General features: G+C 68.9%; 218 protein-coding genes, 3 tRNA genes and 5 pseudogenes (1 of these 226 only partly in view). 87 read left to right on the top strand and 139 right to left on the bottom strand.

Translation table 11 applies throughout. The features are described 5' to 3' along the window. Positions 1–147 carry the start of a class I SAM-dependent methyltransferase gene (locus EAS64_RS21045; protein ID WP_187366075.1) on the bottom strand. It extends 681 nt beyond the left edge of the window, so only the first 147 of its 828 coding nucleotides appear in the window; it begins with the start codon at positions 145–147; its stop codon lies off the left edge, out of view. Positions 148–240: 93 nt separating this feature from the next. Continuing rightward, positions 241–1,860, bottom strand: coding sequence for an AMP-binding protein (locus EAS64_RS21040; RefSeq protein ID WP_145855263.1), 1,620 nt, complete (start codon positions 1,858–1,860; stop codon positions 241–243). Between the two features lie 208 nt (positions 1,861–2,068). Here EAS64_RS21040 and EAS64_RS21035 point away from each other — a divergent pair, with 208 nt between their 5' ends. The 3 genes from EAS64_RS21035 (at position 2,069) to EAS64_RS46800 (ending at position 7,835) form a co-directional block, all read left to right on the top strand. Continuing rightward, entirely contained in the window at positions 2,069–5,959 is a 3,891-nt protein-coding gene (locus tag EAS64_RS21035) for an nSTAND1 domain-containing NTPase (RefSeq protein ID WP_145855261.1), read from the top strand. Positions 5,960–6,386: 427 nt separating this feature from the next. Beyond that, positions 6,387–7,421: a DNA glycosylase AlkZ-like family protein gene (locus EAS64_RS21030; protein WP_145855259.1), complete on the top strand. Its 1,035-nt coding sequence runs from the start codon at positions 6,387–6,389 to the stop codon at positions 7,419–7,421. 288 nt (positions 7,422–7,709) lie between these two features. Beyond that, on the top strand, positions 7,710–7,835 hold the full coding sequence (locus EAS64_RS46800) for a hypothetical protein (protein WP_281283295.1): 126 nt from the start codon (positions 7,710–7,712) through the stop codon (positions 7,833–7,835). Between the two features lie 80 nt (positions 7,836–7,915). On the opposite strand, the gene EAS64_RS21025 is transcribed toward EAS64_RS46800, so the two are convergent. Then, positions 7,916–8,584 carry a response regulator transcription factor gene (locus EAS64_RS21025; RefSeq protein ID WP_145855257.1) on the bottom strand — a complete coding sequence of 223 codons (669 nt, stop codon included), beginning with the start codon at positions 8,582–8,584 and terminating at the stop codon, positions 7,916–7,918. Beyond that, positions 8,581–10,242, bottom strand: a complete 1,662-nt coding sequence (locus EAS64_RS21020; RefSeq protein ID WP_187366074.1) for a sensor histidine kinase — start codon at positions 10,240–10,242, stop codon at positions 8,581–8,583. Before EAS64_RS21020 ends, EAS64_RS21025 begins: the two co-directional genes overlap by 4 nt. A 262-nt stretch (positions 10,243–10,504) precedes the next feature. On the opposite strand from EAS64_RS21020, the gene EAS64_RS21015 reads away from it, so the two are divergent. After that, entirely contained in the window at positions 10,505–12,430 is a 1,926-nt protein-coding gene (locus EAS64_RS21015) for an ABC transporter ATP-binding protein (RefSeq protein WP_145855253.1), read from the top strand. 48 nt (positions 12,431–12,478) lie between these two features. Here EAS64_RS21015 and EAS64_RS21010 read toward each other — a convergent pair whose 3' ends face one another. The 6 genes from EAS64_RS21010 to EAS64_RS20985 all read right to left on the bottom strand — a co-directional run bounded on the left by EAS64_RS21010 (position 12,479) and on the right by EAS64_RS20985 (position 18,162). Then, positions 12,479–13,513, bottom strand: a complete 1,035-nt coding sequence (locus EAS64_RS21010) for a hypothetical protein (protein ID WP_187366073.1) — start codon at positions 13,511–13,513, stop codon at positions 12,479–12,481. Between the two features lie 149 nt (positions 13,514–13,662). Beyond that, positions 13,663–14,925 (bottom strand): hypothetical protein, encoded by a 1,263-nt coding sequence (locus tag EAS64_RS21005; RefSeq protein ID WP_145855250.1) that lies wholly within the window; start codon positions 14,923–14,925, stop codon positions 13,663–13,665. A 285-nt stretch (positions 14,926–15,210) separates the two neighbouring features. Next, positions 15,211–16,440: a hypothetical protein gene (locus tag EAS64_RS21000; RefSeq protein WP_145855248.1), complete on the bottom strand. Its 1,230-nt coding sequence runs from the start codon at positions 16,438–16,440 to the stop codon at positions 15,211–15,213. A gap of 144 nt (positions 16,441–16,584) precedes the next feature. Then, positions 16,585–16,953, bottom strand: a complete 369-nt coding sequence (locus EAS64_RS20995) for a hypothetical protein (protein WP_145855246.1) — start codon at positions 16,951–16,953, stop codon at positions 16,585–16,587. 101 nt (positions 16,954–17,054) lie between these two features. Beyond that, positions 17,055–17,426, bottom strand: coding sequence for a DUF3037 domain-containing protein (locus EAS64_RS20990; protein ID WP_145855244.1), 372 nt, complete (start codon positions 17,424–17,426; stop codon positions 17,055–17,057). 16 nt (positions 17,427–17,442) lie between these two features. Further along, positions 17,443–18,162, bottom strand: a complete 720-nt coding sequence (locus EAS64_RS20985) for a HipA family kinase (RefSeq protein ID WP_145855242.1) — start codon at positions 18,160–18,162, stop codon at positions 17,443–17,445. A 53-nt stretch (positions 18,163–18,215) separates the two neighbouring features. Between EAS64_RS20985 and EAS64_RS20980 the strand changes: the two genes are divergently transcribed. Then, complete coding sequence (locus tag EAS64_RS20980; RefSeq protein ID WP_145855241.1) at positions 18,216–18,677, top strand: NUDIX hydrolase; 462 nt, start codon at positions 18,216–18,218, stop codon at positions 18,675–18,677. Between the two features lie 4 nt (positions 18,678–18,681). Here EAS64_RS20980 and EAS64_RS20975 read toward each other — a convergent pair whose 3' ends face one another. Continuing rightward, positions 18,682–20,091 carry a S53 family peptidase gene (locus EAS64_RS20975; protein ID WP_145855239.1) on the bottom strand — a complete coding sequence of 470 codons (1,410 nt, stop codon included), beginning with the start codon at positions 20,089–20,091 and terminating at the stop codon, positions 18,682–18,684. Between the two features lie 30 nt (positions 20,092–20,121). Further along, a complete protein-coding gene (locus tag EAS64_RS20970) occupies positions 20,122–20,943 on the bottom strand; it encodes an NRDE family protein (RefSeq protein WP_145855237.1) in 822 nt (273 codons plus the stop codon). 112 nt (positions 20,944–21,055) lie between these two features. On the opposite strand from EAS64_RS20970, the gene EAS64_RS20965 reads away from it, so the two are divergent. After that, positions 21,056–21,958 (top strand): NAD-dependent protein deacetylase, encoded by a 903-nt coding sequence (locus EAS64_RS20965; RefSeq protein WP_246115795.1) that lies wholly within the window; start codon positions 21,056–21,058, stop codon positions 21,956–21,958. Here EAS64_RS20965 and EAS64_RS44895 read toward each other — a convergent pair. Both EAS64_RS44895 and EAS64_RS47545 read right to left on the bottom strand, forming a co-directional pair. Further along, complete coding sequence (locus tag EAS64_RS44895; RefSeq protein ID WP_246115794.1) at positions 21,929–22,372, bottom strand: IclR family transcriptional regulator domain-containing protein; 444 nt, start codon at positions 22,370–22,372, stop codon at positions 21,929–21,931. The two genes, EAS64_RS20965 and EAS64_RS44895, sit on opposite strands and share 30 nt — an antisense overlap. Before the next feature lie 47 nt (positions 22,373–22,419). Continuing rightward, positions 22,420–22,578, bottom strand: a pseudogene (locus tag EAS64_RS47545) (helix-turn-helix domain-containing protein); the annotation flags it as partial. A 78-nt stretch (positions 22,579–22,656) separates the two neighbouring features. Here EAS64_RS47545 and EAS64_RS20955 point away from each other — a divergent pair. Next, entirely contained in the window at positions 22,657–24,006 is a 1,350-nt protein-coding gene (locus EAS64_RS20955) for an FAD-dependent oxidoreductase (RefSeq protein WP_145855235.1), read from the top strand. On the opposite strand, the gene EAS64_RS20950 is transcribed toward EAS64_RS20955, so the two are convergent. Together EAS64_RS20950 and EAS64_RS20945 are read right to left on the bottom strand one after the other, a co-directional pair. After that, positions 23,990–24,538 (bottom strand): GNAT family N-acetyltransferase, encoded by a 549-nt coding sequence (locus EAS64_RS20950; RefSeq protein ID WP_145855233.1) that lies wholly within the window; start codon positions 24,536–24,538, stop codon positions 23,990–23,992. The two genes, EAS64_RS20955 and EAS64_RS20950, sit on opposite strands and share 17 nt — an antisense overlap. Before the next feature lie 20 nt (positions 24,539–24,558). Further along, a complete protein-coding gene (locus EAS64_RS20945; protein ID WP_145855231.1) occupies positions 24,559–25,458 on the bottom strand; it encodes an alpha/beta fold hydrolase in 900 nt (299 codons plus the stop codon). A gap of 147 nt (positions 25,459–25,605) precedes the next feature. Here EAS64_RS20945 and EAS64_RS20940 point away from each other — a divergent pair, with 147 nt between their 5' ends. Continuing rightward, positions 25,606–26,286, top strand: a complete 681-nt coding sequence (locus EAS64_RS20940; RefSeq protein ID WP_222849483.1) for a DUF4232 domain-containing protein — start codon at positions 25,606–25,608, stop codon at positions 26,284–26,286. 29 nt (positions 26,287–26,315) lie between these two features. On the opposite strand, the gene EAS64_RS20935 is transcribed toward EAS64_RS20940, so the two are convergent. Next, positions 26,316–27,173, bottom strand: a complete 858-nt coding sequence (locus EAS64_RS20935; RefSeq protein ID WP_187366072.1) for an SGNH/GDSL hydrolase family protein — start codon at positions 27,171–27,173, stop codon at positions 26,316–26,318. Positions 27,174–27,304: 131 nt separating this feature from the next. Next, complete coding sequence (locus tag EAS64_RS20930; RefSeq protein ID WP_222849482.1) at positions 27,305–28,456, bottom strand: DmpA family aminopeptidase; 1,152 nt, start codon at positions 28,454–28,456, stop codon at positions 27,305–27,307. Positions 28,457–28,577: 121 nt separating this feature from the next. On the opposite strand from EAS64_RS20930, the gene EAS64_RS20925 reads away from it, so the two are divergent. The 3 genes from EAS64_RS20925 (at position 28,578) to EAS64_RS20915 (ending at position 31,528) form a co-directional block, all read left to right on the top strand. Then, positions 28,578–28,653 (top strand) — tRNA-Ala (locus EAS64_RS20925). Between the two features lie 272 nt (positions 28,654–28,925). Continuing rightward, on the top strand, positions 28,926–29,852 hold the full coding sequence (locus EAS64_RS20920; RefSeq protein WP_222849481.1) for a site-specific integrase: 927 nt from the start codon (positions 28,926–28,928) through the stop codon (positions 29,850–29,852). 677 nt (positions 29,853–30,529) lie between these two features. Then, positions 30,530–31,528: a phosphotransferase gene (locus EAS64_RS20915; RefSeq protein WP_145855224.1), complete on the top strand. Its 999-nt coding sequence runs from the start codon at positions 30,530–30,532 to the stop codon at positions 31,526–31,528. A 90-nt stretch (positions 31,529–31,618) separates the two neighbouring features. Here the strand turns inward: EAS64_RS20915 and EAS64_RS47540 are convergent, their stop codons facing one another. From EAS64_RS47540 to EAS64_RS20880, 7 genes are all read right to left on the bottom strand, one after another. After that, the gene (locus EAS64_RS47540) at positions 31,619–32,065 is read right to left on the bottom strand and encodes a DUF2637 domain-containing protein (RefSeq protein ID WP_145855222.1); all 447 of its coding nucleotides are present in this window, start codon (positions 32,063–32,065) and stop codon (positions 31,619–31,621) included. Between the two features lie 174 nt (positions 32,066–32,239). Then, positions 32,240–33,052, bottom strand: coding sequence for an N-acyl homoserine lactonase family protein (locus EAS64_RS20905; RefSeq protein ID WP_222849480.1), 813 nt, complete (start codon positions 33,050–33,052; stop codon positions 32,240–32,242). Between the two features lie 52 nt (positions 33,053–33,104). Next, complete coding sequence (locus EAS64_RS20900; protein ID WP_145855220.1) at positions 33,105–34,679, bottom strand: ABC transporter substrate-binding protein; 1,575 nt, start codon at positions 34,677–34,679, stop codon at positions 33,105–33,107. Next, positions 34,679–35,344, bottom strand: a complete 666-nt coding sequence (locus EAS64_RS20895; protein WP_145855218.1) for a cysteine hydrolase family protein — start codon at positions 35,342–35,344, stop codon at positions 34,679–34,681. The genes EAS64_RS20900 and EAS64_RS20895 overlap by 1 nt, the downstream gene beginning before the upstream one ends. A gap of 26 nt (positions 35,345–35,370) precedes the next feature. Further along, positions 35,371–36,369, bottom strand: coding sequence for an ABC transporter permease (locus EAS64_RS20890; RefSeq protein WP_145855216.1), 999 nt, complete (start codon positions 36,367–36,369; stop codon positions 35,371–35,373). Positions 36,370–36,374: 5 nt separating this feature from the next. Then, entirely contained in the window at positions 36,375–37,256 is an 882-nt protein-coding gene (locus tag EAS64_RS20885) for an ABC transporter permease (protein ID WP_145855214.1), read from the bottom strand. Position 37,257: 1 nt separating this feature from the next. Then, the gene (locus EAS64_RS20880) at positions 37,258–39,204 is read right to left on the bottom strand and encodes a dipeptide ABC transporter ATP-binding protein (protein ID WP_145855212.1); all 1,947 of its coding nucleotides are present in this window, start codon (positions 39,202–39,204) and stop codon (positions 37,258–37,260) included. 139 nt (positions 39,205–39,343) lie between these two features. Between EAS64_RS20880 and EAS64_RS20875 the strand changes: the two genes are divergently transcribed. From EAS64_RS20875 to alc, 5 genes are read left to right on the top strand one after another with little or no spacing between them, the layout of a single operon-like run. Continuing rightward, the gene (locus EAS64_RS20875; protein ID WP_187366071.1) at positions 39,344–40,033 is read left to right on the top strand and encodes a TetR/AcrR family transcriptional regulator; all 690 of its coding nucleotides are present in this window, start codon (positions 39,344–39,346) and stop codon (positions 40,031–40,033) included. 15 nt (positions 40,034–40,048) lie between these two features. Beyond that, positions 40,049–40,729, top strand: coding sequence for a cyclase family protein (locus EAS64_RS20870; RefSeq protein WP_145855209.1), 681 nt, complete (start codon positions 40,049–40,051; stop codon positions 40,727–40,729). Continuing rightward, the gene (gene allB / locus EAS64_RS20865; protein ID WP_145855207.1) at positions 40,729–42,102 is read left to right on the top strand and encodes an allantoinase AllB; all 1,374 of its coding nucleotides are present in this window, start codon (positions 40,729–40,731) and stop codon (positions 42,100–42,102) included. The genes EAS64_RS20870 and allB overlap by 1 nt, the downstream gene beginning before the upstream one ends. 3 nt (positions 42,103–42,105) lie before the next feature. Then, complete coding sequence (locus EAS64_RS20860; protein WP_145855205.1) at positions 42,106–42,858, top strand: aspartate/glutamate racemase family protein; 753 nt, start codon at positions 42,106–42,108, stop codon at positions 42,856–42,858. Beyond that, positions 42,855–44,033, top strand: a complete 1,179-nt coding sequence (alc, locus tag EAS64_RS20855; protein ID WP_145855203.1) for an allantoicase — start codon at positions 42,855–42,857, stop codon at positions 44,031–44,033. The genes EAS64_RS20860 and alc overlap by 4 nt, the downstream gene beginning before the upstream one ends. Here alc and EAS64_RS20850 read toward each other — a convergent pair. Continuing rightward, positions 44,017–44,295 (bottom strand): hypothetical protein, encoded by a 279-nt coding sequence (locus EAS64_RS20850; protein WP_145855201.1) that lies wholly within the window; start codon positions 44,293–44,295, stop codon positions 44,017–44,019. The two genes, alc and EAS64_RS20850, sit on opposite strands and share 17 nt — an antisense overlap. Before the next feature lie 98 nt (positions 44,296–44,393). Here EAS64_RS20850 and EAS64_RS20845 point away from each other — a divergent pair, with 98 nt between their 5' ends. Further along, positions 44,394–44,594 carry a hypothetical protein gene (locus tag EAS64_RS20845; protein WP_145855199.1) on the top strand — a complete coding sequence of 67 codons (201 nt, stop codon included), beginning with the start codon at positions 44,394–44,396 and terminating at the stop codon, positions 44,592–44,594. Here the strand turns inward: EAS64_RS20845 and EAS64_RS43705 are convergent. After that, complete coding sequence (locus EAS64_RS43705) at positions 44,591–44,737, bottom strand: hypothetical protein (protein WP_187366070.1); 147 nt, start codon at positions 44,735–44,737, stop codon at positions 44,591–44,593. The two genes, EAS64_RS20845 and EAS64_RS43705, sit on opposite strands and share 4 nt — an antisense overlap. A gap of 167 nt (positions 44,738–44,904) precedes the next feature. Here EAS64_RS43705 and EAS64_RS20840 point away from each other — a divergent pair, with 167 nt between their 5' ends. Continuing rightward, positions 44,905–45,294, top strand: coding sequence for a VOC family protein (locus EAS64_RS20840; protein WP_145855197.1), 390 nt, complete (start codon positions 44,905–44,907; stop codon positions 45,292–45,294). Between the two features lie 466 nt (positions 45,295–45,760). On the opposite strand, the gene EAS64_RS20835 is transcribed toward EAS64_RS20840, so the two are convergent. From EAS64_RS20835 to EAS64_RS20825, 3 genes are all read right to left on the bottom strand, one after another. Further along, positions 45,761–46,453: an RraA family protein gene (locus EAS64_RS20835; RefSeq protein ID WP_145856592.1), complete on the bottom strand. Its 693-nt coding sequence runs from the start codon at positions 46,451–46,453 to the stop codon at positions 45,761–45,763. Between the two features lie 186 nt (positions 46,454–46,639). Then, on the bottom strand, positions 46,640–47,926 hold the full coding sequence (locus EAS64_RS20830) for an MFS transporter (RefSeq protein ID WP_145855195.1): 1,287 nt from the start codon (positions 47,924–47,926) through the stop codon (positions 46,640–46,642). Positions 47,927–47,933: 7 nt separating this feature from the next. Next, positions 47,934–48,350, bottom strand: coding sequence for a RidA family protein (locus tag EAS64_RS20825; protein ID WP_145855193.1), 417 nt, complete (start codon positions 48,348–48,350; stop codon positions 47,934–47,936). A 177-nt stretch (positions 48,351–48,527) separates the two neighbouring features. Here EAS64_RS20825 and EAS64_RS20820 point away from each other — a divergent pair, with 177 nt between their 5' ends. The 3 genes from EAS64_RS20820 (at position 48,528) to EAS64_RS20815 (ending at position 50,601) form a co-directional block, all read left to right on the top strand. After that, positions 48,528–49,541: an RNA polymerase subunit sigma-70 gene (locus tag EAS64_RS20820; RefSeq protein ID WP_145855191.1), complete on the top strand. Its 1,014-nt coding sequence runs from the start codon at positions 48,528–48,530 to the stop codon at positions 49,539–49,541. Between the two features lie 192 nt (positions 49,542–49,733). Then, positions 49,734–50,204, top strand: coding sequence for a glutamate-cysteine ligase family protein (locus EAS64_RS48070; protein WP_500691520.1), 471 nt, complete (start codon positions 49,734–49,736; stop codon positions 50,202–50,204). A 154-nt stretch (positions 50,205–50,358) separates the two neighbouring features. After that, positions 50,359–50,601 carry an integrase core domain-containing protein gene (locus EAS64_RS20815; RefSeq protein ID WP_281283311.1) on the top strand — a complete coding sequence of 81 codons (243 nt, stop codon included), beginning with the start codon at positions 50,359–50,361 and terminating at the stop codon, positions 50,599–50,601. Positions 50,602–50,765: 164 nt separating this feature from the next. Here the strand turns inward: EAS64_RS20815 and EAS64_RS20810 are convergent, their stop codons facing one another. Continuing rightward, positions 50,766–52,079 (bottom strand): MFS transporter, encoded by a 1,314-nt coding sequence (locus EAS64_RS20810; protein WP_187366069.1) that lies wholly within the window; start codon positions 52,077–52,079, stop codon positions 50,766–50,768. 453 nt (positions 52,080–52,532) lie between these two features. Between EAS64_RS20810 and EAS64_RS46795 the strand changes: the two genes are divergently transcribed. Beyond that, complete coding sequence (locus tag EAS64_RS46795) at positions 52,533–52,655, top strand: hypothetical protein (RefSeq protein ID WP_281283293.1); 123 nt, start codon at positions 52,533–52,535, stop codon at positions 52,653–52,655. A gap of 675 nt (positions 52,656–53,330) precedes the next feature. On the opposite strand, the gene EAS64_RS20800 is transcribed toward EAS64_RS46795, so the two are convergent. Beyond that, positions 53,331–54,098 carry a helix-turn-helix domain-containing protein gene (locus EAS64_RS20800; RefSeq protein ID WP_246115793.1) on the bottom strand — a complete coding sequence of 256 codons (768 nt, stop codon included), beginning with the start codon at positions 54,096–54,098 and terminating at the stop codon, positions 53,331–53,333. Between the two features lie 109 nt (positions 54,099–54,207). Between EAS64_RS20800 and EAS64_RS20795 the strand changes: the two genes are divergently transcribed. Beyond that, the gene (locus tag EAS64_RS20795) at positions 54,208–55,107 is read left to right on the top strand and encodes an alpha/beta fold hydrolase (protein ID WP_222849479.1); all 900 of its coding nucleotides are present in this window, start codon (positions 54,208–54,210) and stop codon (positions 55,105–55,107) included. 153 nt (positions 55,108–55,260) lie between these two features. On the opposite strand, the gene EAS64_RS20790 is transcribed toward EAS64_RS20795, so the two are convergent. Both EAS64_RS20790 and EAS64_RS20785 read right to left on the bottom strand, forming a co-directional pair. Continuing rightward, the gene (locus EAS64_RS20790) at positions 55,261–55,608 is read right to left on the bottom strand and encodes an MTH938/NDUFAF3 family protein (RefSeq protein WP_145855184.1); all 348 of its coding nucleotides are present in this window, start codon (positions 55,606–55,608) and stop codon (positions 55,261–55,263) included. 375 nt (positions 55,609–55,983) lie between these two features. Next, positions 55,984–56,556: a DUF1801 domain-containing protein gene (locus EAS64_RS20785; protein ID WP_222849478.1), complete on the bottom strand. Its 573-nt coding sequence runs from the start codon at positions 56,554–56,556 to the stop codon at positions 55,984–55,986. 230 nt (positions 56,557–56,786) lie between these two features. Between EAS64_RS20785 and EAS64_RS20780 the strand changes: the two genes are divergently transcribed. The 3 genes from EAS64_RS20780 (at position 56,787) to EAS64_RS20770 (ending at position 59,323) form a co-directional block, all read left to right on the top strand. After that, positions 56,787–57,629, top strand: coding sequence for a DUF4386 domain-containing protein (locus EAS64_RS20780; protein ID WP_145855182.1), 843 nt, complete (start codon positions 56,787–56,789; stop codon positions 57,627–57,629). Between the two features lie 106 nt (positions 57,630–57,735). After that, positions 57,736–58,203 (top strand): hypothetical protein, encoded by a 468-nt coding sequence (locus EAS64_RS20775; protein ID WP_145855180.1) that lies wholly within the window; start codon positions 57,736–57,738, stop codon positions 58,201–58,203. Between the two features lie 154 nt (positions 58,204–58,357). Beyond that, complete coding sequence (locus EAS64_RS20770) at positions 58,358–59,323, top strand: NAD(P)-dependent alcohol dehydrogenase (protein ID WP_145855178.1); 966 nt, start codon at positions 58,358–58,360, stop codon at positions 59,321–59,323. A gap of 247 nt (positions 59,324–59,570) precedes the next feature. Here EAS64_RS20770 and EAS64_RS20765 read toward each other — a convergent pair whose 3' ends face one another. From EAS64_RS20765 to EAS64_RS20705, 16 genes and pseudogenes are all read right to left on the bottom strand, one after another. Continuing rightward, positions 59,571–60,290, bottom strand: coding sequence for a hypothetical protein (locus EAS64_RS20765; protein WP_145855176.1), 720 nt, complete (start codon positions 60,288–60,290; stop codon positions 59,571–59,573). A 2-nt stretch (positions 60,291–60,292) separates the two neighbouring features. Then, on the bottom strand, positions 60,293–60,985 hold the full coding sequence (locus EAS64_RS20760; protein ID WP_222849477.1) for a hypothetical protein: 693 nt from the start codon (positions 60,983–60,985) through the stop codon (positions 60,293–60,295). Between the two features lie 338 nt (positions 60,986–61,323). Next, a complete protein-coding gene (locus EAS64_RS46790; protein WP_281283292.1) occupies positions 61,324–61,545 on the bottom strand; it encodes a CoA-binding protein in 222 nt (73 codons plus the stop codon). Positions 61,546–61,565: 20 nt separating this feature from the next. Continuing rightward, positions 61,566–61,769: pseudogene (locus EAS64_RS47535) on the bottom strand (CoA-binding protein); the annotation flags it as partial. Between the two features lie 46 nt (positions 61,770–61,815). After that, complete coding sequence (locus EAS64_RS20750) at positions 61,816–62,274, bottom strand: SRPBCC family protein (RefSeq protein WP_145855174.1); 459 nt, start codon at positions 62,272–62,274, stop codon at positions 61,816–61,818. Continuing rightward, positions 62,271–62,924 carry a hypothetical protein gene (locus EAS64_RS20745; RefSeq protein WP_145855173.1) on the bottom strand — a complete coding sequence of 218 codons (654 nt, stop codon included), beginning with the start codon at positions 62,922–62,924 and terminating at the stop codon, positions 62,271–62,273. The genes EAS64_RS20750 and EAS64_RS20745 overlap by 4 nt, the downstream gene beginning before the upstream one ends. A 617-nt stretch (positions 62,925–63,541) precedes the next feature. Continuing rightward, on the bottom strand, positions 63,542–64,294 hold the full coding sequence (locus EAS64_RS20740; RefSeq protein ID WP_145855171.1) for a hypothetical protein: 753 nt from the start codon (positions 64,292–64,294) through the stop codon (positions 63,542–63,544). Between the two features lie 150 nt (positions 64,295–64,444). Then, positions 64,445–64,777 (bottom strand): phospholipase, encoded by a 333-nt coding sequence (locus EAS64_RS20735; protein WP_145855169.1) that lies wholly within the window; start codon positions 64,775–64,777, stop codon positions 64,445–64,447. Between the two features lie 8 nt (positions 64,778–64,785). After that, complete coding sequence (locus EAS64_RS20730) at positions 64,786–66,150, bottom strand: DUF4331 domain-containing protein (protein ID WP_145855167.1); 1,365 nt, start codon at positions 66,148–66,150, stop codon at positions 64,786–64,788. Between the two features lie 45 nt (positions 66,151–66,195). After that, entirely contained in the window at positions 66,196–66,531 is a 336-nt protein-coding gene (locus EAS64_RS20725; protein WP_222849475.1) for a hypothetical protein, read from the bottom strand. A 382-nt stretch (positions 66,532–66,913) separates the two neighbouring features. Beyond that, positions 66,914–67,087, bottom strand: a complete 174-nt coding sequence (locus tag EAS64_RS43700) for a hypothetical protein (RefSeq protein WP_187366068.1) — start codon at positions 67,085–67,087, stop codon at positions 66,914–66,916. A 773-nt stretch (positions 67,088–67,860) separates the two neighbouring features. Further along, positions 67,861–68,553, bottom strand: coding sequence for an ATP-binding cassette domain-containing protein (locus EAS64_RS47530; protein ID WP_145855165.1), 693 nt, complete (start codon positions 68,551–68,553; stop codon positions 67,861–67,863). After that, positions 68,550–69,248 (bottom strand): ABC transporter ATP-binding protein, encoded by a 699-nt coding sequence (locus tag EAS64_RS20715; RefSeq protein WP_145855163.1) that lies wholly within the window; start codon positions 69,246–69,248, stop codon positions 68,550–68,552. The genes EAS64_RS47530 and EAS64_RS20715 overlap by 4 nt, the downstream gene beginning before the upstream one ends. After that, entirely contained in the window at positions 69,245–72,427 is a 3,183-nt protein-coding gene (locus EAS64_RS20710; RefSeq protein WP_145855161.1) for an ABC transporter permease, read from the bottom strand. The genes EAS64_RS20715 and EAS64_RS20710 overlap by 4 nt, the downstream gene beginning before the upstream one ends. Before the next feature lie 336 nt (positions 72,428–72,763). Beyond that, positions 72,764–73,024, bottom strand: coding sequence for a DUF5615 family PIN-like protein (locus EAS64_RS47525; RefSeq protein ID WP_187366153.1), 261 nt, complete (start codon positions 73,022–73,024; stop codon positions 72,764–72,766). A gap of 485 nt (positions 73,025–73,509) precedes the next feature. Further along, the gene (locus EAS64_RS20705) at positions 73,510–74,184 is read right to left on the bottom strand and encodes a TetR/AcrR family transcriptional regulator (RefSeq protein WP_187366067.1); all 675 of its coding nucleotides are present in this window, start codon (positions 74,182–74,184) and stop codon (positions 73,510–73,512) included. A 112-nt stretch (positions 74,185–74,296) separates the two neighbouring features. On the opposite strand from EAS64_RS20705, the gene EAS64_RS20700 reads away from it, so the two are divergent. Genes EAS64_RS20700 through EAS64_RS20685 form a run of 4 tightly spaced genes read left to right on the top strand, consistent with a single transcriptional unit; the run spans position 74,297 to position 77,344 of the window. Next, complete coding sequence (locus EAS64_RS20700; RefSeq protein ID WP_145855158.1) at positions 74,297–74,734, top strand: nuclear transport factor 2 family protein; 438 nt, start codon at positions 74,297–74,299, stop codon at positions 74,732–74,734. Beyond that, positions 74,731–75,648, top strand: a complete 918-nt coding sequence (locus tag EAS64_RS20695; protein WP_145855155.1) for an SDR family oxidoreductase — start codon at positions 74,731–74,733, stop codon at positions 75,646–75,648. The genes EAS64_RS20700 and EAS64_RS20695 overlap by 4 nt, the downstream gene beginning before the upstream one ends. Then, on the top strand, positions 75,645–76,172 hold the full coding sequence (locus EAS64_RS20690) for a hypothetical protein (RefSeq protein WP_145855153.1): 528 nt from the start codon (positions 75,645–75,647) through the stop codon (positions 76,170–76,172). The genes EAS64_RS20695 and EAS64_RS20690 overlap by 4 nt, the downstream gene beginning before the upstream one ends. 5 nt (positions 76,173–76,177) lie before the next feature. Then, positions 76,178–77,344, top strand: coding sequence for a helix-turn-helix transcriptional regulator (locus EAS64_RS20685; RefSeq protein ID WP_145855152.1), 1,167 nt, complete (start codon positions 76,178–76,180; stop codon positions 77,342–77,344). Here EAS64_RS20685 and EAS64_RS44885 read toward each other — a convergent pair. The 3 genes from EAS64_RS44885 to EAS64_RS20675 all read right to left on the bottom strand — a co-directional run bounded on the left by EAS64_RS44885 (position 77,304) and on the right by EAS64_RS20675 (position 78,740). Next, the gene (locus EAS64_RS44885; protein WP_222849474.1) at positions 77,304–77,513 is read right to left on the bottom strand and encodes a P-type ATPase actuator domain-containing protein; all 210 of its coding nucleotides are present in this window, start codon (positions 77,511–77,513) and stop codon (positions 77,304–77,306) included. The genes EAS64_RS20685 and EAS64_RS44885 overlap by 41 nt on opposite strands. 176 nt (positions 77,514–77,689) lie before the next feature. Beyond that, positions 77,690–77,926 (bottom strand): cation-transporting P-type ATPase, encoded by a 237-nt coding sequence (locus tag EAS64_RS44880; RefSeq protein WP_222849473.1) that lies wholly within the window; start codon positions 77,924–77,926, stop codon positions 77,690–77,692. Between the two features lie 37 nt (positions 77,927–77,963). After that, entirely contained in the window at positions 77,964–78,740 is a 777-nt protein-coding gene (locus EAS64_RS20675; RefSeq protein WP_145855150.1) for an AMIN-like domain-containing (lipo)protein, read from the bottom strand. A 336-nt stretch (positions 78,741–79,076) separates the two neighbouring features. Here EAS64_RS20675 and EAS64_RS20670 point away from each other — a divergent pair, with 336 nt between their 5' ends. Then, positions 79,077–79,679, top strand: a complete 603-nt coding sequence (locus EAS64_RS20670) for a YdhR family protein (protein ID WP_222849472.1) — start codon at positions 79,077–79,079, stop codon at positions 79,677–79,679. Then, positions 79,655–81,238, top strand: coding sequence for an FAD-dependent monooxygenase (locus EAS64_RS20665; protein ID WP_145855149.1), 1,584 nt, complete (start codon positions 79,655–79,657; stop codon positions 81,236–81,238). The genes EAS64_RS20670 and EAS64_RS20665 overlap by 25 nt, the downstream gene beginning before the upstream one ends. A gap of 126 nt (positions 81,239–81,364) precedes the next feature. On the opposite strand, the gene EAS64_RS20660 is transcribed toward EAS64_RS20665, so the two are convergent. After that, positions 81,365–82,345: an alpha/beta hydrolase gene (locus EAS64_RS20660; protein WP_145855147.1), complete on the bottom strand. Its 981-nt coding sequence runs from the start codon at positions 82,343–82,345 to the stop codon at positions 81,365–81,367. A gap of 300 nt (positions 82,346–82,645) precedes the next feature. Here EAS64_RS20660 and EAS64_RS20655 point away from each other — a divergent pair, with 300 nt between their 5' ends. The 4 genes from EAS64_RS20655 to EAS64_RS20640 all read left to right on the top strand — a co-directional run bounded on the left by EAS64_RS20655 (position 82,646) and on the right by EAS64_RS20640 (position 85,701). Next, on the top strand, positions 82,646–83,077 hold the full coding sequence (locus EAS64_RS20655; RefSeq protein ID WP_145855145.1) for a hypothetical protein: 432 nt from the start codon (positions 82,646–82,648) through the stop codon (positions 83,075–83,077). Between the two features lie 244 nt (positions 83,078–83,321). Next, on the top strand, positions 83,322–83,663 hold the full coding sequence (locus tag EAS64_RS20650; RefSeq protein WP_145855143.1) for a hypothetical protein: 342 nt from the start codon (positions 83,322–83,324) through the stop codon (positions 83,661–83,663). Positions 83,664–83,666: 3 nt separating this feature from the next. Further along, on the top strand, positions 83,667–84,479 hold the full coding sequence (locus EAS64_RS20645; RefSeq protein WP_145855141.1) for a beta propeller repeat protein: 813 nt from the start codon (positions 83,667–83,669) through the stop codon (positions 84,477–84,479). 31 nt (positions 84,480–84,510) lie between these two features. After that, complete coding sequence (locus EAS64_RS20640) at positions 84,511–85,701, top strand: hypothetical protein (RefSeq protein ID WP_145855139.1); 1,191 nt, start codon at positions 84,511–84,513, stop codon at positions 85,699–85,701. 142 nt (positions 85,702–85,843) lie between these two features. Here EAS64_RS20640 and EAS64_RS20635 read toward each other — a convergent pair whose 3' ends face one another. The 3 genes from EAS64_RS20635 to EAS64_RS20625 all read right to left on the bottom strand — a co-directional run bounded on the left by EAS64_RS20635 (position 85,844) and on the right by EAS64_RS20625 (position 89,679). Then, complete coding sequence (locus EAS64_RS20635; protein WP_145855137.1) at positions 85,844–88,096, bottom strand: DEAD/DEAH box helicase; 2,253 nt, start codon at positions 88,094–88,096, stop codon at positions 85,844–85,846. 212 nt (positions 88,097–88,308) lie between these two features. Then, positions 88,309–88,632, bottom strand: a complete 324-nt coding sequence (locus tag EAS64_RS20630) for a hypothetical protein (protein ID WP_145855135.1) — start codon at positions 88,630–88,632, stop codon at positions 88,309–88,311. Positions 88,633–88,872: 240 nt separating this feature from the next. Then, positions 88,873–89,679 carry a DUF998 domain-containing protein gene (locus EAS64_RS20625; protein WP_187366066.1) on the bottom strand — a complete coding sequence of 269 codons (807 nt, stop codon included), beginning with the start codon at positions 89,677–89,679 and terminating at the stop codon, positions 88,873–88,875. Positions 89,680–90,419: 740 nt separating this feature from the next. Between EAS64_RS20625 and EAS64_RS47520 the strand changes: the two are divergent. Continuing rightward, positions 90,420–91,286 (top strand): annotated as a pseudogene (locus tag EAS64_RS47520) (glycosyl hydrolase family 28 protein); the annotation flags it as partial. On the opposite strand, the gene EAS64_RS20615 reads toward EAS64_RS47520, so the two are convergent. The 7 genes from EAS64_RS20615 to EAS64_RS20585 all read right to left on the bottom strand — a co-directional run bounded on the left by EAS64_RS20615 (position 91,203) and on the right by EAS64_RS20585 (position 100,272). Beyond that, on the bottom strand, positions 91,203–92,762 hold the full coding sequence (locus tag EAS64_RS20615) for a phospholipid carrier-dependent glycosyltransferase (protein WP_369333564.1): 1,560 nt from the start codon (positions 92,760–92,762) through the stop codon (positions 91,203–91,205). The pseudogene EAS64_RS47520 and the gene EAS64_RS20615 overlap by 84 nt on opposite strands. 298 nt (positions 92,763–93,060) lie before the next feature. After that, positions 93,061–93,876, bottom strand: a complete 816-nt coding sequence (locus EAS64_RS20610; protein ID WP_187366065.1) for a PIG-L deacetylase family protein — start codon at positions 93,874–93,876, stop codon at positions 93,061–93,063. Beyond that, positions 93,860–96,373, bottom strand: a complete 2,514-nt coding sequence (locus tag EAS64_RS20605) for a glycosyltransferase (RefSeq protein ID WP_145855125.1) — start codon at positions 96,371–96,373, stop codon at positions 93,860–93,862. The genes EAS64_RS20610 and EAS64_RS20605 overlap by 17 nt, the downstream gene beginning before the upstream one ends. Next, positions 96,373–97,785 carry a glycosyltransferase family 4 protein gene (locus EAS64_RS20600; RefSeq protein WP_145855123.1) on the bottom strand — a complete coding sequence of 471 codons (1,413 nt, stop codon included), beginning with the start codon at positions 97,783–97,785 and terminating at the stop codon, positions 96,373–96,375. Before EAS64_RS20600 ends, EAS64_RS20605 begins: the two co-directional genes overlap by 1 nt. After that, positions 97,785–98,540: a glycosyltransferase gene (locus EAS64_RS20595; RefSeq protein ID WP_187366064.1), complete on the bottom strand. Its 756-nt coding sequence runs from the start codon at positions 98,538–98,540 to the stop codon at positions 97,785–97,787. Before EAS64_RS20595 ends, EAS64_RS20600 begins: the two co-directional genes overlap by 1 nt. Positions 98,541–98,912: 372 nt before the next feature. Then, entirely contained in the window at positions 98,913–99,590 is a 678-nt protein-coding gene (locus EAS64_RS20590) for a response regulator transcription factor (RefSeq protein ID WP_187366063.1), read from the bottom strand. A 7-nt stretch (positions 99,591–99,597) separates the two neighbouring features. Continuing rightward, positions 99,598–100,272, bottom strand: coding sequence for a LuxR C-terminal-related transcriptional regulator (locus EAS64_RS20585; RefSeq protein ID WP_145855117.1), 675 nt, complete (start codon positions 100,270–100,272; stop codon positions 99,598–99,600). A 678-nt stretch (positions 100,273–100,950) separates the two neighbouring features. Here EAS64_RS20585 and EAS64_RS20580 point away from each other — a divergent pair. The 10 genes from EAS64_RS20580 to EAS64_RS20530 all read left to right on the top strand — a co-directional run bounded on the left by EAS64_RS20580 (position 100,951) and on the right by EAS64_RS20530 (position 112,696). Beyond that, positions 100,951–102,513, top strand: coding sequence for an acyl-CoA ligase (AMP-forming), exosortase A system-associated (locus EAS64_RS20580; protein WP_145855115.1), 1,563 nt, complete (start codon positions 100,951–100,953; stop codon positions 102,511–102,513). A 49-nt stretch (positions 102,514–102,562) separates the two neighbouring features. After that, positions 102,563–102,847, top strand: coding sequence for an acyl carrier protein (locus EAS64_RS20575; protein WP_145855114.1), 285 nt, complete (start codon positions 102,563–102,565; stop codon positions 102,845–102,847). Position 102,848: 1 nt separating this feature from the next. Then, entirely contained in the window at positions 102,849–103,697 is an 849-nt protein-coding gene (locus EAS64_RS20570) for a hypothetical protein (RefSeq protein ID WP_222849470.1), read from the top strand. 384 nt (positions 103,698–104,081) lie between these two features. Further along, complete coding sequence (locus EAS64_RS20565) at positions 104,082–105,110, top strand: alpha/beta hydrolase (RefSeq protein WP_145855111.1); 1,029 nt, start codon at positions 104,082–104,084, stop codon at positions 105,108–105,110. Between the two features lie 73 nt (positions 105,111–105,183). Continuing rightward, positions 105,184–105,927 carry an esterase family protein gene (locus EAS64_RS20560; RefSeq protein WP_145855109.1) on the top strand — a complete coding sequence of 248 codons (744 nt, stop codon included), beginning with the start codon at positions 105,184–105,186 and terminating at the stop codon, positions 105,925–105,927. A 28-nt stretch (positions 105,928–105,955) separates the two neighbouring features. Beyond that, on the top strand, positions 105,956–107,206 hold the full coding sequence (locus EAS64_RS20555) for an ATP-grasp domain-containing protein (protein WP_145855107.1): 1,251 nt from the start codon (positions 105,956–105,958) through the stop codon (positions 107,204–107,206). A gap of 92 nt (positions 107,207–107,298) precedes the next feature. Next, positions 107,299–108,780, top strand: a complete 1,482-nt coding sequence (locus EAS64_RS20550) for a glutamate-cysteine ligase family protein (RefSeq protein ID WP_145855105.1) — start codon at positions 107,299–107,301, stop codon at positions 108,778–108,780. 106 nt (positions 108,781–108,886) lie between these two features. Then, a complete protein-coding gene (locus EAS64_RS44875; RefSeq protein WP_222849469.1) occupies positions 108,887–109,387 on the top strand; it encodes a DUF1905 domain-containing protein in 501 nt (166 codons plus the stop codon). A gap of 126 nt (positions 109,388–109,513) precedes the next feature. Further along, positions 109,514–112,009, top strand: a complete 2,496-nt coding sequence (locus tag EAS64_RS43690; RefSeq protein ID WP_187366062.1) for a serine/threonine protein kinase — start codon at positions 109,514–109,516, stop codon at positions 112,007–112,009. Positions 112,010–112,249: 240 nt separating this feature from the next. Beyond that, the gene (locus EAS64_RS20530; protein WP_246115791.1) at positions 112,250–112,696 is read left to right on the top strand and encodes an FHA domain-containing protein; all 447 of its coding nucleotides are present in this window, start codon (positions 112,250–112,252) and stop codon (positions 112,694–112,696) included. A gap of 3 nt (positions 112,697–112,699) precedes the next feature. On the opposite strand, the gene EAS64_RS20525 is transcribed toward EAS64_RS20530, so the two are convergent. The 3 genes from EAS64_RS20525 to trpB all read right to left on the bottom strand — a co-directional run bounded on the left by EAS64_RS20525 (position 112,700) and on the right by trpB (position 115,479). Beyond that, the gene (locus EAS64_RS20525) at positions 112,700–113,452 is read right to left on the bottom strand and encodes a GntR family transcriptional regulator (RefSeq protein ID WP_145855101.1); all 753 of its coding nucleotides are present in this window, start codon (positions 113,450–113,452) and stop codon (positions 112,700–112,702) included. A gap of 120 nt (positions 113,453–113,572) precedes the next feature. Next, positions 113,573–114,298, bottom strand: coding sequence for a tryptophan synthase subunit alpha (gene trpA / locus EAS64_RS20520; RefSeq protein WP_246115790.1), 726 nt, complete (start codon positions 114,296–114,298; stop codon positions 113,573–113,575). Beyond that, complete coding sequence (gene trpB / locus EAS64_RS20515; protein WP_145855099.1) at positions 114,295–115,479, bottom strand: tryptophan synthase subunit beta; 1,185 nt, start codon at positions 115,477–115,479, stop codon at positions 114,295–114,297. The genes trpA and trpB overlap by 4 nt, the downstream gene beginning before the upstream one ends. A gap of 115 nt (positions 115,480–115,594) precedes the next feature. Here trpB and EAS64_RS20510 point away from each other — a divergent pair, with 115 nt between their 5' ends. Beyond that, entirely contained in the window at positions 115,595–116,278 is a 684-nt protein-coding gene (locus EAS64_RS20510; protein ID WP_145855097.1) for a PRC-barrel domain-containing protein, read from the top strand. A gap of 12 nt (positions 116,279–116,290) precedes the next feature. Here the strand turns inward: EAS64_RS20510 and EAS64_RS20505 are convergent, their stop codons facing one another. The 9 genes from EAS64_RS20505 to EAS64_RS20470 form a co-directional block, all read right to left on the bottom strand. Next, positions 116,291–117,670, bottom strand: a complete 1,380-nt coding sequence (locus tag EAS64_RS20505) for a hypothetical protein (protein WP_145855095.1) — start codon at positions 117,668–117,670, stop codon at positions 116,291–116,293. After that, positions 117,667–118,155, bottom strand: coding sequence for an RNA polymerase sigma factor (locus EAS64_RS20500; RefSeq protein WP_246115789.1), 489 nt, complete (start codon positions 118,153–118,155; stop codon positions 117,667–117,669). The genes EAS64_RS20505 and EAS64_RS20500 overlap by 4 nt, the downstream gene beginning before the upstream one ends. A 167-nt stretch (positions 118,156–118,322) precedes the next feature. Further along, positions 118,323–119,789, bottom strand: a complete 1,467-nt coding sequence (locus EAS64_RS20495; protein WP_145855093.1) for a metallophosphoesterase family protein — start codon at positions 119,787–119,789, stop codon at positions 118,323–118,325. Continuing rightward, positions 119,786–120,442: a hypothetical protein gene (locus EAS64_RS45965; protein WP_145855091.1), complete on the bottom strand. Its 657-nt coding sequence runs from the start codon at positions 120,440–120,442 to the stop codon at positions 119,786–119,788. Before EAS64_RS45965 ends, EAS64_RS20495 begins: the two co-directional genes overlap by 4 nt. A 6-nt stretch (positions 120,443–120,448) precedes the next feature. Further along, positions 120,449–122,116, bottom strand: coding sequence for a GMC oxidoreductase (locus EAS64_RS20485; protein WP_246115788.1), 1,668 nt, complete (start codon positions 122,114–122,116; stop codon positions 120,449–120,451). Positions 122,117–122,124: 8 nt separating this feature from the next. Further along, positions 122,125–123,624, bottom strand: coding sequence for a patatin-like phospholipase family protein (locus tag EAS64_RS20480; protein ID WP_145855087.1), 1,500 nt, complete (start codon positions 123,622–123,624; stop codon positions 122,125–122,127). Then, positions 123,621–123,794, bottom strand: a complete 174-nt coding sequence (locus EAS64_RS43685) for a hypothetical protein (RefSeq protein WP_187366061.1) — start codon at positions 123,792–123,794, stop codon at positions 123,621–123,623. Before EAS64_RS43685 ends, EAS64_RS20480 begins: the two co-directional genes overlap by 4 nt. Next, positions 123,791–124,729 (bottom strand): acetoacetate decarboxylase family protein, encoded by a 939-nt coding sequence (locus EAS64_RS20475; RefSeq protein ID WP_222849468.1) that lies wholly within the window; start codon positions 124,727–124,729, stop codon positions 123,791–123,793. The genes EAS64_RS43685 and EAS64_RS20475 overlap by 4 nt, the downstream gene beginning before the upstream one ends. A gap of 16 nt (positions 124,730–124,745) precedes the next feature. Continuing rightward, entirely contained in the window at positions 124,746–125,786 is a 1,041-nt protein-coding gene (locus EAS64_RS20470; RefSeq protein WP_145855083.1) for an alpha/beta fold hydrolase, read from the bottom strand. A 319-nt stretch (positions 125,787–126,105) separates the two neighbouring features. Between EAS64_RS20470 and EAS64_RS20465 the strand changes: the two genes are divergently transcribed. The 5 genes from EAS64_RS20465 to EAS64_RS20445 all read left to right on the top strand — a co-directional run bounded on the left by EAS64_RS20465 (position 126,106) and on the right by EAS64_RS20445 (position 130,616). Further along, the gene (locus EAS64_RS20465; protein ID WP_145855081.1) at positions 126,106–126,906 is read left to right on the top strand and encodes an SIMPL domain-containing protein; all 801 of its coding nucleotides are present in this window, start codon (positions 126,106–126,108) and stop codon (positions 126,904–126,906) included. 58 nt (positions 126,907–126,964) lie between these two features. Continuing rightward, positions 126,965–127,330, top strand: a complete 366-nt coding sequence (locus EAS64_RS20460) for a winged helix-turn-helix transcriptional regulator (RefSeq protein ID WP_145855079.1) — start codon at positions 126,965–126,967, stop codon at positions 127,328–127,330. Between the two features lie 74 nt (positions 127,331–127,404). After that, positions 127,405–128,259, top strand: a complete 855-nt coding sequence (locus tag EAS64_RS20455) for an SDR family NAD(P)-dependent oxidoreductase (protein ID WP_222849467.1) — start codon at positions 127,405–127,407, stop codon at positions 128,257–128,259. Positions 128,260–128,360: 101 nt separating this feature from the next. Further along, the gene (locus EAS64_RS20450; protein ID WP_145855077.1) at positions 128,361–129,782 is read left to right on the top strand and encodes an NAD(P)/FAD-dependent oxidoreductase; all 1,422 of its coding nucleotides are present in this window, start codon (positions 128,361–128,363) and stop codon (positions 129,780–129,782) included. Positions 129,783–129,803: 21 nt separating this feature from the next. Further along, positions 129,804–130,616, top strand: a complete 813-nt coding sequence (locus EAS64_RS20445; protein WP_145855075.1) for an alpha/beta fold hydrolase — start codon at positions 129,804–129,806, stop codon at positions 130,614–130,616. Positions 130,617–130,725: 109 nt separating this feature from the next. On the opposite strand, the gene EAS64_RS20440 is transcribed toward EAS64_RS20445, so the two are convergent. Further along, the gene (locus EAS64_RS20440) at positions 130,726–132,276 is read right to left on the bottom strand and encodes a class I adenylate-forming enzyme family protein (RefSeq protein ID WP_145855073.1); all 1,551 of its coding nucleotides are present in this window, start codon (positions 132,274–132,276) and stop codon (positions 130,726–130,728) included. Positions 132,277–132,446: 170 nt separating this feature from the next. Between EAS64_RS20440 and EAS64_RS20435 the strand changes: the two genes are divergently transcribed. The 4 genes from EAS64_RS20435 (at position 132,447) to EAS64_RS43680 (ending at position 136,445) form a co-directional block, all read left to right on the top strand. After that, entirely contained in the window at positions 132,447–134,972 is a 2,526-nt protein-coding gene (locus EAS64_RS20435; protein ID WP_145855071.1) for a tetratricopeptide repeat protein, read from the top strand. Positions 134,973–135,007: 35 nt separating this feature from the next. Next, a complete protein-coding gene (locus tag EAS64_RS20430; protein ID WP_145855069.1) occupies positions 135,008–135,442 on the top strand; it encodes a hypothetical protein in 435 nt (144 codons plus the stop codon). Continuing rightward, positions 135,442–136,128: a hypothetical protein gene (locus tag EAS64_RS20425; protein WP_145855067.1), complete on the top strand. Its 687-nt coding sequence runs from the start codon at positions 135,442–135,444 to the stop codon at positions 136,126–136,128. Before EAS64_RS20430 ends, EAS64_RS20425 begins: the two co-directional genes overlap by 1 nt. A gap of 158 nt (positions 136,129–136,286) precedes the next feature. Continuing rightward, on the top strand, positions 136,287–136,445 hold the full coding sequence (locus EAS64_RS43680; RefSeq protein ID WP_187366060.1) for a hypothetical protein: 159 nt from the start codon (positions 136,287–136,289) through the stop codon (positions 136,443–136,445). A 34-nt stretch (positions 136,446–136,479) separates the two neighbouring features. Here EAS64_RS43680 and EAS64_RS20420 read toward each other — a convergent pair whose 3' ends face one another. Both EAS64_RS20420 and EAS64_RS20415 read right to left on the bottom strand, forming a co-directional pair. Beyond that, positions 136,480–137,391 (bottom strand): NAD(P)-dependent oxidoreductase, encoded by a 912-nt coding sequence (locus tag EAS64_RS20420; protein WP_145855065.1) that lies wholly within the window; start codon positions 137,389–137,391, stop codon positions 136,480–136,482. A 98-nt stretch (positions 137,392–137,489) separates the two neighbouring features. Continuing rightward, positions 137,490–140,156: a winged helix-turn-helix domain-containing protein gene (locus tag EAS64_RS20415; protein WP_187366059.1), complete on the bottom strand. Its 2,667-nt coding sequence runs from the start codon at positions 140,154–140,156 to the stop codon at positions 137,490–137,492. 155 nt (positions 140,157–140,311) lie between these two features. Here EAS64_RS20415 and EAS64_RS20410 point away from each other — a divergent pair, with 155 nt between their 5' ends. From EAS64_RS20410 to EAS64_RS20390, 5 genes are all read left to right on the top strand, one after another. Next, entirely contained in the window at positions 140,312–141,556 is a 1,245-nt protein-coding gene (locus EAS64_RS20410; protein WP_187366058.1) for an MFS transporter, read from the top strand. A 45-nt stretch (positions 141,557–141,601) separates the two neighbouring features. Beyond that, entirely contained in the window at positions 141,602–142,126 is a 525-nt protein-coding gene (locus EAS64_RS20405) for a VIT1/CCC1 transporter family protein (RefSeq protein WP_145855059.1), read from the top strand. A 70-nt stretch (positions 142,127–142,196) separates the two neighbouring features. Continuing rightward, positions 142,197–143,222, top strand: coding sequence for an aldo/keto reductase (locus tag EAS64_RS20400; protein WP_145855057.1), 1,026 nt, complete (start codon positions 142,197–142,199; stop codon positions 143,220–143,222). Between the two features lie 159 nt (positions 143,223–143,381). Beyond that, positions 143,382–144,146 (top strand): crotonase/enoyl-CoA hydratase family protein, encoded by a 765-nt coding sequence (locus EAS64_RS20395; RefSeq protein WP_246115787.1) that lies wholly within the window; start codon positions 143,382–143,384, stop codon positions 144,144–144,146. 108 nt (positions 144,147–144,254) lie between these two features. Next, entirely contained in the window at positions 144,255–145,847 is a 1,593-nt protein-coding gene (locus tag EAS64_RS20390; RefSeq protein WP_246115786.1) for an acyl-CoA synthetase, read from the top strand. A 69-nt stretch (positions 145,848–145,916) separates the two neighbouring features. Here EAS64_RS20390 and EAS64_RS20385 read toward each other — a convergent pair whose 3' ends face one another. After that, entirely contained in the window at positions 145,917–147,128 is a 1,212-nt protein-coding gene (locus EAS64_RS20385) for an ROK family transcriptional regulator (RefSeq protein WP_145855053.1), read from the bottom strand. A gap of 213 nt (positions 147,129–147,341) precedes the next feature. Here EAS64_RS20385 and EAS64_RS20380 point away from each other — a divergent pair, with 213 nt between their 5' ends. Next, positions 147,342–148,976 carry a carboxylesterase/lipase family protein gene (locus tag EAS64_RS20380; protein ID WP_222849466.1) on the top strand — a complete coding sequence of 545 codons (1,635 nt, stop codon included), beginning with the start codon at positions 147,342–147,344 and terminating at the stop codon, positions 148,974–148,976. Between the two features lie 52 nt (positions 148,977–149,028). Here EAS64_RS20380 and EAS64_RS20375 read toward each other — a convergent pair whose 3' ends face one another. The 4 genes from EAS64_RS20375 to EAS64_RS20360 all read right to left on the bottom strand — a co-directional run bounded on the left by EAS64_RS20375 (position 149,029) and on the right by EAS64_RS20360 (position 152,910). Beyond that, positions 149,029–150,288, bottom strand: a complete 1,260-nt coding sequence (locus EAS64_RS20375) for an alanine racemase (protein WP_145855049.1) — start codon at positions 150,286–150,288, stop codon at positions 149,029–149,031. Positions 150,289–150,402: 114 nt separating this feature from the next. Then, positions 150,403–151,770, bottom strand: coding sequence for a pyridoxal phosphate-dependent decarboxylase family protein (locus EAS64_RS20370; RefSeq protein ID WP_145855047.1), 1,368 nt, complete (start codon positions 151,768–151,770; stop codon positions 150,403–150,405). A gap of 81 nt (positions 151,771–151,851) precedes the next feature. Further along, positions 151,852–152,286: an MmcQ/YjbR family DNA-binding protein gene (locus EAS64_RS20365; protein ID WP_145855045.1), complete on the bottom strand. Its 435-nt coding sequence runs from the start codon at positions 152,284–152,286 to the stop codon at positions 151,852–151,854. 27 nt (positions 152,287–152,313) lie between these two features. Continuing rightward, complete coding sequence (locus EAS64_RS20360) at positions 152,314–152,910, bottom strand: helix-turn-helix domain-containing protein (RefSeq protein WP_145855043.1); 597 nt, start codon at positions 152,908–152,910, stop codon at positions 152,314–152,316. 52 nt (positions 152,911–152,962) lie between these two features. On the opposite strand from EAS64_RS20360, the gene EAS64_RS44870 reads away from it, so the two are divergent. The 3 genes from EAS64_RS44870 to EAS64_RS20350 all read left to right on the top strand — a co-directional run bounded on the left by EAS64_RS44870 (position 152,963) and on the right by EAS64_RS20350 (position 155,267). Then, the gene (locus EAS64_RS44870) at positions 152,963–153,106 is read left to right on the top strand and encodes a hypothetical protein (protein WP_222849465.1); all 144 of its coding nucleotides are present in this window, start codon (positions 152,963–152,965) and stop codon (positions 153,104–153,106) included. Further along, positions 153,107–153,586, top strand: a complete 480-nt coding sequence (locus tag EAS64_RS20355) for an FAD-dependent oxidoreductase (RefSeq protein WP_222849464.1) — start codon at positions 153,107–153,109, stop codon at positions 153,584–153,586. Between the two features lie 157 nt (positions 153,587–153,743). Next, the gene (locus EAS64_RS20350) at positions 153,744–155,267 is read left to right on the top strand and encodes a hypothetical protein (RefSeq protein WP_145855041.1); all 1,524 of its coding nucleotides are present in this window, start codon (positions 153,744–153,746) and stop codon (positions 155,265–155,267) included. A 108-nt stretch (positions 155,268–155,375) separates the two neighbouring features. Here the strand turns inward: EAS64_RS20350 and EAS64_RS20345 are convergent, their stop codons facing one another. Continuing rightward, the gene (locus EAS64_RS20345) at positions 155,376–155,975 is read right to left on the bottom strand and encodes a helix-turn-helix domain-containing protein (RefSeq protein ID WP_246115785.1); all 600 of its coding nucleotides are present in this window, start codon (positions 155,973–155,975) and stop codon (positions 155,376–155,378) included. Between the two features lie 67 nt (positions 155,976–156,042). Here EAS64_RS20345 and EAS64_RS20340 point away from each other — a divergent pair, with 67 nt between their 5' ends. After that, positions 156,043–156,906, top strand: coding sequence for an AzlC family ABC transporter permease (locus EAS64_RS20340; protein ID WP_145855038.1), 864 nt, complete (start codon positions 156,043–156,045; stop codon positions 156,904–156,906). 8 nt (positions 156,907–156,914) lie between these two features. Then, on the top strand, positions 156,915–157,217 hold the full coding sequence (locus EAS64_RS20335; RefSeq protein WP_246115784.1) for an AzlD domain-containing protein: 303 nt from the start codon (positions 156,915–156,917) through the stop codon (positions 157,215–157,217). A 219-nt stretch (positions 157,218–157,436) separates the two neighbouring features. Here EAS64_RS20335 and EAS64_RS20330 read toward each other — a convergent pair whose 3' ends face one another. The 3 genes from EAS64_RS20330 to nadD form a co-directional block, all read right to left on the bottom strand. Next, the gene (locus EAS64_RS20330; protein ID WP_145855034.1) at positions 157,437–158,057 is read right to left on the bottom strand and encodes a histidine phosphatase family protein; all 621 of its coding nucleotides are present in this window, start codon (positions 158,055–158,057) and stop codon (positions 157,437–157,439) included. Positions 158,058–158,059: 2 nt separating this feature from the next. Continuing rightward, on the bottom strand, positions 158,060–158,449 hold the full coding sequence (gene rsfS, locus EAS64_RS20325) for a ribosome silencing factor (protein WP_145855032.1): 390 nt from the start codon (positions 158,447–158,449) through the stop codon (positions 158,060–158,062). 126 nt (positions 158,450–158,575) lie between these two features. Continuing rightward, positions 158,576–159,199 carry a nicotinate-nucleotide adenylyltransferase gene (nadD, locus tag EAS64_RS20320; protein WP_439333612.1) on the bottom strand — a complete coding sequence of 208 codons (624 nt, stop codon included), beginning with the start codon at positions 159,197–159,199 and terminating at the stop codon, positions 158,576–158,578. 131 nt (positions 159,200–159,330) lie between these two features. On the opposite strand from nadD, the gene EAS64_RS20315 reads away from it, so the two are divergent. Beyond that, positions 159,331–160,392 carry a M48 family metallopeptidase gene (locus EAS64_RS20315; RefSeq protein WP_145855030.1) on the top strand — a complete coding sequence of 354 codons (1,062 nt, stop codon included), beginning with the start codon at positions 159,331–159,333 and terminating at the stop codon, positions 160,390–160,392. A gap of 103 nt (positions 160,393–160,495) precedes the next feature. Here the strand turns inward: EAS64_RS20315 and proB are convergent, their stop codons facing one another. The 7 genes from proB to EAS64_RS20280 all read right to left on the bottom strand — a co-directional run bounded on the left by proB (position 160,496) and on the right by EAS64_RS20280 (position 170,423). Further along, entirely contained in the window at positions 160,496–161,647 is a 1,152-nt protein-coding gene (gene proB / locus EAS64_RS20310) for a glutamate 5-kinase (RefSeq protein ID WP_246115783.1), read from the bottom strand. A gap of 4 nt (positions 161,648–161,651) precedes the next feature. Continuing rightward, positions 161,652–163,037, bottom strand: a complete 1,386-nt coding sequence (gene obgE / locus EAS64_RS20305; protein WP_145855028.1) for a GTPase ObgE — start codon at positions 163,035–163,037, stop codon at positions 161,652–161,654. 80 nt (positions 163,038–163,117) lie between these two features. Beyond that, complete coding sequence (gene rpmA / locus EAS64_RS20300) at positions 163,118–163,387, bottom strand: 50S ribosomal protein L27 (RefSeq protein WP_145855026.1); 270 nt, start codon at positions 163,385–163,387, stop codon at positions 163,118–163,120. 34 nt (positions 163,388–163,421) lie between these two features. Continuing rightward, positions 163,422–163,736: a 50S ribosomal protein L21 gene (rplU, locus tag EAS64_RS20295; protein WP_145855024.1), complete on the bottom strand. Its 315-nt coding sequence runs from the start codon at positions 163,734–163,736 to the stop codon at positions 163,422–163,424. 349 nt (positions 163,737–164,085) lie between these two features. Next, entirely contained in the window at positions 164,086–167,583 is a 3,498-nt protein-coding gene (locus EAS64_RS20290; RefSeq protein WP_145855022.1) for a ribonuclease E/G, read from the bottom strand. A 180-nt stretch (positions 167,584–167,763) separates the two neighbouring features. Then, positions 167,764–168,465: a TIGR03936 family radical SAM-associated protein gene (locus EAS64_RS20285; RefSeq protein WP_145855020.1), complete on the bottom strand. Its 702-nt coding sequence runs from the start codon at positions 168,463–168,465 to the stop codon at positions 167,764–167,766. Between the two features lie 2 nt (positions 168,466–168,467). Further along, positions 168,468–170,423, bottom strand: a complete 1,956-nt coding sequence (locus EAS64_RS20280) for a TIGR03960 family B12-binding radical SAM protein (protein WP_145855018.1) — start codon at positions 170,421–170,423, stop codon at positions 168,468–168,470. Between the two features lie 124 nt (positions 170,424–170,547). Here EAS64_RS20280 and EAS64_RS20275 point away from each other — a divergent pair, with 124 nt between their 5' ends. After that, positions 170,548–171,009: an HIT family protein gene (locus EAS64_RS20275; RefSeq protein ID WP_145855017.1), complete on the top strand. Its 462-nt coding sequence runs from the start codon at positions 170,548–170,550 to the stop codon at positions 171,007–171,009. On the opposite strand, the gene EAS64_RS20270 is transcribed toward EAS64_RS20275, so the two are convergent. From EAS64_RS20270 to thyA, 3 genes are read right to left on the bottom strand one after another with little or no spacing between them, the layout of a single operon-like run. Further along, positions 171,006–171,869 carry a deoxycytidylate deaminase gene (locus tag EAS64_RS20270; RefSeq protein WP_145855015.1) on the bottom strand — a complete coding sequence of 288 codons (864 nt, stop codon included), beginning with the start codon at positions 171,867–171,869 and terminating at the stop codon, positions 171,006–171,008. The genes EAS64_RS20275 and EAS64_RS20270 overlap by 4 nt on opposite strands. Beyond that, positions 171,866–172,576: an adenylyltransferase/cytidyltransferase family protein gene (locus EAS64_RS20265; RefSeq protein ID WP_187366056.1), complete on the bottom strand. Its 711-nt coding sequence runs from the start codon at positions 172,574–172,576 to the stop codon at positions 171,866–171,868. The genes EAS64_RS20270 and EAS64_RS20265 overlap by 4 nt, the downstream gene beginning before the upstream one ends. 41 nt (positions 172,577–172,617) lie before the next feature. Next, on the bottom strand, positions 172,618–173,514 hold the full coding sequence (thyA, locus tag EAS64_RS20260) for a thymidylate synthase (RefSeq protein ID WP_145855011.1): 897 nt from the start codon (positions 173,512–173,514) through the stop codon (positions 172,618–172,620). Positions 173,515–173,555: 41 nt separating this feature from the next. Here thyA and EAS64_RS20255 point away from each other — a divergent pair, with 41 nt between their 5' ends. Beyond that, a complete protein-coding gene (locus EAS64_RS20255) occupies positions 173,556–173,999 on the top strand; it encodes a pyrophosphohydrolase domain-containing protein (protein ID WP_145855009.1) in 444 nt (147 codons plus the stop codon). Here the strand turns inward: EAS64_RS20255 and rodA are convergent. The 16 genes from rodA to EAS64_RS43675 all read right to left on the bottom strand — a co-directional run bounded on the left by rodA (position 173,996) and on the right by EAS64_RS43675 (position 193,414). After that, positions 173,996–175,240 carry a rod shape-determining protein RodA gene (gene rodA / locus EAS64_RS20250; RefSeq protein ID WP_145855007.1) on the bottom strand — a complete coding sequence of 415 codons (1,245 nt, stop codon included), beginning with the start codon at positions 175,238–175,240 and terminating at the stop codon, positions 173,996–173,998. The two genes, EAS64_RS20255 and rodA, sit on opposite strands and share 4 nt — an antisense overlap. After that, positions 175,237–177,288 carry a penicillin-binding protein 2 gene (mrdA, locus tag EAS64_RS20245; protein WP_145855005.1) on the bottom strand — a complete coding sequence of 684 codons (2,052 nt, stop codon included), beginning with the start codon at positions 177,286–177,288 and terminating at the stop codon, positions 175,237–175,239. The genes rodA and mrdA overlap by 4 nt, the downstream gene beginning before the upstream one ends. Continuing rightward, positions 177,285–178,826 carry a rod shape-determining protein MreD gene (mreD, locus tag EAS64_RS20240; RefSeq protein ID WP_145855003.1) on the bottom strand — a complete coding sequence of 514 codons (1,542 nt, stop codon included), beginning with the start codon at positions 178,824–178,826 and terminating at the stop codon, positions 177,285–177,287. The genes mrdA and mreD overlap by 4 nt, the downstream gene beginning before the upstream one ends. Then, on the bottom strand, positions 178,826–179,620 hold the full coding sequence (gene mreC / locus EAS64_RS20235) for a rod shape-determining protein MreC (protein WP_187366055.1): 795 nt from the start codon (positions 179,618–179,620) through the stop codon (positions 178,826–178,828). The genes mreD and mreC overlap by 1 nt, the downstream gene beginning before the upstream one ends. 89 nt (positions 179,621–179,709) lie before the next feature. Next, positions 179,710–180,738: a rod shape-determining protein gene (locus EAS64_RS20230; protein WP_145854999.1), complete on the bottom strand. Its 1,029-nt coding sequence runs from the start codon at positions 180,736–180,738 to the stop codon at positions 179,710–179,712. A 371-nt stretch (positions 180,739–181,109) separates the two neighbouring features. Further along, positions 181,110–181,520 (bottom strand): nucleoside-diphosphate kinase, encoded by a 411-nt coding sequence (ndk, locus tag EAS64_RS20225; protein ID WP_145854997.1) that lies wholly within the window; start codon positions 181,518–181,520, stop codon positions 181,110–181,112. Positions 181,521–181,574: 54 nt separating this feature from the next. Beyond that, a complete protein-coding gene (locus tag EAS64_RS20220) occupies positions 181,575–181,898 on the bottom strand; it encodes a DUF4233 domain-containing protein (protein ID WP_246115782.1) in 324 nt (107 codons plus the stop codon). After that, a complete protein-coding gene (locus EAS64_RS20215; protein ID WP_145854995.1) occupies positions 181,895–183,391 on the bottom strand; it encodes a bifunctional folylpolyglutamate synthase/dihydrofolate synthase in 1,497 nt (498 codons plus the stop codon). Before EAS64_RS20215 ends, EAS64_RS20220 begins: the two co-directional genes overlap by 4 nt. A 21-nt stretch (positions 183,392–183,412) precedes the next feature. Continuing rightward, positions 183,413–186,085, bottom strand: coding sequence for a valine--tRNA ligase (locus tag EAS64_RS20210; RefSeq protein ID WP_145856565.1), 2,673 nt, complete (start codon positions 186,083–186,085; stop codon positions 183,413–183,415). 84 nt (positions 186,086–186,169) lie between these two features. Next, entirely contained in the window at positions 186,170–188,050 is a 1,881-nt protein-coding gene (locus tag EAS64_RS20205; RefSeq protein WP_145854993.1) for a hypothetical protein, read from the bottom strand. A 110-nt stretch (positions 188,051–188,160) separates the two neighbouring features. After that, positions 188,161–189,432, bottom strand: coding sequence for an ATP-dependent Clp protease ATP-binding subunit ClpX (gene clpX / locus EAS64_RS20200; protein ID WP_145854991.1), 1,272 nt, complete (start codon positions 189,430–189,432; stop codon positions 188,161–188,163). A gap of 177 nt (positions 189,433–189,609) precedes the next feature. Beyond that, on the bottom strand, positions 189,610–190,251 hold the full coding sequence (locus EAS64_RS20195) for an ATP-dependent Clp protease proteolytic subunit (RefSeq protein WP_145854989.1): 642 nt from the start codon (positions 190,249–190,251) through the stop codon (positions 189,610–189,612). A gap of 59 nt (positions 190,252–190,310) precedes the next feature. Further along, a complete protein-coding gene (locus EAS64_RS20190; protein WP_439333611.1) occupies positions 190,311–190,925 on the bottom strand; it encodes a ClpP family protease in 615 nt (204 codons plus the stop codon). Positions 190,926–191,144: 219 nt separating this feature from the next. Then, positions 191,145–192,608, bottom strand: a complete 1,464-nt coding sequence (gene tig / locus EAS64_RS20185) for a trigger factor (protein WP_145854985.1) — start codon at positions 192,606–192,608, stop codon at positions 191,145–191,147. A 184-nt stretch (positions 192,609–192,792) separates the two neighbouring features. Next, positions 192,793–193,176: a phage holin family protein gene (locus EAS64_RS20180; protein WP_342782059.1), complete on the bottom strand. Its 384-nt coding sequence runs from the start codon at positions 193,174–193,176 to the stop codon at positions 192,793–192,795. A 76-nt stretch (positions 193,177–193,252) separates the two neighbouring features. Continuing rightward, positions 193,253–193,414 (bottom strand): hypothetical protein, encoded by a 162-nt coding sequence (locus tag EAS64_RS43675; protein ID WP_187366054.1) that lies wholly within the window; start codon positions 193,412–193,414, stop codon positions 193,253–193,255. A gap of 47 nt (positions 193,415–193,461) precedes the next feature. Here EAS64_RS43675 and EAS64_RS20175 point away from each other — a divergent pair, with 47 nt between their 5' ends. Further along, a complete protein-coding gene (locus tag EAS64_RS20175; RefSeq protein WP_145854983.1) occupies positions 193,462–195,636 on the top strand; it encodes an FUSC family protein in 2,175 nt (724 codons plus the stop codon). Positions 195,637–196,596: 960 nt separating this feature from the next. Further along, on the top strand, positions 196,597–197,214 hold the full coding sequence (locus EAS64_RS20170) for an HdeD family acid-resistance protein (RefSeq protein WP_145854981.1): 618 nt from the start codon (positions 196,597–196,599) through the stop codon (positions 197,212–197,214). A 252-nt stretch (positions 197,215–197,466) separates the two neighbouring features. On the opposite strand, the gene EAS64_RS20165 is transcribed toward EAS64_RS20170, so the two are convergent. The 5 genes from EAS64_RS20165 to EAS64_RS20150 all read right to left on the bottom strand — a co-directional run bounded on the left by EAS64_RS20165 (position 197,467) and on the right by EAS64_RS20150 (position 201,449). Then, positions 197,467–197,541: transfer RNA gene (locus tag EAS64_RS20165), tRNA-Pro, on the bottom strand. Then, positions 197,532–197,993 carry a tyrosine-type recombinase/integrase gene (locus EAS64_RS47515; RefSeq protein WP_145854979.1) on the bottom strand — a complete coding sequence of 154 codons (462 nt, stop codon included), beginning with the start codon at positions 197,991–197,993 and terminating at the stop codon, positions 197,532–197,534. Before EAS64_RS47515 ends, EAS64_RS20165 begins: the two co-directional genes overlap by 10 nt. Continuing rightward, a complete protein-coding gene (locus tag EAS64_RS46785; RefSeq protein ID WP_281283290.1) occupies positions 197,994–198,122 on the bottom strand; it encodes a hypothetical protein in 129 nt (42 codons plus the stop codon). It abuts the gene before it with no gap. 929 nt (positions 198,123–199,051) lie between these two features. Next, entirely contained in the window at positions 199,052–199,852 is an 801-nt protein-coding gene (locus EAS64_RS20155) for a hypothetical protein (protein ID WP_145854977.1), read from the bottom strand. Between the two features lie 184 nt (positions 199,853–200,036). Beyond that, positions 200,037–201,449: an ABC transporter substrate-binding protein gene (locus EAS64_RS20150; RefSeq protein ID WP_187366051.1), complete on the bottom strand. Its 1,413-nt coding sequence runs from the start codon at positions 201,447–201,449 to the stop codon at positions 200,037–200,039. A gap of 41 nt (positions 201,450–201,490) precedes the next feature. Here EAS64_RS20150 and EAS64_RS20145 point away from each other — a divergent pair, with 41 nt between their 5' ends. Continuing rightward, on the top strand, positions 201,491–202,450 hold the full coding sequence (locus EAS64_RS20145) for an IclR family transcriptional regulator (RefSeq protein ID WP_145854973.1): 960 nt from the start codon (positions 201,491–201,493) through the stop codon (positions 202,448–202,450). Here the strand turns inward: EAS64_RS20145 and EAS64_RS20140 are convergent. The 3 genes from EAS64_RS20140 to EAS64_RS20130 all read right to left on the bottom strand — a co-directional run bounded on the left by EAS64_RS20140 (position 202,436) and on the right by EAS64_RS20130 (position 206,686). Then, positions 202,436–202,939, bottom strand: coding sequence for a phosphate-starvation-inducible PsiE family protein (locus EAS64_RS20140; RefSeq protein ID WP_187366049.1), 504 nt, complete (start codon positions 202,937–202,939; stop codon positions 202,436–202,438). The two genes, EAS64_RS20145 and EAS64_RS20140, sit on opposite strands and share 15 nt — an antisense overlap. A gap of 226 nt (positions 202,940–203,165) precedes the next feature. Then, positions 203,166–204,650 carry an APC family permease gene (locus EAS64_RS20135; protein ID WP_145854970.1) on the bottom strand — a complete coding sequence of 495 codons (1,485 nt, stop codon included), beginning with the start codon at positions 204,648–204,650 and terminating at the stop codon, positions 203,166–203,168. Between the two features lie 68 nt (positions 204,651–204,718). Then, entirely contained in the window at positions 204,719–206,686 is a 1,968-nt protein-coding gene (locus EAS64_RS20130; RefSeq protein ID WP_145854968.1) for a primary-amine oxidase, read from the bottom strand. A gap of 260 nt (positions 206,687–206,946) precedes the next feature. Here EAS64_RS20130 and EAS64_RS20125 point away from each other — a divergent pair. After that, a tRNA-Gly gene (locus tag EAS64_RS20125) sits at positions 206,947–207,020 on the top strand. 217 nt (positions 207,021–207,237) lie between these two features. Here the strand turns inward: EAS64_RS20125 and EAS64_RS20120 are convergent. From EAS64_RS20120 to EAS64_RS20095, 8 genes are all read right to left on the bottom strand, one after another. Continuing rightward, entirely contained in the window at positions 207,238–207,558 is a 321-nt protein-coding gene (locus EAS64_RS20120) for a helix-turn-helix domain-containing protein (RefSeq protein WP_246115781.1), read from the bottom strand. Beyond that, the gene (locus EAS64_RS47180; protein WP_342782071.1) at positions 207,551–207,751 is read right to left on the bottom strand and encodes a type II toxin-antitoxin system RelE/ParE family toxin; all 201 of its coding nucleotides are present in this window, start codon (positions 207,749–207,751) and stop codon (positions 207,551–207,553) included. The genes EAS64_RS20120 and EAS64_RS47180 overlap by 8 nt, the downstream gene beginning before the upstream one ends. Positions 207,752–207,772: 21 nt before the next feature. Next, positions 207,773–207,934: a hypothetical protein gene (locus EAS64_RS47175; RefSeq protein WP_342782058.1), complete on the bottom strand. Its 162-nt coding sequence runs from the start codon at positions 207,932–207,934 to the stop codon at positions 207,773–207,775. Positions 207,935–208,193: 259 nt separating this feature from the next. Next, positions 208,194–208,325 (bottom strand): hypothetical protein, encoded by a 132-nt coding sequence (locus EAS64_RS46780; RefSeq protein WP_281283288.1) that lies wholly within the window; start codon positions 208,323–208,325, stop codon positions 208,194–208,196. Positions 208,326–208,592: 267 nt separating this feature from the next. Next, the gene (locus EAS64_RS20110) at positions 208,593–209,495 is read right to left on the bottom strand and encodes an LLM class F420-dependent oxidoreductase (protein WP_222849463.1); all 903 of its coding nucleotides are present in this window, start codon (positions 209,493–209,495) and stop codon (positions 208,593–208,595) included. A gap of 852 nt (positions 209,496–210,347) precedes the next feature. Beyond that, positions 210,348–210,545 (bottom strand): hypothetical protein, encoded by a 198-nt coding sequence (locus tag EAS64_RS20105; protein WP_145854964.1) that lies wholly within the window; start codon positions 210,543–210,545, stop codon positions 210,348–210,350. Positions 210,546–210,591: 46 nt separating this feature from the next. Further along, positions 210,592–211,002 carry a PIN domain-containing protein gene (locus tag EAS64_RS20100; protein ID WP_145854963.1) on the bottom strand — a complete coding sequence of 137 codons (411 nt, stop codon included), beginning with the start codon at positions 211,000–211,002 and terminating at the stop codon, positions 210,592–210,594. After that, positions 210,999–211,220, bottom strand: coding sequence for a type II toxin-antitoxin system VapB family antitoxin (locus EAS64_RS20095; protein WP_187366048.1), 222 nt, complete (start codon positions 211,218–211,220; stop codon positions 210,999–211,001). The genes EAS64_RS20100 and EAS64_RS20095 overlap by 4 nt, the downstream gene beginning before the upstream one ends. Before the next feature lie 447 nt (positions 211,221–211,667). Here EAS64_RS20095 and EAS64_RS20090 point away from each other — a divergent pair, with 447 nt between their 5' ends. From EAS64_RS20090 to EAS64_RS20080, 3 genes are all read left to right on the top strand, one after another. After that, a complete protein-coding gene (locus EAS64_RS20090) occupies positions 211,668–211,946 on the top strand; it encodes a type II toxin-antitoxin system Phd/YefM family antitoxin (RefSeq protein ID WP_187366047.1) in 279 nt (92 codons plus the stop codon). Beyond that, positions 211,943–212,230 carry a type II toxin-antitoxin system RelE family toxin gene (locus EAS64_RS20085; protein ID WP_145854959.1) on the top strand — a complete coding sequence of 96 codons (288 nt, stop codon included), beginning with the start codon at positions 211,943–211,945 and terminating at the stop codon, positions 212,228–212,230. The genes EAS64_RS20090 and EAS64_RS20085 overlap by 4 nt, the downstream gene beginning before the upstream one ends. Positions 212,231–212,339: 109 nt before the next feature. Further along, a complete protein-coding gene (locus tag EAS64_RS20080; RefSeq protein ID WP_145854957.1) occupies positions 212,340–212,588 on the top strand; it encodes a hypothetical protein in 249 nt (82 codons plus the stop codon). Here the strand turns inward: EAS64_RS20080 and EAS64_RS20075 are convergent. Then, entirely contained in the window at positions 212,542–213,147 is a 606-nt protein-coding gene (locus EAS64_RS20075; RefSeq protein ID WP_145854955.1) for a dihydrofolate reductase family protein, read from the bottom strand. The genes EAS64_RS20080 and EAS64_RS20075 overlap by 47 nt on opposite strands. Positions 213,148–213,427: 280 nt before the next feature. Further along, on the bottom strand, positions 213,428–213,808 hold the full coding sequence (locus EAS64_RS20070) for a hypothetical protein (RefSeq protein ID WP_145854953.1): 381 nt from the start codon (positions 213,806–213,808) through the stop codon (positions 213,428–213,430). 82 nt (positions 213,809–213,890) lie between these two features. Between EAS64_RS20070 and EAS64_RS20065 the strand changes: the two genes are divergently transcribed. Further along, positions 213,891–214,715 carry a TetR/AcrR family transcriptional regulator gene (locus tag EAS64_RS20065; protein ID WP_246115780.1) on the top strand — a complete coding sequence of 275 codons (825 nt, stop codon included), beginning with the start codon at positions 213,891–213,893 and terminating at the stop codon, positions 214,713–214,715. On the opposite strand, the gene EAS64_RS20060 is transcribed toward EAS64_RS20065, so the two are convergent. Then, a complete protein-coding gene (locus EAS64_RS20060; RefSeq protein ID WP_145854949.1) occupies positions 214,708–215,589 on the bottom strand; it encodes an SDR family oxidoreductase in 882 nt (293 codons plus the stop codon). The two genes, EAS64_RS20065 and EAS64_RS20060, sit on opposite strands and share 8 nt — an antisense overlap. A gap of 164 nt (positions 215,590–215,753) precedes the next feature. Here EAS64_RS20060 and EAS64_RS20055 point away from each other — a divergent pair, with 164 nt between their 5' ends. The 3 genes and pseudogenes from EAS64_RS20055 (at position 215,754) to EAS64_RS20045 (ending at position 218,944) form a co-directional block, all read left to right on the top strand. Continuing rightward, positions 215,754–216,347 (top strand): TetR/AcrR family transcriptional regulator, encoded by a 594-nt coding sequence (locus EAS64_RS20055; protein ID WP_145854947.1) that lies wholly within the window; start codon positions 215,754–215,756, stop codon positions 216,345–216,347. Positions 216,348–216,586: 239 nt separating this feature from the next. Then, positions 216,587–217,956 (top strand): annotated as a pseudogene (locus tag EAS64_RS20050) (IS1380 family transposase). A gap of 784 nt (positions 217,957–218,740) precedes the next feature. Further along, the gene (locus EAS64_RS20045) at positions 218,741–218,944 is read left to right on the top strand and encodes a cold-shock protein (RefSeq protein WP_145853631.1); all 204 of its coding nucleotides are present in this window, start codon (positions 218,741–218,743) and stop codon (positions 218,942–218,944) included. Positions 218,945–219,333: 389 nt separating this feature from the next. Here EAS64_RS20045 and EAS64_RS20040 read toward each other — a convergent pair whose 3' ends face one another. Next, positions 219,334–219,513, bottom strand: coding sequence for a hypothetical protein (locus EAS64_RS20040; protein ID WP_145854945.1), 180 nt, complete (start codon positions 219,511–219,513; stop codon positions 219,334–219,336). Between the two features lie 549 nt (positions 219,514–220,062). Here EAS64_RS20040 and EAS64_RS43665 point away from each other — a divergent pair. Then, the gene (locus EAS64_RS43665) at positions 220,063–220,218 is read left to right on the top strand and encodes a hypothetical protein (protein ID WP_187366046.1); all 156 of its coding nucleotides are present in this window, start codon (positions 220,063–220,065) and stop codon (positions 220,216–220,218) included. A gap of 537 nt (positions 220,219–220,755) precedes the next feature. Here EAS64_RS43665 and EAS64_RS20035 read toward each other — a convergent pair. Next, complete coding sequence (locus EAS64_RS20035) at positions 220,756–221,796, bottom strand: IS110 family RNA-guided transposase (protein ID WP_145854943.1); 1,041 nt, start codon at positions 221,794–221,796, stop codon at positions 220,756–220,758. 961 nt (positions 221,797–222,757) lie between these two features. On the opposite strand from EAS64_RS20035, the gene EAS64_RS20030 reads away from it, so the two are divergent. The 3 genes from EAS64_RS20030 to EAS64_RS20020 are packed head-to-tail and all read left to right on the top strand — an operon-like array spanning position 222,758 to position 225,191. Continuing rightward, positions 222,758–223,150, top strand: a complete 393-nt coding sequence (locus tag EAS64_RS20030; RefSeq protein WP_145854941.1) for a GntR family transcriptional regulator — start codon at positions 222,758–222,760, stop codon at positions 223,148–223,150. Then, positions 223,147–224,043, top strand: coding sequence for an ABC transporter ATP-binding protein (locus EAS64_RS20025; RefSeq protein WP_145854939.1), 897 nt, complete (start codon positions 223,147–223,149; stop codon positions 224,041–224,043). The genes EAS64_RS20030 and EAS64_RS20025 overlap by 4 nt, the downstream gene beginning before the upstream one ends. After that, a complete protein-coding gene (locus tag EAS64_RS20020; protein ID WP_145854937.1) occupies positions 224,040–225,191 on the top strand; it encodes an ABC-2 membrane transporter-related protein in 1,152 nt (383 codons plus the stop codon). Before EAS64_RS20025 ends, EAS64_RS20020 begins: the two co-directional genes overlap by 4 nt. A gap of 20 nt (positions 225,192–225,211) precedes the next feature. Here EAS64_RS20020 and EAS64_RS46775 read toward each other — a convergent pair whose 3' ends face one another. Together EAS64_RS46775 and EAS64_RS46770 are read right to left on the bottom strand one after the other, a co-directional pair. Continuing rightward, positions 225,212–225,538, bottom strand: a complete 327-nt coding sequence (locus tag EAS64_RS46775) for an ISAs1 family transposase (protein ID WP_281283310.1) — start codon at positions 225,536–225,538, stop codon at positions 225,212–225,214. A gap of 50 nt (positions 225,539–225,588) precedes the next feature. Then, positions 225,589–226,242: pseudogene (locus EAS64_RS46770) on the bottom strand (ISAs1 family transposase); the annotation flags it as partial. A 403-nt stretch (positions 226,243–226,645) separates the two neighbouring features. On the opposite strand from EAS64_RS46770, the gene EAS64_RS20010 reads away from it, so the two are divergent. Continuing rightward, on the top strand, positions 226,646–226,945 hold the full coding sequence (locus EAS64_RS20010; RefSeq protein ID WP_145854935.1) for an NIPSNAP family protein: 300 nt from the start codon (positions 226,646–226,648) through the stop codon (positions 226,943–226,945). A 378-nt stretch (positions 226,946–227,323) separates the two neighbouring features. Here the strand turns inward: EAS64_RS20010 and EAS64_RS20005 are convergent, their stop codons facing one another. After that, positions 227,324–228,049, bottom strand: coding sequence for a PKD domain-containing protein (locus tag EAS64_RS20005; protein WP_187366162.1), 726 nt, complete (start codon positions 228,047–228,049; stop codon positions 227,324–227,326). 456 nt (positions 228,050–228,505) lie between these two features. After that, positions 228,506–229,398, bottom strand: an 893-nt coding sequence (locus EAS64_RS19995; protein ID WP_246115779.1) for a reverse transcriptase domain-containing protein, incomplete at its 5' end; no start/stop codon positions are given.

The raw sequence follows: 229,398 nt of genomic DNA, 5'->3' as shown, positions 1-229,398 counted from the left end.
CGGCGAGGCGCCGTAACCTAGGTCGACGACCAGCGGGCGGGCGGCGGCGCCGAGCACGTCGGCGAGGGCCTCGGTGATCCAGCGGTCCACCCGGCGCAGCCTGCTCGGATTGGTGGTCCCCCTGGTGATCTCCCCCTCCGGCCGCACGGCGCAACCCTATCCGCGTCTGGACGGCGGGCAGGCCTTGGCGGGCGCCGCGGGAGGCAGCCGAACCCGTTATGGATGATCGGTGAGTGATGCCTACTGGGTAAGGCCCAGGATTTCCGCCGACTTCTCGCGCATTTCCACCTTCCGCACCTTGCCGGTGACGGTCATCGGGAATTCCTCGGTGATGTGCACGTAGCGGGGAATCTTGTAATGAGCGAGTTTGCCGGCACAGAATTCGCGCAGTGCGTCCGCAGTGATTTCGGTGGCGCCGGGGCGGAGCCGGATCCAGGCCATCAGCTCCTCGCCGTACTTGGCGTCCGGCACGCCGATCACCTGGGCGTCCATGATGTCGGGATGGGTGTAGAGGAACTCCTCGACCTCGCGCGGGTAGATGTTCTCGCCGCCGCGGATCACCATGTCCTTGATGCGTCCGGTGATGGACAGGTAGCCGTCGTCGTCCATCACCGCGAGATCGCCCGTGTGCATCCAGCGGGCCGCGTCGATGACCTCGTTTGTCTTGTCCGGCTGACGCCAGTAGCCGAGCATCACCGAGTAGCCCCTGGTGCACAGCTCGCCCGGTTCGTTGCGCGGCACGGTGAGGCCGGTCACCGGGTCGACGACCTTGACCTCGATGTGCGGGCCGACCCTGCCCACGGTGGCGACGCGGCGCTGGATCGAGTCGTCGACGCGGGTCTGGGTGGACACCGGCGACGTCTCCGTCATGCCGTAGCAGATGCTCACCTCGGCCATCCCCATCCGGTCGATGACCTGCTTCATCACCTCGACCGGGCACGGTGAGCCGGCCATGATGCCGGTCCGCAGGCTGGACAGGTCGTAGCGGTCGATGTCCGGGACGGCGAGTTCGGCGATGAACATCGTGGGCACGCCGTACAGGCTCGTGCACCGCTCGTTCTGCACGGCTTCCAGGGTCTTGACCGGGTCGAAGACCGGAGCGGGGATGATCATCGCGGCGCCGTGGCTGGTGGCCGCCAGGTTGCCCATCACCATGCCGAAGCAGTGGTAGAAGGGCACCGGGATGCACACCCTGTCCTGCTCCGTATAGTGGCACAGCTCGCCGACGAAGAAGCCGTTGTTGAGTATGTTGTGGTGGCTGAGCGTCGCGCCCTTGGGGAAGCCGGTCGTGCCCGAGGTGTACTGGATGTTGATCGGGTCGTCGGTGCTCAGCGCGATCGCGTCGAGCGTTGTGGGGTCGCCCTGGCGGCCGGCGTCGAGCAGGGCTTGCCATTCCGGGGTCTCGAGCAGGACCACCTGCTCCAGGTCCGCGCAGCGCGGCCGCACCTCGGCGATCATCGCGGCGTAGTCAGAGGTCTTCAGCCGCTGGGCGGCGACGAGCAGCTTGCAGCCCGACTGGTTGAGCACGTACTCCAGCTCGCTGGTCCGGTACGCCGGGTTGATGTTGACCAGGATCGCGCCGATCTTGGCGGTGGCGTACTGGGTAACGGTCCACTCGGCGCGGTTGGGCGACCAGATGCCGACCCGGTCCCCCTTGCCGATGCCCGCCGCGAGCAGGCCGAGGGCGAGGGCGTCGACCTCCCGCTTCAACTCCGCGTAGCTGTAGCGCAGGCCGGCCGGGATGTCGACGAGGGCAAGCCGGTCGGGGAAGGCGGCCGCCGTGCGGTCGAAGTTCGCGCCGATCGTGTCACCGAGCAGCGGCGTGTCGCTCGCCGTCGACGTGTAGCTGAGCTCACTCATGACGTGTCTCGTTCCTCCCCGTTGAGGCTGATCGTCACCCAGCATTGCCGGCGCCAGCCGGCTTGAACAAGGCCGCCCCCGGGCCTCTCGGCGGCGCAGCGTACGCACCGTCGACATTGCCCTTCCGGCGAGTCATCGATTGGTAGCGAATTCGCATCGTTTGCCGTAAATACGTGAACCCCGTCGATGAACTGAGTGTCCTTTGAGTATGCCGTCAGAGCAGATGTCACAGGACCTGGGAGAGGTCGCGACCGGAACGGACTTCGTCCGTGAACTCCAGTCGCTGCGGGAGCGGTCCGGACTGACGATCCGCGAGGTCGCGAGGGCCGCTGGCACCTCGGTGTCGACCACGGGCGACTGTTTCTCCGGGCGGCACCTGCCGCTCGACAGGGAGCAGTTCGCGCGCATCCTCGCCGCCTGCGGGGAGACGAGCGCCGAACGGGTCGAGGCGTGGCAGGCGGCGCTCGCCCGGGTGCGCAGGTCGCCGGGGCGGCGCGGCGAACCGCCGTACCGCGGGCTCGCCAGGTTCGAGGCGGACGACGAACGCTGGTTCTTCGGCCGCGAGGACTTCACCGAGCTGATCGCGTTCCTCGCCGAGCAGCGTTCCGACATGCCGCTGGTGCTGGTCGGTCCGTCGGGGGCCGGGAAGTCGTCGCTGCTGCGAGCCGGGCTGCTGCCGCGGCTGCGCGCGGCGGCCGAGGAGGCGGCGCCGGGCAGCGGCGCGCTCATCGAGATCTACGACCTCACGGTCACCGGGACGGCCGGGCTCGCTCAGCGGGTCATCGAGGCGGTCTCCGGGTCCTCCGGGCTTTCCGGGTCGTGGGGCAGGTCCGCCGCGTGGGATGCCGACGGCGCGCCTGGCGGTCCCGCGCTGATCGTCGACCAGTTCGAGGCCCTGTTCACGCTGTGCCCGGACGAGGGCGAGCGGAGCGCGCTGATCTCCGCGCTGTGCGATCTCGCGAAGACCAGGCTCGTGGTGCTCGCGCTGCGCGCCGACTTCTACGGACAGGCGATCGGCCATCCCGGGCTGCTGCGCGCGCTCCAGGAGCGGCAGGTGCTGCTCGCGCCGATGAGCGCGGAGCAACTGCGCCGCGCCGTCGTGGAACCCGCCAGGCTGGCACGGACGGACGTGGAAGACGGCCTTGTCGAGGTGGTGCTCGCCGACCTCGCCCCGCCGGCCGCGGGCCGCGGCGCCGACGACCACGCGCACGAGCCGGGGACGCTGCCGCTGCTGTCGCACGCCATGCGGTGCGCGTGGGAGCACAGCCGCGGCGGCACCATGACCGTGGCCGACTACCTGGCGAGCGGCGGGATCAAGGACGCGGTCAGGCAGTCCGCCGAGCGGGCATACGACAGCCTGACGCCCGAGCAGCAGCGCCTCGCCAGGCGGCTGCTGCTCCGCCTCGTGCACGTGGCCGACGACCTGCCGCCGAGCCGGGCGTCGGTGCCGCTGAGCGAGCTGCGCGGTACCGGGGGAAGAGGCAAGGAAGACGGTGACGCGGACGCGGTGCTCGACGTGTTCGTCCGCGAGCGGATGATCACCGTGGGCGCGGACTCGGCTCAGTTCACCCACGACGCCCTGCTGACCGCCTGGCCACGGCTGCGTGCCTGGATCGAGGATAACGCCGAGGCGCTGCGGGCCAGGCGGCGGATCGCCGAGGGTGCGCGGGCCTGGGCGGAGGCCGACAGGGAGGAGGCCGCGCTATGGCGCGGCAGCCAGCTCGCGATCGCGCGGGACTGGGCGCGCGACGGGGACCGCCGCGCGACGCTGTCGCCCGCGGCGCTGGCCTTCGTCGACGCGTCGGTCGCCTCGGGCACTACGCGCGAGCGCCGTGAGCGGCGGCGGTTGCGGCGGCTGCGGGCCATCGTGGCGATGCTCGCCGCGCTCGTGCTCGCCGTCGCCGGGCTGACCGCCTACACCGCGCGGCTGCGCCAGCAGGCCGTCACCGCCGAGCACGCGGCGATCGTCGACGGCCAGGCGGCGAACTCGCGCGCGGTCGCCTTCGTCGCCGACGAGAAGCGCGGCGAAGACCCGGCGGTCTCCGCCCAGCTCGCCGCCAGCGCCTATTCGATCTCCCAGACGCCGCAGGCGACGGCGAGCCTGCTCGAGGCCAGCGGTACGCCCCAGGTGACCAGGGCCGAGGACTCGGCAGGCCCCGTGCAGTGGGTCAGCCTCAGCCCGGACCGCCGCCTACTGCTCGCGGCGGGCGCCGACGGGACGCTGCGGCTGTGGAACATCACCAACAGCGAACACCCCGTCCCCATCGCAACCCTGGCGCAGGTTAATTCCGACCATCCGCTATATACGGCGGCGTTCAGCCCGGACGGTACGCTCATCGCCGCGGCCGGCGCGGAGCAGGTCGTGCGGCTGTGGAGGGTCATTGGGACCTCCGATGCGCCGCGGCTCGCGGTCATCAAGCAGCCGATGACCGGCCCGGGCGGCACGATCTACTCGGTCGCGTTCAGCCCGGACGGCAAGACGCTCGCCGCGGGCAGCGCCGACGGGAGCGTGTGGCTGTGGAACGTCGGCAAGCCTGGTCACGCCGGTTCGGCGCTCACCGTGCCCGGCTCCCACCTGGCCGTCAACTCGGTGACGTTCGGCGCGGGCGGTCAGGTGCTCGCCGCCGGGACTGCGGCGGGCATGGTGATGCTGTGGCGGGTACGGGGTTCCGGCGAACCCGTTCGGTATCCGCATATGCCGTTGACTGGGCCGGGCGGTCCCGTGTCCGGAGTCACCTTCAGCCCGGACGGGCGGGCGCTCGCCGCGTCGAGCCAGGACGACAAGGTCTGGCTGTGGACGGTGAGCACGTCGAAGAAGTCGGGTTCCGCCACGCCGGAAGGGACGTTGACCGGGGCGACCAACTGGGCGAACACCGTCGCGTTCAGCCCGGACGGCACGTCGATCGCGGCGGGCACCTCGGCGGCGAGCGTGCTGGTGTGGAACCTCGCCACGCGGGCGCTGACGGCGACGGTGCCGCAGCCGCAGCCGGTCACGTCGGTCACCTGGGACGGACCGCACCTGATCGCCGCCTCCAACGCGGACGGGACGATCACGCTTGTCAGGCTGCCGTCGCCGGTCCTCGCCACCGGCAACTCACCGGCGAGCGTCACCTACAGCCCGGACGGCAAGACGCTCGCCGTCGGCGGCACAAGCGTGCAGTTGTGGGACGCCACCAAGCGCACGCTGCTCGCGGCCAGCCCGCTGCCGCCGAAGGTGTACGTGAACGCGACGGCCTTCGGGCACGGGGTGATCGCGGTGGCACTGGCGAACGGCAAGGTCTCGTTGCTGTCCGCGGACACGCTCGCGCCACTCTCCGCGCCGTTCGCTGTTACTACCGGAACCGGAAACGCCGCCGAGTCGGTCGCGTTCAGCCCGGACGGCACGCTGCTCGCCACCGGGGCGGACGACGGTTCTGTGCGGCTGTATGACGTCGCCGACCCGGCCAATCCCCGGCGGCTTGTCACAGAACAAGCATCAGGGGAATCGGTCTACACGGTGGCGTTCGCGCCTGACGGCAAGACGGTCGCGGAGGCGGGTCTGGATCGCGCGGTGCGGCTGTGGCAGGTGACAGGGTCGGGCTCCGCTGCCGGGCTTTCGCCTGTCGGCTCGCCCCTGCGCGACATGGCCAGCTACGCCATCGGGCTCGCGTTCTCCCCCGACAGCAAGACCCTTGCGGTCGGCAGCGCGGACAAGACGGTGCACCTGTGGAACGTGGCGGACCCCGCGCACCCGGTGCTGCTAGGCCCGGCGCTGACCGGGCCGTCCGGGTACGTGTGGGCGGCGGCGTTCAGCCCGTCGGGTCAGACGCTCGCGGTGGGCGTGACTGACGGGAGCGTGTGGCTGTGGAACGTGGCCTCGCCGGCGCACCCGGTGCTGATCGCCACCCTGACAGGGCCTGCCGACCACGTGTACGGGCTGGCGTTCTCGCCGTCGGGTGCTCAACTGGCCGCGACTAGCTTTGAGGGCACCGTCCACCTGTGGGACACCAGGCCTGCCGACGCGCGGGCGACCATCTGCGCCGATTCCGGGCAGCAGCTCAGCGAGGCGGAGTGGGCCAGCTACGTGCCGGGAGTGCCGTACCGGGCGGCATGCCCCTGACGGTTTCGTTGCGGTCCTGCGGCTGGGTCAAGATCGTTTAGCGAATGCCCGTGTCGTTGCCGGGGTGATAGCCCCGGCAACGACACGGGCATTTCAAGGGGCCAGCTCGCGTTAACGCGTGTCAGGTCGCTTGAGGGGCGCAACCGCGGCGGCGGTGACGAAATCGTGGTGGATGGGCTTAACACCTCGCCAAACGCGAGACCGACGAGGAAATGCAGGTATTCAAGTCCCAACTCCGCCAGGCGCTGCGGGATCCCGGCCAACTGCCTGCTGACGAACTGTCGGAAGCCGTCGAGTACGACGACGGGAGTGACGAAGCATTCCTGCGTCGCCTGTGGCATGAACTCTACGGAGACGAGCCGGTCGACGCGTTACGCAACCGCGGCCGGTGCCCTGCCGTCGGTCCCGGGGATTAGCCTGTTGACACATGACGGTGCGGAGCACGCTAGAGCTGACGCGGGAGCAGATTCTTTCGTTCAGGCAGCGGGCGGGGGCGCTGACGGAGCGGCTGCCGCCCGGTGCGGAGTCGCTGCGGCGGGCTGCCTGGGCGGGGTTGCAGGACAGCATGCCGCGGGCCGCGCAGCTGTCGATTCACGCGCGGGTCGCGCAGACGTCGCCGTCGGCGTGGGAGGACCCTTCGCTGGTGCAGTTGTGGGGGCCGCGGTTCACCGTCTTCGTCGTCGCCGCTCGCGACCTCGCGGTCTTCTCGCTCGGCACGCTCCCCCACGATGCCAGGGGGCGGCTGCGCGCGCAGACCACCGCTGCCCAGTTGCACGCGTTCCTCGACGGCGCGCGGATGAGCTATGAGGAGGCGGGGCGCGGGCTTGGCATGGCCAACGCGAACATGCTCAGGTACGCCGCGGCGACGGGCACCGTCCTGATCCGCTGGGAGGGGGCGCGGCGGCCGGTGATCTGGACCGTTCCGCCACCCGACGTGGATCCGGTCGAGGCGCGCCTGGAACTGGCCCGCCGCTACCTGCACGTGTACGGCCCGGCCACGCAGGCGTCCTTCGCCCAGTGGTCGGGGACTGGACCGCGGGCCGCCTTGGCGGCGTTCGAGATGCTCGGGCCGTCACTGACGCGGGTGGGCACGCCGATCGGTGAGGCGTGGATTCTCGCCGAGGACGAGGACGCCTTCCGTGCCGACGCGGATGGCCTCTCGGGACCGGTGCGACTGCTGCCGAGCGGGGACCCTTACCTGGTGCTTCAGGGGGCCGACAGAGAACTTGTCGTCCCCGACGACGGCCGGCGCGGGGAGCTATGGACGCCGCGCGTCTGGCCAGGCGGGCTGCTCATCGGCGGAGAGATCGCCGTAACCTGGCGGCGGGCAGACACGGTGCTGACCGTGCAGACCTGGCGGCGGCTATCGGCCGCGGAACGTGACGCGGTGATGGCCGAGGCAGAATCGCTGCCGCTGCCTGGCATCACGCAGCGCATCGCCGTGCGCTGGACCGAGGCGTAATACGCCGCCCAGGTCGCGGCGGCATCGGCGGGAGACGCGCGAACAGTCCGTTTGCCGAGCAGATCAGCGCAGGCGATACCCGGACCAGGACGGCGGTGCGGAGGCGAGGCGCCACGGGCCGGCGACGGCGGGCAGGGCGTCGTCGGGCCGAACGCGGCGACGGCGTGCGGGTGGGTTAGAGCCCTCTCACTTGGAGCTCATGGGGGATTCATGACGGGTGGCGAGAATAAAGGCATGCGGCAAGGGGCCGCCGCCGCCGGAAGGCGGGCGATGAGGAGATGACAGATCATGGCGCGAGTGGAGACCGTACACAAGGGGTTCGAGCGGGAGCGCGAGGACCGGGAGTCCAAGAAGCACGAGCACAGCAGCCGGGACCGGCACGAGGACCGCGGCGAGGACAAGGGCGACAACTAGCACCCGACAGCAGGCCCCGGGTACGGCCAGGCCCCGAACCCGGGGCCTGGCCGCTACCCGGCCGGATGCGAGATTCCGGCTTAGGCTGTCGCCTGCACCAAGCGGTAGCCGGCACCTCGGATGGTCGCGATGCGGTCCTGGCCGAGTTTGTTGCGCAGGTACCGGACGTAGACGTCGACGACGTTGGAGCCGGGGTCATAGTCGTAGCCCCAGACCCGGCTCAGCAACTGCTCACGGCTGAGCACCTGACCTGGGTGGCGCAAGAATGTCTCGGCCAGCGCGAACTCGCGGGCCGACAGGTCGATGACCCGGTCGCCGACGTGTGCTTGCCTGGTGTGCAGGTCCAGGACCAGGTCACCGTTGACGAGCCTGGCCGCCTCCGGGACGGACACGGGCCGGAGCCTGGCACGGACTCGGGCGAGCAGCTCGGCGATGCGGAACGGCTTGGCTAGGTAGTCGTCCGCGCCGCTGTCCAGACCGACGACGATGTCGTCGGCGGCGCCGCGGGCGGTCACCACGATCACCGGCAGCCGGAGCTTCGCGCGGCGGATCTCCCCGAGCACGCGCAGCCCGTCCTGCCTTGGCAGGCCGAGGTCGAGCAGCATCAGGTCGAACGCACCGCTGCGGGCCAGGTAGAGGGCCTCGTCGCCGTCGGCGGCGGAGGTGGTCGCGTAGCCCTCCGCCTTCAGGCCCTTGACCAGGAAGCGGGTGATGTGCGGCTCGTCTTCGGCGATGAGAATCCGGGTCATCGTGCTGCTCCTGCGCTGATGGTTGCTGCTGGTGCCGCGGCACGCACGCCGCGGGGCGGGGCGAGAGGAGGATCGGGGTAGGGTCCGGACGCGGCAGGATGGCGAAGCGGAATCGACAGAACGAACGCCGCTCCCCCGCCCCATGGTTGTGCCGACGGTGACGGGGCGGACGCCGGCGTGGCCGCCGACGTCTCTGCCAGCCGCACACTACCGCCGTGGGCGGCGGCGATCGCGGCGACGATGGACAGGCCAAGGCCGGTCCCGTCGGTGCGGCGTGAATCCAGCCGGGCGAACCGCTGGAATACCAGGTCCCGCTGCTCCGGTGGGATGCCGATGCCGTGGTCGGCGACCCGGAACTCGACCCTACCGCCCGCGATGGCCGAGCCGATCTCGATGCGCGTGCCAGGCGGGGTGTGCGCGACGGCGTTCGCGGCCAGCTGCATGACGGCTTGGGTGATCCGCTGCGGGTCGAGGACGGCGACGCCCGCCGCGGTGCCGGTCAGCGTTATCCGAGTATCGTCCGCCGGGTCGAGGACGCGGGCCTTGGCCGCGAGCGCCACGGTCAGCGCGGTGATGTCGGTGGGCTCGGGACGCAGGAAGTCGGGCCACTCGCTCCTGGCGAGCAGGGCGAGCTCGTCGACAAGCCGGGCCATCCGGGTCAGCTCGTCGGAGACGATCGTGAGCGTTTGCGCGTCCTCAGCCGTGACCGCGGTGAGCGTGTCGAGGTTGCCCTGGATGATGGTGATCGGTGTGCGCAGTTCGTGCCCGGCGTCGGCGAGGAACCTGCGCTGCGTCGTGAGCGCCGACTCCAGGCGGTCGAGCATCCGGTTGAGCGTGTGCGCCAGCTCGCCGATCTCGCCGCGGCCGCGGTGGCCGCCGCTGCCGCCGTAACGCACGCGGCGCCCGGCGCGACGGCTCCTGGCCGGGCCGCGGATGGGGATCCGGCCGGAGATGTCCGTGTCGGTGATGCGCCTGGCCAGCTCGGTGGTATCGCGCAGCGGGCGGAGCAGCCGGCCCGCGATGACCCAGGCGAGCGCCGCGCCAAGCAGCAGGGCGACGGCACCCACCTCGGCCTGCAGCTGGGTGATCCTGGCGATCCCGGCCCGTCTGCCGCCGGTCAGCACGATGGCGACGAACACACCAGTGACCGGGGTTCCTGGAACGCTGGCCGAAACCGCCTGGTACTGCGCTGGACCCGCGGCAAGCAGCATATTGCCCGCGTGGGGAGCTGTGGGGGTCGGGGGCGCGGGCTGCACGGCGGCAAGCGCTGACCAGCTCGCCAGCTGAGCGGGGCTGACGCCGAGCGCGGCGGTCGAGGAGTTGCCGCTGATCGCGACGATCCGTCCGCCCATGAGTCCGACCAGGACCGTGTCCGGTTCCAGGACCGCCTGGCTGGTCTTCGCCCTGAGCAGCGCGAGCATCGAGGTGGCGGCGCCGTCCGTGCCGCCGGTGTCCTTGCCCGCGGCCCGCTGGGCCTCGAGCGCGCGGAACTCGGCGATCTCGTGCGTCAGCTCAGCGCTCACCCGCCCGTCGAGCTGCCGAACCAGCAAGACGTGCATCGCCACGGTGGATGCGGCGAACGCGGCGGCGAGCAGCAGCACCGACCAGCCGAGGATGCGGCTGCGTACGGACGCGAATGGCCGCCAGCGGAGTGTCACGGCTCCTAGACTGCGCGGCCGACCTCTGCCACCCATTCGCGGGCACTCTGCCGAGGCTCTGAGCCGCGCGCCCGCAGGTGCCAGCGTTCCGCGACACTGGAGCGGACTTGAGCGCTTCTTGCTGTTGCCCGAACGCGGACGGATGAGAGACGTCTCATCCGTCGCTCATCCTGGACCCATGGGGCAGCCCGAGGCTGGAGCCTGAGGCCCGGTGGCTGGCTGCTGCGGTGCCGGTTGGCCGCCAGAACTGACGGAGGAAGCGATGGTATTCGCGCTCGCAGGCGGGGCGGTGATGGGCGCGCTTTCGTTGCTGCTCGGCTTCGCCGCGCGCCGGACGGTCACCCGCCCGGCGCGGCAGAACCCGGCGACCGGAAACCGGCCTGCGGGAAACCAGCTGGCAGAAATGCCTGCCACTGGGAACGCCGAGACGAGACTGTCCCTGAGGTGGCCCGCACTCGCCCGCACCCTGCTGCGGCCGGACCGCTTCGCCGTCGCCGTCGCGATCTGGCTGGCCCTGCTGGACGTGGTCCTCTCGCTCGCCGCGCCGTGGCCGCTCAAGGTGGTAATCGACTACGCGCTCGGGCATCAGCCCTTCCCGACCTGGCTGGCTCCGCTCGCCGGGCTGCACCCGGTGTCCGTCGCGGTGATCGCAGCGGTCGCCGGCCTGCTGCTGCTCGCCGCGAGCGCGGTAGCCGGCTACCTGGTCACCGTGCTGACCGCCGCGGCCGGCGAGCAGATGACCGTGCGGCTGCGCGCCGTCGTCACCGGCCGGCTACTGCGCGCCGAACCGAAGGCAGCGGCGGCCTTCCCCCTCGGCGAGCTGACGAACCGGCTTGGCGGGGACACCATGCGGGTGTCGGACACCGTGACCGCGACGCTGGACACGCTGCTGCCCGACACGGTGCTGCTGGCCGGGATGACCGTCATCACCGCCGCGCTTGACTGGCGGCTCACCGTGGTCAGCGTCGCGGTCATCCCGCTGTACGCGCTTACCGCGCGGGTCCGTAACCACGGCCTTCGCGTCGCGCAGCGGCAGGCGCGCGACCGGGCTGGCGAGCTCGCGACATTCGCGACGGGACTGCTGGCACGCCTACCCGCGGTGCACGTCTTCGACCGGGCGGCCGCCGAAGCGGACAGGTACCACGCGGCGAGCGCCGCGTCAGCCGAGGCTGAGGTGGCGGCCGTGAATGCCAGCGCGCGGTTCGGCCCGGTCACCGACACGTTGCCCGGCCTCGCGCTGGCGGCGGCGCTGATCACCGGTACCGTCGAAGTGACCTCGGGTCGGTTGACCCTGGGCGGACTGCTGGTCTTCCTCGCCTACTTGTCCTCGCTGACGAGCCCGGTCCGGTCGCTGACCAGGCTGAGCGCGACGATCGCCCGCGGCACCGCGAGCCGCGACCGGCTCGCCGAACTGCTGTCGCTCCCGCTGCTCGGCCCGGCGGCCGCCAGCGCCGGCGACACCGTGCCCGGTGCACCGCTCCGCACCGGGCATCGCGGTCCTGAGGTCACCCTGGACCGGGTGAGCTATGCGCACCGCGCTGGCGAGCCGGTGCTCGACATGGCGACCATGGGCTTTCCCGCCGGGACGCTGACGGCGCTCACTGGCCGGTCTGGTACCGGGAAGTCGACCCTGCTGTCGTTGCTCATCCGGCTGGCCGACCCGCAGTCCGGCCTGATCGCCATCGACGGCCAGGACATCACCCGCCTTCCGCTGCCCCGGCTCCGCGACCTGGTCACGCTGGTCCCGCAGGAGCCGTGGCTTCACGACGGCACGATCGCGGAGAACATCGGCTACGGCCGTCACGACGCGACCGCACGGCAGGTCAGGGACGCCGCAGAGCGGGCGGGGGTCGCGGCGTTCGCCGACACCCTCCCGGACGGCTTCGACACCCCGGTCGGCGAGCACGGGCATCAGCTGTCCGGTGGACAGCAGCGCCGGGTCGCGATCGCCCGCGCGCTGTTGCGCGACACCCCGGTACTGCTGCTCGACGAACCGACGACCGGGCTCGACCCGGAGACGGAGTCGCTGCTCGTCACGCAGTTGCTTGCCGCCACGGCTGGCAAGACGGTCATCCTGGTCACCCACCAGCCGGCTCTTGTGGGGCACGCAGCCCACGTTGTTCAGCTAGCATCCGGCCGAATGTCGAAGGCCGGGTCTTACGGCAAACCCGTCGCCGCAGGAGGATGAATCGATGCAGCTCAATGGAGAGCTGGCATTCCGCAAAATAGCTGCCAATCAGCCGGGAGGATCGCGCTTGGCTTGGTTGCGGAGGAGACCCGCGCAGGCGGTGCCCCAGACGAGGACGGCGACGCCGTAGAGCCCGAGGGGGGCGGCCGCCTGCGGGCCGAACGCGGCGGCGGCCAGGGCGGCGGCGATCGCGAAGTCGCGCATCGAGGTGGTGAGCAGCAGGGCCGCGGCGACCGGGCGAGGCGATCGCGCGGCCAGGAGACCGCCGAGCAGCGCGGAGGCGGCGAGGAACAGCAGGAGGGCCGCGGCGACCGCGGCGTAGCCCCCGGAGAACCGGACCTCGGACGCCACCAGGGCCACCAGGGCGGCGACGGCGGCCAGCGCGACCCGGGTCGCGACGCGCTCGGCGCGCGGCGTCGCGAGAAGAGCCACGGCGCGCGGAGCGCCACCCGACCCGGCACGCGGAGCGCCACCCGACCCGGCACGCGGAGCGCGACCCGATTGCGGGCGCGAGGTAGTGACGCCGGCCCAGGCGCGCAGGGCCATGCCCGCGGCGAGCGGGAGGGCGACGACTAGGGCGAGGTTCTTGATGACACCAGCCGGGGAGAAGGCCGCGCTTTCCACGAAAAGGGTCAGGATCGGGGCGGCGAGCAGCACCGTTGCCAGGGTGGAGCCGATGAGCACGCCGGCCGCGACGGCGGCCTCGCCCCCGGCCAGGGCCGTGGTGGCGACCGAGGCGATCTCAGCCGGGGCAAGTCCTGTCACCAGCACGCCATCGCGGAGCGGGCCGGCCGGGACGAGCCAGGACACCGCCCAGGACAGGGCTGGAAGGACGGTCACGCCGAGGGCGACGGCGAGGGCCACGCGCCGCCAGGCCGCGGCGACGCGACGCGGGGCGGCCGGGTCGATCGTCAGCGCGGTGGCGAAGACGAGCAGGGCGAGCAGCGCGTCGATGCCGTGGTGCGCGGCGAGCCAGGCCAGTGGGCGCTGCACGGACAGGCCGACGATCGCCGCGGCGAGGACGGCGGCGAGTTCGGGATAGGCGGCCAGGGCCTTGCGGGCCCGGGACGGCAACGACGACACGCACGCGATCATGCCATGTCAGCTACCGCCCGAGGTCATGCTGCCTGCCACTGCCGGTTGATCGGTGGCTGAACGGGTCTTAGCTCCCGAACGGGTGCGTGGTTCCCGTGACACGCGAAGCCACGCACCCGTTCGGGATGATGGGCCTTTTACTTGGCCGCGACTAGCTTCCAGCTCCCGCCGGTGGTGAATCCGGCGAGGCCGATGCCGTTGGTGGTGCCTCGCGGGCCGGTCTGGCCGGCCGCGGCGCAGAACGCCTTGTGGCAGTCCACGCCGTTGAACAGGCTGAACCTTCCCTTGGCGGGCGCGGGGACGGACATCGCCGACCAGGCCTTGCCGTTCCATAGGGTGGCCGCGGTGCGGCCGCTCAGGCCTTCGGCGTTCGGGTTGTTGCCGGTCGAACCGACCGCGATGCAATGGCTCGCCGACAGGCAGGCGACGTCGAGGAGCAGGGTGTTCTTGACGCCCTTCGGCCAGCTCACCTTCGCGTAGCTCCAGGTTTTGCCGTTCCACACCTCGCTGATCGCGCTCAGGCCGCCGCCGCCGGCGAAGCCGACCGCGACGCAGTGCGTTGCCGACGCGCAGGACACCGCGTTCAGCGACGCGTCGGTGACCCCGGCGGGAAGCTTGGCGGGCTTAAGCAGCGACCAGGCCTTGCCGTTCCACACGTCGACGAGCGCAGTGCCCGCCCCGGAGACCGCCTCGATCCCGCCGACCGCCATGCAGAATCCCGCGGCCGGGCAAGACACCTTGTTGAGTTGGCTGATCAGTGTCCCCTTGGGCACCGGTACCGGCTTGCGGACCCAGGTGGTGCCGACCAGCAAATCGGAAAGCGCCGCCGCTCCCGGGCTGCCGGCACCCGGGCCGCTGAGGGGCAGTTTCACCGTGTCGCTGCCGACCGCGACGCAGCTCCTCGCTGACCTGCAGGAGATCCCGGTCAGCACGGTGGCCTGGCCGGCCGGCGCGGGCGGCAAGGCAGGCTTCCAGCCGGAGCCGGTCCAGGTCTCGGCGAGCGCATGCGCGGAAACCGGGCTGGCGAACGCCATGCCGACCGCGACGCAGTCCCTGCCGGACAGGCAGCTCAGGTCGAAGAGCCGCCCATGGGAGAGCTTGGCCGGTAGCTTCACGCCCACCTTCTTCCACGCCGACCCGTTCCAGGTCTCCGACAGCGGCGACGGGCCGTTGCGGTCAGATCCCACCGCGATGCACCCCTTGATCGAGGCGCACCAGATCCCTTCGAGCTCGTTGGCAGTCGGCTGCGCCGCAATGTGCGCCGGCACTGTGTGCGCAGGCGCTGTGTGCGCAGACCCCGCGGGAGCCGCCGATGCCGCCCCCGATGCCGCGACGCTAGCCGTCAGGCCGGCCACCGCCACGGCGAGCGCGGCCAGCGTCCTTGCGATTGTGCGACCCATTTTCGTCCTCCCCGAAGACGCTCGACGGCGCCACAGAAACGGCGGCACCGTCCCGCCGCGCGCCGGCGGCGGCGTTCTCATGGTGACACGCGCCGTGTGTGGCGAGGAAGGGAACATCCGGCCAACCGGAGTGGAACGTCGGGGCAGCTCACAGGCCGGAGAGACAGCCAAGGTGAACGCGTTCACGTCGCGCCGCTGGCCGGCCGCTGGAACGGCCATGTCTGGAACGGGTGCGTGGTTCCCGCGATACGCGAAGCCACGCACCCGTTCGGGATGACTGGCCTTTTACTTGGCCGCGACGAGCCGCCAGGTCTTGCCGTTCCAGAAACCGGACAGGCCGGTGCCCGCCGACTGCCCGTACGGACCCGCGAGTCCGACCGCCACGCAGAACGAGGCGGACCGGCAGGTCACCGCGTCGAACAGGGTCGCCTTGCCGGCGCCAGGCGGGGTGACTGGGGTGGACGTCCAGGCCTTGCCGTTCCACTGCGCGGCGGCGGCGCGGCCGGTGTTGCCGCCGTTGGCGTCCGGGTTCCAGTCGATGTAGCCGTTGGTGAAGCAGTGCCCCGCCGCATAGCAGGTCATGCCCACGAGCCACGGGTTCTTGGTGCCCTTCGGCCAGCTGATCGGCGCGGAGCGCACCCATGTCTTGCCGTTCCACGCCTCGATGAAGGAGCCGGTGCCGCCCTTGGCCAGCGAGCCGTTGCCCGCCGTGACGCAGTTCTTCGCCGTCGGGCAGGACACGCCGGCCAGGGATACGTCGAAGACGCCCTTCGGCGCGGCGGCCGGCTTGAGGTAGGACCAGGTCTTGCCGTTCCACCGGCCGATGAGCGCCGCCATGGAACCTGACGAGTTAGCGGTGTTGCCCGTCGCGGCGCAGAACGTCGCGGTCGCGCAGGACACGCCGGTGAACTCGCTGAGCATGGCGTGCGCCGGGGCCGTCACCTGCACCGGCTTCCACGACTTGCCGTTCCAGGCGTTGGCGATCGGCGCGCCGGTTCCCGAGATCGTCTCGTGGCCGCCCACGGCCAGGCAGTTCGTCGCGGACAGGCAGGAGACGGAGTTAAGGAAGGTGCCCGAGGTGCCCGACGCCTTGGCCGGGGTCCACGTGGAGCCGTTCCAGGTCTCGGCGAGCGCGAGGGGGGCGCCTGCCGTGGTGAAGTAGTCGCCGACCGCGACGCAGAACACGCCGGACTTGACGGCCGGGCAGGTCACGGCGTTGAGCTCGGCATGCGCCACCCCGGTGGGCAGCTTGACGGGGATCTTCCGCCAGCCGAGCGTCGTCCAGGTCTCGGCGAGCGGTGTCTCCGTCGCGAAGTTGGCACCGACAGAGATGCACTCGCTCGTCGACGGGCAGGCGACTCCCCCGAGCTGGTCGTCAGCCGGCGGCAGCAGCGCTCTGGCCGGCTCCGCACTGACCGACTCAGCACTCGCCGCCCCCGATGCCGCGACGCTCGCGCTCAGCGCGGCCAGCGCCACCCCGAACGCGGCCAGCGTCCTGACGAATCCACGACCCATTTCGTCCTCCCCGGAAGACGGTTCAGCGGTGCCGCCAGGCCGCGGCACCGCCCGCCATGCGACGACGGCGGCGCCACCAATGGTGACACCGCCGTCGGCTGCTGCGGAAGGGACCCGTTGTGCGTGTGGCCCTGAGTTGTCTAGCTATGCGGCCTTGAGCTTCCAGGCCTTGCCGTTCCAGTAGCCGGCCAGCGGCTTGCCGTTGGCCGTGAGCGGGGCGGTCACCTTGCCGTTCCATGACGCGAATAGCAGGCTCTCGGTGTTCCCGGTGGCGGGGGCGGTGATGCCGGCCATGACGCAGGAGGTGAGCGAGAAGCAGTGCGCGGCGGTCAGCTGCTCATCCGACGTGCCTGGCAGTTTCACCGCCTTCCGCGTCCAGCTCTTCCCGTTCCAGGTCCAGACGAGTTGGAGGGGGTCGCCAGTTGGGCTGGCCGCGGATCCGATCACGACGCAGCGCTTGACCGCGGCGCAGGGGACCGCGGACAGGAACTGCGCTTCGGAGCCTGACGGCATGGACGGCGCGGCCGCCGGTGTCAGCGCGCTGCCGTTCCACGTCCAGGCGGCTCAACGGGACATTCTTAGCCCGAGCCGGCGGCTGGGCGCGGGAAAGGGGGTCAGCGGGTTTTTACCAGGGTGTCGAAGAGGCGGTTGAGGTCGGCGGCCGGGTCGCTTGTCACGCCGGCGTGCACCGGGCCGGGCTGGACGATCGCGGAACGCGGTGCGGTGAGCCAGCGGAAGCGCTCGCCCAGGGTCTGCTCAGCGAGCGGCCCCTCGGAGCAGGCGCGCTCGAAGGCGCGCAGCGCCGCCGCGATCGCCGTGAGGTCGGCGCCTGGGTCGAGCGCCCGCAGCCGGGCCTCGTTCAGCTCGATCCTGGTCTTGAGGAACTTGAACGTCTTGGAGTAGACGATCACGCCCGCGTTGACCGACTCGCCGCGCTCGATCCTGGGCACGACGCGGATCAGCGCGTACTCGAAGACCTCGCTCATGAGGACACCTCGGGGCTCATAGCCTGATCACCTCGGGGACGAGCGGTGCGCGGTTGAGCAGCTGTGCGGCGTAGGCGTCCGCGCCGCGCTCGCCGAACCAGTCGGGCGGCACGTCGCCGGTGACCTCCGCGAGCAGTTCCGCGGTGATTTTCGGCGCGAGCCTCTCGTGCGCCTCGGCGAGCCGCTTGGCGCGGTCCTTCACTACGTGCTGGCGCGCGTCGAACGGCTTGTCAGGCGCGGCGCGGGACCAGTCATGGTGAAAGTACAGCGCGGCGCCGTGGTCGATCAGCCAGATGTTCTTGTGCCAGACAAGCAGGTTGGGGTTGCGCCAGGTGCGGTCGACGTTCTGGATCAGCGCGTCGAACCAGAGCAGCTCGCTGGCGAAGTCTTCGTCGGCGGTCCAGCCGAGCGGGTCGAACCCGGCGCTGCCCGGCAGGTAGTCGACGGCCAGGTTGATTCCGGCGCTCGCCTTGAGCAGGTCCTGGATCTCCTCGTCCGGCTCGCTCCTGGCGATACGCGGGTCGAGGTCCGCGAGGGCGAGCTCCGGAGTGCGGAAGCCGAGCCGCCTGGCAAGCTCGCCGCCGATGATCTCCGCGACCAGGGCGAGTGGCCCCTGGCCCGCGCCGCGGAACTTGAGCACGTAGGTGCCGAGGTTGTCCGCCTCCACGAGACCGGGCAGGCTGCCGCCCTCCCGCAGCGGGGCCAGGTAGCTGGTGACCGTGACACGTTCAAGCACCGCGCCAGGCTACCGGGCCGCGGCCGGGTACCGCCCTAAGGTTCAATGGTCGGGTGGCCGAACCCGAGTATCCCGAGCGCCTGGCGGGGCGCGTGATCGCGATCGACCCGGCTGGCCGGGTGCTGCTGTTCTTCTACGACGACATGCCGCCCAAGGGACGGCACTGGTCCACGCCGGGCGGGGGCGCCGAGGACGGCGAGGACTCGCACACCGCGGCGCGCCGCGAACTGCTCGAGGAGACCGGCTGGGCGGACGTGCCCGTACCGCCGCGGGAGGTGCACGCCGAGTCCAACGTGCAATGGGCCAACCTGCGCGGCACCCCGACGCTGTGCCTGCAGCACGACCACTACTTCGTCGGCCGGGTGCCCGAGGAGGAACGGCCGCTCGGCGCGGTCGCCGCGATGCACGTCAGCGACGGGATCGCCGACCACCGCTGGTGGACCCTCGAAGAACTCGACGCCACCACGGAGGACGTCTACCCGCGCGGCCTGCCGGACCTGCTGCGCCGGCTATAGCCGGTTACTTGCCGGCTAGTTCGTGGACGAAGGCGGGGGCGCTGACCGTGCCGACGCCGGTCACCAGGTCGTAGCCCTTCGTCGCCGCGTAGCCCTTGACCTTGACCGGGTTGACGCTTGTGCCCTGAAAGAAGGACACGGTGTTGTTGCCGGAGGTCACGTCCACGATGCCGGGGACGTGCCGCGCGGAGAGCTTGTACAGGGCCGCGTTGATGTTGCCGAGCCGGTGCCCGGCGACCTGGTCCGCGAGTGCCACGATCGCGGCGAACTCGGGAGTCGCCTCGCTCGTGCCGCAGGTAAGCGTCCAGCCGGCCGCGCCGCCATAGCTGCTGTAGGTGTCGACCGCGCCGTCACAGGCGGCGCTCATCGAGATGTCGGGCACGCCGCGGCGAGTGCCGGCGACGGCCTTCACGCTGTTCTGGAACGCCGGGCGGGCGAAGAAGGCGGACTTGCCGCCGCCGCTCGCCACCGGGTTCGGGTCGACCGAGCCGCTCGCGTACAGCTGCCAGGCCTGGTCATAGGTGTCGTTCCAGGCCACCGACTTGTAGCCGGCGGCTGTCTGCTTGAGCTGCGTGCCGCCGATCGCGGTCACCAGCGGGTCGCTGTCCGGCCATGAGGTGACCCGGCTGGTGTAGTAGCTCACCTGGTCGGACTTGTAGTCGGTGGCGCCGCCGTCGCCGGATGCGGCGAGCACGGTGACCTTGCGGCTTGCCGCGTCGGTGTAGGCGGCGCGCAGCGCGGCAGGAAGCTTGGTATTCGGGAAGGTCTGCTCGGTGGCGCCGAACGACTGGCTGATCACGCTGACCTTGTAGTGCGCCATCGCGTACTTCTCGGCGGCGACGATCTGCGGGAAGCCGGTGACGCCCTCGGTCTCGGAGACCGGGGTCTCGACGAGCAGGATGTTCGCGCCAGGGGCGAGCGCGTGCGCGTACTCCACGTCGAGCGTGGTCTCCCCGGCCCACGAGGGGTCGAACTTGGTGATCTTGCCGACCGGGGCGATGACCGTGAAGTTCGGCGGGGCCGGGTAGCCGAACTGCTTGTCGAACGCGGCCAGGTCCGCCTTGATCGTCGGCGAGCCGAAGGAGTCGACGATCATGATCGTCTGGCCTTTGCCCGTCACGCCCTGCGCGTACAGCGCGGGCAGGTGATACGCGGCACGGAGCTGGTTCGGGTTGAAGCAGGCGATGCCGTCGAGCTTCTTGCACTGGGCCGTGGTGGGCGGCGCCTGCCGCGGCGCGCCTGGAAGCCTGATCGCGGCGGGGCGCACAGTCACGTTGACGGCGGCGGACGCGGCGCTGCCGGCGGCCGAGGCGGACGCCGCGGCGCTGGTCAGCGTGGCGGGGACCGCCATCGTGGCTGCTGCGGCGGCTGCGGCGATCACGGCGGTGAGGGCTGCGGTCCTGGCCTTGTGCATGGAAGCACCATAGCCGTACACACCGGGACGCTATGCCATAGCCACCGAATACCAACCATCCGCGACCGAATCCCCACCGCCCGGGCGGGGCTGGAAGTCGTAGCGGACGGCGCCGTCGCCGAGGCCGATCAGGGTCATCGAGGTGCTGCCGTAGACCCGGCCGTCGGGCAGGTTCTTGCCGACGACGATGGCGGCGGGGTCGGCGGGATCGAGGCCGTCGCCCGCCGCCAGGGTGAGCCAGTCGCCCCAGGCAGCCGCCACAGGGAGCGCCGGGTCGGCGGAGGGACGGGCGGCGGCGAACTTCTCGGCGAAGTGGACGGCCTTCGGCTCGGCCGCGGGGTCGCCTGGGCCGGCCGGGTAAGCATGGCCTGCGTTGGTGAACAGGTGCGTGCCCGGAGCGAGTTCCCTGACGGCGCGCGGTGCGGCTGCCGCGGCGCGGCCGGCCGCCGCGTGCTCCGCGCCCGGCCAGGTCAGCACGGTCACCGCGTCCGTCGTGGCGCAGATCAGGATGAACGGGTCATAGGCGGCGAGTGCGGCCGGATCGCCCGCGAGGTCGCGGAGGACGCCTGGCCCGTCGGTCGCCGCGCGCAGCGGCAGCTCTCCCCTGCTGCGCCTTCCTGCCGGGTCGGCGAACTGGCCGCGGGCGTTGAGCAGGCAGGCCACTCGCGGTATGCCGGGGTGGACGGCGAGCCAGGTGCCGCCCGCCTGGTCGTCGATCCCGCCGATCAGCGGCAAGCCGGGCCAGTGCCTGGCCGGCGGGCGCCACGGGCGGTCGGTCAGTTCGTCACGGACGCCGAGCAGGCGAAGCGGCATCCGCTCCCCCGGCTCAAGGCTGACGACAACGGTGCACACCCGTCCATCATGAACCCTGCCTGGCGGCGACGGCGCGGGCCGGTGCGGCTTTACCCGCCAGGCGGTGCGGCGGCGGGATTCAACAGCGCGTCTCCCATGGCAGCATGGAGGGGTGACGCAAGCTGAACTGGTGGCGGAGGCGGGGGGCCTGGGGAGTAAGGCGCAACCGTTCGGTGTGCTCGCCCGGCTGCTTCGCGAGGGCAACGTCGCCGTGATGAGCGGCGCGGGACTGTCGACGGAGTCCGGGATTCCCGACTACCGGGGGCCGAGCGGCCAGGCGCGGCGGACAGGGCAGCCGATGACCTATCAGGAGTTCACCGGCTCCGCTTCGGCGCGGCAGCGGTACTGGGCGCGCTCGCACCTGGGCTGGCGGCACGTGACGGGCGCGGCGCCGAACGCCGGGCACCGCGCGGTGGCGGCGCTCGAGCGCGCGGGCCTCGTCGCCGGGATCATCACGCAGAACGTGGACGGGTTGCACCAGGCGGCAGGTGCTGAGACCGTCACGGAGCTGCACGGCTCGCTGCACCGCGTGGTGTGCCTGTCGTGCTGGGAGCGGACGTCGCGCGAAGCGCTTGACGACCGGCTGCGGGCGGCCAACCCGGCATGGACGGCGGCCGAGATGCGCGCCGAGCCCGCTGTCAATCCCGATGGCGATGTCGCGTTCGAGGAAACCGCCGGGTTCACCGTGGCTGACTGCCAGTCCTGCGGCGGGGTGCTCAAGCCCGACGTGGTCTTCTTCGGTGAGAACGTGCCGCGGGCGCGGGTCGACGCGTGCTTCTCGCTGGTGTCGGCGTCATCGGCGCTCGTCGTGCTCGGCTCGTCATTGACGGTCATGTCGGGGTTCCGGTACGTGCGCCACGCCGCTGCGCTCGCGATCCCGGTGGTAATCGTGAACCAGGGCGCGACCCGCGGGGACGCGCTGGCGACCGCGACCATTGACGCGCCGCTCGGCGCCGCGCTGACGGAGCTGGCGCGAGAGCTGGCGTTAGCGGGCGGAGCCGATGCCAGCGTTTGAGGCGGCGTCGGCGGCGATGTCGGCCTGGGCGCGGACGATGGTGGTGAGCAGTTCGCGGACGAACAGGCGAGCGCGATCCTGCGTGTAGCGGACGGACGGGGCGGAGACTGACAGGGCTGCCACCGGCTCGCCCGCCTGGTCCCTGACGCACACGCCGACGGCGCAGACGCCGGACTCCGACTCTTCGATGTTCTCCGCGTAGCCGCGGTCGCGGACCAGGCGGAGCTCGCCGACGAGGGCGCGGCGCTCGGCGGCGGTCATCCCCTCGGGCGGCCGGCCTCCTCCGCCGCCGAGCAGTGCGGTGAGCTGGGCGGCTGGCAACTCGGCGAGCAGCGCCTTGCCGCCGGAGGTCTTCCACGCGGGCAGCACCGTGCCCTGACGGTCGCCGACCCGCAGGATCTGGGCGGACTCCACGGTGTGCAGTGGTAGGAGCGGTCCTCCGCCTGGATGGCGAAGTCGCGGTAGACGAGCATGGCGAGCAGCCGGTGCGCCGTCGACCGTGCGATGCCGAGCTCTCCCGCCACATCCGAGACACGCGCCCGGCCGGAATCGCGCAGCAGTTGCAGAATGCGCAACGCATTGTCAACCGACTCGATCGCGTATGGCGGCTTGTTCTTCACAACAGAATTTTAGGCGAATACACTGTGAATTCATCCGACACATTGCTGTGACCGGCGGAGCCGTTCCCAGTTGCGACGATGGGGGTGAACGCGGTGGAGATCATCGTCATCGGAGGCGGAATCGGCGGGCTCACCGCCGCGCTCGCGCTCGCTCAGGGCGGCCACCGGGTTCAGGTGCTCGAGCGTGCCGCCCGGTTCGCACAGCCGGGTCCCGCGCTGCGCCTCGCACCGAACGCGACCGCCGTGCTGTCCCTGCTCGGGCTCCTCGATCACGTGCTCGACCTCGGCTCGCGGCCCCGCCGCGCACTCCTGCGCGAGCTGGGCAGCGGCGCCGAACTCGCCGAGCTTGACCTGGGCGCCCCATTAACTGCTCGCTACGGGACGCCGTACGTGGTGATCGGCCGCGCCGACCTGCTGTCGGTGCTCGCGGACGGCTGCACCGACGCGGACGTCGAACTGCGGCCGGGGCGTGCGGCCATCGCGGTGGACCAGTCCCGCCAGGCCTCGTCCGTGATGGGCGGCGCGGTCGTCTCCTGCGCCGGCGGGCGGGTTTACGCGGGCGATGTGGTCCTCGCGGCGGACGGCGCGCGCTCGGTGGCGCGCGGTCTTGTCGGCCGCGGCGCGCCGTCCGGCGAGGGCTGGGCCGCTTACCGGGGCGCGGTGTCCGCTGACGCGCTCGCCCCGGATGAGGCGCGCGACGAGGTCGTCGCCTGGATGGGGCCAGACGCGCACTTCACCAGGTACCCAATCCGGATCGGCGAGGCTTACGAGCAGGTCGCCGTCTTTCGCAGCCATCAGTATCCCCTGGTCCAACCCTCCCCCCTCGGTCCCCTGGCCGGCGCCGCTTCCCCGGGCGGCACCGGCCAGGGGCGGGCGGACACCGGGAGCGGTCAGGAGTGGGGCGGGCCTGACGAACTCGCGGAGGCGTTCTCCTTGGCCGCGGCGCCGGTGCGCGCCGCGGTGCGCTCGCTGCGCCGCAAGCGCTGCCTGCGGATGATCGACAGGGCGCCGCTCGCTTCGTGGACGAACGGGCGGATCGCGCTGCTCGGTGACGCGGTGCACCCCATGCCCGGCTACCTCGCCCAGGGTGCCTGCCAGGCGATCGAGGACGCCGCCGCGCTCGCCGACGTGCTGCGCGACTGCCCTGGACCGCGCGGGGTGCAGGACGCGCTCGCCGGGTACCAGGCGCGGCGGGCCGCGCGGGCGATCAGGGTAGCGCGGGCGCGGCAGGTCTGGGAGTCCGCACCGCAGGCGAGGCGGGCGCCCGACGACTACGCGGCCAGCGACTGGCTGTACGCGCCGCAGCAGGGGCGATTAGCTAGCGGCTTCGGCGTGCGAAGCGCGGCTTTTGGTTGCCATGCCCGGAGGGTCATAGTTGGGAGGGGGCGAGGCACGCAACCGTTCGGGATGATCATTCTTTTGACATGAGTGCCTGCGGGCGGATCCGGTACAGCACGTTCCTGCGTAGCAGGCCGTCCGGCTCGGTGGGGTCGTCGAAGTCATCGGCGGGGTCGCGGGTCATGCCGATGCGGCGCATGACCGCCTGGGAGCGAAGGTTGCCGACGGTCGTCACCGCCAGGATTTCGGGTAGCGCGAGGGCCTGGAAACCGAAGGCGAGGCCGGCCAGGGCGGCCTCCGTGGCGTAACCGTTTCCCCACGCCGAGCGGGCCAGCCGCCAGCCGATCTCAATCCCGGTAAAAGGCAGGCCCTCGTCCACCTGGTCCAGGCCGGTGAAGCCGATGAACTCGCCGGTGCCGCGCACTTCGACGGCCCAGAACCCAAAGCCCCGTTCGTCGAGCTGGGCCTGGAAATGTGCTGCCGAGGCCGCGCTCTGCTCACGAGTCAGCACGTCCCCCAGGTATTGCCTGACCTCGGGATCGGCGTTCATCTCCGCCCACGGCTTGATGTCGGATTCACGCCACGAGCGGAGGGTGAGGCGGTCCGTGCGCAGGTCGGGCATCACGGCAGGCTAACGCGAATTCATCCCTTGAGGAAATCGCGGAGGGCCGCGGTGGTTTCAAGCGGGGCTTCTTCCGCGAGGTAGTGGCCGCAGGGCAGGGAATGGCCGCGCACGTCGTTGGCGTATTCGCGCCAGATTTCCGTGACGTCGCCGTAGTGGCGGCCGACGAAGCCGTGCTCGCCCCACAGGGCGAGCAGTGGTGCGGTGACCCGCTGGCCGCGGGCGGCGGCCGCGTCGTCGTCGTCGAGGTCGGCGCCGACGGCGGCGCGGTAGTCCTCGCACGAGGCGTGGATGGCAGCCGGCTCCCTGAAGCAGCGCACGTACTCGCTGACCGCCTGGGCGTCGAAGGGTAGGCCGCCGCGGCGCAGCGAGCTCATCCGGCCGCGCACCCAGCCGACCGGGTCGGCACCGATCAGGTGCTCGGGGAGCGGTTCGGGCTGGGCGAGGAAGAACCAGTGCCAGTACGCCTGGCCGAAGTCTTTGTCGGCGGTGCGCAGCGCGTGCCTGGTGGGGACGATGTCGAGGACCGCGATCCTGGTCACGCACTGCGGGTAGTCCAGGGCCATCCGGTGCGCGACGCGCGCGCCCCTGTCGTGCCCGGCCACGGCGAACCGCTCAAAGCCGAGCGCGCGCATCGCCAGGACCTGGTCATACGCCATGGTGCGCTTGGCGTAACCGTCGTGAGTCGGGCCGCCGGACGGCTTGCCGCTGTCGCCGTAGCCGCGCAGGTCGGTGAGCACGACCATGTGGTCCCTGGCCAGGTCGGGGGCCACGTGATGCCACATGACGTGGGTCTGCGGGTAGCCGTGCAGCAGGAGGACCGGTGTGCCCCGTTCGTTGCCGCCCGCCAGGGCGTTAATCCTGACTCCGCCTGGGGTCAGAGTTACTCTCTTGAACAGGTCAGGCAGGGGGACCGTCATGGGAAGCTACATCCCCCCTTACAGACTGGGATAATCGTGTCCCAACCCCTGCCAACCGGACAGCGTCGTCATAGTGTGTGGCGGAGCACCGATGAGGGGTGGTTGGCGATGACGGGTTCCGGTTCACTGCTGCTTCGGGGGGCAGGCATGGTGACCGCTGTTGCCGCAGTGGCGGCCGCCGTGGGCTGCACGGCGTCAACGGGATCGTCTCCGACTCCCGCGACGACCGCCGGGTCCACGGCGTCGTCCGCCGCGCCTTCTTCGCCGGCGACGGCTGCGGCGTCGCAGACGCCGCACGCGGTCGCGTCGCCGTCGGCGCCTTCGTCGGCGACGTCGCCGGGCGGCGCGTCGGCTAGCGATACTGGCGGTGGTGGTGGGGCAGGCACCGGCTCTGGCACTCCTGGCTGCGCTACGCGAGACCTGTCGATCAAGGCCGGGGCCTCCCAGGGCGCCGCAGGGTCGCTGTATCAGGTCCTCGAGTTCACGAACATCTCCAACGCGGAGTGCACGCTGTTCGGCTACCCGGGGGTCGCGCTCGCCGGGGGGACGCCGGTGACGCAGGTGGGCGCGGCGGCGACGCGCTCGACCGCGGCCGCGGCCACCCTGGTGACGCTGCAACCGGGGCAGACGGCTAGCACGCTGCTTCGGATCACCCAGGCGTTGAACTACCCGAAGTCAAAGTGCTCGCCCACGCCGACGACCTACCTGCAGATCTATCCGCCGAACCAGACGACGCCGGTGTACGTGGCGTACTCCTCGACCGGGTGCAAGTCGACATCGGTGAACCTGCTGTCGATCGGCGTGATGAAGTCGGGCACTTCCGGCTGACCTGGCACTGGCGCTGGCCTTCTGGCTGGTTACGTCGCAGGGAGGGCGGCGGTGAGGGCGCGGGCCCAGTCGCGGTAGCCGTCCTGGCTGGGGTGGAAGTTGTCGACGGAGAACTTGCCGACCCACGGGGCGGTGAAGTGCTTGCTGACCTCGGCGACGCGGAGGCTGCGCTCGGTCGCGACCTCGCGGATGACACGGTTGACGCGGCTGATGTACGGCACGCTCATGTGACCGACGATCCACCAGAAGCCGGACAGCAGTGGCAGGTCGAGCATGACGGTGTTGTCCGGGACCTCCGCGAGCAGCGTGCGCAGGTCGCCGAACAGCTTGCCCGGGCTGAAGAGGATGTCGTTCACACCCGCACCGCAGGTGACGAGGTCCGGCTTGAAGTCATAGGCCTGGAGTTGCGGCAGCTGGTCGGCGAGCACGTCGCGGATAAGCGCACCGGAGACGGACAGGTTCAGCACCCGCCAGTGCTGGCCGGTGGTGTGGCGCAGTTGGCGGAGCGTCTGGCCGACGTAGCCGGCGTTCGGGTCCGGCGCGCCGAGACCCTGCGCGGTGGAGTCGCCGAGGGCGACCCACAGCGGCTCGGGCTGGTCACCCCTGCTGAGCGCGCGTTCGCGATCGCGGAGCACGCGATCGTTGTGCGCCGCCCAGGAGGCGGCGAACTCGACGCGCTGCACGCGCAGCGCCTCCACGCCATCGGTCCAGCGGCCGAGCTTGCCGTGCTTGATGCCTGTCGCGTGCCCGTAGGGGCTGTGGGTGACGACCGACGCCGCGGTCGCGAAGATCTCGACAGGCGACTTCCGCGTCGCACCGCCCGATCCGGTCAGGGCGTTCATCGCGTTGACCCAGCCGGGACGAGACACCGGAGATGAAGGTGCCATCGAACTCGCTCCCCCTGCGCCCGCGTGCGACATGGACGCACGGTTAACGGTAACGAACGAGTATATCGACACATAGCGAACAACGGGTGTCCCTGGGTGGCTGAACGTTGACCGTCAGCTCCTTCAATTTCTCAGCGCCTGGCCGCGGCCAAGATCTCGGCGAGCCGGCGCCGCGGCAGGGCGGGCGTGCGATGGCCGTCGCGGCCGGTCATGTCCTCGTTGGCGATGAGCGCGTTGGCCACGGCCTCTTCCGTGGCCTGAACGACGGCCTCGTAGAACGGGTCGAGGTTGCCCCACGGAATGAAGGTGAGCTGGTTATACCCGCCCGGCCGCAGTCGAGCAAGGTCGCTGTCGGTAAACGCGCCCGGATTGGCGGTGGATATCGCGAGGAAGATGTCGCCGGAAAAGTGCGAACTGCTAGTCCCGGTCCTGGCCAGGCCGAGGGAAACCCGGCGGGCGAGAGCCTTGCACTGGTGCGGAAACAGCGGCGCGTCCGTGGCGACGACCGCGATCACCGAGCCGCCCCCCGGCGGCGGGCTCGCTCTTGTTTCGCTCATCGGATTGTCACCCTTGAGCTCTTCGCCGAGGTAAACGCCGGTGAGCGTGAGCTCGTCGCGGCGGCCGAAGTTGGCCTGCAGGAAGACGCCCACGGTATAGATGGTGTCCGCGTAGCCGACCCGGCGGGACGCGGTGCCGTTGCCTCCCTTGAACTGGTAGCAGTTCATGCCGGTGCCGCCGCCGACGCTGCCCTCGTCGGGCTGATCGCTGGTCGCGCCTCGCAAGGCCTGGATGACGTGTTCCTCGTTGACATGATGGCCGTTGATGTCGTTGAGGTAGCCGTCCCACGTCTCTCCCGCCATCGGGAGCAGCCAGACGTCGGTAAGTTCCGGATGGTCCTGATTCATCCAGGCGACGACGCCGGCGTGCGCGATGCCGACCGCGTGCGTATTCGTTATCGTTACCGGCCCCTGGCAGGTGCCCGACTCTTCGATCCAGGAGACGCCGGTGAGCTCGCCGTTGCCGTTCAGGCTGAAGTAGCCGGCCGCCACCGGGTCGCCCGGGTTGGCCTTGCCGCGCGGGTGGATGGCGGTGACCCCGGTCCTGACGTTCTCGCCCTCGATGAGGGTCTGGTAGCCGACCTCGACGCCAGGCACGTCGGTGATCGCGTTGTGCGGTCCGGGGATGCCACGGTGCTTCAGGCCGACGGAACGGGCGCGCGGCTTGCCCGTCGGAGTGTTCAGGTGCGGGTCGCGGCCGGCTGCTTCGGGTCCCTGGTTGCTCACTCGTCTCAGGGTAGGCCCCTTGCTTGGTGACGATCGAGTACGACACATGCCCAGGGACCCTGTATGCTAACGACGTTCCACCTCGCGGGGCGGTCCTCAACGGGACGTCTTGTGAGCGTGCGGGGCTATGGCGCAGCTGGTAGCGCGTCTGCATGGCATGCAGAAGGTCAGGGGTTCGAATCCCCTTAGCTCCACCAGGTCAGAGGCCTGCTGGTACCCGATCATGACCATCCGGGAGCAAGCGACTGTTTACCCTTGATGCATGGGTGGTCACGGCTCCGGTGCCCGGCGTCGCGGGCGCAACGAAGGATCCATTTACAAGGACGAGGCCTAGGGCCGCTGGTACGGCGCGGTTTCCCTCGGATACGGCCCCGATGGGAAGACGTGGCGGCGGCACAAGGTCTCCGGCCGCACGCGGGCCGAGGTCGTCGAGAAGCTCAAGCAACTCCAGGCCGAACGGGACTCCGGCGTGCAACCCGAGCGCGCCTACACGGTCCGGCGGGCCGCGGACGACTGGCTTACCGAGGGCCTTGACGGCCGATCAGCGAAGACCGTCGGGCTCAACCGTGGCGTCCTGAAGCTGGTCACTGCCATCATCGGGGACGTCGAACTGCGGAAGCTGACAGCGCACGACGTACGCCGCGCCCTGGCGTATCTCGGGCAGGATTATTCCAGCCGCACAGTGACGCTCGCACACAATGCATTGACCCGGGCCATCCGCCATGCCGAGGCTAACCGTCACGTTATGCATAACGCCGCGGCTTTGGTGGACACCCCGAAAGGTCAGTCGGGAAGGCCGAGCAAGGCCCTGACTGCGGACCAGGCAGCCGCCGTCCTGCGGGCAGCCCGGACATCCAGACTGGGCGCCTATGTCGTCCTGTGCTTGCTGACCGGCGTCCGGACTGAGGAGGCCAGAGCGCTTCGCTGGGATCACGTCGACCTGGACGCGGGAAGCATCGCGGTGTGGCGGTCGGTGCGCCTCGGCGGCGACACGAAGACTGCCAAGTCTCGCCGGACGCTTGGACTGCCTCAGGCGGTCGTCGAGGCACTGCGCGAGCACCGCATTCGGCAAGACGAGGACAGGCTGGCCGCCGGTGAACTCTGGAGGGAGGAAGGTCTTGTCTTCGCCACCGCGCTCGGCACGCCTTTGGACGCGGCGAATGTCAGGCGGTCCTTCAAGTCCATCTGCGCGGCTGCAGGCCTTGAAGATGGCTGGGCGCCCCGCGAGCTGCGCACAAGCTTCGTCAGCCTCCTGTCGGCCTCGGGCGTGCCGGTGGAGGAGATCGCACGACTGGTTGGTCACTCGAGTTCACGGACAACAGAAGTCGTATACCGGAGGGAGCTCCGGCCGGTGCTGGTCAAGGGCGCCGAGGTAATGGATCAACTATTTGGCTAGTCCTCAAACTTTTCGGTCGGGACTGCGTCTGATCATAAGGTTGTGAGCGCCGACCTTCCGCTTTTCAGTGAACAAAACAACCGTGTGCTGACCAGGCAGGATGCTCAACGACTGGCTGACTTGGGCGCCTATCGGGCGCCATCGAGGTTGCCGTCATGAGACCAGATGGCGTGCCGCTCCGCGGTCAAACCACGCATGGGCGTTGCTGGGAGTGTTCCTTCGCGGACTGCGCACCAGCCTGAGCGATCAGAATGAGCCACGCCGGGCAGACTGAGTTATGCACTTGTAGCGTCCGGGAGCTTCACTCCCGAGCGCGCCTCCTGCGAAGTGGGAGAGGGGAGTTCAAGTCCCCCCTCGGACACAAATCCATGGCTCTGACCTGCGATTATCCATCTCCATGGTCAGATGGTCACGCATATGTGCAGGTCACAGGCGCGCGAGTTCGTGTTCCTCTCGGACACGAACCATTCGGGCATGATGCGATACCGCAAGCTTTGTCACTGATCGGCCCAGGCGCGCCGATCGCCGAATCGAAGCAAGCTGATGTGAAGCGCCAACGACCTCAGGACGGCCCGGGCTAGTGCGCTTTCGGTCGGGGTGCGTCAGACACAGCCGTGGCAAGATTGCGCCATGCTCGCCGGCCGGCCCTTCCCCGTGTGCGCTGGTGGGCCATTGCCATGACCGGAATCGAAGCTTCGACCTCTCCCCCTCCCTTGCCGCGCTGGTTCGGACCCAGAGCCAGCCCAGATGACCCGGCCATCTCGGCCTTGATCGCCCGCGTCGCGCGAGGGGCCGGATGGGCAGACATCGGCGGTGAGTTCAACCTCAACGTGCGGATAGACGCTGAGCCGCCGCTTGTCCTCCGGGTTCACAGGCCCTGGGTCCGCCGCGGACGGGTAGCGGGACTGCGGCGCCTGCGGGAGCGGCTCGGGCGGACGCAAGTCCGCGTCGCCCGGCCGATTCGGATTTCCGGCGGCGACCTGCTGAGGGTCGCTGATCGTTGGGCTGAGCTTGAGGAGTTCATCGATCACGTCCAGCCACCGGCCGGCAAGGACTCCTCCCTCCGCCTGTTCGAGGAGCTCGGACGTGTTCACACTGCGCTCAAAGCAGTCTGGGAGCCCAGTCCGCCCGAACCCCTCGACGACCACAGAACACTCGGGCAACTGCGTTACTCGGTCGGCTTCACACGCCGCAGGCTCGGACCCGGCAGCGAGCCGGTCGTGCGTCGGATGCGCCAGCTGACTGGCGAGCTCTCCAAGCTCGGGAAGGAGGTCGAACTGCCATGCGTTCCGATTCACGGGGACTACAAACTGGGCAACGCGGGAGAACTGCCAGACGGCTCATGGGCCACCTTCGACCTGGATTTCGCGAGGGTCAGGGAGCGGCTGTACGACATCGCGGGCAGCCTGAACCACGTCGCGCAGAGCGGCGGACTGCTCGAGCCGCGACGACTGCTCGACGCCTACGAAGGCACGGCTCCGGAACCGCTGACTCGCGACGAGCACCGTTGGCTCCCCGGGGCTCTGGCCCTTATCCCCTTGCACTGGGCTGCCACCGCAGGACTCGTGGGGGACGGCATCCGCGAGGCCGAGAGCGCAATGACCGCTGCTGAGGCCTGGTGGTCGCGCCGGGGCGAACTGTCGTCGTATTCAGGCGGCCGCGCTCGGACGGACTGATCGATAATTGCTGGTCGACAGCGCCATAGGCCCGTTGTTCGGGGCTGCCACCTGGTCTGGACGGCCGGCCGGAATGATCGCGATCGGCGGCTACGTGCGCGCTGCAGTCGTCGCTGGATTGATCCTGAGCTGGCCTTTCCTACGCGTTGGCAAGCGCTGCCAGGTATTCGCGGACCCGCTGCGCACGTGCCTGCCCGACGTGCAACCGGGCGCGGATCGCCCGCACCGAGGGCACTCACCCGGCCGCCACCTCACCCGCGAACTCCTCAGCAGCCTGCGCGCGATACCCAGGCCCAGCAGGCACCGTGCCAGTGGCGGAACCGGGACCTTGCGCCGCGCCGAGTCGAGCATCACCATCGAGCTCGCGCTGATCAGCCCGTCCACCGTCAGCGGAAGCAGCCGACCTGTCAACCCCGCCTCGCCATGGGCCCGGACTAGGGCATAAGCGTGCTCGTAGGATGCCACCGCAGCGACCGCCGCGACTCCGACCACCGCCCCCGCGGTCGTCCACCGAATGACCCGATCAGCAGTTGTCACCGGACACCACCGACCGCAAAAGTCCTGGTCAGCGCGATATCGCTAGCATGCCCGATTGGTAGGCCTTGGGCCTCGGACACATCGCTAAATTCGCCTGAACTGCAAATATGTCTATGGGCTTGGCTGCGGGCAGCGCTCAGGCGGTACATCTCCGCGGCGGCGTCGATACGGAGGTCAAGCACCGAACTTGTCGGCGAAGGCCTCCGTCATCGCCGGCCAGACGTGCGGGTCATGGCCGGGGATGAGCGGATACCCCTTGTCGCGCGCCAGCTTCTTCAACCGCCGGATCGGCTCCACGGTCTCCCGCGGGTCGATGCCGACGACACCACCGATCGGAAGCTCCTGTTCGATGTTCTCGGTGAGGTCGGCCGCGTCGAAGGCGAAGACGAATCCCCCGCCGCCGACGGAGGAGTCAAGCTCAACCAGGAACGACTGGTGCCCAGGCGTGTGCCCGTAGGTCGGGATCACCGTGACGCCCGGCGCGATTTGGCCCTCACCGTCAGTGAGCTGCCACTCGATGCGCGGGTCGTCGTAGTCGACCTTGTTCAGCGCGTACCTCTCCATGTCGTACCCCGGCGCCATGCCGAAGTCGAACTCGCGCTGCTGCATGTGCACCGGCACCCGCCCGGCGAACAGCTTCAGGCCGCCGGCGTGGTCGTGGTGCAGGTGCGACAGTGCGACGCCGTGGATGTCGTCGATGTCGACGCCAACCGCGGCCAGCCCTTCCTCGATCGGCTCACCCGGTCCGGGCAGGACGGGCCGGTAGTCGACCGCCGGGAAGTACCGCTTGTACAGCCAGGGGTCCCGGACGAGCGCCGTGTTGAAGCCGGTGTCCAGCAGCAGCCAGCCGCCGTCGGTCTCCAGCAGCACGCCGGGGACGGGCTCGCGCATCCGCTGCTCGGGAGGAGCGCCGAAGACCGAGATCGACTTCGGCAGCTCCTCCCAGCCGAGCGTCAGCAGGATGATCTTCTTGACGCCCCCGCTCACTGCTCACTCCGGCTCACTGCTCACTCCACGGGTTTCGCTCGGTGCACATCGGCTAGGCCGACAGGTAGTTGATCAGTAGGTCGTTCGGGTCCGAGACGACGTGCGCCTGTGCGACCCCCTTGAGCCAGGGCTGGGCGACCATGAAGTCCTTGATGAACACGCCGTTGAGCCAGCAGCCCGTCTTCAGCGCGTCCTCGGCGGCCGCGGAGAATTCGGCGTCCGAACCCGTCGTTTTGGCCTCGGCGATGGCGGCGCTGGTGGCCGGGTCGGAGCAGTCGAAGTAGTTCAGGCCGGCGCCCTTGTCGAAGCTGATGTGCGCCCAGGTGTACGGCGACGGCGCGTCCGGCCAGCCCGGCGTGGCCAGGATGTCCGGTGCCCCCTTCGGGTTGCCGACCCAGCCGAAGATCTCCGACGTCGGGTAGGACTGCACCTTGGCATCCAGGCCGTCCGCGGCCAGTTCGGTCTGCATCAGGCTCGCGACGATCTGGCTGTCGGGCTGGCTCGAGTCGTAGCCGATCGTGATTGACTTCGTCGGCAGGCTGCCGACCATGCCCTTCAGGACGGACGGGTCGTAGTTGATGTCCTGCTTGGCGTCGTTGACCGACATCATGTTGGCCGGGTAGACCTGCGTGGCGACCGTGCCCCGGCCGTAGTAGGCCTCCTCGACGATCGACTTCAGGTCGATCGCCTGCTGCACCGCCAACCGCGTCGCCCGGTCCTTGAGGATCTCGTTGTTCGGGTTCAGGTAAATGTACTCGGACATCATCGTCGGCAGCGTGAAGCTCTGGATCTTATCGTTGGCCAGGTACGTCTTCACCGCCGAGGACGGGATGTCGTGCAGGATGGCGGCGAGGTCGCCGTTGTTGAACTGCAGCTGCTGGGCGGACGAGTCGGTGATCACCGGGATGTCGACGTTCGTGAAGTACGGCTTCTGGCCCCAGTAGTCGGGGTTGGCCTTCAGCGCGTAGTGCGACCCGACCTTGGCGTCGGTGAGCTCATACGGACCGGTGCCCAGGTCGTGCCCGGTGAGGTACTTCTGGTCGTGATCGGTGCCCGCGTACTTGGCCAGGCCCGTCGGGCTCTCCATCTTGGGGCCGTACGCGCACGCCAGGTACGCGAGGAACGCGGCGTCCGGGTGGTTGAGGGTGATGGTGACGTTGTAGGCGCCCTGGGTGGTGACGGACTTGACGTCCGCGACCATGTAGGCCGGGCCCTGGTTGACCGCCAGGCGCCGGTCGAAGGACGGCTTGACCGCAGCGGAGGTGAACGGCGTCCCGTCGTGGAATTTCACCCCCCGCCGCAGGGTGAAGGTGAACACCGTGTGGTTGGCGTTCTCGCTCCACTTGGTCGCCAGGGCCGGCTCGAGCGTCGGCGTGGCCGTGCCCGGCTTGTACATGAGCAGGCCGTCGTAGAGGTTGGTGGTGAGCAGCAGGCCCTGCCCGGCGTAGAAGATGTCCGGGTCCGGCGGCTGGCCCGGGTCCTGTAGGAACGACAAGTGCAACGTCTTCTCCGCAGGGGCCGGGGCACTGCCGCCGCCTCCGCCGCCGGACGAGCCGCCGCAGGCGCTCAGCACGAGCGCCGCGGCGCCTGCCGCGGCGAGCGCAACGAGCTTGGACCTTCGGGACATCAGACCTCCGCCAGGTTGTAGTCGATTCGGGTGTCAGTGCTAGGGGTGGCGGCGAGCTCCGCGAAGGCGGCCAGGATGTCGTTGGTGCTGCGGACTGCGCCAGCCTGCAGGTACTCCATGGCATCGAGGGACGCGGCGTGGCGCGCGATGGTAGATCCGCCGACGCAGTCGCCGACGACCCGGACGTAGAAGTCGCGCTGGTGTGCGTCGGCGAATGTGTAGTGGACGCAGACGTCCGTGAGGCCGCCGATGAGGATCAGGGTGTCCGCCTTCAGCGCGCGCAGGACGATCTCGAACTCGGTGCCAATAAAGCCTGAGTAGCGGCGCTTGACCATGTGGAACTCGATGTCGCTTGCCGGGTCTGGGCGCAGCGAGTCGACCAGTTCGGTCGCCCGCTGCCCGTCGACGCAGTGGACGCCCTCATTGCCGTCCAGTTCGCGGCCGAAGTCGATGCCGCTCGGGCGGTGCACCTCCTGGAAGAACACGACCGGCATCGCCGCCGCCCGGGCGGCAGCCAGGATCTGCTCGGCACGGGCGATGCGCTCGCGTCCGCCGGGCATGATGTCGATGCCGACCTCGTCGCGGGACAGTTCCTCGCCGTCGCCCTTCTGGTAGTCGACCAGGACCAGCACGGCGTTACCGACGATTATCGGTTGCTCGGGCACGATCTTCCCCTTTCCGATACGGGACGTCAGAGCTTGATACGGGGGTCGGCCACGGCCTGCAGGATGTCGACGACCGTGTTGATCACGACGTAGGCGACGCCAAGGACGAGGGTGACGCCGCCAATGGCCGGGAAGTCACCGACCGGGACGGACTGGGCCACGTACTGCCCGATCCCCGGCCAGCTGAACACCAGTTCAACAAGGAGGACTCCCGCGAACATCAGGCCGACCTGCAGACCGGTCATGGACAGCGCCGCACCGACCGCGTTGCGGGCGATGTGCTTGCGCAGGATCTTCGGCTCCGTCAGGCCTTTCGCGCGGGCCGTCCGGGCGTAGTCGCTGTTGAGTTCCCCCTCCAGCGACGAGCGCAGCACGCGGCCGATCGACACCGCCGGGCCGAGCGCGATGCAGGTGGCCGGCATCAGCAGGTGCAGGACCGCGTTCCACCACACCCCGAACTGACCCTGCAGCAGCGCGTCCAGTGTGTATAGGTGGGTGGGGCCGCTCGGCGGCGTGTAGCTCGAGTCGAGGCGCCCGGACGCGGGCAGCCAGTGCAGGTCCTTGTAGAAGACCAGGATGCCGGCGATGCCGAGCAGGAAAACCGGGGCGGACGAGCCGACCATGAGCACCAGCCGGTACAGGCCCGCGCCCGGCCAGCGCAGCACCGAGCCGACGGCGAACAGGAGCGCGAGCACGAGCGCGATCACGAGGCCGGTAATGGCCAGTTCCAGGGTGGCCGGCAGGTACTGGCCCAGGTCGCTGGCGACGGTATGCCGGGTGCGGTATGACGTCCCGAGGTTGCCCTGGACGAGGTGGCCGAGGTACGTACCCAGCTGGGAGAAGACCGGCTTGTCAAGGCCGAGGGTGTGCCGCATCGCGCCGACCTGCGAGTCGCTCGCCTGGCCGCCCAGCATCGCGTGCACGGGGTCTACCGGGCTGATGTGCTGCAAGTAGAAAATGACGGCCGCGAGCATGACGACGATCACGACCATCGCGCCGACGCGCTTGGCAAGGAGAGTTGCCATGGGCATTAATCCCGGTCCAGCAGGTGACGGACGCCGTCGCCCGCGGTGTTGGCGATGAGGGCTAGCACGACGACGGCGATGCCCGGCATGACCGGCACCCACCACTGCTGCAGCAGGTACTGCAGGCCGTTCGCGCTGTCTGCGCCGAGCTCGGGCGCCGGCTGGGTCTGGCCCAGGCCGAGGAACGAGAGCCCGGCCAGGGTGAGGATGAGGTTCCCGACGTCCAGGCTGGCAGTGACGATGATGGCCGGGATCGCGCCGGGCAGCAGGTGCCTGAGGGCGACGCGAACCCGTCCGGCGCCGGCCAGACGGGCGGCCTCGACGTGGTGCCGGGCGGCGAGCTTGGTGATCTCACCGCGGACGATGCGGGCGTAGAACGGCCACCAGACGATCGAGACGGCGATCAGGGTATGCACGAACCCGTGCCCTACCGCGGCGACGACGGCGATCGCGAGCACCGGTGCGGGCAGGGCGAGGAAGAAGTCGGTGATGCGCATCAGCAGGTTGTCCACCCAGCCGCTGGTGGCGCCGGCGACCAGGCCGATCACGCCACCGACGGCCACGCCGATGGCGATGACGACCAGGGCGGCGAACCAACTGGCCTGGATGCCGAAGAGCAGCCTGCTGAAGATGTCGCGCCCGATCGCGTCCGAGCCGAGCAGGTACCCGTTCGCGCCCGGCTCGGACAGCGGGATCCCGACCGGCATCGTCGGGTCGTGCGGGGCGATGATATGCCCAAGCGCCGCCACGATCGTGACGACCCCGAATAGGCTAGCCGCGCCGACCGACAGGGCACGGGTGCGTATGCGGCTTGGGGCCAGCACCCCGCGTCCGCGGGCGACGAAGCCGCGGCCCTGCGCCACCGCGACGGGTTCGGCCACTGCCATCTCAGGCCACCTCCGAGGTCTGCGCGCCGATGGGGTTCATGCAGGCGATCCAGTGCAGCGCGTCGCGGGTGCTGCCGACGAGCTTGACGTCAAGGTCCGTGTCCGAGCAGACCTCCTTGGCCTGCGGGCAGCGCGGGTGAAAGGCGCATCCGGCAGGCGGGCGCAGCGGGCTGGCCGGCTCTCCGGCGAGGATGACCGGCTCGCGCCCCACGTCCGGTACCGCCGAGATCAGCGCTTTCGTGTACGGGTGGGCCGGGGCTGCGGCCATCTGCTCCGACGCGCCGACCTCGACGATCCGGCCGAGATACATGACAGCGATGCGGTCGGCGACGATGCGGGCGACCGACAGGTCGTGGGTAACGAACAGCACCGACATGTCCAGTTCGCGGCGCAGCCGTCCGATGAGGTTGATGACGGACGCGGCCAGCGAGACGTCCAAGGCCGAAGTGGGTTCGTCGCACAGCAGCAGCTTCGACGGGACGATCGTGGCGCGGGCGAGGGCGACGCGCTGCCGCTGCCCGCCGGAGAGCTGGTGCGGCTTGGCCTTCGCGGTCTCGGGCGGCAGGCCGACCAGGGCGAGCGCGTCGGCAACCTTTCCCGCCCGCTGCCTGCGCCCAAGGCTGCGCACCCGCTCGCCGAGGATCTGCTCGACGGTCAGCCACGGGGTCAGCGAGGCGCCGGCGTCCTGGAAGATCATCTGCGGGCGGATCTCGCTGTGCAGTTCGAGCTTCCCGCTGTCCGGGGTCTCCAGGCCGGCGGCGACGCGGAGCAGGGTCGTCTTGCCGGAGCCCGATTCCCCCACCAGCGCGACGGATTCGCCCGGTGCGATCGTGAGGTCGACCCCGCGCAATGCCTGCAGCCGATTGCCGTTGCCGTTCTTGAAGGACTTGTCGAGATGCTCGATGCGCAGCACTGGTGGCGCGTCCCTGCGCACGTGCTGCGGCTGGCCGACCGGCTCGGGCGCGATCGTGCGGTTCGTCGTGCCGCCTGCCGGGCCGAGCAGGCACGCGGACAGGTGCCCCGCGCCGACGGCCGCCGGCTCGGGCCGCGTGCTCGCGCACGCGTCGGTGGCGACGTCGCAGCGCGAGTAGAACGCGCAGCCGGCCGGCCGGGCGGACGGGCTGGGCAGGTCGCCGAGCATCGCGACGAGCTGGCGGGTGCGGTCGGACTCCAGCGAGAGCCGGGAGCGCAGCAGGCCGCGGGTGTACGGGTGGGCGGGCGACTGCAGGACCTCGGCGGTCGTCCCGATCTCGGCGAGGCGCCCGGCGTACACGACGGCGACGCGGTCGGCGACCTGGGCGGCGACGCCGAGGTCGTGGGTGATCATCAGGACGCTGCAGCCGACCTCTTCGCGCAGGCTGCGGAGCAGCTTGAGCACCTGCGCCTGCACGGTCACGTCCAGTGCCGTGGTCGGCTCGTCGGCGACGATCAGCTTGGGCCCGCCGGCGACCGCCATCGCGATCATGACGCGCTGCCGCAGCCCGCCCGAGAGCTGGTGCGGGAAGACACCCATGCGGGACTTCGGGTCCGGGATGCCGACGAGGCTGAGCAAGCGCTCGGCCTCCTGTTCGCTCCCCGCCGCCTCGGCGACCTGGCGCCCGATCTTCATGGTGGGGTTCAGCGATGTCATCGGGTCCTGGAACACGGCGCCCAGGTGCTCTCGGCGGACCCCACGGCGGACGGCGTCGGGGCTGTGCGCCATGTCCGCGCCCGCAACCGTTACCGTGCCGCTGATCGTGGTCCGGGTGCCGTGCAGGCCGAGCAGGGTCAGGCCAAGGACGCTCTTGCCCGACCCCGACTCGCCGACCAGGCCGAGGATCTCCCCTGGCCGGATGCTCAGGCTCACGTCCTGCAACGCGTAGACGTCGCGGCCACCGCGGGTGAAGGTCACCGCGAGGTTCCGGACGTCGGCGATCGCAGGCTCTGCCTCGACGATCGTCTGCTCCACGTAGTGCGTCCTTACTCCGTCAGGGAATACCTATCGACTGACAAAGCGTAGGGAGTCGGGCATGTCGCACAGGTTCCGCGCCGTTAAAGTTGTGTTTCCGGCCGTGACAGTGGCTGAGGTTCGTGTCAACGTCCATCGTGTGACAGGTATTCGGCAGGGCGCGGGCCGGCCGAGGCTCTCCTCCGTGGTGCGCCAGGCGGGCTCGGCGCGGGACCAGATCCTCGACGCCGCCGCAGAGATGTTCGTGACGCAGGGCTACCATGCGGCGTCCACCCGGCGCATCGCCGAGGTGGTGGGGGTCAAACAGGCATCGCTGTACTACCACTTCAGCAGCAAGCAGGACATCCTGGCGGCGCTGCTGGCCGGCACCGTCAAGCCATCGCTGAGCTTCGCGACCAGACTCGCCCGCAGCGGCGAGCCGCCGAACGTGCAGCTCTACGCCCTGACGTACTTTGACGTCAGCCTGCTCTGCACGGGCAAGTGGAACATCGGCGCGCTGTACTCGCTGCCGGAGCTTCGCGCGCCCGAGTTCGAGGAGTTCGCCCGCGACCGCCGGGCGCTGCAGCGGGCGTTCGCCAGGCGGGTCGCCGCCGGCGTCAAGGCGGGCATCTTCCGGGTGGGCTCGCTGGAGACCACCTCCGCCCTGCTGTTCGCGCTGGACGAGTCGGTGATCACCTTGCGCGCCAACGGGGTCCGCATCGACAACACCCTGCCGGCGACCGTGGCGGCCGGCGCCTTGCGCCTGCTCGAGTGCCGGGACCAGGACGTCGCCACCGCCGAGGTCGAGGCCAAGCGCCTGCTGGCGCTCGCCCCCGAGATCCGGGCGTAGGGCCGGTTGGCGCCCATGCGCGTCCGCCGCGCGGTGGACCTGTCGCTCGCCGTCCACCCGGACACGCAGGTCTACCCAGGCGATCCGGTCGTACGGTTCGAGACCGCCGCGACGATCGGGGCGGACGGGTTCAACCTGCTGCGGTTGCACATCGGGTCGCGGAGCGGGACGAACTGCGACGCTACCTACCACTTCGACCCGGCCGGGGCCCGCATCGACGAGGTGGACCCGGCGCCGTTCGCCGGGCCGACCGTCCTGATCGACGTGCGGGGCCTGCCGAGCCTGACCAAGACCTTTAACATCGTCACCGGCATCGGCACAGTCACCGTGCCGGTCGCGAGCACGATCATGGTGATGGACGTCTTCGTCCTTCCGCGGCTGCTCGGGCTGCGCCGGCCGCTGCACCGGGTCGCGACCTTGCAGGAGCTCGCGTTCGCGAACTGGCCTGCCGTCGTGGCGCTGCTCGCAGGCACTGCCGTCGGCGCGTTCACCGGCGGGCTCGTGCCCGGCACGTCGGGCTTCGGCAAGACCTACATTGGGTTCCCGCCGCTCCAGGCATGGGTAACGGGCGCGGTTGTTTACCTGGTCCTCGTCCGGATCGTCTCGCTGGCCACCCAGAAGTCGCAGGCGACGAAGCTGCTTGGCTACTCGAGGATCGAGGACGAGCCGGCCCCGAGTCTCTCGGCCGCGAACTGATGACAGCGGATCTTGTTATCAGGGCCGCCCGCGTCGTGACCGGCGAAGCGGGCGCACGTCCGCGACCGCTGGCCATCGCGGTCGCGGGCGGCCGGATCACGCGGGTTGAGCCACTCGACGGCTTGACCCTGGCCGGCCGCGAGTTCCTGGACCTCGGCGCCGACGTCGTGCTCATGCCGGGACTCGTCGATTCGCACGTGCACGTGTGCGAGCCTGGCAACACCGAGTGGGAGGGCTTCGCAAGCGCGACGAAGGCAGCGGCCGCTGGCGGCATCACCACCCTGGTCGACATGCCGCTCGACAGCGTACCGACCACGGTCAGCACGCAGGCGCTGGCGGTCAAGCGGGCGGCCGCGTCGGGTCAGTGCCTGGTTGACGTCGGCTTCTGGGGCGGCGTCATACCAGGCAATGCCGCCGAACTCGCACCGATGGCCGAGGCGGGCGTTACCGGGTTCAAGTGCTTCCTCTCCGAATCCGGCTCGGATGACTTCCCGCCGGTGACGCCGGCGCAACTGACCGAGGCACTCACCATCCTCGCCGCGCTCGACCGCCCGCTGCTTGTGCACGCGGAAAGCGCAGCAGCCGCGGCGGCGCTGCCGCAGGTGGCAACCGAGGGTAGCCGCAGCTACGCCGGCCATCTCGCGGCGAATCCGCGCCACGTGGAGAACGTGGCAGTCGCACAGGTCATCGAGGCGGCGCGGGTGACAGGCGGGCACGCCCACGTGGTGCACCTGTCCAGTTCTGATGCAATCGAGATGATCGCGTCCGCGCAGCGCGAGGGCGTGCGCGTTACCGCAGAGACCTGCCCGCACTACCTGACGCTTGCGGCCGAGGAGATCCACGACGGCCACACCGCGGCCAAGTGCTGCCCGCCGATACGCGAGGCTGCGAACCAGGAGCGGCTGTGGGCCGGCCTCGCGGCAGGGACGCTCGGCTACATCGTTTCCGACCACTCCCCCTGCACCGCCGAGATGAAGGCGCTTGATACCGGTTACTTCGGCCCGGCCTGGGGCGGTATCTCCTCACTGCAGCTCGGCCTGCCGCTGATCTGGACCCAGGCGCGTGCCCGCGGCATCGGCCTTGAGCAGGTCGCAGTATGGATGTCGGCGGGTCCCGCACGGCTCGCGGGGCTGACCGGCAAGGGCCAGATCGCCGCCGGATACGACGCTGACTTCTGCGTGGTTGCACCCGAGGAATCGTTTGTCGTCCACCCGGACCAACTGCACCACAAGCATCCGGGTACAACCCCGTATGCAGGGCGGGAACTTTACGGCGTGGTCGGCACGACGATTCTGCGCGGCAAGCGGGTTGACGCGAAGCGGCCGGCGGGACGGCTGCTGAGCAGGTCGCCTGAGCATCAAGGACAGGAGTAGTTCGTGAAGATCATCCTGGTGAACGTCAACACCAGTGAGTCGATGACTGAGGTGATCGCAGCGGGCGCGAGGAAGTACGCCTCTCCTGGCACGGAGACGGTCGCGCTTCGCCCGTTCTTCGGCCCGGAGGCGGTCGACTGCAACTTCGAGAGCTACCTTTCTGCGGTTGGCGTGATGGACCGGGTTCTTGCCTACGACGAGCCGTACGACGCCGTCGTGCTGGCCGGCTTCGGCGAGCACGGGCGCGACGGCCTGCAGGAGCTGATCGAGCAGCCGGTCATCGAGATCTGCGAGGCCTCGGCGTACGCAGCGATGCTCGTCGCGCGCAGCTACTCCGTGGTCACGACGCTGCAGCGATCCGTCCCCGCGATTGAGGACCGGCTGAAGCTGGCCGGCGTGTCCGACCGTTGCGCGTCGGTCCGCGCCAGCGGGATGAGCACGCTTGAGCTCGACGCCGATCCGCGGGGCGCGATCCGTGGCATCGTCGAAGAGGCGAGAATCGCGGTGACCCAAGATCACGCCGAGGCGATCTGCCTTGGCTGCGCGGGAATGGCCGGGCTTGAGGAGGCGATCACGTCCGAGCTTGGCGTGCCGGTGATCGACGGGATCGGCGCGGCAGTCCGCCTCGCCGAGGCCGTTGTCGGCCTTGGACTGAAGACCAGCAAGGTTTCCACGTACGCCGCCCCAGATCCAAAGGTCATCACCGGCTGGCCGCTCACACCCAAGAACACGCGGCTGAGGAACGGTGCGGGATGACCGCTGAAGGCGATCTGGCTTCGCGCTGGCTCGGTGCCAGCGTCCTCGCCGCGAGCGACGAGTCGTTCGGCGAGAAGGAGAACCTGCTGACGCCGACCCCGGCCGCATTTGAGCCCGGTCACTACGGCAACCGGGGTGAGATCGTGGACGGCTGGGAAACCAGGCGTCGCCGTGAGCCTGGCCACGACTGGGCCATCGTCCGACTCGGCGCGGCCGGCATCGTCACCTCGGTGGACGTCGACACCAGCTTCTTTACCGGTAATTACCCGCAGTCGGTGAGCGTCGAGGCGTGCGGCTGCGAGGGCTACCCGAGCCCGGCCGAGCTCGCGGGCATGCCATGGGAGACGATCGTGCCGCGATCGCCGCTGGCCGGCGACAGCCACAACGTGTTCACGGTGTCCGACCAGCGGCGGTTCACGCACGTCCGGCTGTCCGCGTACCCCGACGGCGGGATCGCCAGGTTCCGGGTACACGGACAGGTCGTGCCCGACCCGCGTGGCCTCGAGCACCTGACCATCGACCTCGCCGGCCAGGAGTACGGCGGGCTCGTCATCGCCAGCAGCGACGACTTTTATACCGCCGCGAGCACACTGAACCGGCCCGGCCGCGCGCGCACCATGGGCGAGGGATGGGAGACGCAGCGCCGCAGGGACGACGGGAACGACTACGCCGTGTTCCGCCTGGCCTTCCCCGGGCGCATCCGCCGAGCGATCATCGACACGGCCCATTTCAAGTACAACGCCTCGGCCGCCGTCGCGCTCTCAGGCTGCGCTAAGGATGCCCTCCCAGCGGATGACTCACGTGACTGGCTGCCGCTGCTTGACCGGGTGCGGCTGCAGCCCGATACCCGGCACGTCTTCGGCCTGGACGGTGCCGTTCCCGTGACGTTCGCACGTCTTGACGCCTTCCCCGACGGAGGGATATCGCGAATCCGGCTCATCGGCGTCGTCGACGAGGCGGCGCGCCGGGCCGCCGGCTACCTGTGGTTCAACGCGCTGCCGGAAGGCCAGGCAGCGCACTGCCTCAGCCAAGCCGGGCTTGGCGCCGAGCTGGCTGCCGAGATAGTCAGCCAGCGGCCGGTCTCTGAGCACTGGCTCGCCACTCAGCAGACGGGGCCGCGGCTGGCCATCCTGGCCGGGATGCTCGAAGGCCGTGCTACTACGCCTCCGGGTTGAAGTCCCGCGACAGCTCGACAGCCACCCGCTGCAGCCCGGCGACGATCGTCTCGATCGCGGTCTCGGTCGTCCTAGCCTGGGGGCCGAACACCGAGATCGCGCCCATCGCGGGTGCGTCGGGGAGCGCGGCAGCGCGCCTGCCGCACCAGACACCCTTGGCCAAGAACCCCATGAGCATCCCGGTGCCAGAAGGCCGTTCACCGCCGACCCGGCCGGCACCCGCCGCAGGTCCCGCGTCGGCCGCGGTGTCCGCCGTCAGCATGCTGCGAGCCCGGCGGGCGGCGACCTTGAGCGGCGTGAGCGGCAGCCTGGCGGCCCATCGATGCGCTCCTGGCGTCGTGGCATGCCTCCAACCTGACCGTGCTCCTTCCGGTCACCATCGCCGTGGGACTCATCCTGCCGCGCGAGGGCTTCTACGGGCTGATCGACAACGCGGAGAACCTTGCCGTGATCACCGCCGCTCCCTACGTCACGATCAAGGGACTTCGCAAGTACAGGCAGATCGACACGCCCAAGCGCAGCGAGAAGAAGCCCGAGTCGGCCGGCGATCCCGAGCGCTAGCTCTTGACGGCTAGGACGATGGTCAGCGCCATGAGCACAAGCGTCAGCGCGACGACGATGACGCCAATCCAGAAGGCCGACCGGCGCGCCCGCACCGACTCTGCAGTCAGGTCCTCAACCGCAGACTTCAGTCGACGCTGCATCTCCATCTCGTGCCATGGGAATGAAACGAGCGTCCGGGCGGGCGCCTCGACAATGCGCCGCCGCGGTTGCACTCTGCCTCACGCGCGGAATCGGCGATCAGCACATGCAGTCCCCGCCAAGGGCGCCGGCTGAGGAATTCTGCGGGCAGGTGGTTAAGCTGGCCGCCATGACGGGCATCCAGCCGGAGCTGTGGGTTGGCCGGGCCGCTGAGGCTATCGCGTTCTACGAGGCGGCGTTCGGCGCGAGAGTCCTTCATCAGGTGGGCGAGGGCGATGACATCGTCGCGCAGCTGGCGGTCGGAGACGCGGCTTTCTGGGTTTCGCCGGGCGGCGCCTGCGGGCCGCGGTTCAGCCCGCAGGCGATCGGGGGCACGACCGGCCGGACCTTGCTCGTGGCGGACGAGCCGGATGCGATGTTCGCGCAGGCGGTCGCGGCTGGGGCGACCGCGGCATCCGAGATGGCCAACGAGCACGGGTGGCGCCTGGGCCGGATCTTCGACCCGTTCGGTCACGAGTGGGAAATCGGCAGGCCGCTGGGCCCTTGGCCGCCGGCATGACGGCCAGGTCGCTGGGGGCGACGGCCGGGGCATGGCGCAGTAGCGCAGCCGGGACCACCCGCAAGCGGACCTGATGCCAACCGGAGCGCGTAGCCGCCGATCTTCACGGCGACAGGTGCATGACGGCACCTTAGGCCGGGTGCGCAGATTAGGATGATCGGCGCTGGGTTGCGAACGCGCGGTCATGCCGAATAGCGCGTGTTGACCACACACATATTCATCCATTGTGTGGCATATTCCATCGAGACTTGGTTGCCGCAGTGATCGGCCGCGTCATTTGGTTATTACGCGCGTTTGGGCCGATAGTGTTTGGACTCGCAGAACATCCAGTTCGGCGCTCGGTGTGAGTCTCACTGCGGCAGAAGCGCGCGTTCACGCGCGGCGCGCATTTGCTGACCGGCGCGCGACGTGGTGGGTGACCACCAGTCCGGGCGAGTCGCCGGTGGCGGCTGGCCGTCATGGCCGCCTACTCCTCGATGACACCGCCGATCCGCCGCAGGTGCCGCCGGAAGGTGTAGGACGGTTCGGCTGCCCGCCGCGCCAGGTATTCACTGAAGGCTGTCTGCTGGCGCAGGGGCTGACCCGCCTGGATCTTACGGGCCTGATCACGCTCGACCTCGCCGATATGCCGGGCTGCGGCCAGGACCTTCCCAGCCTGGCTGGCCGCGACGAACACCACGCCGTCGTCGTCGCCGAATACGATGTCGTCGCGGGTGACCAGGCATGCCCCGAACCGTGCGCTGGCCAGCGCGGATGGTTCCTGCTCATCGAGGCGAACAGGGCCGGCCGGGCAGCGGCCGTAGCTGAATACCGGCAGGGCGATCTGGGTCAGTTCCGCCGTATCGCGGTGCAGTCCCCACACCACCACCGCGCCGACCCCTGCCGCTTGTGCCTCCAGCACGACCAGATCGCCGATGCACGCCTCATCTTCCCGCCCGCCGTTGTCGATGACCAGGACGTCGCCATGGGCGGCGCCGCTGAACGCTTCAAGGAACACGTCAACGCTCCCGTAGTGGCGGGCCGGCAGTGCCCGTCCGGCGATCCGCTGTCCAGGGATGACCGCGCCGATCCCCGGCGGCGCGACCCGCAGCGGCACTCCCGCGCGGACGCAGGCATCGGCCACCAGTGGCGTGGAAAGGCCGTCGAACTCCATCAGCATCCCTGCCCCTCCTAGCTCGCTTCCGGTCACACTCCCAGACGCTACCCGCAGACGCAGGAACCGCCTTGAACGATGGAGCGCCCCCCGCGATCTGCGGCCACCCCCAGATCTTCGCGGTCCCCTACAGCGACTCCGGCAGGAGCCTGCCATCCGATCTGGGCTCGAACACCGGGGCCAGCAGCCCGGTCAGCCACGCGTCCCGGACCGCGCTGCGCGACGGCGGCCTGCCACCGGCTCAGGCCGGGTCGCGGGCGCTTCGGTCACATGGTCCTGGTCTGAGGTCAGCGCGCGGCGAGGCCGGGCTCCGACGGCGACGGTGGCGAGGCAGCCGACACACAGCAGGCCAATCCAGACTGCCCCTGCACCGACAGCGATAAGGCCCGTCGCAAGTGCCGGGCAGATCATGAACGCCAGGGACTGGGAGAGGGCGGCGAGTGAGTTGGCCCGCCCGCGGAGCCTGTCGTCGGTCAGGCGATTGACAAGCGGGCTCACAGTGGGTGCCAGCACGGTCTCGCCGAGCCCGAACAGCGCAGTGAAGCCGAACACGAAAGCAATTCGCCCGGTGGCCGCGACCGGCAGCGCGGCGAGGCCGAACATCGCCCAGGACGTGGCGAGGATCAGCCCGCTGATGGCAAGCGCGCTGCTTCGCCGGGCGCGGCGGACGCGGCGCAGCACGAACAGCTGGGCGAGCACGATGAGGGCGGTGTTGACGGTGAGCGACAAGGCTACGACACGCGCCGACACGTGCGCTTCGACTGACGCGTAGGCCGGAAGGCCAGAGTCAAACGCCGGGTACGCGGTGAAGGCAACGATGAGCGATGCCACCAGGACCAGCCGCAGGCCAGGGCGGGCAAGCACGTCCCGGTAGCCGGCTCGCGGCTCTTTCCTTGCGGGCGCGGTGCGCAGAGCGGGCAGGAAGGTCAGCACCACGGCGAAGATCAGGCACGATACGGCGTTGGCCAGGAACAGGGCCTGGAAAGACCCGGGATGATGCACGTTCGCGACGGTGGCTCCGAGTACCGTGCCGATCCCGATCGCGGCGTTCTGCGCGGTGAAGTTGATGGCGAACACGCGCTGCTGGGCGGCCGGATCCGGGGTCAGCCCGGCGATCGCGGTTGCGATGGCTGGGAACATCGGTGCCCAGGTCGCGCCGTAGAGGAGCAGGGCGGGGAGCGCGGTTGCGGCATTGTGGGCCCAGGCGAGCAGTACCTGGGCGGTCGCCTGGCCCAGGAAGATGCCGGTGAGCACCCGGCGCGCGCCGAGCCGGTCGAGCAGGACACCGGAGACGGTCACGGCCAGGAGGCCGGCGGCCGCCCCTGCCGCCAGGAGCAGGCCCACAACGGGGAGCGCGATGCCGCGGGCCTGGTGCAGGTAGATGAGGGTGAACGCGATGACCAGTCCGTTGCCGGTCATCGCCACCGCGTTGCCGGCCAGGAACAGGCGGGTCACGCGCGGCAGGGCGGAACCGGGCACGCTTCCCTCACCTGCCCGCCGGGGCGCCAGCGCTGGGCGTGCCGCCTGGCCTGCGGGCGACTACTGTCACTTCCACCCGCATTCCGGCCACCAGGCTGCTGCCCACCGTAGTGCGAGCCGGCTTTACCGGGCCTGGGAACTGCTTTGCGTAGCTGGCGTTGAATTCGGCGAACTGCCCGAGATCGCTCAGGTGCACGAGGCAGGAGACGACGTCGTCGAGCGACGCGCCGGCCGCGCGCAGCAGAACCCCGATGTTGCGGAACACTTGTGCGGTCTGGTCGGCGATGTTGTCGCTGACCAGCTCGCCAGTCCCCGGGTCGAAGCCGCCCTGACCGGACAGGAAGATCCAGTCGCCGGTCAGCAGTCCGGGAGAGTACGGGCCGGCCGCCACAGGGGCGCCGGGCCGGGTGATGAGCTCGGTCATGACGGCGGTTCCTCCTGTTGCGCCAAGCACGATCCGGCGCTCGGATCGTTCGGGCAGTCGGTAGTGCATACACCGCGGCACCGGGAAACTGGCCGTCCGCGAGCCGCCCAGTTCGCCCCCCGGGCGGTGTATATACCGGGTGGAAGTGCCAGGTGACGCGGGAGGAAGGTGCGCACGATGGTGACAGCCGAGCTGCTCTCACGGGCGCGGGCCGGGGATGGCGAGGCGTTCCGGGAGCTGACCGGGCCGCACCGGCGGGAGCTGCAGGTGCACTGCTACCGGATGCTCGGCTCCTTCGCCGACGCCGAGGACGCCGTCCAGGAGACGATGCTGGCCGCCTGGCAAGGCATCGGCGGGTTCGCTGAGGAACGCGCCTCGCTGCGCACCTGGCTGTACAAGATCGCCACCAGCCGGTGCCTCAACGCGCGCCGCGCGGCGCGCCGGCGCCCGGCCAGGCAGTGGGATATGTCGCAGTTCGAACCGCCCGTGCCGACCCCGCGCGACGAGCCCGTCTGGCTGCAGCCGTTCCCTGACGCCCTCCTCGAGGGTGCCGCCGGCGTGCCGCCCGGGCCGGAGGCCCGCTACGAGCAGGCCGAGGCCATCTCGCTGGCCTTCGTGACCGCCCTGCAGCTGCTGCCGCCACGCCAGGTCGCCGTCCTCATCTTGCGCGACGTCCTCGGATTTCACGCCAGCGAGGTGGCCGGCATGCTGGAGGTGACCCTCGAGTCGGCCAACAGCGCCCTCAAGCGAGCCCGCGCCAGCCTCCAGCGCCGGCAGCAGACGGCCGCCGGCCGCCAGCCGCCGCCCGCCGCAGGCTCACCCGCCGAAGACGCGATCGTGGCCAGGTTCGCCCGCGCGTGGGAGTCCGCCGATCTGGACGCGCTGGTGGCCCTGCTGACCGACGACGTCTTCATCGCGATGCCGCCGGAGCCCTTCGGATACGAGGGCCGAGACCTCGTGACCCGCTACTGCACCCGCCAGTTCGCCGCCGGCCGCAGGTACGGCCTCGTCCCGGTCCGAGCCAACGGCCAGCCCGCGTTCGGAGCCTACCAGCGCGGCCCGGACGGCAGCCGCCACGCGACCGCCTTCTACGTGCTCACCCTGGCCGGCGACCAGATCTGCGCCCTGACCCGCTTCGAGGCCAGCGTGCTGCCGTGGTTCGGGCTACCGCGCTCACTCCCGGGGCGGTAGCCAGCACCGGGCCATAGGGAGGCTGCACGCGCCGAGCGAGTTCTTCCGCATCCGCAGGCTGCGCGAGGGGATGCGGGCCTGGAAGGAGCTGTGACGGCTGCTGGCCGACGGCCCGCACCGGCTCGCGAGCCGGGAGGGCGACGACGGCCGAGACCCCGTATACCGCCTACTCCTACCTGGAGGGGGGGCCTTATGGCCGTTATCAATGCTTTCGCGCAGGATGCCGTTGATCGGGCCGAACCTCTTACCGTCGCTGCCGCCCATGCGCAGTGTCGCGACGCGGCGCTGGCCGAGTCTGCGATCGGCGCGATCGGCCTGGAGATCGAGTCACATCTGGTCGACCTCGCCCACGTCGCTGACCCCGTTCCCTGGGAACGCGTCGAAGCGATCGCGTTCGCGGTCGGTAGGGTCGCGCCGAGCACTGCGGTGACCGTCGAGTCCGGCGGGCAGATCGAGCTATCCGGGCCGCCGGACGCCGGAGTCGGCCAATTCTGCGCACCCCTGCGGCCACGCGCCGGCTCAGGCTGGCATCACGGGCACGTCCGCAGCCCAGGCGGTGGGTCTGCTTACCGGCATGCCGCCATGGGCGTGGCGCCACACCGCACCAGATCGGCTCCCGGCCCACAGCGACCCTGCTCCCGATCGTGGACGTCCGCACGTTAAAAACGGATAATTGCGACAATTCAGATTCCACAGAATCGCCTCGGCGATGGCCGTGGCAGCGCGCGACGGCGCCGTGCCCGGCGTCGTCCTGCACACCGATCGGGGCAGCCGAGTACACCGCCGGGGCCTCCGGCAGGCCTGCTAGCGGCTTTCCATCGCCCAGTCCATGGGCCGTCCCGAGTCCGCTCTCGATAACGCGGTCATCGAATCGTGGCACTCCACCATGGAGTTCGAGCTGCGGTCGCCGCAGCACTTCGCCACCAGGGCGCAGGCCCGGGCTGCGGTCGCGGCCTGGATCGAGGACTACAACACCCGTCGGCGGCACTCGGCCTGCCAGAAACTCCCGCCGGCGGCCTACGAGCAGCTGCTCGCCGAACGCGGGAAGGAGGCAGCCTGACCATGACGAGTCTGCTTCTCCGTCGCCCAGCATCGGCCGGAGCTTGCCGCGGTCAAGGTCGTAGGTCCTCGCTTTGCTGCGGGCGTCTCCACCTTGACCGCGCCAGCCCTCCGGCGGTGCCATGGCAGCTACGGAGAACCAGGCACAACCAAGATCAGCCTTATTCAGGTCTCCACGCTTTCAGGGGAATCCCGCATCGCATCCGGTGCCGCTTGCGGCGGAGGGCATTGCGTCTGCAAGAGCGGGTCGGGTATCCGGTCGCCGAGTCGCAGCAAGCCGGCCCCGGTCAGTGCTGCCGTCAAGGCGCCGCCCCACCAGACGGCGTCGGGTGACGTTGCGAGCAGCGCGCCGCCGGCCGCGGGGCCGAGGGCCACGCCTGCCGTGAAGGTGAGGCCGTAGAGCGACATGTAGCGGCCGAGCAGGTGCGGCGGTGCGAGGTCGGCGACGATTGGGCCGAGCACGATGAACTGCGCGCACTCACCGATCGCGATCACGATCGCGACCCCGGCCAGGACGGCGGTAGCGGTGAGCGCCGAGCTCGTTAGCGTTGCGAGCAGGACCGCGAGCAGGCCGAATGCGAATAGCGCGCTGGTCGCGGCAAGAGCGTGTGTGCGACGCATCCGCTTGACGACCCGTGTGGCTGGAATCTGCGCGACGACGATGAAGAAGGTGTTGATGAAGAAGACGATGCCGATCTCGCCCGGCCCGACTGGCGTGTGCGCCTTCGCAAACGGCGCGAGGATGTTGGAAAACAGCGCGCCGCCGGTCATCACGAGCACGATGTTGGCGGCGATCAGGATGAGGAAGAGCCGATCGTGAGCAACTGCCCGGAAGCCTATTCCCCTGTCGCTCGCCGGCGCAGCATTCGCAAGGCGAGGATTCGGGATCCCCACGAGCACAACCAGCGCGAAGACAGCGAAGGTGAGGCCGTCGAAGAGGTAGAGCGCCTGGAACGCGCGCAGGTGATTGGCGGAAGCGACGATGAAGCCCGCAACCGTCGCGCCGCTGCCGAGACCGAAGTTGCCTGCGACCCGGCGGAGCGCGATCGAGGAGGCGCGCTGCTCCGCTGAGACCAGGGTCAGGCTCAGAACCTGGTTCGCGGTGTTCGCGACTCCGAACCCGGCGCCGCCGACGGCCGAGCAGACGAAGGCTTGCCAGGGACGGCCGGCGAATGCGAAGCCCGCGTAGCCCAGTGCGCTCGCGAGATTGCCGGTGATCAGGACCGGCTTCGCACGGAAACGATCGAGCAGCGCACCCGAAAGGGGCGTTACGACCGCCGCCGTGCCCATGACCGCCGCCAGCACCAGCCCCGCAGTCGCCGTCGGGAAGCCGCGGGCCTGGTGCAGGTAGATGATCTCGAAGGGAAGCACCAGTCCGGTGCCGAAGTAGTTGACCGCGGTTCCAGCCTGAAGAACGATGACAGGCCCCGACAGGCCCGTCCGCCAGCCGGCGAACACACGAGCGAGCGTCCTGCTCACTTGCTTCCTGCGGTTGGCTGCTTTCCTGTGCATGCCTGAGACGCGCACGTTCATCAGCGCCCGCGGCGGCGGCGATCGAGAACAGCGGACGCCACGCACCCAGCCGATGCGGACGATTCCATCGTCAACCTCCAGGGTCGTTTTCCGGCTGCCGCGGCACGATCCGGCGCTCGGATCGTTCGGGCAGTCGGTAGTGCATACACCGCGGCGCCGGGAAACTGGGCGCCCGCGAGCCGCCCAGTTCGCCCCCCGGGCGGTGTATATACCGGTGGAAGCGTCACGTGATGGGGAAGGAAGGCGCGCAGGATGGTGACAGCCGATCTGCTCTCACGGGCGCGGGCGGGCGATGGCGAGGCGTTCCGGGAGCTGACCGGGCCGCACCGGTGCGTTTGACCTCATCGCGGGTCTGGGCGGCGGGACCGTCAAGGGATACCCCCGGAGGGCGCCGGCTCGGTGCCCTCCGGATTCCTGTTCAACGGTGCCTTGTCGACCTACGAGAAGCTCGGGTTCACCCGTGACCGCAAGATCGGCAAGCACCGCTGGGTCGTGACCGGGGTCGTCGAGCCAAGGGCGTAGGAGACGCGGGTCACATGCTGACTCCGGTCGCAGCCAGAGCAGGCGCAGACTTCCCGAACTGGTTATGCGCCGCGGCCGGAGCCAAATAGGAGAACCACCCAACACCAAGACGCCTGGGGCGGCGGCGGCGCCGGCTCCACGCCCGCGATTCGCCACTGGACATGAGATAGGCAGTGCCGTACGTACTGACCCGATGCGGGCCGACGCTGCCTCCGGCAACGTCCCGTTTAGGACGCCAAGCCAATGACCCGGGCAGAAGATTAGACAGCCTTCCATAGCGGCGGTTACTCGCGCTTGACACAGCGGTTCCACGGCTACGCGCTGAGTCAGGTTCGGCCATCCTCCTGGGTCGGACGACCGCATAAGTATTTGTGTCGGCGCGGCCAGCGGATGCGCGGATCTGCCGCATTGAGGTGCGTCGCGCCTTGGCGCTCTGGAGCGCCTACCGGAAGTTCTGGTATCCGTCTTGCGGTCCATTTGTTGCGGTTTGATGAGTCTGCGCCCCGCCCCAGCCGATCGCGGAGCGTGATCGACAGTCGGATAGCAGGCGCGCGCCGTCCCGCCGTTCGGCGCGGTTGTTGAAACCACGATGCTGTCCTGTGGATAGGCGCAGAACAGGTTGATATGGTTTGATCCGGCCGCTTCGTGCGCGATCGCGGCCGGTGTTCTCGCATATCATTTGCAGGGTTTTTCGAGCGCCTGGGACGTAGCCGGGTCGGCCGGGTAGAAAGCCTCGATTACGAGTTCCGCTGCGGTGACGTCGAGAGCTGTGCCGAACGTGGCGACCATGTTCAAGAACCGGAGTTCGCGGCAGCCGCTCATGATGCGCAAGGGGGCAAATACCTGGCCGGTTAGATTGGCTGTTTCCTGGTCCGGTTCGACTACTCCAGGGTAGCTGCGCGCTTCATCGGCGAGTTTCGTCAGTCCGGCGTCTGCATTGGCCAGGATCTGATGATCGAGGCGCCGTAGAAGGTAGGCACTCCACTCCGCGAGATTTACGATCCGCGGCGCCAGCCCGGATGGGTGGAGGGCCAGGCGCAGGGCATTAACAGGCGGGATGAGCAGTTCTGGGGCAACATCTTCTACTAGCAGGGCAGTGCTCTCATTTCGCGCGACGACATCCCACTGGCGGTCGATGACAAAGGCCGGATAGGGACCGTGGCTAGCGAGCAGCCGCTCGACAGCCTCCCGGACGTATCGCATGTCTGAGGCGTTGTCATCGAGCGCCCGATGAGAATAGGCCGGCGCGTACTGCGCCGCGAGCAGGAGCGCATTGCGCTCGCGAAGCGGAACGCCGAGGTATTCCGTCAGGTAAAGGATCATCTGCCGGCTCGGTCTTGACCGGCCCGTCTCGATATAGCTCAGGTGCCGGCTGGAGACGCCCGTCCGGGCGGACAGCTCCAGCTGCGAGAGATGCCGCCGCTTGCGCCACTCGCGCAGCATGTCCCCGACGGCAGGTTGCATACCAGGCGACACTACCGAAGGCGAGGACCGCGGTCCATGACGTCACAGGTTATGGACTTGCGGCTCACGGGAACGCAGGCTCGGCCCTATGACCAAGTCAACGCGCATGGCACCTGGCACCCTCGGCGCGCACCGCGATGCCGGCGAGGCCTTCACCGCCGGCGGTGTAGGCAGCTTCCTGCGTGCCGAAGGCGACGGCGAGCCCGTCGTGTGCATTCACGGAATGCTGGGCTCGTCGTTCGGCTACAGGAAAGTCCTCCGGGAACTCGCCTCCCGGGGCCTCCGGGGAATCGCCTGGGATCTTCCTGGCTTCGGGCTGGCGGAACGTCCCCGGAAATACGATTACAGCTGGACGGGCCTCGGGCGTTTCTGCACGGCCGCCGTCAATACGCTGAACATTGACCGGTTCCACCTCGTCGTTCACGATATCGGCGGCCCGGTGGGATTCGAGCTCGCCGCCGCCTGCCCCGAACGAGTACTGTCGCTGACGATCCTCAACACCGTCGTCGACGTGACCGGGTGGACCCCGCCCTGGACGATGAGGCCGTTCCGCTGGCCCGTCATCGGCGAGCTCTGGTCGGCAGGCATGGTGCCGCCGGCCTTCCGGTTCCTTATGAAGCTGCAAGGGATTGGCGACTACAGCCAGGTCAGCAAGGCCGAGATCAACACCTACCTCACGCTTATGAAGGGCGATGACCGGGGACGCGCCTTCCTGAAGGTCTCGCGCAGCGCCCAGGCAACCGCGGAGAAACAAGAGCTGTATCGCCAGGTTGTGGGAAGCCGGTCCTACCCGGTGCAGGTTGTCTGGGCCGCTCAAGATCCGGCGATGCCAGCCGGCACATACGGGGAGAAGGCACGAGCTGCCGCCGGGCTGGCCGCCATTGACCGCATACCAGGCAAGCATTTTCCGCAAGAGGACCAGGCGGCAGCCATCGCCACTCGCGTTGCATCCATCGCACTGGCGAGAAAAAAGAGCGCCCAGAATTAACAAGCGCATAACCGTGGCATCTGCGTGCTGGTGCCATGCAGCGGCAGCCCAGGAATCGACCGCGAATATTCGGCGATCCGGCGCGGAGGTGGATATCTGCTCCGTTACCTTGTGTAGTCAAGGAGTGGGCTGCGGGGTGTACTGCCGACCGGTTCAGCAGGTCAGGTGCAAGATGGCGTTGGTGTCGGCTGACCTGGCCAGTTCGCCGATCGCCTCGGCCGTGGGCAAGACGACAAGGTCGATCTCGCGGCGGCGGGCCTCGTCGCGGACGTCCTGCATCACGGGCAGCGCGCCGTCCGCGCCGGTGCCGACGACCAGCCGACGGCATCGCCACGGGATGTCCTCCGCAACCGAGAGCGGGGTGTGCCCGTACGCGTCCCGGAATTTCCGCGACCCTGCCTTCTTGCGCTTGCGGATCTTGCCGCGGTCGATGATGAGGTCGTGGTCGTAGGTGACGCCGTCGACCTGGATCGAACCGAAGGAGTAGCCGGTGAACCGCATGATGACGCTCCTTCCCCGCCCCGGGATCGCATGGCAGGCGCCGGCGACCGTCCGGGGTCCATTCCCGGCAAGGACGTCGGCACCGGCACCGTAGTCGCCTGCTTCAGTCACGGTGAGCCGCTTCCCCAACGGTGCCGTGGCCGCACTGGGCGCCGCCGCCCAGAGCCTGCCATGCCCGCTGACACCGGCCACCATGCCCCTGACACGCCCCCTGTCAGCCTCGTTGCGACGACGCGGTATCCGCCGTTCTGCACGGCGGTGAGGCTTGCGTGACCATCTCAATGAGCCGAGCAGAACGGGTCGATCTGCGACAGCGCGGAGCGCAACCCGGAGCGGCGAGGAGGCGCACTCACGCCGATGAGCGGACGACCGTTCCTATGGAGAGGGCAGAAGGCGGGCAGGTTGTCCGGCTGGCGCATCTGCTCCGGCCCAACCCACCTGATGGACGCTCATCCCATATTGAATGGCAGCCTGAAGGACATCAACGTTTATTACTGCGAGATGCCTGAACTTGATGCAATAGCCCGTAACGCTGGCCTTGCCGATCGAGCCGCCATAGGTGCGCGCCAGGTAGGTCTTGTCGTCGAGGCCAAGCACATAGACCGAAATGCCAGTCGTGTTGGCGCTCAGGCCAATACGGTAAAACTCTCGCGACGACCCATCGGCGTAGGTGATGGTGTACGCGCCGTAGCCAATGTTCGGGTTGGCCACAACCTTGCCGTCCGCGTCCTTGCCATCGGTGAACCACAGCCTGCATCCGGGAAATTCCGCAAGGATGTGTGCGTGCAGCCGTCGGAGGTCGGCCTGCTTGGGCTCGGGTTGACGGGCGAGGTACGCCTCGACTTGCTCAGTTACATCCATCTCACGCCGCATGCTAGCAACGAACTGTCCCATGCCGGGTCGGATGGACACCGCCCCAGCATCGCCGGTGTCCGCGTGGATGGCCATCAGCCGCGAACAGAACGACCATCCGCTCGCGCCGCAAAGGGCGCGCCCTGGTCGGCGTGCGCCGTCGCTGGCATCGTCGCGATCACCCGCCGCCGTGAGCGCTCCTGGGTGGTCCTGGCGGCCACCCTTGTCGGGCTTCTTCCCGTTGCCCTGCTGCTGTTGGAGGCCGCGCTGGGAAAGGCCTGACCTGCTAAGTGAGCCCGCACTCGATGAAGGGAACTCTCGATGGCATGGCTATCGCCGGGACCGGCTCAGCCCGTGACGTAACCGGAACCGGCCTCAAGCGAACGGCGCGTACGACCGGATTGCTGTACCCGGGCTTGTTCATCACTGGGATCTCGGGCTTCCTGGTGGTCCGCTCCCAGATCTTCATCGCCGGCGACCCCCATGGCACGTGGTCCAATTTGACGGGGAACGAGTCGCTGGCGCGCGCTGGCATCGCGCTAGAGCTGAGAACCGTATTGACCCAGGCCTTGACGGCGGTATGGTTCTACCGCTTGTTCCGCAGCGTCGACACACTTGCTGCCGGCTCCCTGGCAGCGTTCGGGATGGCCAGCGCGGTCGCGATCATGGGCAGTGCGGCGCTGCTCGCAACGGCACTCGACGTGGCCGGCGACGGATCGCTGGCCACGACAGGCGGGGCAGCCGCCACCGTCCAGCTCCTCTACGTCGCCAGCGGTCATCTCTGGGGAGTTGCGGCAATGTTCTTCGGCCTGTGGCTAATCCCGATGGGCCGCCTCGTGGTCCGCTCGCGATGGCTGCCGCAACCGCTGGGCTGGACCCTGGTCGCGGGCGGCGTGGCCTACCTGGCCAGCGCCTTCGCCAGGTACCTGTTCCCCGGTGCTAGCCTCGTCACCCAGCTGCTGACCATCCCCGCGACCGTCGGCGAGGCCTGGATCATGGGATACCTGATCATCGTCGGCGTCCGCGAACACGCCCCCTCACGCGAGGCGGCGCAGGGGGCTTGCCTGCGCTGGACGGCTGAGGGGAGGCGCTACCGGCCATGGAACGGGGATCGCAGCCACCCCGGGGATGTTCTTCTTCTGCGCTCGGCGAAGTCCTTCATGTCCTGAGCCGCCGGGTCCTTGGGCGTCGGCCTCGGTGACTTTTGCCCCTGCCCCGCGCGCTCGTGTCATCCGTACGCTTGCAGCACCATCACAGATCCGGCCGGAGGCGACGATGCCGCTCACCACCACTGAATCCCGGCCGCGCCCGGCCAGCCGGCGGGTCGGCTACCTTGTCGCCATCGCCGTGAACGCGGCGTTGCTGATCGTGCTCAACGCCCAGCCGGGATGGCAGGGCCTTTCGTTCCTCACCAGCGCGACCCCGCAGGTCCTGGGACTGGTCAACGCGTCGATGGCCGTGGCCCTGGCGGTCAACCTAGTGTACTGGGCCCGCGACCCGCGGTGGCTGAAGTCGCTCGGTGACCTGGTGACCGCGGGTTTCACCCTGGCCGTGGCCATCCGCTTGTGGCAGGTCTTCCCGTTCGCCTTCCACGGCTCCGCGGCCTGGCTGGCCACGGCGGTGCGCGTGCTGCTCATCGCCGGCATCACCGGCGCGGGCATCGCCATCGTGGCCCAGGCCGTGACTCTCGCGCTGCTCGCCAGTCGCTACCCGCTGCATCACCGCCCCCGCACCGGCCACTGAAGGCGGGCGGGGAGGTACCTGTCCCCGGGCGTCCCGAGGAGGAACACATGGCGCAGGTGACCATCCATGGCCAGTCTGGTGACGTGCCGGCGTATGTCCTGTGCCCAGGTCTGCGGGCCGCCAGGCGTGATCAGGTGATCAGGGGAGAGAAGCCATGAAGGCCGTCGTCTACACACGATACGGGCCGCCCGGCGTGCTGCGGCTGATGGATGTGGAGACGCCCGCGCCCGGGGACGGCGAGGTGCTGGTCAAGGTACATGCGGTATCCCTGAACGCATCGGACTGGGAGACGCTGCGGGGGAAACCGCTGTATTCCCGCATCATGGGCCCGTTCAGGCCGCGGCATCACATACTCGGGTCCGACATTGCCGGGCAGGTTGCGGCGGCGGGTGCGAACGCGACGCTCTTCCAGCCGGGCGAGCAGGTGTTCGCGGACATCCTCGGCCATATGGGCGGGTTCGCGGAGTACGCGCGCGTGCCGCAGAGCGCCCTGGCGCGCATGCCGGCCGGCATGACCTACGAGGAAGCTGCCTGCCTGCCCCAGGCGGGAGCCATCGCGCTGCAGGGCCTTGCGGGCAAGGGACAGGTCCGGCCCGGGCAGAAAGTGCTGATCAACGGGGCCGGCGGCGGTTCGGGCATGTACGCCGTTCAACTCGCCAAGCTGCACGGAGCCGAGGTCACCGGGGTGGACAGCACCGAGAAGCTGGAGTTCATGCGCTCAGTCGGCGCTAACCACGTCATTGACTACACGCGGGAAGACTTCACCAGGAACGGGCGCGCCTACGACCTGATCCTCGATCTGGCCGCGCATCGTTCGGCATTCGCCTGCAAGCGCTCGCTGGCACCCGCAGGACGCTACCTGTACGTGGGCGGATCGATGGCCGCCCTCTTCCAGGTCCTGCTGATCGGGCCGCTGGCCGGACTAAGCGAAGGCAAGAAGATACGCGTCCTAGCCGTCCGGCTAGGCGTCCAGCACGTGGGGCCGATCGTTGAGCTCTGCCAGGCGGCAAAGATCGCCACGGTCATCGACCGCCGGTACCGGCTGAGCGAGGTGCCCGAGGCGCTGCGGTACCTCGGCGAAGGGCACGCCAAAGGCAAGGTCGTCGTCATCGTCGAGTAGCTTGCGGTTGGCGCGTCCGGACGCATGGCGCCGTCACGACGGCCCGGCGGCAACTGGGCCGCCGATGTCAGGCACCAGCAATGCGCCCGCTTGAGCGCTCGGCGCAGCGCCGTTACTTAGCTGCCGCATGGGTGTGGCGTAATCGTACGTGCGGACCGGCGGCCGGGCGTCGGGGTGATCGCCGCGCATACCGGAGTGACGGCCGCGGGCAGTTGCGCGCCGGGTAGCTGGCCCCGGTTCCCGGCTGTTACCGGGCGTGGTGCGGATGCGCCACGGTGGCGTGTCCCTGCTGGCCAGATGGCTTCAGGCGGCCGCGGAGCAGGGCAAGTCCCATGCCGATGAACGCGGCATCCGGGACCGCGGCCGCCACGGTCCGCGCGAGGTTGGGAAGGCCCGCGGCTGCTGCGACCAGGATGACTCCGGCCATCAGGACGATGCCGGTCCAGCACGGCAGCACCCCGGCCCGGGCGACGGCCAGGCCGAAGGCGAGGCCGCCGGCCAGCATGATCAGTCCGTGCACGGTCAGCCAGGCGCCGAAGACCGTGGTCATGGCCTTGTAGTTCGGGGTTCTGGCGATCAGCGCGTAGACCACGGTGCTGGTGAAGAACACGTAGGAGTAGGCGTAGGCCACCGCGCCGGCGAGCCCGAGGCGGCCGATCCGGGGACGCTGCACCGCGTACAGGCCGAGGACGAACAGCGGAATCGCCGCTTCCCCGGCGTAGGTCAGCGAGAGCCGGAACGTGGAGAATCCGCCCTGGGCCACCTCGACCAGATCGGAGATCAGGTACAGGGCCGTGAAGGCTATCGCGGCCAGCCCGACGACAAGCGGCAGGTCGATCCGCGTGTCTGGTCGCCGGGAGGTCCGCGGGGTGTCGTCGATCTCCCGGTCGCCGGCGGTCGGGGACGGGCGAGGCTCGGCGGTGCGCAGTGCGGAGGCCCGGCGGCCTCCTGGCCGTGTGGCGGTCATGGTTACCTCCCGATTCGGCCGGCCGGCCGGGCAGCCGGGCCGGCTTCCCCGGCGAGCGACTCGGCCCGTGTCTTGATTCCCCGGAGCATCCGGCGGAGCATGGCGAAGTCGCCGAATTCCAGCAGGACGACGCCGAGCAGAGCGGTCAGCGGGTGGTGCTGCCAGTCGTAGACGGCGCGGATGCGGGTGATCAGCCGGGTCCCGCTGGCGCCGGCGGGCGAGAGTCGCCACGCCCAGGTGCTGTCCGGCTTCGTCCAGAGCAGCCACGCGTTTTCCTCGAACGAGTGCACCTTGAACGCGGTGCGGTCGGTCGGCGTGGCGGCCGGGGACATCGGCACCCAGTTTCCGACCTGCAGGTCGTGCAGTTCGGGCAGGATCGTCGTGGCGCTGGGGTGGCCCAGGTTGTCGAGCAGGTCGTTGCTGTAGAACCCGGCGCGCAGGCAGCCGACCTGCACCAGCCACGGCCAGACCGCGTGCGGCGTGGCGTCGATGGTGATCGCGCGGGTGGACCGGTACTGGGCGCGGGGAAGGAGCGCGTCCCCGGGCAGAGCCGCGGCGATCTCGGCCGGCGTGGCGCCCCAGCGCAGGTGCCAGCGGCGGTACAGCGGCGCGGTCATGAAGGCCGGGACATCGTGGGCGACATTGCCAAGTTCAGCGGCGATTTGCCGCCAGGTCGGCCTGGCAGCTGCAGTCATGACAGCCACCTCCCCGAGTCTCGGGCCGTTCTGGGTGCGGTTCCAGCGTGATCACGGCCAGTGCCCTCGGCTAGTGCCAAACGTCCCGTTCGCGCAGGGCCGATCGGCGAGTTCGACTGTGCTGGGTATCCGCAGCGGGATGCGATTACCTGCGGCTCTGAGTCTCGGCCCGGCTTTCACCGCCGGATCGGTTTGTGGTGTCGAACGGCCCGATATTCCGCTGTTCCACCACCTGGCGCCGCCCGCGCAGTCGGCCTGGAACGGGCCAGCGCCGGCGCCCTCACCGCCACCGGCGCCCTAGCCGCCGCGCGCCCGGCACGCCTTCGCGCCGGGACCTGTCATTTCACGCGCCGTGGCACGTTGCCGGTCAGGGTGAACATGAACCGCATCGCCTTGTGGCCGGGGTCGGCGGTGGGGCCGAACATGCACGGGCACCCGTCCTCGATCACGGTGATGCCGTGCTGGCGGCCGTACTCGGCGGCCGGCTGCGACACGCTTCCCGCGCCGGGCCCCCGGTGCATCCAGACACGCCTGATGCCCAGGTCGGCGCACTCGCGCATGGTCGCCCGGCCGCCTGCGGCCTGGTTCCGATCACCACCCAGTCGACGCCGGCGGGCACGGACGTCAGGTCGTGATAGCAGGGGTCGCCCTCGACCTGGTCGGCGCTGGGGTTCACCGCGAAAACCTCATAGCTGCGCTGCCGCAGCCGCTGGTACACCACATTGCTGCCGTGCCCCTGCGGGTTGCGCGACACTCCGGTGACGGCGACCCGCTTGCCCGCCAGAAACTCGGCCGTCGCCTGCTAAATCGGCTGCATCTCACTCCTCCTGCTACTCGGGTACGGTTCCCGGCACCGCGTGGGCTTCTTCCAGCCGGGCCTTGATGTTGTCCAGGTCGCGCTGGAACATCGGCTGCTCGCGGCGGCGCACCAGCGGCGCCGCCAGCTTCAGCAGGCCATGCAGTTCCATCTCCACCCGCATGACCAGGCGGGAGCCGTCCGCGGTGGGCAGCACCCGCCAGCCGCCGCTTGCGGTCAGGGCACGTGACTTGCCGGTCAAGGACCATGTACTGGGGCGCTCATACCGAGTGCACTCCATGACCATGGGCGGGCCCTTGACAAACTCGGCCGCATACCGGGTTCCGGCACCGATCGGCCCTTCGGTGAGCTTCTCGATGCGGGTCATCATCGGGTTCCACTGCGGCTCGTGCATGTGGTCGCTGCAGTAGTCGAAGACCTCCTCCGGCGGCCGGTTGATGTCCACCTCCGCCTCGACGACAACTGGGCTCATCGTGCTATGCCCCCCGTCTTCGTCTTATGCGCCTCGGCTGCGAAGGCACTGGCGTAATGCGTCTCGGCGCGGCGCTTGATCCCGGTCAGCATCTTGCGGCTCTGGATAAAGTCAGCCGGCTCGAAAAAGGCGCCCATGACGGCGCGGCCCAGCGGAGGCGCGGAGAGGCGAACCCGATACAGCAGCCGGGTGCGCTCGCCGTCCTGCACCGGCCTGAGTTGCAGGCACATCGAGCAGTGGCCGAACTTCGGCCAGACGCCCTGCTTGACCACCCACTGCGTCTTCGGGTACTGGAACGCCAGGACCAGGTGCCGGCCGGGTCCGAGCTCCCGGACCGCGAAACCCTCCTCGCCGATCACCTGCCCGATCTCCAGGTGCTGGAACTCGGGCAAGATCGCCTCCGCGCTCGGGATGTCATCGTTGTCGAACAGGTCATATGCGTACCACCCGGCCCGGTGGTAGCCGATCTGCACGATCCACGGCCAGACGGCTTCAGCAGGCGCGGCGATGGTCACCGCGCGGGTGACCGCGAACTGCGGCCCGGGAACCTCCTCGTCTCCGGGCATCGCACCCGCGACCTCGCCGTCAGTCGCGCCCCACCTCGCCATCCGCGGCCGGGCCAGCCGCACATACCCGCAGGCCACAAGCATGAGACCAGCACTTCGCAGAACTCGCTTCCGCGCGATCCGGTCGTACCCCATGGCGCTCGCCTCTCATCTCGCAGATGGAATTCGCCACGCTGACGTCACCGTTGACCAGTAGCGCGGCAGCATCGGAAGCGAGAGCGCCTGCGCAGCCGCCTCAGCGCATTCACCTCGCTAGCAGCCGCTTTATACTGCTGGCCCCGAGCCTGAACTGCTCCGCGGAGTGTGACAAGAGCCGAAGGTCCCAACCTGCCATCTGTGTCACCAAGATCGATGCCGAGCTGAACCTTGCCGACCATGCGATCCCCCGCCGCCGGCGTGCTCGCTCAGCCGGCGCGACCGGTACGCCATAACGGGGTGATCCGCGCCGCCTGAGCCCTCTGCTGGGTTACTACCACAGAGCCCGGAATCGGCGGTATGGAGCGCGCCATGCTCGTGGTCGAGGTTGTCAGACCTGAGTTGGCTCACGATCCGGGGTTCGCGACTGGCTCATCGTGCTGACCTGCGGGCTTGCGGTGCTATGAAGGCAGACTCGCACTAGCGAAGTGGCGCGGCCTGGCCGGATGTCCCGGCGAGTGCGCGGTGAAGGCTAGGTCCTGCGTGCCGGGCGTCCTCGGGCCTGGCTATCCTCCCTGGTTGGCGAGCTTGAAGTAGGTCCCAAGCCAGGGCACCCGCGGCCGGGAAAGCGACCCCGAAGGTCGCGGCAGTTCCGGGCCACGCTGACTGGCTGACCCGCTGTGAGGTGAAGCCCGCCCGCCAACCCGGACGACCCCGGCCTGCCCCCATGAGGTCCACGGCGCGCGGCCGCGAACCGAAGCCGACACGTACCGTCCCTCAGCCCGCAGTTCGCTTTGCAAGATTCCCGTCCGCACCCATCGCAGGCGGGTGCCCGGCAGCCCGCCGCAGGCCAGCCAGGCGTCCGCGTTCCCGTGGGCCGGGCCGGTGACGGCGGGCGCGTCGCGGTCTCCCTGGGCCAGCTGCGCAGGGCGCGCCTGGGCAGCGGAGTACACGGCGGCCGGCCCGGCGTCCGCAGGGCGCTCGGAAAAGTCCCAGGCGTGCAGTTCGCGCCACGGGTCGTTCTCCAGCCGGGCCCGGTCCCGGTCGTCGTCGCAGCGGCGCAGCTGCCCCAGCAGCCATTGCACGGGCCTCACTTCATAGGTGAGCGGCCGCTGTTGCCGGCGGCGCAGTTGCGGGAGGAGGATGACCGGCACCTGTTCCGGAAGCCGCAGGGTGGCGTTCGCGACCAGGCCTCCCACAGGCCGGCCGGCGTCCATCGCATCGGCAACGCGAAGGAGCAGCTCATCCACGTCAGAGGCGAGATAACCAGGGCCCATGGGCAGGGCCAGCCTGCGCAGCCCGTCCCCATTCACCCGCATCCGCCCGCAATCATCTGCACAGCCGCATTCTGCCGCCTCCACCAAGCCATCAACCACATCCACATACCTGCAGGTGCGCACTAATTTGAGTCAGGTCGTTAGGTACAGAGTCAGCTGCTGGTGGCGGCCTGATGGCTGGGGAGGTCGGGATCAGGGTGGCGGGGAATAGCCGGGCCACCGGGCCGTGGTTACCTGGCCGCCTTGGATGGTGATGGTCGCGACGGGGGTAGTCGCGTCATCCCATACCGTGTAGGTTCCGGCCGCGAGCTGTGGGTACACGGCCGCGTACTGCGTGCCTCTGCCTGTCGTCCGGGGACGGACCAGGGAATGGGTCCGCCCCACGGCTGGGCCGCCGAGGGGGCTGACCTCGATTTCCCGGCCGTCCAGCTGCGGCGGCGTGTGCAGGACCAGGGCGCCCACGCCAGGCCCCAGTTCCAGTACGACGGTGCCGGGGCGGGACGGGGCGGGAAGATGCTCGTGCACGATAGCCGTCAGGCCGCGGGATGGTCGTAGCCGTCGTAGGGGACGCCGAGATAGGGGAACACGTCCAGGTAGGGCGTTCCCAGGTCGGCGGGCGTCAGCCCGTCGGTCAGCAGCCCGGCCGCCGCGTCGGGAGTGAAGGACTTGTCGACTAGCGGCACGGTGACGCCGGCCAGCGCCCTCAACTCGATCGACACGACGTCGTCGAAGACCCGCCGCCCGTTCGGGAACCCGGCCGCGTCCCCGCCGAGCAGGCCGAAGATGCTTGGCTTGACGGCGGGCTGGATGGAAGTGTTCAGCCGCAGCAAGTCGGCCTGGACCGGGCCGGTGAAGTTGGTGAACCCGGCGATGATCCCTTGCGGGATGCCGGTCAGCAAGATGGCCTCAATGTCGGCGCGCGGCGTGTTGGCCGCGTCCAGCGCGGCCAGGTGCGGGAAGACCCCCGGGTACAGCGCGGGTAGCAGCGCGGCGACTTCGGGGTGCGCGAAGTAGGCCGCGAATTGCTTGTCATGCGATGGGTGGCGGGTGTTCCAGAAGTCCTTCTTGCCGAGTGGGATGATCACCTCGTTGACCAGCGGGTTGCCCAGCCGTGAGACCTGGGTGAAGGGTCCGCTGCGGAAATGGCAGCCGCTGTCGTCGTCCACGCGAACCCGCTGCCGGCTGGCGGTGGTCCACACGCCGATGACCGGCCGGCCCTTGGCCGTGACCCGCGAGATGGGAACCTGCAGGGCGATCGAGTGCACGTTCAGGAACTTGGGCGTGTTGACGCCGGGTGCCGCCTTGAATCCGAGTGCCTTGGCGTAGACCTGCAGGTTCTGGAAGGGCCGGAGGTCCAGAAGATCGAAGATCGACCCCAGGTCGACGTAGAACCCCTCGGCTCGCTGGCCAGCGAACACGGTGCTGCCGTCTGACAGCCGGTGTACCGCAGGCTCGGCCAGCGCCGCGGCGTACTGAGGAGTGGACAGCGGGCCGATGTTGCACGGCGGGCAGATCAGCCCGTTGCCTAGCTCATGGCAGCCGCTGCTGTCGATTCGGGTGACCGAATAAGTCTGCCGGCGGTTCCACGCCGGGCTGGTGAGCGACGTGATGGGCGCGGTGTTGTACAAGAAGGTGTCGGGGTCCGGCAGCTGAGTCTGGAACCGGAACTGGTAGCTGATATCGGGCTCGGCATGGCCCTGGGTGTCGATGTGGATTTCATACAGCACGTCGTCGCCGAACTCGAAGAAGTTCGGACCGCCCGCCGGACCCTGCAGCGGGACGTAATTGGCGATCAGCGTTACGGTGTCCGGCTTGTCCGGGCTCACGAATGCGTATACGTCGGTACTGTCGGCCACCGGATCCTTGGATATCTCCGGCGCCTCGCGATGCGATGACATGAATGCCTCTCAAAAATCTCAAACGACGAAGGACGGCGGGATGGCTCAGCGGGCGGCCTGGAGCAGGCGCGCCGCCAGTTGCGTGTCACGCACGCGCGTGCAGGTGGTGCCGGCGAACACATCCATTTCGCCGGTGGCGGCGTCCCGGACATGCACCACGACCTGCTCGGATCCTTCCGCGGGGGCCGCTCCCGCTATGCGGGCAGGCGCGGCTGAGCGGCGGCCGGCGGCAGTCGGCAGCGCCGCGCCGGACAGTGCAGCCATGGCGATGCCCGCTGCACCGGCCGTGGCGGCACCCTTCAGCAGCGAGCGCCGCGAATGTCCTGGCGGCTCCAACTCGAGGTCGCTTGACGACGATCCTGCACCATTCGAACCTGTCATGGTAATCCCTTCTGGAGGCGGCCACTCCCCTAACCCCTCAGGACCAGCCGATCCCGGCTTTTGGCGTAAATCGCTGATCTCCCACAGCGCGATGAAGACCGCAGCACTTACCCTGGCAGCTCCTTAACCGCTCCCGCAAGCCCTCTCCTCTTGAATTTCTAAATTCACTCGTGCCATTATGCGGAAATTGGCTCTAGGGGATTATGTCAGCTTATATGCGCAACCCTGCTCTTTGGTTTACGTACGCAGGAACTGCCAAGTTTCGGTGTAACTTCTCAGTTATTACCCCTGATTAGGTGAGCCGGACGAAACAAAAGGGTCCTCCAGCTCATAAGCGAACCAATCTGCTCGGGACGGGTAATAAACCGGCTTGCCGTTCGGTTCACCGAGCTTTCAGCTCGGGGGCCGGTGGCTCAGCTCGGTTGCCGAACCAGCGAAGGAGGCGAAAAGCGCGTTCGCTCAGAATCTTGCTGCCGAACAGTGCGACTGCGATCACCGTGATCGCCATCAGGACTTCGGCGATGGCGATGATCTCACCGAGCAGAGAATCGAGCATGCCGATCCCCAAGGGAGTGCCCAACGAGGCGGCCCCGGTGACGGCGGACCGCCAAGGCCCGCGTTCGCGCTCAGGTGCTGATGCACTGGCATGTGAACTGACGAGGCCGGCGCTGTCGCCACGGCCAGCCTGTCCTCTGGCATACAGGACAGAAGCGTGAAGGACGCCCACCCAACCGTCGTCCGCCACATAGGCCGCAGTCAGGCTAGGAACGCAACGACTCCGAGCTTTCGCTCGGCTGAACGGTCAAAAGCAACAGCGACACTCCCGGCCCCGCGAGCCCCAGTAACTAGTGACCGACGGTGATTCCGCTCACTCGGACGCAGACAAGAACAGACAGAGTTTGATCTTCCTGGTCATCTTGCTGAAGCGCCAGTTGAGGGCACGGGACGTTTACATGGAGCCGTCCTCGTGGCAGAAGATCAGGTTGGTTCTTGCCAGCTCTTGCCTTCCGCCGAGCGCTCGCGATCCTGGATAGCCTTGTGCGTCTCTAGGGCGGAGATGGCGCGCTTCGGCAGGACCAGGGAGCGCTTCGATCTCGGAGTCTTGGTATCGCCGGACCTGCTGGCACTTCGCCAGACATCAACCACTCCCCTGTCGAGCTTGATCTGGCCCCACCCCGCGGCAGTGAAGCTGATGGTCGTGGAGTTTCGGTTTCCTCGACTAGCGATGGTCTTGCTGGCGACGAGCCGCAGGTCAGGGTGGAGCGCCCGCAGCGAAGTGAGGGCGCGCCCGGGAGACAGGACCCCGATGACGGCTTGTCACGGCTCGTCCTAGGGGTGGAGGTGGCCGTCGGTGAGGTGGAGGACCTGGTGGCAGCGTTCAGCGATGTCGGGGTCGTGGGTGGCGATGACGACGATGCCTCCGCGGCGTGCGACGGCGAGGATGAGCTCGAGCGCTTGCTGTTTGGCCGTGTGGTCGAGTTCGGCTGCGAATTCGTCGGCGAGCAGGATGTCGGGTTCGGCGATGAGGGCGCGCGCGATGGCGACGCGTTGCTGTTGGCCTCCGGACAGTTCCTCGACGAGGTGGTCGGCGTTGCGGCTGAGTCCGACGCGCCCGAGCATGTCTCCCGTGTTGCGACGTATGTCGGCTCGGGTGAGCCTGCCGACGGCGAGGTGCGGTTGGAGCGCGATTTCGATGTTTTCCGCGGCGGTGAGCAGGTTGGCCAGACCGTAGGCCTGCAGGACGAACCCGAGTCGGGCGGTGGGTGGGTGGCGGCGGACGGTGCCCGCGTCGGGGCGCTCGAGCCCGCCGAGGAGCGCGAGGAGGCTGGATTTGCCGCTGCCGGACGGGCCGGTGACGGCGGTGACCTGGCCGGGAGACGCCAGGAACGAGACGTGATCGAGCAGGGTGCGCCCGGCGCGGTGGTAGCAGACGTCGGTGGCGACCAGGGGGCCTAGTGGTGGCTCCCGGGAGCCCAGCGCCGGGGCTGTGCCCTCCGGGGGTCGGGCGTGGGGTCCGGTCATGCTGCGGTGTCTTCGGTGATACGGCCCTCGTGCAGCTGGATGGTGCGGTCGAGGCCGACGGCGACTAGTGGGTCGTGGGTGACGGCGATGACCGTGGCTGCGAGGTGTGTGCTGATGTGGCGGAGGAGTTCGACGACACGGTCGCGGTTGGCGGCGTCGAGCTGGCTTGTGGGTTCGTCGGCGATCAACACGCCGGGACGGTTGGCCGCGGCGACGGCGAGGGCGATGCGTTGCCGCTCGCCGCCACTGAGACGATCGACGGGAATGCCGGCCAGCGGGGCCAGCCCAAGTTCGTCGAGGAGCTGTTCGGGGTTGGGAAGCTGGGTTTGGCGGCGGTAGCTGCGCGGACCACGCTGGGCGAAGCGGATGTTGTCGACTGCGTCGGCGTATGGGAGCAGGTTGCGACTCGGGTTCTGCATTGCGACGCCGACCTGCTCGGCGCGGATCCGCAGTAGCGCGGTCTCGGGCAGCCGGCTGATCTCCTCCTCGCCGAGGTAGACGCGGCCGGAGGTGGGCCGCTGCAGCCCGGCAAGGAGGGCGACCAGGGTGGATTTGCCGGACCCGGACGGTCCGATGATTGCGTTGCTGCTGCCAGGGGTGAGGGTCAGGTCGATGGTGTCTAGCGCGATCAGCTGCCCGCCGTCCATCTGGTAGACGTGCCGGAGCTGCTGGCAGCGCACCGGCTGTGCGTTCATTCCTCCGCCTCGCGAAGTCGGGTGGGGACGGCCGCGTGCAGCACGGCCGCGGCGGCGATCAGGCCGGTGAGAACTACCAGGACGACGAACGCAGCGGCGAACGTGATCAGCGGGACAGTGGGGAGCTGGTAATGCAGGACGATTGGGGTGGTGTCGGCGAACTGGGGGATGACCGGCAGTGCGAGGCGAGCGGCGAGGGCTCCGGCCGGCAGCCCCAGGATGACGGCGGCGCCGAGAAGCATCACCTGCTCGATCATCGCGCCGCCATACAACGCGCCGCGGGGTACCCCGACCACCCGCAGGGCGGCGGTCTCGTGGGAGCGTCGCCGGGCGCTGGCGGTGATTGCGATGGCGGTGCCGCCGACTGCGACTACCGAGCCGATGATCGCGCACGCCAGCAGCAGGAACAGCGACAGCGCGGGCGCCTGTCGGCCCAGCTGGATGATGCGTGATTGGGTGGTGTTCTCGTGTTGCAGGGTGAGCCCGGCCGCACGGAGCCGGGCGATCGCGTCCGGTGGCGCGTGGGGTCCGAGCCAGATCATCCAGTTGGCCTCGGCGTCGAAGCCGGGCAGCACGGCGCGCACGAAGGGCAGGTTGGCGATCAGCCCGCTGTCGAGCACGACGGGCAGCACCCGGGCCCACTGCCTGACGGTGAACGTCGCGACCGTGCTGAATCCGTCAACCATCTCTGGTGGGTCTGGTGTCAGGGCGCCGCTGGTGACGCCTGCGCTCGTGGCCACCACCGGCAACGGCTGGGGGGCGAACGCGTAACTGATGCCGCCATACCCGCTGCTGCTCTGGTAGTCGTCACGCAACCCGTGAGGCGTGGCCCGCAGCGTATCCGTGCTGTCACTGAACTCGGGTCCAGCGCGCCACGCCCCAGGCTGGGTCAGCGACGCGTTGACCGGAACCCAGCGCGCATGCTGGTACCACCCGACGCTCTGCACGGTCAGCGTGCCGGTCATCGCGCCGAACGAGTTCGGCCGGTTCCAGGCCAGCCCGAGCAGCGTGCAGCCGCCCGCACAGTCCAGCTTCGCGGTGTAGGTGTGGGTTCCGGGCCGCAGCGTGCCCGCGGCCACCGTCAGGAACGGGTCGGCTGGGCTGCGGAGGACGAACTGGACGAACGGCGGGACGCCGCGCATCCCCGACGCGCTGATCACCACCCGCATCATCGTTGCGGTGGTGATCAGTGGCGCGACCGTGGACGCACCGATCATGTCCGCGATCCGCTGTGAACTCGGTCCGCCGCTCGCCGGGTAGCCCAGCCGGGCCATCCGGCTGGCATCGACGGCGAGCACTGTGCCAACGACTGACTCGCCGCCGTCGGGCAGCCAGGTCGCGGCCGCCATCGCCCACCGACCGTCGGGGTCGGCCCGCGCGATCGCGGCCACGGGGTCCACCCCGCGCTCAAACTGCACCGCGACCACCCGCTGCGCACCCAGCTCGGCCTGGGCTCGCGCGTCCCGGTTCCCCGCCGCGACCGCCTCACCGTTCACCCCGAAGCTCGCCAACCCGACTGCCACCGCCAGCATCGCCGCCAGCCGCAGCCCCGCCGGGCGTCGCGCCACCTGCCGGGCCGCGAGGAACAACCCGATCCGGCCCGACGCCCGCGTGGGACGCAGCAGCGTCCGAGCCAGCAGCGGCAGCAGCCGGGTGCCCAACAGCGCCACCGCCATTACCAGCAGCCCGGGTACCAGCAGTGCCGCGACAGCGGTCCTGTGGGCGGAGCCGGTGAGCAGCACCACGAGCCCCGCGACCGCGGCCGCCGACACCGCCACGTCGATCACCAGTCCGACCCGTGACGCGCGCGGCGACCGTGTCGTGCGGCGCCACTGTGCCAGAACGCTGCGGGTCAGGGTCCGATAGCAGGCGGCGATCAAGGCCAGAACGCCGCCGGCGAATCCGCCGGCCAACGCCGCCGCCGCCGGCCAGGTCAGGACAACCGGGGTGTGCGGAGCGAGTACGGCGCTCGAGAACAGCCGGGCCGCCAGCCAGCCAAGCCCCAACCCGATCGGGGCCGCGACCACGAGCAGGACCAACGGCTCACCGACAGCGAACCACGCCGTCCGCCACGGCCGCAGACCGCGCAGCTTCGCCAGCGCGATCTCGCTGCCGCGCGACTCGACCGCGTCGCTCACCACCTCAAACAGCACCAACCACGCCAACAGCGCCAGCTGCACAGTCACCAGCAGCGTGCCGCGATCGACCAGGTCGCGTTGATGAGCGGCCGCGTCGAGCACCTTCCCCAGATCAGTCGACATCAGCACATTGACAGGCTCACCCGGGCAGCTGGTCGTGCACGACCTCGCCTCGCTGTTGTACTGCCGCAACCCGGCCACGTCACGGCGCAGCCCAGGCACGTCGTCCAGACGGATCGCAGCAGGATCCAGCGGGTAATCCCACAGCAGCTTGGCCTGCGCCCCCGCCGGCAGCGCGCCCGACTCCGCCTGGTCGACGAACACCGCATCGACCGTGTCCGGGCCGTCAACAGCGATGGATGCCCTGAAATAGTTGTGCCCGAACCAGAAAACCTCCTGCGGGTCGCGCGGCACGTACGTCCCCACGATCCGCGCCGTCACGCCGGCCGCGAACGAGACCCGGCCACCCAACCGCCACCCATAGTAACCATTGACCGTGCGCTGACTGACCAGCACCTGCCCAGCCCCGCCCGGGCAATGCCCGGACACGATGATCAAATGGGCACACGCGCCGGCGCGCCACACCATGCCCACCCGCACAGAATGTCCGGCTGCCGCGTGCGCCGAGGTCTCGACATAGATCGACCCGATCCGCGTGGGATAACCCCGCACCGCCCCCGGTGCCAAAGTCATCGACTCGGCCCGCGCGAAATGGGACACCGGCGAGGCCAACTCGAAACCGTACGGGATGTCCTGAAACTCCAGGCCCGTCGCCGGACCCGCCTGGGTCAACTCGTCCCGCAGCGTCGACTCACCCGCCGCCCGCGCATACAACGGTCCCAACACCGCGGCGCCCATCACCACCGCGCCAACTGCCAGCACCGCGCCCGACAAACCCCGGCGCCACCACAACCCCCGAACCAGCAGCCGACTACGTCGACGCGAGCGACCCATCCCCATCGATCTAGCGGTGAGGGGCCAGCGCGGTGAGGAACGGCCCTCCATGCCCGACGAGCGGCGCATCCCCGCCGCGCCCAGCAAGCTCGTGGATCTGAATGTGGGCTGACGCAGCACCCCAGCGCCGCCGAGCGGTGCGCGACGGCGATCGAGGGCGGGGGTCCATGGGCAGCTAGGCTAGCTTGGGCGGCCTGGGGATTGTCAAGACCGGCAGTGACCGCACCAAGAGCGAGGCCAAGGCCAAGCTCAGAGGGGCTGCGTGACTACGAGGACGGCCTGGCGATCGCGCCGTCCGGCCACAGAGTGAAAGACGCCATCGGGGAGTGGTCGGCTCCTGCTCGCTGAAGCGGCGTTCGCGAACAGGTCAGTCAGCGGGGACAATCGGCAGCGACCGGATCCTCATTCGGCCTCGCGCTATGGTTACGACCGCACCCGCTTCCAGGTCCTCTGCCACCGCCGGCAGGTTCGCCGCCAGCAGAGCTGCCCGCTCGTCTGGCTTAAGCCGGTCCGCGGACCGGAAAGGACGACCGAAGGCCGCGTTGACCCGCGGCTGGCTGCCATCAGTTCACCGAAATCGCTGTCAGCGGAGACGATCACCAGGGCGCTGGCAGCCGCGTACTCGAGGATGCGCCTGTCGGCTGCGGTCAGCAGGCCTACATCGCAGACGTGAACCGACTCCAGCCCGGCCTAGCTCAGAGCGGCGGCAACGCTCGGCGACAGGTTGGCGTCGATGAGGAGACGCGCGACGCTATGCCGGCTGGGCTAGCGGCAACTCACGTTCCTGCAGGACGGCCTCAGATTCCGGCGGACCGAGTGCGACGACGTCAGACTGACGTAACGCTCTGACCTGCAGGAACCAGGCCTCCTCGGACTCCATCAGACGAAATTGCGGTGCATGGCATGCAGAAGGTCAGGGGTTCGAATCCCCTTAGCTCCACGTAGTTCTAGAGTCCGGGACGGTCCTCGGGAGCCGAAACGGGAGTGAACCGCTTGGCTATCGGCTAGGCGGTTTTCTTGTTTCCGAAGGTGGTGTTCATGCCGGTCGCGCCCATCGAGATCACGGGCTTGAGCTAATGCCGGTAGAGGACTTGTGGCCCACGGTTTCGCTGATCCCTTGGATCGGTACGCCGAATCCGCATTCGGCTAGGACGGCTCGCCTAGTCCGGCTAGATCCTGTCATCATGCGCGGTGCCGTCGCCGCTGTCGTGCCCCAGCAGGGCGTCGACGAGGGACTCACCGACAAACTCGCCGTAGCGATCGGGTGACCAGCCCCGGCTGACGACAAGCAGGCCGTAGAGCTCGGGCGAGCTGTAAGTCCACATGATCTCGGCGGCCTCCTGGACCGACAGGCCGGGGCGCAACCGGGTCTTGCCGGCCAGGATTTCGGCGACCTGGGTCATCCGAGCCAGGCGGGCGGCGTCGAGACCGGCACGCAACTGGGCTACCTCGCTGTCGGTCTCGGCTGCCCTGGCGAGCAGAAGGAGCAGCGGAGCGATGCGCGGCGCCACCTCGGCGGTGAGCGTGCCGAGCCGGCGCAGCATCCGGCTCGGGTCGGACTGGCTGGCCTGCATGGCGTCTGAGCGCTGTTCAGCGGGCACCGGTCCGGCGCCGACAAGGGCGTTCTGGCACATTGCCTTAAGGAGTCCGGCCTTGCCGCCGAAGGACTTGTAGATGGTGTCCGCCGACGCGCCGGCGTCGGCGGCGATCGACGCGATTGTCGTCGTCGCGTATCCGTCGTGCAGGAAACGGCGACGGGCGGCGGCGATGATCGCCTCCCGGGTCAGCCGCGCCTGTTCCCGCCGTCGGCTCGCGTCGTAGCGGCGGCGGTTGACAGGCTCCACATTTGACTCCATAGTGATAGAACGAATCCAGTTTACTGGATCAGATTAGACGATCAGCTTGCTGACGGCAACGCCGTCAGCGCCACAGCTGCCGTCTCAGCTCGGAGGCGTCATGCCGGAGCCCGGCAGTAGGACAGAACCAGACGCGGTGCTGCGGAGGTTGCAGGACGCGACGAACGCACACGACATCGAAGCGATCTGCGCGTGCTTTGCACCCGACTACCGCAACGAGACACCAGTGCACCCGGCACGCGGCTTCACCGGCAGCGAGCAGGTACGCCGAAACTGGGCGCAGATCCTCACCTCGATCCCCGACCTCACCGCCGAAGTCGTCGAGTGTGCGGTGTCCGGCGAAACGGTGTGGAGCGAGTGGGAGCACCGCGGGACCCGTCCGGACGGCACCCCGCACCTGATGCGCGGCGTGATCGTTTTTACCGTCAAGGAGGGACTGATCGCCTCGGCGCGGTTCTACCTGGAACCAGTCGATGAGGGCGATACGGATGTCGACGCCGCGGTCCAGGGTCAGGTCCGACCCGGGACAACGTCATGACCGGACGGGTGGTCGTGGCCGGGGGTACGGGCCGGCTTGGCACGCTCGTCGTCCTCGGACTGGCTGCGCGCGGAACGGAGGTATGCGTGCTGACGCGCGACCCGCATCGCGCAGTCCACCTGGCCGCCGACCACGTCGAGGTGGTCACCTGTGATGTGCGTGACCGGACCAGCACGACAGCGGCAGTCGCAGGAGCCGGGGTCGTGGTCTCAGCGGTCCAGGGCCTTGCTGGACCGGGAGACGGCTCACCCTCGACGGTCGACAGGGACGGCAATATGCACCTGATCCAGGCCGCTCGCGCTGCTGGGGCCCGGGTAGTGCTGATGTCGGTCGCAGGTGCCGCACCCGACAGCCCGTTCGAGTTGTTCCGGATGAAATACGCCGCAGAAACCTACCTGGCCGCCAGCGGCGTGCCCGCCACCATCGTGCGGGCAACCGCCTTTCTCGAGTTGTGGATCGACCTGCTCGCCGGCACCGCTGGACGATCCAGCCGCCCGTTGGTCTTCGGTCGCGGACGAAACCCCATCAACTTCCTCTCGGTGCGCGATGTCGCCGCACTCGTCGAACGCGTCGTCACTGAACAAGAGCCCCACGGCGGCACGCTCGAGATCGGCGGACCTGACACCCTCACATTGACCGACCTGGCCCGGATGGTCGCCGCGAGCCGCGGCGGGTCAAGGGAGCCCCGGCATGTGCCGCGGCCCGCGCTGCACGTCATGGCCGCCACCGTCGGGCAGCTCCGACCCGGCTTGGGCAGACAGACACGAGCCGCACTCGCGATGGACCGCTACGACCTGACATTCCGCGACAGGCCCAACGCGCGGGACACGTTCACCAGCCTGCCCTGCACCTCGGTCACCGAACTCCTGCACGCGGCCGGGCCAGCCGGTGAACAAATTTCTGTAGCTGGTTGACGGACTGGGCCACGGCCTGGCAGCGCCTGCGTCCGCTATTGGCCATCTCCTTTTTGGAATCTCGAGGCCAACGCATTTCCCGGTACATCGCGGTTGCCCTCGACGACCTTCGTCCGGAACCTCCCAGGATTCTGGGAGGGTTTTCCGGCACGACCCCTGTGATGCTTGCGGTGAAGGACGAAGAAGGCAAAGAAAGAAGGAGAACCAGCATGTTTGCACGAACGTCAACATGGTCCGGGTCACCGGAGGCATTGCAGAAGTGGGCCGACAACTCTGTCAGCACGGTCAAAGGCTTCGTCGAGGGCTTGCCAGGGAACGCCGGCGTGGTGTTTCTGGTCGACCGCGACGGCGGCACCGCGCTGACGATGACGCTGTGGGACAGCGACGATGCAGCGAAGGCGACCGATCGGTTCGCCGAGCAGAGCCGCGCGGCGACGGTCGCGGCGACCGGCACAGAGCTGATCGCCAGGGGCAGCTACGAAGTTGTGGCCCGCAGCGAGACTCAGGGCAACGGCAGGAGATGAGAAGCATGCTCACCGGTCCGGTCGCCGATAACCTCGTCGAGTCGGTGGCGTCGGCCTGCAGATCCGGGCTGGACGCCGAAGAGCTGCGGGCCGCGATCCTGCCGCGGCTGCGGAAGGCCGTGCCGATCGACGCGCTGTGGTGGGCATCCGCGGACCCGGCCACGCTGCTTTTCACCCGGTCCTACCGCGAGGAACTGCCTGAGGACTCGGGCCCCTACTTTGTCGAGAACGAGTTCCTGGTCCAGGACGTCAACAAATGGACTGACCTGGCCGGAGATCCGGCAGGCGTTCGCACATTAATGCAGGCCACCGACGGCCAGCCGACTAGGAGCGACCGTTACCGTGACATCTTCGCGCCGCTCGGACTGCACGACGAACTCCGCGCGGTGCTGCGGGTCCGTGACTCCTGCTGGGGCTACATCTGCCTGCATCGCGAGGGGCCACAGGTGTTCTCGCCGGGCGAGGCGCGGATTGTGCAGCGCCTCGCCCCGCACCTGGCCGAGGGCCTGCGGCTGGGCCTGCTACGCCAGGCCTGCGACCTGGAAGACGCGACGGACGGCCCTGGCCTGGTCATCCTCGCAGCAGACGGCGCAGTAGCCGGGATGAACGATGCCGCCAGCCAGTGGCTGGAGGAGCTAGGCGGCCACGCAGACGGTTCGGATCTTCCGATCGAGATCAAGGCGCTGGCCGTCAGGCTCCGTCACCTGCCCGCCGCCGAGCCGGTCATGCCGCGCCTGCGGGTGCACACCAGAAGCGGCCGCTGGGCCGTCCTGCACGCCTTCTGGGTGACCTCCCAGGCCGAGAAGACGATCACAGTGATCATTCAGGAAGCCGCCCCGGCCGAGATCGCACCGCTCATCATGGCTGCTTACGGCCTGACCGATCGCGAGCGGACCATATCCGCCCTCGTCTGCCAGGGCATGTCGACCCGCCAGATCGCAGGCCGGCTGCACCTGACCGCAGACACCGTGCAGGATCATCTGAAATCGGTGTTCGACCGGACGGGCGTGCACAGCCGAGGCCAACTGGTCGCCGCGATCCTCCAGCGCGACTATCTGCCGCATCTCATCGCAGGCGACCCACTCAGCCCATCCGGCGCCTTCGATTCGCCAGGCCGCCTGGCCGGTGCAGCTAGCGGACGATCAGGACGGGTCGGTCGGCCAGGTGGATGACCTTATGCGCGGTGCTGCCGACGACCAGTATCGCCGTGCCCCCAGCTGCCGCCGCCTTCTCCACCGGCACGGACTCGCCCGTCAGGGCAGACTCGTCCACCAGCAACGCCGCCGCCTCCACCACGGCGGCATCGGCGGACACGATATCGCCCTCGGCAAGCACCAGCACGTCCCCGGCCACCACCCAGCGGCGGAAATCACCACCTGCTCGCCGTCACGCAGCACGCGCGCCTCCGGCGCGGTCATCTCCGACAGCGCGGCTATGGCCTGGCCGGCCTTCACCTCCTGAATGACACCCGCCGCCGTGTTCACCACTATCACTAGCAGGATGACCCCCGCGTCCGTCTAGTCTCCGGTCGCGATCGTCAGCGCCGCTGCGACAATCAGCACAACCACCAGCGGGTCGCGCACCTCGCCCGCGACCAGTTGCCAGACGGATGCCCGGCGAGCAGGAGGCAGCTCATTCGGCCCGTCGCGGGTCAGCCGCTCCGCGGCCTCCGCAGCGGAGAGCCCCCCGTCAGGCAACGCAGCGAGAGGACTGCCGCCGCGGCCCCCGGCCAGCGGACCGGGACGCTCGTTCATGGCCGGATAATGCCGCGGCGTGGTGCAGAGTCAGAGGCTAACGTCCCGGGTTACCTGCGTCGATGTCAATCGCCACGGTGTGGCGGTGCTGGCCGCTGGCGGTGACCGTCTCCACCTCGTAGGCGCGGACCGCGAACTGCGGGTTGGATTGCAGGACCGGCCTGATGATGCCGATGCCATAGGTGAGTACACCCTCGAAGTCGCCGGCCTGGGCGTAATCGGCCATCCGCTGATAGCCGATGCGCGGAGCAGGCTGGGAGATGATCGACGAGTGCGTTCCGTCGGCGGTGTGCGCCTGGGCCTGGGTGAATACGATCTCCAGCACGTCCTGGCCGTCGAGTCGGATGACCTTACCGCCGGGGTCGCTGACCAGCTTGCCGGCGAACTCGAACCGATAGCTGGGGAAGGCGGTCGTGAAGGTGAACGAAATCCGTTCGAACGGCCGCTCGCCGGACTCGGCCGGGTGACTGCCCACGCTGATCTGGACTAGCTCCGGAACCGGCGGCACCGCGGGGCTGTGGGTGACGCGCCCGGGCGCCGCGACGTCGTTCGGCCAGTGCCACGGGTACGCAAGCCAGGATGACAGAACCTGGGCGGACGAACCCGCCGAGGGAGCGCCCGAACTCGGCTGGCCGGGCGTCGCGGCTTGGCTAGGCACCGCAGCACGGCTGGGTGCGGCCGGAGAGGTGCTGGCGGACGGCGCGGGCGGCGCGGGCCGGCCTGGCTGACCGCCGCAGGCGGCGAGCATCGCCAGCAGGACAGCGGCGAATGTGGTGCTCACCGCGGCGGCAACGGTAGTGAGCGGGGGTTTCATGGCAGCCTCCGGGGCCGAGGAATGGCTCGAATGGCCACTCCTCCCCACTCCAGCTTCACGTGGGCCGACGTGGAGCGGTAGGTAAGAACGACGGGAACAACCAGGGGCGATCGTCCCGCAAGGCCTGGCTGATGGGAAGGAGATGACCAAGGTCGGGTCGGCTCCGGGCCATACGCCCCTCGTCCGCGGGCAGCCGGGCGCTGATTCTCGATATAGGGGCGCACGGTGCCACCGGGTCCGTTCTTGCCGCGGCAACCGCTGACATGCGGCTCCGCGTGGAGTCGTTCCGAGGGCGCCCGGTTCGAATCGCGGATATCAGCTCGTGAGGTGAGGCAAATGGACGGCTCGACCCGGTCGCCCGGCTGCGGGACTGTGGTGGCTGAGCGGCCGCCGCTTGCCTATCCGGCAGCACTGCAGGCGCTGGCTGGCTGTTTCGCGAACGTTGTGCGCCTGCTAGGACAGCGCCGGCTTCACCTGCCCAGGGGCCGGGTGGGGATGCGGCTGCGCTTTACGGACGGCACCTCCGCGCGGGTGTACCGGGAGACCGTCGTGGACCGGGGCCCGACACTTGACCCGTGCGTGCTCATCGTGGAGTTCCGCCTGCGGGCGGTGCGCGGCCGCGGGCACGCGGCCTTCCGCGTGGAAAGCATGCTCAATACCCCGCTGTTCGCCGGCTTTCCCGGCTTCGTTTCGAAGCTGTGGCTGGCCCACGACGAGCGCGGCCGGTATCGGGGCGTGTATGAGTGGGACGGGCCGCGCCGCGCTGAGAACTACGCCAGGGCGCTGTGGCGGGTACTCGCGCTGGTGTCGGTGCGAGGATCGATCCACTACGTGGTCCTGCCCGGGCTTGACCGCGACATGCTGCTTGTCAGGCCGGGCACGCTGGCCGGCAAGGCCGAGGATGAGGCAGCCTGGTGGCGCCTGGCCCAAGCCGCGTAAAAGAGCGGGCGGACATCCTGGTAACCGGCGCTGGCCCGGCCGGGCTGGCTCTGGCCTTGCAGGCCCATGACCACGGTGCCGTCGTCCGGGTCATCGACCGGAGACCGGAGGCCGTCCGGCCCTCACGCGCGCTGATCCTGCATCCCCGCACCCTTGAGGTGCTGCGCCCGCTCGGGGTAACGCAAGCGCTGCTTGCCCGGGCGGACATCGCGCCCAGGGCGGATCTGCAACTTGGCTCACGTGTCGTCCGGGTCACGCTGGCTGACCTCGCCCTGCCAGACACCGCATTCCCCCACCTGTCGCTGATCCGGCAGATGGACGTTGAGCAGGTGCTTGCCGAGGCCCTGGCCGACCGCGGGATCCAGGTAGAGCGCGGCACGGAGCTAGCCGAGGTTCGCGACGGGCCCCAGTGGGTGCGGACCATCCTGGGTTCGCCGGCCGGCAGCGAGCAGGCCCTGTTCAGCTTCGTGGCCGGCTGCGATGGGCCGGCCAGTACGGTGCGAGCCCAGGCGGGCATCGGCTGGCCCGGGCGGCAGTACCCCGTTGAGATCATCCTGGCCGACGCCGAGCTGGACGGTGATCTTGCCGAAGGCGCCGTCCGGGTCGTGGCCGGGCACCGGGGGTTGCTGTTCGCGTTCCGCCTCGGCGAGCAGGCACCCTGGCGGCTGCTCGCTACCCGGCCCGCCGCCGGGGACCCGCTGCCGCCCGGGCAGCTTGGCCCCCCGGTTCCCGCCGCTGAGCTCCAGGCACTGATGGACGAGGCGAATTTCGGCGCGCAGATCACCGGCCTCGCCTGGTCCTCGCGCATCGGGGTGCAGCTCCGCGTGGCCAGCAGATTCCGCCAGGGCCGACTCTTCCTGGCCGGGGATGCCGCCCATGCCTACTCCCCGGCGACCGGTCAGGGAATGAACGCCGCCATCCAGGACGCGGCCAACCTCGGCTGGAAGCTCGCGTTCGCAGTAGCCCGGCCGCCCGGCGGGCCGCTGCTTGACTCCTACGAGCTGGAACGCCGGCCGGTGGCGCGCCAGGTCGCGGCCATGACGAACCTGGCCTTCTGGGCCGAAGCCGGCACCGGGCCCGTCGCGTCCGCGATCCGCGAGCGCCTCGCGCCGCTCGCCGCCCCCGTCGTGCCTGCGCTGACCGGACGACGCCGCCTGGTCGCCCAGGGGATCCGGCTGATTTCACAGCTGCGGGTAAGCCACCGCGACAGTCCCTTGTCCGTGGAGGGAACCCCGCGCCGTCATGGCGGGCCACGCGCCGGGGATCGGCTGCCCGACCAGCTGGTGAATTCAGCCGGGCGCAGCATCCGGCTGCACGAACTGCTCGCCAGGCCCGGTGTGCACATCCTCCTTGACCGCGACGCGGACCGGCCCGGCACGCTGCCACCGGGTCGGCTCATCGATGTTCACCGCCTCGCTAGCGTGCCCGGCCGCGGCCTGATCGCTGTGCGCCCCGACGGTTACATCGGCTTCCGCTGCCAGGCCACCGAGATCCGCCAGCTCACCGCCTGGCTCACCCGCCTCAGAACGTGTCAACCGGACGCCGAGGCAACCACCTGACGCACACTTCCCGGCCTGTTCCAGGCTCAGCCATCGGCAATTCGCCGGTAATGCACCGCCGCAGGTCAGGCCTACCTGCGGCGAGCTGTCGGTGACACGTGATGGTCGGCGTCTACGGTGGCCCGCTCATCGGTGATGGGGTTCGGGCAGGGCTGATGCCCAGTCAGTGACGGTGCGCGCGTACAGTCCGGGGTCCGAGCCGTGCATCGAGTGTGGCATCTGGGGAAACGAGCGGTACGTGAACGGCTGCCCGGCTGCTTCGACGAGTTGCCGCACGTACTGCGCCTGGTGGTCGGCGATAGCGCCGAGCAGGTGGCCGGTGGCGGGGTCGATGCGCCGGTAGTGATGGGTGAACAGGACCGGTACCCGGACGTTGGCCAGCATGGCCGCGTGATCGCATCCGGCGCTCACGCTGCCGGTGACGAAGGCCCGGGCCCATTCGGGGTCGTACTCCTTGAGGTTCTGCGGCGGCTCCGCGCCTGATGGCGGCGGCTGGGCGCCTGCCATCGCGGCGAGCCCGTCCAGCAGGACGGGCGGTACCTCGCGGAGCATCGCCCCCAGTGCGCCCGCCCAGTCGCCGACCGACCACTGGTCGCCGAGCCACTTGCTCCAGAGGGCGAACACCGGGCCCATGCCCTGGCGGATGGACGGGCCGCAAGCGGGCCTGGTCTCCGAGGCGAACAGCGGCGGGTCTTCGTATACCGCGCCATGGACCTGCCCGGGCTTGGCGTACGCCGACAGCCACGCAGCGAGCACGCCGCCCGAGGACAGGCCGCTGACCAATGCGGGGCGCCCGATGACAAGGTCGATGAACCGGACCAGGTCGCTGCCCATGTTGTCGAGCGTGTAGCGGCCCGGCGTCCACGAGGAGCGACCCTGGCCGCGCAGGTCGACCGCGTAGGCCTGGAAGTGCTCGGCCAGCAGCGGCAGTGCCTGCTCATACCCCCACCACGATTCCGTCTGCCCGGGCACCAGCAGGAGCGCCGGCCGGCCGGCGTCACCGGCCACCACATAGTTCATGCGGATCTCACCGAGGTCGGCGGTGTGCTCCTCGAAGCCGTGCGGCACGAAGGTGCCTGCCCGGTGCTCCGCGTCGATGCTGGTCATGGCTGCCGGCTCCTGTCAGGTGTCGTGGACGCGGGTCAATTCTCCCCCGACTGGCGCCTGACGACCTCCTTTGCCCTGGTGCCGTTCTCCGCAAACCGAGCATGCGCCAGCGAGCACGTGGAGCATCGACTACTGCGACGATCCCGGGGCTGGACGACGTTCGCGGAGACGCTGCCGGAACTGGCTTCTGAGGCTCGACGCGTCTAGGGCGTGCGCCTGATCGGTGAGAAAATGTCCGAGGTGATTATTGCGGGCATGCGGGAGCCGGGGGACCGTGCTGCGGGTGGAAAGGGTGCCGACATGCGCCGCAATTTGTCTTTCCTGCGGGTCACTTCGCTGGCCATCGCGCCTATGCTGCTCGGGGCGACCGCGTGGGCGGTCGGCTCCGTTCAGGTCGGCAGCACTCTGCGGACGCTTATCGCGCACTGGAACGGCCGGGTCTGGCGGCGGGTCCCGGCACCCGACCCGAAATACGGCGCGATCAACGCGGTAACCGCGACCTCGGCGAACAACGCCTGGGCGGTCGGACTGGACCAGGACCACATCGGCTTTACCGACATCGTGATCGAGCACTGGGCCGGGCAACGCTGGCGGCCAGTGAACAGCCCGCTTCAAGAGGGCCTGCTCGACGCGGTGGCGGCCACTTCCGCCGGGCACGCCTTGGCGGTCGGAACGCCGCAGCAGCTCGGTACCTCGCTGATCATTACCTGGAACGGGAAAGCCTGGCATTGACTTCTGATCGAAGAGGTCGGAATGCCGAACGAACCCACTATGACACTCAACGTCGCCTGAGCTCGAGCAGCGTCCCGGCTTGTGCCAAATAGCAAGCATCCGCGAGCACGCTTCTTGTCACCGCTCGAAATGCCGGGCCGTGCGAATAATCGGGCACTATACCCGCACTCTTTTATGGTCTATCTTCTGAATTGTCCTGGGGAGGGCTAGGCGATCACGGTCGCCTTGATGGGAGGACAGTCTGTTGCGCGTTTCTCGGCGTGCCCTTATCGCGGTCGCGGCGGCGGCCATCTCAATCGGCGTATCCAGTGTCCTCGCCACGCCGGCCTATCCGGCGGCGGGCGTTCCGCGGGTGGCGGTCCCGCCCGCCGCGACTGGTTATAGCACTGCCGGAGGCCTCACCGGGGCGGCTGCGGTCTCGAACAGCAACGCCTGGGCCGTCGGTTACGCGGGCAAGAGCTCCGCCCCGAAGATCCTCATGCTGCACTGGAACGGGAAGACGTGGTCGCGCGTCACCGGGCCGCGCGTGCTGACCGCGGCCGGACAGCTCAACGCCATCACGGTCGTTTCCGCGAAGAGCGCATGAGCCGTGGGCTCCACCGGGCTGATCGGGACGGGGAAGAACCACTCGCTGCTCCTGCACTGGAACGGCACGGCGTGGAGCCAGGTGACCAGCCCCGCCCCCGTGACGGGGGGAAGCCTCGCAGCCGTGACGGCGACGGCGAAGCGCGGCTGGGCGGTCGGCTACGTCAACACCGACCCCAACGCCCCGTTGTGCTGCGCGGGCACACCGCTGGTCTTCCGCTGGAACGGCACGAAATGGTCGCGGCTCGCCACCAAGCTAGGAAAGGGCGCCTACCTGAACGGAGTGGCCAGCACCGGGACTAACAGCGCATGGGCGATCGGCGGCCCGCTCGCGATGATCACCGGTGCCCTGGCGAAATGGAACGGCAGCGCATGGTCGTGGGCCAAGGACCCGGTGCAGGGGGCCTATCGCCCGTTCTACGCCATCGCTGCGGGGCCCGGCGGGACCGCGTTCGTTGTCGGTACCGACAACGACTTTCCCCTCGGGCCAGCGATCAGCGCGAGGTGGAACGGGAAGGCCTGGCGGCAGGTGAGCGTCAGCGCGCCGACCTCTTCCGGCCTCAACGGTGTCGCGTTCGCACCGGGCGGCACCGCGTGGGCGGCGGGAAGCTATCCCTCGGGCAGCCGCCTGCACACGCTGATCATGCGCTGGAATGGCAAGGCCTGGACGCGCGTCACCAGCCCTGGAGCTAGTGAACAACTCAACGGGCTGGCGTTCTCCGCTTCGAATTACGGATGGGCGGCCGGCAGCACCGCCTCGACCTCAGGATCGACCAAGAGCGTGATCCTGCACTGGAACGGCAAGGCCTGGGCCTGAGTCCGGCCGCGCCACAGGGAAGGGGAGCACAGTGCGCGCTTTTTCACTTGCCCGGATTGCGGTCGCGACATCCGGCATTTGCCTCACGCTGGCCGGGCTGGCGGCCGGCCCCGCGCGGGCGGGAGTAGCAGGCCCCGCCGCGACGACAGTGTCGCTGACGACCGCAGTCCCGCCGACGAAGGCAGTCCCGCCGACGAAGACCGCCTCGGTCGTGCGCCCGGCCGCCGCCTATTACAGCGTTCCCGGACGGCTAACAGGCGTCGCGGCTGCCTCGGCAAGCAACGCCTGGGCAGTGGGCCACACGGGATCGACCGGGTCGCCGAAGGTGCTCATGCTGCACTGGAACGGGAAGAAGTGGTCGCGTGTCACCAGCCCGGGGGTTCTCACCGGTGCTGGCGAACTCAACGCCGTCACGGTCGTCAATGCCAAGGACGCGTGGGCCGCGGGGTACACGGGCAGCCCGATTCTGGCAACCGAGCACACGCTGCTCCTGCACTGGAACGGCAGCGCATGGAAAGCGGTGACGCGTCCGGCACTCATCCCCGGCTTCCTCGACGCGGTGACGACCACGGCGACCGGCGGCTGGGCGGTGGGCGGCATCCCGAACGGCCATAACTGGCCGCACCCGCTGGCCCTGCGCCTGTCTGGCACGTCGTGGTCGCGGGTCCCCGTGCCGCTCGTCCTTGAAGTCACCGGCGTCGCGATCACCGGGACGCACTCTGCCTGGGCGATCGGCGCCACCGAGCAGCAATTCAAGTTCGCTCACTGGAACGGCCGCACCTGGACATGGGAGTTCTCGATCACGCCGGTCCAGGACACCTACATCCTCGGCGGCATCGCGGCCGGCCCGCGCGGGGCGGCGTTCACGGTCGGCTACGAGTTCCCCAATGGCGGACCCCAGGTACCGGTCAGCCTGAAGCTAGCCGGGTCGACCTGGAAGAAGGTACCGGTCAAGGCCCCGTCCAACGCGTTGCTCAACGCCATCTCCTTCGCACCGGGCGGCACCGCCTGGGCAGCCGGGTCAACCGGCCTGTCCACGCTGATCCTGCGATGGAACGGCAGCGCGTGGGTTCGCGTCGCCAGCCCGAGCCCCGGGTCGAACGACATGCTTGACGGCCTCGGCTTCTCGTCTGCGCGAGACGGCTGGGCTGTCGGGTCGTCGGGAGCAGACACCCTGATCCTGCACTGGAACGGCACCAGATTGGGTACCCCTCCCCGCTGATCCTTCGACTGGCGGCAGTGCGTGGTCGCGGCCCGGCACCACGTACGGCACCCATACGAACGGCAGCGCCTGGAAATAAGAGCTTTATCATCCCGAACGGGTTGGGGTGCCTGTCCCGGCCACAGCAGCTGCCAGTGGCGGGTCACGCTGCCTTGAAGCGCTTGCGCTCCGCCGCCACGATCGCCTGCCGCAGTTCGGCCTCCGAGCGGGTGTCTACCGCGTCCGGCGCCGCGTTCGCCATGTCGCTCCGGCGCGCGTACTCGTCGAACGCTTCGCGCTTATCCGCGAGCAGTTCGAGTACCCGCTGGTCGACGCTGTCCTCGCACAGCAGCCGGTGCACGTCCACCGGGCGCACCTGGCCCATCCGGTGCGCCCGGGCGATCGCCTGCTCCTCGCTCGACGGGGTCAGTTGCGGCTCGGCGATGACGATCACCGACGCTGCCTGGATGTTCAGGCCCACGCCGCCCGCCTGGATCTGGGAGACCAGCACCGCTGGCCCCTTGGCACTGGTGAGCTCGTCCACCATCGCCTGGCGGTCGGCCGGCGAGATGCCCCCGGTCAGCGGGCCGATGACGCGGATGTCCTGGACGCCGTCCCGCCCTTTCAGCACCTCCATCACCGTCTCGAGCACGTCGCGGAAATACGAGAACACGATGACCTTGCGCCCGCCGTCGGCTGCCTCGCCGACGATCTCCACCAGCCGCCGGAGCTTCTGCGATCCCTTGGCCGTCCCCGGGTCGAACGCGGCCCGGCGCATGCCCATGAAGTTGCCGTCGAGTACCGCCTTCCGGTACGCGCGCAGCGCCGCTCCGTCGAGCGCCACCCATTCCTGCGTCTCCAGCCGGGCCGGCAGCTCGCTGAGCACGTCTTCCTGATTACGCCGCAAGTAGACCGGTGCCACCTTCTCCCGGAACTTGGTGCCGTCAAGCGACTCATCGCCGAGGTCGAGATTCTCGGCGACCTCCGGGCGAAGGTGCCCGACGAGCACCCGGAACTCCGCCACCTTGTTCTCCATCGGCGTGCCGGTCAGGAACAGCACCCGCCTGCTGCGCGCCGCCCACTCGCTGACCGCCTGGGTGCGCAGCGCGTTCGGGTTCTTGGCGTAGTGCGCCTCGTCGACGACGAGCATCGCCACCGACACGTCAATGTCCTGCGGCATCGCGCGCAGCGCCTCGAACGTCGTGACCGCTATTCCGCCCTTGGCCAGCCATTCATGCGTAGCCACAACCCGTTTAGTACCTGGAAGATGGAGCCTGCGGACGTCAAGCAGCGTGTGTCGCTCCACCTCGCGCGTCCAGTTGATCACCACGCTCGCCGGGCAGACGACAAGGAAATGCGTCGCGCCCTTGGCGGCCAGGTGGCACATCGCGGCGAGCGACTGCATCGTCTTGCCGAGGCCCATCTCGTCGCCGAGGATCACCCGCTCCTGGACCAGGGCGAACTTCGCGCCGAAGGCCTGGTAGCCGCGCAGCGATGTCTTGAGCAGTGACTGGTCGAGCGGCAGCACGCGGACCTGCTCGGCGATGTCGGCGGGGAGGAAACCCTGGCTGGCTTCCCTGGCCGGGTCGAGTTCCGCGACCTCGATCAGCAGGCCGTTGTAGGTGACGGGGCGGGCGAGGTAGTCGTTCCACAGCCGGGTGGCCCGCTGTTCCTTGTCGGCCTTCTCCAGCTCGGCTTCTGCCCTCGACAGCCGCTTGCGTGCGGTGGTGACCGGCTTGGAGTTGAGGATCTCGTCGAGCCCGGTGAGGGCATCGCGAGCTTCGGCCTTCTTCCGCCCTGAGAAGGTGAAGAGCATTCTCGCCCGGCTGGCGGCGCGGGCCGCCGGGTCGAGGCGGCTGCCAATCTCGCTCGCCAGCGGACTCAGGTCCGGGCCCTTCAGCGCGGATCTGGCTCGCTCATACCGGCGCAGCGCCGCGACGAGCGCGGTCTGCTCGGGGGTTCGGGCATCCGGGTCGATGCGAACGCGGATGGCTTCCTTGACCGACTCTCGTTGCTGGATGGCGGCGGACACGATCCGTTTGGCGGACCGGCGGCGAACACCGGGGATTCGCGCGATCTGTCCCGCTCCGGCTGCGAGGACCTGGCCGACCGTTTCCATGCCCGCGTCTATCAGCGGTGCGAACGTGACCCTTTTCTGAATGAGGTCGCGCAGGCTGTCCACCGGCATCGCATCAAGCGCCTCAGCGAGAAGCCGGCCGCGAACCGCCTCATACGCTTGCCGCGCGACGTCGCGGGCCTCCCCCGGCGCGGCCAGGACCGCGTCAATCGCGTCGCGGACCGCGCGGCCGTCGGAGACGACGGCGCGGGCTGCCTTCCCGGGGCGGAGCGGACTTGCCTCCGCGGGATTGTCCCCTGCTGACTGCGGGTCCGTCGTCAGTTCTGCCGCGCGCGCCACCGTGGTGAGAACCTCCGTATTAGAACTGGCGATCGGACCAATTGTGACATAGAGGATATCGGTCGATACGCCGGACGTCTCACTAAATCTCTCGTAGAGAGGCTAGACAGGACCGAGGCCGGAACATGACAGCGCCCCGTCAGTGTCCGCACTGACGGAGCGCTCTAGCGGTGTACTGCCTCCTGTCCTCGGGCAGTGCGTCTAGGTCGTAATCAGGCACCCCATCCATAGGCGTCTTGTGTCGCAAGCTCGCCCCAGAACTTCGGTTCGACTTGCGCTGTTACCTGAGCGGCTTCGAACATCGGCCCGAGCTCGGACTCCTGCTCTTTGAAGAAGGACTCAAAGCTCTTCCGGTCCGGCCACTCGTCCAGCACCATCAGGCTGCCGCCGTCGTCGGAGCCGTAGAAGCGGTGCGCGATGAGTCCATGACGCTTAGCCGCTTCCAGGATGCTCCCCATCTTCTGCGTGTTGTCCGAGACGAACTGCTCCAGCGCCTTCGGATCCCCCTCGACCTGCATCGTCATGATCACTGACATGACTCCCCCTCATCGGTGCAAACCCCGGTAGCTTTCGGCCTCCCCGGTTACCTGCCAGCGATCCTTCCCGCAGGCCAGACACGGTAACGCGTCAGATGGAACAGACTTCAAGCGGACGCTCAGGTCCGTCAAGGGCTACCGGCTCGAAGTGACCCGGCGGCCTGTCGTCCCCGACCTCACCCGCTCCGAGCATGCCCGCCGAAACCGGTCGTCTGGTCGACTGCCCAGCACGCAGCCGGATTAAGCCGCAAGCTTCCGCTGCGGCGGTTGCGTTGTCCGCCGCCGTACGGACCTGGCTGATGCTCCCAGGGCCCACCCGAACGTGGCGTCCGGCGCTGGACGCCCCTCAGCGGAGAGCGTGAAGTGCGGTCCGATCAGCCTGTTGTGAGAGTGGTTTCTGCTGATGTAGAACCCGAACAGGATCAGCCACACGCTCTCCGGGTACTGGGCCAGCCGTTCCAGCGCTCCCCCGCCGAAGCCGAACTGATGCTTGCCCGCGATGGAGACGCCGGCCAGCAGCACGAAGAGGCTGGTGACGATCATGAACTCACGGAGCCAGTTGTCGATCTCGATCAGGACCAGGCCGAGGATCAAAATGGCCAGCTGGCCGAAGCCGATTGCCATGATGGTTCCCACCGTGTGGAGGTGAGCGGTATTGACATTCTCGGGAACCGCTCCGACAAGGATGGCGCCGACGCCGCCCAGTGCCATGCACACGAATCCGGCAAGCGCGGCAGCACGTTCGCGCTGGTGCTCCGAGAAGCTGAACTCGCTGAAGATCAGAAACGCCCCCACGATCATGGCGAGGCCGAGGATGCCAATCGAGGCATCCATCACGACATACAGCGGCGAGCAGATATTGGAATTCGGCAGGCAAGCCGTATTGCCGAGGTCGCTGATCGCGTTGGAGGTGAAGCTGTACTCCGGCCGGAAGACCCAAGCGGTGAGCACCTGAGCTGCGAAGTACCAGCAACTCAGTAGAACGATGACCGGACCCATCCAGTCATGGCGATTGGTGAAAACCCGGATCCGTACCGGCTGGGTCACCGGCCGGGCTTGTTCGACAGGTCGGTTGATTTGATCCGTAGATCTCTCAGATGAATCAGTAGATCCCATCTTTCACGCTCGCTTCTCCAGCCACCCCCAGGCGGCGCGCTCTAAGTGCAGGATAGCGCTTAATAGTCGTTAACCGCAGCATCGTATTGCGCCTTTTTCACAAGGCCTACCTGAGCGACGACCAGCTCAACCGCCACCGCCCCGGCCCAATATGAGTAGCGCACGGGCCCAATACGAGTAGCGTCCCCCCTGATGCGTGCGTTCGCGCAGTTAGCCGAGGGGCAAATCAGCATAAAACGCGACAGTCCGGGCGGCGTCCGGGGCCATTTCCCGTGGATGGCCCACAATCACCGCGCCGGCCGGGCACGCTCGGGTCTCCCGCCTGCCCTTAAGTTCCCGGTATTGGGTTATAGGTGTATGGCTGAAGCCGCAACCATACGCCCGGGCGTCACTCCTTCGGCCCGGTGGCGTGAGGCTGCGCTGGCGTGCGGTACCCCTGGGCGGGATGCTGCAGCGGAACCGGCCTGCGGGCCTGGGCGCTTGACCTTTCCATGACCGCAGCTCTGGCTTTGCGGCCTTGCATCTCAGCGTAAGGGAGGCGAGTAAGCGTGAGTCGCCATGCGAGGGGTAGGGGTCGGGTGATCATTTCATCCGCTCAAAGGCGCAAGACCTAAGGGGAAGATTTGCGGAGAAACCGTTCCCTGATATTCTCACAACCCTCTGTAATCGGCATGATAGTGCTCACGTGCGCAGCAGCTGTCGCAGGGATAGGCTTTGGAGTGGCGTCTACGACGGCACCAGGTAACAGTGACAATTTTGCATGTTCCGCAAACGGCGCAAACGCTTCCCGTCACGTAACAGTCACCGATGTCAGCTCGAACGGTTCCGGAGACGATTATTCTGCGATCCAGAACGCAATTAATACGGCTGGCAGGCTAGGCGGCGGGATTGTCACATTGCGCGCTGGCACTTTTATGGTCAACGGCCACCTTACTCTGAGAAACAACGTGGAGCTTACCGGCATGGGTCCAGCTACCGTCATCAAGGCGGGACCGCGGTTCCTGGCCACCGAGTCACCCACAGGAGGATATCCCCTAGTCACCACAGGCGGGGCGACAAATACGACAATAGCGGACCTTACCGCCGACCAGAGCGGCGATACCTTGAACGGCAATACACCTGCGCGACTAGCCGGTTATGTCATCGAAGGCCGCAACTCAAACAACGTCGTCGTCAACCATGTCTATGTTCGCAACCCTTTTACGTACTCAATCACTATGGTGGGCACCAAGAACTTCTGCATAGAAAATAGTAGCGTTCGAGTTACCGATAGCAATCGATACAACCAGCTGGACGGCATCCATATCCTCGATTCCAGCCACGGCGAGGTCATCAATAATGTCATACAGTCCGGCGACGACGGCCTAGTGGCGCACACAATAAAAAGCTCCGTACACGACATTCTATACGCTCTCAACAATGTCCACGGAGGAGCTGCTGCGGATGGAATGCAGCTAGCATTGGGAGACTTCCCAATCTATGACATAAAAATTGAGAATAACAACTTTTACGGCTCGCGCTTCGGGATCCGCACCGGCTACTACGATCACCGCAATGGAGCCGTGAGCAACATCTTGATCAGCGGCAACAACATCCACAGCCTCGCCCAGGGTGGCCAGCACGCTGCCATCGCTATCGGTGGGTTCGGGGGCATCGGGCCGATTGCCCACGTCATCCTGAAAGACAATCAGGCGTGCGACGCCGGCACCGTCAGTGTTCAGCCAGGTCCCGGCAATGCTGTCAGCGGGACGGCCAGGTGCCAGGGCACGGAGCGGTAAGCGTGCCGGTAGCGCGTACAGGGCAAGGTCACCGTAGGTACGGCCACGGAACGAGAACAACAGACTGCCTGGGCGGATAAGTCGGCGAACCTGTGACGGGGACAGGTACGAATAGCCCTGGCTGACCTCTGCCCACGGCACCAGGACGTAACGGACGTGATACCGCGAGCGGGCCGCGGGCGTCACCCAGAACCCCACGTGATACCCGTAGTCGGCCAGCGCGTTCGCGCCCACGTCCCCGCTCAAGCCCATCGCCGCATCGGTGATGGGCGCACTAGGCGGTACATGGGCCGTCATATAGGAGAGCAGCCGCGTGAAACCGTCGTCGGGCTGAAAGAGCCACTGCGTGCAGGTCGCGAGATTAACGCTGAGACCGAGCCCCAGCACCACCGCGGCGGTGACTGCCTCCCATCGTCGGCGCGTCGTCCCGCGGTGTCTCCGGGACGCCGATGTACAGAGCAGTCGCCGTGCGGCCACCGGGATGATCAGCACGCTCGGCACCAGCAACAGATATAGCTCCTGTTCCTCGAGGGTCCCGAGAACGACGGCGTAGCCGAGCGCCAGCGCAGCGGCGCAGTACATGAGCCCCAGGAGCCGGAGCGCCGCGCCACCGCTACGGATCATGATCACCGTTGCCGGCACGGCCAAGATCAGGATCAGATATGTCGTCGAGAAGTAGCTCCCCTCCGCGAGAAGGCGAGCCGGGAGGGAGATCCCGTTGGAACTGTGGAAGCCAGTGACCTGGATCAGTCCAAGTAGCCGCCGGACGCCTGTTGTCTTGTCCAGCCAGAATGCGCTGGCGTATCCGTTCGCGGCGATCAGGGCCACATACATGGCGTAGGTGGCGACCGTGGTCCCGATGGTGAGAAGAGTCAGGGTGCGGCGAGGGCCCCAGCGAAGCGCGGCGGCGGCGGCCAGCGGAATCACTGTGAGCAGAGCACCCTCGTCTTTAGTGAGAGCGGCCAAGCCGAACAGCAAGCCGGCGGCTACCGCGCGGAGTCGGCCGCGAGGTGATGACGGATTCTCGATGAGCGGGATGAACACCAGGTAACCCAGTAGCACCCACATCATCATTGAGGTCTCCAGCATGACCCGGCCATTTTGCCGGATGCAGAATGGCTCAAAGGCGAAGAGCAGGCCGGCAACAACAGCTGGGCGCAAGGAATCAGCCCGGGCTGCCAGCAGGACGATGACCATCGCCGTTACCGCGGCCAGCAGTGCGTTGAGCACGCGCATCTGGTAGATCCAGCTCATCAGGGCGTGCTGGGTGCCCAGGATGTGTGCCCAGCCGGTCTCGAGGTAGAAGAAGGCCGGCCCGTGCAGGAAGAATTTGAACCCGCGGTACTGGGGGAACCCTCCGGAGAAGACGCTGCGGCCCAAGTCGACGTAGATGACCTCATCGCCGAACAGATCGAACGAGCGGCGCATGGCCAGCCTTATCAGGACGGTAAGGACGCCGATGGCCGCCGCTGAGACCCCGGTAGCTCGGGCTGGAACGCCCTTCAGATAGATCCGCGCCGTAACGTCTCTGACGTTAGTCGCTGTCACCTGTTCCTCCGCTCGGGGTAGCCATGCTTGCCGGACAGAAGAAGACCTCGGGAGCGAGCGGGATGCGATCGCCGGGGAACAGCGCGCGTGCCTGTGTCCGGTAGGCACGAATCAGCGCGGCCTTCGCCTCCGTGGGCTGCGTAGCCCCGGCCTCGATGAGCCCGCTGCGGGCGATGAAGCTCCTATCGGCTTGCTGACGCAGGTTGTAGGGGAAATCGCTGTAGTAGACGATGGGCGCCCCGCTGTGCTCCGCCGCGGTGCGGGCCAGCACGTGATCAACATGACCGCCGACACCGAGCGGTGCCAGCACCAGCGCCGATCGGTGGTCCGCCAGTCCCTGTACAAACCGGCACGCGTCCCGCAGCGTCCGGCTGTCGGACGGCGCGAGGTGCCCGGACTCCACCTGCAGCCGGTACACCGGGTATACGTGGTCCAATTCGGGCAGCAGGCGAGCCCATCGCCGACGAACGCCCGTAACCGCCCGTCGGCGATACAGCGCCTCGACCAGTCCGGCGTGCAGCACCGAGGCGACCCCGACCGATTCCAGCGCGGCCCCGTCCTCCGAACGGCGCTGCCTGTAGAGCGTCTCGGCATCCGGTGCCCCAACCTGGCGCAGGTAACTCCGCGCCGAGAGCGTGTACGGCGGCGGCCCGGCCTCCGTGAACAGCGTTGCGACGGTCACTTCGGTGCGTTCAGCGGCACGGATGATCAACTCACCGCACGAGAGCACCGCGTCGTCCAGATGCGGGGATAGCACGATGAGCGGTGAGCCTTGCCGGGCTCGCTCAGTCAGCAAGTTCACTGGCATACCAACCTCCACCACCAGGGTCAAGCAGTTGTCGCACAAGCGTCCGGTAGCGAGCCGCCGTCTCCGCCTGCCCATGGTCGCGTGCGGCCGCGCGGGCCGCCTGGCCCAAGCGGCGCCGTATGTCCTCGTCCCGCGCCAGAGTGCGCATCCCGGCGGCGAGGGCGTCGGCATCGAAGGACGGGACGCACACGTCGCCGTCTATCCAGCGCAAAGTAGGCAGGTCGAAATGCAGAACCGGCTTCCCCCAGGCCATGCCTTCCAGCGCCGCCAGGCCGAATGCCTCGTGCCGCGACGGCAGCACCACGAAAGCGCTGTCCTCCAGCAGTCGCTGCTTGCGCCGGCCGGTGACATGGCCGACCCAGTGGACATCACCGGGTGCGGCCTGCAGAAGAGCAGCCAGCCTGGACTCCTCGTGCCGGGTGCCGGCGCCCGCGATGATGAGCGGCATGGCCAGCCCGCTCCGCTCGTACGCTGCCAGCAGCAGGTCCAGCCCCTTCTGCCTGACTTCGATCCGGCCGAGAAACAGGATGTGCTCCCCCTGGCCTAGCCGCTCCTCCGGCAGGTGCGGAACTTCGATGCAGTTCGGTATGGTCTGGACCGTTGCCTCCGGGTTGCAGCGGAGTACCAGCGCATGATCGGCCGGGTTAAGCACTACAACGTCGCGGTAGAACCGGAGGCCAAACCGCTCGATGAGGAAGAATGGCAGCCGGTATCGCTGCCACATCTGCTTGCCCGACAGGCTCTGGGCGAATCCCACGATCGGCGATCCGGAAAAGAACGGCAGGAAGCTGGTCGAGAAGGGTGGTGTGAAACTCTCGATCCACACGTCATGTGGTGTCCGCCGGGCCAGGACGGGAAGCGATGCATGGAACAGCAGTTGACCGCCACGCGGCCCCGCCCAGCCGAAAGGCAATTGCCGGTAGCGTATTCCGTCCCGCACTACCACCCCGCCACGGTTAGCAACGGTCACGACCGTGACCTCATAGTCCGCGGCCAGCCAACGGGCGATCGTCTCGACAACCGCAGCGCCTCCGCCTCCGTAGTGCGGATTACCAGGGCTGTCGAAGCTCGAGATGACGATGCGCCCGACGCCCGGCGGACGCGCCCTTGTCGTGGAGATCTGCGGGCGAAGCCCGGCGGGGCGCAGGAACCGCATGCACGCGCGTAGTCCCGTGAGCGTCGCCACCACAATCCACGGGACCGGATGCGGCCGGAGCAGGATCAGCGCTCCGGCCGTCGCGATGGGTTCGGTCACGGAAATCCGCGCGAAGATCCCGCGGCCCTCGCGGCGCACGAGGCGATAACCAAGGAGGGCGACGGTAGCAACAGCGCCGAGCGCCATACCGATGGCCAAACCCATGATGCCGCCGATCCGCCATCCGGCCAGCAGTACCGCCACGTAGCCTGCCAGGCCTGCGCCGAGCCACGGGATGCACGAATAATCGTCCTTGGCTTGGAAGAAAGCCGTCACAAGCGCCACGCCGCCAATGGCCAGCCCGCCCATGGCGGTGAATCTCAGGAAACTCGCCATCGCGCCGTACTGGGGCGGGAACACGGCCCCAACAACGGCGACAGGCATAGTGGCCACGACAACGGTGACTGGCACCGCCACCGTCATATACATCTGTAGCGCCCGGGCGGCGATTGCGCCTCTGGCTGCCGGGTGCGACAGCGACGGGAAGAACGCCGTCACCACCCCCCCGGCTATAAACAGCGGCACCCGGGACAGCGTGGCGCTGACCTGGTAACTCGCCGCCGACGCATGACTGACGGGCAGCAAGGCAACCAAAACCACGTCGACGACGGTGAGCAGGGAAACCATCCCCTGCACCGCCGCGATGCGGAGTGCGCGATGCCACAGTCCGCGGTTCGCCGCAGCGGCCAGCCACAGCCGCCCCGCAGCACGGGGCAGGGTTGGCCACCGCACCAGCATGACGATGCCGCCGATCCCGAACGCGGCAAGCGCGCCGACCTCCCGCAGGCCGACGATCACCAGGAAGAGCCCGGCAAGGTTCTTCAGGACGTTTTCCCCGATGTAGAGGAGGGACAAAGAACGCATGCTCTGCCGGCTCTGCAGCCAGCCGGTGGTGACAGTGCCCAGGAAGATGATGAGGGTGCTCAGGGCAACGACGAGTGCCATCAGTGAGCCTCCGAACTGGGAGGCGACAATGCCTACCACACAGGCCGCCACGGCCCCGCTCGCAGCGCTTGCGAGCATCCCGAACCGGACCGCGGTCTCCTGCTCAGCATCGGAGCGGGCACGGACCATGCCCTGGACAAGCAGCCATGGGACGGTTACGTTCGAAATCGCCGTCGCCCATATGATCAGGGCCTGGCCAGCAGCGAAGATAGAATAAGTGGTCACATTCAGCAGCCGCGTTTGCATCAGTGCGTACCCGTAGTTCAGCAGCCCCACGATTGCCGTCGCGATGGTGGTCCACCGTGCGCCATGGGCAGCAGCCAATTCCTCATCGGGAACGTCACCAGTCATCAGTGATCGACCCAATCACTACCGCAGAGAACGACGGGACTGGTGGCCAGGTGCAGCCGGCCCGGCGATACGCCCGCCCGGCGCAACGTCGTGACCGCGTCGACCTCATCGCATCCGACTAGCAGCACGCTTAGCCCGCCGTCCGGCCGCCTAGTTATCGTGTCGGTAACCCGAAGGCCCTTCCGCAGACGCCGCTCCAGGTCGTCGTCCACTTGGTCGGGCGGCCAAGAGGCCACCGTGGTCAGGTCCACGGCACGCTGCATCGGCCATCTCAGCTCCCGATGCATAATCTCCGACAGCAGGACGCTGGCGAGCCTTTCCGCGCTAGAGTCCCAGGAGAACATGCCCGCCCACCGGCGGCACTCCTCCGCAAGGCACGAACGCCGGGTCGGGTCGGCGAGTTCAGCAAGCGCGCTCGCCAGCACGCTGGCCAGGTCCGCGCTAGGCGGTACTAGCCACCCAGTCTGGCGGTCGCGGATCGAATCCCGCAGCCCAGGAACGTCGTAAGCCACCGCTGGGGTGCCGAACATGTTTGCTTCCAGGACGGTGAGTCCCCAGCCCTCAGCGACCGATGGGACGGCGGTCAGCCACGCGCTGGCAAGCAGATCGCTCTTGGCTTGATCGGACACGCGTCCGGGCAGGGTGATGACCGTCTCTAGGCCGAGTTCGCGTACCTGCGCCAGCAGGGCATCGCGCATCGGCCCAGTGCCGCCGATAGTCACGCGGAGGTCTGGCATGCGGCGCAGAAGAGACGGCACCGCCCCCACCAGCAGGTCCAGGCGCTTATGGGGGACCAGCCTAGTCACGACCGCGATGGAGGGGGCCGGTGACCTCGGTACGCGACTCGGCGGCAACGGCTCAAGGCCGTTGGGAACGACATAGATCGGCCCTCTAAGACGAAGCTGGCGGCGGATCGCGATACGGGTCGAGGGAGAGACCGCGACGACCGGGCGTTCGCCGTACACGCGGCGCGTGGCCGGGCCTTCCAGGAAACGCCCGAGACGGTTGAGCGGCCACCTGAAGTACATATCGAACTGTTCCTGATGCACGTGGTGGACCACGCAGACGATGGCGGTGCCGCCAGGAGCCCAGAATGGGGCGAAGAACGGGATGCCGTTCTGAAAGTCGACGACCGCGTCGTACCTGCCGCCATACCGCCGCAAGTGGCGCGCTGCCTTCAGGTACACCCCGAAACGGCCTCCATCGCGCACGACGAGGTAATGGTTCGCCCAGTCATGTGACGGCGCGTCCTCGAACTCGGATGTGAACATGGTTACTTTCGCGCCGACAGCTGCGAACCGGCGGGCGATCTGCTCGGCATATGTCTCCGCTCCGCCCGCCGCGGGATTGGCTAGGTCCCGCCAGTTCAGAAACAGAATCCGGCGGCCTGCGAACTGCTGAAGCGCTGACATTAGGAAAACGTGGGACGCGCTAGGCGAAATAGGTCCACTACAGCGCGCCAGCCGTCGCTTCTCATACGCAATGTTGAGCCTTCCCTGTCTGACCACTTCACTGGTACCTCGATGATGCGGACGCCGCGCTGGGCGACCGCCCAGAGCAGTTCGATGTCGAACGCGAAACCGTCGATGCTGAGCTGAGGTGCGACGGTACGAACGAGATCTCCGGCAAAGAACTTGAACCCGCACTGGGTGTCTGCGATCTCCCGCAATATCAGGTTCGCCAGCATCCGGAATGCCGCCCCGCTGGCGGCCCGGAGGAAGGGCTGCCGCTCAGCAAGGATCGCGCCGTCGACCCTGCGGGAGCCCACTACAGCTTGGGAACCGGTTTCGAGCAGAGGCACGACGATGTCGAGCGTCTCGATGGGCGTCGCCAGATCGGCGTCCATGTAGCCGACGAATCGTGCGCGTGAGGTGTGAATACCGCGTCGCACCGCGGCGCCTTTCCCCCGCTGGGTGCAGCCGATGACGCTGACCGGCACGTGGTGGGATCGCGCCTTGCTAACGAGATCAACGGTCTGGTCAATGCTGCCGTTATCGACCACCACAAGGGATGATGAATACGTTTGCGCTTCAAGGTATTCGATCGCGCGAGTCAGCGTCTGCGGCAGCCGTCCGGCTTCATTGAGGCTCGGTATCAGGACCTCAAGGTGACATGAAGGACGTCGCAGCGCCTCAGGGATCTCTGGCTGCGATCCAGAGGTGGTCACAGCTAGCACACGCGATTGGCGCGCTCTCTTCGCGACAGCATGGCCCTGGCCGGCTGGCCGCGCCCTTGCGAAGCCCGTTTCCTGCCGCGGTCGTATTCGATATGCATTCACAGACGGTCCCCGCTGTTCTCTCGGCACAGTGAACAAGCCGCGCCGAATACAGAAAACTTGCGATCCTCGCCTAGAAGCGCTTCAGCCAGCCTCTCCATGTGGAGAAGCGCGGTTTAGTCGTTGGCCGGTGACTGGATATTACGAGTTTAAGGTCATGGAAATTGGGATGGCTTCCATCAGTTGGCGTCTTTGTCCTACGTCGTCTGGTGGAAGTTGCGCACGCCTGGCGCCTGGACGCGCGGCAGGATGACCGGCCGCTGGTCAGAACGATGCGTGGCCGTCTTCGTCGAGCCAGGCTGGGTCTTCCCTGGTGAGGGCGACTGCTTCCAGCATCGAATGGACGCCAAGCTTGCCCATCAGATTGCACATGTGGGTGCGGACGGTATGCACCGAGAGATGGAGCTGCTTCGCCACAGCGTCACGATGCGCAGCACCCTGGGCTAGGCAAGCCAGCACCGCACGTTCGCGTTCCGTGAGCTTGTTGAGCAGGAGTTTGTTCTTGTTATTCCGGTCTTGGCCCCATATGAGCAGTTGCAGAACATTGGCCATTTCGCCCAGGGGCAGCCAGCACTCACCCCGGGCAACGCCGCGGATCACATGCAGGAGGTGTTCCAGTGATTCATCCTTGCGCACCCAGGCGATTGCTCTGGCTCGCAATGCCTTAACGATCCGCTCAGGTTCTGAGGAAAAGCTGAGCATGATCACCCGGATGGGCTTATCGCCGCTGGAGACTTCCTCGCACAGGCGGGTCGCGACGTCGTCCGGCAGATCGCCGTCAAGCAGCATGACGTCGGCGCATTCTCCGGTCAGCAGCGATGGGCCTGGTGCTGGTACCCGTACGGCACCAGTTACGTCTATGTCATCTTCCTCGTCGATCCGCGCCGCCAACACGTCTGCGAAAGCGCGTTCCTGGTCCGCGACGAGGACATGGGTCGCCATCGTTCTTTTACCTTCCTGCAGTGACACGGCTGAGTGGCCCTGAACCATGTCTGAAACCATTGCTGCCCGATCCACGGCTGGCGATAGCAGCGGCCTGAACCTGGCTCTGGGCGCCAAGTTTGTTCAGAACGCGCCCTATGTGGCTGCGCAGAGTACTCATCGCGACGTTCATTTCACGAGCCATTTGCCCGGTACTCTGACCCGCCACGATCCGTTGCAGCACCTGCCTTTCACGTGGCGTGAGATTCCGCATTATCTCGTCCGTCGGCGACGGCATAGTTCGCCGACTTGGCCGACTCGATGAGCCCAGGTCGAAGGCCATCCTTCCGACGCTGATCACCTCAAGGGCGCCCGTGATCGCTTCTGGCTTCTGATCCTTGCGGAGGAATCCCGCCACGCCGATCTCTTTAGCTTCCGACATCACCGAGGGTTCAGACATGCAGGAAAAGACCACGATCTTCGTCTCCGGAAAAGAGCGTCGCATCGCCCGGGCAACATCAAGACCGTTGCCGTCCGAGAAACGCAGGTCGAGCAGGCATGCGTCCGGCCGGTTCGCAACTACCGCTGCGATACCCTCCCTCGCGCTCGTGGTGATAGCCAGTACCTGATGGCCGCGTGCGTGCAGCATCGATGCGAGAGCCTCGGAAAAAATGCGGTTGCTATCACAAAGGACAAGTCGCACCTGCGGTTCCCTCCCGTCCGGGATTCCTTTGATTTATCCAGCTAAGGATGCTATATGGCCCGCAAACATGATCTCCCGTACCATGCTGGCTTCAGGCCGCGCTTTCCTTGCTCTCGCGCGAAAGCTGCCGTCGAGGCGCCCTCCCGGTGTCTCCAGAGGAGAGCCGACCAGATATCTGCAGACGCGGGCCGACCAGACTCCGCCTTGACATGCACTTGTCCATACGCCACCACTCCTCAGCGGACAAGTGCTTGAGAGGCTAGCAATCGTTGGCAGTCCACGCTAGTAGTCCACACGAATTTCGCGAATTAGGACATACAGTGCTTTGCGGACATTACTTTGACCATATTTAACCAAATACGTGCGACATGACCTGGGCCAGGTGAGCGAGTGTGACGTGAGTCATATCACTTGAAACCTTCCGGCAATTCCTTACTCTCCGTGCGTAATTCGCTTTGCCGGTAAAATTCCCGTAGCGATCCTGACCACCAGAAATCGGACAGCCGGACCTCGCCGGACCCTGAGCGCAGGCGTCGGGGCGTGGGCTACCAGTCACCCGAACCACAGGCCTCAAACGGCGTGGGACATATACGCCAGTTTGCTGAGGCAGGTTCCCCAACGCCCGCCTAGGCTCGCCATACGTACGGTCGGCTACCGATGTGAGGCTGTCTGACTGCCATGCGTACCCAGATACACAACCTCGTGGAGGAAGCGGCCGGGAGACATGGGCACGCTCCCGCGCTCACCCACCAGAACGTCGCAGTGACCTATGCAGAACTCTGGCGTGACGTGGCTTTCTTCGGCACTGCGCTAAACCGCCTGGGAGTCCGCCGCAGCGATCGGGTTGCTGTTTATCTCGACAAGCGTATAGAGACGGTGACCGCGCTATTCGGAATCTCTGCCGCAGATAGCGTCTTTGTGCCTGTCAACCCGGTGCTCCGCCCAAAGCAGGTTGGTTACATCTTGCGAGACTGCAGTGCACGGGTTCTGGTGACATCTGCAGAGCGGCTTGCTCTGCTTCGCGAGGAACTACAAGAGTGCAAGTCTGTCGAAAATGTCGTGCTGGCGAGCCCGGCTTCTTCCCCCGAGCCGGGCGAGCGATACACGGTAAACCCTTGGCCGATTCCTGCAGAGGGTGACGTATACACTCCGCATGCCATCGATGTCGACATGGCCGCCATCCTGTACACCTCTGGCAGCACTGGACAACCTAAGGGAGTCGTGCTCAGTCATCGAAACCTGATCGCCGGTGCCGAGAGTGTCAGCCACTACCTTGGCAACACACCTCAGGACGTGATCCTGGCGGGGCTGCCGTTCAGCTTCGACGCCGGGCTCAGCCAGCTCACCACCGCGTTCAGCGTCGGAGCCCACGTCGTGCTCCTGAACTATGTGCTGCCCGCGGACGTCGTAAGGCTGTGCGCCCGGCATCGCGTAACCGGAATAACGGGTGTGCCGCCGCTATGGATCCAGATCGCCGACGAAGACTGGCCCCGTGAGGCCACCCGGCATCTACGGTATTTCGCCAACACCGGGGGCAGGATGCCGAAAGCGACCCTGGACAAGCTGCGTTCGTTGTTCCCCGCGGCAACCCCGTTCCTGATGTACGGGCTGACCGAAGCGTTCCGCTCTACCTATCTCGACCCAGCAGAGGTAGGCAGGCGTCCCGGCTCCATAGGCAAGGCGATCCCTAACGCCGAAATCCTCGCCGTTCGCGCGGACGGTTCAGTCTGCGACCCCGGCGAAGAAGGTGAGCTGGTCCACCGTGGAGCGCTCGTGGCCTTGGGGTACTGGAACGACCCAGAACGTACCGCCCAGCGGTTCCGTCCCCTTCCGGCGCGCGCATCTGGTCTGTGCACCGGCGAGATGGCAGTTTGGTCAGGCGACACCGTAGTGCGGGATGAGTACGGATTCTTCTACTTCGTCGGCCGTAACGACGAAATGATCAAGACGTCCGGGTATCGGGTGAGCCCGACCGAGGTCGAGGAGGCGGCGTACGACACCCGGCTAGTACGTGATGCCGTCGCTCTCGGTGTAGCGGACCCGAAACTCGGCCAGCATGTCGTGCTGGTCGTTAGCCCGGCCATCGGCACTCGGATAGATGTTGATTGCCTGCTGGCACGAATGAGACAGGCACTTCCGCGCTACATGCTGCCACAGCACGTTGAGGTCAGGCTGGAGATCCCCCGTTCACCGAACGGCAAATTCGACCGTAAATTGCTGCGCAAGGAACTGGCAGAGTGACGGTTCATCACCACTGCTAACCCTCGTTTCGCAAGGAGGAGCTATCCGCATGGAGACAACCGCATCAGCAGTTAACCAGGTCAAGGCACTGATTGGCGAGGTACTTGGCATCGCGGACCGCGTTGACTCGATGAATGATTCAACCAGGCTGCTAGGCAGCCTCCCAGAACTGGACTCCATGGCGGCTGTGGAACTGCTTGCCGCGACCGAGGAGACGTTCGGATTCAAAGTGGAAAGTGACGATATCGCGACTGACGCGTTCGAGACAATCGGCACGTTCGCAGCGTACGTTGAGAAATCGACCCTGAAAGCTCACGCGCTAAGGGATGGTTGAAATGACCGTTGAACTCCTGCCGATCACGGATACCGATGTCCCCGCGGCAACAGACTTCCTGCACGCCAACTTCGATGACCGGGTGCCTTGGGCCCGAGTGTGCTCGGCGCGCCCATGGGAGGTGGACGCACCCAACCACGGATTCATGCTCAGGGACGGCCAGCGCGTCGTCGGTGTCCATCTGGCCTTCTACTCGGAGCGCCTGATCGCCGGTAAAACCGAACGGTTCTGTAACCTGGGTGCCTGGTGCGTGCTGCCTGAATTCCGGTTTCACAGTATGCGTCTCTACCGGGAACTGCTGATGCAGGACGGTTATCACTTCACCGGCCTCTCACCGGGCGAGAAGGTGTTGTCGATTCATTCCCGGTTCAAATTCCGTTTCCTTGACACGTCCGCGACACTGATTCCCAACCTGCCATGGCCCGGCGTCCCCGGCCTGACGAGGATCAGCGCCGACCCGGAAGTGATCGGACGCAGACTGTCCGGGCCTGAGCTTGAGCTCTACCGGGACCACGCACAAGCACTCGCAGCGCGCCATCTCGTGCTAATCCGAGGCGAGAACTGCTGCTATGTGATCTACCGGGAGATGCGGTTCAAGAATATCCCGATAGTCGCGGTAATTCTTCATGTCAGCAATCCCGGCTTGTTCCGCCGGTCAATAGTTCCGCTTACGCGCTACCTGCTAGTCCGTCACGGGTTGGTGGGAACCCTAGCCGAGCTGCGGATCATTGGACGCCGGCCGCGTTTGGCATTCAGGCTGCATTCGTGGCCCAAGATGTACTACAGCACGAGCTTGGAAGCCAGGCAGATAGACGATCTATACAGCGAGCTCGTGTGCGTGCCCTGGTAGCAGCACCTCACTAGCTTATGCGGAAGCTTCACGACCATGCGGATCAGAAGGACCGAGTCACGATGCCGAAAATACTAATCCGAGTAGGTACAGCACTCACTGTCGCGATTGTTGGTTCATTCACCATTCTCCTGGTTATCAATAGTGTGCTCTTTGTCAAGCTAAAGCGGATGTTCCGCTACGGGATACCGCCTGCTGAAAAGTGACGCCATGAGGCGGCGACCCGTGCGGTTCCGTAGCCGAGAGCGCCGAACCGCCAGCACGGGCGGCGTAGATCGGCTGCGCAGCCGACCGGAGACGGTGCACGCGACTTGACCGCGACGGATTCAAGTGAGTCCGGGAATCGGCGGTGGCGGCAGGGGGAACCAACGACATGTGAGCCGGATGAGCGGGCAAACGGTGACCTTCCGGCTGGCGGATCCGGAGCACCGGCTAACGGGCGTGCGCCTCGTGCAGGACGTGCGCATCCCCGGCGACCTGCTCGGCTTCCACCGCGGCGGCGATGGATGGCTCTTGGTCATCGACCGGCCGCCGGTGAACCGGATGGAGTACCTGTTTGAACTGCGGCATCCGAACGGTGGAGTGGAAACCGTGCTCGATCCGGGGAACCCGCGGCAGGTGGCGGGCGCGTTCGGGCCGAAGAGCGTCCTTGAGTTCCCCGGTTACACGCCGCCGGGCTGGCTGAGCGTCGAGGCCGGGCCGGGAACCGTGACCGACTTCGACGTGCCGGTCGCGGCGCTCGACGCGGCGGTCGCCGTCCGGCTCTGGTCTCCCGACGGGGCGCGGCACGACGAGCTGCTGCCGCTGCTCGTGGCGCACGACGGGCCGGAGTACGACAGGCTCGCGAGCCTTACCCGCTACCTGTCCGCGGGAGTCGCCGGGCACTGGCTGCCCCGGCTGCGGGCCGCGCTGCTCAGCCCGGGGCCGAGGGACCGCTGGTATTCCGCCAACATGCGCTACACCGGGGCGCTGTGCACGACCGTGCTGCCCGCGATCACCGGCCAGGTGGCGACGAGCGTGCGGATGGGGATGGGCGCCAGCCTCGGCGCGCTGTCGCTGCTGCACGCGCACTGCCGCTACCCGGACGCGTTCGACGCGCTGTTCCTGCAGTCGGGCAGCTTCTTCCTGCCGCGCTTCGACTCGCAGGAGCAGCGGTTCCACTACTACCGCCGGATCGTCAGGTTCGTCACCGGCGTGCACGAACGCGGGCTGCCGTCCCGGACTGTGCCCGCGGTCTTTACCTGCGGCGCGATCGAGGAGAACATCGAGAACAACCGGCTGATGACCAAGACCCTGACCGCCAGGGGTTACCCGGCGACCCTGCACGAGGTGCCCGACATGCACAACTACACCGCCTGGCGTGACGCGTTCGACCCCTGGCTCACCGAACTGCTCGGCCGGGTGAGCAAATGAGCGAGCTTGCGAGCGAATCCGTAAGTACAGCGCGTCCGCGAATGCGGACTCCGGGCGCCTGCGAGGTGTCCTCATGAGCCGGGAGGTGACCGAGCTGTGGTCGAACGACCTCGGCGCCGCGGGCACCGTCATCCGGTACGGCCACTGGGGGCGCGCGGTGCTTGTGTTCCCCGCCGAGCGCGGCAGAGCCTGGGACTTCGAGAACAACGGCATGGTCGGGGCCGTGTCGACCCTGATCGATGAGGGCCGGGTGAAGCTTTACTGCGTCGACAGTTACGACGCCGCCTCCTGGTCTAACCAGAACATCCCGCTGGAAGAACGCGCGCGTCAGCACGGCCGCTACGAGTCATGGATACTCAACGAGGTCGTGCCGTGGATACACCGGGACTGCGGCGGCGCGGTCGAGGTGGCAACCCTGGGCTGCAGCATTGGCGCCTTCCACGCCGCCAACTTCGCGCTCAAGCGGGCCGACCTCTTCCCGCTTGCGATGTGCTTCTCCGGCAACTACGACCCCGCGTCCTGGAACGGCTGGGGCGAGCGCGGCAGCGAGGCGTACTTCAACAGCCCACTTGACTACGTCGCCAACCTGCACGGCGACCACCTCGACTGGCTGCGCGGCCGGGTCAGCCTGCTGCTGGTGTGCGGCCAGGGCCAGTGGGAAGACACCACGAGATCGCTGCCAAGCACCAAGCAGTTCGCCGGGCTGCTCGCCGGCAAGGGCATCAGGCACGAGCTCGACCTGTGGGGCTTCGACGTGCCGCACGACTGGCCGTCCTGGCGCGCACAGCTCGCCCACCACCTGCCACGATTCTGCTGAACCGTGCTCTGCTGAACGGAGGCCAACGTTGACCGCTTCCAGGCACCTGGTCGGGTTGCTGCTCGGCACCGAGGAGGACTGGCCCAGGGCATTCGAGGAGATCCTGCGCCGGATAGGCCCGGTCGAAGGCGCCGACGGCGCCCGGCACGCCTTCGACTGCGAGCGGATCACCATCGAGCCGTTCAGCCTGCGCGACCGCCCCCGCTACGACCTGGTCATCGACCGGCTCGCGTACTGGTACTACCACCCGAGGGAGTGGCTGAAGAAGATCTCACTGATGGACGGTGTGTACGTGCTGAACAGCCCGTTCACGTTCCAGTCGATGGAGAAGCACGCGGCCTACTGCGCGATGATGCGGCTGGGCCTCAAGGTGCCGGAAACTGTGCTGGTCCCGTACAAGAACCCGGTGGACAACTCGCGCTACGCCTACACCGCCGCCCGGTACAACCAGCCCTTCGACCTCGACGCCATCGCGGAGCGGATCGGCTATCCGCTGTTCATGAAGCCGTATGACGGCGGCGCCTGGCGCGGTGTCTCCCGGATCGCCAACCCGGCCGAACTGCACGCCGCCTACGACCAGAGCGGCGAGATGCTCATGCACCTGCAGAAGGCCATCGACTACGACGTCTTCGCCCGCTCGCTGTCGATCGGCGCCGAGACGATGGTGACGCGCTTCCAGCCGGACCAGCCGATGCACCTTCGCTACGCGGTCGACCACGATTTCCTCGCGCCGCAGGCCGGGTCAGAGGTGGTGACGATCGGGCGGCTGGTCAACAGCTTCTTCCGGTGGGAGTTCAACTCGTGCGAGACGCTGGTCAAGGGCGATGAGGTCTATCCCATCGACTATGCCAACGCCTGCCCGGACGTGGCACTGACCAGCCTGCACTACTACTTCCCCTGGGCGATCAGGGCACTGGTCAAGTGGTGTGTCTTCGCGCTGGTAACCGGGCGGCGAGCCAAGCTCGACCTGGATAGCGACCGGTTCTTCGAGGCGGGCGACGACCCGGACATGACATACCAGGAAAAGCTGGACACCTACCGGAAGCTAGCCGACAGCTATTTCGAGGCAGACCGCTACCAGGACTTCTGCGCGACCAGCCTGCCGCACGTCGACGAGATCGTGCTCGAGTGGGTCGCGGGACCGGACTTCGACCGGCTGCTGATCGACACCGTCCGCTCCACCTACCCGGCATACGAGCACGACATGTTCATCGCGCACCTGCGCGGCCTGCTCGGCCTGTGGGTCCGCGACGAGACCGCCCGCCTGGGGGCCACCTGACCTTGGCTGGGGCTACTGGGCGTGCGAATGTATAGAGAAGAGGGGTGCTGTTCAGGCACACGGTCCCGCCAGCAGCGTTGAGCGGAGGCCTCATGGGCCGTGAGATTCAGGCGATCAAGTTCACCGGTGAGGATCGGCGACTGTACCGGGAGAAGGTGCGGCGCTCACTTGACGCGCTCGCCCGGATGCTGCGGGACAATGCGTTCGAGGACAAGCCCGCGCATGTGGGCCAGGAGATCGAACTGAACCTCGTCGACTCCGAGGCACAGCCGTCCATGCGCAACGCCGAAGTGCTTGACGCCATCGCGAACCCGGCCTGGGGCGTCGAGGTCGGGCAGTTCAACCTGGAGATCAACGTGCCGCCCCGGCGGCTGGCCGGAGGCGCGCTTGCCGATCTTGAGCAGGTGGTCAGGGACGATCTCAACGCCGGGGACGAGAAGGCCCGCGGCACCGGGACCCGGGTGGTGATGATCGGCATCCTGCCCACGCTGCGGAAAGAGGACGTGCACCTGGGCAATCTCTCCGCCAGCGACCGCTTCCGCGTGCTCAACGAGCAGATCTTCGCCACGCGCGGCGAGGACATGCGGATCGCCATCGACGGCGCGGAGAGACTGCTCACCCACACCGACAGCATCACTCCCGAGGCCGCCTGCACGAGCCTTCAGCTTCACCTGCAGGTCAACCCGGAGAGCTTCGCGAGCTACTGGAACGCCGCTCAGGCAGCCGCCGCGGTCCAGGTGGCGCTCGGCGCGAACTCACCGTTCCTGTTCGGCAAGCAACTCTGGCACGAGACCAGGATCACGCTGTTCGAGCAGGCCACCGACACCCGGCCGGACGAGCTTAAGGAACAGGGCGTGCGGCCACGCGTGTGGTTCGGCGAGCACTGGATCACGTCGGTGTTCGACCTATTCGAGGAGAACCTGCGGTACTTCCCCGCACTGCTGCCGATCTGTGAGGACGAGGATCCGGTGGCGGTGCTCGACGGGGGCGCCTACCCCAATCTCGCCGAGATGAGCCTGCACAACGGGACGGTCTACCGGTGGAACCGGCCGATCTACGCGCTCGTTGACGGCACGCCACACCTGCGGGTGGAGAACCGGGTGCTGCCAGCCGGCCCGTCGGTCGCCGACGTGCTGGCGAACGCGGCCTTCTACTACGGTCTTGTGCGCACGCTCGCCGAGGCGCAGCGGCCGATCTGGACCCAGATGTCGTTCGCCGCCGCCGGCGAGAACCTGCATGAGGCGGCCCGCCGCGGCCTGGACGCGAACCTGTACTGGCCCGGGCTCGGCGAGGTGCCGGCCGCCGAGCTCGTGCTGCGCCGCCTGCTGCCGATGGCCCGCGAGGGCCTCAGCCACTGGGGCGTCGACTCGGCCGATGCGGACCGCCTGCTCGGCATCATCGAGCAGCGCTGCATCACCGGCCAGACCGGCGCCGCCTGGCAGATCGCAACGGTCGCGGAGATCTCCGCACACGGCGGATCCGACCGGCCCGAGGCACTGCGCCAGATGACCCAGCGCTACATCGAGCACATGCACACCAACGAGCCTGTCCACACCTGGCCAGTGACCGGCTAACCGCCCATTCCTCTCCGGCAAAGTTTCTTATCTATGCGCGAAGTGTCCCCCATGGGAGGGCTGCTTCCCCAAGAAGAGCGGCAGGCCGTACTCCAGGGGATGACCAATGCGCCGCGACCAGCTTGAGCACGCGATCCGCACCGCCTGCCAGATCATCGGCAGGCCTGAGGTGATCATCGTCGGCTCCCAGGTAATTGACGCGGGCACCGATGTTGCCGTCCTGCAACATTTACAGTTCAGCTGTGAATGTTGGCGCTTGGCAACATGCACGGCTGCTACGAGGGTGGCGTGGGAAGCTGAGCCGGTGCAGATCATCTTCGATGGCGAGTTGTGGCTCTGGGATGCGCGGCGTGCCGATACCTGGGTCTTCGTCAGCCTGCCGGCCGACGAGTCCGAGGAGATCCGGGATCTGGCCGGCGGGTTGCGTCGCGGCTTCGGGTCGCTGCGGGTCCGGGTGACCATCGGGAGCAGCACGTGGACCACGTCGATCTTCCCTGACAGCGGGGGTAGCTACGTGCTTCCGGTCAAGAGGCCGGTTCGCCAGGCCCAGGGGCTCGACGTGGGGGACGTGACGAGTGTGACCGTGGAGCTTATCGATATTGCCTAGCGGGCACCGGTAACCGGGAATTAAAACCACCAACCGTTCGGGATGGACATCTTCGCCTATTGTGCTCTGGAGACTTCATCGTGGCCCTTTCTCTTACAGAGCGCTACGATTCGGGCGAGGAGGGGGATGAGTACCAGACGACGTCGGCTTGACCCCGTGGGCCCCTTTGGCAACCCGGACGGGTCGCGGGCCGACATCGAGGACTTGATCAGTGAGTTCGTCGATTTCGGCGGCAATCCTGCGTACGGCCATCTCGCCACTCGCGCGAACGACTCCAAAGTGCGCGTGATCGTGGGAAAACTCGGCGCCGGCAAGACGGTCTACCTGCGACGCCTCCAGGATTTCCAGGCACATCAGGATTCCGTCTACGCCAGTCCGCCGCAGCAGAGCCTGCCGAAGACGGAAGTCATCGTGAAGGCGTGCCAGTGGTTCTCCGATCGCGTCCTTGTCGAGAAGTGGATGCAGATCTGGGAGCGCGCGATCATGCGGTCGCTGGTCTCGCATTTGCTCCGTCATCCCGAGTTGCGGCCGCAGGTGCGCGACGAGCAGGCCGCCGAGATCGAGCAGTCATACGGGCGGCTGCTCGGTGATTTCCGCCGGCCGCGGTCGATCTACAGCGAAGTCCGCGACATCATCAATCAGCAGCACAACGCCCATCAGCTGTCCACGTACCTCGATAATCCGCTGTGGGACGACCTTGAGGACCTGCTCGGCGAGATACTCAGCCAGTGCAAGCCGATTTACTTCTACCTCGACGCGATAGACGAGGAATTCAGCCACGCGCCGATGTACTGGCTGAAGTGCCAGGAGGGGCTGTTCTACCAGGTGATGCGGCTGCTCCGCGATCACAAGCTGGGCGGCCGGCTGCATGTTGTCGTCTGCATCCGCGACATCGTGATGTCGTCGGTGTACCGCTCTGAGCACGCGCCGCGGTATTACAACGAGCCGCACATCCGCGTCTTGACCTGGGACCGCAGTTCGCTGCTCTACCTGCTCGAGCAGAAGCTGCGGCGGCTGCCGGTGTCGCTGCTGATGCGGCGCTCCACCACCGGTCATCCGACGATCCACGACTGGCTCGGGGTCAACGGCAGCTGGCCGGGGCCCAACGGGGACGCGTCGATCGAGGACTACCTGCTCAGCCATACGAGGCTGATACCGCGCGACATCATCTCGCTTGGCAATGAGCTGAGCGAGGAGGTGTTGCGCCAGAAGCAGGCTGGCCGCGAGGGCATCCCCACGGACGCCCTGGAGGGGGTGGTGCAACGCAGCGCCAAGCGGTTCGGGGATTCCCAGCTCGCGCAGTGCGCCAACCAGATCTCCTCGGACCTGATGCCGGAGAACGCCGCGCTGCAGGACTACTCCGAGTTGTTCACCAGCACCCAGGCCTATATCAGCGGGGTGCAGGAGGACGTGCGCTCGTTCGTCCGGATGATGGGCGTCGACCGGTTCTCCCGCGGTGACCTCGCCGCACTGCAGGATGTGGCGGATCTGCACTTCGAGAAGACGACGCACCTCGCCTCCGTCCTGTGGCAGAACGGGCTGCTCGGCTACGTCGACGAGTCAGGGCAGCGCCGCTTCTACTCCATGGGCGACGTCGAGCAGTTTCACTTCCCGCCGGACGTGGACACCTACGTGCTGCACCCGTGCCTCATGTACGCGGTCGGCGGCATCGCGCACGTGCGCGGGAATTCCGCCGGCGCGGGAACCGCGCGCGCCACCCGCCCGTTCCGCCCTCCCGGGCGCACTGCGGTACTGGCCGCCACCACGCAGCTCGCCAGCGGCCAGGTGCTCTCCAAGCCGGACACGGCGGGGATGCGATCCACGGCAGGGACCGGGGCCGCCGAGTACGCCGCGGGTGACGTCATCGACGACCGGTTCGAGATCCTCCGAGTGCTCGGGCAGGGCGGGTTCTCGAAGGTCTACCGGGTTCGCGATGAGGTCGAGGGCAAGGAGCGAGCGCTCAAGCTCTTCAACACCGCCGCCGGGCACGAGGCGGTGCGCCGCGAGATCGGCGCGCTGCGGGAAATCCATCACCGCAACGTGGTGGAGGTCTTCTGGGCCGGCCAGACGGGCTCGGGCGAGTGGTATCTCATCACCGAGTTCATTGACGGGGAGTCCCTGGAGGAGTTCGTCACGGGCAAGCGGAATCTCCGCGACCGGGAGGCCCTGGACGTCGCACTCGACCTGCTCGAGGCGCTCGTCGCCTTCCACCCCGGACTGATCCACCGCGACATCAAACCGCGCAACGTCATGCTGTCGCGAGCGGGAGCGAAGCTCCTTGACTTCAACATCGCTTCCCGATTCGGCGACCCGGTGCACACGCAGTCGGGCACGCCGCCCTATCAGCCGCCGGACGCCGACCTCACGCACTGGGACGTTTCCACCGACCTGTTCGCGGTCGGCGTGCTGCTGTACCAACTGCTCTGCAACGGCAGTCACCCGTATCCGAATGCGATGCCGGTGCTCGACGGAGTGGTGATCGATCCGCGAACCTCCCGCTCCGATCTCGGCGCCGATCTCGCGGAATTCCTCGTCAAGGCATGCGCTCCGGCCAGCCGTGACCGCTTCGCCACGGCCGGGGAAATGCGGCTTGCCTTGCGCGATATCCGCGCTCAGCTGTGAACGGCGCCGCAGGCGGGTGCCGCATCAGCGGGTGAGGCCGGCCTGGTAGGCGAAGACCACGAGCTGGGCGCGGTCCCTGGCGCCCAGCTTGGCCATCGCGTGGTTGGCGTGCGCACAACGGGTGCGTTGTGAACTGTCAGCCAAAGGAACCTGCCGGAAGTGCCAGTCGCCCGAGCGGTAATGGATTTCTCATTCGCGCGCGCCTTTAAACAGCGCCGGAAATGCTGGCATTATCAATGGGTGGCCACCCTCATTGAGCGCCTCGCGCAAGTTGCCTACGAAGCCTACCGGGCCGCCCTTCCCACCCCTGCCCTCCTGTGGGAGGACCTCACCAAACAGGAACGGCAAGCGTGGAAGGCCGCGGTGACCGCCGTGGCGGGGCAAACTGGCGGCACGCTCACTGACGCGCCTTCCGGCAGGTCCCTGGTCATCCAGCTCGGAGAACAGCGGCACACCTTCCGTGCGGACTTCACCGTCGGCCGTGAAGGCAGGCTCACGATCGACGACGACTTCGCCTCTGGCCAGCACGCCCGCTTCCTGACCGTTCGCGGCCTGTGGTACGTCGAGGACCTCGACTCCACCAACGGCACCACGCTCAACGGGCGTCCGATCCTTTCCGTCCAGCTGCTGAAGAAACGAGACAAGATCAGGATCGGCCAGACGGTCATGACCGTGGTGTCGGTATAAGGCTCAAGGCGGCGGCGTCGCTCCCCAGTGCAGGGATAGTTCGGTGGCGGCGCGTTCCGCGGTGATCTGCATCATGCTGCCCAGGATGGTCGCCCGGTCCGTCACCAGGGCCGTCCCGTCCGGCCCGTACGTGACGCGGTCGCTGACAAGCACCGGCGCGCCCTCGTCCTCGTCCAGGTGCCTGGCCACGTCCGCCCCGAGCACCTCCGGCCGGATCGTCTCCGACGCCCGGGCCACCACGGCCCCCGCCTCGGTCAGGGCCGCGTACAGCGACGTGGCGGTGAAATCGACGTCATGCAACCGTTCCGCATGCGGCTCGCGAACCCAGGAGACCTGATGGATCGCGCGGCGGCCGGCGAACGCGCGGACCCGCTCCAGCCGCAGCCCCGTCTCGGTCTCGCGGACCCGCAGCCGCGCCGCGATGCGCGCGGGCAGGCGGCGCTGCGCGCGGGCGATCACGGTCGTACGGACCTCGTGGCCCTGCTCGCGCAGGTCGTCGGCAAAGCTGCGCAACGAGCCGAGCTGGTACGCCAGCTGCGGCGACGCGTCTAGTGGGGCGACGAAGGTGCCCTTGCCCGGCCGCTGGACGATCAGCCCCTCGTCGCTCAGCTCCCGCAGCGCCTGGCGCAGCGTCATCAGCGTGACCCCGTACGCCGTGCTCAGCTCGCGCTGCCCAGGCAGTGCCTCGCCTGGCGCGTAGTGACCGTCGCGGATCTTCGCGGCAAGGTCGGCGGCAATGGCTCGGTAGCGTGCCATGCCGCTCCCCTCGTCGTGACCCGGTTGGCCTTGTTGACCCGGGCTGACCTGGTTGACCCGGATGCCCTGGCGGGCCTTTTGGCCCGGCGGGCCGCGTCCCTCGGTCGTCGCCAACGACGATCATCCCACGCCGGCCGGGCGGGAAAGCGCGGCCCGCAGTGACGCCACGAAGGCGCCCGCCTCGGCCGGGCCCGCGCCGTCCAGGACGCGACGCATGACGGCCGCGCCGACGATGACCCCGTCGGCGACCGCCGCCGCCTCGGCCGCCTGCTCGGGGGTGGATATCCCGAAGCCGAGCAGGACAGGCAGTTCTGTGGCCTGCCTGACCCGGGCGGCGAGCGCCGCGGCGGACGGGGCCAGCCGGTCGCGCTCGCCAGTGGTGCCCATGACCGAGATGACGTAGACGAAGCCCTGGCTGCGCCGCCCGATCTCGGCGAGCCGGTCATCCGGCGTCGCGGGCGACGCGAGCAGGCTGACCTCGATGCCCGGCACGCTCAGCCCGGCCAGTTCGTCGACCGGGAGATCGGGCACGATCAGCCCGCTGATCCGCGCGGCCCGCAGCGCCGCGGCGAAGCCCGGCCGCAGCGCGATGTTGGCGTAGGTGCTCGCGATGAGCGGGATGCCGACGCGGATCGCGGCGAGGTCCGCCAGGACAGCGGCGGGGGTGGCGCCGCGGGCGAGCGCGGTGTCTGACGCCTCCTGGATGGTCGGGCCGTCCACGGTCGGGTCGGAGAACGGCAGCCCGACCTCAATCATGTCCGCGCCCGCGTCCTCGAACGCGGTCAGGTAGGCGGTCCAGTCCGGCCGCACGCCGCCGGTGATGTAGGGCATCAGCAGCTTGGTCACAGCTCCGTCTCCGCCATGAGGGTGGCGACGTCCTTGTCGCCGCGCCCGGAGAGCGTGACGAGGACGGTCGAGCCGGCTGGCAGGTCTGAGGTCCCGGCCGCGCGGATCACCCAGGCCAGGGCGTGCGCCGACTCGATCGCGGGCAGGATGCCCTCCGTCCGTGCCAGGCGCACGGCTGCCGCGATCGCCTCGGCGTCGGACACCGTGACATAGCGGGCGCGCCCCAGGTCCCGCAGGTGCGCGTGCTCGGGGCCGACGCCCGGGTAATCCAGCCCGGCTGCCATCGAGTGCGCCTCCTCGATATGCCCGTCTTCGTCCTGCAGGAACAGCGACTGGAAGCCGTGCAGCACGCCGATCTCGCCGTTCGATGCGCCCGCGCCGCCCTCGGCCTCGACGCCCACGAGCTTCGCCGCCGTGCCGACGAAGCCCGCGAAGGTGCCCGCCGCATTGCTGCCGCCGCCGACGCAGGCGACGACGTAGTCGGGCACCGCCGCGGGCAGTTCGGCCGCGCACTGCCGCCTGGCCTCGTCGCCGATGACGCGCTGGAACTCGCGCACCATCATCGGGTAGGGGTGCGGGCCGATGACGGAACCCACGCAGTAGTACGCCTCGTCGGCGTCGGCGACCCAGTGACGCATCGCCTCGCTTGTCGCGTCCTTGAGCGTGCGGCTGCCGGTGCTCACCGGGACGACCTCGGCGCCGAGCAGCCGCATGCGGAACACGTTATGCGCCTGGCGTTCCACGTCACGCTCCCCCATGAAGACCTTCACCGGCAGGCCGAGCAGGGCGCCCGCCGTCGCGGTCGCGACCCCGTGCATGCCGGCGCCGGTCTCCGCGATCAGCCGCGCGCGCCCCATGCGGCGGGCAAGCAGCGCCTGCCCCATCACGTTGTTGATCTTGTGGGAGCCGGTGTGGGTCAGGTCTTCCCGCTTGAGCAGGACGGTCACGTCGAGTTCGGCAGACAGCCGCAGGGCCGGGGTCAGCGGCGTCGGGCGGCCCGCGTAGACCGAGAGCAGCCCGGCGAGGCTGCCGCGGAACCCGGGATCTGACCATGCCCTGGCGAACTCATCCGCGACTGCCTGGCAGGCGGGCACCAGCGACTCCGGCACGTAGCGCCCGCCGTAGCGGCCGAACCGGCCTGGGGTCTGCTGGGCGCGTCCGTCAACTGTTATAGAACTCATGAGAGAGTTATAGAACGGATGAGGGTGGCCGCGCAAGCCGCCGGTCTCGGCGGCACGTTCTGTCACGGCTCACGTACGCTTAGCTCAGCTAGGGCAATGCCGAAGGGGGAAGGCAATGTCTAAGACGCGGTTGTTCCTGCTGGGGGCGGATGTGCGCTGCGCCGACAAGGAGTCGGGCAAGCTCACCAGCCTCGTCGTCAGTCCCGGCGATGATGTCGTCACTCACCTCGTCGTCGAGGCGGCACGCAAGGAGATACCGGCCAGGCTCGTCCCGTTCGATCTGGTGGACAGCGAGCGGTCCGGGCGCGCCGGGAGCCAGATTCAGCTCCGCTGCTCGGTGGCGGAGTTCGAATGGCTCGATCCCGCGGAGGCGACCTACTCCTACCCCGAAGACCAGGGCAACCAGGTCCGTCCCGGGACTTCGGAGGCCTCGTGGCCCGAGTATGCTCCACCAGGACTGTTGGGCGGACCCGGCTTGCCTCCCGATCGCGGTGAAGGGCAGGAGTCAACCGTCGACATCGTCCCGGATCGGCTGCCCGGCGAGGATGAGGTGGCCCGCGGTCAGCACGCGCATGCGAAGGACGGCGACATCGGGCACGTGGAGGGAATCGTCGTTGACTCCGCCACGGGGCGCGTGGCCTTCGTGCTCGTCCGGGCCGGGCACCTGTGGAACCGCAAGGCAGTGCTCGTCCCGCGGTCCGCCGTGACCGCGGTGGGCGCGGACGGATTCCACCTGGACATCACGACCCAGCAGGTGCACGACCTGCCGGACGCGGACCTCGATCACCTGGACGCCTAGGCCGGCGCGGCACTACCAGGCGATGCTGTTGGTGTCGGCACTGAGATTCAGGCCCGGCGGAAAGCGCAGCGGCGTGAACGTCCCGTGGCTGATCACGCCGATGCGCGGGCCGCTGGCAGTGGCCGCGGGACTGAGGGCGTAGGGGATCACTCCGCCGATCAGCGGGCCGCTGGAAGCGCCCTGCCACAGCACCTCGGGAATGTAGATGCCCTGTGCTTTGGGGAGCGTCGCCTGATAGCCGGGCCCGCTCTTCGTGGTTGCCGTGGTGCTTGCCGCGAGCCGGTAGGTGAAGAACTTGACGGTGTCGCCGGTCGGCCCGACGGTGCCGGTCGCGCAGCTGAACGTCTTGGCGTCGGCGCTGAGCCGAACGGGACCGCCCATCACCGGCCGGACGCATGACTCAAGCAGGGTCAGCCGGGTCTGCGTTTGCGCGATCGGCAGGTCCCAGACGACCTTGCTGACGGCCACCAGGTCGCCGCTGGCCGGTCCGGCGACGGGCCACTCGCGCACGGTGACGCCCGTGGACGAGGAGGTCGAATTCCGCTGCGCGTCGATACCGAGGCTCAGCAGGGCCAGCTTCTCGTCTCCGTCGATCCACGCCAAGGACGGCAACCTGGCGACCGCCTGGTCGTGCGTCGTCCAGTCGTGCAGCAGCCGGCCGGTGGAGGTAGAGAAGACCTTCACCGCCAGCCCGTGCGGAGCGACTGATACGGCTGCGGCGAATTCCCGGCCGGACCCGGACAACGCGATGGCGAAGGCGTCGTCCGGCTCGACCAAGGCATCGCTCGCGTGGAAGTAGGGCCCCGTGAACGGCTTGAGCGGAAGAGGGGTCAGGCGAGCCGGGTGGGCGGTGCCCGGAGCGATAAGCACCTTGTACCACCGGCCGGTCATCGCTGCCTTGGACGACGGGGCGAACGAGCCGGTTGAGGACGTCACGCCAAACACGGCGAAGGTACGGTCGTCGGCGGCCCCTGTCACGCTTTCGAAGGTCGTGCGGGCGGGTGGCGCGATCGTCGTCAGCGCCTTGCCGGTCAGCGAGTCCCCCACCACGATGCCGTTCCGAGTGTTGTCACCGTGCCCGGCGAAATGGCTGAGTGCCACGTAGTAGCGGGGTATGCCACCCGGGCCCGTCGAAGTGGTCGGGTTCGGTGGAACCATGCTGCCGTTCTGGATGTCCTTGATGAGTGCCAGGGATACGGCGAGCGCGATGACTGCCGCGGCGGCGGTGAGCGGCACCGTCCAGCGGATCCAGCGGCGTGGCGGGCGAGCGCGGCGGGCGCCTCGCGCCGGCTCGGGCGGCAGGCGCAGCGGCGGCGCGGCGGGGATTTCCCTGGCGGCCAGGTCCGCGGCCGCCGACATGGCCGCGTGGACGCGATCCTCGACTGAGCTCACGATTCCTCCTTGAGGGCGCGGCCGAGCGCGGCGACGGCGCGGGAGACGGAGGACTTCACGGTGCCGGTGCTGATTCCCATGACACGGGCAGTCTCGTCCGGGCTAAGGCCGAGGTAGTACCGCAGCATCACCGCTTCGCGCTGCCGGGATGCGAGCTTGCGCACGGCGGCGAGGACCTCGCGGTGCTCCTCGGACAGCAGGACGGCGGCCTCGGCGGAGTCGAACGGCAGCCAGTCGTCGCCGGTCGCCGCCGAGCGGTGCCTGCGGTCCCTGCGTGCCTGGGTGCGCAGCGCTGCGCGGCAGCCATTGAGCACGCTGGACCTGACGTAGTTCAGCGCGTTGGCCGGGTCGTTGAGCCGGTCCCAGTTTCTGTACAGGCCGAAGAACGCGTCCTGGACGACGTCCTCGGCCGCGCCGCGGTCGCCGAGCATGACGAAACCCAGCCTGATCAGGCCGACGGCGTGCTCCGCGTACAGTGCGGTCACGCCTGTGTCGGCCCGCGGCCGCAGATCGGCCGGGGGCCGCGGGCCGGGCCGCGGCGACGCGTCTGGGTCCAAGTGGTCCACGAGTCAGAGATGCCGCCAAACGCTCCCGGTTGTTTCCATCAGGAGAAATGTTTCCACGATCGTGGCCCGGCCGGCGTCCTGCGAAGTCAGCGGGAGGACCGCATGGCGGCGCGGAGCGCTACGGTGGCCGCCTGGAGGCGGTGGCGCTGGGCGACTAGGTCCGCCGCGGACTCCGCCACTGCCGTCCACGGCGGTGCCGCCGGGTCGATGCGGGCCGCCAGCTCGGCGTGCCAGGCGGACGGCTGCGCGCCGGCCGACGGCGGCAGCAGCTGGACGGGGACTGGGTTCGATCCGGCGTCTTGCCGGTAGAACTGCAGCGACGCGGTGTCCAGGTTCTCGCTGACCAGCACCGCCACGCCCGCCTGGATCGGTGCGGGAACAGCCGTGTCCACCACCCAGCCCCCGGTGTTGGCGACGCTGACCGGGCCGGGGAAGCCGGGCACGGACCGTCGGTCGACGAACGGCTTGTGGGTGTGCCCGTACACGAACGTGACCTCTTCCGGTACGTATCCCCACTCCTGCCGCAGCTGCCCGCGGACCGGTCCTTCCAGGTAGTTCATGAGCCCCGTCTGGCCCGCGGCGCTGAGAGCGACCGAGGGCGTGCCGCGTTCGGTCGTGGCCACCCGGGTCACGACGTGCCCGATGATCGCGTTCAGCGCCCACTGCTCCGGCCGGCGCCGCCAGCGCGGGCCCTTGCCCCTGGCGACTAGCGCGCCGGTCAGGTTGCCGACCAGATCGGCGAGGTCACCCGGACTTGTCAGGTCCGCGTAGATCAGCCCCATGTCCGTGCCCACCTGACCGGAGCGGCCGAGGGTGGACCACAGGAAGTCGATCCAGGCGAAGTTCTCCTCCTCGAGGCGGTCGATGTCGCCGGGGAGCGTCTGCCGCTGCCCCGGATAGAGGATGTCGCGCAGCCCGGACATCATCGAGTAGATGGACTCGGTGAAATGCCCGTGGCTGACGATGAGGCAGCGGCGCCCGTCCGGGGTCCGCAGCGCGAGGTTCGGGTACGACACCTCGACCTCGGCCCCGCTGCCGCCCGCCTGGCTTCTGGCGAGCCCAGTGAGCAGGGCAGAGCTGGCGGCGGGCCGTTCCTCGACGTACTCCAGCTTTGTGGTGTGCCAGGGGGCGACCAGCTGGGCGTCGGCGGGCTGGCCGCAGACGTAGGTCACGTACTGAGCCTCCCTGGTGATCTCCCACTCGTGATGGTCGTGGTTGCCCGGGATGTAGTGCACGTGCGGATCGAACGCGGGCTGGCCGCCGCCGAACGACAGGTGCGCGAAGAGACGGAAAACCATGGCGCACACTTCGTCGCGCGACAGGGCAAGGTCGAGGATGTCGCCGGCCAGGATGAGCGTCGGCGGCCTGTCCTGGCCGCGGGTGAGCGCGCGCAGCCCGTCGATCAGCCCGGTGAGCAGCGGGCTCGGCCGCTGCGGGTCGGCCGAGAAGCCGGTGACGCCGGGTGTCGACGGCCGTTCGCTGAGCGCGGTGAGCACGCTGTTCTCCGCGCCGAAATGCAGGTCAGACAGGACCACGTAGCGGATGTCTGTCATGCGGGCGCGCCGTTCCCGATGGCCTTGCGCGCCAGCCGCCGCACCGGGCCGAAGACCTGCCACAGCTCGCTCAGGAACAGCTGGCCGAACGAGTCGAGCGCCGCGATCTTGCCCGCCAGGGTCGGCCCGTGCACCCGAAAGGTCGTCAGCTGCCAGGCGAAGTCGGGCGGGGGGATGCGCAAGATCCCCGAGCCCACCAGGCCCTCGGTCGGGTTCTCCCCGCCGTCTTCGACCGGGACGTGCCCGTTCAGTATCCGGACGTAGAGGGTGGACGTCTCCGACCAGACCGCGGTCAGCGGTCCCGGCTTGACGTCCTTGTACCCGGCCAGGGTGAGCGGCCTGCCGGTGGCGTCGGCGAAGTACAGCCGGTAGAGCATGTGCCTGGTCGCCGGGCCCGCGTCGGTGAACAGGTCGAACGCGCCCCGCTCGACGGGGAAACGGCCGCCAAGCGGGTCGCAGTCCACGTAGCCGCTGGCGGTGGCCGGGTGCCGCGGGTCGGCGAGGAAGGAGTCCACGTCGTCGGCGGCGATCGTGAGCCGGAAGAGCAGGCGGTTGCCGGCGCGCCTGCCTGCCCGGTAGCCGGCCTGGTAATCCGCCTCACCGAAGGAGAAGGCGCCGGTCATCCGTTCGGTGAACTGAAGCGAGTAGGTCATGGGCGGTCATTCCCCGATGATGTGCGCGGCCGCCCGCTCGGCGAACGCGGCGATGGTGAGGGACGGGTTAGCGCCCACTGGACCCGGCATAACCGATCCGTCCACGACGTGCAATCCCGGGTAGGCGAACGACTCGCCCCACCCGTCGACCACGCCCGTGCCTGGATCGGCGCCCATGGGCACACCGCCAAGCGGGTGCACGGTGATGACGCGCTTGAACAGCCACAGCGGCGTGTTGGCCAGGCCGGCCTCAAGCGCCTCGGCCAGCTGCCGCAGCGTCGCCTCGACCCGGTCGAAGTAGGCGGACGAGGCACTGGTGGACCAGTCAAGTTCGAGACTTCCGTTCCGCAGGCTGAATGTCCCGTTGGGGATGTCACGGCCCATGGCGAGGACCGGCATCGTGGCCGCCGATGCCGCACCGCCGCCGAACAGCCCGGAGACGTCGTCGCCGATGCTGGACCTGGGATTGCCTTTCAGGTGAGACCAGACGCGCCGGACAGCGAACCGGCCAAGGCGGGCGGCCATGCTCGGCGCGTCCGCCGTCTGCAGAATCCAGTCGAGGAAGGACGGGTTGCCGCCGTCCTCGATGTAGAAGCCGCGCCCGGCGGGACCGTCGCCGTCGAGGGTGTCCGGCATGCGGATGGCGCTGGTGATGACGGGACCGAACTCCGGGTCCAGGTCGCGCGCCACCAACTCGTGCCGCGCCATGCGCCGGCTGTGCCGCAGGAACGTCAGCAGGTCGCCATTGCCGGAGAACCGCGTGCCGAGTGCGGGGCCGAGGCCGGGGAAGGCCGCCCGGTTGCGCAGCAGCAGGAACGTGGAACCGTACGTGCCCGCGCCGATGACCAGCCGGTCGCCGGTGACCGTGACAGCGCGTGCCATGTCGGGGTGTTCCGCGTCCCGCTGCGTGTAGCCGACCCGGTAGCCGCCCGCGGCGTCTCGCCTGTCGATCCGCCGCACCTCGCACAGTGGCCTGATCATCGCCCCGGCATCGGCTGCCCGGGACAGGTAGGTGTAGTCGAGGGTGTTCTTCGCGCCGTCGTTGCAGCCGATGTCGCACTCCCCGCACAGCCGGCAGGTGACGCGCGGCTTGCCGTGGAGGTTCTGGTGCTCCTCGGTGAGCGGCTGCCCGGGGACCGGGGGCTGGCCGGGACTCGCGAAACTGACCGCGAGCGGCGGCAGCCGCCAGTCCAGGCCGAGCGTTTGCGCTGCCTGGTGCATCGCCCGGGTCTTGGGCGTGGCCGAATAGGGTGCCGCGTCGAAGGGGTAGCGCTGCACGCCCATCATGGCCTCGGCGGCCTCGTAGTACGGCTCGAGGTCGGCGTAGCTGACCGGCCACGGCCGGGGCGGCTGGTCGGGCGCGTCCTCGACGAACCAGGCCGGGTCCTTGCGGAGCATGACGTTGGCGTAGATCAGCGAGCCGCCGCCAAGTCCGCTGCTCACCACGGACTCGATCCCGCGGAATGCCCAGATGTCGAACATCCCGTACAGGCCGGACGATGGCGCCCATAGGTTCGCGGCCACCCCGCGCGGGCTGCGCGGGAACGAGCCCGGCGGGTAACTCCTGCCGCGCTCGAGTATCAGCACGGACCGGCCGGCCTGGGCGAGCCGGCAGGCCGCCGCCGACGCGCCGAAGCCCGAGCCGACCACCACCACGTCAAAGTGCTCTTCCACCAGTTCCCCTACCGCCCGGCTGCCCGCAGCAGCGCCATGGCCAGGTCCGCCGTGTGCCGCACGGCCTGCGCGGCCGAGCCGGCGTCGGTGGCGTGCACGCTGGCGAGCGTCCTGGCCAGCTGCCGCCAGGTGACGGGGATGGTGCCCGTGCCGAGCACCGCCCCGCCGAAGTCAGCATCGTCGTCGTCAGCACCGTCGTCGTCAGCACCGTCGTCATCCGCGCTGGCGCGATCCGCGCGCAGGGTCACCGCCAGGCCACCGATCGCGGGGACCGCGACCAGCGTCCGCGGTCCTGCCTCGTCACGCCAGCTAAGCCGGAGCGTGAGGCCCGCTCCGGGGTCAATGACCGCGGTGCCGGACTCGATCAGCGTGTGCGGCCGCCCGCCGGGGACAGTGACATCCCCGGCCACGGCCAGCTCGCGCGGCCCGCCGTCGCCGTCAGCGGCGCGCGCCTGCAGCTGCCCGCGCGCCTGAAGCTGCAGGTGCAGCTCCATTCCGCCGCCGTCGCGCCCGGCGGGCGCCGGACTGCCGGCGGGCGCGGGACTTGTGCGGGTGAACGAGCCGGCCAGGACCAGCCGCGCCGCCGCGCCCGGCGGCGCCTCCCGCATCTGGGTGATGCCCGGCTGCCAGGGGGCCGTCAGCGGCGCCGGGTTGTCCAGGTAGCGGCGGGCGTCGGCGTATCCGAGCGCGATGAGGGTGGCCGCGTCGATCTGGCCGGTGAAGTAGGCGGGGTCGAGCGGCAGCGGGTACTCGGGCTTGATCACGTGCAGCCGTACCGGCCGCTTCGGCCAGTGCTCGGCGACGTGGCCAAGGTCGCGCAGCAGCGAACCGTTCGCGGCCATCTCGATCATGTGGACGTACTGACGGAACAGCCCGTTGTGGTAGGTGGCGGTGTTGCCGATGCACCAGACCAGCCAGATGTCATCGCTTCCCCTGGCCACCGCCTCAGGTACGTTGCTGTCGCGGATCCAGACGGCGTCGGTGTAGGGCGTGCCGTAGCGTTCCACGGCCGGCATCAGGACCGGCAGGGACACCGCGGCGACCAGCAGGTCCATGTCGACGTCCGGGTGCTCCACCACCTCCGCGGTCTTGGTCGCGAAGTTGCACACGTTGTAGGTCCCGATGACCCCGGCCGCACGGCGGATCAGCGCGGGGTCGATCCCGAGGTGCGGAAAGACCTGCTCGCGCAGCCCGTCCGCGCTGCCGAGCGCCGGCCAGCGCAGCGAGCCGTAGGCGCGCCAGGGCAGCGCGGCTCCGAACTGACGCTGCCGCAGCGTGCGCCAGCGCTGGCAGATCTCCTCGGCGTCAAGCCCGGACAGCAGCATGGACAGGTTCATCGTGCCGCCCGAGGACCCGTCGACGTGCTGGAACCGCAGTCCCGCCTGCTCCAGCGCCGCGATCACGCCCGCCTGGTAGGCGACGCGCATCCCGCCTCCGGCCAGGACGAGGGACCGCCGCTCCCCCGCCGGGTCGTCCGTGTCGCCGTCAGCGAGCAGCGAGGACGTCACTCCGGCCGCTTACCGCGAGCGCTGAGCTGACGGGCGTAGGCGAGACAGCCGAGGCCGGACAGGAAGTCGAACCCGGCCACGGCGAGCGCGCGCCGCGCGTACAGGCCGCGCCCCACGCCGATGCTCATGGCGGCCGACGCGCCGTGCTCGGAAACCGCCGCGGCGCTCACCGGGCGGCGTCCTCTTGGTCGGCGGCGCCGGCCGCGTCACCCGGCGCCTCAGTCTGGCCCGGCTGGCGGCCGTCGCAGGACGGCGGTGGCGGCCACGCCTGGGACAGCCCGAGGCCAACCACGCTCGCCAGGCCCTGGGGCTCGGTCTGCGGCGGATCGCCGTAGCCGAGGAACCAGCCTTCGACGTGGTCGTCGAGCACGCCCGCCGATGACGGGAAGAACGCGGTGAACAGCGATTGCCTGGCGATGGCGAGCTCCTTCAGCGGCCTGGTGCGGGGGCTGTCGCCGATCAGCAGCTTGGCGGCACCGGGGAGCAGCACGCTCGCGCCGATGTTGCCGTGGAAATAGATCACGGACTTCCACAGCATGCCGCGGAACTGGCAGAAGTTCGCCGCCGACAGGCGCAGCGGCAGTCCGGTCCAGCGCGGACGGCGGATCGTGATCCGCATCGCGAGCTGGCCGTCGAGGTCGTACTGGCTGGAGACCGTGCGGGAGTCGATGCGGAAGTCCAGGTTCGCCTGGTGCTTCGGCATCCCCCAGATGCCCTTGCCGCCCTTGACGGATATCTCGGTGCTGACCGGCAGGTCATACACGTACTGGCCCACGTCATGGTGCTTGCGCAGGAGCACCGGAACGAGGGCGGGCGCGGGCCGCGAGCCGTGGGTGACGGCGATGGCGATGCTGAACTCGATGTACTTGCCGATGTTGGTCGACGTGTAGTCCACGACGGTGATCAGCAGCAGTCCCCTCCCCCGCCATAGCGTCAGCGGGTGGACCTCGCGGCCGGGAAGCAGCGCGGCCGCCTTGGCGGCGTCGATGGTGAAGGCCGCCATCAGCGCGGGCGAATGGTGCGATTCGACGGGCAGCCGGAAAGGGATTCCGTCGACCAGCGAGTAACGCCCGGACTCGGCGGCGATCCTCTTCGGTATCTTCACCCTCAGGCACCGCCTCTCAATTGGTCCGCAATGCGTCCAGGATCAACGGGAATACGTCGCGCGATGCGTCTTTCCCCATGAACATGTCCAGATGCCCGTATCGCGGCACGACATGCAGGGCATACTGGCCTCGGCCATTAGCGGTGAGATAGTCGAATGTGCGCTGCTGGCTTTCCGGAAGGTAACAGCGGTTCTCTTCCCCGGCAAGCAGCGTGATCGCCGCGTCGGTGCGCGGCGCGCCGGTGCCGAAGCGATCGGGGAACTGCGGGAAGCGCTGGGCGGGAACGAGGTACCCGGCGTCGACGCACCGCGACATCTGGAAGAAGAAGCTGAGCGGCACCGGACCGAACTCGTTCTTCAGCCATTCGTGCGTGGCGTCATTGAGCAGGGAATGCGACCAGAGCGTGGGATGCCCGACCCCGTAGGTGAAGCTGGACAGGCGGCACACGGTGTTCGCGCATTCCCGGTGCGTCAGGCGCACCCAGCCGGTGATCGCCGCCGCGATGGCGTCGGGCGCCTCGACACCCCAGTGCGGGTCGAGGTAGCGGGTCAGCGCGCGGACGGGCCGATGGAACCAGTCGATCTTCAGCTTGGCGAGCGGCGGGATCACCGGGTGCAGCGAGACCGCGTTCGAGACGATGGTGGTGACCTCGGGGAGCAGGCCCGAGGCGGCCGCCATCATGAAGCTGGTCGAGCCCTGACAGTGCACGACCGCCTTGAGGCTGTCGCGCCCCGTGTGCTCGAGGACCTTCGCGACGGCAGCCGGGTGGTCGAAGACGGCCGCCTGGTCGAGCGTCCACTGCGAGGGCGGCAAATCGATGCTGGCGCGCCAGTTCTCCAGCCAGACATCGAATCCGTCATCAAGAAGCGCGTCCACCACGGTGATCGGCACGGCGGCGCGGAAGATGTTGGCCCGCACTCCGGCTCCGTGCACGAGAAGCACCGCCGCCTTGGCCGGGACGCTCTCTGCGCCGGTGCGGACCACGTGCAGCAGGTTTGCCGTCCTGCCGTCGGCGGCCTCAAACGGCACGACCTCGTCGTGCGTGTCCGCTGTCATTTGCGGAAAAGGAAAATGTTAGCGGTTGTTATGCACGAACTAACCATGCGCCCCCCACGCGACGATGCGAAGCTCTAGCGTACCGCGCGATCATTCACAAAAAAGAGTGCCGCTAATCATTTCGGACCCCTGGCGCCGCAGGTGCTCCGCCCCCCGCCCCCTGCAGTGACATATATCGATTTCCGCAGGGACGAACCCGGCTATAAAGGGCGCCGTTGAGGATGCGGACGCGGTGCGGGTTTCTGGTGAGTTGACGAGGAACCGCGTGCCGTGCCGCCGCGTCCAAGTGGCAGGAACCTCACAGAACCGGAGTCCGGCCATGGCCATTACCTTCACCCCTGCTCATCGTGCGCTTGCCATCGGCGGAATTGCCGCGGCCGCGCTGATCGGAGCGTTCGCGCTCGGCAACAGCCAGAGCGGCGCCGCGCCGTCGCCGACGGCATCGCCATCGGGCGGAGGGACAACCGCGGGCACGCGGACGGCGGTGCTGACCTCGACGAACGGGGCCGCGCGGATCACCGTCACCGGCACTGGCAACGTAACGGGCACCCCGAATCAGCTTGTGCTTTCCATGGGCGTCCAGGTGAACGGGTCGTCGGTCGGATCGGCGCTTGGCAACGCCAACAACGCGGTCACCCGGGTGACCGCGGCACTGCGAGCCGACGGCGTCGCCGCTAAGGACATCCAGACCTCGGGCCTTTCGATCTGGCCGAACTACCCGAACAACTCGCAGACGCCCAACGGCTACAGCGTCAGCGAGTCGATCACCGCCACGCTCAACAGCCTCGCCGCCGCGGGCAGGCAGATTGACGCGGCCGTGCACGCCGGCGGCAACGCCACGACCGTCAGCGGCATCTCGCTCAACCTCACCGACACCAGCGCACTGCTGGCCCAGGCCAGGGCCAGGGCCGTGGCCGACGCGACGGCGAAGGCGGGACAGTACGCCAAGGCGCTCGGCCAGCCGCTCGGACCGGTGCTCAGCATCACCGACCAGGTCTCCACCCAGCCCTACCCGGTGTTCAACGGCGCGGAGAGTGCCGCCGCGGCGAAGGGGTCGGTGCCGATCTCACCGGGCAGCCAGCAGCTCAGCGTCTCCATCACCGTGGTATTCGCGGCCTGACCGAGCGGGCGCGGCCGGTCTTCGCGGCAGGCCGGCCGGTAGCCGTAGCATCGGGGGCGTGGTCGCTTATGACGTGTTCGTCGCCGACTGCCCGGCGCGCACGACGCTGGATCTGGTCGCAGATACCTGGTCGATGGTCGCCGTGGTCGCGCTGGCCGCAGGGCCCGCCAGGTACAGCCAGCTGCACGAGCGAATCGGGGGGATCAGCAAGAAGATGCTGACCCAGACCCTGCGCAAGCTGGAGGCCAACGGGCTGGTGGAGCGGCGGGCGCTGCGCGCCGCTCCACCCGGGTCTGAGTACCGGCTCACCCCGCTTGGCCGGACATTGCTTGAGCCGGTGCGGACCTTGTCGCGGTGGGCGGAGGAGCATACCGACGAGTTGCTCGCCGCCAGGGACCGCAGTGCCGCGGCCGCGGACGGGTGACCGCAGGGCACCAGCTGGTTCCCCACGCGCTCGTACCGTTCCTGGCATCGGATCGCGATGACAGGAGGTAACTGGTGAGCGACGTCAGGATCGGCCTGGTCACCGGGGCCAACCAGGGCCTCGGCCGGGCAGTGGTCGCCGGGCTCGCGCGTGCGTGGGGCACGCGGGACATCGTCTACCTGACCGGGCGGAACCGGCAGCGAGTGGAAGCAGCCGCAGCCGCACTGGCTGGTGACGGGCTGCCCGTGATGCCCGAGGTGTGCGACGTGCGAAACGACGGCGAGGTACGCGCGCTTGCCCGGCGCATTGCCGACAGGCACGGCGGGGTGGACTTCGTGGATTCCAACGCCGCCGCCGGGATCAGCCCAGGGGTCGCTTACGCCACGCAGGTCGGCGACCTGATCGACACCAACAATCTCGGTACCACCGCGATGATCCGCTCCTTCGGCCCGCTGCTGCGCCCCGGCGGCCGGTTCGTGGTCACCGCCAGCGACTTCGGCACGCTCGCCGGGCTGCCGGCTCACCTGCACGCCCGTTTCGACACCGAGACCATGAGCATTGACGACCTTGACAAGACGATGCTCGAGTACGCCGCTGCCGTGTGCTCCGGCGCCGCCGCCGCGCAGGGCTGGCCCGACTGGATCAACATCGCGTCCAAGATCGGCCAGGTCGCCGCCGTCCGGATCTACGCACGCGACCGGCGCGAGCAGGCCAGGCAAGCCGGGCAGCTGATCGTGGCGGTCTGCCCTGGCCTGGTGGACACCCGGGCGTCGCGGCCGTGGTTCACCGACATGTCCAAGGCGCAGTCACCCGACGCGGCGGCGATCGACATCGTGCGGCTCGCCACCAGCCCGGTCGAGCCGCGGATGTACGGCGAACTGGTACAGCACGGGCGAATACGTCCCTGGACAGGCACCGCGTTACGGTGAACGCATGAGCGCGCCGCGCGGATCCGCGCAAGGCCTGTCGCCTCGGCGGGTGCGAGGCTAACCTCAGACTGTGGCGCTGGTTCGGGCGACGGGGGCGGATCATGGCGCGGATCGTGGTGGTGGGGGCAGGCGTCGTAGCCCTCGGGGCCGCGATGCTCCTGGCCGGTGACGGTCACCGGGTCATCGTGCTCGAGCGGGACGCCGACGGCCCGCCGGCCGACCCGGTTGACGCGTGGGAGCAATGGCAGCGTCCCGGGCTGAACCAGTTCCGGATGGCGCATACGTTCCTGCCGCGATTCCGCGCCATTCTCGACGCCGAGTTGCCCGCTGCCGCCAGCACGCTGAAGGACGCCGGCGCATTGCGGATGAACTACGTCCGCGACGTGCTGCCCGCGAAGATGAGCGGCGGCTGGCTCGACGGCGACGAACGCTACGCGTTGCTGACCGGCCGGCGCGTCCTCGTCGAAGCGGTGCTCGCCGCCGCGGCCGAGTCGGCTCCAGGCGTGCAGATCCGCCGCGGCACGGCGGTCGCGGGCCTGGTAGGCGGCACGCCGGCGCTGGCGGGGGTCCCGCACGTGACCGGAGTCATGACCAAGGCCGGCGAGGTCATCACCGCGGACCTGGTGGTGGACATGAGCGGACGGCGGTCCGCCCTGCCGCACTGGCTGGAGGACATCGGCGCCCGGCGCCCTGACGAGGAACTGGAAGACGTCGGTTTCGTGTACTACGGCCGGCATTTCCGGTCGGCGGACGGGTCGCTGCCGCCCATGATCGGGCCAGCCCAGATTCACTGGGGCACCATCTCGTCGATCACCCTGCCCGCGGACAACGGGACCTGGGGCGTCGTCCTGGTAACCGCGTCGACCGACACGGCGCTGCGGCCGCTGCGCGAGGCAGGCCGCTGGGAAGCGGTGATGCGCGGCCTTCCGCTCGTCGCGCACTGGGTGGACGGTACCCCGATCGACGACGGCGTCGCGGTGATGGCCCGGCTCGAGGACCGGTACCGAGGCTTCGTGCTTGACGGCAAGCCGGTCGCCACTGGCGTGGTCGCGGTGGCCGACTCCTGGGCGTGCTCCAATCCCGCCAACGGCCGTGGCGCGTCGATCGGCCTGCTGCACGCCCTGACGCTGCGGGATCAGCTGCGGGCGGTGGACGCGGCCGATCCGGCGGCTTTCGCGGCGGCATTCCACGCCGCTACCGCGGAAACAGTCGAACCGTGGTACCGCGCCACCCTCGCCAGTGACCGGCACCGGGTCGGCGAGATCGAGGCCGGCATCCGCGGCGGCCGCTACGACTCGCGCGACCCCGGCTATCAGCTGGAGAAGGCGCTCGACGCCGCCTTCGGACGGGACCCGGAATGCACGCGGGCGAACTTTGACATCAGGTTCGTGCTCGATACGCCCGCGAAGGTCTTCGCCCGGCCGGGACTGCGGGACAAGACCCTGCGGCTGGGGGGCGGCTGGCGCGACGCGCCGCCGTTCGGGCCCACCCGGGAGCAGCTTCTCGCACTGGTTTCCCCATGAAGGCCGGATGAAAGGACACAGATGGCACGGGTAGAGGTCAACGGGGTCGGGATCGAGTACGAGGTCACCGGGCAGGGGCGGCCGGTCGTGCTGCTGCACGGCTTTCCCGACTCCGGCCGGCTCTGGCGGAATCAGGTACCGGCTCTCGCCGGCGCCGGGTTCCAGGTCATCGTCCCCGACCTGCGCGGCTACGGCCGCTCGGGCAAGCCCGAGGCCGTCGAGGCCTACTCCCTGATGACGCTGGCCGGGGACGTCCTGGCGGTCCTCGGCGACGTTGGCGTCGCCAAGGCCCACGTGGTGGGGCACGACTGGGGCGCCGCCCTGGCCTGGGGCCTGGCATCGCTGGCGCCCGCCGCCGTCGACCACCTGGTCGTGCTGTCGGTCGGCCACCCCACCACCTTCCGCCGCACGCCGCGGCAGCGCGAGAAGTCGTGGTACATGCTGCTGTTCCAGTTCCCCGGCATCGCCGAGCGCTGGCTGAGCGGGGACGACTGGGCCAACTTCCGCAACTGGGCCGGGCATCCCGACACCGACCAGGTGATCGCCGACCTGGAGACGAACGGATCGCTTACGCCCGGCCTGAACTGGTACCGGGCCAACGTCTCACCGGAGACCTGGGTGCAGCCGCCGCCGTCGCTGCCGCCGGTGCAGGCGCCCACCATGGGCATCTGGAGCAGCAAAGACATGGCCCTGACCGAGACGCAGATGACGGAATCGGCCGCGAACGTGGCCGGCCCGTGGCGGTACGAGCGCCTGGACGGCCCCGGTCACTGGATGCAGCTCGAAGCACCCGATCAGGTCAATGCCCTGCTGCTGGATTTCCTGCCGCGATAGCAGCAAGCTCAACCCGTTCGGGATATCGATCTTGAATCTCCCGAACGGGTTGGGCTAACTCTGGCCCGCCCGCCGCGGCGCGCGAGCCTGGAGAGCGGCTGGCCGGGATTCAGCTGCCTTGCTTGGCGGCCCAGTAGGGGGCGCGGAGCTGGCGCTTGAGCAGCTTGCCCGAGCCGGTGCGCGGCAGTTCGTCGGTGAACGCCACCGAGCGCGGCACCTTGTAACTGGCCAGGTGCTCGCGGGCGAACGCGGTGACCTGCTCGCCGGTCAGCGACGACCCCGGCGCCCTGACGATGGTGGCGTGCACCGCCTCGCCCCATTCCTCGGACGGGATGCCGAACACCGCGACGTCGAAGATTTCCGGGTGCTGCTCGAGCACCGCCTCGATCTCGGCCGGGTATACATTCATGCCGCCGGGGATGATCATGTCGGTCTTGCGGTCGCAAATGTACAGGTAGCCCTCGTCGTCCCAGTAGGCGACGTCGCCCACGGTGTGGTAGTCGCCGCGGCTGTTCGCCTCGTAAGAGGCGTCGTTCTTGTAATAGGTGTCGAACACGCCCTTCGACCTGATGAAGACCTCGCCGGGATGATCGGGTCCTGTCCCGGTGACCTCAGCGCCGTCGTCGTCGAGCAGCAGGATCTCGATGCCGGGCGCCGGCTGGCCGCACGATCCCGGCTTGCGCAGCTGGTCCTTCGGCAGCAGCACGGTGTCCACGCCGAGCTCGGTGGACCCGTAGACCTCGAACAGCGACTCGGGCGGGAAGTCCGCCAGGTACTGCTGCTTGAGCGCGAAGCTCCACGGCGCCGCGTTGGCGATCATGACGTGCATAGAGGAGCGGTCGTAGCGGGCCTTGACCTCGGCGGGCAGCGCGCAGATCATCCTGACCAGCGCGGGCGCGGAGAAGGTCGAGCTGACCTTGTACTTGTCGACGAGCCGCAGCCAGTCCTCGGCGTCGAACTTGCGCTGCACGACGACCGTCTGGCCGTAGAGCAGGGCGGCGCCCGCGAACGCGCCGGGCCCGCTGTGATACAGCGGGCCCGAGGTGATGTAGACGTCGTCGGGCCGGTAGCCGAACAGGCCAAGCAGGGCGGCCAGGGCCTCCGGGTCCGCGCCGCCGGACCGGACCGCGCCCTTGGGCTTGCCCGTCGTGCCCGAGGTGTAGATCATCGTGCCGCCGGTGCCGGTGCCGTCGCTCTCCGCTGGCGGGTCCGACGGCGCGGCCGCGATGTCGGCGTCGGTCAGCATTCCGTCCGGTGCCGCCCCGCCGACCGCGATCACGTGCTGAAGCTTCGGCAGCTTGCCGCGCAGCGACGCGAACATCGGCGCGTGCTCGTAATCGACATAGGCGATCGGCGCGTCGCTGTTGTCGATGACGTAACACGCCTCCTCCGCCGTCAGCCGGTAGTTGAGCGGGACCGCGATCGCGCCGATCTTGCGAGCCGCGTTGATCACCGCCCAAACCTCGGGCGAGTTCGGCCCGCACCACAGGACCTTCGTGCCCTGCCCGGCGCCCAGCGAAAGCAGCAGGTTCGCCACCCGGTTGGCCTGCGCCTCGAGCTCCGCGTACGTCCACGCCACGACGATTCCGTCGGGTTTGTCGTCGACGACCGCCAGCTTGCCCGGCTGACTCTGGGCATAGACGGAAAGAATGTCCGGCATCGCACCTGCCCCTCATTGGACGTGGTCAGGGCGCGGCTGGTCGCCGCGCCCGGCGCTAGGGCCACCCTACGGAACCGGGGCCGGTCGGTAAATATACGATCTTTGATCGGCGCGACCGGCGTCTGCCGTTCTGGCGCCTGATGGACGGCATGCTTCGGCATACTGACTGCGTGGGGGGACAGAACCGCAGCGCGGCCGACGTGTCTCGGCTGCTGCACGCGTCCTGGACTGGCGGCCCCGCGGGCGAGCTCGCGAAATCGCTCGCCGACCGGATCCCGGTGCCCGGCGCGCTTGGGCTGCGGGGACGGTTCCATTTCCTGACGGACCCGGCGGTGCCCGCGATGCCCGGCGACCAGTTCCTGGTTTCCTGGGACACCTGGCAGCGTCAGGTGGAGCTGACTAATGCGGCCGACGCCGCGCTGATCGCCAACGACACCGCGGCGGCAGGGAGCGCGCTCACCGCGCTCCGCGCGACCCAGGAGGACGGGCTGCACCCGCTGCCGGTGGTCGACGCCCTCGTCGGGCTGGGTGACGCGGCACGGCAGGCCGACCGGTTCGAGGAGGCGGCCGCACACTACGAGGGCGCCATGGAGCTGGCGCAGGCGGCGAGCTACCGGTTCGGCCTGGTCCGCGCGCTGGTGCCGGTGGGCTACCTGACGCTGCTGTCCGGGTCGGCGGGGCAGGCCGCCGATACGTTCGGCCGGGCGGCAGACCTGGCCAGGGACCTGGACGAGCGCGTCTACCTTGCCGCGGCGCTGACCGGGCGCGGTGAGGCACTGGTCCGGCTGCGCGAAGACGATGCGGCCGAACGTGCGCTTGCCGAGGCGCTGCGGCTGAGTGAGTCACTCGGGGCGGACGTCGGCATCGTGAACGCGGCACAGCAGCTTGGCGACCTGTACCGGAGCCGCGGCCGGCTGGACGAGGCGAAGGCCGCCCTGACCCGCGCGCTTGACGCCGCCGGCCGGTCGGGAACGCTGATCGGAACGGTCAACGCGTGCGACGCCCTCGGCGAGGTATGTCTGCGGCTCGCTGACCTCGACGGCGCAAGGAGCTACTACCTGCGGGCTTATGAAATGTCCGCCGAAGGCGGCTACCGCCGCGGCGAGGCGTGGGCCCTGTACGGTCTTGGCCGCTGCGCCTACGCGCTTGACCTGCCGCAGGAGGCGTACCAGCTGTTCGAGGGCGCACTGGAGGCCAACAGGGAGCTCGGGGACCTGCCAAGTTCCGCGACGGCGCTCGACGGGATGGCGCGGGCGGCGGGCGCGATGGCGGACACCGCGGCGGAGACGCGGGCGCGCGTCGACGCCGTGCTGGCGATCGAGGCGATGCGGTCATCCCAGGACCTGCATCAGTACCAGCAGGAATACCTCCGCCGGTTCGCCATGGTCTACTCGGCCGCCATCCGGGCCGCGGTACGGAACGCCGATCCCGGCGCGTTCATCACCGTGTTCGAGAACCTCGCGGGCCGCCGTCTGGCCGGCCTCCTCGAGAAGATCCCTCCGGCGGCAGCGGCCGCCGACGCGCAGCTCGCGTCGCAGGTGCTGGCGACGGCGAGCAGCCTGCCGGCCGACGGCGCCGATCTCGCGGCGAACATGGCAAGCGCGCAGTGGCGGGCCAGGCTCGTCGGGCGGCTCGCGCTGCGCGGCGGGATGCCGGAAAGAGCCGAGCGGGCGATCGCCGACATCGCCGCCGCCCTGTACCGGTCGTTTTCGCCTGATGACGCAGTGCCGCTGCTCGACCGGGCCGCCGCGAACGCGGACGTGCTGCTGGTGACGCTGGTCCCCGGTGCGGGGGATCAGCTGGCCTGGCTGAGCGCCGGGCCCGGCCGCCCGGCCCGGAGCGGCCTGCGGGAGATCTCCGCGGCCGTTCAGCGGCTGGTTTCCTCGCTGGCACGCGATGGCCTGCATCCGCTGGCCCGGCCCGGCGAGGTGAGCGCGCTCGCGGACCTGCTGCCCGCCCAGGCATTCGAGGGACTGGCGGACGACGCGCGGCTGCTCATCGTGCCGCTCGGCGACCTGTGGGCGCTGCCGTGGCCCGCGGTTCCCGTCGGCGAGGCGTTCCTCGGCGAGCGCTTCACGCTCGCCGTCGCGCCGTCACTCACGCTGGCGGACCATGTGCGCGGGTCACGGGAAATGTCCAGGCCGCGCACGGTCGGCCAGTGGCGCAGCACGCAGATCAAGCACCACGACCTCGTCGCGTTCGCCGACGACAAGCGGGTGGCGCTTGACGCGTTCTCCTCCGCCGATGTGGCGCTGACGGCCGTCACGTCGGGGCGGCGGCATGACCTGATCGTCATCGCCGGACACGGCCGGCCAGTGCCGGGAATGGTGCACTACCTCGAGCTCGCGCCGCGCGTGCTGCTCACCCCGGCCGCACTCCTTGACGCGCGGACCCCGGACCAGCTCGTGCTCGCCGCCTGCTGGGGAGCCAACGCACCCGGATCGGCGGACAGCGACCCGCTGACCCTGGCCACGATCGCGCTTACCCGCGGGAGCCTGGCAGTGCTCGCCACGACCAGCGAACTGGCCGACGACCCGATCGCGAGCCGGTTCCTCAACGGAGTCCTGCACCGGCTGCCCGCGTCCACGATGCCGGAGGCGCTGCGCGCGATGACCCGCCGCTTCCTTGCCGACCCGCGGCACAGGAACGGCTACCTGTCCCGCTGGGCACCGCTCATCACCGTCGGAGCTGTCTGAGCGCCGTCACGGCGCGAGAAAAGAGGGAGACAATCATGGTGTCCGCAGATCCCGGTTCCGGCGGTCAGGCGAATCCCGCCGGTTCCGCCGGTTCCGCCAGTCCGCCGCCCGTCGCCTATCAGACGGACGCGCCGAACGCGTACCGCTGGACCGAAGTCGCCTACGACTACCTGCTCAACGGCAAGCTCACGGCCAGCATCCGCAGCGCGAGCGGCATCAGCACCGCGACGGTGACGGGAACGTGTCCGTATTGCACGGACGACGTGAAGTTCAGCCAGGTGCTCGACGTCGTCACCGGCGAGGCGATGACGACGCTCGGCTGGCGCCGGACGGAGTCTGTCCAGGCCGACGACGACTACGTGCCGCTGACGGTTTCCTGCGCCTGCACCGAAGCGCATGCCGGACGCCCGGATGGCGTCAAGTACGGATGCGGCATCAACTTCCGCGTCGAAGTCCAGCCGGAAGCCTGATGGGGACGCCCGTGGTGCCATCGGGACCGGTCGCGCCGACGGCCGGCCAGCGGCCGCCCAAGTATCGCAAGCCTGCGGCCGGCCCCACGGTGGCCAGCCTGCAGGACCAGGCCCGCTGGCAGCAGCTAAGCGACCAGAGCCTGCCGTCGGCTCAGGCGGCGGCCGAGAAATGGCGCACCGGGCTCGCCGCGTTCGTGACCCTGGCCACGGGCGGACTGCTACTGAAGGGGCCGGCCGCGGCCAGCGACGTCACCACCGGCTGGCTGATCGCGCTGACCATCCTGGCACTTGGCGGACTGCTCGCGGCCATCGCCGGGCTGTGGCTCGCGCTGCAGGCGGCCGCGGGCACGCCGGCGAAACTCAACCTGACCGAGGTCGTCGCCACCTATGGCGGGGTCCGCCAGTTTGAAATCGCCTGCGCGCTCACGGCGTCTGGTCAGCTCCGCAGGGCCAAGCTACTGATCGGCGCATCGCTACTGCTCTTCGTGGCCGCGATCGGAACCTGGTGGTGGGCACCGTCGCAGCCGCCGGCGCTGATAAGCGTCGACACACCGCAGGGAACTGTCTGCGGCACCCTGATCAGCGGCAGCGGCGGCGCGTACACGGTGCAGCAGCCCAACGCCTCAAGTCAGGTCCGGATCCCGGTCAGCACCGCCACGGACGTGCGGATCGTCGCCTCGTGCTGAGCACCGGCCCACTAGCCCCCGGCCACGCGGCCCGCTGCCCCCGCGGAAGCCGGTGCTACGGTAGCCACTGTGGCCGGGGCGCGCAGCCGTTACCGTGCGGCGGGCGTGCTTGCCTGACGAGAGCCTTGGCGGTGCTTATGGCGTACAGCAGGCAATGGGTGGTCGACCTCCTACGCAAGAACGGCTATGAGAAAGAAGCCGACGACGCGCTGCGGACGCTGCCGGACGAGATCGACCGTGCGCAGCTGGTGGAATTCGGCAACAGTCACAACATCTTCGTCGACGAGATCATCAGCCGGATGGGCGGCAGCCCGTAACCGGTGGTTACCTGGTGCCGCGCGGCCGGCCTGGTCAGGCCGTGAGGTAGACGGCGGAAAGGTCGTCGTCGGCGTGGCCGCTCGCCGCCGTGTCGCGCCAGCGCGGAAGCAGGGCGCTGGTGAGGGCGAGGTTGGCTCCCGCGTCGCGGGCGGCGCCGACGGCAAGTTCCGCGTCCTTGAGCGCGTGCTTGAGCGCGAACGCCGGGCTGAAGTCCCCGGACAGCATGACACGGGCCTTTTGCACCGCATACGGCGCGCCGAGCGGGTTGTCGGCGAGCAGGTCCACGATCCCGGCCGGGTCGAGGCCGAGCCGCCTTGCGAAGGACAGGGTCTCCGCGGTGGTCTCGGTGAGGTCGGCGAGCCAGGTGTTGACCACTAGCTTGGCGCGGGTGCCGTTACCCGCCTCGCCGAGCCAGGCGGTGGCCCGGCCGAGCACCTGGAACACCGGGGCGAGTACGTCCCTCGCCTCGTCGGGACCGCTGGCCAGGATGGTGAGCTGGCCGGCCCTGGCAGGCCCCTCGCTGCCGGAGACCGGGGCATCGACGAAGGTGACGCCGTGGGCGGCGGCGACGCCGGCCAGCCGGTCCGTCCACTCGATGCCGATGGTGCCCATCTGCACCCAGATCGCTCCCTTCGCCGCGGCGAGGAAGCCATCGGGACCGGTGGCGGCCTGTTCGGTGGCGGGCCCGTCGGCGAGCATCGTGATGACGACCCTGGCGCCGCTGACGGCCTCGCTCGGGCTCGCCGCCACGGCCGCGCCGTCGGCCGCGATGGCCGCGGCGCGGGCGGCGGTGCGGTTCCACACGCGCACGTCCAGGCCGCCGCGGGCCAGGTTGGCGGCCATCGGGCCGCCCATCCGGCCGGTGCCGAGGAACGCGACGGCCGGTGCCGCCGCCGGGCCATTGGCAGCGGTGACGTGCTGCTCTGCAGGCTGAATGGTGGTCATGTCCTGCCTCCCGTGATTGGAGCGCTAATCCGACAAGCCCCAGCGTCCGACGTGACAGGGTGAGCCCGCGTCACACCGGCGGGTGATCGCGGCCCGGATCAGGGCCGTCGCGGTGACGGCGCTAGCAGCCCGAGTGCGCGGGCCTGCTCCACCGCCTCGTGGCGGCGGTGCGTGCCGAGCTTGTCGTACAGGTGGCGCATGTGGGTCTTGACCGTGTTGACCGACAGGTACATCTCGTCGGCGATCTCCGGTGCCGACAGCTTCGTGGGCAGGTAGCGCAGCACGCGGGCCTCGGCGTGGCTGAGGGGCTCGCGCAGCCGCCGCGGTCCGTCCGACGCGGCGCCCGGTTCCCGGCCGGCCAGCAGGCCGAGGATCTCGGCGATCAGCGCGGCGTGGGCGGTGCCGAGCCGGCGATGGCGGTCGAGCAGGTCGGGCGCCGGGTCGTAAAGGAACGGGAAGAGCAGGCGCTCCGGCTCGGCGCGGTCGAGGGCCCCTTCGAGCGCCCGCCTGGCGGCGGCCGCGTCGCCGAGCGTGTCGCAGGCGATCGCCTGGAGCAGCAGCGCCTGGACATCCCAGAGATGGGCGTTCTGCAGCGGAGCCGATCCGTCGATAACGGGCCCGAGCACGGCGACCGCCGCCTGCGGGTCGTGCTGGGCGAGGCGCAGCGATGCCTCGGCGATGCGGGTCTCGCCCCGCTTACGTTCCGCCGTGTCCATGCTGGCAAGGGCCTGTTCGACGCGGTCCGTCCGGCCGCCGCGGGCGAGGGTCTGCAACAGGTGGGAACGGAGCCGCGGCGCGAGCGTGTGCGGCGTGATGAGCGAGTCTGACAGCCGCTGCGCGTCCTGGAACGCGCGCAGCGCGGCGTCGGGACGGCCGCTCACGTACTCCAGCATGCCGCGGCCGTACCGCAGCCGCATCCCCGCGGCCGGGTCCGCCTCGGTACGGACGATGCGTTCTGCCTGGCCGAGGGCGTGCTCCGCGTCCTCGATCCGTCCCTGGACGATCATCGCCACGCCGATGGCCATGTAGGCGACGCCGGCGACCGGCTCGTCCGCCCAGCCGTGCTTGGCGGCGAGCTCGATCGCCTGCCGCCCGCGCTCCGCGCCAAGCGGGAAGGACCGCCAGCTCGCCAGCTGCGCCAGGAACGCCAGGCCGTTGAGCTCCAGGTAGGGCCGGCCGATCTCGCGGGCCAGGGCGATGCCGTCGGTGAGATGCCTGTCCGCCTCATCGACGCGCGACGTCCACATCTCGGCGATGCCGAGGTTGATCAGCGCGAGCGCCCGCAGGTCCCCGCCAAGCTCCTGCTGGCCCTGTCCGGCGGCGGCGAGCAGGGGCCGCGCCTGCTCGGCGACGGCCGTGATGTCCCCGCGCTTGCGGGCCAGTTGCATGCGCACCGCGGCGAACACCACCTGCGCGCGCCCGCGCCGGTTCGCGGGTATCGACTCAAGTGCCCGGGCGGAAAGCGCCAGGTACCGCTCCGCCTCCGCAAGCGAGCCCCTGGTCAGCTGGTCACCGGCCTCTCGGGCGGCAAGCTCGGCGTCCGCGGCGATCACCGCCGCGGGGAACCGTGCGAGCAGTTCGTGCGCGGTGCCGCCAAGCCCGGCGAGACCGAGGCCGATCCAGTGGTCCGACAGCACCCGGGCGGCCAGGTCCCAGTTGCGAGCGGCCTGGGCGTGGCGGACCGCCTCCACGGCATACCCGTGCTCGGCATACCAGCCGGCCGCTGCCTCGTGCAGTGTGGGCAGCTCGTCCGGCGCGCTCGCCCGCAGCTCAAGCTGGAGGAGCTCGGCGAACAGCTGGTGGTAGCGGAACGCCGATCGCCGCGCATCGAGTGAGACGACGAACGCGCCTGCCGCCTCGAGCCGCTGCAGCACTCGTTCCCCGCCAGAATCCCCGGTCAGCAGGTCCGCAAGCTCGCCGTTGACACGGTCGAGTATGGAGGTCCGCAGCAGCAGCCGCCGCGCCTCTTCCGGCTGTCTGTCCAGAACCTCGGCAAGCAGGTACTCGGCGACGGTGCGCTCGCTGCCGCCGAACTCGGCCGCGAAGCGTTCCGGATCGGGGTGCCCGGCAAGCGACAGCGCCGCGAGGCGCAGTCCCGCCGCCCAGCCCTCGGTCCGCTCGTACAGGACGGTCATCGCGGAGTCGGACAGCGGTACATCCGCCGTGTTCAGCAGCGCACGCGCCTCCGCCGGGCTGAACCGCAGGTCGGCGGCGCGAATCTCGGTGAGCTCGCCGGACAGCCGCAGCCGGTGCAGGCCAAGTCTCACGTCGCTGCGGGTGACGAGAACGAACCGCAGATCGGGCGGTGCCCGCATGATCAGCAGCTCAAGCTGGCGCAGCGTCTCGGGCGGGCACAGTTCGTGCAGGTCGTCGATGACCAGCCAGATCCGGTCCGCCAGCGCGGCGAGGTCGTCGAGCAGCCGTTCGACCACGGTCCAGCCATCCAGGTCGGGCGCGGCCGTCAGCACGCGCACCAGTGCGGACCCGGCGGATGTGCCACGCAGCGCGTCCGCGACCGAGATCCAGAACCGCGGAGCGTCGCACCCGGCGGGCACCACCACCCAGGCGACCTGCTTATCCAGCCCGGAGTCCGCGATCCAGGACCGGAGCAGGACCGTCTTCCCGCTCCCCGCCGGCGCCGACACCTGCACGACGCGCTGTGCCTCGGTCAGCCGCCGCGACAGCGAGGAGCGCGCGACGACCCCATCCCGGACGGCGGGGGCGGCCGGAGCGTCAACGGCCCCTGGCCGGGCGGCAGGCTCCACGGCGGCTCTCCTCGACAGGCACCGCTCCCACAGTACGTCGCAAGGGACCCGCGGGCGCCGCCGACCCGCGGATCACCCTGTCGTGTGACGCCGGCTCACCCGGCCAGCCGCGAGTGTGGTTCTCGTCCATCGGAACACCAGAAGGGAGCCAAGACATGACGAGCACCCAAGTCGCTCGCCGAATAGCCGGCGAGCAGGCGCCAACCGGGCGGGCAGCCTCGGCCGCCCCGGGGCGGATCGCGTTCTGGCTGCTGGCGCTGGTGCTGACGATCACCATGCTCGGCACCACGCTGCCGACCCCGCTCTACGTCATCTACCAGGGCCGCTGGCATTTCTCCGCGGCCATCGTGACGGTGACCTTCGCCGTCTACGCCGTCGCGGTGATAGCGACGCTGCTGCTCGCCGGGCGGTCCTCGGACCAGGCAGGACGCAAGCCGGTGCTCGCCGTCGCCCTGGGCGCCAGCGCGATAAGCACGGTCGTGTTCATCCTCGCCCCCGACGTGGGGGCGCTGATCGCGGCCCGCATCGTGTCCGGACTGTCGGCCGGGCTGATGACCGGCACGGCGACTGCCATGCTCACCGAACTGGCCCCGGCCTCGGCCGGCCGCCGGGCGTCGCTGGTGGCCACTGCCGCGAACATGACGGGCCTTGGCCTCGGGCCGCTCGTCGCCGGGCTGTTCGCCCAGTACGCGCCGGACCCCACGACGCTGGTGTTCGAGGCGTACCTGGCGGTCCTGGCGGCGGCCGGCCTGATCCTGCTGCTGGTCCCCGAGACGGTGCGGCGCCGCACGCGGCCCGCCCTGCGGTTCGCCGGGCTCGGCGTACCGGAACGAGGCCGGGGTGAGTTCATCGCCGCCGGCGTGGCGGGCTTCGCCGCCTTCGCCCTGCTCGGCCTTTTCAGTTCGCTGGTCCCCGGCTTCCTGGCCGGACAGCTGCATCAGGGCAGCCACGCCATCCAGGGCGCCGTCGTGTTCCTCCTGCTGGCGGTGGCGGCGGTCACGCAGGTCGCGGTGTCACGGTTCCGCAGCGGCCCAGTGGTGCTGGCCGGCCTGGGCGCGTTCCTCATCGCGCTCGGCCTGATCGTCGCCGCACTGGCGCAGTCCGCGATGGGCCTGTTCCTCGCGGGCACGGTGGCGGGCGGCGTGGCCACCGGCGCGATCTTCCTCGGCAGCCTGGCCACGGTCAATCGGCTGGCCCCGGCGCAGCGGCGCGGACAGACGCTTTCCGCCTTCTTCGTGGCGTGCTACGCGGGCCTGATCATCCCCGTGGTCGGCGTGGGCGTGCTGTCGCAGCTCACCGCGACGTTCACCGCGGTGCTGACCTTCTCGATCCTGCTCGCGGTGCTGTGCCTGTACTCGATCGCACGCTTCGCCCACGGCACCGCCGCCGAGCTCAGCTGACAACGACATTCCGGACATTTCACCAAGAACTGAAAGGGCACGGCCATGACAACCATCGCAACCACCGAGGCCCCGCCGGTCACCACGGACACCGGCAGCCACTCGTTCCTGCTCACGCGCGTCCAGCCCGGGCTCAGCGGGCTGATGGACGGATCACTGTCGACCCTGGCGCCGATATTCGCGGTGGTCCTCGCCACCCACCACCCGATGACCGCGTTCTACACCGGCGCGGCGACGGCCCTGGGCGCGGGCGTGAGCATGGCCTTCTCCGAAGGACTGTCCGACACCGGTGACCTCACCGGGCGCGGGAGCCCAGTGCTGCGCGGCGCGATCACCGGCGGCGGCACGTTCGCCGGCGGCATCTTCCATACCCTGCCGTTCCTGATCCCCGGCTACAGCGCGGCGATCAGCGCCGCGGTCATCGTGGTCGCCACCGAACTGCTCATCCTCGCCTACCTGCGGCACAAGTTCTTCCAGACCAGCTTCGCCCGGTCGTTCGTCGCGGTCGCCGTCGGCGGGGCCATCATCGCCTCGCTCAGCGCTGGCCTCGGCATTCTCGCCTCGGGCTGAGCGAGCCTGCGGGCTGGCCACGGGCCAGCCAGCGAACACCAACGGATCAAACACAGCAAGGAGAAAGATCATGACAACCGTTCTTCCGACCACACAGCTTGGCAGCACCGGCATGCAGCTGACCAGGACCGGCTTCGGCGCCTGGGCCATCGGCGGCGGAGACTGGGCCTTCGCCTGGGGCAACCAGGACGACGCCGCGTCCGTCGCGGCCATCAGGCACGCGGTGGAGTCAGGCATCAACTGGATCGACACCGCCGCCGTCTACGGGCTCGGGCACTCAGAAGAGGTGGTGGCCACCGCCCTGCGCGGCGTGCCCGAGGCGGACCGGCCCTATGTCTTCACCAAGGGCGGCCTGGTCTGGGACCCCGCCGACCGATCCGCTACGCCCCGGCGAGCCGGCGCGCCGGCCAGCCTGCGGCGCGAGGTCGAGGGCTCACTGCGGCGGCTGCGGGTCGAGCGGATCGACCTGTACCAGATGCACTGGCCGGCCGAGGACGGCACCCCGCTCGAGGAGTACTGGCAGGTCTTCACCGATCTCAAGCGCGAGGGCAAGATCCGCGCGGCGGGGCTGTCCAACCACGGCGTCGCCCAGCTGGAGACGGCCGGCGAGACCGGCGCGGTCGACGCCATCCAGCCGGCGTTCAACCTGATTCACCGCGACGCCGCGAGCGACGTCCTGCCGTGGGCCCGCGATCACCGGGCCGGGGCGATCGTCTACAGCCCGATGGCCTCGGGCCTGCTCACCGGCGCGTTCACCGCGGGCAGGGCGGCCCTGCTCGAGCCGGGCGACTGGCGGGCCAGGCACCCCGACTTCACCGAGCCCGCCCTGTCGGCGAACCTGGCCCTGGCGCGGGCGCTGTGCCCAGTCGCCGAGCGTCACGGCGTCACGCCGGCCGCGATCGCCGTCGCGTGGACGCTGGCCTTTCCCGGGGTGACCGGCGCGATCGTCGGCGCTCGCAGCCCGCGTCAGGTCGACGGATGGCTGCCAGCGGCGAGCCTGGAACTGAAGGAGGACGACCTGTCGGAGATCGCCGCCGCCGTCCGTGCCTCCGGCGCCGGCTCCGGGCCCGCGTCGCCCGCCGCGGCGGCGTTCTGACCGTGCGAGGGCCGGTGCCAGGACAGCCGCCGCCCGCACTGGCGGTTATCCGGGCGCCGGCCCGCGCCTGGCGGCTTCCGTGACGGCCGGTCGCGGTTGATGCGAACGGGAGCCGTCCAGGGATATGCTCCGCACGCCAATGAGCTACTTGGAGGATTCGTGACCGACACGGTTCAGACCGAAGACGCCGACGGCGTCCTGGTGATCACCATCAACCGTCCCGAGGCCCGCAACGCGGTCAACGGCGAGGTCGCGAGCGGCATCGCGGCGGCACTTGATGACCTGGATGCCCGCGGCGACCTGCGAGCCGGGGTGATCACCGGCGCGGGCGGCACGTTCTGCGCCGGGATGGACCTGAAGGCGTTCCTCACCGGCGGCCGGCCGTCGATCCCCGGCCGCGGTTTCGCGGGCATCACCGAGGCGCCGCCCGCCAAGCCGCTGATCGCGGCCGTCGAGGGCTACGCGCTGGCCGGCGGTTGCGAGATCGCGCTGTCCTGCGACCTGGTGGTCGCCGCGGAGAACGCGAAGTTCGGGCTTCCCGAGGTCAAGCGCGGCCTGGTCGCCGCGGCGGGCGGGCTGCTGCGGCTTCCCCAGCGGATCCCCTACCAGGTTGCCATGGAGCTCGCGCTGACCGGCGAGTTCCTCGACGCGCCCCGTGGTCACCACTTCGGCCTGGTCAACCGGCTCACCGCGCCGGGCGGCGCGCTCGCCGCCGCGCGCGAGCTGGCGGCCGCGATCGCGGCCAACGGGCCACTCGCCGTGCTCGCCACCAAGAAGGTCGTCGCCGAGGCCGCCGGGTGGCCGGCCGGCGAGTTCTGGCAGCGGCAGGGAGTCCTGGTCGAGCCGGTTTTCACGTCCGAGGACGCGCGTGAAGGAGCGCTCGCCTTCGCGGAGAAGCGCCTGCCGCGCTGGACCGGGCGGTAGCCCTCCGCCCGGGGGCCGTCTCGCCCAGGTCTGGACAATCCCGGCGTGCCGAACATACGTTGACGATCATTCGGCACGCGGGACTGCCGACGGTGAGTCAGCAGCCTGGTGCTCGCCGCCGGACCAGGCTGCACCGCGCACCGCGTATTCAAGGAGGAAGACGCGATGTATCCCGGCACGTTCGCCCGCATCGATCCCGATCGGACCGCGGCGGTCATGGCACGAACCGGCGAGCGGCTGAGCTACGCCGAGCTCGAGGACCGCTCCCGTCGGCTCAGCCGGCTGCTGTACGACGCGGGTCTGCGGCGCGGCGACGTGGTCGCGCTGTTCACCGATAACGCGCTGCCCGCGTTCGAGGTGTACTGGGCGGCTCTGCGCTCGGGGCTCTACCTGACGGCGGTCAACTCCCACCTGACCGTGGAAGAGGCCGGATACATCGTCGCGGACAGCGGCGCGCGGGCCCTTGTCGTCTCCGCCGGGCTCGGCGAGCTGGCCGCCGAGGTCGCCGCCGGCGCCACCGCGGCGAAGACGCGGCTAGCCTACGGCGGCGCCGTCACCGGCTGCGATCCCTACGAGGCCGCGCTCGACGCGGCGGGCGAGCTGGACGTGCCCGAGCTGTGGTCCGGCTCGACCATGCTGTACTCGTCGGGCACCACCGGCCGCCCCAAGGGCGTGCGGCCGCCGCTGCCCGAGCACAAGGTCGACGAGCAGGACGCGGCGCTGACCCTGCTCGCCCGCTTCTTCTTCGACTTCGGCGGCGACCAGCCGCCGGTTTACCTCTCCCCCGCGCCGCTGTACCACGCGGCGCCGCTGCGCTGGTGCGGTACCGCCCAGGCGGTCGGCGGCACGGTGGTGCTGATGGACCGGTTCGACGCCGCGCAGGCTCTCGAGGCGATCGAGCAGTACCGGGTGACGCACAGCCAGTGGGTGCCCACTCACTTCGTGCGGATGCTCCGTCTTCCCGATGAGGAACGGCAGCGCTATGACCTGTCCAGTCACCGCGTCGCGGTGCACGCGGCGGCGCCCTGCCCGGTCGACGTCAAGCGGGCGATGATCGACTGGTGGGGGCCGATCCTGCGCGAGTACTACTCCTCAACCGAGGGCAGCGGCTTCACTTTCATCGACTCGGCGCAGTGGGCGGACCGGCCAGGCTCTGTCGGCAAGCCGGTGCTCGGCGTGCTGCGGATCTGCGACCCAGAAGGCAACGAGCTGCCGGCCGGCGAGGTCGGCACCGTGTACTTCGAGCAGGAGCAGGCGCCGTTCGAGTACCTGCACGACGCGGCGAAGACCGAGGCATCCCGCCACTCCGGCCACCCGAACTGGACCACGGTCGGCGACATGGGATACGCCGACGAGGACGGCTTCCTCTACCTCACCGACCGCAAGGCGTTCATGATCATCTCGGGCGGCGTGAACATCTACCCGCAGGAGATCGAGAGCGCTCTCGCGCTGCACCCTGCGGTCGCCGACGTGGCGGTGATCGGGGTGCCGAACCCGGAGATGGGCGAGGAGGTCAAGGCGGTCGTGCAGCCGTCGGCGGACGCCGAGCCCGGCGACGAGCTCGCCGCGGAGCTGACCGCCTACCTGCGCGGCAGGATCGCCGGCTTCAAGATCCCGCGCAGCTTCGTCTTCGCCGCTGAGCTGCCGCGCACGCCGACGGGGAAGCTGCTTAAGAACGAGGTCAAGAAGATCTACGGCTAGCGCACGCCTGGCGGCACGGCGGTGCGGTGCGGTGCCGGGTTTGACAGGCAACCGTTTGGGATGATCGGGTTAGGCTCGCGCGCGCCTGGCAGGCAGCCACTCGGTCTCGTCGAGTGCGAGGGCGATCGCGCCCAGCGCGGTGTTCCTGTTGCCGAGCGAGCCGAGCACCACCCGCGGGACCGCGTTGGGCGCGATGTGCCGGCGGATCGCGGCCCTGATCGGGTCGAGGACCAGGTCCCCGGCGCGGGCCATCGGCCCGGTCACGATGACCATGCTCGGCGCGAGCAGGTTGCACACGGCGGCCAGGTGCGTGCCGACGAGCTCCGCCGCGTCGCCCACCACGCGCACCGCGCCTGGGTCGCGCGCGGCGAGCAGCCGCAGCAGTTCCGGCAGCGTCAGCTCGCCGTGCTGCGGGCTGAGTGCCTCCATGATGGCGGAGATCGCGGCGTAGGTTTCCAGGCAGCCGCGCTTGCCGCAGCGGCACAGCGGTCCTCGCTCGTCGACGACGATGTGCCCGATCTCGCCCGCGCCGCCGCTGCCGCGGACCAGGGAGCCGTTGACGAACAGGCCGCAACCGATGCCGTAGTGGAACTTGAGCGTCACGCTGTCGACGCAGCCGCGCCCCGCGCCCCAGACGTGCTCGCCGAGCGCGGCCAGGTTGGCGTCGTTGTCGATGCTGACCGCGGCGCCGAGGGCCGCGGCGATGTCGTCGCCGTTCACGCCGTGCCAGCCGGGGAGTATCGCCGACGGCGTGACGGTGTCCGGGTGCCGGCGAACCGGGCCGGGCACCGAGACCCCGGCGGCGATGAGCGCGTCGCGTGGCAGCCCGGCGTCGGCGAGCGCCTTGGCGACAAGCCGTCCCCCGGCGGCGAGGGCGGCGTCGCTGCTGTGCGCGCGGGGCAGGTCGCATTCGGCCGTGGCGACGACGTTGTGCGCGAGGTCGCACAGCAGGACGCGGACCTTGTCGAAGCAGAACTCCACGCCGGCGACCGCGCCGAGCCGCGGGTTGAGCGTCAGCCGCAGGCCCGGCCTGCCTGGCCGTGGCGCCTCGCTCGGCTGTGTTTCCTCGCCCGGCTGTGTTTCCTCGCGCGGTTGGTGCGCGGCGACGACCAGGCCGGCGGCCGCCAGTTCCTGCACCACGGCGCTGATCGTCGACGGTGCGATGCCGGCCTGCCTGGCGAGCTCCGCCCTGCTCATCGGTCCGCGCGCGCGGAGCGCTGTCAGCACGAGATCACGGCTTGACCTGGGTGCTGGCCTGTCCATCCGGGTGCGCGGCTGCATGGTCGGCCTCCTGGCGAATAAAGCCGGTCTAAGTGCCGTTGTCAGACCCCTTCATTTCTCCAGATCTGAAGTAACTAATCCCGGATTTTACGCTCATTACTTCATTTGTTGACAGAATTCAAGAAGTGGATGAGTGTCCCGTTGTATCGGCGTGACAAGTGTCATCGCAGCCACCAAGCGCTGGAGGGACTCGTGATTTCCGAGACTGGCCGCGTGCGCGGCAGAGCAACGAGGGCGCGGACGGCGGCGGGACTGCTGCTCGCCGCCGCCACGCTGGTCACCGGGGTGACCCTGGCACCGGGCGCGTCGGCCGCGGGCTCCGCTCCAACAGGCGGGAGCCACGGACTGATTGTGCGGACCGACAAGGGCCTGCTGCATGGCACCAATGCGGAGGGCGCCGACCAGTACCTCGGCATCCCCTACGCGGCGCCGCCGACCGGCGCGCTGCGCTGGGCGGCACCCCAGCCGGCGGCCCGTTGGAAGGGCGTCCGCCAGGCCACCTCGTACGGCGGCCGGTGCGCGCAGACGGCGAGCGGCAACGGCCCGCGCATCGACAACGAGGACTGCCTCTACCTGAACGTGTACACGCCGCCCGGCCAGGACCGGCAATCCCGCCACGGCCGGGGTTCCGGCCTTCCTGTTCTCGTCATGATCCATGGCGGCGGGCTTACCACCGGCGCCGGCGACCAGCACGACGGTTCGCTCATCGTGACGACCGACCACATCATCGTGGTGTCCATCAACTACCGGCTCGGCCCGTTCGGCTTCCTCGACATTCCGGGCCTCGGCAAGGGCAAGTCGACGGGCAGCGGCAACTACGGTCTGCTCGACCAGGCGGCGGCGCTGCGCTGGGTGCAGCGGAACATCCGCTCCTTCGGCGGCAACCCGTCCAAGGTCACCATCGACGGCGAGTCGGCGGGCGGCTGGTCCATGTGCGCGCTGCTGACCTCACCGCCGGCCCGCGGGCTGTTCCGCGGCGTGATCATGCAGAGCGGCAGCTGCGCCTCGCAGAGCCGGGCCACGGCGCAGACCGCGAGCCTCGCGTTCGCCAAGGCGGCCGGATGCCCCGACCAGGCGACCGCGGCGGCGTGCCTGCGGGCGCTGCCGGAAAAGACGCTGCTCGACGCCAGCAGCAGCTACCAGCCGCTGTTCACCTACGGCGGTCCCGAGCTGCCCGTCGCGCCCGCGTCCGCGGTGGCGTCGGGACACTACGACCACCTGCCGGTGCTGATGGGCACCAACCACAACGAGGGCAGGACCTTCGCGCAGGGCTTCACCGGCTTCACGCAGGCGCAGGCCGCCGCGTTCATCACCAGCCTGTACGGGGCGTCCGCGGCGCCGGCCATCCTCGCGCACTACCCGTGGAGCTCCTACCCGAGCCCGTACACCGCCGCCTACCAGATCGGCGACATCTGGACCGACAGCGGTTTCCTCACCGGGATCGGCGGGTGTCCCACGCAGAACCTGGCGGCACAGTTCGCGAGCGGCACGCGGACGTACTTCTACCAGTTCGACGACCTGCACGCCCCCGGGCTGAACATGGACCATCCCGGATACCAGTGGGGCGCCGGGCACGCGATGGAGCTCGCCTACCTGTGGCCGAGCTTCAACAACGGCTACTCGCTGTATGACCTGTTCACGCCGGCCCAGCTTGAGCTGTCCAGGCAGATGATCAGGTATTGGGGCGCCTTCGTGAAGACCGGCAGGCCGTCGGTTCAGGGACAGCCGTACTGGCCCAGGTACACCAGCGGCCAGCTGATGTCGCTGCGGCCTGGTGACCAATCGCAGACGATCTCGGCGGCGACCTTCAGCGCCGAGCACCAGTGCTCCTTCTGGAACGCCGGATAGCTCGCCGCGGAGCCCGGTGCGCGTCATCAGCGCGCACCGGGCTGCGAGCTGCCTAGAAGCAGGTTTCGATGGTGTCGAGCACGCGATAGTTCTCGTCCACCAGGGCGATCCTGCGCCACTTGTCGAAGGCGGTGCAGGGGTGGATGATGCCGCAGCCGAGTAGGTCACCGACGGCGAGCGGCGACCCGGCGGGCACGCTGAGGTAGGCGTGCTGGTCGTTCATCGCCGTGACAGACACGCCCGCGCACGGCTCGGCCGGGCCGCCGGCGGCCGGGCGGCGGGCGAACACGACGGGGTAGCCCGCGTCGTACGGCGCGTCTCGCCTGCCGAGCGCCGCGATGGCCTGGCCGGGCTCGGGGACGCTGACCACCTCGCACCAGGCCTCCAGGGCCGGGCGCAGCTCCGTGGTGCCCTCGGCGCCGGCCAGCGGACCGGTGTCGGCGCGCGTGGAGTGGCGGGGGCGTCCGGTGCGGCTGGGGGGCGCGTGCTTCGCGTGGTCGTGGAAGGCGTAGCAGCCGCTGCGCAGCACCACCCGGTGCGGCCGGGAGAGGCGGACGGCGCTGAGGAGCTCGGCCACCCGGTCGAAGTACAGGCTGCCGCCTGCCGTCAGCACCGGCTCGGTCTCCTGCGACAGCAGGCCAAGCCGGTCCAGGCGGACCGCGACGTCCCCGAGACGCCGCAGGAACTCGTCCACCGCGTGCAGCTCCTCGGCCGACCCGCCGGGCAGGATGCCCTCGAAGGCTTCGACACCGGCCAGGCACAGCTCCGGCCGGCCGGCGACGGCGCGGGCGACCGATTCTGCCTCGGCTGCTGTCCGGCAGCCGCATCGTCCGCCGGAGATGCCGAGCTCGACGAGAACCGGCAGCGCCGCGGGGTTGCCGCTCGCCTGCCAGCCATCGGCAAGCCGCTCGACACCCGCGGCCGAGTCGACGACGCAGTACACCCGCTGCGCCGGACGCCCGGCCATGGCCTCGCCGAGCCAGCGCCCGGCGGCCGGGTTGACCAGCTCGTTCGCGAGGATCATGACCGGCACGCCGATCTCCAGGCAGACGCGAAGCTGACCCACGCTCGCGACCGTCATGCCCCAGGCGCCCGCCGCCAGCTGGCGGTTGATGATGGCCGGGGACATGCTCGTCTTGGCGTGCGGCGCGAGCGCGACCCCCTTGGCCGCGCAGAACTCGCGCATCGCCGCCAGGTTGTGCTCGAACTCCGCCTGCTTGAGCACCAGCTGCGGGTACTCGACGGCGCCAGTCAGTACGCACGTGCCCGGCGGGCTGCCCGCATCGGGGCCCGACCGGAAGGCGAACTCCACCTCTGCGTCCCTTCGTTAGTGGTTGTCACGCCGTCCGGGCGGTGGCGTGACTGCGGGCCGGGCCGGGCGGAGAGCCGCAACCGTTCGGGATGATCCTGTTCGTGAGTCGAGGCATCAGGGTGCGGCTGCCTTCCGCAGGGCGTCCAGGCTGCGGGCCACGTCGTCGTCGGTGGTGGACCAGTTGCTCACCGAGACGCGGAGCACCGCCTTGCCCCGCCAGCGGGAGCCGGTCATCCAGGTGGTGCCGTCGGCCATCAGCCGCGCGGTGACGTCCGCCGTGCGCTGGTCGGAGCCGAAGCTCGCGCACACCTGAGAGAACACCACGTCGTTCTCGACGGTGGCACCGTCGATGGTGGCGATGCCCTCGGCGAAGGCGGCCGCATGCCTGCAGAAGCCGTCGACCAGGTCGGCCACGCCGGAGCGGCCGAGTGCGCGCAGCACCGCCCAGACTGTGAACGCGCGGCCGCGCCGTGACATCTCGGGGACAGTCTCGAAGGGGTCGCCCTCGGTGTCCTGCATCAGGTAGTCGGTGCGGATGCTCATCGCGGCGCGCAGCGCGGCACGGTCGGCGACGATCGCCATGCCGCAGTCGTAGGGGACGTTGAGCGTCTTGTGCGCGTCGGTGGTCCACGAATCGGCCCGCTCATAGCCGGCCGTGAGGTGGCGTGTCTTGGGCGACGCGGCGGCGAACAGGCCGAACGCGCCGTCGACGTGCACCCAGGCACCGTGCTCCTTGGCGACTGCGATGGCACGGGGGAACGGGTCGAAGGCGCCGGAGTGCAGGTTGCCTGCCTGCAGCACGACGATCGCCGGCATGCCCCGCGGGCCCTGTTCCAGCGCCTCGGCCAGGGCACCGGGGTCGATGCGGCCCTGGTCGTCGGCGGCGACCGGCTGCGGAGCGCCGAGGCCCAGGTAGCGCAGGGCCAGGTCCACCGTGTCGTGGCGCTGCGCTCCGACGAGGACGCGGATGCGCGGGGATCCGGAAAGGCCGCGGGTCGCGACGTCCCAGCCGGCCCGCTGCAGCACCGCGTCGCGGGCGGCGGCGAGGCAGGTGAAGATCGACATCGTCGCGCCGGTGACGAAGCCGACGGCGCTGCCCGCTGGCAGGCCGAGCAGGTCGAGCAGCCAGGCGCTCGTTACGTCTTCGACGGCCGAGTGGGCGGGTGTCACCTGGCGCATGGCGGAGTTCTGGTCCCAGGCGCTGACCAGCCAGTCGGCCGCGAGCGCCGCCGGGTGCGCGCCGCCGATGACCATGCCGTAGAACCGGCCAGACGGCATCGCGGTCAGGCCGGGCTCGCAGGCGGTGGCCAGCAGGTCGACGACCTCGGGCGCGGGCGTCGGCCCGTCGGGCAGCTCGGTGCCGAGCTCCTTGATGACCTCGGCGACGGTGGCCTGCGGCGGCACCTGGCGGGTGTCCAGACTGTCCAGCCAGCGCTTGGCGTGCCCGGCCGCGGTATCGAGTGCGATCTTCCTGTCGATCATGCCGCCAGTATCCGCCGCCTCGTCGCGGCTTCACCACCGTGGTCCTACGGTGTTTTGACTCTCGATTGGACTGGCCGGCCTTCACGGTGCCTGGCCGGCCTGCGGATGTTCCCGCAGCCAGTCGGCGGCGCGGCGGGCGGAGGCACGGGACAGCCAGGCGTCCTGGATGACTTCGGCGAGTTCGGTGCGGGTCAGCGCAGGCAGGTCCCTGGCGCGGAGCAGGACCGACGGATGACCATCGAAGTGGGCGGTGGTGAAGAACGGCGAGCCAGGTTCGCCGATGAGGGACTGCTTGTCCGCCTCGTTTCCGACCCAGAAGACGATGACGTCGTCGTATCGCTTCCCGGTTACCGGGTCGGTCGCGTCGGGGCGCGGGTTGCGGAAAAAGATGAAGGACTTGCCGCCCACCTGGTAGACCGGCTTGCCCTGTGAGCCTTCCACCGTGGTGACGTACGGCATGGCCAGGGCCAGCGCGTGGACGTCCGCGACGGTACCCGGGCGCTCCTGCTCCTGCATGGTGCCGAGCATAGGCGCGCCATCTGGTCAGGCAGCGGTGCCACTCGGACGGGCGCGCAGGTGGGCGCGCTGTCCTTCGCGGCCGAACAGACTGAGGAACTCCACGGCCTCCCCGCAGGCGGGGCCGAACCAGTGCGGGACGCGGGTGTCGAACTCGGCCGCCTCGCCGGGCGCGAGCGTCAGGTCGTGCTCGCCGAGCACGAGGCGGAGCCGGCCGTTGAGCACGTAGACCCACTCGTAGCCCTCGTGTGTGCGCGGGTCGGGGTCGTTGTTCCCGCCCCGGCCTTCGGCGGGAATGATCAGCTTGTAGGCCTGGATGCCGCCTGCCCGCTGCGTCAGCGGGATCATCGTCATGCCCTGCCTGGTCATCGGGCGCAGGTGGACACGCGGATCGCCGGTCGGCGGCGCGTCGACGAGCTCGTCGAGGGTGACTCCGTACGCCCTGGCCAAGGGAAGCAGCAGCTCAAGGGTGGGCTTGCGGTCGCCGGACTCGAGCCGGGACAGCGTGCTCACCGAGACTCCGGTCTGCGCCGACAAGTCGGTCAGGGTGATGTCGCGCCGCAACCGCAGGGCCCGCAGCCTCGGTCCCACCGCCGCGAGGGTCGGGCTCACGTCTTCTTCCATGGTCACCATTTTGCCATTTCGGCAAAGTTGTTTGCTCGCCAGGCGGCTGCTCGTGGCCAGCGGCCTCGTCGATGAGCTGCCCGACGTGCCGGGGCTGCGCGAGCGGTGGCGCAGGGACGTGGTGCACTGCCCGTACTGCCACGGCTGGGAGGTCCGCGACAGGGCCATCGGCGTGCTCGCCACCGGGCCGCTGTAGGTGCATCAGGCGCTGCTGTTCCGGCAGCTCAGCGACGACGTGGTGTACTTCGGGAACGAGACCGCGCTCGACGCGGCGCAGGCGGCGCAACTGGCCGCGCGCGGCATCCGGGTGATCGACGGCCGGGTGACCGGGCTGGCGATCGACCGCGACCGGCTGGCCGGCGTGCGGCTCGCCGACGGCGGCGTCGTGCCGCGTGCGGTGGTTGCGGTCGGCGCCCGCATGGTGGCGCGGGGCGGATTCCTTGGCGGTCTCGGCCTGCGCGCCAGTGTCCATCCCTCGGGTATGGGCGAGCACATTCCCGTCGACGCCGCCGGGCGTACCGAGGTGCCCGGCGTGTGGGCGGCGGGGAACGTTGCCGACCTGTCCGCGCAGGTCGGCGCGGCTGCGGCGGCCGGGGCATTCGCCGCCGCGCAGATCAACGCCGACCTGGTCGCCGAAGAGGCGCGGCTCGCCGCGGAAACGATCGCACGAAGGTAATTTCCCGCATCGCATGGCCCATATCAACGTCCGCTAATCATCCCTGTATATTGCCAGTGGAAGAGGGTAAGGCTCCCCGCCTGCTTTGCCTAGAGATCTGGCGTTCTGTGCTGGATTTCTGTCCTCGGGGTCAGGACCGAAACTAGGAGTAAGCAGAATGATCTTTTTGCGCGGCCGACGTCGCATGCTGTTCGCGGGGGCCGGGGGCGCACTCGCGCTCCTCGCCGCCGTTACAGTACCGGCCTCGGCGCAAACGACGGCACCGGCGGCAGTCGGCGTGAAGCTCGCCGGCGGGCCACTGGGCATGAACATCGCACCATGGGACGCCCTTTACACCGGGTCGAGCGGCGCCATCATTCAGGGGCTGATGAAAAAGGCGGGCATCAACCAGATCCGCTACGGCGGCGGGGTCACCGCCGACTACTTCAACTTCAAGACCAACACCGACATCGGCAGGTGCCTGCCCAATAGCGCGCCCGCCGAATACAGCGCGAAGTGCGCCGTGCACGACGCCCTGTACTTCGGCCTGTTCTCGAAGAACGCCAGGGCGCTGCACGCGCAGAGCTTCGTGACGGTCAACTACGGCTCCGGCACTCCCGCCCTGGCCGCGGCCTGGGTGAAGCAGTCCAAGACCAAGGCAGGCCAGCAGGTCGGGCTGTGGGAGATCGGCAACGAGAACTACGGCTGCTGGGAGGTCAACAACGAGCTCGCCACCGCTCCTGCCGACTTCAAGGGCTACAAGGAGGGCGTCAACGCGGACTGCCCGATGAACGTGCAGGGCCTCGACGCCGGCATGACGACGATGGCGACCTCCTATGCCGCGCACGCGCCGCGGTTCATGGCCGCGATGAAGGCCGTCAGCTCGAGCGCGCAGCTCGGCGTGCCGTGGGCGTTCGGCGCTAACGTCGGCGGCGCCTCGGTCGGCGACAACACCGAGTGGAACAACACGGTGATTCCCGCGGTCAGGAAGTACCTGAGCTTCGTCGACGTGCACTGGTACCCGTTCAACTTCGGCGGCAACATGGGCGGCAAGAACCCGACCGCTCAGGCGGTGCTGAAGTCGCTGTTCCAGATCGCACCCGTGTACAAGCAGACCAGGGCGCAGCTCAACGCCCTCGCACCGGCGGCGAAGATGGTCGTCGGCGAGACGGGCGTGACCTACCTGCCCACGACCATCCCGTGCACGCCGGTCGGCGCCCTGTTCGCCGCCGGTGACGCCCTGTCCTGGCTGGCGGCGGGCGCGGAGAGCGTCGACTGGTGGCAGCTGAACAGCTACGGCAACATCGGGTCCAAGTGCAGCAAGCCGGACGAGGGGATGTTCACCTCGGCGGCCAAGCCGGTGCCGCAGACCCCGTACATCGGCTACCTGCTCGTCTCCGCGCTCACCAAGCCTGGCGCTCAGCTGCGGACGCTCTCCACGTCCAACAACGCGAACGTGCTCGCCTTCCAGTCGGTGAGCAACGGCAAGGTCGCGGTGGCCCTCATCAACACCAACACGAAGTCGGGCATCCACCTCAAGTTCGCCTCCTCGCTGCACGGCAAGCTGAAGACGCTGAGCTACAAGGCGGCCGGCCAGAACTCGTCCAACACCAGGACCGTGGCCGGCGTCACCACCGCCACGGCGGTCGCCAAGGGACTCACCGTGCCGGCCGAGTCGATCGTGGTGCTCACGACGGGCTGACCGGCACGCCACGCCGAACGCATTAGGCGACACGCGTAACGCATTACGCGAACAGCCGGGCAGAGAACCGATGCCTGCCCGGCTGTTCGCGATGCGACGTTGTGACAGTCAGACGTGTTCCATGACGATGATGCCGACCGTGTCCGGCTCGAGCGCGTGGAAGATGTGCGGGACGTCGCCGGGGTAGCGCAGGTAGTCGCCCGGGCCGAGCTCGACCGCCTCGCCCTCGGGTCCGGCGAGGACGCGGCCGCTGCCGAGTATCAGGTGCTCCACCGTGCCCGCGGTATGCGGCCGGGCCAGGTGGGCGGTGCCGGGCGCCGCGCCGACCCGGTAGATGTCGCGGCGCGCGCCCGGCGGGCAGGACGCCAGCATCGCCGCCTCGTACGGGTCGCGCTCGGCGTGCATGACCACGCCCTCGTCGGCACGGATCACCCGGATGTCGCTCCGCGGCGGGTCGATCAGGCGGCTGAGCGGCACGCCGAGCGCCGTGCCGAGAGCCCACAGGGTCTCAAGGGACGGGTTGCCGGTGCCGTTCTCCAGCTGGGACAGCGTCGACTTGGCGATGCCTGCCCGCCTGGCCAGTTCGGTGAGCGACACTGCGGCGCGGGCACGCTCGCGGCGCAGCGACATGGAGACCAGCGCGACGATGTCCGTCGGCGTGCCGGGGTCCGCCCGGCCCTGGCTTCCCTCGGTGCCTTCCTGGGTCACGTGGTTCGCTCCAGACTCCGCTTTGTTCGGTTTGACGAACGTCCGCCTGTCGTTCATTATATTGAACATGCGGACTCTATGGCGAACAAGCTCGCCGGCAGTGCCACGCGAGCGGTCCCGCGATGTCGCGGACGCCGAGAATGCCAGGCTCTACCGCGACATCGCCCTGGTTGCCCTGGCGGACGGGATCGTCGGGCTCTCGTTCGGCGCGGCGGCCGTCGCCGGCGGGTTGCCGTGGTGGGTCCCGGTGGCGCTATCGGTGCTCGTCTTCGCGGGCGGGTCGCAGATCGCGGCGATCGGCGTGGTGCTTGGGGGCGGGTCGCCGGTCGCGGCCGTAGCGGCCGGGGCGGTGCTGAACACCCGACTGCTCCCCTACGGCCTGGCGGTCGCCGACGTGGTCGGTCCGGCCGCGGGTGACGGCGCGCGCGGCGCGTGGAGCACTGTTCGCGGCTGGCTGACCAGAATCGTCGGCGCGCACCTGATCACCGACGAGTCGGTCGCCTTCGCGCTGCGGCAGGCTAGTCGGGCCAGGCGCCGGTTCGCGTTCTGGACCTGCGGCATCGTGCTGTTCGCGGTATGGAACACGACCGTGCTGCTCGGCGTGCTCGCCGGGTCGATGATCACGAACACCGCCGCGTTCGGCCTCGATGCCACGTTCCCCGCCGTCGTGGTCGCGCTCGCGCTGCCCGCCCTGACCTCCCGGCCGATCAGAAAGGCGGCAGGCGCCGGCGCGGTGATCGCGGTCGCGCTCACCCCGGTGCTGCCCGCCGGACTGCCGCTGCTCGCCGCGCTCGGCGGGCTCGCCGCCCGGCGAGACGGGTGGCGGGCCGGCTCGCGCTTCGGCCGCCGCGGCCCGCGGGTCAAGGCTGACGACGACCAGTTCACCGGGGACGAAACAAAGGTCCGCGCGGGACAGGCTGGAGGCTTGTGATGCTGCCCATGACCGCCATCGTGGCGCTTGCCGCGCTGACCTACGGGATGCGGCTGGCCGGGCCACTGCTGCGCGGGCGGATGGTTGTGCCCCCAACGGCGGAGCGGTTGTTCGCCGACTCGGCCACGGTGCTGCTCATCGCGCTCGCCGCTACCTCGGCGCTGACCGCAGGCCACGGGTTCGCCGGCTGGGCGCGCCCCGCCGGAGTGCTGGTCGGCGGGCTGCTCGCGGCGCGCCGCGCCCCGTTCCCCGTCGTGGTGATCGGCGCCGCCGCCGTCACCGCGCTGCTCCGCCGGGCCGGCGTCCCGTAACACTCATCTTTGCTTAACCGGCGGCGGGACATTTGCCGCGAATCGGACGCGGAAGTGGTCGCCGGTTAAGCAAAGATGAAAATGTGGTCGCCTGCTAAGCAAAGAGGCCTGGCCGGCACCCCCCTTGCGAGTGGTCTGGGCGCATGGTTGCGGCAACCATGCGCCTGTAGCCGTATCGTTGCCACAACCATGCGGGAGAACGGGCGTGCTGACGAGGCCCTAGCGGTCGTCGCCGATGACTGGTTCCGGCAGGGTGCCCGCGTTGTACTCGAGCAGCCGCCAGTGGGTGCCCTGCAGCGACAGCACCGACCAGGAGCAGTTCGCAAGCGGGCCGAGCACGCTCACGCTGAGGGCGGGCAGGCCGAGCAGCCGCTCCATGCCGAGCCGCAGCGCGGCGCCGTGGCTGACCACGACCGCGAGCTGCCCGTCGTCGAGGGTGCTGGCGATCCTGTTCAGCGCGAGGTTCACGCGCTCGGCGACGGCGGCCGTCGGCTCGCCGTTGGGCGGGTTCCAGGTGGCGCGCTCGGCCGGGTAGCGCTCGCGGATCTCCTGATCCGACAGGCCCTCCCAGTCACCGCCTGACCGCTCGCGCAGCTCCTTGTCCGACGCGACCGGCAGGCCGGTCAGCCGGGCGAGCGGCGCGGCGGTCTGCAGCGCGCGGGATAGGTCGGAGGCGAAGATCGCATCGGGTCTGAGGGTGGCGAGGCGGCGCGCGGCGTATTCGGCCTGCGCCTCGCCCGTCTCGTCGAGCGGTATGTCGGTCTGGCCCTGGAAGCGGTGCTCGGCGTTCCAGGTCGTCTGGCCGTGCCGCCACAGCACGAGCCGCTTGGCTGCGCTCAGCGTTACTCCCCCGCGCCCGGGTTGCCGATGAGCGCCACATCGGGCAGCTCGATCCGCGGGCAGTCCTTCCAGATGCGCTCGAGGGCGTAGAAGATGCGCTCCTCCTTGTTCTGGACGTGGACCACGACATCGTTGTAGTCAAGCAGCACCCAGCGGCCCTCCTGCTCGCCCTCACGGCGAACCAGGGTGGCCCCTGCCTGCTTGAGCCTCAGCTCCACCTCGTCGATGATCGAGCGGACCTGCCTGTCGTTGGCGCCTGAGCAGAGCAGGAATGCGTCGGTGATCGCTAGCTGGTCGCTGACATCGTAGGCAACGATGTCGTTGGCCAGCTTCTCCGCCGCGGCGAGCGCGGCGATTTCGGTGAGCTCGATGGCCCTTGCGGTGGCAGTCACGTGGCTGACTCGGCCTCCTCGGTCGGGGTTACTTGTCCCTAGGATCTCATGGCGGCGCAACCGGTGGCGCTGCGTGAGTGGCCGGTTCCTGGTGTTGGGGACCAGAGTCAGCCGATTCCGTTCGGACTATTCATGATTTTTGTTGTTCTGACCTGCCCGCTGGTACAGGCCGCGCTTGGCGATGTACTGCACGACGCCATCCGGGACCAGGTACCAGACGGGTTCGCCCGCCGCGACCCGGTGGCGGCATTCGCTGCTCGAAATCGCGAGGGCGGGGATCTCCACCAGGGACACCTTGCCGTCGGGCAGGCCCTGGCCGGTCAGCCGGTGGCCCGGACGCGTACAGCCGATGAAGTGCGCGAGTCCGAAGAGCGCGTCGACGTCGTGCCATGTCAGGATGTTCGCCAGCGCGTCCGCCCCGGTGATGAAGTATAGGTCGGTGCCGGGACCGTTCGCGTCCGCCAGGTCGCGCAGGGTGTCGATGGTGTAGGTGGGACCCGGGCGGTCGATGTCGACGCGGCTGACGGAGAATCGCGGGTTGGACGCGGTGGCGATCACCGTCATCAGGTAGCGGTCCTCGGCGCTCGAGATATCCCTGCCGGACTTCTGGTACGGCTCGCCGGTCGGCACGAAGATGACCTCGTCGAGCGCGAAGATGTGCGCGACCTCGCTGCCGGCCACCAGGTGACCGTGGTGGACAGGGTCGAACGTACCGCCCATCACTCCGACCCGCCTGCGCCCGTTGATCAACTGCTATCTCCTTTGTGCACCGTACCGAGATGGTATCGGGCCGGCCAGCCGGAAAACGTTCCTGGTAATCCCTGCGGGTTACGCCCTGCGGGCGATGCGTTCTGGTCGCGGGTGGGTCTACCATTCGAGATATGACTTCAGTGCCAGATCGTGCCAGAGTCCGGCTCACGGGCATTTCGTCCCGCGCCTACGAGCACCCGGCAGACCGCTCCGCGCTAGTCGCGCTGCGCAAGCTGAGCGGCTTCGACGTGCTGCTGAGCAAGCTCTTCGGCCTCATCAACGAACGTGCCTTGCGGCTGACCTTCCTGGCCGGCGCTGTCAAGGTCTCCGAGCGCCAGTTCCCGCACATCCACGCACTCGTGCGGGACGGCGCCTACATCCTTGACCTCCCCGAGGTTCCCGAGTGCTATGTCATGCAGTCGCCGATCGTCAACGCGATGGCGATCGGGCGCGACAGGCCGTTCGTCGTGGTGACCACGGGCCTGGTCAACCTGCACGACGAGGAGGAGCTGCGCTGGGTCATCGGCCACGAGCTCGGGCACATCCTGTCCGGGCACGCGGTGTACCGGACGATGATGCTCATCCTCATCCAGCTCGCCGCGAGGATCGCCTGGATGCCGCTCGGCTACCTCGGGCTGCGGGCCATCATCTGGGGCCTCGAGGAGTGGTTCCGCAAGTCCGAGCTGTCCTGTGACCGGGCCGGGCTGCTGGCCGGCCAGGACGTGGACGCCGCGCGGCGGGCGCTGATGAAGCTGGCGGGCGGGCCCTACCTGTCCGAGCTCAACCCCGACGCGTTCCGCGAGCAGGCGCACGAGTACGACGCGGTGCCCGACCTGCGCGACTCGATCCTGAAGCTGCTGCAGCTACAGGGGAACACGCACCCGTTCGCCGTGGTGCGGTTCGCCGAGCTCGACCGGTGGGCGACCGACGGTTCTTACGAGTCGATCCTGGCCGGGGACTACCCGCGGCGGGAGACCGACAGGGACGCCTCGGTCACAGAAGAGATGAAGAACGCGGCCAACTCCTACCGCGAGTCGTGGAACCGGTCCGAGGACCCGCTGGCCGGAATCGTCCGCGGGGTTGCCGAGACCGGGGCGCGGGCGGCTTCCGGGCTGTTCGACCGGCTTGGCGGTAACCGCGGGTCTGGGTCCGGGTCGGGGTCGGGGTCGTCGAACGACAACGACAACAACTAGCACCCTTCTTGACCCCAGAGGGTCGTTGAACGGGGCTGGGAAGATTCCTCGCGGCACTCCTGCGGGAGGCCGCGAGGGGATCTCCCCGGCCCCGTTCTCCTTTTCAGAGGATTACCAGGTCGTCGCGGTGGATGACCTCGCGCTCGTATTCTGGGCCTAGCTTGCTTGCCAGCCAGCGAGTGGAGCGGCCCATGATGGCGGGGAGCTCGGTCGCATCGTAGTTGACCAGGCCCCTTGCCACGGGCTTGCCTGACTCGTCCGTTAGGTCTACCGGGTCGCCTGCCTCGAAGGAGCCGGCGGCGGCGGTGATGCCTGCCGGGAGGAGGGAGGCGCGGCGGACGGTGATCGCCTCTACGGCGCCGTCGTCCAGTTTGAGACTTCCTTGCGCGACGGCGGCGTGCGCGAGCCAGAGGAGCCTGGTGCTCGGGCGCTGGCCGGTTGGGGCGAAGTAGGTGCCCGTCTGCTCACCGGCCAGGGCTGCGGCCGCGTGCGGCGCGCTGGTGACGACGGTGGGGATGCCGGCCGCGGTGGCGATCAGCGCCGAGTCGACCTTGGTGGACATGCCGCCGCGGCCCACGCCGCTGGCGCCTGTCTTGCCCGCCCTGACGTTCTCCAGGTCTTTTGGTCCGCTGACGCTTTCGATCTTGCGGGCGCCGCCCTTGCGCGGGTCGCCGTCGTACAGGCCATCCACGTCGGAGAGCAGGATAAGCGCGCTGGCCCGGCAGACGTGGGCGACGAGCGCGGCGAGCCGGTCGTTATCGCCGAACCGGATCTCGTCGGTCGCCACCGTGTCGTTCTCATTGATGATCGGGACGATGCCGAGCTCGAGCAACCGGTCCAGGGTGCGCTGCGCGTTGCGGTAGTGGGCGCGGCGCATCAGGTCGTCCGCGGTCAGCAGCACCTGGCCGACACCGAGCCGGTGCCTGGCGAAGGCGTGCGTGTAGCGGGCGATGAGCAGGCCCTGGCCGACGCTCGCCGCCGCCTGCTGTGTCGCCAGGTCCTGTGGCCGCTTCAGCAGGCCGAGGGGCGCCATCCCTGTCGCGATCGCGCCGGACGAGACCAGCAGAACCTGGTGACCGTCCTTGACCCGGTTGGCGATCGTCGCGACCAGGTCCTCGATGCGGCTCTCGTCGATCGACCCGGTCTTCGTGGTCAGCGACGAGGAGCCGATCTTGACGACGGTCCGTGGCGATCCTGCGATGTCGGGGCGGCCAGGATCGTCGGGAACAGCATCCGCGGGGGCAGCGTCCGGCACGGACTCATCTTTCCAGACGTCGATCCGAGCCGCGCGGGCCGGGCACGTGACCGCCGCCAGCCTGAAGTTCCGGATTCCAGTCGAAGACGACCGCGTCGGTTTCGTCGCCGATCAGGACCGTGTCTCCCTGCTCTGCGCCCGCCTTGGCCAGGGCCTCCTCGACGCCGAGCCTGGCCAGCCGGTCGGCGAGGTAGCCGACCGCCTCGTCGTTGGTGAAGTCGGTCTGGTTGACCCAGCGGGTCGTCTTCTCGCCGCGGATCAGGTAGGCGCCGTCACCGGTGCGGACGATCTCGAAGCCGGCGTCCTTGACCGGCGCGGGCTTGATCACGACACGGACGGGCTCCGGCTCCGGTGCGTTCTCGCGTGCGCTTGCCACCAGTTCCGCCATCGCGAAGCCCAGCTCGCGCAGGCCCTCGTGCGTCGCGGCGGAGATCTCGAAGACGTTGAGTCCGCGGGCTTCCAGCTCGGGCTTGACCAAGTCGGCGAGGTCACGGGCCTCGGGGACGTCGATCTTGTTGAGCACCACGAGCCGTGGCCGGTCCGTTAGGCGGGTACCCGTCAGGCCCGGACCGTTCATGTCCTCGTAGGCGGCGAGCTCGGCCTCGATCGTGTCCAGGTCGGAGATCGGGTCGCGGCCCGGCTCATGCGTGGCGCAGTCGAGGACGTGCACGAGAGCGGAGCAGCGCTCGACATGGCGGAGGAAGTCGTGGCCGAGGCCCCTGCCCTCGCTCGCGCCGGGAATCAGGCCAGGCACGTCGGCGACGACGAACTGCACGTCGCCCGCCTCGGCGACGCCCAGGTTCGGGATGAGGGTGGTGAACGGGTAGTCGGCGATCTTGGGCCGCGCCGCGGACATGGCGGCGATCAGGGAGGACTTGCCCGCGCTCGGGAAGCCGATCAGGCCGATGTCCGCGACGGTCTTGAGCTCGAGGGTGAGCTCGCGCGTCTCCCCCGGCTCGCCCTTGAGCGCGAATCCAGGCGCCTTGCGCCTCTGCGAGGCCAGCGCCGCGTTGCCGAGCCCGCCGCGACCGCCCGCGGCGGCGACGAACTGGGTGCCGGTGCCGACCAGGTCGGCGAGCACGTTGCCGGCCTTGTCGAGGACGACGGTGCCGCTCGGCACCTTCACGACCTGGTCGTCGCCCGCGGCGCCGTTGCGGTTCGAGCCCTCGCCCTGGACGCCGTTGGCCGCCTTGCGGACGGGGCGACGGTGGAAGTCGAGCAGCGTGGAGGTGGAGGCGTCGACCTCGAGTATCACGCTGCCGCCGCGGCCGCCGTTGCCGCCGTCCGGGCCGCCAAGCGGTTTGAACTTCTCCCTGTGGACCGAGGCGCAGCCGTTGCCGCCGTGGCCTGCCTGCACACGCAGCTCAGCGTGATCGGCGAACTCCGCCATGATTCGATCCCCTTACATGCGAATGGCGGGCCGGTTACCCGGCCCGCCATAAACGTTTGTCGCGTTCGCCGCTATGCGGCTCAGGCCGAGACCTTCTCCGGCTCTGGAACAATGTTCACGGCACGGCGACCGCGGAACCGCGCGAACTCGACCTTGCCCGCGACAAGCGCGAACAGAGTGTCGTCGTCGCCACGGCCGACGCCGAGACCGGGGTGGAAGTGGGTGCCGCGCTGCCGGACGATGATCTCGCCGGCGTTCACGCGCTGACCGCCGAAGCGCTTGACGCCAAGCCGCTGCGCGTTCGAGTCCCGGCCGTTACGGCTGGAGGACGCGCCCTTCTTGTGTGCCATGTCGTGTCAGTCCTTATGCCTTCTCGGGTCCTTGTCAGGCCTTCTCGATGCCGGTGATCCGGACCTGGGTGTACTGCTGCCGGTGTCCCTGACGGCGCTTGTAGCCCGTCTTGTTCCGGTAGTGGATCATGTTGATCTTCGGCCCCTTGGCCGGGCCGACCACCTCGCCAGTGACCTGGTAAGCACTAAGCTCCTCCGGGTCGCTGATGACCGTGCCGTCGTCCACCACGAGCAGGGCGGGGAACGTAACGCTCGACCCGGCCTCCTCGTCCGCAAGCTTGTCGACGGTGAGCACGTCATCGAGGGCGACCTTCTCTTGCCTGCCACCGCAGCGCACAATCGCGTACACCCGAGAACTGCCTCTCCCTGTATGCGTGCTCCGCCGGTCTTTAGCCAGCATTCTCGCTGGCCTTCTTGCCGTTTGCGGGCTCGCCATGAACTGACATGCCATCTTACGCGCATGATCGCGATGCACGGCACAAGAGCCCGGGCTATGAGCTGGCGGGCCGACGTGTCATCGCACTATTTGCTTCGCCAAGCATACCAGGTCTGGCAGCCGTGATCGCCGGGTCCTCCGGCTGTTAGTGCTCAAGAGCCGGCTTCGCCGTCCCCGCGAAGATCATTCCGAAAATGCCCTTGTCATCACCGGGGTAATGGTCCCGGTAATGACAAGGGCATGGCCTAAACGATCTTGTGCGCTAGGACCAGACCGGGGGCTCGTCGCCTTCCGCCGTGGCGTCGTCCGTGCTCGCGGCGCCGTCCTGGGCGGAATCCGTTTCTGCCGGGGTCGCGCCGGACTCGGCAGGCGTGACGGCGGAGTCGCCTGGCGTCGCCTCGAAGAGGCTTGGCGAGACGATGGCCGGCTCGGCCGACCACGCGGTGACGGGCTCGGGCGCGACCTCAGCGGCAGGCTCGGCCGCAGCCTCGTCGACCCCTCCGGGCGCCGCCTCGGCCGGTGCCTCCTCGGCCGGTGCCGCCTCGGCCGCGAACGCGTCGTGTGCGGGCACGTCGGCCGCGAAGGCCTCCGCGCCGCCGGTCCAGGCCGGGGCCGCTGCCTCGTCGAGGGGCACCTCAGGCGCTGCCTCGGCCGGAGCCGCGACGTCGGCCTCGGCCGATGCTGCCTGGCCGGCGACGGTTGCCTCGGCGTCGATTGCCTCGGCGCTGGGCTCCGCCAGGGCCAGCGCGTCGGCCGCGTCGGCGGACTCGACCGCGGCCTCGGGTGTCTCCGCGGGCTCAGGGGTCTGCGACTCCGTGGTTTCCGCGGGCTCAGGGGCCACGAATGACTCCGGGGTCTGCGCTGGGACCGGGGATTCCGCCTGTTCGGGGGCGACCGCCGCGGCCTCGCTTGTAGCCGGAGCCAGCGCGTCCTCGACCGGGGCCGGAGCCGCGTCCTCGACCGGAGCCGGGGTCGGGGTGGTGTCGGTGACGACGGTGACGCGGGCGACGGCGGAGCCGGCGCGGGTGCGGCGGACCGGCGGGGCCGCCGCGTCCGTGGCGTCGTCGACCGGGGCGGTGGCGCCTGCGGTTGCCTGGTCGGCGAGCGCAGGGTCCGGCGCGACGGGGACGACCACGGCGGGTGCCGGGGAGTCCTCCACCTGGACCGCGGCCGCGAAGGCGGTGCCTGCCGAGGTGGGGCGGCGGGTACGGCGGCCGCCTTCCGTGCCAGTAGCGCTGGTGCCCGCGAGCGACGCGCCGGTGGCACCGGAAAGCGCGGTATCGGTCAGCCCAGTGCTGGTCAGCCCAGCGCCTGTCAGCTCACTGTCGTCGACTGTCGTTGCCGTCGCGGTTTCTCGCTGTGCATCCCGGCCGCGGCCCTCGTCCCGCCGACCGCTGTCGCGGCGGTCGCTGTCACGGCGGTCGCTGTCACGGCGGCCGTTGGCGTAGCCGCCGCCCTTGGCGGCGCCGGAACCGGAGCTAGAACCCGCGCCCGAGCCGTTGCCCTGGCTCTTGCCGTTCCCGTTGGCGGGACCGTGCGCGGGCGGCGCCGGCACTGGCCGGTGCGCGGTGCCAGCCGATGCGCGGTGGGCCGGCTCGGCCGGTGCGTCGAGCGAGACGATGACGCCGCGCCCGTTGCAGCACTCGCACTGCTGCGAGAAGGCTTCCAGCAGCCCGGCGCCGACCCGCTTGCGGGTCATCTGGACAAGGCCGAGCGAGGTGACCTCGGCGACCTGGTGCTTGGTCCGGTCCCTGGCCAGGCATTCGAGCAGCCGCCGCAGCACCAGCTCGCGGTTGGACTCGAGCACCATGTCGATGAAGTCGATGACAACGATGCCGCCGACGTCACGCAGCCGCAGCTGGCGGACGAGCTCCTCGGCCGCCTCCAGGTTGTTCCTGGTGACGGTCTCCTCGAGGTTGCCGCCCTGCCCGGTGAACTTCCCGGTGTTGACGTCGACGACCGTCATCGCCTCGGTGCGGTCGATGACGAGGGAGCCGCCGCTCGGCAGCCAGACCTTGCGGTCGAGCGCCTTGGCGAGCTGCTCGTCGATGCGGTAGGCGGCGAACACGTCGTCGGCGGGGTCCTCGTCGTGGTCCCAGCGGCTGATCCGGTCGGCCAGGTGCGGCGCGACGTACTTGACGTACTCGTCGATGATCTCCCAGCCCTCGTCGCCGGACACGATCAGCCTGCTGAAGTCCTCGTTGAACACGTCGCGGACCACGCGGATGGTCAGGTCGGGCTCGCCGTACAGGAGGGCGGGCGCGGAAGCCGTCTTGGCCTTCTTCTCGATGCTCTCCCACTGGGCGGCAAGCCGGGTGATGTCACGGTCGAGCTCGGCCTCCGCGGCGCCCTCGGCGGCGGTGCGCACGATCACGCCGGCGTTCTCCGGAGTCACCTTCTTCAGGATCTGCTTGAGCCTGGTCCGCTCGGTGTCTGGCAGCTTGCGGCTGATGCCGGTCATCGACGCGCCTGGCACGTAGACGAGGTAACGCCCGGGCAGCGAGACCTGCGACGTGAGGCGCGCGCCCTTGTGGCCGACCGGGTCCTTGGTGACCTGGACGATCACCGACTGGCCCGGCTTGAGGGCCGCCTCGATCCGCTTGGGCTGGCCCTCGAGGCCGCTGGCGTCGAAGTTGACCTCGCCGGCGTACAGCACGGCGTTGCGGCCCTTGCCGATGTCGACGAACGCCGCCTCCATCGACGGCAGCACGTTCTGCACCTTGCCCAGGTACACGTTGCCGACATACGAGGCGTGCGTGGTCCGGTTCACGTAGTGCTCAACGAGGATGCCGTCCTCGAGCACCGCGATCTGGGTGCGGTCGCCGCGCTGCCTGACGACCATCGTCCGCTCGACCGACTCCCGGCGGGCGAGGAACTCCGACTCGGTGACCACCGGCGGGCGCCTGCGGCCGGACTCGCGTCCCTCCCGCCTGCGCTGCTTCTTCGCCTCGAGGCGGGTAGAGCCCCTGATGGCACGCACGTCGTCGGCGGGGTTGTGCGCCTCCCTGACGTGCACCACGGTGTCCGGCGGGTCATCCGGTGACAGCGCGTCACCGTCTGCCGAACCGCGGCGGCGCTTGCGGCGGCGGCGTCGGCCCGCGGTGCCCGCCTCGCCGCCGTCCTCGCCCAGCTCTCCATCGCCTTCGGCGTCAGCCTCGGCGTCGGCGCCTTCCGGGCCGCCCTGGCCGTCGAGGTCGTCATCGGCCGCGGCGTCGCTAGCGCGAGTCCTGGTCCTGGTGTTGCGGCGCCGGCGAGGACGGCGGCCAGCCGCCTGCTCGTCGGCGTCGTCGGTCACGGCCGCGCTCGCGGGGACGTCGCCGCCGCCGGCGTCCGCCTCGGCCACCGCCGCGGCGGCGTCCGCGCTGAACAGGTCATCGTCGGCGGCAGCCTCACGGACCCGGGACGTGGTGCGCCCGCGACCGCGGGTCCTGCGGCTCGTCCGGCTTGTCCCCGGCTCGGACTCGGTCCGGCCACCGGATCCCTGGCCACCTGCGGACTCCCGGTCACCGGAGTCCCGGTCGGCCGCATCCCTGTCGCCGGAATCCCGCTCTCCCGCCGATGGCGGAGGCGCGGGCGGCGCCACTGGCGGCTGGAACAGGGCCTGCGGCGGCTGGAACAGCGCCGCGGGAACCGCCGGAGCCGCCGGCGCCGGCTGCTCAGCCGGCCCGTTGAACGCCGTCGGTGCGGGAGCGGTTCCCTCGTTGCGGCCAGTGGCCTCGTTAGTGCCTGTCTCGCTGTTGGTGCGCTCGCTGTCGAGCATTCGGGCAATCTCCAGTCAGGCTTCCGGGCGCGGCCGTACGTGTTGCGCCGGCGCGCCGCGCGGAAGCTCGTAGTGATCGTTCGCCTGGAATGCAGCCGCCACCGCGCGGGAAGTCACGCGCGGTGGTGCGGGGGCTGCGCCCAGGCATGGATGAGTACTTCAGGCCCGGAGTGGCGGCGGTCATGGCTGGACCACCCCGGATTCGCCGAGCGATCCCTGCGTGAGCCGCGTCATGAGCGGCTCTGACGGGAACACATCGGAAACGTCACGAAGCGCGTTGAGCACGTCGCCAGGCCGCACGGCCGGGACAGTGTGCTGGACGATCATTCGCAGCTCGGAGCCAGCCCCCGCGTCAGCGGTTACGTCGAGGCTGACCACGGCTGCCCGTGCGTCCATGCGTCGCAATCCCTTGGAGGTCAGCCGCTCCACCGGCGCCTCCGTCAGGGCGAGAAACTTCTGAACCACCGGCACCACGGTGTCGGCCCGCAGGCCGGGCAGTGCCACCTGCCACTCGGACGCGGTGAGCCGACTCGCCGGCAGTCCCCCGGAGTCCTCAGTGACAGCAATCACGTCTATCCCATCAGGCAGCGCCGCGTTCAGCCGCTCCCGCACGGCGTCCGTCTCGACCTGGCTGGTCAGCGTGAGGCTCAGGTACTCGGCCTCGCTCGCGACCCCGGTCGGGACTCCGCCTGCGTAGGAAATCTTCGGGTGCGGCGTGAACCCGCTCGAGTAGGCGATCGGCAGATCTGCTCGCCGCACGCCCCGCTCAAAGGCCCGCGCCACATCCAGCTGGCTGGCAAAACGCATCTTTCCCCGTTTAGCATACCGGACCAGAAGATGCTGGGTCGTGACCGGCGCGCTGCCATTCTGTGTCACGGCCATTGCTATCTCCCGTTACTCGCCAGCACGGGAAGCAGTCGCCTACCGTCCAGTCGCTCTCCAGTCGGGCCCGTCTGGATCTCCGTGCCCATCGCCGGGCAGACACCGCACTCGTAGCACGGAGTCCACCGGCAATCCTCCACCTCGCCGGCCCCGGCGGGCGCGACCGCCGACTGCCAGTCTTCCCACAGCCAGTCGCGGTCGAGACCGGAGTCCAAGTGGTCCCACGGCAGTACCTCGCCGTATTCACGCTCGCGCGTAGTGTACCAAGCAAGATCGACAGGGAACGCTGCCAGACCGGTGGCGCACGCCGCGGTCCAGCGCTCATAGGAGAAGTACTCGCTCCAGCCGTCGAACCGGGCGCCATCCCGCCAGGCGGCAAGTATGACCTGGCCGACCCGTCGGTCGCCGCGGGACAGCAGCCCCTCGATGAGCGACGGCGTGCCCTCGTGGTAGCGGAAGCCGATCGACCTGCCGTAGCTCTTGTCGCCGCGCAGCGCGGCGCCGAGCTTGTGCAGCCGGTCGTCGACCACCTCGGGCGGGCACTGGCCCGCCCACTGGAAGGGCGTGTGCGGCTTGGGCACGAAACCGCCGATCGACACCGTGCAGCGGATGTCCTTGCGCCCGGACGCGGCGCGCCCGGCGGCGATCACCTTGCGCGCCAGGTCCGCGATCGCCAGCACGTCGTCGTCTTCCTCGGTCGGCAGGCCGCACATGAAGTACAGCTTCACCTGCCGCCACCCCGAGGAGTAGGCGGTGGTCACGGTGCGGATCAGGTCTTCCTCGGTGACCATCTTGTTGATCACCTTGCGCATCCGCTCCGAGCCGCCCTCCGGGGCGAAGGTCAGGCCCGAGCGCTTGCCGTTGCGCGACAGTTCGTCGGCGAGCGTGATGTTGAAGGCGTCCACCCGGGTGGACGGCAGTGAGAGCCCCACGTTCGAGCCCTCATAGCAGTCGGCGAGGTCGACGGCGATCTCGTTGATCTCGCTGTGGTCGGCCGACGACAGCGAGAGCAGGCCGACCTCGGAGAAGCCGGTCGACTTGAGACCGTTCGCCACCATGTTCCCCACGGTGGTGATCGACCGCTCGCGCACCGGCCTGGTGATCATCCCGGCCTGGCAGAACCGGCAGCCCCTCGTGCAGCCGCGGAAGATCTCCACGCTGTACCGCTCGTGCACCGTCTCCGCGACCGGCACGACGGGCGCCTTCGGGTACGGCCAGGCGTCCAGGTCGAGCAGCGTGTGCTTGCGCACCGCGGCAGGGACGCCCGGCCGGTTGGGCACGATCCGCTCGATGCGGCCGTCGGGCAGGTAGCCGACGTCGTAGAACCTGGGGATGTAGACGGCGCCGGTCGCGGCGAGCGACAGCAGCAGACCGTCGCGGCCACCCGGGCAGCCCCCCTGCTTCCACTCGCGGATCAGCCGGCTGATGGCGAGCACCGCCTCCTCGCCGTCGCCGATGACGACCGCGTCGAGGAAGTCAGCGAGCGGCTCGGGGTTGAACGCCGCGTGCCCGCCGGCCAGCACGATCGGGTGCGTGATCGCCCGGTCCGCGGCGAGTAGCGGAATGCCGGCCAGGTCCAGTGCGGTCAGCAGGTTGGTGTAGCCGAGCTCGGTGGAGAACGACACGCCGAGCACGTCGAAGGCGCTCACCGGCCGGTGCGTGTCGATGGTGAACTGCGGCACGCCGTGCGTGCGCATCAGCGCCTCGAGGTCGGTCCAGACGCTGTAGGTGCGCTCGGCGAGCACGCCTGGCTGCTCGTTGAGTATCTCGTAGAGGATCGCGATGCCCTGGTTGGGCTGTCCGACCTCGTACGCGTCCGGGTAAAGCAGGGCCCACCGGACGTCGGTCTCATCCCAGGCCTTAACGGTGGAATTCACCTCACCGCCGACATACTGCACCGGCTTGCGGACAAGCGGCAGCAGCGGCTCCAGCTTGGGATAGACGGACTCGACAGGCATGCTTCCGAGAATACCCATGATCCGGAACGGGTGCGGCTGGCTGCGGCCCGTGACGGGGCTTCCAGGTGCCGGGCCGTGGCACCATGGTCGCGATGCGCCTGAAGCCGACAGAAGCGGAGCGTCGTTGAGCCTGTACTGCACGGACAACTACCGGACCGCCGAGCAGCTGGCCGAGATGGAGCGGCTCGAGGCCGCGGGGATCTGCCTGTTCTGCCCCGATTCGCTCCGTGAGCACGCGAAACAGCGAGTGATCTTCTCCACAGAGCACTGGTCGGTGACGCCGAACGCGTACCCCTATGCCGGCACAAGCCTGCACCTGCTCGTCGTGCCGCGCCGGCACGTGACCGACATGCTCGACCTCGACGAGGCGTCGCTCGGCGACTTCTGGACCGCGCTGCGGTGGATCAGGGACGAGTTCGGCCTCGGCCATTACGGGCTCGGCGTGCGCAACGGCAACTGCAGCTTCACCGGCGCGACGATCGCCCACGTGCACGCGCACGTGCTCGTCGGCGACCCGGACTCAGAGCCCGAGGTGCCGGTGCGGATGAAGTTCAGCTCCCGCCCCCGCCACGTGGCGCAGAGCTAGCCCTCCGGGTTTCCCGAGCCGGCCGTGTCGACCCACAGCAGTTCGACGCCCGCGGCGCGCAGCACCTCGTCCCCGTCGAGCACCGAGTAGGGCCCCGCGAAGTAGCAGCGCGCAAAGCCGGCCTCCGCGACCAGCCGGGCGCAGGCGGGGCAGGGGAAGGTCGTCACGAACAGGTCGGCGCCGCTCAGTGAGAATCCCTCGCGGGCCGCCTGGGCGACGATGGATGCCTCCGCGTGAATCGCGGTGGACAGGTCGCCGCGGACGCCGCGGCTGAAGCTGTCCCGCGGGTCGCCGTCGATGTACGGCGAGTACTCGCTGGGCTCATGGTGGTTCCAGGCGACGGCGAGCACCCGCTCGCCGCGGGCCGCGACCGCGCCGACCTGCCGCCACCAGTCCGAGCTGTTGCCCGCCAGTTCCCGCGCGGTGGCGAGCATCCGTGGCGGCAGGTCGCCCGCGGCCACCGCGCCGTCGAAGCCGGCGGGCCGCCGCGCCTGGCTCCATTCCCTGTCCCAGCGCAGGAACGTGTTGTCGAAGACCAGCTCATGCCCGTCCCGCAGCCGGTGCACGGCCGCCAGGTTCCTGGTGATGTCCTCGTCGGGCAGCACCAGCACGTCAGCGGTCACCGCGCCGGGCAGGTCGGCTGGCTCGATCACCCGGACCGGCGTTCCCGGCAGCAGCAGCCGCAGGAACTGGGCGGCCCGCTGCGGCGGCAGCGCCCTGATGTCCTTCGCCAGGCTCTTGAACACGTCCTTGAACCCGCCGCCGAGCAGCAGGATCTCGGCGGCGTCGGCGTGCCGCGCGAAGAATGCCTCGTGGCCCGCGTGCACGACCGGGAGGTAGAGCAGGATCTGCTTGGTCAACTGCGGGTCCGCCCTGCGGGGCTGAGCTTCTTGCGCGGCTGGTTTCGCGGCGGGGTGGCGTGCACCGTGGACACCGGGGAATCCGGGTTGGCCATCTCGCGCTGGATGACCTCGCGCAGCCGCGCCGACGTGCTCACCGTGGCCATCCGGCCGAGAACCTCGACCCGGCCGCAGTAGCCCGCCTCGAGCTCGCGGATCTCGTCCTTGGTGTAGGTCTCCTCGGTCGCCACGAGGACGTCGGGACGGACCGCCTTGATCAGCGCCCACTTGGCGTGCTTGGTCTGCTTGAGTGTGACGAGGCCCACGCCGCGCTGATGGGTGACCATGCGCAGCCGCTCCATCTGCGGGACGACGGGCCGGTTCTCTCCCTTGCGCGCGCGGATCTTCTCGTCGCTGTCCAGGCCGACGATGAGGAAGTCGCCGAACTGCCTGGCCGCCTCCAGGTACATCGAATGGCCCTCGTGGATGATGTCGAACGAGCCGCTGGTGAGCACGATCTTGAAGCCGAGCGTGCGCAGCGCGTTGACCGTCTCCTCGATCTTCGCGTAGTCCTCGACGAAGCGCTGGTCGAAGTTGGAGGCGTCGGCGAACAGGCTGTTCGACACGCCGAGGGTCTGGATCAGCGGGGCGGGGCCGGAATGCCGGCCGTTCGCGGCGCCGTCCGGCGTGCCGCGGCGGCGGCTCCATAGCTGCCCGATCCTCGTCATTGGCCGTCCCCTTCCTTCTGCTGTCATGCTAGCCAGCCGGCTCAGGTGGCGACGGGAATGGACCCGATGGACGGGTTCGGGTGGTAGTCCGCGAGCTCGAAGTGCTCGGCGCGGAAGTCGTGGATGTCAGTGACGGCGCGCCCGGCCTCGTTCAGCGTGACCGTGGGCAGCGGGCGCGGCTCGGTGGCGAGCATGGCGCGGACGGCGACGACCTGATCCGCGTAGATGTGCGCGTCGGAGATCGTGTGATAGTAGGCCACCGCCGCATAGCCGGTGAGCTGCTCGAGCATGAGGGCCAGGGCGGCGTACTGGACCATGTTGGCGGGGACGCCGACCGGCACGTCGCCTGAGCGCTGCGTCATGTGCACGTGCAGGCCGCCGTCGAGCACCCGGACGTGGATCCAGCCGTGGCACGGCGCGATCGTCGTCTTCGGCTGCTTGCCCTCGCCCCTGACCTGGTACGGGGCGATCCACGGGTCGACGAAGTGGGTACGCAGCTCGGGCAGCTCGCGCAGCTGCTCGACCAGGTGCTTGAACTGGTCGAACGGCGGCCCGTCGGGCGTCGGGTACGCGTGGAAGGCGGCGCCGTACGAGCCGGGGCCGATGCTGCCCGGCTCGATGCCCTTCTTGAGCGTCTTCTCCGGCGTGGTCCACGGCGCCCACCAGTCCACGCCGAACCGCTCGAATTCCGCCAGCGTGGTGGCGCCGTTGATGAACGCGCAGAGCTCGCCGATGGGCTTGCGCCAGAAGGACCTGATGCTGCGCTCGGTGATGACGGGGAACCCGTGCGCGAGCGGGAACGTCATGGTCTGCTGCATGACCGTGAACGCGTTGACCCCCTGCCGGGTCTGCGTCTCGATCCCCTCGCCGAGTATGCGCTCGAGCACTCGCCGGTACTCCGTCGAGACTGGTCGCTGGTCGTACGGCAGATACTCCATAGCCCGACAGCGTATCGCCGGGCTATGGCATCGTGGTCGACATGGCTGCGCAGGAAACAGGTACCCGAGTTCCCAACCCGCCCCGGCTGTCGGCGGCGATGGCCGGCGTGGCGGAGTTCCACGCGGCCTTCGGCGCGCCGCGGGCCGTGCTACCGGACGCCGCCGTCCCCGCCGAGCTGGCGAAGCTCCGTGTCGACCTGCTCGCCGAGGAGACCGGCGAGTTTGCCGACGCGACGGCCGCGGGCGACATCGTGGGCATCGCGGACGCGCTTGCCGACATCATCTACGTGGCCTACGGCGCGGCGATCGTCTACGGCATCGACCTGGACGCCGTGTTCGCCGAGGTCCACCGGTCCAACATGACCAAGCTGGACGCCGACGGGCGGGTCATCTACCGGGAGGACGGCAAGGTGCTGAAGTCCGACCGGTACACACCGCCGGACGTCAAGGGCGTGCTGTCCCGGCAGCAACCGCTCCCGTTCTAGCGCGTTTTCCGGTCCGTTCGGAGGGTTGTGTCGCCGAAGATGGAGTGCTGGCGGCGGACACCCTGGATCAGGCCGATGGCGATCATGTCGGCGAAGATCGCCGAGCCGCCGTAGCTGACGAACGGCAGCGGCAGGCCGGTGATCGGCATGATGCCGATCGTCATGCCGATGTTGACGAACGCCTGGAAGCCGAACCAGATGGCCACGCCCGACGCGACCAGCATGCCGAACATGTCCTCGGCGATCTGGGCGGCGCGGATGGCGCGGAACACGATGACGGCAAGCAGCGCGACGATGACCGCGCAGCCGACGAAGCCGAGTTCCTCCCCCGCGACCGTGAAGATGAAGTCGGTCTGCACCGAGGGGACGAAGCTGCCGCCGGTGAACGTGCCGTGGAACAGGCCCTGGCCGTGCATGCCGCCCGAGCCGACCGCGATCTTCGCCTGCAGGCCGTTGTAGCCGGAGCCCGCCAGGTTCTGCTCCGGGTGCAGGAACGAGGTCAGCCGGGTGAGCTGGTAACCCTTGAGCAGGTGCCGGTGCGCCACCTCGTAGATGCCCGCCGCGACGACAGCGAGGCCGCCGAGCACCCAGTACATCCTGATGCCCGACACGACAATCATGCCTATCAGGGTGAACACCAGGACAAACGTGACGCCGAGGGCCGGCTCCTTCTCCACCAGGGCGATCAGCGGCGCGGCGGCGAGGAACGAGTAGCACACGTCCCTGATCGTCGGGCGGCCCGCGGGCAGTTTCCTGCGCGACAGCAGCCACGCGGTGGACAGCACAAGACCGAGCTTGGCGAACTCCGACGGCTCGACCTGGAAACCGCCGGGCAGCGCGATCCACGCCTTCGCGCCGTTCACCGACTGGCCGACGACGAGCACCGCCGCCAGCAGCAGCAGCGACAGGACGTACAGGTACGGGGCCAGGCGCTTGATCACCCGGTAGTCGATCAGCGCGGTGACGAACATCAGGAGCAGGCCGAGCACCGCCCAGACGATCGTCTTCTTCAGGTAGGTGTGCGGGTCGAGGCCGGCCTGGCGCAGGAACGGCTCTGTCGCCGCCCAGATGAGCACGGTGCCGATCGCGGTGAGCGCGCAGGTCGCGACGATCAGCAGCCAGTCCCACGACCTGGCGACGCCGCCCTTGGCGAAGGCGCGGTTCAGCGGCGACCTGCGGTGCGGCGCGAAGGTGCCCGCCCGCGGTCCCGCCCAGCCCCGGGACGGTAGTCCGACGCTCATTTCGCCGCCAGCTTCGGCAGGGCGGGCAGGACGCCGCCGGGCAGCGCCGCCCCCTTCTTGCGCGCACCCTCGAGTCCGTAGATGCCGTCCCAGATCTGCCGCACCGCGGGGGCGGCGGCGTCCGCGCCGTAGCCCGCGTTCGGCAGCATGACGACCACCACGAGCTTGGGGTTGTTACACGGGGCGAAGGACGCGAACACCGAGGTCGCGATCTTGCCCATGATCTGCGCGGTACCAGTCTTGCCCGCGACGCAGACCTGGTTCAGCGGGAACCCGGCGTACGCGCCGGCCGCGGTGCCCTGGGTCACCACGCCTGCCAGCGCGGAACGGATGTAGGAGAGGGTCTCCGAGGCGACCGGCAGGTGCCTGATTACCGGCGGGACGATCTTCTGCACCAGCTTGCCCGACGGGGAGAGCAGCGCCTCGCCGATGCGCGGCTCGTACAGCGTGCCCCCGTTGGCGAGCGCGGTGTAGGCGTTGGTGAGCTGCAGCGGCGTGGCGGTCACGTAGCCCTGGCCGATCGCCGCGATGGCCGCCTGTCCTGGTTCCCACACCCACCCGTCGATGCAGTCCTGGTACTCGATCTGCTGCACGTAGGTCCCGTCGCGCTTGCCGTTCTTGCACCAGTTCTGGCCCTTGTGCGCGTTGTCCTTCCACATGTAGTAGAGCCACTGCCTGGTGGGGATCGTGCCGGTCGCCTCCGACGGCAGGTCGATGCCGGTGGGGTTGCCGAAACCCCACTCGACCTCCATCTTCTGCATCTTCTGGATCGGCGCGTGCGGGTTCGGCTCGTTGTTGGCCTTGTTGTTGTCTGTCTGCCACATCTGGTAGCCGAGCTCGTAGTACACGGTGTCGCAGGACTGGATCAGCGCGGTGCGGAACGACATGGCGCCCTGGCCGGGCTCGCCGTCGTTGAAGAACTTGCTACTGCCGATGTTGAACACGGCGGGGCACTGGTACGTGCCGTTGAGCGAGAAGCCGTCGGCGACCGCCGCGGCGGTCGAGGTGACCTTGAATGTCGAGCCCGGCGCGTACTGTCCCTGGGTGGCCCAGTTCAGCACCGGCTCGCCGGACGCGGTGCCGAACAGGTACTTGAACTGCTGCTGTGAGATGCCGTTCGTCCAGATGGACGGGTTGTAGTCGGGGTAGCTCGCCATCGCTACGATCCGGCCGTCGGTGGTCTCCACGACGGCCGCGCCCTGGTTGGCGGAGTTGCCCGCCGCCCGCGCCCTGGCGATCGCGCTGGCGAGCGCCTGCTCGGCGATCCGCTGGACCTTGGCGTTCAGCGAGGTCACCAGCGTGTCCCCGGTCTTGGCCGGCTGCTCGGCGACCGTGTTCAGCACGTTGCCCGCCGCGTTCACCGCCACCGTCCTCGTGCCTGGCATGCCGGTCAGCGCGGTGTTGTACTGCGCCTCGAGGCCCGACTGGCCCACCAGGTCGTCGCCCGCGTACCCGGTCTGCGGCAGGTGCTCCTTGGCCATCTCCTGCTGGGTGATCGGCTGCAGGTAGCCGAGGACCTGGGCCGGGTTCGCCCCGGCGGGCATCGGGTAGTCCACCACCGGCGCCAGTTGGGCGGTGATGCCGGGGAACAGCCCGGGCTGCTCCATGATCTGCAGCGCGATCGTGCTTGTGACGTTCTCCGCGACCGGGATCGGCTGGTACGGCGAGCCCGTCCAGCAGGGCTGCTTGACGCCGCGGGTGCACAGCCGCACCTTCTCGGTGAGCGTCTTGACCGGCATGTGCAGCAGCGGCGCGAGCCTGGCGAGCACGGCCTTGCCGTTATCCTTCGTGGTCTGCGAGAGCTGCATCATGTCGACGGAGACGGTCAGCTTCGTCTGGTTGGTGACGAACGGCTTGCCCGTGTCGTCAGTGATCATGCCGCGCACGGCAGGCACCACGATCTTCCTTGTCTGGTTGACCTGGGCGAGCGCCTTGTAGTGCGTGGTGTCGAGGACCTGCAGGTACCAGAGCCGGCCGCCGAGCGTGACGAGCAGGGCCAGGGAGATCACGTACAGGCCGAAAAGCCTGCGGCGCGAACGAGGAATCACCGGCCCACCCCCACCATCCGCAGCAGCCGCTGCCTGCGCTTGCGCCACGGGTGGCGGCTGTGCCGCACCCAGTCCCGCGACGGTGCCGCGGTGTACCAGTTGCCCCGGCGGGGACCGGCGCCTGGGGTAGATCCGATGACGGTCCGCGGGCGGCTCGTCCCGCCCAGCCAGCCACGGCGCGGCGCGAGGCGCGGCCCGGTGGATCGTGCCCACGAGGGCGACGCGGAATGCAGCCAGCCGGACCGTGGCGCGCGGCGGGCGAGCGGCGTTACCGCACCCGCCCACGCCGACAGGCCGGACGGCGCGGACCGCGCGGCGAGCACGTCGGCGCCGGAGCGCGGTGCGGCGCCCGCGATGCTGGCGGCGCTGCGCGCGCCGCCAAGGCCGGCTGGCCGCAGCCAGCCGTGGCCAGGAATCCGCGGCGCCCTGCCCGCGCGGTAGGCCGGGGTGCGCAGCGCCGACGCGCCGCGGAACGAGCCCGCGCGCGGCACCGCGCCCGCGCGGTAGGCCGGGGTGCGCGAGGCCTGCACGCGGCGGAACGAGCCGGCTCGCGGCTCCGCGCGCGGCGTTGCCCTGCTCGCCAACCTTGGGGCGGCGGCCGCCGGCGCCCCGGCGCGCAACCAGTTCTTACCCGGGCCGCGCACGGTGCGCCGCACGGTGCGCGCCGGGCGGTCGGCGGCGAAGTTCAGGCTGGGGCTGCCCGCCCCCGCCGGGCGGATCGCGGCGCCTGGCGAGGCAGCAGAACCCGTTCGGCCGATCGATCCAGCGCCACCGCGGGACAGCCGCAGCGGCGGGACGCTGCGCGGCAGGGACGGGCTGCGGTGGTCGTCTCCCGTCCCGGCGAGCCGCAGCCTCGGCACGCGGCGCGGCGCGACGGGCGCGCGGTAGTTCGCACCGGTGCCGGACAGCCGCAGGTCGGGCGCGGCGCCGTACGACGCGGCCCGGAAGACCGAGGCGAGCCGCTGCGCGTAGCTGAACTCGGGCGCCGGCGCTCGCTCCGCGTCGGCGTCGCGGGTGAGCCGGGCGACGAGCAGGAACATGAGCGGCGCGAGCAGCAGGTCGTACAGGATCGCGGCCGGCAGCACCTGCTTGATCGCCGGTCCCGTGACGTCGGGGTCGGACAGCAGCATGCCGAGTGCGGCCTTGCCCGCCTCGCCCGCCGCCGCGGCGACGGCCATCACCGTGAACATGGTGAGCGGGTCCCGTTCGCCTGTCAGGTCGTAGATGGCGCGCACGGCGCGCGCGGCGCCGTACCCGGCCAGGCAGAAGACCAGCGCGTACTCGCCTGCGTAATGGCTGGCCGGCGGCGCGACGTCGAGCGCGAGGCCGCCGGCGAAGCCGGCCAGCGTGCCGGGCAGCGGGCTGGTGCACACGGCGATCGCGGTGACGGCGAGCAGCACCAGGTCCGGGTAGGCGGCGGGCAGCGGCAGCCGGTTCACCACGGTGAGCTGAAGGACGACGGCGGCGAGCAGGATGGCGACGAGCGCGAGGCCGGTGAGCGTGCGCTTCGCCGCGGTGGGCTCGGACGCCGTCGGCATCACCGGGACACCACCACCCCGACCACGCCGAGGCCGGTGAAGTCGACGAAGGGCTTTACGATGCCGGTTGGGGTGAGCGAGCCCGGCTGGGTGGTCACCTCGGACACGACGCCGACCGGGATCCCTGGGACGTACGGGCGGCCGCCCACCGAGCCGAAGGTGACGAGCTCCTGGCCGGGCTGGAGCGCGGCGTTCGCGGAGAACAGGGTGAGCCGCAGCGAGGTGCTGCCCGTCATCGAGCTTGCGGTGCCGCTGAGCGCGCCGATCTGGCCGTTGCCCGCCACCCGGACGCCGACCGTGGCGCCGGCGTCGCTGGCGAGCTGGACGGTCGCGGTGCCCGAGGTCACCGAGGTCACGGTGCCGACGAGACCGTCGCCGTTGAGCACGGTCTCGTTGACCCCGACGCCCGCCGCGCTGCCGACGTTGATCGTCACCGTGTCGGCGTACTCGCCGCCCGCCGCGATCACCGTGCCGGTGACGACCCTGTACTTGGCGCCGGTCAGGTGCAGTAGCTTGGCGAGCTGCCCGGCGTTGGTGTTGCTGGTCTGCGCCTGCGCAAGCTCGGCGCGGAGCTCGTCGTTCTGCTTCTGCAGGTTCGCGACCTCGCCGCCGCTTGTCGCGCCGCGGAAGAAGCCGGTGACGTCACCCGTCACGCGCTCCACGGGGCCGAAGAGACGGCCGCCGATGCCGTGCGCGCTGGAGTTGCCGCCATCACGGAAATCGATCGTGATCAGCGCGATCGCCACGACGAGCAGCACAGTGAGGACGACTCGCGTCCGTCTGGACTCAAGCAATGCGCAACTCCCGTCGCTTGCGCTCCGGCGAACATGTGCCAGGCTATCTCGCTACCATCCGCGCGGGCTCGTAACTTTCGCGTGGCTTACTACCTTCTGTCGGGAACGAGAACCTGGCGCAGTGTGTCGAAGTCTTCCACGCATTTGCCGGTGCCGAGCACCACCGAGTCGAGCGGGCTGTCCGCGATGTGCACCGGCATCCCGGTCTCCTCGCGAATCCGCTGGTCGAGACCGCGCAGCAGCGCGCCGCCGCCGGTGAGGGCGATGCCGCGGTCCATCACGTCGCCCGCCAGCTCGGGCGGGCACTTGTCCAGGGTGGACTTGACCGCGTCGATGATCAGGCACAGCGGCTCGTCCATCGCCTTGCGCACGTCGCCGGCGCTGATCAGCACCGTCTTGGGCAGCCCGGAGACCAGGTCCCGGCCGCGGATCTCCGCGTGCGCCTCTTCCTTGGTGGGGTACGCCGAGCCGAGCGCCAGCTTGATCTCCTCGGCGGTCCGCTCGCCGAGCATCATGCTGTGCTCCTTCTTGCCGAAGGTGATGATCGCCTGGTCCATCTCGTCGCCGCCGATGCGGATGCTCTGGCTGGTGACGATGCCGCCGAGAGAGATCACCGCCACCTCGGTGGTGCCGCCGCCGATGTCCACCACCATGTTCCCCGTCGGCTCGTTGACCGGCAGGCCCGCGCCGATCGCGGCCGCCATCGGCTCCTCGATGATGTAGACCTTGCGCGCGCCCGCCTGGTGGCCGGCCTCCTTGACCGCGGACTGCTCGACGCCGGTGATGCCGCTCGGCACCGCGACGACGATGCGCGGCTTGGCCATCCGGGTCCTGCGGTGCACCTTCTGGATGAAGTAGCGCAGCATGCGCTCGGTGACGTCGAAGTCGGCGATGACGCCGTCTTTCAGCGGGCGGACCGCGACGATGTTGCCAGGCGTGCGGCCGATCATCCGTTTAGCCTCGACCCCGACGGCCACGACCTGGCCGCTATTGGTGTTGAGCGCCACCACGCTCGGCTCGTTGAGCACGATGCCCCGCCCGCGCACGTACACCAGGGTGTTCGCGGTTCCGAGGTCTACCGCCAGGTCGCGGCCGAGGAACGTCAACACATTGCTCATCGGGTGCGAGAACCCTTTCCGATCATCGGGCGCAGGTGAACCGGTGCCGAGCCTATCCGATAGGCATCTGATTACCCGAGGCCGGTCACGCGCCTAAACATCAGGACAATACTCCGTAAAGTTTGCACCCTTTTCGCCCGAATTATCCTGATTGCCGGGGTCTCCGGGCGAGGCCGGGATGGAAGTTTGATTTTCGGTAACTCTTGGCTAATTTATTCCAATGATGAACTATTTGTATTAATTCGGACACGCTAGACAACGGCGCTGCCGACCGAGCGGTTGAAGCAAGCCTTTTGCGGCGAGTCGGCCGCGAACACAACCGTGTTCGCGGCCGCCCTACTACCGTAGATATCTATCTAACGAGCGCCCGGTTAAACGAGTTCGGGGAAGAAGATCTTGATTTCCCGTTCCGCCGACTCGGGTGAGTCGCTGCCGTGCACAATGTTCTGCGCGACCTGGAGGGCGTAGTCGCCGCGGATGGTGCCCGGCGTGGCCTTCACCGGGTCGGTCGCACCGGCCAGCGCCCTGAACGCCTCGATGGCGCGGTCGCCCTCGGCGACAAGCGCGACCAGCGGTCCGGAGGTGATGAAATCGACAAGCTCTCCGAAAAACGGCTTTTCCGCGTGCTCGGCGTAGTGTGCGTGCGCGGTGTCGACCTCGATGGTACGCAGTTCAAGCGCGATTACCTTCAGGCCCTTGCGCTCAATTCGGGAAATTACATCACCGATGATGTTGCGCTTCACACCGTCCGGCTTGACCAGAATAAGGGTGCGCTGTGCCACTAATGCTCCTTGCGATTGTTTTACGGCTTTTGATTCACTGGATCACGCATGAGCTTACCGGGCCGGTGCGGCGTGCTCCCACTTCCGCCCCAGCCAGATGCCGGTGAACCAGAGCGCGGCGAAGATGACGCCGAGTATGTACATCGCGGGCAGCACCACGCCGGCCGCGATCACCAGCGCCTGGAACACCGAGCCCGCGTACAGGCCGGCCCTGCCGCGGCCGACGACGCCGCACAGCAGCAGCGCGACCACCGCGATGGCACCGCAGACCGCGCCCGCGGTGGCGCCGCTCGCGTGCCCGAGCTGCTTCGCGGGGACGATCGCCAGCAGGACGACCACTGCCTCCATGGTCAGGACGGTCACCAAGAGGCGCTTCACTTCAGATCTCCTTGATTCGATACCTGATTCGCCGCGTGCCTGGCGTAGCCCGCGTTGACACTCGTGCCCACGGCGCTTGCCGGTGCGAGCATCAGCTGGGCATCGCCCGCGGTGACGACGGAGCCGGTGACGAGCACGGCGGACGACCCCGGCAGGCCCGCGGCGGCCGCGTCGGCGTCGCCGGCGTCCGCCAGCGACACCGCGAGGTCGATCGCCTCGTCGAGCCGCTCCGCCACGTGCACCCGGTCCTCGCCGAAGTAGTCCCTGGCCAGCTCGGCGAGCTGGTCGACGGGCATCGCGCGCGGAGAGGAGTTCATGGTCACCACGATGTCCGACAGCACCGGCTCGAGCTCTTCGAGTATGCCCTCGACGTCCTTGTCGCCGAGGACCGCGACAACGCCGATCACCCGCTCGAAGTTGAAGCTCTCGGTCAGCGCCTCGAGCGTCGCCGCCATGCCCGCCGGATTGTGCCCGGCGTCCGCGATCACCGTCGGGGACCTTCTGAGGATGTCGAGGCGTCCCGGTGAGCTCGCGGCGGCGAACCCGGCCCGGACCAGGACGGGATCGAGGCCCTCATCCGACAGCCTGACACCGAGGGTGTACGTGCCGTCCTCGTCCTGTTCCGCGGTATCCGTCTGCCCGACGCCGGCGAACGCCTCGACGGCGGCGAGCGCGCACGCCGCGTTGGACGCCTGGTGCCCGCCGAACAGCGGCAGGAAGATGTCGCCGTAGATGCCGCGCAGGCCCTGCAGCACGAGCTGCTGGCCGCCGATGGCGACCTCACGGGACAGCACCCCGAACTCGAATCCCTCGCGGGCCACGCTCGCGCCGACGAGCGCGGCGCGCTGCAGCAGGATCTCCGCGGCGTCGGTGAATGGCTGCTGCGCGATAACGGCGGTGGCGCCCGGCTTGATGATGCCCGACTTCTCGGTGGCGATCGCCTCGATGGTGCCGCCGAGCCACTGCATGTGGTCCATCGCGATCGGCGTGATCACCGCGACCGCGCCGTCGGCCACGTTGGTCGCGTCCCAGCGCCCGCCCATGCCGACCTCGATGACCGCGACGTCCACCGGGGCGTCCGCGAAGGCGGCGAACATCATGCCGGTGAGGATCTCGAAGAAGGACAGCGGCGCGGGCTGCCGCTGGTCGACCAGGTCGACGTAGGGACGGATCTCCTCGTACAGCTCGACGAAGCGCTCTGCGGACAGCGGCACGCCGTCCACGCAGATCCGCTCCCGCATCGAGACCAGGTGCGGCGAGGTGAACCGCCCGGTGCGCAGTCCGCGCTCGCGCAGCAGCGACTCGGTCATCCGCGTCGTCGACGTCTTGCCGTTGGTCCCGGTGACGTGCACGACGGGGAACGCGCGGTGCGGGTCGCCGAGCAGGCTGACCAGCTCCGCGACCCGGTCCAGCGTCGGGTCGATCTGGTGTTCCGCCCGGCGCGACCCGATCTCGAGCTCTACCTCGCGCAGCCGCGTCTCGATGTCGTCCACGTCGTTCAGCCTACTGTGGTGTCAGGTGAGGCCAGCCAGGCGGGATTCCAGGCGGGCGATGTCCGCGTTGGCCGCCTCGAGGCGGGCACGGGACTTCTCGATGACGTCGGCGGGCGCCTTGGCGGTGAACGCCTCGTTGCCCAGCTTGGCGGTCATCGACTGAGCCTCCTTGCGAGCCGCCGCGAGGTCACGCTCGAGCCGCTTGCGCTCGGCCGCGACGTCGACGGTGCCCGCCAGGTTCAGCTCCACGGTGATGCCCTCGGCGAGCAGCGACGCGCTGGCGGTGAACGCCTCCTCCGGTGCCGTCAGGCGCAGCAGGGCGCGGACGGAGTCCTCATGCGCGGCCAGCGTGGTGGCCGCGATGCCGGCCAGCCGGGCGGGGACCCGCTGACCCGGGCGCAGCCCCTGGCCCGAGCGGAACTGCCTGACCTCAGTGACCAGCCGCATCAGCGAGCCGATCTCGGCCTCTGCCCGCTCGTCGTGGTACGCGTAGGCGGGCCAGGCGGCCACCATCACCGAGTCCTCGCCAGTCAGCGCGGTCCACAGCTCGTCGGTGACGAACGGCATCACCGGGTGCAGCAGCCGCAGCATCTGGTCGAGCACGAAGCCGAGCACCTTGCGCGTGGCGGCCTTGGCCGACTCATCGTCGCCGCCGAGCGGCACCTTGGCGAGCTCCAGGTACCAGTCGCAGAACTCGTCCCAGGCGAAGTGGTACAGCGCCTCGCACGCCTTGCCGAACTCGAACTGCTCGAGCAGGCTGTCCACCTCGGCGGTCACGGCTGCCAGGCGGGAAAGGATCCAGCGGTCGGCGACAGAGTAATCACGCAACCGTTCCGCTGAACCGGACGCGGCACCGAGCTCGGCCCGCACCTCGGCGCTGACCTCGGCCCCGTTCATCAGCGCGAACCTGGTCGCGTTCCACAGCTTGTTGCAGAAGTTTCGCGACCCCGCCGCCCAGTCCTCGCTGATCGCCTCGTCGCTGCCCGGTGTGGCGCCCCTGGCGAGCGTGAAGCGGGTCGCGTCGGTGCCGAAGCGGTCCATCCAGTCGAGCGGGTCGACCACGTTCCCCTTGGACTTAGACATCTTCTTGCCGAACTGGTCGCGGACCAGGCCGTGCAGCACGATGGTCTGGAACGGCACCGCCTCCGCGGGCGTCTTGCCCCGGTTGGCGTACAGGCCGAACATCATCATCCGCGCGACCCAGAAGAACAGGATGTCGTAGGCGGTGATCAGCACGCTCGTCGGGTAGAACGCGCGCAGGTCCGGGGTATCGTCCGGCCAGCCGAGCGTGGAGAACGGCCACAGCGCGGAGGAGAACCAGGTGTCGAGGACGTCGGCGTCCTGCGTCCAGCCGGCCGGCGGCTCCTCGTCGGGGCCGACGCAGCGCACCTCGCCTTCTGGCGAGTACCAGACGGGGATCCGGTGCCCCCACCACAGCTGGCGGGAGATGCACCAGTCGTGCATGTCGTCCACCCAGCCGAAGTAGCGCGGGTTCATCTCCGGTGGCGAGATCTTTACCCGGCCGTCGCGGACCGCGTCGCCCGCCGCCTTGGCGAGCGGGCCGACGCTGACGAACCACTGCAGGCTCAGCCGCGGCTCGACCGTGGTGGCGCAGCGGGAGCAGTGCCCGACGGCGTGCACGTAGGGCCTGGTCTCCCTGACGATCCTGCCGTCTTCGCGCAGCGCGGCCACGATCGCGGGCCTTGCCTCGAACCGGTCGAGCCCCTGGAACGGGCCGTGCGCGGTGATCACGCCGTGCTCGTCCATGATCGCGAGCACCGGCAGGTCGTGGCGGCGGCCGATCTCGAAGTCGTTCGGGTCGTGCGCCGGCGTCACCTTGACCGCGCCGGTGCCGAAGGCGGGATCGACGTGCGCGTCGGCCACGATCGGAATGACCCGGCCGGTCAGCGGCAGCTCGACGGTGGTGCCGACCAGGTGCTGGTACCGCTCGTCGTCCGGGTGCACGGCCACCGCGGTGTCGCCGAGCATGGTCTCGGCCCTCGTGGTGGCGACGACGATGCTGTTATCGCCGTCGCCGTAGCGGATGGAGATGAGCTCGCCGTCGTCGTCTGAGTGGTCGACCTCAATGTCGGACAGCGCGGTGAGGCAGCGCGGGCACCAGTTGATGATCCGCTCGGCGCGGTAGATCAGCCCGTCGTCGTACAGCCGCTTGAAGATCGTCTGGACGGCCCTGGACAGTCCCTCGTCCATGGTGAACCGCTCACGTGACCAGTCCACGCTGTCGCCGAGCCTGCGCATCTGGGACAGGATGCGGCCGCCGTACTCGGCCTTCCACTGCCAGACCCGGTCGACGAACGCCTCGCGGCCCAGGTCATGCCTGGACAGGTTCTCCTTGGCCAGCTCGCGCTCCACCACGTTCTGGGTGGCGATGCCCGCGTGGTCCATGCCCGGCAGCCACAGTGTGCGGTAGCCCTGCATGCGGCGGCGCCGGATCAGGACGTCGCTCAGCGTGTGGTTGAGCGCGTGGCCGATGTGCAGGATGCCCGTGACGTTCGGCGGCGGGAGAACGATCGTGTAACTGGGCGGGTTCTCGCCCGCCGCTTCGCCGAGTACTTCCGGCGTGAAGTAGCCGGCCTTCTCCCAGTGCTCGTAGCGGCGGCCTTCCACCTCGGCCGGCGCGTACTGCGAGGCAAGAGCCTCTCCATCGGGCCCTGCTTGCCGCCCATTGGGCACTGCCGGCTGCCCATCGTGCTCGCGTGCTGTCACAGCAAGTCAGTCTACGAATTCTGCGGCCCCGCCGCGCACCGTCGGGGAGTGTCAGGACTTCTTCTTGGCTTCCACGCCGCCGCGGAGCTTGAGCGCGTCGGCAGCGCCCTTCGACTGGCTGGCGGTCAGCGCCTCCGGGCCGGTGGAGCTGAAGAACTCGGTGATGCCCAGGGTGCTCCCGGTGGCCCACACGCAGACCGCGCCGCTCGGCGTCGAGGCAGTGGCCTGGGTGTTGCCGCAGCCGAAGGAGCCGCCGTTCGGCCCGGTCGGGTAGGTGGCCGCGTCCGAGCCGAGCGAGGCGAGGATGGTCGCGACCTTGGACGGGGTGAACGTGCCCTGATAGCCGACGAAGGTGAGGACCTGGCCGTTGGTCGGCAGCTTGTAGGCCGCGGAGACCGGGCTGCCCTTCGTCGTGCCGGCGCCGCCGCTGCTCACCGCGTTGGCGATGGACTTGGCGGTCACGGTGGCGGTCTCAAGGAAGTGCGGGTCGGTGCCCTGCGGGTAGCCGCCCGCGGTGGCCGGGGTGGACAGCACGAAGGCGCCTGCCGCCCCCGTTCCGCCGCCCTTGGTCTTCGACGTGGCCTTGCTTGTCGCGGCTGGCGACTTCTTGGGCTTGGCGGCGTGCGTCGTCTGCGTGCCGGTCGAGGCGCTCGCCGCCGGCTTGTTCGAGCCGCCGTGGTGCAGCAGCAGATACCCGCCGACCACGACCACAGCGATCACGATCACCGCGAGGCCGATCGTGACGGTGGCACCGCTGAGGCCGCCGCCCTGCTGATGGCGGGCGCCGCCCGGCACCGGGCGCGGGCCGGTGTCATTGCCGTTGCTCCCGCCGCTCCCGCTGCGCGAGGGCCCGGGGCGGCCGTCGGCCACGCCCAAGCCGTCGGTCTGCCGGTACCGCGGGCTGCTCGGCTGGCCGATGCGCGACGGGTCAAGCTCGGCGTAGGGGTTCGGTGCGGCCCTGCGCTGGCCGAACTCGGGATGGCCGAACTCGGGCTGACCGAACTCGGGCTGACCGAGGTCGGGCTGACCGCCGGGACGGACGGGGCCTGATGGACCGGACGGGCCGGGGCGGGACGGGCCGGAAGCGGGCTGATCTGGCCTGCTCTCGAAGCGGCCGACGTCGGGCCGACCTGAATCCGGCCGGCCAGTTTCGCGGCCCGCCTGCGGTGCGAAGAAGTCCTGCAGGGCCGGGTCCATCCTGGGGCCGGAGTCGCGGCCGGGCAAGCCGGGCTCCTGCTGGCCGGGGAAGTCCTGCCGCCCGGGGAAGTCGTCCTGGCCACGGAAACCGGAGCGACCCGGCTCCCGCCGCGGTGGCTCCTGCCGGTCGGGGAGGCCGAATTCCTGCTCGGGGCGCTCCTCCCACGGCGGGACGGACCGTCCGGCGGTGCGGCCCCAGCCGCCGTCTCCGCCGGACTCGGGCACCGCAGAGCCCCAGTCAGGGGTCCTGCCTGGCGCGGACGCCGCGCCGCGGTCCTGGCCGAACCCGCTGTCCTGGCCGAAGCCCGCGTCCTTGCCGAAGCTGTTGTCCAGGCCGAAGCCCGGGTCCTGGCCGAAGCTCGCGTCCTTGCCGAAGCTGCTGTCCTGGCCGAAGCCCGGGTCCTGACCGAAGCTGCTGTCCTGACCGTAGTCCTGGCCAAGCCCGGGGTCACGGTCGCGGTCCTGACCGAATCCGTTGTCCGCGCCGAAATTGCTGTCGGAACCGTAGGAAGCGGTCGCGGCGGAATGCCTGCCGCGTGACTCGCGCCGCGGCAGGTCGCGCATGCTCTGGCCGGGCGTGCGCCGGGGGTAGCCGCTTGGCCCGGCATCCTGCGCGTCGAAATCCTGGCCGGGATCTCTGCCACCTGTCCCCGGGACCGGGAAAGACTGGGTGTTTTCTTCGGGGCCGTCATTCGGACCCCAGGTGGGCGTGGAGGACATATCCCAGCCGCTCATCGTTGCTCATTCCCGCCGTCGTCCCGGAACCAACCCCCTGAGGTTATCCGGGCACGACTGGCGGATACGGCAATACTGGCAAAGTCGGCACTAGTAGTGGCCTTGCGTGATCAGGCGGACTTTTCCCTCGGCGTGCGGCGGGAGACGTCGCGCGGGACGAGGGTCGGGTTGACGTTCTCGAGCACCACCTCGCGCGTGATGACCACGCGCTCGACGTCCTTGCGGCTCGGCACCTCGTACATCACGCTGAGGAGGACCTCTTCCAAGATCGCCCGCAGGCCCCGCGCGCCGGTGCCGCGCAGGTTCGCCTGGTCCGCCACGGCCTCCAGGGCCTCGGGCGTGAACTCGAGGTCAACGCCGTCCAGCTCGAAGAGCCGCATGTACTGCTTGACCAGGGCGTTGCGCGGCTCGGTGAGGATCTGGATGAGCGCCTCGCGGTCCAGGTTGTGCACGCTGGTGATGACCGGCAGCCGGCCGACGAACTCGGGGATCATGCCGAACTTCAGCAGGTCCTCCGGCATTACCTCGGCGAAGGCGTCCTCGGTGATGTTCTTGGAGCGGACCCGCAGCACCGAGTTGAAGCCGATGCCGTTGGAGCCCGAGCGCTGCTCGATGATCTTCTCCAGGCCCGCGAAGGCGCCGCCGCAGATGAACAGCACGTTTGTGGTGTCGATCTGGATGAACTCCTGATGCGGGTGCTTGCGGCCGCCCTGCGGCGGGACGCTGGCGGTGGTGCCCTCGAGGATCTTCAGCAGCGCCTGCTGCACGCCCTCGCCTGACACGTCCCTGGTGATCGACGGGTTCTCCGATTTGCGGGCGATCTTGTCGATCTCGTCGATGTAGATGATCCCCGTCTCGGCCTTCTTGACGTCGTAGTCCGCGGCCTGGATCAGCTTGAGCAGGATGTTCTCGACATCCTCGCCGACGTACCCGGCCTCGGTGAGGGCGGTCGCGTCGGCGATCGCGAACGGCACGTTCAGCAGGCGGGCCAGGGTCTGGGCAAGCAGGGTCTTGCCTGACCCGGTCGGGCCGAGCAGCAGGATGTTGGACTTCGCCAACTCCACCGCGTCCTCGCCCGGGCGGTCACCGCTCTGGATGCGCTTGTAGTGGTTGTACACCGCGACGGAGAGAGCCTTCTTGGCCTTGTCCTGGCCGATGACATAGGCGTCGAGGAACTCGTAGATCTCCCGCGGCTTCGGCAGGCTGTCCCACTTGATGCCATCGGGCTCGGAGAGCTCTTCCTCGATGATCTCGTTGCAGAGATCGATGCACTCGTCGCAGATGTACACGCCTGGGCCGGCGATGAGCTTCTTCACCTGCTTCTGGCTCTTTCCGCAGAACGAGCACTTCAGCAGGTCGCCACCGTCACCGATGCGTGCCACCCAGTTTCTCCTTTACATGGGGCCGCCAGCGCCGGGCCGTAAAATCGGCCCGGCGTGGCGGGCATGTCCCGCCATGCCGTCAACCGCTTGCTATTTGACGGTACCGCCTTGTGGAGTCCGATGGACCAATCAAACCCCCTAGGCGGCCCAAGAGGGAAGAGGCTGGCCCTTCCCGCTTTAAGAGGCTACCGGCACGGCGGCGGTCTGCCCCCGCTTGAGAGCCGTCAGCACCTCGTCGATGAGGCCGTAATCCTTGGCCGCGGCCGCGCTCAGGAACTTGTCGCGCTCGATGTCGCGCTCGATCTCCTCTTCGGGCCTGCCCGTGTGCCTGGCCAGGATGGTCTCCATCGCCTTGCGCATCCGGTCGATCTCGTCGGCCTGGATCTCCATGTCGCTCGCCTGGCCGTAGCCGCCCTCGGTGGCCGGCTGGTGGATCAGGATTCGGGAGTTCGGCAGGGCGATCCGCTTGCCCTTCGTGCCCGCCGCGAGCAGCACCGCCGCCGCACTGGCCGCCTGGCCGATGCAGCAGGTGGTGATCTCCGGCTGGATGAACTGCATGGTGTCATAGATCGCCATCATCGAGGTCATCGACCCGCCGGGCGAGTTGATGTACATCGTGATCTCGCGGTCCGGGTCGATGGCCTCAAGCGTGAGCAGCTGGGCCATGACGTCGTTGGCGCTTGCGTCGTCGATCTGGACGCCCAGGAAGATGATGCGCTCCTCGAAGAGCTTGTTGTACGGGTTCATCTCCTTGACCCCGTACGACGTACGCTCAACGAAGGACGGCAGCACGTACCTGGACGATGGGTACTGGGTCACGTTCGGCTTCTCCCTCTCTGCGGAGTTGGGTCTGCGGAGTTGGCGCGGCCTGGCCGCCGTCAGGAGGCGACCGTGCCGGCTGCGGTTTCCTGGGCGCTGCTGACCACATGGTCCACGAAGCCGTACGCCTTGGCCTCCTGCGCGGTGTACCAGTGGTCGCGGTCGGCGTCCTTGAGGATCTTCTCCAGGGACTGGCCAGTGTGCCGCGCCGTCAGTTCGGACAGCGTCTTCTTCACGTAGCGCATCTGCTCGGCCTGGATCTTGATATCAGTGGCGGTGCCGCCGATACCGCCGGACGGCTGGTGCATCAGGATCGTGGAGTTCGGCATCGCGTAACGCTTGCCCGGGGTGCCGGCCGTAAGCAGGAACTGCCCCATGCTCGCGGCCATGCCCATCGCGTACGTGGCCACGTCGTTGGGCACGAACTGCATCACGTCGTAGATCGCCAGGCCCGCGTAGACCGAGCCGCCGGGGGAGTTGATGTAGACGTTGATGTCGCGCTGCGGGTCCTCGGCGGAGAGCAGCAGCATCTCGGCGGCGATCCGGTTCGCGATGTCATCGTCGACCTGCTGGCCGAGGAAGATAATGCGGTTCCGCAGCAGCCGCTGGAACAGCAGGTCTCCTGGGATAACCGGGGCGTCGGGAGTCGCCGTCCTGGCATCGAGCTGTGTCACGTGGTCACCTGCTCCGATCACTTCGGGTGTCGTTGCAATGGACATTAACGCCAGTGCGGAGTAACCATGCCCTGCGGAAGCCACTGTTCGCTTTCGGCGCACCCCGTTGCGGCTCCCTTGTTACACCGCGGCAAACAAACCGGACAATTGCCATAAAATACGCGCGCGGTCAGGGCCCGTTCAAACGGGCCCTGACCGCGCGCCATGGCTTTATCCGGGTTAGGCCTCCGCGTCGGCCTCGTCCGCGTCCGTGGCCTCGATGGTGGCCGCCACGTCGATCGACAGGTCGTCGACCGCGATGTCGCCCTCGCCGCCCGCCTGTGCGGCGGCCTCGGCCGCGAGCATCGCGTCGACGTCGGAGTTGAGCTCCTCCATCTGCGCCTTGACGTCGATCGCGTTGCCCGCCTCATCGCTCACCGCGACCCGCTCGGCGACGATGGTGGCGGCCTTGCCGCGCAGCACCTCGGTGACCGCGACGTTGACCTGGTTGCTCTGCACCAGCTGCTGGGCGAAGTAGTCCGGGCTGATGCCCATCCGCTGCGCCTGGTCGGCGACGAAGTAGGACAGCTCGGCCTGGTTGACCGTCAGGTTCTCGGTGCGGGCAAGCTCGTCGAGTACGAAGCTGACCTTGACGCTGCGCTTCGACTGGTCGTCGAGGTCGGTGTCGAACTCCTCCTCGGTCTTCTCGATCGAGGCGAGGTAGTCCTCCTTGGACATGCGCATCTGGGCGAGCTGGTTCTCGATGTTCTCGCGCGCGTGGTGCAGCTCGTGCTCGACGAACTTCTCCGGCAGCGGGATCTCGATGGCGTCCACCAACGCGTCCACGGCCTTGTCCCTGGCCTGCGACGTCTGCTGCAGCTTCTTGACCCGGGCGAGCTGCTTGGCGGTGTCGTCACGCAGCTCCTGCAGGGTGTCGAACTCGCTGGCGAGCTGGGCGAAGTCGTCGTCGAGCTCGGGGAGTTCCTTCACCTTGACGGCCGTCACGGTGACCGCGATGTCCGCCTCCTGGCCCTCCGCCTCGCCGCCGGCCAGCTCGCTCTTGAACGTCGCCGACTCGCCGGCCGACAGGCCGGTGAGGGCCTCGTCGAGGCCGTCGAGCATCGTGCCGCTGCCGATCTGGTAGGACTGGCTGCTCGCCTGGGCGTCCTCGACGGGCTCGCCGTCGATGCTCGCGGCCAGGTCGATGGTGATGAAGTCACCGTCCTCCGCCGGGCGCTGCGCGGTCTTCAGGCTCGCGAACCGCTCGCGGAGGTTGTTCAGGTACTCGTCGACGTCCTCGTCGGTGACCTCGGCGTTGTCCACGGTCACGCTGAGCGTGGTCAGGTCGGGGATCTCGAACTTGGGCCGGATCTCGACCTCGGCGGTGAACGTGAGCTCCTTGCCGTCGTCGAGCTGCGTGATCTCCACGTCCGGCTGGCCAAGGGCGAACACCTCGGCCTCCTGCACCGCCTTGCTGTAGAACTCGGGCAGCGCGTCGTTCACCGCCTCGGTCAGCACCGCGCCGCGGCCGATCCGCATGTCGATGACGCGCGGCGGAACCTTGCCCGGACGGAACCCGGGGATGCGCGCCTGCTGCGCCACCTCTTTGTAAGCCTTGTCGAGGCTAGGCTTGAGCTCCTCGAAGGAAACCTCGACGCTCAGCCGGACACGGGTCGGGCTCAGCTCTTCGACATCGGTCTTCACGGCGGCGTGACTCCATAGACGTGGACGAATTGACTGCGCGTACACACAGCGCAGCAAGAGTGTAGGGGTAAGTCTATGACCTTAGCAGCGCGGCATGGCCGCAGGCGCTGCGGTCTGGGCAGCTCCTGCGGCCATGCCGCGCTGCATGCGCGGGGTGCAGGGGGGTCGTCCCCCCGCGGGTAATTCAGTCCTTTTCGTCGCCCAGGATCAGGTGCAGGAGCCAGCTCACCACGCCGACGATGAGGGCGCCCTCAAGGGCGGCGACGAAGCCGGTGACGTGGAACGGCTCGTGCAGCTTGTTGTAGACGATGTAGCTGGTCAGCCAGAGCAGCAGGCCGTTCACCACGATGGCGACGAGGCCGAGGGTGAGCAGGTAGAACGCGCACCCGACGGTCTTGATGATCGGCTTGAGCACGGCGTTGATCACGCCGAAGATGACCGCGACGATCAACAGCGTGAGCACCTTCGCCGGGGTGTCGTGCCCGGTGAGCACGATGCCGGGGACAAGCCACGCGGCGACGCCCAGGGCGGCGGCGGCCACGAGGACCCGGAGCAGAATCTTCAACATGGCCCTCTTTCTACAGCACAGGGCCACCACTTCGGGTCTTTGCGGTGCAAAACGAGACATTCTGTAAGCCGGCCGGTTAGCCGGGGGTGGGGAGTTTCCAGTCGAGGCCGGCGATCTTCAGGACCTCGGCGGCGACCGTGCGGCCGACGCCTGGGCGGTTCCGTTCGGTCAAGGAGGTGCGTGCCGTGCAGGCCGTGCCGTGCAGGCCGCGGCGGGCGGTGCGGGCGGAGCACTCCACCGTTCGGAGTTATGGGTCTTAGGTTTTTGTCTCTAGCCTTTGATCTTGTGCGGAGCGTGAACGGGTCGCAGCAGGCCGGCGGCGCCCGGCTGACCGTGCCCGACTGGCTTAACGACGTGGTGCCCGCCTGGCTCGCCGAGGTGGTGCGGCCGAAGAAGGTGCCGATGCCGTGGGCGACGATGGGGCGCGCGGTGCTCGCGCTGTGGGTGCCGATGGCGATCGCGTTCGCGACCGGGCGGCGAGACCTGGCGATGCTGCCCGCCATGGGCGCGCTGTTGTCAATCATGATCGACAACGGGGGTCCCTTCTGGGGGCGGGTGGTGCGGATCAGCGTCGCCGGGGTGTTCGGCGGCGGTCTCGGCCTGGTCATCGGGACTGTCATCCACGGCACGGGCTGGCCCGCGGTGGCCAGCATCGTCGTGGTGGCGGGGGTGTCGGCCCTCCTGGCGCGCCTCGGCGGGATCGGTTCCGTGACCGGACTGCAGCTTTTCGTCTACAGCGCGCTCGGGCTCGGGCCGCTGGGACTGCTCCGGCCGGTGTGGCACACCGTGGTGCTGTTTCTCGCGGGTGTTGTGTGGTCGCTGGTGCTGATCACCCCGGGATACCTGATCTCGCCGCGGTCGCACGAGCGGAAGGCGGTGGCCGAGGTCTACCGCGCGCTCGCGGGCAGCCTGCGGGTGATCGGCACGCCGGGTACGGCCGCGGCCCGGGTCGCGCTCGCCACCGCGCTGAACGACGCCTACGACGCGATGCTGACCTGGCGGGCACACTCGAGCGGACGTTCCGGACGGGACATGCAGCTGATGGCCGTGCTCAACGCGAGCCACCCGTTCTCCGAGGCCGTCGCGGCGCTGCGGGCCACCGGAGAGCGGGTGCCGCCGCTCGTCACCGCGGAGATCGACAAGTTCGCCGAGGCCATCCTGCACGAGCGCGGGCCAGGCTCCGGCATGGTCGGGTTGGGCTCACGGCGAGCCCGGAGGGCGGGCGGCACGCCGCCGCTGCCGCTCATCCCGCCGCCCTGGTCGCCGTCGCCCGGCGCGCTCGCGCTCCGCGAGGCGATGGTCGTGCTGGTCCGGGTGCTGTCGGGAAACTGGACGCCATCCGCCGCGCCGCGCGCGAGCAGCGAACGCCCCGGACCGCGGACGCGGCTGCGCAGGTGGTCCGAGCGGTTCGTCGAGCAGTTGATCGGCGGGCGGATCGCCTGGGAGTTCACCGTCCGGCTGATGCTCTGCACCGGGGTCGCGGCGGTGATCAGCGAGGTGCTGCCGCTCGCGCGGTCGTACTGGGTGGTACTGACCGTGGGGATCATCCTCAAGCCCGACTACGGTTCGGTGTTCGCGCGGGCGGTGCAGCGCGGCGCGGGGACCGTGGTCGGGGCTGTGCTCGGCGCGGTGATCCTCATCACCGTGCCGTACGGGCCGTGGCTGCTGCTGCCGTTCGGTGTGCTCGCCGCGCTGCTGCCGTACGGGAAGGCACGGAACTTCGGGCTTGCGGCCACGTTCCTCACGCCGTTTGTCGTGCTGCTCATCGACCTGCTCGCGGTGGCCGGATGGCGCCTGGCGCTCGACCGGCTGGTGGACACCGCGATCGCCTGCGCCGTGGTGCTGATCGTCGGGTACGCGCCGTGGCCGTCGGCCTGGCAGGCGCACCTGCCCACGCAGTTCGCCGAGGCGCTGCGCGCGGTGTGCGCGTACGCGGACCAGGTGCTGATCACCACGCCTGCCGAGCGGATCGCGAACACGGGCACGGCGCGGGCGCCGGGGCGAATGCCTGGCGAGGAGCCGCCGTGGCGGTCGCGGCTGCGGCGGCGTACCTACCGGGCGCTGTCGAACCTGCGGGCGGAATTCCAGCGGATGATGTCCGAGCCGACGCCGGTCAGCCGCCGTGCGTCCGCCTGGTGGCCGGCCGTGGTGGCGCTCGAGGAACTGATGGACGCGGTGACGGCGTGCATGGTGGCGATCGGGCGGGGCGAGCCGGTGCCGAACCCCGCCTCGGTGCACCAGCTGACCGGCGCGCTGCGCTCGGTGGCGGACGCGATCGAGACGGAGATGCCGCCGCGGGTGCCCGGCACGCTGCCGTCTGATCCCGAGCTTGACGCGGTGACATCAGGGGTTCGTTCGGTGCTGTCTGTGCTGATCAAGACTGCGGACGGGCCCGGCGGCGGCGGCCAGGGGCGGCCGGTGCCCGGCGGCGCGCCCGCACCCGCGCCCGCTCCAGCCTGAGAACTTGGCCGGCGTGCTCGCCTCTTGAGGGCACGCCGGACAGGGCGTCCGGCACGATACGCTCGCGGAGGTGAACGGGCTGTAGCGCAGCTTGGCTAGCGCGCGTGCTTTGGGTGCTCCGGGGCATTTTGTCAAATCTTCCATGAGTCGTTGCGCTGACGTATGCGTTCGACGTACGCGAGTGCGGAAACCTAACGGCGCGTTAGGCTCCTTGTTAGAAATGCCGGGATGCGCTGAGACGGTGGCGTCTGGTGCAGACTGGTGTCGGTCAGCGCGTTCGGCCTCCAGCCGCTATTCGTGCAACCGTCCGCCGGCCCTGCACTTGACGCGGTGCACCAGCAGCCGAAAGCGGCGGCGGGGTAGCCGCCGCCGCTCCCCGCGCCGGCCACCATTCCGGCTACGCCGCCGAGCTGTGCTGGTCGCCCGACGTGCGGAGACCGCCATCCGCTCGGGCACGAATGCAAGCCGTTCCGGATGCGATGCTCGGTGCCCTGCACGCACGGACCCCGCAGACCAGGCCAACAGCACCCTCCGAACGCGTCCAAGACCAGGCCGTCAGATGAATGGTGCCCGGTGACCGGCCGAACCGCTGCCCCGAACGCGGTTGACTCCTCCATCAGACCGGCAATGACGGCCCGTCTGGCCACGATCGGCACCAGAACCAGGGCGGTGGTCCCGACCAGGCCACTGAGCCTTACCAGGATCGCAAGGCGTGCCCAGCAGTTCGGCCTTCGGAGCCACCCTGGTATACCGGCTGGCCTCCCACTGGCTGCCGGTCCTTGCCGGGCCGCATACGTGATGTTCCGTCACCGCTACGGGGCAGAATGGCGGCGTTCGTCTGCACATCAAACCGGCAGCAGACGCGTCCGGTCTCGCACTGATGGGTATTGCCGACTGGGAGAGAAGAGGCGGGCGTGACTTCTGCCGACCGTTATCCACGGGGACCAGAGGGGGGACGAAATGAGCGTTAGAAGCAGCTCCAGGATGGAGTCCGGGCCGAAGCAGCTGGCCAGGAGCCTGACCGGACCATGGTGGGCGTACCTGCTCGCAGGGATCGCCTGGGTCATCGTCTCGGTCGTCATCCTGCGCTTCAATATCGCCTCGGTCGCGACGATCGGCCTGCTGCTTGGGGCACTGTTCCTGCTCTCCGCAGTGGAGGAGTTCGTGATCGCTACCGTCCGGCCCAACTGGGGCTGGGCGCACGTCCTGCTCGGCATTCTGTTTATCGGCGCCGCGATCTGGTCGTTCGTGACGCCCTACGGGGCGTTCTGGGCGCTCGCGTCTGTCGTGGGCTTCATGCTCGTCGTGGTCGGCACCATGCACATCATTACGGCGATCTACAGCAAGGGTTTGAACGACGCGTGGTGGTTCGGCGTCATCGGCGGACTCGCGGAAGTCTTCATCGGCTTCTGGGTCTCGGCACAGTCGTACCGCGCGCAGGCGGTGTTCCTGATCATCTGGGCTGGCCTGCTGGCGCTGTTCCGAGGGGTCTTCGACATCGTGCTGGCGTTCGAAATGCGCTCTGCAGAGTCGGGACTGGAGAGAGCGGATCCTGACCGGGCAACTGCGAACAGGTAAGCAACTGCAAACCGGTAAGTTGCCGTTGCCGGGCCGCGACGAGCTATCGGGTGCTGACCCGGCGCCGATAGCGGAATGGTTCGCGCACATGGCATCGGTCCCGGCAGACAGCGAGAGGGAAGTCGAGATGCACTTCACCTCGCCCCTGTTCCGGGAAGGACTGGGATACCGCGAAGACCAGGAGGCGGCCGGGTTCGCGATCCGCTGGGCCAAGGGAAGCACCCCAGGACACGTCCCATATGACAACGTTAGTCGGGCTGGCCGGATTCGAACCGGCGACCTCCGCGACCCAAACGCGGCGCGCTAGCCAAACTGCGCTACAGCCCGTGCCTTCGAGAGTCTAGCGTCCCCGGGATACCACATGCGGCATCCCCGGCAGCCGACTTCCCGAGTCTAGGCAACATCTGCGAGTGTCGCCGACATGACGTCTGCCGCCCTGGGTCTTCCTCGTGGAGGATCTTGACGTACCGCGTCGTGGCCTGAAGGTCGCCGTGGCCAAGCCTGTACTGCACCCGGGCGAGGTCGACACCTTGGTCGATCAGCCATGACGCGTGCGTGTGGCGCACCTGATATGGCGTGTAGCGGAACGGGAGCCCGGCGTCGTCCACGGCCTTGTTCCAGATCCGCCGCCAAACATCCGCCCCCAGGTACTCCGTCGGGTCATTTCGCCAGGCGGGCGTCCATTCCCGCGCCGACCGGCCGGTCCGGCGGCGCTTGCGCTCACGTGCGTAGTCTGCACTCCACTGCGAACACCCCGCACAACGGCACTTGGCGGTCACTTACCCGCCGAGGGTGCCGTGCTTGTACCGGCGGCCGTTCGGCAGTTCATCGGTGAAGCCGAGCGCGTCGATCTCCTCCTCGGTAAGCCGTGCTCGGCCGGCGGCCTCGGTCGATGCGAACAGCCGCACCGGGAAGATCGCTGTCCGGGACCGCTTTCATGAAGCGCGATGTGCTCCCGCACCAAGTCCGACACCGCGTGGTCAATCTTGAACCGGCGGTGCTCTCCGTTCTTGGTGTACTCCCGTGTGAGGAAACGGTCTCCGTGGGGTGATACAGCGCGGTCACCTCGACCGTTGACCTGCGCACGGCCAGCATGTTTGCGGCGAAGTCGAAGTCCTCGGGAACGAACGAGATCAACTCGCCCAGCCGCGCCCCAGACGAAACTCCGAGGCGGGCAAGTACCTTCGCCGGCCGGTTCGGCAGCGCACTGTAGACACGGAGGAACTGATCCTTCGTGGCCACGACGATCGGTTTCACAGGAACGCCCTTGAGCTTGATCCCCCGGACTGGGTTGTCTTTCCTGTACCCGTTGTCCCAGGCCATTTGCAGCATCGCCGACAAGGCCGTCCGCGTGTGCAGGATCGTGGTCTGGCTGGCGCCCTCCTCCTTCAGCACAACTGTGAGCAGGCGGTGAATCGTCTCCCGCGAGATCTCCGAGACCCGCTGCTTGCCGACGTAGGGGATGACGTGCAAGGTCAGCTGCCGGGCGTAGGCTTCCTTGCTGTTCGCCTCGAAGGCGTGGGCGCCGAGGAAGACCGCAATGGCGGGTTGCCCGGTTCGGGCCCAGATTCAATTATGGGTGCACGAGGTCGCGGGTTCGAGTCCCGCCAGCCCGACTGTGAACCGGCACGTCGGCACCACGCGCCGACGTGCCGTGTTGTCCCAAGGACCGTGATCGTGGGCCATCGGCGGAAATCGCCGGAGAAACACGGAATAATATCCCTGTTTGCCCCTTTTATCCGTGCCAGTTGAAGCCGTTTTCGGTGATCGTGGACCGGATGCGGCTACATCCGCCGCGGATGGTCCACGATCCCCAATGGCCCACGATAATTGATGACTAGGGTGTCGCCAGGCCGCCGATGGCCAGGCCGTCCTTCCAGATTGACTTGGCGTGCCCGGTGACGGGCGAGATGGCCAGGAAAAGGCCGCCGTCTGTCGCGCCGTACAATGCGCCGCTTCCTGTTACCAGGCCCCAGACGTTCTTGAAGCCGGTATTGCCGACGATCTTCGCGGCGCCGGTGTGCAGGTTGATCGTTGCCAGATAAGTGTTTGTCGAACCGGTCTTGAATACGAGGGCATAGAGATGACCGCCTGCGAAGGTCAGGTCTCCCGCCGAGCCAAGCAGCTTGTTACCGAAGGTGCCGATGATCTTGGCGTGGCCCGTTTTCTGATTGATCTTGAAGACGTCACCGAACTGGTCGGTGCCATAAAGGATGTTCGTCTTCGGCTGGGTGGTAAGGGCATTGGCGGAGGCGATGCCCCCGCCAAGCGATCCGACGTGGTGGCCGGCGCCCGTCTTGGTGTTGAGCCAGTACAGATCGGTGAAGCTGACCGCGTACAGCGTCTTGCCGCGGAACGCGATGTCGGTGAGTTCGACGCCGGTACGGCCCTTGCGGCTTGCCTTGTGCGACCCCGGACTGAGGCTGTAGAGGACGCTGTTGGCGGCGAACGTGACGGCGTAGACAGTCTTCGGCGGCGCCGGTTTCGCACTGCCCGCGATGACCGGATCAGGCCGGACGCCCGCGAGCGCCGGCCCGGCGGCAGCGATGCCGGCGGCTGCGCCGAGGACCCCGAACGCGAAAACTATTGATATGAGCCGATGCAGGCCGTTGCCTGTCTTGCCTGAGCTAAGCCTCATGATTCCCCTCCCCAAAGGAATTCCCGAGCTAAATGCCAGGCTCATTGTCAGGCGCGCTTTATTTCTCCGCAAGCCTGGGTTTGGCAGGATGACAGCACAAGAAGACCCCGGGCCGCTCGCATTGTCGACTTTGTCGAAAGGCGAGGGGGCCCGGGGTGTTTTCGTTAGCTAAACCGGTGCTGGATTAGCTGGTGAAGGTGGGCAGCAGGTCGCCGGTGATCTTCGCGTTCGGCTGCAGGGTGTTGTCCACCACGACGGCCTCGAGCGGGTACTTCTTGCCCTTCTGCCACTGGATGCCGACCGGCGGGGTGATGGCCACGCCGGGGGCGGGGTTGGTCTTGAGGTTGGTCGAGGTGTAGTCGACCGGGCCGGCGACCGCCTCGTCCAGCTTCACCTTGAACAGGGCCGCGGAGAGCGCCGCCTTGTCGTGCGGGTTGTCCACCGAGGTGAGGGCCGCGTAGGCGATCTCGAACAGGGTGAAGTTGGAGATGTTCTGGTTGGGCTGGCCGAGGCCAGCCGCGGTGTACGCAGCGGCGAGCTCCTGGCAGGTCTGGCCGGTCAGGGAGGAGTGCCACGGCAGACCGGGCACCCACCACGCGTCGGTGGCGATGTTGTAGACCTTACTGCCCATGGCGTAGGCGTCGGTCGGGAACAGCAGCACCTTGGCGACGGTGGCGAGCTTGGGCTTGAAGCCCTGCTGCAGCGCCTGGGTCCACATGGTGGCGAAGTCGGGGGGCAGCGGCACGTTGGTGAAGAAGTCGTCGCCGTGGCTCTTGAACTGGCTGATCATCGAGGTGTAGTTGGTCAGCCCGTCCGGGTAGGCGGTCGAGATGTCCAGGTTGTACCCGGTGCCCTTGAGCACCAGAGGGAAGACCGCGCGGAACGCGTTGCCGTCGGAGTCGTTCGGGTAGGCGGCGGCGACCTGGTGGTTGTTGCCGTACTTCTCGCCGATCCGGTCCCACATGGGCTTGAACGCCAGCGCCAGGTGCTCGGCGCCAAGGAAGTACATGATGGTGTGCTTGGGCTTGAGCGTCGGCTTCTGCGGGTTGCCGCCCAGGTTGATGTACCAGGCCTCCCACGGAATGTTGGAGCAGATCAGCGGGGTGCCGAGGGCCTCAGCCTGGGACGCGACCGCGTTGACCGTCTCCGGGGTCGATGAGGCGAGCAGCAGGTCCACGTTGTCCTGCTGGATGGCCTGCTTGGCCAGGCTGCCGGCCCGGGTCACGCTCGACTGGGTGTCGTAGGACTTGAAGACGACGTCGTAGGTCGTGCCGCCGATCTTGATCCCGTTCTTGTACTGGGAGGTCTCCTTGACCTGGGAGAGCACGAAGTTGTCCGGGTAGCCGAAGCCCGCGAGACCGCCGGTGAGCGGGTGAATCCAGCCGATCGTGATCGTCCCGCCCGACGCGGTCCTGCTGCTCGTCGCGCTTGAGGTCGCCGAGGAAGAGCTGGAGGCCGCTGGGGCGGAAGTGGTGGGAGACGCGGCGCCCTGGATGCCGGAGCTGCACGCCTCGAGTAGGGCACCGCCGCCCACCACGGCCGCGCCGACGCCGGCCGCACGGAACAAGCTGCGCCGGGAAACGCCATTTTCTGTCACTATCTGAACCTCTCGGTTAGGCATCCCGGCACCCGGGGGGAATGGGTGCCGGCCGGGATGAGATCGGATATTGGGATGCGTCTGTTGGCCGCTACCGCAGGCGAGCGGACTCGGGAGCGGTATTCGTACGGCAAGGTGCGCCGCTGGCCCGTGAGGAGCATGTTCCGAGTCTGGGATGCGCTGTCCAAATGTCAATACGGCGTTCTAATATTCGGAACATGCCGCATGACGATTCCGCTGCATCCTCTCAGTCCCTTGAACGCGGTTTGGCACTTCTCACCACATTCACCCCGGATCAGCCAGCGCTCGGGATAAGCGAGCTGGCGCAGCGGCTCGGGCTCACCCGCAGCACCACGCACCGCTATGTGGCGACGCTCGCCAGGCTCGGGTATCTCTCCCAGGACGAGACCACCCGCAAGTATCGGCTCGGCATCCGTGTGCTCGACCTGGGATTCACCGTGCTCGGCTCGCTCGAGTTGCGCGAGATCGCCGCGCCGCACCTGCAGCGGCTCACCCAGAACACCGGGCATACCTCGAACCTGGCCATCCGCGACGACACCGACGTGATCCTGGTCGACCGCTTCCGCGGCAAGCCCGGGCGGTATCACCACCTTGAGTTCAGCCTGCACATCGGCTCGCGGATACCGTCCTATTGCAGCGCGACGGGCAAGGTCCTGCTCGCCTTCCTGCCTCAGGCCGACCTGGACGACCTGCTCGACAGGATCGAGCTCATCGCGCGCGGCCCGCGCGCCCTGACCAAGCGGCCGGCGCTGCTCGCCGAACTCGCCCAGGTGCGCCGCACCGGGCTAGCCGTCAACGACGAGGAGATGGACAGCGGCCTGCGGGCGATCGCGGTGCCGATCAGGTCCAGGTCAGGCGCGGTGGTCGCCGCCATCAACCTCGCCTTCCCGTGGTCGCCCGCGCCGATGAGCGAGCTGACCGATCAGTTCAGCCCGATGCTGTTCACCACCGCGCGGGCAATCTCATCACTGGTCATCTGATCCCGCGTTGAACGCGGGTGCCGGGCCGGCCGCCGACACGCCGCTGTCCGTCTCGGCGGGGTCGAAGCGGGAGACCAGGATCAGCGCCAGGACGAAGACGCCGATCATCGCGATGAGCAGCGCGAGCTCGGTCGAGCTCACCGGCTCTTCGCTGCTCAGCACGAACAGGATCTTCCTGATCACGGCGACCAGGCCGACCGCGAGCAGCGGCTGCGCGACCAGGTGATGTGCGCGCAGTGAGAGCACCACGGTGTGCATGATCTCGACCAGGATCAGTACAAGCAGCACGCGGTTGAGCAGGTTGACCACCGCGGTCTCCACCGACCCGTGGCGGATGTCGCGGAAGAACTCCACGACGCCGAGTATCAGTACGACAGCGGCGAGGATGGCGAGCATCACCCCCACCATCACCGACACGACATCCTGGGCATGCTCAAGCGCCCAGATGACCCCGGCGATCCCGCGCGACTGCTCTTTCTCCTCGGACATGCCGCTCATTATGCGGTTTGGGGCGGTCCGCGGGTACCGTCACCCCGCGAACCAGGCGCCCGCTGCCTACATTCAAAGAATTCAGCCCGAACGGTTGCGTGCTCCGCCCCACTCCCCGCTGGCTCCGGCGGCACCGGGGGGTACGGGGGGACGGGGGGTCGTCCCCCCCGGGAGATAACGCTGCTTAGTGCGCCCGATACGATGGCGCCTTTTGCCATCGGGCGCACTAAGCAGCCCGGTGGGCCGCTTCTTCCGCTTCGGCGGCGGGATCGACGGCGTCGCCCCAGGTGGCGGCTGAGCGGATCATGTCGGGCTTGGTGAACTTGACGACGACGTACCAGGCGAGGCCGATAGCGGTCCAGACGAGGAATACGTACGGCAGCTTGGCGTAGGTGCCTGCCAGGGCAGGGAAGATGTCGTTCGGTATCGCCGTCGGTATCCAGTTGACGTAGAAGACGAACAGCATGGTGACCGCGCCGAGGATGCCGAATATCCAGGCGAGCGCCTTGCCCTCGTTGAGCTTGGCCAGGTAGACGGGCGCGGCGATGGCTACGAGGCCGTAGGCGAGCATGAAGCCGTAGGTCGCGAGTGTGCCTTCCTCACTGCTCAGGGCCGCGTCGCCAGAGCCCGCCGCGATGTAGGCGACCGGGATGACCGTCATCGGGATCGCCACCGCCCAGATCGCGACATCGGGCGCATGGGTGTGCCTTGAGGTATGGGTGAAGAGCTTGGGCAGCAGCCCGTCGTGTCCGAGCGACAGCAGCATCCGCGAGCCCGCAGTAAGGCAGGCCAGGGCGCAGGCGAACATCGAGCAGGTAATCCCGATGGCGATGAAGTGACCGAGTTCCCCGAGGCCGACGACCGACGCGAGCTGCGGCAGCGGGGCGCTCGCCTTGGCGAAGGCGGCGTCGCCGAATCCGTAGATCTGCGCATACACCACGATCAGGTAGAACACGCCGATAATGCCGCAGGACCAGATGATCGCGCGGGGTACGGAGCGGGCCGGGTCCTTCGCCTCCTGGCCGAGCGCGCCGGCCGACTCGAAGCCGACGAAGGCGAAGATCGCGAGCACCATGCCCACCACGATGCCGCCGGTCTTCGCACCCTTCAGCGAGAGCTGGTGGGTGTCGACGACACCGCCGGCGTGCACGTAGACGGCGACGCACAGGACCAGGATGATCGTCACCGAGACGGCCTCGAGTATGAACGCAACCCGCTGCGAGATCTTGATGTCCGACACCGCCATGATGGCCGGGGCCAGCCCGCCCACCACGTAGAGCAGCCCGCGGACGACATGGTTGTCAGGTGACAGGCCGAACCCGACCAGGAGATTGTCGCCGTAGATCTCGAAGCCGAGTACGCAGGCGATCCCGGTGAACAGGTAGCCGAGGACAAGTCCCCAGCCCGCGGCGCTTCCCGCGCCTGGGCCCAACGCCCTGGTCACCCAGACGTAGAACGAGCCGGCCGAGTTGATCCTGGTGGCGAACTGGGCAGCGCAGTACGCGACGACTAGCAGGATCAGGACGCTGATCCCGAACGACAGCCAGGCGTCGTTGCCGGCGCTGAAGAAGACGAAAAGCGGAAGCAGCGCCATCGCCGCGCTTGGGGCCATGTTGGCCACCGACTGGGCGAGAACCTCCGGGAAGGAGAGAACTCTGTTCTGCAATGCAATGCCGGATTCTGGCCTGATCTCGGTCTGGGCGGTCGCCATGCTCCCGTTCCTCTTATTGATGTTGATTGGTTTTGACTGTTGACCTCAGCGGTGATGACAGTGCCCTCTCACTGGTGGCAATGGGCGCCGCCGGGCTGCGGGTTGTCCAGGGACGGGTTGCCGACGAAGAATCCCGCGGGCGCGAGCTTGAAGCCGATCGGGTGCACCGGCATGACCGGCCAGTCCTCGGGGCGGACGACGTGATTGGTGCCGAAGGTGAACCAGACCACCACGTCGGTGTCGGTCAGGGTGCGCTCCCTGGCGGCGAACGCGGGCAGGCCGTCGCCGCCTTCGGCCTGGTTCGGGTAGTCGCCGGTGGCGAACAGTTCGTCCCGGTCGGAGGCGGTGACCCAGACCGGGTGGAACATGAACGGCGCGCGCCTGGCGACCGCGGAGCCCGGGTGGGCGAACGGGCGGATCACGTGGTTCGGCATCAGCTTGTAGCCGACGGGCTGGCCGAGTTCGTTCGTGACGTTGTGGTTGACGATCTTCCAGTACCGGCCGGCCAGCGGATCGGCGTCGCGGGCAGCCATGGTCTCGTCGGCGATCAGCACCTCTGCGGCGCGCCAGGCGTTGCCGACCGGGTTGCCCGGGCCCGGCGGGTCGGCGGTGGGGGTGACCTCGTAGACGCGGTTGGCCGTGCCGTCGACCGCCATGTCCAGGCGGACGTTGAAGAAGTGCTGGTGGTGCGGGCCATAGACGCCGGGGGCGACGAGGACGCCGTACTCGGGGGTCTCGCCCGGCGCGACGACGCCGTTGGAGATCACGCCGGACAGCTTGACCTCGTACTCGATCGTGCCGTCCTGGTAGAGGTACCAGTAGTAGGCGTACTCGTAGTTGCCGACGGTGACGATGCTGGAGATGACCATCCGCCGCATCCGGCGGACCTCGACGTAGCCGGTGCGGAAGTCGGTGTGCTTCCAGGCGATGCCGTGGTCCTCTTCGTGCAGGCAGATGGCGTTGGGCAGGACCATCGCGGTGCCGTCGTTGTCGTTGACCACGCCGTCCAGGTAGGCGATCTCGCCGAGGCAGTCGCAGCCGAGTTCGAGCGAGTTGGTGAGCAGGCCGATGCCGTACTCGCCCTCGTCGAGGACCAGCTTGCGATAGTGCATCGGGCCGGGGTCGCCGTACGGTACGAACATCTCGCTCAGGCTGGCGCGGTGGATGATGCTGCGGCCCGCGTATCCGATGCGGTGCAGGACCAGGCCCTCCCGCGCGGTGAAGCCGATCCGCAGGTCCCACTTCTGCCAGGTCAGGTGGTGGCCGTCGAGGGCGAAGCTCGGGCCGTCGTGCTGGGTGATGTCGAGCGGCTTGACGTCCTGTCGTGGCCCTTGGGGGAAATACGGGACGTTGTCCGGGTCGGCGATCTTCGCCGCGGAATAGTTGGCCTTCTTCGTCGGCAGCGGCAGCACACCGTGGTCTTCCACGCTGACCACGGTTCTCGTGTCCAGGTCGACTCTGACGACGACCCCGTCGACCGGGTGCGCGTAGCCGTTGTCCTCCGGGTCGTCGCGCACCCAGGTGAGCGGCGAGACGAAGCGGCCGTCGTCCGGGCCGACACCGGGCTCGACGTTCGGCGTCGACCACGGATCGATCATGCACAGGTCGAAGTCGGTGATGCCGCGCCTGCGCATCGCGTCGCGCCAGCGCGGGTCCGCGCGGACGATGTCCTCGGCGGCGAGAAACTCCTCGAGCATGACACTCGGCTGCACGCCAGGGACGTGCCTGAACTCGATGACCTCGCCGTCTGGCAGACGGACGATGCCCTCGTGGGTGGCGTGCTCGGCGCGCTCCCTGATGACGACCTTGACGAGCCGGTCCGGGGCGGGACCGCCCTGCTCGAAGCCGATGACGTCCTGCTTGGCGGGCTCGTAGAGCGAGACATAGACGAACCGCGCGGTGCCGGCGAGGCCCTTCGCGGTCTTGAGGGCGGCCGAGGCGGCCTCGATCTCGGCGGCGGTCAGCGGTGCGAGCGGATGCGGCACCGGTACGGGGGTGCCGGGTGGAGAGTCCTGGGCGTCAACGAGAAAGGCCATGCAAACAGGACAAACGCTGAACGTTACGACGTTAGCGATGGCTTGTTACGCCCCGGTGACGCGCGGGGCGCGCGTGACGTCGCTCCGGCGGCCGCGCGGGGTGACGTGGGGGTGACGCGGGCTGGGCGGGTGGAACACGCAACCGTTCGGGATGATGACTGGCATCTTCCGTGGCGTCGGCGGCGGCGCGGTGCGGGGAGGGGGCGCGAGCCGGTACGCTACTGGGGACGACCGTCGATGTCAGCGTCGGCGGAGGTCGCGCGGATGTAGCTCAATGGTAGAGCCCCAGCCTTCCAAGCTGGTCATGCGGGTTCGATTCCCGTCATCCGCTCCAGCTTAACGACACTTTTTGCATTTGATTTCGAGTGTCTGCATCCAGCGCGAGGCATTTCGTGCCCGATCGATGAGGGCCACGCATCACCAGCTTGCGAGTTGTCTCGTAATGGCGTTCGAGGGCGCTGTACCTTGGTCATACTTTTGACCGAGACAGTCCTCTCTATAGGCGACGCTAGAAAAGACTCTAGGGATCATGCGTGGTGCCGCGACGGGCGTCAGGCGGCCGGGTTAGCTGGCATCTTGAGCAGGTGACCGCCGATGTCCGCGATCAGCTCCAGCTTTCCGCCGAGCGCAGCGATGTAGCTGGCAAGCGCCTCAACGGTTGACACCTCACCATGTTCGATCTGGGAGACCCGGCCGGGAGTCACGCCCATGATCTCCGCCAGTCCCGCCTGGGTGAAGCCAAGGCGCTTCCGCTGCTCGGCAAGCTGATAGCCCCACTGCTCAGCCATGATCGCACCGCGACGGCGGGCGGCCTCTTGCTCTCCGACGCGCGCGCGGTAGGCGTCCCGGTCCCACTTCGAGAAGCTAGTCACGGCCTTCCTCCTCTGCCTTCGCTCGCTCCTTGAGGTAGAGCGCAAACAGTTGCTCCGCCTGCGGGATAGCCCCTTCATACCACCTATGCCACTGGCCCGTCTTATCGCCTGCGACCAGCAAGATGGCTGACCTCCACGGATCGAAGACGAACAAGATCCGGATGTTCGTCTGCCGCGGGCGCAGTTCCTTCAGGTTCGCGAGCTTCGAGCCCGTTTACGTGTCGACAAGAGGCCTTCCCAGCGTTGGCCCGTACTCGGCGAGCACGTCCACGGCGGCCTCGACCTTCTCGGCGGCCTGCGGATCGGTGCTCCGCAGGTCTCGCATCCAGGCAGCGACCTCGTCTGTCTGGTAGATCTCCCACGCGTCCTCTCCCATAGCGTGACTATAGCAAATCCTATACTTCGCGCGTCACAGACGCCAGACCTGTCGCCTCTCCCTGTCGAAGGGCCCAACCCCGAACGGCGTGCCCGTTACGTGCCCGTAAGGGCAGTAAACCGCAGTCATTCACGGTCACCCACGGACAGCGAAATTGGCCTCCCACTTGGGTAAGCGCAGGTCAGCCAAACCTAGCCCGTTGCCTCCAAGCTGGTCATGCGGGTTCGATTCCCGTCATCCGCTCTCCGTCATCCGTTCACTAGTAGGCGAACCTCGTCCCGCGGCGCAGCGAGACCTGCTGTCCCAGTGCCCCGGACAGGGCGGCCGCGAGGCCCGGATCCCGCATCACTCCGTGCGGGTCGGTCGGAGCGCTGTGATCACCGGCGGTCACCAGCTGCGGCTCAAGCTTCCGGCAGGCGCATAGCGGGCACCGGGCTTCTTGATCGTCGTAGACGTCCCCGGAAGATTCTGCCGTGTTGCGGAGCCGTCCAAACAGCCGCTGGCCTTTCGCAGTCTCGTGGCCTGAACGGAGGGCAGCGCCCCCGGAACCAAGGCCCATCTGCGACGCGTTGGAAGTACCCACTAGGTCAAGCAGAACAGGGACTCGATCTCCCGCGAGGTGAACGGGCTGAGCAGGAGCCCGGATGGCCCAGCGCCTTCACGGCAGGCTGAGTGCGCCCGCCACCGAGGTGAAGTAATCGAGATGGGCGTCGGCGGAGTCCAGGCCGAGGCCCATGGTGACGACAGAGACGTGGGTGCCGCCTGCCTCGCGCCAGGCATCGACCTCGGCCGTGAGGTCGCCCACGCCGCCGCCCTGGGGAAGCGCCACGTAGTCCGCGCCGAAGTCTTCGGCCTGCCGGCCAAGGCTGCTCACGCGATCACGCAGCCGTTTCCACGCGTCGACGGCGCGGATGCCGCCGCCGAAGAAGATGAAGCCGTCCGCGAGCCGGGCGGCGCGCTCGAACGAGGCCTCGCCCGATCCGCCGAGCCAGATGGGGACGGGCCGCGCGGGCCTCGGCACGAGCGCGGCCCGATCAACCCGGTCGAAACGGCCGGCGAAGTCGACGACGGGCTCCGTGAACAGCCGGCGGAGCAGCCCGATCTGCTCCTCCTGCCGGGCGCCACGGGTACGGAAATCCTGGCCGAGAGCCTCGTACTCGACATGGTTCCAGCCGACTCCCACGCCCAGGCGCAGCCGCCCGCCGGACAGCAGGTCGACATCGGCCGCCTGCCGCGCCACGAGCGCTGTCTGGCGCTGCGGCAGGACCAGGACCCCCGTGGCGAAACGGATCCGCTTTGTGATGCCAGCGAGATAGGCGAACATCACGAACGGGTCGTGGAACGGGTCATGCTCGGTGTAGGGGCCGCTGAGCGGAGGCACCCGTCCGGCGTGAACGGCACCGAGCACGTGATCGTAGGCGAGGATGTGGTCAAAGCCCAGCTCCTCGGCTCCTTGGCCGATCCGCCGGACAGCGCCCGGGTCACCGCGGAGCTCGGTCTGCGGGTAGACAACGCCGATCTGCAGGGTGCCAGGCGGCGGCTGCTTCAGGGTCTCCATCATGCCTTCTCTCAGTCGTCCTGCTGCAACCGTTGCTGCGGCAGCCATGAATCCGTTCCCCGGTGTTCTAGGCGTTCACGCCGGCCGTGTCAGGTTCTCGCCCGCACCTGTGCCAGTATTTCCCCGGCCTAATCCCCGCTTGGGCACCAGCGAAGCCGGGCGAGATCGAGCAGGCGCTCCCGCTCGGCCTCGCTGAGCTGCAGGGCCCGGCCGAGCGAACGGCGTGCCCGGTTGCGTGCCCGACCGGACGGTGAACCAGGGCGATTCACGGTCACTCACGGGCAGTCGAACACGCCACCTGACCTGCGTTTACGCTACTCAGCGGATCCCTACCCGATGCCTTCCAAGCTGGTCATGCGGGTTCGATTCCCGTCATCCGCTCTCTTCATCGCAGCTCAAGAGCTTGATTTGGCTGTCTTTTCGCCCTCGCCACAGCACTTGATCGGACCGCGTGGCCGCTGCGTGCCCGACAGCCTTGCGGCACTGCCCGGTTTCCCGGTGCCGGCAGTCGCGGCTTCAGCGTTGGACCGGCCTATGTTCGCACCCATCGGGGCCCCAGTTGTCAAGAGGCAGTGCTGAATTGACCCGGTGACCTCATCTCCAGTCGCCGGGTTGGGGTGGGACTGTCGTTGGGTTCCTGCTGGTTGTCTGGTGCGGAGGTCGCTTGCTGGCTTTCCCCGGGTCGTGCGTGGTCGTCGGAGTGGTCTCACATGCACCCATTCGGCGCCTGCCCGCTGGTCGGGCGGGAGCCATGACCGTGAATCCGGGGACCGGGCTGCTCAGTCAGGTCATCGAGCGCGGCGAGGCCGGCTCATGCGAATTTGCGAGCTCGCCCGGGACTTGCGACCCTCCTCGCTAGCTGGGCGCACCGCCGCTGGCGGCGTCGGTGAGCAGGTGGTAGGCGCGGGTGATGAGTTTGCGGGCGATCGCGGTGGTGGCGATCTTCTTGCCGCGGCGGCGGGCCAGGGCCTCGTAGCCGGGGGCGAAGTCAGGGTGGCGCTTGGCGGTCTGCGCGGCCTCGCACAGCACCCACCGCGCCCAGGCACGGGTCACTCACGGGCAGTCCCTATATGGAGGCGACAGTCCTTCTGGTGCGTTGTTAGGCGTAGTCGTGAATGCTGTGCTCGGCCAGGTCAGGCGCATGCCGAGCGACCGTACGATAGTCGGCGTCGTCATGCAGGACTGTCAGGCCGTGATACGCGGCGGTGGCTGCGATGATGAGGTCTACCGCCGAGGCACTGCGGTGCTGGCCCGCGCGCGACATCTGGTACTGCACGCTCGAGACCCACCGCCCGGCGGCCTTCGGCACGGCCACATCCGGGTACAGATCGCTGAACATCTCTGTGATCTCGTCGTACTCGACGGCGTTGCGCGCGCTGTAGAGGAATTCCGTGCGCTGGGGATAGCAGCTCCCGATCGCCTCGGCATCGATCGGGTCGTACCACGCCTCCTGGAGCTTGGAGTCGCGCAGCAGTCGGACCAGGGCAGAGGTGTCTAGCAGGTAGATCACCGGGCATCTTTCTCGGCCTGATGTACCTGCTCCGCGTCCTCGACCGCTCCCCAGTGCTGCGCACGCTCAAAGTGCCGGCCGATCCGGGCAGCCCGCTCCTGGCTTTCGGCGTAGTACCTTAGAGCAAGGTTGACGGCGTCCTTCTTCGTCCTAGCTTTGGACAGGGCCATCGCACGATCCAGCGCGTCCTGATCGATGTCGATCTGCGTCACAGCCATGGGACACCTCCAGAAATGTTGTCTATCCACAAAGAATAATACATCATCAACATCGAGCCTGGGCTGCCGCCGGCCGTGGCGTCACGGAGCCTGCGTCCCGGACGATGGAGTGCTAGCGCATGTGAGCATGCTGGAAAGCGTGCCCGCTACGTGCCCGACGGAGCGGTGAACCGAGGTGTTTCACGGTCACTCACGGACACCGAAAAAGTACCGTTCATCTGCGTAAGCGCAGATCAGCCGTCCGTGGCACATTGCCTTCCAAGCTGGTCATGCGGGTTCGATTCCCGTCATCCACTCCAGTTCATTGCCGCTTTTCGCTTTTGATTTCTATCGAACGTGTCTAGGTTACGCGTTTCGTGCCCGATCGGCGCGGGGCGCGCACCACCAGCCTGCGGTGCGCCGCGGTGACGTTTGACGCTACCTAGATTTTTGGTCATACTTTTGACTATGACTGTGCTTCCTCTAGGCGACGTCAAATCTCACCTGTCCGAGATCGTCGGCCGCGTCCACGATCATCACGAGCGGGTGACCGTCACCGTACACGGGAAGCCCTCTGCCGTGCTTATCGCCCCAGAAGACCTGGAAGCGCTGGAGGAGACCCTAGAGATCATGCGCGATGCGGCAACGATGAACCGGCTAGCCGAGTCCGACGCCGAGCTAGCCCGCGGCGAGTACGTCTCTGCCGAGGAACTCGCTGAGGCGATGAGGCGGCGCCAGGCGAAGTGAGCGGCGAGCCCGCAGAGGATTCCTATGAGCTTCGGACGACGTCTACCGTCCGCCGGGCGCTCAGTGAAACGCTGCCGGAAGCGGTCGCGGCAGCAGCTTATGAGTTCATCACGGGTCCGCTGCTCGCCGATCCCTACCGGGTCGGCAAAAGGCTGCTCCCTCCTATGGACGACCGATTCAGTGCCCGGCGCGGAACCTACCGGGTGATCTACCGCATCGACGACAAGGCCCGCGTCGTGACGGTAGTAGACGTCGCTCACCGCCGCGACGCCTACCGCACCTGAGTAAGAGCCACTCCGCACCGGGCCGAAGTGCCGGTGACCGGAACTTCGGGCCGGGTCGGCACGGCCGTGCCCGTGCGAAATGCCCGGGAAATGCCCCACGCTTGGGGACATGAACGGCGAGCGAGCGGAAACCATCCTGCGGCTGCTGGCCGAGGCCGAGCTGCGCAACCAGCTGGCCCCCGGCCCGCCCCCTGGGCGGGCGGACCCGGCACGGGCCGAGCGGTTAAGTGCTTCGTGGCGGCTGGCGACCGGACACGGTGAACTCGACCTGGGCGTGGCCGCCGGGGCTCGGCTGCCTAGGCGGCACACCCTCATGGCCGCGGCCCGCTCCCTTGCCGGCGGTTGTAGCTGGCGATGATTACGCCCTTGCCGGTGGTGATCGCGCTGGTGAGCTCGAACTCGGTCAGCGGGGCGGGGCCCTCGAACAGCCGCGTGCCGCTGCCCAGGGTCAGCGGGTGGATCAAAAGCGTGCAGGTGTCGATCAGGCCGGCGGCGTGCAGGGTGCGGGTCAGCGACGCGCTGCCGATAATCGCCAGGTCATTGCCTGGCTGGGCCTTGAGCGTGGCCACCGTCTCAACGGCCTCGCCGCACAGCAGGATTGAGTTCTGCCAGGCACCGGAATCCTTAAGCGTCCTGGATACGACGTACTTGGTGGCCGCGTTCATGTGAGCGGTGAACGGGTTCCCATCGGTCTTACGCCCCCACGCGGTGATGAAGTCCTGCCAGGTTCGGTGCCCGAACAGCATGTCAGCGGGCTTGGCCATGCCCTTGGCCATCTCGCTGCCCATCACCTCGTCGTTGTACCGCAGGCCCCAGCCCCCGTCGGTGAAGCCGCCGCGGGTGTCCTCGTCCGGGCGGCCGGGGCCCTGGACGACGCCATCGAGGGTGACCGACATCGTGGCCGTGATCGAGCGCATGACATGCTCCCTAATGAGTGTTAGCGGCCGCTCTGATGCGGCCCAGCTCTCCTTCTGGACGAGCGACTGCCGGCGAAATCGTCACAAGCGACGAAAACACCTCCACATGACCCGGGCCGGACGGTGTGCCGGGAATGGCCCATGCGCGGCCCGCGCTGTGGGCGGCCGGACCTGTACCGGCGGGCCATCGGCAACCCGCCCGGCGCGCAGGAACCCGGCAGCTTCGACCGGGTCGGCGCCTTGGAGGCCGCGCTGCGCGACTGCCTGGGCCTCTCGCCCGTCAGCTGACCCGCGCGGTGATCTGCGCCCACGCCAGCGGCAGGTCGGACCCGGAGATCGGGAAGAACTCGAACCGCGTCGGGCTAATCCGCGGGCGCAGCCGCCCGATGATGGCGCGGTGGGGGTCGCTGGCTGCGAACTTGTCTAGGCTGGCCTGGTCCTCCCAGACCGAGAACGTCCAGAACGTCTTTCGGGCCAGGCCGGCGTTCAGCGTGTAGCCGACCAGCCCGGTGGCCTGCCCAAGCTGGCGGCGAATCCGCATGGTGTCGCGCATGAAGCCGGGGATGAACCGGTAGGACTTCAGCGGTAGCCGCGACGCCATCGCGACGTACTGGCGCTGCGGATCGATGGGCTGGCGCTCGAGCCAGGGCAGGGCCGGCATCGTAGTCCTCCTAAGATTCAGCGAATCTGTCCACTGGAAAGATAATCTATCCACCGGTAAGATTGCAACTATGATTGCTGGTGTGGCATCCGGCAGCCGTCCCTACCATCACGGCAACCTCCGCCCGGCCCTCATCTGCGCTGCGATCGGCGAGATCGAGGAGTCCGGGCCCGCGGCGATGAGCCTGCGCGCGGTGGCGCGCCGCGCCGGGGTCACCCACGCGGCCGCCACCTACCACTTCGGCGACCGGGCCGGCCTGCTCACCGCCGTGGCGGCCGAGGGCTACCGCCTGCTGGCCGAAGCGCTGCGCGGGGCCCAGGAGACTCGCGGCAGCTTCCTGGAGGTCGGCGTGGCGTACGTGCGCTTCGCGGTGACCCACCGGGCCCATTTCGAGGTTATGTACCGGCCGGAGCTGTACCACCGCGACGACGCCGAGCTCGGGCGTGCCCGGGCGGCCGCGGCCACCCTGCTCTACGGCACCGGGGAGATCACCCGGGAGCGAATGGCCTACGGGGTCGCCGCCTGGTCGATCGTGCACGGGCTGGCCACGCTCTGGCTCAACGGGAACCTGCCAGCGCAGCTCGGCGACGACCCCGAGGAGATCACCCGGGCCGTCGCCGCCCACCTGAGCCCTCCGCGGCGGGACCCGGCTTTAGCCGGCCGGCAACCGGCAGCGGGGCGTCTTCCCACCGCGACACGCCACCACCCGCCGGAGTTCCTGGGCTCACCTGTGCTGGCCAGCGGAACGCGCTTGGAGGCACGTTTCTGGGCCGCGGCCGTCTGCTGTGCGCCTGTGTGCGCTGCCGCGCTGACGGGACCCGATCTGGAGGCCGGGCCCGTGCCGGGTCACGGGCCCGGCGACGCCGCGTCCTTGTTCCCTGGAACCGCGTCTGGGCTGGTCAGGTGAAGTAGTGGCCCTGTTCGATGTCCTCGATGAGGCCGGGGTGGGCGGGCTTCCAGCCCAGGAGCTCCTGCGTGATGGTGCTGGAGGCGGGCATGTCCCTGCTGAGCAGAGGCACGAGCATGCCGCCGAATTCTTCGGCGGGCAGGGACCGGGCGGGCAGATTCAGGTGCCGGCCGATGGCCTCGGCGATCTCACGGACGGGCACGCCTTCGTCACCGACGGCGTTGAGCACTGCGGCGGCGGGCCCCTGCTCGACGGCCAGCCGGTACAGGCTCGCGGCGTCCTTCACGTGGACCGCGGGCCAGCGGCTGGTCCCGTCGCCGATGTAGCCGGAGACGCCCTTGGCCCGGGCAGCGGCGATGAGCTGGGGGATGAAGCCGTGGCGTTCTCCCTGGCCGTGCACCGAGCGGGGCAGCATGACCAGGCAGGAGCGGACGCCCCGCTCTGCGGCAGCGAGGGCGGCCTGCATGTTGGTGATGCGGGCCGCGACGGGCCCGACGGCGATGAGCTCGTCGCGTTCGGTCGCGGGCCGGCCGGGTATCGCGAGCGTTGCGCCAGAGATCACCAGGGGCTTGCCGGAGCCGGCGAGTCCGGTGGCGAATGTCTCGATGGCCCTGGCGTCGGCCCGCGTCGCAGCCTCGCTCACGCTGGGCACGACGAAGGCCAGGTGGATGACGCCGTCGCTGTCGAGGGTGCCGGCGCGCAGCACGCCGGTGTCGTGCAGGTCGCCGCGCAGCACCTCGGCGCCCATGCCGGCGACTGCTTTGGCGGAGGCGTCCGAGCGGGCAAGCCCGAGGACCTGGTGGCCCGCGCTGATGAGTTCGGGGACGACGGCCGCGCCGATCCAGCCGGAAGCGCCGGTGACGAAGATGCGCATGAAAGGCCTCCTTGGTTGTGCTGCCGGTGAAGAGGATGTGCGGCGCAGGCGCCGCGGCCGGAACTGTGATGCGATCTAGTCGCATGACTCTACCATGTTGATGCGACTTAGTCGCATCAACATCTCAAGTGATGCGATCCGATCGCGTCTCTTAGGATGTGACAGTGAGCAGATGGGCACCGAATGCGCGTGAGCGCCTGGAAAACGCCGCACTGGACCTGTTCGCGGAGAACGGCTACGAGGAGACGACCGTCGCGCAGATCGCAGACCGCGCGGGAATGAACCGCGCTACGTTCTTCCGGCACTTCGCGGACAAGCGCGAGGTCCTCTTCGGCGGGGAAGACGCGCTGGCCGGGCTGTTCGCCGACGCCATCCGGGCTGCGCCCCCGGGGGCGACGCTCACCGAATGCCTGCGGGCGGCGCTCGCGGCGGCCGGGGTCGCGATGACCCCGCAGCTGCGGGCCGCAGCCGCCCGGCGCAGGCTGGTGGTCGCGGCGAACAGCGAGTTGCAGGAGCGGGGACTACTCAAGCACGCCCGGGTCACCCAGTCGATCACCGCCGCCCTGCGCGAGCGAGGCACCGACGAACTTACCGCGCGAATGGGGGCGGAGATGGGCATGCTCGCTTTCAGCGTCGCGTTCGACCGCTGGATGAAGGCGAACGATGACGAACCGTTCCCGCCCTTCGCCGATACCGCGCTGAGTGACCTGCAGGCGCGTGCCGCCGAACTCGTCCTGCCGTCCCGCATTTCAGCCTGACGCGGACTCCGAGGAGCGACCCTGCTGGGCGGCTTCGGTATAAAGCTCTGGCAGAAGCCGTCACCGCAACCGCATCCCTCGACAAGGCGAAGGCCTGGCCTAGTACTGCTGTCGTACTAGCCTCGGGCTTTCGCCTGGGGTTACCGGCGCCTGTCTATTCAAATGAAAAGGTGCCTTTGACCTGGGAGGATAAGGCTTGTCTAGAGTCCTGTCCGTCCCGAGCCGAAGGCACCTTTCGAGTGAAGAGTAACGCACGCGGCACCAGGGTCACCGTGTCTTCGGACGGCAAGGGGCTGGTGTCCCAGGCGGGCGCGGTCCTGCTGTGGGAGACGATGCGGGTCACCGGCCTGGGCCGGGGCCTGTCGCAGGGCCTTTCCCGGTGGCGGGCGCCGCGGGCGGTCCACGACCCGGGCAAGATCGTGGCCGACCTGGCCGCCGCGGTGGCGCTGGGCGGGGACTGCCTGGCCGACATCGCGGTGCTGCGGGAGCAGCCGGAGCTGGCCGGGCCGGTCGCCTCGGACCCGGTGGTGTCCCGGCTGGTCAGCCAGCTGGCCGCCGACTGCCGCAGGCCTTGAAGGCCATCCGGGCCGCCCGGGCCGCGGCCCGGGAGCGGGCCTGGGCGCTGGCCGGGGACGCCGCCCCGGGCGCCGGCGGCGGGCTGGTCACCGTGGACCTGGACGCCACCATCGTGATCGCCCACTCAGAGAAACAAGAAGCCGCGCCAACTTGGAAGAAGTCCTTTGGCTTCCACCCGCTGGCCGCCTTCGCCGACCACGGCGCCAGCGGGAACGGGGAGCCCCTCGCGATCATGCTGCGGGCCGGGAGCGCCGGGTCGAACACCGCGGCCGACCATATCGAGACCACCCGGCTGGCACTGGCCCAGCTGCCGCGTCACCTGCGCCGCAGGGTCCTGGTCCGCACCGACTCCGGCGGCGGCACGCACGGGTTCCTGCAGTGGCTGACCGCGCCGTCCCGCCGCCTGCACTACTCCGTCGGCATGACGATCACCGAGGACATGCAGGCCGCCATCCTCCAGGTCCCAGCCGGGTCCTGGACCCCGGCTTACGACGGCGACGGGCAGCTCAGGGACGGCGCCTGGGTCGCGGACATCACCGGCCTGCTCGACCTGGACAGCTGGCCGGCCGGGATGCGGGTCATCGTCCGCAAGGAACGCCCGCATCCCGGGGCGCAGCTGCGGTTCACCGACCTTGACGGCCACCGGTTCACCGCCTTCGCCACCGACGCCAGGAAAGGCCAGCTCGCAGACCTGGAACTGCGCCACCGACGGCGGGCGCGCTGCGAGGACCGGATCCGCTGCGCGAAGGACACCGGGCTGCGGAACCTCCCGCTGCAGGGCTTCGCCCAGAACCAGCTGTGGTGCGAGATCGTCGCGCTGGCCTGCGAGCTGCTCACCTGGACGCAGCTGCTCGCCCTGACCGGGGCCGCCCGCCGCTGGGAACCGAAACGGCTCCGGCTGCGCCTGTTCTCCGCCGCCGGGCGCCTCGTCCGGGGAGGCCGCCGCCTGCGGCTAAGACTCGCCCAACGCTGGCCGTGGGCCGGCCAGATCACCGCCGCGGTCACCCGCCTGCAGGCCCTCCCGTCCGGATGACCAGCCGGAACATCCCTGCGACACGGAAGGAGCAACCCCAGGGGCCCGTGGAACCCCGCCCACCCGGCGCGACAGCCGGGCAGCAAGCCACCGCCGGCACCCGAAAATCAACCCCAGCCGAACACATCAGGCAGGCAGATCATGGACGCGAAACATCGAGGCTAGGCGGCCGGAGCACCGGATTCCGTTTTCGGGACTGACATTGCCACGACATCGGCTCCACTAAGGAGCGCTCTAGAAAGAAGAGAGCCGTGGGGCGTCTGGGGTGGTGAACTGCTGCTTCGTGGCGTCATCGTGCCAAGGAGACGTCCCAGGAAGGACGAGCGAAGAGGGGGCCAGGAACAGCGCAAGGAAGCTAGCTGAATACAGGCAAGATACTTATCGCCCCTCAGCCTTCTCGGTACAGCTCGTAGCGTCGCGTGACAGCACGACTGAAGAATTCTCAAAACTGATGCGGTGTTCCCGGTAGGTCGCGGAACGTGCAGATCGGCCAATTCTGCGCTTGTACAAGGCGAGGCCGTCCTAGGGCAGTTCGCCGCCCATATCAGGCGGATCTGGAGCATGAAGCCTCGGCGTCGTCGAGGATTGCAGTGTCGGCGCCGGCTCCCGGCAGGTGGCGGAGCAGTGCTCGACGCGGACGGGGTGTTGGGCTGACCTGGCAGCTAACTTGGTGTTGCGGAAGACCGGAAAATGGGGTGGACCCCGCGGTGGGAGCCAGGACAGGTAAACTCGCAGCCGACGCGGCAGGCCGCGTCACGGCATAGTGGATAGAGGACGTGGACTGATGGCAACAGGGACAGTGAAGTGGTTCAACGCCGATAAGGGCTTTGGTTTCATCGCCCCCGATGACGGGACGGCGGACGTTTTCGTGCATTTCTCTGCGATCTCAAGCTCCGGCTACAGGTCGCTGGATGAGAACCAGAAGGTCGAGTTCGACACGACCCAGGGGCAGAAGGGGCCGCAGGCGGAGAACGTCCGTCCGCTCTGAGGCATAGCGCGCCGTGTCGCCGCCACGGCGCGCTGGCCGGGACAGCCGGGACAGGCGGGCCCTTGCGGAGAGACTTCTAGCGCGCCCACCGGCGGCTCTGGCGTGCCGGCGGCGGCTCAGAGCGCGAACCGCGGGAGGCGCCTGTCACGCGTCGGCCAACGGCGGCTGATGTCCCTTGGGGCGGATGCCTAGATGACTCTCACCGCCTTGGCCGGCCTATTCGAAGTGATCCTGCGCCTCACAGGCCCGTGCTGCTCACTTTGGCGCTGTTGGCGGTACGACGACACGTGAAGCGGACAAACAATTGTTCTCACCTAGTTGTGCCGACATAGGCTGGGCACAGATTATCCATTCCGGCGCCTCTCCCGGCGGCTGGCCGCGGGGCGGTGCTAGGTCAGCCGGGCTGCCTGGTGGGCAGGGAGTCCTGCGCGGCTCCGGGCCAGCTGGCGTGCGTTCATCCGATTGACGGCAAGCGGCGCATACCGCCACAGGTAGTACGCCACCCGGGCCGATGCTGGTGCGATGACCAGCGCGGCGCGCCCGCCGAGCTCGCCGTGCTCGACATCCACGCGAGCCAGCGCAGGCAGATCCGGGACTGGCTAGACGGGACGTACCCGCGCATCTACTCGCCACTGCGGCCGCGCCCATCCCGTCGGAGGATCCCGGCGGCCTCGCCCATGCCGCTGTCGATGGCTGCTCGCGCCTCCGGGAACCTCGTACGTCCCCGCCCGGCGCAATCGCTCGCATGCCTCCCAGTCGTCTTCGCCGGGCCGGGTGCTCCGTGGTGGTATCCAAAACGTCTTCTCTTTCGGGGACTGCTTTTCGGTGGCCCCCGTCCGTTCTCCGCGGGGGCGGGAATCGGGCGGGGGGCACGGGGACTGCGCGGAGCCTTCCGAATGCGCGCGCTGCGCGGCCTGCTCGACGCGCATCCGCCGTTGATATCGATGCGCTCGCCGTTCCCGCATCACTCACGCTGCTGCACCATGTCGCCGCGAACGGCGTCGAGGCCGGGCGGCAGCTGCAGTCGCCGCGCAACGCGGCACAGGTAATGCGGCTGCTACTGGAGCGGGGTGCCGAGCCCGACGCTGTGTGCGACCTGTACGGTCGGAGGGCCGGGCATGACTGCGCTGTGCCTGCTCGTCTCGTCGTCCGTGCCCGCCGCGGCCGGGGTGCAGGTCACTCTTGGCGAGGTGCTGTGCCATGGCGGCGCAGCGGCCGACGGGCCGCAGGACGAGTGCACGGTCACCCGCCAGTCTGCTGAAAATGCCAGGTGACTGGCGTCCTTCATCGTGTCGGTGACACACCGGCCACCATTCTGCCCGGCCAGCCGTTGCGGGTGCCAGTGGGTTGCTGTGAAGGACCGGGGCCGGCGTGGATCCTGGTTTCGCTGTCCGCGTACTGCTGCGCGCGCTCTCATCCCGAAGACGTCGTTGACCACGAGGACCTTCAGATCCTGGCCAGCGGCTAGCAGCCGCTCCCCATCTCCAAGTGCTCATCTCACGCCTAGGGCCTGATGCCAGACACCTGCATCACGCTATTGAAGCCGCACAACCGGCAACTGCGCCCAGCACGCTATATCGATGCTCCTATGGTTGTCAAGGTCTTCTCTGGCAGGGAATTCGGCTGGATTTGGCAGCTGCTGCGAGGCGGACAAGACAGGGATGGGCCGCTCCTTTCGGAGGGCAGGCTCTTATCAGGTCACGAGGTTCAGCAGCCTGGGAAAGGGTCCCGGGGCGGCCGGCGGATCGTTAGAAGGCCAGCATGTCTGCGGCAGCCGAATAGCGGGCCAGGCCCCCCCGGGGGCTTGCGGGTCAGGCGCCGGGTCTCAGGTAGGGGTAGACCTCGCGGGCGACGTAACGCTTCAGGCAGCGGATGATCTCCTTTTTGGACAGTCCCTCGGCGGTGCGCCGCTGGACGTAGGCCCGGGTGGCGGGATGCGCGCTCATCCGGGTGATCACGATGCGCCACAGGGCGTGGTTCGCTTCGCGGTTCCCGCCGCGGTTGAGCCGGTGGCGGCTGGTCTTGCCTGATGAGGCGGGGATGGGGGCGACGGCGCACATGTGCGCCCAGGCGGCCTCGCTGCGCAGCCGCTCCGGGTGGTCCCCGGCCGCGATCAGCAGCAGGGCGGCGGTGTCCGGGCCGACGCCGTACAGGCTGAGCAGGCCGGGTCCGCGGATGGTGACGAGCGGGATGATCAGGTCATCCAGCCGTTCGATCTGGGCGTCGAGAAACCCGATGCGCCGGCCGAGCTCGCGCAGCGCGGTGCGGACCGCGTAATCAGCGACGTCGCCGGGGCGCGGCCGCAAGGCGGCGACCGCCTCCGCCAGGGCGGCCGCACGAAGCCCGGCGAACCGGGCCCGCAGCTGGTCCGGGCCGGTCAGGATCAGGGCCCGGGCCTGGTTGATCGCCTGGGTGCGCTCGTTGCGGGCGCTTCGCTTGGCGACCATCAGCGCCCGGATCGCCTCCACCGCCCCGTCGCGGCCCTTGGGCATCCCGGCTGCCCGCCCGGACAAGGCGGCGCGGGCGGCGCTGACCGCGTCCAGCGGGTCGGACTTGCCCTTGCGGCGGCGGTCCTGCCGGTCGGCCCGGTCCACCTCCACCACCCGCACGCCGCGGGCCGCGAGGTACCTGGCCAGGCCGGCGCCGTAGCTGCCGGTGCCCTCCACGCCGACAAGGGCGACGTCCCCGAACGTCCCGAGCCAGCACAACAGGGCCGCATACCCGGCCGCCGTCGCGGGAAACTCCCGCGTCCCGAGCAGCCCGCCGACAGGATCGAGCGCCGCGGCGACGTGCACTTCAGAGTGAGTGTCGACCCCGCCGGTAATCGCGGTTCTTTCTTCTACGATGGTCATAGCCGTCCCTTTCTCGGTTAAGGGATGGCACGCACCTGCTGGCCGTCGGACCCGTGAACCCCGGCCTCTAGCCCAGGCCGGGCAGATCAGCCGGCTGCGCCGGTGGGTGCCCGAACTGGGACCCGGCCGACGGATCGTTAGAAAGACAGCCAGGCGCGGCGTCAGCCGAATCGCGGGTCAGGCCGGGTCCCAGCCCCGAACCTACGCCGGTACCAGCACAAACCCGCGGAAGCAGGGCCGAGGCATACGAACATCCTCCCTGCCGAATCGGCGCGGCTCAGAACCGGACGGGAACCATGGGCAGACGTTCCTCATCGCGGCATGAGTAAGCGCTCAACAGTAAGCGACTGATGCATAAGACATGCTGATAGCCAACGTTTAACTAAAAGTTGCACAACTCGTGCGCTAAGTAATTAGTACTGTATTAGGTAACTTCGCCCGGTTTACGACTTCGTGAACCCGCTCGCGTAATACCTGCTATGCGGCATGAGAAGGGTATTCGCGGTCGACTATGGGCACCCAGATCGCCCGGCTCTGTGCCGACCTCAGGCAGCTCTGCCGTGAAGCAGCCGTCGCGCCTATCGGCGGATATTTCCGTCAACGTCACCAGTACCACGGCCTGGCGCTTGGACGCAAATACTCCAGTTCTGCGTGGTTCCCCTCCAGGCAGGGACCCGGCAAAGTCGTGTAAGGATCGCACGTATCTGGCCACTCGCCGGTGTATCTGGCCACTGCTTGGCCAGTCTTCGGGTAGTTGGCCACTCGCACCGATCGCGCTGATCAGCCTGGGTGCCGCGCGTTGTCCCTGCGTTTCCCGGTGCCGCAACGGTACGGCGGCTGCTGTTGCGTGTCGAGGCTGCTACTTGGGCCGGACCCTGTTCCCGGGTCCGCGCGCGAGTGCTTGCGCCGGGCGGCCACGACGGATACCCTCTTTCACTAACCAATTAGTGGAAGGGTGATTGTGATCGAGTTCCAGCTCGACCCCACCTCGGGTGTCGCCACCTACCTCCAGCTGGTCCAGCAGGTCCGCGACGCCCTGCGGCTCGGCCTGCTGGACCCGGGCGACCGGCTGCCGACCGCGCAGCAGGTCGTCGCCAGGCTGGCAATCAACCCGAACACGGTGCTCAAGGCCTACCGCGACCTGGAGCGGGAGGGCCTGGTGCGGGGCCGGCCCGGCATGGGGACGTTCGTCATCCGGTCGCTGCCCGCCACCGACCCCGCCGCGCAGCGGCGGATCCTCGCCGCCATGACCGACCTGCTGCGCTCGGCGCGGTCGGCGGGCCTGGGACCCGACGACATCGAATCGATCTACCGGACCGCGGTCCGAAACTGCTTCACGGAGGGAGTGGCGTGACCACTGTCATCGAGGCCAGCGGCCTCGGCAAGCGCTACGGGCGGCGGTGGGCGCTCGCCGACTGCACCCTGGCGGTCCCCGCCGGACGGGTGACCGGGCTGGTCGGGCCGAACGGCGCGGGCAAGACCACCCTGCTGCAACTGGCCGCCGGGCTGCTGGAACCGGACTCGGGCAGCATCAGCGTCCTGGGCGAGCGGCCGGCCGGCACCCCGGAGCAGCTCGGCCGGTTCGGTTTCCTCGCCCAGGACGCGCCGGTCTACGCGGGGCTTTCCGTCGCCGGCCACCTGCGCATGGGCGCCTGGCTCAACCAGGGCTGGGACACCGAGTTCGCCAAGCGCCGCATCAGCGACCTTGGCCTCAACCTCCGGCAGCGGGCCGGGTCACTGTCGGGCGGCCAGCGCGCCCAGCTCGCCCTCACCCTGGCGGTCGCCAAGCGGCCCGAGCTGCTGCTGCTGGATGAGCCGGTCGCGAGCCTGGACCCCCTCGCACGGCGGGAGTTCCTGCGGGACCTCATGGAGACCGTCGCCGAGCAGCAGGTCAGCGTCGTGCTGTCCTCGCACCTGATCGCCGACATCGAGCGGGTCTGCGACTACCTCGTCGTCCTCACCGCCTCCCGGGTGCGGCTAGCCGGGGAGACCGAGGAACTGCTGGCGACGCACCACCGGCTGTCCGGTCCCCGCTGTGATCACTGCACGCTCCCGGTGAGCTGGGACGTCATCGAGGAAAGCCACGCCGGCAAGCAGAGCACGCTGCTCGTCCGCACCTCCGGCCCGGTCCTCGACCCGGCCTGGACCGTCCGGCCGGTCAGCCTGGAGGACATGGTCCTCGCCTACATGAGCCAGCCGGGCGACGCTGCGCGCGCCGACCGGCCCGGACTGGAGATCGCATCATGATCCGCTTCGCCTGGACCCGGTTCCGCACCCAGGCCCTGGCGGGCGCCGGCGTGCTGGCCATCGCCGGCGCCGTCCTGCTGGTGACCGGGATCCAGCTCAACCACGCCTACTACGCCGCCGCCGCCATCTGCAAGCAGCAGGGCAACTGCGCGCACATGTTCACTTACACCTTCCCCTCGCAGGGCTACCTCGACGTGGCCAACTCGCTGAACGCCGCCGGCCTCGCCGTCCCGGGCCTGATCGGGATGTTCTGGGGGGCGCCGCTGGCCGCCCGCGAGTTCGAGACCGGCACCTTCCGCCTGGCGTGGACCCAGGGCGTCACCCGCGTCCGCTGGCTGGCCGCCAAGCTCGCCATCGCCGGGGCGGCCGCCATCGCCGCCGGCGAGCTGTTCAGCCTCATGGTGAACTGGTGGTCCAGCCCCATCCACAAGGCGGACCCGGGCTATACCCCGTTCACGTCCGGCAGCTTCCACACGGGCATCGCGCCGGCCGGGTACGCGGCGTTCGCGTTCGCCCTCGGTGTCACCGCCGGGCTCCTCATCCGCCGCACCCTGCCCGCGATGGCCGTCACCCTCGCCGTCTTCACCGCCGTCATCATCGCCTTCCCCGTCCTGGTGCGGCCCCACCTCATCCCGCCCGTCCAGGCCACCTCGACGCTCAGCCTGGCATCGATCGCCGATATGCCCGCAGTGGGAGCCTCCAACGGGCATCTGTCCCTGGTACCAGGGTCGGCGGCGGCCCCGCCCGGCGCCTGGGTCATCTCCTCCAGCCAGCTCACCACCTCGGACGGCCGCGCCTCCTCCAGCGAGCCAGCCGGGCCCTGCGCCGGCCCGGCGAGCCAGCCGGGCCCTGCGCCGGTCCCCCCGTCACCGGCCGCGGCCCGGGCGTGCAACGACTACATCGAGAGCCTTCACCTTCGGCAGACGGTGACCTACCAGCCCGCGAGCCGCTACTGGGCCTTCCAGTGGGCCGAGACCGCGATCTACCTCGCCCTCGCCCTCGCCCTCGCCGGGTTCAGCTTCTGGTGGATCAACCGCGACCGCTCCACGGCACTAAACAGCCGGCGCCCCCGAACCCGCCAGCCGGCCCCGGCACTCCAAAAACTCTCCGTGACCCCACACGATCCCGTGGTGTCCGTGGCCAACTAGATCTGATCCCTGCAAGTCGTTCATGCGGTCTGAAGAAGATGTAGCCCGCGCTGCGGGTCGCGGGCGTAGTGGCGGTTGGCGGCGGCGATGTTAGTGTGGGCGTCCAGGCGCAGCAGGCTGATGGCCAGGCCGCGCAGCGATGCCATCACGCGGGGCGCGTTGCCGGTCCTGACCAGCGATTTGTCCTCTTGATAGCTCACGTCCCTGACCCAGTGAAGGCGGTTTTCGATTTCCCAGTGGCTGCGGACCCAGGCGGCCAGGGTGGCCGGGTCGGCGCTGCGGTCGCTGGTGATGAGGTAGACGACCTCGACGGTCTTCCTGCCGTTCTTCGTGACCGTGCGGCGCAGTTGCGCGACCTGGGCGGCGTCCTCGAACTCGATCCAGGCCGGCGCCAGCGCGGCCTTGATCGTCGGCGGGCCCTGCGGCCGTGGTCCGTGCTCACGGCCGAGACGGCGGGGACGGCGGCCCAGGGGTGTTTCTTCAGCTGCCGGTACAAGGTGGGCATCTTGCCCTTGACGGTCATCACGTAGTCGGCGCCCCGGCCGAGGATGATCTTCGCCGTGTCAGTCTGCGTGTGCATCGCGTCGATCGTGACGACTGCGCCGGCGAGGCTTGCGAACGCCCTGAGCAGGTCCTGCACCGCGGGGATCTCATTCGACTTCTCGTCCACGGCGACCTGGCCGAGCACCGCGCCGATGCCGTGCGCCAGCGTCGCTACCAGGTGCGGGGCCTTCCTGCCCTTGCTCTTCGCCCCGCGGACGGTCTTGCCGTCGATCGCGATCACCAGCCGGCCGCCGGCCCGCACCGCCCTCGTCCACAGCCAGGCACCAAGAACCCCGTCGAGCACATCAGCGCTGACCAGGGCGAACGCGCGCCGGAAGGTGGACTCCTCCGCCGGGCCGCGCGCCGCGCCAAGCCCGGCCAGCACCCCCGGCCCGGCATCGGCGGCCCACTGCCCGATCGCGGCGAACGACCGCGACCCCGCGATCACCGCCGAGATCCCCACGGCCAGCAGCCCCGCCAGTGCGTGCTGGTGGCCGCGTCTCTTCCGAGGGTCCTGGACCTAGGCAAGGAGATCGAGACATGCTAGTTCTGGCCACTGCGGGAGCATGGCCGGAGGCAAATTTCCCTTTCGCGGGCCGCCGCCGGCTCCGGAGGGCCGCCCCGCAGATCGCCCCTGCCAGCAGGACGCGCCGCCGGAACGCGGGGCGCGCCTGGTACGCAAGGCCGTTGCCGGGGGCCTTCTCGGCGGCGACAGCGCGCTCCGCGACGGCGACGTCGTTAGTCCACCAGGCCGGCAGCTCTCGCAGCCGCCGGCCTTGGCCGCGTGACGGCCGCGTCCGGATCCCCCCTGCCTAGCTGACCTGGCACGAGGAATAATTGGTCAGACATCCCAGGGGGGCCGTCGGCTGGCTCGGCGGCGGCCATCCCGCGCCGGTCTGGAGGAGGCCGCGATGGAGGAGAACTTTGTCTGGATGACAACGCGCCGGATCAAGCCAGGCACGCTGGCTGACTTCGAGCGGCTCTGGCGGCCCGAGCGTCATCCCGACGGCATGCTGCACGCGTACGCATACTGGTCTGACGACGAGCAGGAGATCATCGGCGTGTCGTCGTGGGTCTCCCGGGAGGCATGTGATGCATGGCGGGCATCGTGGGAGGAGACGCGCCGGCGTGCGGCGATGGCTCCGTACGTCCTGAGCGAGCAGGAGGGGTTCTACCGCGGTCGCGAGCTGATCGTGCCGGCGCAGCCGTGATCAGCCAGGCGGGGTTCACCGCCATCGATGACCTGGCGCACGGCTTCGGCGGCGGCTGCCTGCCGCCGGTCGTCCCCGCACCGGGCCGGGGCGGGCATTCAGACAGGAGAACTCCTCCTGTCACCATGAATCGCATGTCGCGCTGCCGTGATTGGCGCTCCTAACGCGCCGATCGATCCAGTTCGGAACAGACGCGCCGCCTGGCCGGCTCGATCTGTGAACGGGGCGATGGCACGCTCTGCTATGCCCTCGCTGTTTGGGATCCTTCAGGCCTTTGCTTGGGGTAGTCCGGCGGGTGGCGGGGCGAGGCGGTGGGCGATCACGGCTCTCCGCCGCAACCACAGCTAGAGGACCGACCTGCAGAGTAGGCGCGCAAGATTAATGGTCCCTCTGTGGCAGTGCACACGTGTACAGATTGTCCAGTTCGGCGCGCTTCGACCACTTGCGTTCGAGTCGACTAGTTAGCGGCCTTGATCTCAGCGAGTTCCCATCACTGTCGGCGAATGCTGCGGGACGCGCCTGAGCCCGTGCTTGGTGGATGGTGACGGCTTCCTCGATCGGGGCAGCTGCTATTCCGGCTGGCCTGGATTGTTGTAGATAACTGACAACCTCCGGCAACCCGGTGCCGGCAGGTCGATGATCGAGGCTGGAGCTCGACGTCACCGTCCGCACCACGGCGATCAGGCCGGCCGGCACGAGCTTGCCCCGGCCGGCCAGCAGCACCTGCCCGACCTTCGGCTTGGCCACGTCGTGGGCCAGCGTGAGGGACTCACTCGTCGGGCGGAGCGGGACGATGGAGGCGATGGCCAAGGCCCCCAGCCGCACCGTGGTGCTGTTCAGCTGCAGCTGGTTGGCAGTCCCTCCGACCACCACGACTCGCCTGGCCGACGAATTCTGCCCGGCCGAGTCCACGATCGTGAGCGTCGCCAGGTAGACGCCGACCTTCCGGTACCCGTGGTACGCCGTGCCGCTGGTCCTCGTAAGCCTCAGGTCTGAGCCGTCCCCGAAGGCCAGCACGACGGAATGCAGCGTCCGGTGCGCCGCGATCTTGCTGCCCGTGAGGTCGAATGTCACCATCTGCCCGGCGCGGACGCCCAGCGTCACACGGCTCCGCCTGCGCCTGTTCTCCGTGGCCGGCCGACTCGTCCGCGGCGGCCGCCGCCTGCGGCTGCGCCTGGCCGAGCGATGGCCCTGGGCCTGCGATATCACCGCCGCGGTCGCCGCTTGCAGCCCCTCCGTCCGGCTGACCAGCCCGGACCATCCCTGCGACACGGAAAGGACCAACCCCGGGGCCGTGGAACCCCGCCCACCCGGCGCGACAGCCGGGCCGCCAGGGACGGCCGGAACCTGAAAATCAACCCCAGCCGAAAACCTCAGGCCAGCAGATCATGGACGCGTAGGGTCGGGGACTGGCGCGGTGGCTTGCTGGCTTTAGGACTTGGGGCCTTCGTGGCCGCCGGTTTCCCGGTCGGTTGTGCCACCCCAGTGTCCTTGGCCAGGTCTGCTTCGTTTCCAGTCCCCGCCGCCTCGAACCGTGCGTGCGGTTCTCCCGCACACGGCTCACCGACGCCGTTCACCGCCGGCATTCGGCTTTCCCCGCCAGTCCCGGAAGGGCCTGGGGTCGACGACGATTCCTGACAAGGTGATCAGCCCGAGCTGGTCGGAGGACTGGTAGGCAACGACCGACCAGCCGAACTCCCGTGACCTGCGTTTGCGCTTGCTGATGAACAGCGCCATGCGCATCCGCGAATAGCTCCTGATCTTCTCGAAGCGGGCTGCGGAGTTGCCGAACCGGAAGTAGGCGGCCCAGCCGCCCAGGAACCGGTTCAGGTCCTCCACGATCTGCTTCGGGTCCAGCAGCAGCCGGGACCGGCTGGTCAGTTCCCTGATCCGGTCGCGGGCGTGCTGCATGGCCTTGTCCGCGGGCCAGCGGGCAAGGAACGTCACCGGCTTCTTCCCGTTCAGCCCCCGCGAGCGCACCAGCCGGTGGTGGAAGCCGAGGAAGTCAAAGCCCTCGCCTTCTTCCTCCAGGTGCACGATGCGGGTCTTGGCCGCCTTGGGCTCCAGGCCCAGGGCGGCCAGCAGGGCGGTCAGCCGCTCCAGGGCGGCCTCGGCCTGGTTGCGGGACCAGCACATCACGACCAGGTCATCGGCATAGCGGCACAGAACCCCGTCGCGCTTATCCCATTCCCGGTCAAGCCGGTGCAGGTAGACGTTGCACATGACGGGGCTGATCACCCCGCCCTGCGCGGTCCCGGACGCCTCCCGGCGGACCTGGCCGTCTTCCATTACCCCGGCGCGCAGCATCGCGCGCAGGAGCTTCAGGACCGGCTGGTCGCAGATCCGTTCCTCCACCGCCTCCATGAGCCCCTCGTGCGGGATTGCCGAGAAGCAGGAAGCGATGTCCGTCTCGACCACCCACCGGCGGCCCCGCCAGCACTCGTCGATGAGCA

It is taken from the genome of Trebonia kvetii, from assembly GCF_007827045.1.
GTDB lineage: Bacteria > Actinomycetota > Actinomycetes > Streptosporangiales > Streptosporangiaceae > Trebonia > Trebonia kvetii.
Note: the sequence above shows the minus strand (reverse complement) of the source record. Positions and strands in the feature narration are given on the sequence as shown.

Coding starts and splice junctions, on each gene's coding strand:
- EAS64_RS21040 (WP_145855263.1), bottom strand. CDS start 1,860: ATGAGTGAGCTCAGCTACACGTCGACGGCGAGCGACACGCCGCTGCTC.
- EAS64_RS21035 (WP_145855261.1), top strand. CDS start 2,069: ATGCCGTCAGAGCAGATGTCACAGGACCTGGGAGAGGTCGCGACCGGA.
- EAS64_RS21030 (WP_145855259.1), top strand. CDS start 6,387: ATGACGGTGCGGAGCACGCTAGAGCTGACGCGGGAGCAGATTCTTTCG.
- EAS64_RS46800 (WP_281283295.1), top strand. CDS start 7,710: ATGGCGCGAGTGGAGACCGTACACAAGGGGTTCGAGCGGGAGCGCGAG.
- EAS64_RS21025 (WP_145855257.1), bottom strand. CDS start 8,584: ATGACCCGGATTCTCATCGCCGAAGACGAGCCGCACATCACCCGCTTC.
- EAS64_RS21015 (WP_145855253.1), top strand. CDS start 10,505: ATGGTATTCGCGCTCGCAGGCGGGGCGGTGATGGGCGCGCTTTCGTTG.
- EAS64_RS21005 (WP_145855250.1), bottom strand. CDS start 14,925: ATGGGTCGCACAATCGCAAGGACGCTGGCCGCGCTCGCCGTGGCGGTG.
- EAS64_RS21000 (WP_145855248.1), bottom strand. CDS start 16,440: ATGGGTCGTGGATTCGTCAGGACGCTGGCCGCGTTCGGGGTGGCGCTG.
- EAS64_RS20995 (WP_145855246.1), bottom strand. CDS start 16,953: ATGCCGTCAGGCTCCGAAGCGCAGTTCCTGTCCGCGGTCCCCTGCGCC.
- EAS64_RS20990 (WP_145855244.1), bottom strand. CDS start 17,426: ATGAGCGAGGTCTTCGAGTACGCGCTGATCCGCGTCGTGCCCAGGATC.
- EAS64_RS20975 (WP_145855239.1), bottom strand. CDS start 20,091: ATGCACAAGGCCAGGACCGCAGCCCTCACCGCCGTGATCGCCGCAGCC.
- EAS64_RS20955 (WP_145855235.1), top strand. CDS start 22,657: ATGGGGGTGAACGCGGTGGAGATCATCGTCATCGGAGGCGGAATCGGC.
- EAS64_RS20950 (WP_145855233.1), bottom strand. CDS start 24,538: ATGCCCGACCTGCGCACGGACCGCCTCACCCTCCGCTCGTGGCGTGAA.
- EAS64_RS20945 (WP_145855231.1), bottom strand. CDS start 25,458: ATGACGGTCCCCCTGCCTGACCTGTTCAAGAGAGTAACTCTGACCCCA.
- EAS64_RS20940 (WP_222849483.1), top strand. CDS start 25,606: ATGGTGACCGCTGTTGCCGCAGTGGCGGCCGCCGTGGGCTGCACGGCG.
- EAS64_RS20935 (WP_187366072.1), bottom strand. CDS start 27,173: ATGGCACCTTCATCTCCGGTGTCTCGTCCCGGCTGGGTCAACGCGATG.
- EAS64_RS20915 (WP_145855224.1), top strand. CDS start 30,530: ATGACCGGAATCGAAGCTTCGACCTCTCCCCCTCCCTTGCCGCGCTGG.
- EAS64_RS20900 (WP_145855220.1), bottom strand. CDS start 34,679: ATGTCCCGAAGGTCCAAGCTCGTTGCGCTCGCCGCGGCAGGCGCCGCG.
- EAS64_RS20890 (WP_145855216.1), bottom strand. CDS start 36,369: ATGGCAACTCTCCTTGCCAAGCGCGTCGGCGCGATGGTCGTGATCGTC.
- EAS64_RS20885 (WP_145855214.1), bottom strand. CDS start 37,256: ATGGCAGTGGCCGAACCCGTCGCGGTGGCGCAGGGCCGCGGCTTCGTC.
- EAS64_RS20870 (WP_145855209.1), top strand. CDS start 40,049: ATGCGCGTCCGCCGCGCGGTGGACCTGTCGCTCGCCGTCCACCCGGAC.
- allB (WP_145855207.1), top strand. CDS start 40,729: ATGACAGCGGATCTTGTTATCAGGGCCGCCCGCGTCGTGACCGGCGAA.
- alc (WP_145855203.1), top strand. CDS start 42,855: ATGACCGCTGAAGGCGATCTGGCTTCGCGCTGGCTCGGTGCCAGCGTC.
- EAS64_RS20850 (WP_145855201.1), bottom strand. CDS start 44,295: ATGCTGACGGCGGACACCGCGGCCGACGCGGGACCTGCGGCGGGTGCC.
- EAS64_RS43705 (WP_187366070.1), bottom strand. CDS start 44,737: ATGCAGCGTCGACTGAAGTCTGCGGTTGAGGACCTGACTGCAGAGTCG.
- EAS64_RS20840 (WP_145855197.1), top strand. CDS start 44,905: ATGACGGGCATCCAGCCGGAGCTGTGGGTTGGCCGGGCCGCTGAGGCT.
- EAS64_RS20835 (WP_145856592.1), bottom strand. CDS start 46,453: ATGCTGATGGAGTTCGACGGCCTTTCCACGCCACTGGTGGCCGATGCC.
- EAS64_RS20825 (WP_145855193.1), bottom strand. CDS start 48,350: ATGACCGAGCTCATCACCCGGCCCGGCGCCCCTGTGGCGGCCGGCCCG.
- EAS64_RS20820 (WP_145855191.1), top strand. CDS start 48,528: ATGGTGACAGCCGAGCTGCTCTCACGGGCGCGGGCCGGGGATGGCGAG.
- EAS64_RS48070 (WP_500691520.1), top strand. CDS start 49,734: ATGGCCGTTATCAATGCTTTCGCGCAGGATGCCGTTGATCGGGCCGAA.
- EAS64_RS20800 (WP_246115793.1), bottom strand. CDS start 54,098: ATGCTGCGCGAGTGGCGCAAGCGGCGGCATCTCTCGCAGCTGGAGCTG.
- EAS64_RS20795 (WP_222849479.1), top strand. CDS start 54,208: ATGACCAAGTCAACGCGCATGGCACCTGGCACCCTCGGCGCGCACCGC.
- EAS64_RS20790 (WP_145855184.1), bottom strand. CDS start 55,608: ATGCGGTTCACCGGCTACTCCTTCGGTTCGATCCAGGTCGACGGCGTC.
- EAS64_RS20785 (WP_222849478.1), bottom strand. CDS start 56,556: ATGGCCATCCACGCGGACACCGGCGATGCTGGGGCGGTGTCCATCCGA.
- EAS64_RS20780 (WP_145855182.1), top strand. CDS start 56,787: ATGGCTATCGCCGGGACCGGCTCAGCCCGTGACGTAACCGGAACCGGC.
- EAS64_RS20775 (WP_145855180.1), top strand. CDS start 57,736: ATGCCGCTCACCACCACTGAATCCCGGCCGCGCCCGGCCAGCCGGCGG.
- EAS64_RS20770 (WP_145855178.1), top strand. CDS start 58,358: ATGAAGGCCGTCGTCTACACACGATACGGGCCGCCCGGCGTGCTGCGG.
- EAS64_RS20765 (WP_145855176.1), bottom strand. CDS start 60,290: ATGACCGCCACACGGCCAGGAGGCCGCCGGGCCTCCGCACTGCGCACC.
- EAS64_RS20760 (WP_222849477.1), bottom strand. CDS start 60,985: ATGACTGCAGCTGCCAGGCCGACCTGGCGGCAAATCGCCGCTGAACTT.
- EAS64_RS46790 (WP_281283292.1), bottom strand. CDS start 61,545: ATGCGCGAGTGCGCCGACCTGGGCATCAGGCGTGTCTGGATGCACCGG.
- EAS64_RS20750 (WP_145855174.1), bottom strand. CDS start 62,274: ATGAGCCCAGTTGTCGTCGAGGCGGAGGTGGACATCAACCGGCCGCCG.
- EAS64_RS20745 (WP_145855173.1), bottom strand. CDS start 62,924: ATGCTTGTGGCCTGCGGGTATGTGCGGCTGGCCCGGCCGCGGATGGCG.
- EAS64_RS20740 (WP_145855171.1), bottom strand. CDS start 64,294: ATGCGGGTGAATGGGGACGGGCTGCGCAGGCTGGCCCTGCCCATGGGC.
- EAS64_RS20730 (WP_145855167.1), bottom strand. CDS start 66,150: ATGTCATCGCATCGCGAGGCGCCGGAGATATCCAAGGATCCGGTGGCC.
- EAS64_RS20725 (WP_222849475.1), bottom strand. CDS start 66,531: ATGACAGGTTCGAATGGTGCAGGATCGTCGTCAAGCGACCTCGAGTTG.
- EAS64_RS43700 (WP_187366068.1), bottom strand. CDS start 67,087: ATGCTCGATTCTCTGCTCGGTGAGATCATCGCCATCGCCGAAGTCCTG.
- EAS64_RS47530 (WP_145855165.1), bottom strand. CDS start 68,553: ATGACCGGACCCCACGCCCGACCCCCGGAGGGCACAGCCCCGGCGCTG.
- EAS64_RS20715 (WP_145855163.1), bottom strand. CDS start 69,248: ATGAACGCACAGCCGGTGCGCTGCCAGCAGCTCCGGCACGTCTACCAG.
- EAS64_RS20700 (WP_145855158.1), top strand. CDS start 74,297: ATGCCGGAGCCCGGCAGTAGGACAGAACCAGACGCGGTGCTGCGGAGG.
- EAS64_RS20695 (WP_145855155.1), top strand. CDS start 74,731: ATGACCGGACGGGTGGTCGTGGCCGGGGGTACGGGCCGGCTTGGCACG.
- EAS64_RS20685 (WP_145855152.1), top strand. CDS start 76,178: ATGCTCACCGGTCCGGTCGCCGATAACCTCGTCGAGTCGGTGGCGTCG.
- EAS64_RS44880 (WP_222849473.1), bottom strand. CDS start 77,926: ATGAACGAGCGTCCCGGTCCGCTGGCCGGGGGCCGCGGCGGCAGTCCT.
- EAS64_RS20675 (WP_145855150.1), bottom strand. CDS start 78,740: ATGAAACCCCCGCTCACTACCGTTGCCGCCGCGGTGAGCACCACATTC.
- EAS64_RS20670 (WP_222849472.1), top strand. CDS start 79,077: ATGGACGGCTCGACCCGGTCGCCCGGCTGCGGGACTGTGGTGGCTGAG.
- EAS64_RS20660 (WP_145855147.1), bottom strand. CDS start 82,345: ATGACCAGCATCGACGCGGAGCACCGGGCAGGCACCTTCGTGCCGCAC.
- EAS64_RS20655 (WP_145855145.1), top strand. CDS start 82,646: ATGCGCCGCAATTTGTCTTTCCTGCGGGTCACTTCGCTGGCCATCGCG.
- EAS64_RS20630 (WP_145855135.1), bottom strand. CDS start 88,632: ATGTCAGTGATCATGACGATGCAGGTCGAGGGGGATCCGAAGGCGCTG.
- EAS64_RS20615 (WP_369333564.1), bottom strand. CDS start 92,762: ATGCGCGTGCTCAACGCACTGCTGGCCGCGGTAACGGCGATGGTCATC.
- EAS64_RS20605 (WP_145855125.1), bottom strand. CDS start 96,373: ATGACTGGTGACGTTCCCGATGAGGAATTGGCTGCTGCCCATGGCGCA.
- EAS64_RS20600 (WP_145855123.1), bottom strand. CDS start 97,785: ATGTCAGCGCTTCAGCAGTTCGCAGGCCGCCGGATTCTGTTTCTGAAC.
- EAS64_RS20590 (WP_187366063.1), bottom strand. CDS start 99,590: ATGGCGACCCATGTCCTCGTCGCGGACCAGGAACGCGCTTTCGCAGAC.
- EAS64_RS20580 (WP_145855115.1), top strand. CDS start 100,951: ATGCGTACCCAGATACACAACCTCGTGGAGGAAGCGGCCGGGAGACAT.
- EAS64_RS20575 (WP_145855114.1), top strand. CDS start 102,563: ATGGAGACAACCGCATCAGCAGTTAACCAGGTCAAGGCACTGATTGGC.
- EAS64_RS20570 (WP_222849470.1), top strand. CDS start 102,849: ATGACCGTTGAACTCCTGCCGATCACGGATACCGATGTCCCCGCGGCA.
- EAS64_RS20565 (WP_145855111.1), top strand. CDS start 104,082: ATGAGCGGGCAAACGGTGACCTTCCGGCTGGCGGATCCGGAGCACCGG.
- EAS64_RS20560 (WP_145855109.1), top strand. CDS start 105,184: ATGAGCCGGGAGGTGACCGAGCTGTGGTCGAACGACCTCGGCGCCGCG.
- EAS64_RS20550 (WP_145855105.1), top strand. CDS start 107,299: ATGGGCCGTGAGATTCAGGCGATCAAGTTCACCGGTGAGGATCGGCGA.
- EAS64_RS44875 (WP_222849469.1), top strand. CDS start 108,887: ATGCGCCGCGACCAGCTTGAGCACGCGATCCGCACCGCCTGCCAGATC.
- EAS64_RS43690 (WP_187366062.1), top strand. CDS start 109,514: ATGAGTACCAGACGACGTCGGCTTGACCCCGTGGGCCCCTTTGGCAAC.
- EAS64_RS20525 (WP_145855101.1), bottom strand. CDS start 113,452: ATGGCACGCTACCGAGCCATTGCCGCCGACCTTGCCGCGAAGATCCGC.
- trpB (WP_145855099.1), bottom strand. CDS start 115,479: ATGAGTTCTATAACAGTTGACGGACGCGCCCAGCAGACCCCAGGCCGG.
- EAS64_RS20510 (WP_145855097.1), top strand. CDS start 115,595: ATGTCTAAGACGCGGTTGTTCCTGCTGGGGGCGGATGTGCGCTGCGCC.
- EAS64_RS20495 (WP_145855093.1), bottom strand. CDS start 119,789: ATGACAGACATCCGCTACGTGGTCCTGTCTGACCTGCATTTCGGCGCG.
- EAS64_RS45965 (WP_145855091.1), bottom strand. CDS start 120,442: ATGACCTACTCGCTTCAGTTCACCGAACGGATGACCGGCGCCTTCTCC.
- EAS64_RS20470 (WP_145855083.1), bottom strand. CDS start 125,786: ATGACAGCGGACACGCACGACGAGGTCGTGCCGTTTGAGGCCGCCGAC.
- EAS64_RS20465 (WP_145855081.1), top strand. CDS start 126,106: ATGGCCATTACCTTCACCCCTGCTCATCGTGCGCTTGCCATCGGCGGA.
- EAS64_RS20450 (WP_145855077.1), top strand. CDS start 128,361: ATGGCGCGGATCGTGGTGGTGGGGGCAGGCGTCGTAGCCCTCGGGGCC.
- EAS64_RS20445 (WP_145855075.1), top strand. CDS start 129,804: ATGGCACGGGTAGAGGTCAACGGGGTCGGGATCGAGTACGAGGTCACC.
- EAS64_RS20440 (WP_145855073.1), bottom strand. CDS start 132,276: ATGCCGGACATTCTTTCCGTCTATGCCCAGAGTCAGCCGGGCAAGCTG.
- EAS64_RS20430 (WP_145855069.1), top strand. CDS start 135,008: ATGGTGTCCGCAGATCCCGGTTCCGGCGGTCAGGCGAATCCCGCCGGT.
- EAS64_RS20425 (WP_145855067.1), top strand. CDS start 135,442: ATGGGGACGCCCGTGGTGCCATCGGGACCGGTCGCGCCGACGGCCGGC.
- EAS64_RS20420 (WP_145855065.1), bottom strand. CDS start 137,391: ATGACCACCATTCAGCCTGCAGAGCAGCACGTCACCGCTGCCAATGGC.
- EAS64_RS20410 (WP_187366058.1), top strand. CDS start 140,312: ATGACGAGCACCCAAGTCGCTCGCCGAATAGCCGGCGAGCAGGCGCCA.
- EAS64_RS20405 (WP_145855059.1), top strand. CDS start 141,602: ATGACAACCATCGCAACCACCGAGGCCCCGCCGGTCACCACGGACACC.
- EAS64_RS20400 (WP_145855057.1), top strand. CDS start 142,197: ATGACAACCGTTCTTCCGACCACACAGCTTGGCAGCACCGGCATGCAG.
- EAS64_RS20385 (WP_145855053.1), bottom strand. CDS start 147,128: ATGCAGCCGCGCACCCGGATGGACAGGCCAGCACCCAGGTCAAGCCGT.
- EAS64_RS20370 (WP_145855047.1), bottom strand. CDS start 151,770: ATGATCGACAGGAAGATCGCACTCGATACCGCGGCCGGGCACGCCAAG.
- EAS64_RS20365 (WP_145855045.1), bottom strand. CDS start 152,286: ATGCAGGAGCAGGAGCGCCCGGGTACCGTCGCGGACGTCCACGCGCTG.
- EAS64_RS20360 (WP_145855043.1), bottom strand. CDS start 152,910: ATGGAAGAAGACGTGAGCCCGACCCTCGCGGCGGTGGGACCGAGGCTG.
- EAS64_RS20350 (WP_145855041.1), top strand. CDS start 153,744: ATGATCTTTTTGCGCGGCCGACGTCGCATGCTGTTCGCGGGGGCCGGG.
- EAS64_RS20340 (WP_145855038.1), top strand. CDS start 156,043: ATGCGGACTCTATGGCGAACAAGCTCGCCGGCAGTGCCACGCGAGCGG.
- EAS64_RS20335 (WP_246115784.1), top strand. CDS start 156,915: ATGACCGCCATCGTGGCGCTTGCCGCGCTGACCTACGGGATGCGGCTG.
- EAS64_RS20315 (WP_145855030.1), top strand. CDS start 159,331: ATGACTTCAGTGCCAGATCGTGCCAGAGTCCGGCTCACGGGCATTTCG.
- obgE (WP_145855028.1), bottom strand. CDS start 163,037: ATGGCGGAGTTCGCCGATCACGCTGAGCTGCGTGTGCAGGCAGGCCAC.
- rpmA (WP_145855026.1), bottom strand. CDS start 163,387: ATGGCACACAAGAAGGGCGCGTCCTCCAGCCGTAACGGCCGGGACTCG.
- EAS64_RS20290 (WP_145855022.1), bottom strand. CDS start 167,583: ATGCTCGACAGCGAGCGCACCAACAGCGAGACAGGCACTAACGAGGCC.
- EAS64_RS20285 (WP_145855020.1), bottom strand. CDS start 168,465: ATGGCCGTGACACAGAATGGCAGCGCGCCGGTCACGACCCAGCATCTT.
- EAS64_RS20280 (WP_145855018.1), bottom strand. CDS start 170,423: ATGCCTGTCGAGTCCGTCTATCCCAAGCTGGAGCCGCTGCTGCCGCTT.
- EAS64_RS20265 (WP_187366056.1), bottom strand. CDS start 172,576: ATGACGAGGATCGGGCAGCTATGGAGCCGCCGCCGCGGCACGCCGGAC.
- thyA (WP_145855011.1), bottom strand. CDS start 173,514: ATGGAGTATCTGCCGTACGACCAGCGACCAGTCTCGACGGAGTACCGG.
- EAS64_RS20255 (WP_145855009.1), top strand. CDS start 173,556: ATGGCTGCGCAGGAAACAGGTACCCGAGTTCCCAACCCGCCCCGGCTG.
- rodA (WP_145855007.1), bottom strand. CDS start 175,240: ATGAGCGTCGGACTACCGTCCCGGGGCTGGGCGGGACCGCGGGCGGGC.
- mreD (WP_145855003.1), bottom strand. CDS start 178,826: ATGCCGACGGCGTCCGAGCCCACCGCGGCGAAGCGCACGCTCACCGGC.
- EAS64_RS20230 (WP_145854999.1), bottom strand. CDS start 180,738: ATGAGCAATGTGTTGACGTTCCTCGGCCGCGACCTGGCGGTAGACCTC.
- EAS64_RS20205 (WP_145854993.1), bottom strand. CDS start 188,050: ATGAGCGGCTGGGATATGTCCTCCACGCCCACCTGGGGTCCGAATGAC.
- EAS64_RS20180 (WP_342782059.1), bottom strand. CDS start 193,176: ATGTTGAAGATTCTGCTCCGGGTCCTCGTGGCCGCCGCCGCCCTGGGC.
- EAS64_RS20170 (WP_145854981.1), top strand. CDS start 196,597: ATGAGCGTTAGAAGCAGCTCCAGGATGGAGTCCGGGCCGAAGCAGCTG.
- EAS64_RS20155 (WP_145854977.1), bottom strand. CDS start 199,852: ATGAGGCTTAGCTCAGGCAAGACAGGCAACGGCCTGCATCGGCTCATA.
- EAS64_RS20145 (WP_145854973.1), top strand. CDS start 201,491: ATGGGTGCCGGCCGGGATGAGATCGGATATTGGGATGCGTCTGTTGGC.
- EAS64_RS20140 (WP_187366049.1), bottom strand. CDS start 202,939: ATGTCCGAGGAGAAAGAGCAGTCGCGCGGGATCGCCGGGGTCATCTGG.
- EAS64_RS20135 (WP_145854970.1), bottom strand. CDS start 204,650: ATGGCGACCGCCCAGACCGAGATCAGGCCAGAATCCGGCATTGCATTG.
- EAS64_RS20130 (WP_145854968.1), bottom strand. CDS start 206,686: ATGGCCTTTCTCGTTGACGCCCAGGACTCTCCACCCGGCACCCCCGTA.
- EAS64_RS47175 (WP_342782058.1), bottom strand. CDS start 207,934: ATGGGAGAGGACGCGTGGGAGATCTACCAGACAGACGAGGTCGCTGCC.
- EAS64_RS20110 (WP_222849463.1), bottom strand. CDS start 209,495: ATGATGGAGACCCTGAAGCAGCCGCCGCCTGGCACCCTGCAGATCGGC.
- EAS64_RS20095 (WP_187366048.1), bottom strand. CDS start 211,220: ATGGCTGTGACGCAGATCGACATCGATCAGGACGCGCTGGATCGTGCG.
- EAS64_RS20090 (WP_187366047.1), top strand. CDS start 211,668: ATGACTGTGCTTCCTCTAGGCGACGTCAAATCTCACCTGTCCGAGATC.
- EAS64_RS20080 (WP_145854957.1), top strand. CDS start 212,340: ATGAACGGCGAGCGAGCGGAAACCATCCTGCGGCTGCTGGCCGAGGCC.
- EAS64_RS20075 (WP_145854955.1), bottom strand. CDS start 213,147: ATGCGCTCGATCACGGCCACGATGTCGGTCACCCTCGATGGCGTCGTC.
- EAS64_RS20070 (WP_145854953.1), bottom strand. CDS start 213,808: ATGCCGGCCCTGCCCTGGCTCGAGCGCCAGCCCATCGATCCGCAGCGC.
- EAS64_RS20060 (WP_145854949.1), bottom strand. CDS start 215,589: ATGCGCATCTTCGTCACCGGCGCTTCCGGCTGGATCGGCGCGGCCGTC.
- EAS64_RS20045 (WP_145853631.1), top strand. CDS start 218,741: ATGGCAACAGGGACAGTGAAGTGGTTCAACGCCGATAAGGGCTTTGGT.
- EAS64_RS43665 (WP_187366046.1), top strand. CDS start 220,063: ATGACTGCGCTGTGCCTGCTCGTCTCGTCGTCCGTGCCCGCCGCGGCC.
- EAS64_RS20035 (WP_145854943.1), bottom strand. CDS start 221,796: ATGACCATCGTAGAAGAAAGAACCGCGATTACCGGCGGGGTCGACACT.
- EAS64_RS20020 (WP_145854937.1), top strand. CDS start 224,040: ATGATCCGCTTCGCCTGGACCCGGTTCCGCACCCAGGCCCTGGCGGGC.
- EAS64_RS20010 (WP_145854935.1), top strand. CDS start 226,646: ATGGAGGAGAACTTTGTCTGGATGACAACGCGCCGGATCAAGCCAGGC.